Source organism: Streptomyces sp. NPDC003042 (genome assembly GCF_053591315.1).
Window position 1 is genome coordinate 1 of record NZ_JBSFTP010000008.1, and the last position, 164,190, is coordinate 164,190.

Genomic DNA, 164,190 nt, shown 5'->3' on the forward strand with positions numbered 1-164,190 from the left:
CGCCGGCCCCCCGAGGCCGCGCGAGCGGGTCGCCGTCCGGTCATGGGGACCGGCGGCCCGCTGGGCCTCCAGCCGGCGCACCCGCCCGCCGGCGCGGGAGCGTCCGCACCCGGGTGCGGACGGTTCGAGCCGCAGCTGTGCGCCATGTACGAGCGTGTCGCGGTGGCCGGGCAGCCCGATGCCGAGGCGCGCGAGCTGCTGGAGCGGCGCAGTCCCTCCGCGGTCGGCGACCGGATCAAGGTGCCGACCCTGATCGTGCAGGGGCAGGACGACTCCCTCTTCCCCCTCGACCAGGCCGACGCCATGGCCGGGGCCATCGCGGCCAACGGCGCTCCCGTCTCCGTGGACTGGGCGGCGGGCGGCCACGACGGCGGCATGCGCGAGTCCGACCGGATCGAGGCCCGGGTCGCCGCCTGGTTCGACCGCTACCTGAAGGATGACGAGGGCGTCGACACCGGCCCGGTCTTCCGCGTCTCGCGTTCCGGCGGGATCGACTCCACCGACGGGGAGATCAAGCTGCGCGGCGCGAGCGCCGACGGCTACCCCGGCCTCGTCTCCGGTCCGCGCCCGTTCGCGCTGGCCGGCCGTGAGCAGACCTTCACCAACCCGGCGGGCGGGACCCCGCCCGCGCTGTCCTCGCTGCCCGGCATCGGCGGACAGCTCGCCTCCTTCGGAGCCGGGCTTTCCATGGACTTCCCGGGGCAGAACGCCCGCTTCGAGTCGGAGCCGCTGGCCGGGGAAGTACGGGTCACCGGGACCCCGACCGTAACCCTGAACGTGAGGTCGACGGCTGCGGACGGTTCGGCGGTGCTGTTCGGCAAGGTGTACGACGTGGGGCCGGACGGGCGGCAGCAGGTGCTGCCCAGTCAGCTGGTCGCGCCGGTGCGGGTGACGGACGCCGGGCAGGGCAAGTCCGTGGAGCTGCGGCTCCCGGCGATCGACCACTCCGTACAGGCCGGCCACCGGCTGCGGCTCGTGGTCGCCGCCACCGACCTCGGCTACGCCTCCCCGGCCGTGCCGGCCACCTACACCGTCTCGGCGCGGGGCCCGCTGGCCGTGCCCGTCGCGGACGGGGTACGGACGGCCACGGCCGAGCTGCCCGCCTGGACCTGGTGGCTGCCGCTCGCGGCGCTGGCCCTGGCCGCGGGGCTCCTGGGGATCCGGCGGAACGGCGGGGACCGCGCGGGGACGGGGGCGCGGGCGGGCGCGGCGCAGCCGGACGCCGCGCTGGCCGACGTACCCCTGGACATCACGGGGCTGACGAAGCGCTACGCCAAGGCGCGGGACCGGTACGCGGTGCGCGACTTGTCGTTCCGGGTGGAGAAGGGCCAGGTACTGGGCCTGCTCGGACCCAACGGCGCCGGGAAGACCACGACCCTGCGGATGCTGATGGGGCTGATTTCGCCGGACGCCGGGGAGATCCGTGTGTTCGGGCATCCGATCCGGGCCGGAGCGCCGGTGCTGTCGCGGGTCGGGGCGTTCGTCGAAGGCGCCGGTTTCCTGCCGCATCTGACGGGCCGGGCCAATCTGGAGCTGTACTGGCAGGCCACCGGCCGTCCCGCCGAGGATGCGCACCTGGCCGAGGCCCTGGAGATCGCCGGGCTGGGCGACGCGCTGGAGCGCGCGGTGCGCACGTACTCGCAGGGCATGCGGCAGCGCCTCGCCATCGCGCAGGCGATGCTCGGGATGCCGGATCTGCTGATCCTCGACGAGCCGACGAACGGTCTGGACCCGCCGCAGATCCGGGAGATGCGGGACGTGATGATCCGTTACGCCGCGGGCGGGCGGACGGTCATCGTCTCCAGCCACCTGTTGTCGGAGGTGGAGCAGTCCTGTACGCACCTGGTCGTCATGGACCGGGGGCGGCGGGTGGCGGCGGGCGAGGTCGCCGAGATCACCGGCGGCGGGGACACCCTGCTGGTCGCGCTGGAGGGGCCGGTGGACGAGATGACCTTGGAGAAGGTCGGGGCACTGGAGGGCGTGGGTTCCGTGGTGGCCGCCGACGACGGTCTGCTCGTACGGCTCGACGGCGCGACGCCCGCCGGGCTGATCGCCGAACTCGTCCGGCTGGAGGTGCCGGTGTCCGCGGTGGGGCCGCACCGGCGGCTGGAGGACGCGTTCCTCACCCTGATCGGAGGTCCGGCATGAGTGCCGTCGAGGAAGTCCAGGAGGTGGCCCCCGGCTACCGGGCGAGCCGCACGCTGCCGCTGCGCGTGGAGGCGCTGCGGCAGTGGCGCAGACGGCGGACGCTGGTGATGGCCGGGGTGCTGGCCGCGCTGCCGTTCGTCATGATCATCGCCTTCGCGGTGGGCGGCGGGCCCGACGACGGCCCGGGCGGTGGGAACGGCCGGATCACCCTGATCGACACGGCGACGGCCTCGGGCGCGAACTTCGCGGCCACGTGCCTCTTCGTCTCGGCGGGCTTCCTGCTGGTGGTGCCAGTGGCGCTGTTCTGCGGGGACACGGTGGCCTCGGAGGCCGGCTGGTCCTCGCTGCGCTACCTGCTGGCCTCGCCGGTGCCGCGGGCGCGGCTGCTGTGGAGCAAGCTGGTGGTGGCGCTCGGGTTCAGCCTGGCGGCGATCGTGCTGCTGCCGGTGGTGGCCCTGGCGGCGGGCACGGCCGCGTACGGGTGGGGGCCGCTGAAGCTGCCGACGGGTGGCGCGCTGCCCGCCGGGGACACGGCGACGAGGCTCGCTCTGGCCGTGGCCTTCGTCTTCGTGTCGCAGCTGGTCACGGCCGGGCTGGCGTTCTGGCTGTCGACGCGGACGGACGCGCCGCTGGGCGCGGTGGGCGGAGCGGTCGGGCTGACGATCGTCGGCAATGTGCTCGACGCGGTGACCGCACTCGGGTCGTGGCGGGAGTTCCTGCCGGCGCACTGGCAGTTCGCGTGGGCGGACGCCTTGCAGCCGCAGCTGGAGTGGGGCGGGATGATCAAGGGCACGGCGGTGTCGGTGTCGTACGCGCTGGTGCTGTTCGCGCTCGCGTTCCGGGGGTTCTCCCGGAAGGACATCACATCGTGAGGCGGTCGGGCCTGAGGGGTCGGGCCTGACGCGGTCGGGCCTGAGGCCGCCCCGGGTCCGGCCGGGGCGGTCCGACCGGACCCGGCCGGCTCAGGCGGGCGCCCCCGCCACGGCGTCGATCTCGGCCAGCAGCTCGGCCTCCAGCGGGCGGTCGGCGACGGCCGCGTTGGCGCGTACCTGCTCGGCGGAGGTGGCGCCCGCGATGACGGACGCACAGCCGGGCTGGGCGGAAAGCCAGCCGATGGCCAGCTCCAGGATGCTGCGGCCGTGCTTCTCGGCGAGCGTGGCGAGTGCCTCGACCACGTCGAGGCGTTCGTCGGTGACGTACGAATCCGCGCCGTCGAGGCGCGAGCCGGCCGGGACGGGTGCGCCGCGGCGGATCTTGCCGGTGAGCAGGCCGTTGGCGAGCGGGTAGTACGGGAGTACGCCGACGCCGTAGTGCACGGCGGCCGGGACCAGCTCCCGCTCGGCCGAACGCTCCAGCAGCGACCAGTGGTTCTGCGCCGACACGAAGGGCGCCGCGCCCGTCTCGCGGGCGGTGTGGGCGGCTTCGGCGAGCTGCCAGCCGGTGAAGTTGGAGTGGCCGATGTAGCGGACCTTGCCCTCGGTGACGAGCTCGGTGAGCGCGGCGAGCGTCTCGGCGATGGGGGTGGACGGGTCGGGGCTGTGCAGCTGGTAGAGGTCGATGTGGTCGATGCCCAGGCGGCGCAGGGACTCCTCGACGGCCCGCCGGATGTAGGCGCGGCCACCGAGGGCTCCGGCGGCGGGTCCGTATTCCATGTCCATGCCGCTGTAGCCGAACTTGGTGGCCAGAACGACCTGGTCCCGGCGCCCCTTGAGGGCCTGCCCGAGGTGACTCTCGGAGCCGCCGCGGCCACCGTAGATGTCGGCGGTGTCGAGGAGGGTGATGCCCGCGTCGAGCGCGGCGTCGACGACGGCGCGGGTGGCCTGGGCGTCGAGGGTGCGGCCGAAGTTGTTGCAGCCGAGCCCGACCGCCGAGACCTGTAGGCCTGAACCGCCCAGGGGGAGATAGCGCATGCGTGTCGTTCCTCCGCACTCGTCCGGCACATGACCAGCCACGTGGCCAAGTGGCCAAGTGGCCAGTCTAGGCACATCGGTTCGAGGGAGCGCGGCGATGACCGTGCGCGTGGTCCGGCCGGTGTCCGTCCCGGCCGGACCACGTGAGAAGAGCAAGGCCGGGCGCTCACTGTGGAGAAGGGCGCCCTTGGCTAACGCAGGCGCACCGCTCCGGCTGACGGGGTCGCGGCCGTGATGCGGGGTGGGGTGAAACCCGCCTCGCCGAAGGCCTTCGTCACCGCCCGCGTCACCACGGGCTCCGCGTCCGCGTCGATCAGGGCCAGCGCCGAGCCGCCGAAGCCGCCGCCGGTCATCCGGGCCCCGTACGCGCCCGCCGCGTTGGCGGTGGCCACGGCCAGGTCGAGCTCCGGACAGGAGACCTCGTAGTCGTCCCGCAGCGAGGCGTGCCCCTCGGTGAGCAGCGGGCCCGTCGCGCGCAGCCTGCCGGCGCGGAGCAGTTCCTCGACCCGTAGGACGCGTTCGTTCTCGGTGACGACGTGCCGGACCCGGCGCCGCCCGACCGGGTCGTCGCCGAGCCGGGCCAGCGCCGGGTCGAGTTCCTCGTACGGGAGGTCGCGCAGGGCGGGCAGTCCGAGGGCGGCGGCGGCCCGGTGGCAGGAGGCGCGGCGTTCCGCGTAGGCCCCGTCGGCGAGGTCGTGCCTGACCCGGGTGTCGATGACGAGCAGGCGCAGGCCGGACGCGGCGCAGTCGAAGGGGATGTGCCGCTGTTCCAGGGTGCGGGTGTCCAGGTGGAGGACGTGCCCCTCGGTGGCGCAGGCCGAGGCCATCTGGTCCATGACTCCGCAGGGCACGCCGACGTACGTGTTCTCGGCGCGGCGGGCGAGCGCGGCCAGTTCGGGGCGGGTGAGTTCGAGCCCGTACAGGTCGGCGAGGGCCAGGGCGGTGGCCACCTCCAGCGCGGCGGAGGAGGACAGACCGGCGCCGGCCGGTACGTCGGACCGTACGTGCAGATCCACTCCGCTGACCGGAAGGTCAGCCTCCACTAGGGCCCACACCACCCCGGCGGGGTAGCCGGCCCAGCCCGCCACGCCCTGCGGAGGGCGGGCCGGATCCAGCGCCGCGAGGTCCACGGTGACCACGCCGGACGGGATGTCGGCGGAGTGGAACCTGAGGATCCCGTCAGTGCGCCGGGCCGCCGCCACCTCCGTGCGCTGCGCGAGGGCGAAGGGCAGGACGAAGCCGTCGTTGTAGTCGGTGTGCTCGCCGATCAGGTTGACCCGGCCGGGTGCTGCCCAGACCCCCTCGGGAGGGTTGCCGTACAGCTTCCGGAACTCCCGCGCCGTGCGGCTCACGGGGTCGCCACCTCCCGCAGCCGCGCGGCGGCGTCCTCGGGCCGGACGTCGTTCATGTAGGCCTCCATGCCGGACTCGGTGCCTGCGAGGTACTTCAGTTTGTCGGCGGTGCGGCGGACGGTGAAGAGCTCCAGGTGGAGCGCGAAGTCCGCCCGGCCCTCCTCGGTCGGGGCCTGGTGCCAGGCGGAGATGTACGGGGTCGGCTCGGGTCTGCCGAACAACCGGTCGAAGCGGCGCAGCAGTTCCAGGTACAGCCGGGGGAACTCGGCGCGCGCCGCGTCACCCAGGGCGGGCAGATCGGGCACCCGGTGGTGCGGGTAGAGGTGGACCTCGTACGGCCAGCGGGCGGCGTAGGGCACGAAGGCGCTCCAGTGCTCGCCTTCGAGGACCAGTCGGCTCCGGTCGGCGGGCTCGGCCCGCTCGGCGGCGAGCACCTCGTCGAAGAGGTTGGCTCCCGTGCGCGAGCGGTGGGCGGCGACGGTGGCGAGCATGCGGGCGGTGCGCGGGGTGATGAAGGGGAAGGCGTAGATCTGGCCGTGCGGGTGGGCGAGGGTGACGCCGATCTCGGTGCCCCGGTTCTCGAAGCAGTAGACCTGGCGGACACCCTCGCGCGCGGAGAGTTCGGCGGTGCGGTCGGTCCAGGCGGCCAGGACGAGCGCGGCGCGCTCCTCGTCGAGTTCGGCGAAGGAGGTCCGGTGGTCGGGGGTGAAGCAGATCACCTCGCAGCGGCCGGTGTCGCCCGCCAGGGAGGGAAAGCGGTTCTCGAAGACGGCGACCTCGTAGTCGGGCGCCGGGATCTCGCTCGCGCGGTCCCCGGTGGACGGGCACAGGGGGCAGGCGTCGGCGGGCGGATGGTAGGTGCGACCCTGACGGTGGGAGGCGATGACGACGCGGTCCCCGAGCAGCGGGTCGCGGCGTACCTCGGAGGCGACGGCAAGCCCGGCCGGGTCGAGCGGGCGGGTGTCGGGGACGGCGCGCGACGCTCCGTCCCCGGTGTCGTAGTAGTGGATCTCGCGGCCGTCGGCCAGGCGGGTGCTCGTGCGCTTCACGTGCCGATCTTCTCTCACTGGAGGGTGACGACCGTGGGCCGGCCCAGCTGGGGCCGGTCGCGCAGCGGCAGTGCGGTGCCGGGGCGTTCCAGTTCGAGGAGGACGATCTCGTTGTCGCCGGCGCGCCAGAGCGGGCCCGGGGCGTAGAGGGTGCGCTGGGGGCCTCGGGGGGTGTCGTAGTGGCCGAGGAGGAAACCGTTCAGCCAGATCAGGCCGGTGCCCCAGTCCGAGACGTCGAGGAACCCGTCCGCGGGGGCGGCGGGGGTGGCGGATTCCGCGTCGAGGGCGTGGGTGAAGCGGTGGAAGGCGGGCTTCGCCTCTTCGGGGCCGGCCGCCGACCACTCCAGGCCGGTCAGGTCGGTGAGCGGCAGGGGCCGGATCTCCCACTCGAACAGCAGTTGGTGGCCGTGGCGGACGCCGCGCCAGATGCCCTTGCGGTCGTCGAGCAGCGGTCCGTAGTTCACCCGGCCTTGGGCCCGGACGAGGATGTCGAGGACCAGTCCGGCCTCGTCGACGGCGAGATCGAGACCCTTGTCGGGGGTGTTGCGGTCGAGGACGCCGAGGGGGCGGCCGTCGGCGAAGACGTACGCACGGTCGCCGAGCCCGTCGATCCGCAGGGGCATGGCGGGGCGCGGGCCGGTGAGGGTGGTGCGGTAGTGGATCAGGCCGTGGTCCTGGCCGAGCTTCTCCATGGACTCGGGGGCGGGCCGCAGGACGGGGGCGCCGCCGAGGAGTTCGAGCGCGGTGAGGAGGGGGGCGGTGCCGGCCGGGGTCGCGAGGGCCGGCGTGATCCGGGGCGGCGGCTCGGGCAGCGGGCCGTCGGGCAGGGGGACGTACTTGCCGATGACCTCGCGGAACGCGTGGAATTTCGCGGTGAGTTCACCGGCCTCGCCGATCGGGGCGTCGTAGTCGTAGCTGGTGATGGCGGGCTGGTAGCCGGGGTCACCGGGGCGCGATCCGGTGTGGTTGGCGCCCGCCCAGAAACCGAAGTTGGTTCCGCCGTGGGCCATGTAGAGGTTGACGGAGGCGCCGGTGGCGAGGAGTTCGTCGAGCGAGTCGGCCGCTTCCTGGACGGCGCGGACGTGGTGGTCCTCGCCCCAGTGGTCGAACCAGCCGATCCAGAACTCCATCGCGGCGAGCGGCCCTGTGCGCTGGTAGCGGCGCAGCACCTGGAGGCGTTCGGCCGGGCGGGCGCCGAAGGTAGCGGTCGCGAGGCGGCCGGGGACCATGCCGCCCTGGAGCATGGCGTCCTCGGGTCCGTCGGCGGTGAACAGCAGGCAGTCGACGCCGCGTTCCACCAACGCCCGCTCGACGTGGGCGCGGTAGCGGGTGTCGTTGCCGTACGAGCCGTACTCGTTCTCGATCTGTACGGCGACCACCGGACCGCCGCGGCTCGCGAGGAGGGGCAGCAGCTCGGGGACGACGAGGTCGAACCAGCCGTCGACCTCGGCCAGGAAGCGGGGGTCGGAGCAGCGCAGGTTGAGGCCGTCGACGGCGAGGAGGCGGGCGGGCAGGCCGCCGAAGTCCCATTCGGCGCAGATGTACGGGCCGGGGCGGACGATGGCGTCGAGGCCGAGACCTCGGGCGATGCGCAGGAAGCGGCCGAGGTCGCGCCAGCCGGTGAAGTCGGCCTTGCCTCGGGCGGTCTCGTGGAAGTTCCAGGGGACGTAGGTGTCCACGGTGTTGGCCCCGAGAGCCCGCAGCCGTTTCAGCCGGTCCTCCCACAGGTCGGGATGGATCCGGAAGTAGTGCAGGGCGCCCGAGACGATGCGGTGGGGCCGGGGGCTGCCTGCGCGGCGGAATCCGTCCTGGTCGTGGTCAAGCATGCGCTGACTCCCGGGAGAGGGTCGAGATGCCGTGAGGTGCGGACCCGCCGAATATATGAACGCGCCGACCACGCCGTCAATGACCAGTTGAACGGATTCGATCGAATCGATCGTTTCGATTGCCTATGATGGCGTCGACGCACGTGAACGGACAGACTCCAGGACTCCAGGGGGACATCGTGAGACCACATGTGGACCAGCGCCAGGCACAGGTGCTGGCGCTCGTCCGGGCCCGGGGCAGTGTGCGGGTGGTGGACCTGGCCCAGGAACTCGGCATCTCCCCCGTCACCTTGCGCCGGGACATCGAGGCGATGGCCGCCCGCGGCGAGATCCACCGGATGCACGGGGTGATCAGCCGCGTCGAGCCGCGGAGCGCCGGGGCCGTCACCGCGTCGCTCCCCTCCTCCTCCTTCGCCTCCGCCGCCGTCGCCGCCGCCGGGCGGTCCACGGCGGGGGCCGGTCTGGTGATCGGGATGGTCGTGCCGACCACCGAGTACTACTACGCCGATGTCGTGCGGGGAGCGCGGGAGGTGGTCGAGGCGCGGGGTGCGCGGCTGACCGTGGGGCTGACCCGGTACCTGCCCGGCGAGGACCGGACACAGGCCGACCGGCTGCTGTCCACGGGGGCGGACGGGCTGCTGCTGACCCCGAACTGGGACGCCGGATCGGCCGGGCCCCGCGAGGGGGCATGGACGGCGGAGCTGGGGGTTCCGACGGTGCTGGTGGAGCGGTCGGCCCCGCCCGGACACCCGGCGGCGGCACTGGACCGAGTGGTTTCGGACCACGCGCACGGGGCGGCGCGGGCGGTGCAGCACCTGGTGGAGCTGGGGCACCGGCGGATCGCGCTGGCCAGCCAGGAGACCCCGACGACGACCCGGCTACGGGCCGGATTCGAGGCGGCCGTGGCCGCGCTGGGGCTGGAACCGGCGCCGCCGTGGCCGGCGGTGGGCTCGGTTTCGGCAGCCGGGGTCGGTTCTGGTTCTGGTGCCGACGGGCTGTCGGTCGCCGACCGGTTCGCGCGGACCCTGGACTACCTCTGCGACGCGGTGACGGCCGGCGGGGTGAGCGCGGCCCTGATCCACAGCGACACCGACGCGATCATGCTGATCCCCCGGCTCCAAGCGCGCGGCGTCCGGGTCCCGGAGGACCTGGCGGTGATCACGTACGACGACGAGGTGGCCGGGCTGGCCGACGTACCGCTGTCGGCGGTGGCTCCGGCCAAGCGGGAAGTGGGCGCGCGAGCGGCGGCGCTGCTCCTGGACCGGCTCACGGGCGAGGACGACGACAGTCCCCGGCAGCATCTGGAACTGCTGCCGCGACTGAGTATTCGCTCATAGGGGACAGGACGGACGAGACGAACGGCTTGAACTGATTGTTTCGATCGAGTTGCGCATTCGCTCTTGACGGTGTGCCGGTCCGCACAAAAGATGGGCCGCGTTCTCCCATCCGCCGCCTTCAGCGGTCGTCCGTAGGAGCCGATTCATGACGCGCAGCCTCCGCCTTTCCCGTCGCCTGCCCCGCCTCGCCGTGACCGCCTCGATCGCCTCCCTGGCCCTGCTCGCCACGGCGTGCGGCGGGGAACCGGCGGCGGGAGGGGCGGGCTCGGGTGTCTCACAGGGCACCGCGGACCAGCCGGTCACCGTCACGTACTGGTCCTCGTCGGCGGGCGCGCAGCAGACGGCCGACGCCTTCAACAAGACGCACCCGAACATCCGGGTGACGTTCTCGGCGATACCCGGCGGGCCGGACGGCGCGGCCAAGCTGGCGAACGCCGTCAAGGGCGGCAACGCGCCCGACATCGCGACGATGGACTACTCCGCGCTCCCCGAGTTCGCGAGCGGCGGCAACCTGGAGGACCTGAGCACGACCTCCGGCAAGCTCGTCTCCGAGAAGTTCCCGGAGGCGGTCCAGTCGCTCGTGAAGCTGGGCGGCAGGACGTGGGCCGTGCCCTTCGACGTCACCCCCCTCGAACTCTTCTACCGCAAGGACATCTTCGAGAAGCACGGGGTGGCCGTGCCGAAGACGTGGGAGGAGTACAAGGCGGCCGGCGAGAAGATCAACAAGGCCGATCCGTCCGTGCGGATCACCAACTTCGGCGGCGGCGACCCCGCGGTGCTGGCCGGGCTGTCGTGGCAGGCCGGCGCCAAGTGGTACGGGACCGAGGGCGACCAGTGGAAGGTGGCCATCAACGATCCCGCGTCGAAGAAGGTCGGGGAGTACTGGAACGGACTGATGGCCTCCGGAGTGGCCTCGAAGACCCCGCTGTGGGGCGAGGGCGAGGCGAAGGAGCGCAGCTCCGGTCAGGTCGCGACGGTGATCGGCGCGGCGTGGACGGCGGGCACCTTCCTCGCGAACTACCCGGCCCTGAAGGGGAAGTGGGGCATCGCACCGCTGCCGACGTGGGACGGCAAGCCGGCCACCGGGATGTACGGCGGCACCTCGTACATCGTGCCGAAGGGCAGCAAGCAGACGAAGGCCGCCGCGGAGTTCATCAAGTGGGTCACGACCGAGCCGGAGGCGATCCAGGCCCGGCTCAGCTCGCTGAAGGCGCCGAGCAGCGCCCTGCCGGCCAACCGGGAGATGCGGGCGGAGGCGGCCAAGCTGTTCGACGCCTCCTACTTCGACGGGCAGAACCCGTACGCCCTCGCCGACGAGGCGGCGGGGACGATCGTGCCGGGCTGGACCTGGGGGCCGGTGCACCTTCAGGTCAACTCGGCGCAGGGGGCGGCCGGTGCCGACCTGGTGAAGGCCCTGTCCGAGGGGCAGGCGGCCGCCGAGAAGGCCATCAAGGACCGCGGCCTGGGCCTGGCCGGCTGATGCCCGCCGCCCACGGCCCCCTCCCGTCAGGGACCTCCGACGCGACCACATCAAAAAGCCACCGCCCGGGCCCGACGGGCGACTCCGGCGCCACCACACCGGGGAACCCGGGCCCGGCAACGACAGTCGGCTCCGGCCGGACCGCGACAGGAAGCCCCGGCCCAGCCACGGCAGGGGTCTCCGGCCCCACGCCATCACGAAGCCACCGCCCGGCTCCAACAGGCAACTCCGGCCCGACCACACCGGGGAACCCTGACCCCACAAAGACAGGGTCCACCGGTCCGACCGCATCGGGAAGTCCCGTCCCGGCCGGGCCCCGTTCCGCAGCCGCCGCCGGCTCCGGCCTCGGCATCCCGGCCTCCGGCCCCGGCGCCGACGTCCCGGGCCCAGGCCGCGCCGGCACCGCGCGTAGGCAGCCGGGCCCCGGCCGGACCACCGTCTCCGCCGCCACCTTCATGGCCCCCTTCTTCCTCCTCTTCGCCCTCGTCACCGTCGCTCCCGTCGCGTACGCCGCCTACCTGAGCCTCTTCCGCGACGAGCAGTCCGGCCTCGGTTTCGGCGGTACCCAGCGGGTCTTCAGCGGACTGGGAAACTACGCCGAGGCCCTCACCGATCCGCTCTTCCTCGCCTCCTTCCGCAACGTCGCCGTCTACTGCCTGCTCTACATCCCCGTCATGGTCGGCGGAGCCCTGCTCCTCGCCCTGCTCCTCGACTCCGCCCTGGCCCGCGCCAAGCGGTTCTTCCAGATCGCCTTCTACCTGCCGCACGCCGTACCCGGGCTGATCTCGGCGATGATCTGGCTCTACCTCTACACACCCGGGCTCAGCCCCGTCATCGACGTCCTCGACACCGTCGGCGTGTCCTGGAACTTCTTCGGCCGCGACGAGGCCCTGCTGTCGGTCGTCAACATCTCGGCCTGGCAGTGGATGGGCTACAACATGATCATCTTCTTCGCCGGGCTCCAGGCCGTCCCCCGCGAGACCCTGGAGGCCGCCACCATGGACGGCGCCGGAGCCGTCCGCACCGCCTTCCAGGTCAAGGTGCCCAGCATCCGGCCCACCATCATCCTGACCGTGCTGTTCACCTGCGTCGGCGCCGTCCAGCTCTTTGACGCCCCGCAGTTGCTCCAGCTCCGCGCCACCGAGATGGGCGAGTCCTGGTCGCCGACCATGTACATCTTCAGCGCCGCGTTCAAGGGCCACGACTACGGCCTGGCGGCCGCGAGCGCGCTCCTCCTCGCCGTCGTCGCGGGCGCCGCCTCCTACGTCGTCACCACACTCGGCAACCGCTGGAGGTCCGCATGAGCGCCACCACCCTGACTCCTCGGGCCGCACCGCCGCGCCGCACGGGCCGCGGCCTCCTCTCGCGGACCGCCGTCAACGCCGCACTGCTCCTTGTCGCCGCCTACACCCTGATGCCCCTGGCCTGGCTGGTGCTCGCCGCGACCAAGAACCGCCGGGACCTCTTCGCCACCGACCCCTACGTCCCCGGCGACTTCAACCTCCTCACCAATCTCGCCGAGGTGTTCACGTACAACGACGGCATCTTCGGACGCTGGCTCGGCAACAGCCTCCTCTACACCGTGGTGGGCTCGACCGTCTCCGCCCTGATCAGCGTGGCCTGCGGCTATGCCTTCCACGCATACGAGTTCCGCAACAAGGAGGCGCTGTTCGGCGTCGTCCTCGCCGGCGTCCTCGTCCCCGCGACCGTCCTCCAGCTCCCGCTCTACCTGATGGCCTCGGCCACCGGCGCCGTGAACACGTACTGGGCCTACCTGGTGCCCGCTCTCGTCAACCCCTTCGGCGTCTATCTGGCCCGGGTCTTCGCCGACGGTTACGTCCCCCACGAGGTGCTGGCCGCCGCCCGCGTCGACGGAGCGGGTGAACTACGGGTCTTCACCCACGTGTCGTTCCCCATGCTGTGGCCGGGCTTTGTGACGATCTTCCTGTTCACCTTCACGGCCATCTGGAACAACTTCTACGGCGCCCTGACCATGCTGAACGACGAGCGGCTCTACCCCGTCAGTCTGGGCCTGTTCATGTGGAACCGCAGCGTCTACCAGCAGCCCGAGCTCTATCCCATGGTGATCACCGGTTCACTCGTCGCCGTCGTCCCGCTCGTGCTGGCCTTCCTCGGCCTCCAGCGCTTCTGGCGCTCGGGTCTCACCGCAGGAGCCGTCCATTGAATCCTCCCCTCCCTGAGGGGGGATTCCTCACCCTCCAGGGCTGATCGGGGATTTCTGGCTCACGCTGCCAGGCCAGGCGGCGCCTGGTCCGGTCTTCCGCGATCAGCACCAGCCGGGGTGAGACCAGCCCGGACCAGCATCACGCGGGCGGAGTTCTTATCCCTGGGGGATACGACTCCGCACACGGCGCAGGCATACGTTCGCTCTGAAAGAGGCAGTGCGTGCTTGGTTCTCGCTCCGCACGGTGCGCAGTCCATGGTGGTGTGCGCGGGGTGGACCAGGTGCACGGTCCGGCCGTGCTTGCGGCCCATCTCGACCAGGGCCCCCTTCGTCGCGGAGATCGCGGAGATCACGGCGTCGGCGGCTTTGCGGGCCGTGGTCGTCTTGGCGAGGAACTTCGGCCGGAAGTCCTCCACGGCCAGGGCGTCATGGTCGCGCACGACCTTCTTGGCCCACTTACGGCCGGTGTCCTGACGCCGCCGGGCCACCTTCTTATGCAACTTCGCGACTCGCAGCTTCGCCCGCTTGTAGCCCTTCGACCCGGGCTTGCCCTTCGCCGGCTTACGGCGGGCCATCCGCTGATAGCGCGCGGGGCCGGCGGCGGCCTTCTTGCCGACTTCGGGGTGTGGGAGGTCGTGGTCGTCGGATGTGGTGGTCGCGGTCTCGCGTACGCCCCAGTCGATGCCGATCACACGACCGGTGTCCGGGAGCGGCTCGGCTTCGGCGGGCACGACGAAACTCGCGTACCAATGCCCGAGACTGTCCTGGTACACGCGCACGGACGACGGGTCGGCGGGCAGGTCCCGCGACCACACCACCGTCAAGGCGATACCGCCCGCCAGGTGCAGGCGTCCGTCCTTCAACCGAAAGCCGCGCAGGGTGTAGTTGAGGGACGGCCGCGCTTCCCGCTTCTTCTTCCACCTCGGCATCCCGGCCCGCCGCCGCATCGGCAACCGGTCCTTGACGTCCTTCTGCGCCTTGGCGCGGGACTTCCCGAAATCCCGGATCAACTGCTGCTGCGGAACCGAGGACCCTTCGCGCAGCCAGGTGTTCTTGGTGCGGGCTTCGGTCAACATCTTGTCGAGCTGCGCCGGGCCGCAGATCCGCTTGTCCGTCCCCACAGGCCGGTCCCTGTTCCACTCATGCGTCTGCTTCGACTTCGCGCAGCACTCGTCCCAGATCCACCGGCACCGGTCCCACTCCACCATCAGGGGCGGCGAGCGCAGTAGACGACAGCCGGACGCGGAAGGTCCACCGGGCATACCCGGCATCCCCCACCATCGCTGTCGTCGCCATCCCGACAACCTCTCCCCGACCACTGACAACAACCGAAAGAGCAGGCCAGACCAGATGCGAACCAACCTCCGGCGCTCCGCGCCCCCGCCCCAAGGACCCATTCCTCCCCGGCCTGAAGGCCCGGGCTTCCTGGGAGAAATCCGGTGACCCAGCCCGCTCCCTCCTCGCACCGGCCCGCCACGGTGCTCGCCATGAGCCCCGGAACCCGGGCCGCCGTCCTCAGCGGTCGCGTCCTGCCCGAGCTCGTCCGGGTCGCCGACGTGGATCCCGATCTGCTGCTCACCGACTTCGCCCACGACGACCCGGAACTCCACGGCCGGCTCGCCCGCGCCGAGGTGCTGTTCACCGGCTGGGGCTGTCCGCCCCTCGACGCGGACGCGCTGGGGCGGATGCCGCGCCTGCGCGCCGTGGTCCATGCCGCCGGCAGCGTCAAACACCATGTGACGGCCGCCTGCTGGGAACGCGGTCTGCTGGTCTCCAGCGCGGCCGCCGCCAATGCCGTGCCGGTGGCCGAGTACACGCTCGCCGCGATCCTCTTCGCCAACAAGCGGGTGCTGGAAGCGGCGCACGCCTACCGCGCCGCCCGCGGGCCGATCGACCTGCTGGGCCGCTACCCGGACGTCGGCAACTACAGGCGCACCGTGGGGCTCGTCGGCGCCTCCCTCATCGGCCGCCGCGTACTGGAACTGCTGCGCCCCTTCGACCTGCGGGTCCTCGTGCACGACCCGTACGCCGACCCGGCCGAGCTCGCGGCGCTGGGCGGTGAGGTCTGCGCCCTCGACGAACTGCTGCGCCGCAGCGATGTGGTGAGTCTTCATGCCCCCGCACTCCCCCAGACCCGTCATCTGATGAACGCTTCACGGCTGGCGTTGATGCCGGACGGCGCCACGCTCGTCAACACCGCCCGCGGCTCCCTCGTCGACACGGCGGCGCTGACCGAGGAACTGGTCGCCGGTCGGCTGCATGCCGTGCTCGACCACACCGAGCCCGAGGTCCTGCCCGCCGGTTCGCTCCTGTTCGACCTGCCCAACGTGCTGCTCACCCCCCATGTGGCCGGTTCCCTCGGCGGAGAGCTGGACCGGCTGGCGACGACCGCCGTCGAGGAGCTGGAGCGGTACGCCCGAGGCCTGGCCTTCCGCTTCGCCGTGGATCCGGGCCGCCTGGCCTACTCCGCCTGACGGCCATGAGCCGCCAGCCGCTCCAGGTACTCGCGGCCCCCCGCGAGCCGGCCCTCCAGCCGACCCGCCTCGGGGTACCAACGTCTCTCGTACTCCCAGCACAACCAGCCGCGGGGCGGCGCGACCGCCACCGCCTCGCCGAGTGGCAGCACTCCGGCGCCGAGGCCGAGCGGGGTGAGGTCCCGCGCGGACGCCACGTCCTTGACCTGGATGTAGCCCAGGTGGTTGCCGAGGAGCCGACGCGACTCGGCCGGCGGCTCAGCTCCCAGCCAGGTGTGCAGTACGTCCCACAGCGCGCCCGCTCCGGGATGTCCGACCGCGTCGAGCACCCGGGCGGCGGCCTCTGCGGTGCGATGGGAATCATGGGTCTCCAGCAGGATCCGCACCCCGAGCCGCTCGGCGAACGGCGCCACCTCCCGCAGCCGGCGCACGGCGTTGGCATCGGCCTGCTCCGCGGGCAGCGTGCCCCCACCGGGGAAGACGCGCACGTACGGGGCTTCGAGATCGGCGGCGAGCCGGACCAGGGCCCGCAGCTCGTCGAGGACCGGCCCGTCCGCGCCGGGCGCCGCCACCTGGGCGTAGCCCGCCACGCCCAGGATGCTCACGCCCGCGCCGGTGACCTCCCGCAGCCCCGCCGCCCGCTCCCCGCCCGCGCTCCGCGGATGCAGCGGCTCCTCGGGGTGGGCTCTGAGTTCGAGGGCGTCGTACCCGTGCTCGGCGGCCAGCGCGGCGCTCCTTCCGAGCGGTGTGCCGGGCATACCCAGCGTGGAGAAGGCGTACTTCACGGCCTGCTCCCTTCGCCCCGGGGCGGAGCGGTGGAGCCCCGCACCATGAGTTCGGTGGGCAGGGTGGTGATGCCACCCGGAGGCAGGGCCCGGCGGCCGGTCACCAACTGGGCGGCGAGCACGCCCGCCTCCCGCAGCGGCACCCGGACGGTGGTGAGGGCCGGAGCGGTGTCCACACAGAACGGCAGATCGTCGAAGCCCGCGACGGAGACGTCCTCGGGTATCCGCAGACCCGCCTCCCGCAGGGCGGCGGCGACTCCCATGGCGACGGTGTCGTTGGCCGCGGCGACGGCCGTGAAGGGCTCACCGCGCCGGAGCAGTTCGCGGGTGGCGTCATAGCCGGCCGACCGCTCGAACCCGGCGTCCAGGGTGAGAGCGGCGCAGGCATCGGAAAGGGCGGGGTCGTGCCGTCGCAGGGCGGCGTGGTGTCCGGCCAGCCTCTCCCGGGTGGTGCTGAGCCCCGGTGGGCCCGCGACGTAGGCGATCCGGCGGTGACCGAGTGTCAGGAGGTGCTCGGCGAGGCGGAAGGCGCCTCCGCGGTCGTCGAACATGACGCTGGCGACGGGCAGTGCGGGGGGCACCGGCAGGGGCGGGCGCCCGCACAGGACCACGGGCGCTCCGCTCGCCGCCATCCGGGCGACGCGGGCGGCGAGCGCGGTGGTGTGCTCCAGGTCCTCGACGGCGCCACCCGTGAGGACGATGCCCCCTGCTCGCTGCCCCTCCAGCAGCGCGAGGTAGGCCAGCTCGGCGGCGGGATCGCCCTCGGTGTTGCAGACGACGGCCAGCCGCCGTGCCTCTCCTCGGCCGGAAGGGTCGAGGGCGCTCTGGAGAGAACCGGCGAGGATGCCGAAGAAACTGTCCGCGACGTCGTGCACCAGCACGCCGACGAGGTCGGAGGTGGCGGCCGCCAGTGCGCGGGCGGGGCCGTTGGCGATGTAGCCGAGTTCTTCGACGGCCTGTTCCACCCGGGTCCGGGTGCCACCGGCCACCGGATAGCCGCCGTTCAGTACGCGCGAGACCGTGGCGGGCGATACGCCCGCGTGTGCCGCGACCTCGGCAAGAGTCACTGCCATGACGAACCCCTCCTCCTGACGCCTCGGCCGACCGATCGGACTGCCCGCGTCATCGTCTCATCCGGTGTGTGGAGCTCCATACTCTCCGACGGAGAAAGCGCTTTCTATCCCCCGAACGAGTGTTGCGAAGAGAGCCTGACGAGCCCTAGCCTGAACGGAGTGAAAGCGCTTTCTATGGCTTTTCTGTCGGACGGGACGAGAACCGAGAACGAAGGAGGGGGACCATGGAGCGCAGGACGATCAAAATTGCCATGAACGGTGTGACCGGACGCATGGGGTACCGCCAGCATCTGGTCCGGTCCCTGCTCGCCCTGCGCGAGCAGGGCGGGCTGGACCTCGGCGACGGGACGGTGCTGTGGCCGGAGCCGGTGCTCGTCGGGCGCCGCGAGGCGGCTCTCCGAGCCATCGCGGAGCGGCACGGCCTGGAGCACATCAGTACCGACCTGGCGGCCGTGCTGGCCGACCCGGAGGTGGAGATCTACTTCGACGCCCAGGTGACCAGCGCCCGGGAGCAGGCGATCCGGCAGGCCCTCGCGGCCGGGAAGCACGTGTACTGCGAGAAGCCGACCGCCCTCACCTTCGAGTCCTCGCTGGAGCTGGCCCGCCTGGCGGCGGCGGCCGGGGTCAAGCACGGCGTGGTCCAGGACAAGCTGTTCCTGCCGGGTCTGCTGAAGCTGAAGCGGCTGATCGAAGGCGGCTTCTTCGGCGAGATCCTCTCCGTGCGCGGCGAGTTCGGCTACTGGGTGTTCGAAGGCGACTGGCAGCCGGCGCAGCGCCCTTCCTGGAACTACCGGACCGAGGACGGCGGGGGCATCGTCGCCGACATGTTCCCGCACTGGGAGTACCTGCTGCACGAGCTGTTCGGCCGGGTCCGCACGGTGCAGGCGCTCACCCGCACGCACATCGGCCGCCGGTGGGACGAGGAGGGCAAGCCCTACGAGGCCACGGCGGACGACGCCGCTTACGGCGTCTTCGAGCTGGATGGCGGCGCTGTCGCGCAGATCAACTCCTCCTGGGCGGTGCGGGTACACCGCGACGAGCTGGTGGAGTTCCAGGTCGACGGAACGCACGGCTCGGCGGTCGCCGGGCTCCGGGGCTGCCGGATACAGCACCGCGGGGCGACACCCAAGCCGGTATGGAATCCGGATCTGCCACAGACGGAGCCCTTCCGCTCCCAGTGGCAGGAGGTGCCGGACAACAGCCCGGCGGACAACGGCTTCAAGGCCCAATGGGAACTCTTCCTTCGCCATGTCGTACAGGACGAACCCTGGCAGTGGGACCTGCTGGCGGGGGCTCGCGGGGTACAGCTGGCCGACCTGGGCCTGCGCTCCTCGGCCGAGGGCCGACGCCTGCCGGTGCCGGAGGTGACCCTGTGAGCGGCATCCGGCTCCCCTCGGCGGACGGCGGGTTCCGCCTGCACCGGCCGACCACCGATCCCCTCCCGCCGCTCACCTGCGGCCCGGCCGGCAGCCGTGTCCTCTACGCGGCGGCGCATGTGGTGGCCGATCCGCTCGGCGCGTCCACCGACAGCGGGCCGGTGGTCGACTGGGAGGCCACCCTCGCCTTCCGCCGCCGGCTGTGGGCTCAGGGACTCGGGGTCGCGGAGGCCATGGACACCGCCCAGCGCGGGATGGGCCTCGACTGGCCGACGGCGGCGGAGCTGATCCGCCGCTCGGTGGGCGAGGCCCGGGCCGTGGGCGGCCGGATCGTGTGCGGCGCCGGAACGGATCAACTGGCCCCGGGGAAGCAGCACGCCCTCGCTTCGATCACCGCCGCCTACGAGGAACAGCTCGCGCACACCGAGGCCTGCGGCGCGGGAGCCGTGCTCATGGCGTCCCGGGCTCTGGCCGGGGCGGCGCGGGGCCCCGAGGACTACCTGGCGGTGTACGGGGGGCTGTTGCGGCAGAGCGCCCGGCCCGTCGTACTGCACTGGCTGGGGCCGATGTTCGACCCGGAGCTGGCCGGCTACTGGGGGCACGACGACCTGGACGCGGCGACGGAGGTCTTCTTGAAGGTCATCTCGGAGAATCCGGAGAAGGTGGACGGGATCAAGGTCTCGCTGCTGGACGCGGGGCGGGAGGTGGACATCAGGCGGCGGCTGCCCGCGGGCGTGCGCTGCTACACCGGCGACGACTACCACTATCCGCAGCTGATCGCCGGGGACGGGGAGTCGGCCAGCGACGCGCTGCTGGGGATCTTCGACCCGATCGCCCCGATCGCCGCGCGCGCGGCGATCGCCCTCGACCGTGAGGACACGGCCGGTTTCCACGAGCTGCTGGATCCGACGGTGGCGCTGTCCCGGCACCTGTTCGCCCCGCCGACGCGCTACTACAAGACGGGGGTGGTCCTGCTGGCGTGGCTGGCGGGATATCAGGACCACTTCGCGATGGTGGGCGGGCTGCAGTCGGCGCGCTCGCTGCCCCATCTGGCGACGGCGTACGAACTGGCCGACCGGCTCGGCCTGTTCCCCGACCCGGAGCTGGCCGAGCGCAGGATGCGGCAGCTCCTCGGGGTGTACGGGGTGGCCTCGTGAAGGGGGCGCCGGCTCCGGTCCGGCTCAGTCTCAACCAGGAGACGATCCGCCAGTGGTCGCTGCCCGAGCTGGTGGCCGGGTGCACCGAGGCCGGGGTGGGCGCGGTGGGGCTGTGGCGCGACCCGGTGCGTCGGTTCGGCGTGCGGGAGACGGCGAAGCTGGTCTCCGGGGCCGGACTGCGCGTCAGCTCACTGTGCCGTGGCGGGTTCTTCACGGCAGCCGATCCGGCGGGGCGGACGGCCGCGCTCGAGGACAACCGGCGGGCTGTCGAGGAGGCGGCCGAACTGGGGGCGGACACGCTGGTCCTGGTCTCGGGCGGGCTGCCGGAGGGCGAGCGCGACCTGGCGGGGGCACGGCGGCGGATCGCCGACATCCTGGGCGAGCTGGCGCCGTGGGCCGCCGGGTACGGGGTGCGGCTGGGGATCGAGCCGCTGCATCCCATGTTCGCGGCGGACCGCTGTGTCGTCTCCACCCTGGGACAGGCCCTGGACATCGCCGAGCAGTTTCCCGCGGCTCAGGTCGGCGTCGTGGCCGACGCCTACCACCTGTGGTGGGACGAGCGGCTGCCCGTCGACTTCGCCCGGGCGGGTGCGGGCGGTCGGATCTGCTCCGTCCAGGTGGCGGACTGGGTGACCCCGCTTCCCGAGGGGGTGCTGCTTGGCCGGGGGCAGTTGGGTGACGGGTGCGTCGATCTGCGCGGCTTCCGGGAACTGGCCGACGAGGCCGGCTACCGGGGACCGGTGGAGGTGGAGATCTTCCATCCCGCTCTGTGGGCACGCGAGGGCTCCGAGGTGCTCCAGGAGGTGGTCGAACGCTATCGCGCTCACGTCGAGTGAGGTGAGGAACAGAGCGGGCCGGGGACCGGTACGGATCAGACAAGGAGAATGCGATGACAGAAGTGTGGAGTCGGCGCGCCTTCCTCTCCGCTGCGGGCGGCGGTGCGCTGCTTCTGGGCGCACCCGCGGCCCGGGCGGGCGCCGAAACCGGGGGCGAGGTCCACGACGCGATGCGCGCGGCCTGGCGCGGCCTGGTCCTGGGAAGAGAGTTCCCTGCCACGGCCGAGCCGTTCCGCTCGCGCCTCGCCGAGCTGGGTGAACAAACCCGCGGCTGGGTCGCGGGCATGGCTCCGGCGCCCGGTTCGCTCTGGCCGGACCTGGGGTTCGCCACGGATCCCGAGAAGATGATGCTGAGCTACTACCGGCTGCGGACGATGGCGGAGGCCTACGTCCGGCCCGGGACCGGGCTCACCGCGGACGGCGGGCTGCTGGCGGCGCTGCTGACCGGCCTGGACCATCTGCACGCGCGGGTGTACCACGCGGGCCAGGTGCGGTACGGCAACTGGTACTGCTGGCAGATCGGCGCGCCGCAGGCGCTGCTGGACCTCTGCGTCCTGTTGGACGGGGAGCTGTCGGCGGCTCGCCGCGCCGATTTCTGCGCGGCCGTGGACCATTTCGTGCCCGATTCGGTCGTCGCCTCGTACAGCGGGACCAGTACGGGCGCGAACCGGGTCGACCTGTGCCGGGTGCTGGCACTGCGCGGGGTGGTCGGCGCGGATTCCGCGAAGATCGCCCTGGCCCGGGAGGCGCTCGCGCCGGTCTTCCCGTACGTCACCGCGGGCGACGGGCTCTATCGGGACGGATCGTTCGTACAGCACACCTGGGTGCCCTACACCGGGACGTACGGAGCGGTGCTGCTGGGCGGACTGGGCATGCTGTTCGCCCTGCTGAAGGGAACGCCCTGGCAGGTCACGGATCCTGCCGCACAGATCGTCTTCGACGCCGTGGAGCGGGCCTGGGCGCCCTTCCTGTTCAACGGACTGGTCATGGACGCGGTGTCCGGCCGGGCGATCAGCCGGGGCCTGTCCGTCACGGACGCCCGCCCGGTCCAGCAGGACGACCACACCCGGGGCCATGCCGTGCTGGCAGGGATCCTGCTGCTCGCCGAGGGGGCGAGCAGCACCGAGCGGGCCCGCTGGCGCGGACTGGTGAAGGGCTGGATCGCGCGGGACTACTACAGCCGGCCCCTGGCCGACAGGACGCTCGGCCTGTCCGCGCTCTCCCGGCTGGCGGAGGTCGATGCCGACCCGTCGGTGGCCGCGTCGCCCGAGCCGGTCGGGCACCGGCTGTTCGCCTCGATGGACCGGGCCGCGCACCGGCGGCCGGGCTGGACCGCCTCGCTCTCCATGGCCTCGCGGCGGATCGCCCACTACGAGACGGGCAACGGCGAGAATCTGCGCGGCTGGCACACGGGCAGCGGAATGCTCTCCTGGTGGGGGTCGACATACGGCAACGGCCAGTACTCGGACGCCTTCTGGCCTACGGTCGACCCCTACCGGCTGCCCGGCACCACCGTGTCGCGCAGGGCCCTGGCCGACGGCGCGGGCGGCGACTGGGGCGCCTCTCGGCCGGACGCGGTGTGGGTGGGCGGTACGACCGACGGGGAGTTCGCGTCGGTGGGCCAGCACCTGCGCGGTCTGGGGAGCACCCTCGAAGCCCGCAAGTCCTGGTTCTTCCTCGCCGACACGGTCGTCTGCCTGGGGGCGGGGATCCGTGCCTCGGACGGCGCCGCGGTCGAGACGGTCGTCGACAACCGCAATCTGGGCGCCGCCGGCACCCATGCCCTGACCGTCGGCGGCAGCGTCCAGCCGTCCACATTGGGCTGGTCCGCGTCCTTCCCGGCCCCGGGATGGGCCCATCTGGCGGGGTTCGGGGGATACGTCCTCCAGGGTGCGCACTCCTTCAAGGCCCTGCGGGAGGCACGCACCGGCCGGTGGAGCGAGGTGAACCGGGGCGGGTCGACGACCGCGCTGACCCGGCGCTACGTCACCCTCTGGTACGACCACGGCATCGACCCGGCCGCCACGGGGTACGTCTACCAGATGCTGCCCGGAGCCACGGCGGCCCAGACCGCGGCACGGGCAGGCGCTCCGGGGTGGCTGACCGTTCTCGCCAACACCGCGACGGCTCAGGGCGTGACCGTCCCCTCCCTCGGCTTCACCGGCGCCAACTTCTGGGCGGCCGGGGTGGTCGGCCCACTGGAGGCGAGCGCGCCGTGTTCGGTCACGGTGCGGGTGAGAAACGACGGCACGGCCGCGGTGTGCGTGGCGGACCCGGCCCGCGCACTGAGCGCGCTGACCCTGGTGTGGGACCGGCCCGTCGCCGCGGTGCTGTCCCGGCCGCCGAGCGTGGTGTCGGCGGTCACGGGAGCGCGGCTGCGGCTCGGGTTCGGGGATCTCACCGCCATGGCGGGCGCCGGCCAGGAGGTGGTGGTCCGGTTGGGGTGAGCCGTGCGGACGGGCGGGGGAGGGGCTCAGTTCTCGTAGTCGTACTTCATACCGATCCCGAGGGTGCCCTGGGCCGGGAGCAGGCCGGTGCCGACGATGTCGAGGACGGGCGGGAGGAGCAGTTCGGCGAGCCGGGTCGTCTCGTGCGGGGTCAGCCCGGCCCAGGGGGCTGAGGCCAGTTCATCGGTGAGCCTCTCGACGGCGGTGCGCAGTGCCAGGCCCGCTGCGCTGGCCGAGGCGTCCTCGGCCAGCAGGCCCCGGTCGGTGAGCCGGTGTCGGGCGGCGCTCCAGTCCTCCGCCCCCCAGCGGCGGCCCTCGAACGCCTCGGCCGGGGCGGCTCCGACGCCTGCCTGTAGTACCAACGACTCGACCGGGTCGAGGTGGTGGGCCTGGAGGGCTGCGATGTGGCCGTCGCCGCGGTGCTCGCGCAGGATCGTGGCCGCCTGCCACAGCACGGCGTGGGGAGCCTCGGGCCAGGGCAGCGCGGCGTTGGCCGCGGCCAGTGGCCGGCCGGCGGTGAGGGCGGCCTCGGCGGCTCGGCGGGCGAGCAGCGCGGCCTCGGCCAGGTCCGCGGATGCGGTGCGTGGGCCGAGGAGCGAGCGCAGGGCGCGGTCGGTGGCGGCCGTCCGGGCGGCGAGGACCCGGTCCGGCGGAGCGGTCTGCCAGGCCCGGGCGACGTAGCGCTCCACCATGGGCGGGGCGAAGCTGTAGAAGAGGGCGGTGACGAACCGCGGCCCGGCCTGGCCGAGGGGTGCGGCGCGGAAGGCGAAGTACAGCGGCCAGCGCTCGCCGGTGTCGTAGCCGAGAGAGCCGGCCTCCTCGTAGGACTCCGGCGCGAAGTAGACGACGGCGTGGATCGGTTCGAGCAACTGCCACAGCTGCCGGATCGTGCCCAGGCCGTGTCCGCTGCCGGTAGGTGCGGCACGTGTCATCTCGCTGTCCCCCAGGACCAGTTGGCGATCACTGCTGTGGAGGGCAGCCTAAGGCCACGGGCGGCATGGGAGGGGCGGAGATTACCGGTGGACTTCGCCGGGACGGCGTGCTTACGATCGCATTGACGGCATCGCGTGTCGGTCACCGACCGGGTGAGGCATGGAGGTGTCCGTGGCATGCCTTGCGGAGGCATCACCCATGGCAGTCGAGCTGAACCACACGATCATCCACTCCCTGGACAACCGGGAGTCCGCCGAATTCCTGGCGCACGTCCTCGGCCTCGAGGTCGGCCCCTCATGGGGCCCGTTCATCCCCGTGTCCACCAGTAACGGGGTCACCCTGGACTTCGCGACCGTCCCGGCCGAGTCCATCACCGTGCAGCACTACGCCTTCCTCATCTCCGAGGAAGAGTTCGATGTGGCCTTCGAGAAGATCCGGTCGGCGGGAATCCAGTACTTCGCCGATCCCCACGGCAAGCAGCCGGGCGAGATCAACCACAACGACGGAGGGCGCGGGGTCTACTTCCCGGACCCCTCCGGGCACGGCATGGAGATCATCACCCGCCCGTACGGCGGGTGATGAGGCCGTGGGGGCGGCGGTTCGCCGCCCTCACGGCGTCACCGCACCGCACCGGACCGGCCCGCCGGGAGGTAGACGATGTTCGGGACTCCCGTGGTCGGGTGGACCCCGATGTGGGCGCGTACCCCGTAGACCTCGGCCAGCAGTTCCTCGGTGAGCACCTCGCCTGGCGGCCCCGCCGCGACGACCCGCCCGCCCGACAGGACGTAGAGCCGGTCGCAGAAGGAGGCGGCGAGGTTGAGGTCGTGCAGGACGAGCAGACTGGTGGCGGCCAGCCCGCGCACCAGGCCCAGAATCTCCAACTGGTAGCGGATGTCGAGGTGGTTGGTCGGCTCGTCGAGGGCGAGCAGGCCGGGCTCCTGGACGAGGGCGCGGGCGACCAGGGCACGCTGGCGTTCGCCGCCGGAGAGCTCGTCGAAGCGGCGCGCGGCGAAGGCGGCCGCGCCGACGGTCTGCAGGGCTTCGCGGACGCGTCGGGCGTCGTCCGCGCTGTCTTGTTCCCAGAACCGCTTGTGCGGGCTGCGGCCCATGGCGACGACCTCGCGGACGGTCAGCCCGAAGGTGCCTGCCGCGTCCTGCGGGACGACCGCCACACGCCGGGCGCGGGCCTTCACGCCCAGCGTGCCCGCGTCCGTCCCGTCGAGCAGCACCCGTCCGGCAGCGGGCCGCAGGGTGCCGTAGAGGCAGCGCAGCAGCGTGGTCTTGCCGCTGCCGTTCGGCCCGACCACACCGACCGTCTCGCCGGACCGGGCGGTGAGGTCGACTCCGTGCAGCAGCGTGTGCCCGTCGACCTCATAACGCACTCCCTCGACGGTGAGTTCCACCGGACTCCCCGTCATCCGCCCACCCCCTCAGTACGGCCGGACCTGCGCAGCATCCACAGGAAGAAGGGGCCTCCGACCAGTGCGGTGACCACGCCGACCGGTATCTCCTCGGGTGCGGCGGCCGTACGGGCGACCAGGTCGGCCAGCGTCAGGAACACGGCCCCGCCCAGCGCGGCCACCGGGAGCAGCGCCCGGTGACCGGCGCCCACCACCATCCGGGCGGCGTGCGGAATCATCAGCCCGACGAAGCCGATCGCCCCGCTGTACGCCACCAGCACCCCGATCACGAGGGAGGTGAGGACGAAGACGGCGGCCCGGAACCGCCCGGTGTCCAGGCCGAGGGTGTGCGCGCCCTCCTCCCCCGCGAGCAGCAGGTCGAGCGGCCGGGCGAGGGTGACGAGCAGGCCGGTGCCGGCGAGCAGGGCGGTGGCCGGCAGGGCGAGTTCGTTCCAGCGGGCCCCGCCCAGCCCGCCCAGCGTCCAGAACAGCACGGAGCGGATCTGGTCGGGGTGCGCGGAGAGCACGAGCACCAGACTGGTGAGCGCGGACAGGATGTACTGGACGGCGACTCCGGCCAGGATCAGCCGTCCGGTGGTCATCGTGCCGCCGCGTCTGGCCATGGCGTAGACGGCGACGAGCGCGGCCATGGACCCGGCGAATGCGGCGAGCGGCACGCCGGCCCCGCCCGCGATCCCGGCGGCCCCGGCTCCGGCCCCCGCGCCGAACACGATGACGAGTACCGCCCCGGCCGACGCACCCGACGAGGCGCCGAGCAGGAACGGATCGGCGAGCTGGTTGCGTACGAGCGCCTGGAGTACGGTGCCCGCGACCGCGAGCCCCGCGCCCACGACCGCCCCGAGCAGCACGCGCGGCATCCGCACGTCCCACACGATGGAGGCGAAGGCGCCCGTGCGCCGGCCGCCGAGCACGATGTCGAGCACCTGGCCGGGGGCGATCCGTACGGGCCCCAGCGCGAGGCCCGCCACCGCCGACACGACGAGCGCGGCGCCGAGGAGGACGAGAACGGCCGCGGTACGGCCGCGCCGCCTCACGCGGCGTCGGGGTGCAGCTGGCGGCCCAGGGACTCGACGGCGTCGGCGACGCGCACGCCGAGGACGGCCGAGGACAGCGGGAGGACGACGAACCGCTGGTTCTTGACGGCGGGAACCTGCGACAGGGCCGGGTCGTTCAACAGACGCTGCTTCTTGGCCTCGACGGTGGTGCCGCCGTAGTCGTAGATGAGGACGACCTCGGGCTTGCGCTCGATGACCTTCTCCCACGACACGTCACCGAAGGTGTCCTTGAGGTCGGCGAACACGTTCGTCCCCCCGGCGAGGGAGACGATCTCGTTGCCGATGCCGTTGCCGCCGGAGGTGAAGGCGGAGGCCTCGCCCGAGTCGTAGACGAAGACGGCCGGCTTCGCCTTGTCCTTCACCCGCGCGGTGACGGCGTCGATGTGGCGCTGCTCCTCCTGGATGAGGGCGGCGCCGCGCTCGGGTACGCCGAAGGTCCGGGCGACCTCGCTGATCTCGGTCTTCAGCTGTTCGAGCCCGACCGGGCCAGGGGTGCAGTACTCCACGCTCAGCCGGGAGTTGATGCCGGAGGTGGCCAGCCCCTCGCGGTCGCGGCCCTGCGACATGTCGAAGGCGCTGGCGTAACCGCCGTAGACGAAATCGGGGTTGGCGCCGAGGAGGATCTCCTTCGAGGGGTACTCCTCGGCCAGCACCTTGATCTTGTCGTATGCGGGCCGGTAGGCGGGCAGGACCGAGTCGTCGAGGTAGGCCGTGCCGGCCATCCGGTCCTGGAGTCCGAGGGCGAGCAGGATCTCGGTGGCGTGCTGGTTCATCGTGACGGCACGCTCGGGCGGGGTCTGGTAGGTGGTGCTGACCCCGCAGTTGGTGACGGTGTACGGAAACCCTGGCGCGGCTCCGGGGCGCGCGGCGGGCCGGTCGGCGCCGGTGGAACCGCCGCACGTGGCGAGCGGTATCAGGAGCGCGACGGGGATGAGTGAGCGCAGGGCGGCGCGGGAACGCGACTTGGCGAAGCCTCTCCGGGGGATCCTCGTCCCCGGTCGAAGTGCAGAGGCGGTGCGTCAGTGTCTGACTCCCGGCATCCCGCGGGCGGAATACCGGTCACAGTGGCGGGACCGCACCGGATTCACACCGGTTTCCTGTCCTGCACCGCCTGGATGACCCGGCCAGTCTGCCAGACGGGCGCCGTGCACTCCGGGGCCGGGGATTGCGGCACACTCCTCAGCACGTCGGCGTCCACGCCGACTGCGCGCGAGCGGCGGAACAGACGACGGAATCGGGTGGTCGGCCATGGCGGACGACAGCAAGGAGCTGGGCGAGGCTCAACGGGCCCATTGGCAGAGGACCTACCGCGCCCACCCCGGCATGTACGGCGAGCAGCCCTCGGCCCCCGCGGTCCACGCCGCCGCCGTCTTCCGCAGGACCGGAGCGGCCGACGTCCTGGAGTTGGGCGCGGGGCACGGCCGGGACGCCCTGTACCTCGCACGGGAGGGTTTCACCGTGCGGGCCACGGACTTCAGCCCGCTCGGCCTGGAACAGCTGACCGACGCCGCCCGGGAGCAGGGCCTCGCCGGACGGGTGACCACCGCCGTGCACGACGTACGTGAGCCCTTGCCGCTGCCGGACGCCTCCGTGGACGGGGTGTTCGCGCACATGCTGCTGTGCATGGCCCTGTCGACGCAGGAGATCCACGCGGCGGTCGGCGAGGTCCGCCGCGTCCTGCGCCCGGGAGGCACCTTCGTCTACACCGTCCGTCACACGGGCGACGCGCACTACGGAGCGGGTACCGCCCACGGCGACGACATCTTCGAGCACGGCGGATTCGCCGTGCACTTCTTCCCCCGCGAACTGGTCGACTCACTCGCCGACGGCTGGAACCTGGACGAGGTCCACGCCTTCGAGGAAGGGGACCTCCCCCGGCGCCTGTGGCGCGTCACGCAGACCCGGCCCGTCTGACATCAGCCCCGTACCGGCGGCCGAATCCGTTGCAGGGGCGGCAGGAGTCGAACCTGCGACCTACGGTTTTGGAGACCGTTGCTCTGACCAGCTGAGCTACACCCCTTCGATGAGACCAACCATCGCATGACGGAGCCTGAAGATCCACACATTTCGTGGAGCCCGCCCGGTCACCAGGAACCGCCGCCACCGCCGCCACCGCCTTCGCCGCCGGAGTCGACGGAGTCGCCGGAGGACAGGGGCGCTCCCGAGACCGCCGTGGCGGCGATCAGGCCCACGGCCAGCACCGGGCCGTAAGGGGTAGCGGGGGCTGGGGGTTCGGTCGTCGACGCGGTGACCACCCGCTGCCAGGCGGCCAGTTCGCCCAGGGCCACCGCCCAGGCGGTGTACAGCGCCGTAGCGTCGGTGGGGTGCGGGTCGGCCATGAAGCGCCGAAACGATTCCGCCTGACCCCACAACGCCGCGCCGCGGGCCGTGCGGCCCTGGAGTTCCCAGGCGCGCAGCCACAGGGCGAGACCGGCGCCCGCGACCACGGCGCCCGCGACGACGATCGGCCACCCTTCCCAGCCGGTCCAGCCGCCGAGCGGACTGTGAGCGGTCGCGACGACCAGGCCCAGGACCGCCGCGGCGATGCCGATCCGCCGCGCTGTGCGGGAGCGGCGCTCGCCGGCCGGGTCCCACAGGCCGCTGGTGCGCTGCCAGTCGGCCAGCTGGTCGCCGAGGGTGTGCCAGGCCGTCCTGAAGCGCTGGTCGTCGGCGCCGAGGTCGAACTCCCCCCGGCCGGCGAACATCTCACCGAGCACGGTCTCGGTGGCCGGATCGGTGTGCTCGTCCCGGCGGGTCGTGCGCCGCACGGTCGGATACCGCTCTTCGCCGAAGATGCGGACATGGCCGTCGATGGCGGCGCCGAGGAGCCAGGCCACCTGGTGCCGGGGCTCGACCCGTTCGGCGAGCAGGATGCCGCCCTGCGCCGGGCTCAATCCCTCCGGAGGAACGGCTCTCGGCGTGAGCGCGTCCGCGCGCCGGTCGCGGCCGGCGAGGCGCAGCAGCCGCGCCGTCACCAGGGCGCCGGCCAGGGCGGTTGCCGCCGCCAGCAGGGCCGACCGGAGCGGGTTCATGAGCGCGTCGCCGTCAGGCATCCCCGTGGGCGGCGCCGGCGGGGCAGCCGCCCCACCGACGGATCCCGTCACGGCGCCGGAGCTGTGCAGCGTGACGCCCCCGCCCGCCCCGAGCCCGTCGAGCGCGACGACGAGATGGCCCGGCTCGGGCTCTACGGCCGTGCAGCTCTGCCGGGAGCCGGTCACGCCCTGCACGCAGCGCGTACCGGTGAGGTCGTACGGGGCCACGACGTGAATCCGGATGTCGTCGAGGTCGACCTTCCATCCGGCGCCGACCGCGTTCCAGTTGAGCTTGCCGTCACGGGCGATGTCCTGGAGCGTGTACTCGAGGCGGTAGCGGCGCAGACCTGTGTTCGCGCGCTCGGGATCGCCCATGGTGATGCGCGTCTGCGACGTGTCGCCGCGTGTCAGTTCGTGCGTGACCGGGACCCCGTCCTCGGTGGTGCTGATGTCGGCCTTCCGTGAGTCGAAGGCGAGGTCCGGGATGTCGCGGTAGATGCCGTGCCGGGAGGACGCGCCGTACCCGAAGTCGTAGTCGATGACCTCGGTGATGCGGGCACTGCCGTCCTCGGCGATCTCGGCGCTCACCCACAAGCCGCTGACCCGCTCGGTGTTCCCGACCAGCCCGCCGAGCCCCACGGCGAGGGCCAGCGGCAGCACGGCCAAGGCCATCCGGATCAGGCCGTCGCGCCGACGCCGCCGCGCCGACGTCCAGCGCCTCGCTCCCGACCTCCCGGTTCCTGTCGCTGTTCCTGCTCGCGCTCCTGCTCCGCTGGCAGCACTCAAGACGATCCGCCCCCGCTCACCCCGTGAAGACCGGCAGCGTATCCCGGGCCCGGACCGCGGGCGGGCCGGGGTGGAAATCGCCAAAAGATACCCCGGCGTATCTAGTGACTTAACAGGAAGGCGACAGTAGAACTTGTTCTCACTCCATCGAGAGTGAGGAACGTCACATGAGTGACAAAATCCTGTACAGCAAGGTCCCCAACGGAATCTCACGCCGTCGGTTCATCGCTGGAACTGGTTCTATTCTCGGAGCCATGGCCCTGGCGGTCAACACCACCCCCGCCCAGGCTGCCGCCGCCCCGGCGAGCGGCCCGATCGGATCCGGAGCCCGAGTCCCGGTCCTCGTCATCGGCACCGGGTACGGCGGCTCCGTCGCCGCGCTGCGGCTCGCCCAGGCGGGTGTGGACGTGCACATGATCGAGATGGGCATGGCCTGGGACACCCCCGGCAGCGACGGCAAGATCTTCGCCCACACCACCAAGCCGGACTACCGCTCCTACTGGCTGCGCACCAGGACCAAGGCGCCGCTCAGCAACTTCCTCGGCTTCCCGATCGACAAGGACGTCCCCCTGCACACGGGCATCCTGGACGCCGAGGAGATGGGCGGGATCACCGTCTACCAGGGCCGCGGGGTCGGCGGTGGTTCGCTCGTCAACGGCGGCATGGCCGTGACGCCCAAGCGGCACAACTTCAGCGCGGTCCTGCCGACGGTGAACGCCGACGAGATGTACGACACCTACTACCCGCGCGCCAACGCCGGGCTCGGGGTGGGCCTCATCGACCCGAACTGGTTCGACACGGTGAACTGCTACCAGTACGCCCGCGTCGGTCGCAAGCACGCCCAGCGCTCCGGTTTCCCCTTCGTCTTCGTACCCGACGTGTACGACTGGGACTACATGAAGCAGGAGGTGGCCGGCACCGTCCCGAAGTCCGCGGTGGACGGCGAGATCCTCTACGGCAACAACGCCGGCAAGAAGTCGCTCCAGCAGACGTACATCGCCGCCGCTCGGGCGACCGGCAGGGTCACCATCTCCCCTCTGCACAAGGTCACCCGCGTCTCCCCCTCGGGCGCCGGCGGCTACACCGTCGTCATCGAGCAGCTGAACACCACCGGCGGCACGGTCGCCACCAAGACCGTCACCGCGGACAGGGTGTTCTTCGCGGCCGGCAGCGTCGGCACCAGCAAGCTGCTGGTCAGGATGAAGGCCACCGGGGCGCTGGCGAACCTCAACGACGAGATCGGCAAGGGCTGGGGCGACAACGGCAACGTCATGTGCGGCCGCGCCAACCACATGTGGGACGCGACCGGCAAGGTGCAGTCCGCCATTCCCTGCGGCGGCATCGACAACTGGGACGCGGGCGGCGCCTTCGCCGAAGTGGCCCCGCTGCCCACGGGAATCGAGACGTACGCCTCCTTCTACCTCTCGATCACCAGGAATCCCCACCGCGCCGAGTTCTCCTGGAACGGCGCGTCCGGCACGGTCGGCCTGAACTGGCAGACCGCCTGGAAGCAGCCGTCGATCGACATGGCGAAGACCATCTTCGACAAGATCAACTCGAAGGAGGGGACGATCTACCGCACCGACCTCTTCGGCACCAACAAGATCTGGGGCGACCACCTCACCTACCACCCGCTCGGCGGCGCGGTGCTGGACAAGGCCACCGACAACTACGGGCGCCTGCACGGGCATCCCGGTCTGTACGTGATCGACGGAGCGCTGATCCCCGGCAACACCAGCGTCAATCCGTTCGTCACCATCACGGCGCTCGCGGAGCGGAACATCGAGAAGATCATCGCCACGGACCTCGGGCGCTGATCCGATCCCGGGGCCGGCCGGACCCGCCGGCCGGCCCCGTACCGTCTCAACTGCCCGGCAGCACGCAGACGCTGTCGAGGCCCAGCACATGATTGAGGCGTCCGAAGGCGAGCCAGGAGCCGATGCTCATGCTCAGCTCGACGATCTCCAACTGGCTGTAGTGCGCGGTCATCCGCTCCCAGAACTCCTCGTCGAGGTTGTGGTGGTCCAGGGCGTAGCGCTCCGCGTACTCGGCGGCCAGCCGCGTGCGGTCGTCGAAGGCCTTGGTGGTGCGCCAGTCGGTCACCGCGTCGGCGAACTCCTCCTCGACCTTCTCCCCGTCCCGGTCGGTCCGCCAGTCGAGGCAGAAGACACACCCGTTGATCTGCGCGATGCGCAGCCGCGCGGCCTCGAACTCGCGCAGGCCCAGGGTGGTGTGGGCGTAGACGGACAGGGAGAAGTTGGCGGCGGCCATCCCGATGCCGGGGACCATGTCGCCCCACACGTACTCGATCGGGTGCTGACCTTCCGGGATGTCGATGTTCACGGCTGCTTCCTTCCGGGTGTGCCGAACGTGCCGGGTGTGCCGAGCTTGCCGGGTGTGCCGGGCTTGCCGGGTGTACTGAGCCTTCCGGGTGTGCCGAGCCTTCCGGGTGTGCCGAGCCTGCCGACCGCGGGACGCAGCGGGACGTCGAGCGCGTCGTAGAGTCCGGGCTCCGCCTCCACCAGCCAGTCGATGGCGCCCACCAGCCGCCCGACGGCGGTGGCGTTCCCGCCCGCCGAGCGGTTCTCGCCCTCGTCGGTGGCCTCGATGGTGACCTCGATGCGCGGACGGCCTTCGATGATCACCCGGTGCGCCCCGGCCCCGTCGGGCGGTGTGGGCCAGTCGGGCGCGCAGGACGGGTGGATGCGGGTGACGTGTTCGATGACGATGCGAGCTTCGCCCCCGACGATGCCCTGCACCTCGAAGCGGATGGCGCCCTGGGTGCCGACGTCGAACTCGCCCATGGTCCGGGTGGTCACCGTGGTGGCGAGTGCGCGGCGCTCCGAGGTCTCGCGGATCTCGTCGAGTTCGACGCCGAGGGCGCGGGCCATCATCCGGATCTGCCCGCCCCACACCATGGAGGGGACCGAGGCCATGAGCATCATCGGCTCGTAGTCCATCGGATGGCCCATGCCGATCAGGTGGCGGACCGAGTCCTGCTGGTCGTACGTGGAGTAGTCGAAGATCTCCTGGCAGCGGATCACGTCCACGGTGGTGCCGAGCCCGCTGAGCAGCAGCGGGAGTACGTCGTTGCCCCAGCCGGGGTCGACGCCGGAGGCGAAGAGCGAGCCGCCGCCGGCCGCGACCGCCGCCAGTACCGGGTCGCGGAACTCCGGCGGGGCGCCCCGGTGGTCGTAGAGCGGGTACAGGGCGGGGCTGACGACGGCCGCCCCGGCCGCGATGGCCCGTGTGATGTCGGCGAGGGCGTCGTCGGGGCGGATGTCACCGGAGGCCGCGTACACGACGGCGGCCGGCCGGGCGGCGAGTACCGCCTCGATGTCGTCGGTCGCCGCTACGCCCAATAGATCGGGAAGTCCGGCGAGTTCACCGGCGTCGCGGCCGACCTTGGCGGGGTTGTGGACGATTACTGCCGTGAGTGTGAGCGCCGGGTGGGCCTCGACGGCGCGGATCGCCGCGCGGCCGACGTTGCCCGTGCCCCAGACCACCGTGGGAATCATGCGCGGAGGGTAGCGACGGGGCGCGGAGGTGCCCAGGGCCGTGGACGATGATTTTCGGTCGGGCGGACGGCCGTGCGGAGGCGGGGGTGGGCGGACTGTGGACGACCCCTTGACCCAGCTGGTCCAGACCAATAGTTTCCGGGGTGCACCGCGCACGCGTTCACGCACGGCTCAGGAGCACCGCTCCCCGTATCCGCAAAGGAAGCCCATGCGCCGCAGCATGACCGGCAGGCTGGCCGTCGCCGCCTGTTCCCTCTCTCTGCTGACCGCCTTCGCGCCCGCCGCCGCCGGGGCGCAGGACGAGGCGGACGGCCACGGCCGTTCGTACAAGAAGGTCGGGTACTTCACCCAATGGGGCGTCTACGGACGGGACTTCCAGGTCCAGGACCTCGACGCGAACGGCACCGCCGGGAAGCTCACCCACATCAACTACGCCTTCGGCAACGTCAGCGCGGACGGCAAGTGCTTCACCGGGAACGTACCCGGCGAGGCCGACGCGTGGGCCGACTACGCGCGCCCGCTGGACGCGGCGAACTCCGTGGACGGCGTGGCGGATACGGCGGAGCAGCCCCTCGCCGGCAACTTCAACCAGCTGGGGGAGCTCAAGGCCAAGCACCCCGGCCTCAAAGTACTGATCTCACTGGGTGGTTGGAGCTGGTCCACCCACTTCTCGGACGCCTCCCTCACCCCCGCCTCCCGCAAGGCGTTCGTGGAGTCCTGCATCGACCTCTACATCAAGGGCAACCTGCCGCAGGACGGCGCCCGGGGTGGCGCGGGCGTGGCCGCCGGGGTCTTCGACGGCATCGACCTCGACTGGGAGTGGCCGGGCTCGGCCGGTGACACGGACACGAGGTTCCGTCCCGAGGACAAGGCCAACTTCACCGAGCTGGTCAAGGAGTTCCGTACCCAGCTCGACGCGTACGGGAGCGGCCGGCAGCGGAAGTACGAGCTGACGGCCTTCGTCCCGACCGCCCCCGCCAAGATCGACGCGGGCTTCGACGTCCGCCGGATCATGCGCGACCTCGACTTCGTCACCCTCCAGGGCTACGACTTCCACGTGTCCGGGGAGCAGACCACCGCCCAGCAGTCCGCGCTGTACGCCCGGGGCGACTTCAGCGTGGACGGCACGGTGGACGCCTGGCGCCTGCGCGGGGCGCCCGCGCACAAGCTGGTGATGGGCATGCCGTTCTACGGGCAGGGCTGGACCGGGGTCAGCGGCGGCGGGGACGGCATGGGGCAGCCGGCGACCGGCCCGGCGCCGGCCACCTGGTCGGCCGGGTACGAGGACTACAAGGTGCTGAAGAAGCTGGCCGGATCGGGGAGCTACGAGGTTCACCGCGACCGGCGCGGCGGGCACGCCTGGCTGTTCGACGGCACCACCCTGTGGACGTACGACGACCCGCAGGTGCTGCGCGCCAAGACGCGGTACATCCGCGAACAGGGCCTGGGCGGCGCGATGTTCTGGTCCCTGGACGCCGACACCTCCGACGGCGAGCTGACGACCGCCGTCGACCGGGGCCTGCGCGGACCGCGCGGCCACTGACCGGCGCCGCCGGGCCGCGACACCGGCCCGGCCCGGCGGTGCCCCACCGCGTACGACCTACCTTCCCCGGCAATACCCTCCCCGCATGAGGAACTCGACGGTACGGGCGGTCAACCGCCTCACCACACGCTGGGCCGCGGCGCATCCCTCCGAGGACGCCGACACGGTCTTCACCGCGGCCGGGGTCTGGCCGCTGCTCGCCCTCCTCGCCGACGGTGCGGGCGGACCGGCCCGCGCCGAACTGGCGCAGGCCCTGGGCATACCGGCCGACGCGGCGGCCCCGGCCGCGCGGGAGCTGCTGGCCGGGCTGGCCGGCGTACAGGGCCTGCGGACCGCGACGGGGCTGTGGGCCAGGGCGGACCTCGCCCTGGAGGAGCGCTGGCTGGACGTACTCCCGGAGGGGACCCGGGGCACGCTGACGGCCGACGCGGAGGCGGACAAGCGGGGCCTCGACGCGTGGGCCGCCGAACGCACCGGCGGTCTGATCGAGCGGATGCCGGTCACCGTTCACGACAAGACCCGGCTCGTCCTCGCGTCGGCGCTCGCCCTGCGGCTGAGGTGGGCGGAGCCCTTCAGGCCGCGGCCCCTCCCGCTCTCCGAGGGTCCCTGGGCTGGACGCAGGATGGCTGGTCTCTTCCGCGCCACCTCCGAACTTGACCTGGTCAAGGTCACGCTCGGCGCCAGAGGGCCGGTCACCCTCCTGGAGGTGAGGGGCACCGAGGACACCGATGTGCACCTGCTGCTCGGCGCTCCGGGCGCCGGGCCGGGTGACGTGCTGACGACCGGCATCGCGGCGCTGTGCGCGGGGGCTCCCGCCGTGGGTGCCGGCGCCCTCCCGGAGGGGAATCCCGGGCCCGGGCTGACCATCGCCGCCGTGGACTCGTACACGCCCGACCCGCTGCTGCGCATCGACACCGTGGCCTTCTCGCTGCGGGCGGAGCACGATCTGTTGGAGCGGGCCCCGCTGTTCGGGCTGGAGAGCGCGACGTCCGACAGCTTCGGCCACTTCCCGGGCATCAGCGCCGATCCGCTGTCCGTCGACTCCGCCCGCCAGTCGGCGATGGCCGCCTTCGATGCCACGGGATTCGAGGCGGCGGCGGTCACCGCCGTCGCGGCGCGCCCGGGAGCCGCCCCGCGGACCATGAACCACCGCGCGCGCCGGGCCCAGGTCGCCTTCCACCGGCCGTTCGGCTTCCTCGCCCTCGACCGGACCTCCCGCTTGGTGCTCGCCGCCGGGTGGGTCGCGGACCCGGTTACGATCACCTGATGACCTCAGAAACGATCACCGCGACGGCGTCCGGCACCTGGCAGCTCGGCGACCTCACCGTCAACCGCATCGGCTTCGGCTCGATGCGGCTGACGCATATGGCCGACGGCTCCCCCAGCGACCGCGACCGGGTGACCGGCGTCCTGCGGCGCGCCCTGGAGCTCGGGGTCAACCACATCGACACGGCCGCCTTCTACTTCTCCCCACTGCGCTCCGCGAACGAGCTGATCAACCGCGCCCTCGCCCCCTACGCCGACGACCTCGTCATCACCACCAAGGTCGGTCCGGGCCGGGACGCGGCCGGGGAGTGGTACTGGGCGGAGCCCGGCCAGTTGCGCGCGCAGGTGGAGGAGAACCTGCGCCAGCTCGGCCGCGACCACCTCGACGTGGTCAACCTGCGCGTCAAGCGCAAGGAGACCAGCGGATCGATCGCCGAACTCTTCGGCGCGCTCGCCGACCTGCGGACGGCGGGGCTGATCCGGCACCTGGGCATCTCCAACGCCCGGCCCGACCACCTCGCCGAGGCACAGGCGATCGCCCCCGTCGTCTGCGTGCAGAACCCTTACGGAATCGGTTCCCCGGCGCGGGACCACGCCTTCCTCGACGCGTGCGGGGCGCAGGGCGTGGCCTTCGTACCGTTCTTCGCGATCGCGGGCGCGGGCAAGGAGGCCGGGGTGGTCGCCCCCGACGGGCCGGAGGTCGACAAGATCGCCGCGGCGCACGGGATCACGGCCGCCCAGCTGCGCATCGCCTGGACCCTGAACCGCGGCCCGCACGTGCTGGCGATCCCGGGCACCGGCAACCCGCACCACCTGGAGGAGAACATCGTGGCCGCGGCGGTACGCCTCTCCCCGGAGGAGATCGCCCTGCTCTCGGCGGCGTAGCTCACGGCGCGCCGCGCACCGCTCAGCGGGCGGTGGTGCGGCGGTGCGCGGCGGCCAGGGCCGCGGTCTCGGTGAAGGCGGGAACGTGTCCGGTGCCGCCGCGGCCGGACACGGAGAGGGAGGCGGCCGCCATGCCGTAGGCCACGGCGTCGGCGAGGGTGTCGCCCAGGGCGAGCCGGGCGGTGGTGGTGCCGGTGAAGCAGTCTCCGGCGCCTGTGGCGTCGACGGGCGCCGGGTCGACCGGCACCGGGTGGTACGCCGCCCGGTCGCCGTCGTGCAGCAGCAGGCGGCCGGGTCCCGCGGTGACGGCGACGGTACGGGCGCCCAGCGCGCGGTAGCGGGCGGCGGCGGTCGGCGGATCGTCGGTGTCGACCAGGGCGAGCGCGTCGGCCGGGCAGGAGCTCTTGAGCAAGCCGGCCAGCGGGGCGACCCTCGCCAGCAGGACGTGGGAGACGTCCACGCCGAGGTCGGCGGCGCGGCTCAGCAGCGGGGCGCTCAGCTCGTCGTCGCCGACGACGGCGAGGAGGGCGGTACGGGCCCCGGCGGCTGCCGCGGCCGCGGCGGCGTTGAGGGCGTCCCCGGAGTAGGAGATGCGGGCGGCGGTGCCGTCGTCGGCCGTGCGCAGGGCGGTGTCGGCGTGGATCTCGACGAGGACCTCACCGAGGACGAGGACGTCGTAGACCGGGGCGGGCGGCACGGTCAGTGCTCCGACTGACGTGCAGTGTCACAGGCGACAGTGCAAGGTGCAGTCTCACAGTGCGCGCAGCACGGCCCCGCCACCTCTGCGAACACGGCGGCCAGTTCGCCGGGGTCGGCGGGCAGGCCACCGCCGATGCCGACGGCCGTGGCCCCGGCGGCGAGCCAGTCGCGGATCTCGGCCGGGCGGGGCCGGATGCCGCCGGTCGGGATCAGCAGCCCCCCGGGGAGGACTGCCTTGAGGGAGCGGATGAACCCCGGGCCGCCCACGTGGGCGGGAAAGACCTTCGCCGCGCCGGCGTACCGGACGGCGGCGGCGATCTCGCCCGGCGTGAACCCGCCCTCGATGAACACCGCGTCGCGCCGCCCGGCGACCTCGCGGACTTCGGGGGCCGGGTAGGGGGAGATCAGGAAGGCCGCGCCCGCGTCGAGGGCTTCCTCGGCCTGCGCGGTCGTCGTGACGGTGCCCACGCCGATCAGGGCCGGGCGGCCCCGCGCGTCGGTGAGCGGCGCGGTGCGGACGACGGCTCCGGCCCAGCCGGGTGTGGAGGTGGTCAGCTCCACGGCCCGGCAGCCGGCGGCGAGCAGGGCGGCCGTGTGGCGGACGGCCTCGTCGGCGCCGGTGTCGCGCAGCACCGGCAGCAGGCGTTGGGCGGCTATCACCGCGTACGGATGACAGGACACAGAACCCTCCCCTGTGTTCCACGTAGTGGAACGACGTACTGTGTACCGGGACTTCGTGTTCAGACCTTACACAGCAGGGGAGTTGACGTGTCAACGGCGCAAGAAGGACAGGAAGGGCAGGAAGGACAGGGCGAAGGAGGACGAGGGGGCCGCGGCCGGACCTCGCTGGCCGGATCGGCGCTGGAGAAGTCCCTGCGGATCCTGGAGGCGGTGGCGGCGCCCGGCGGGCCGCACCGGCTGACCGACGTCATGGCGGCGGCCGCCGTGCCCAAGTCGAGCACCTTCCGCATCCTCGCCGCGCTGATCGAACAGGGCTTCGTACGCTCCGAGGGCGAGAGCCGCTACGGGGTGGGCCCGCGGCTGCGCGCACTGTCCGCCCTGGTCAGCGGCGGGGAGCCGACGAGCGTCCAGCAGGTCCTGGACGAGCTGCGGCAGGCGACCGGCCAGACGGTGCACCTGGCTCTGCACAGCGGACAGTCGATCACTTACATCCGCAAGCTGGAGAGTGCCCAGCCCTTCCGCACGGCGTCGCGGATCGGCATGCGCATGCCGCTGCACACCACGGCGATCGGCAAGAGCGTCCTCGCCCATCTGCCGCAGGAGGAGGTACGCGAACTGCTGGCCGCCGGGCTCCCGCGCCGCACACCGAGGAGCCTGACCACCCACGCCGAGCTGAGCGCGGAGCTGGCGGCGGTCCGCGCGCGCGGATACGCCCTGGACGACGAGGAGAACGAGCCCGCGATCCGCTGCGTCGGCGCGGCCGTCCTCGGCGCCGACGGCCGCCCGGTCGGCGGCGTCTCCGTCACCACCGTCACCTTCCTGGTCTCCCGCGATGAGCTCGAGTCGTACGCGCCCGCCCTGCTCAGGGCCACGAACGCGCTGTCTCCGCTGCTGTGAGAACGGCACCGCGCGGCCCTCTCCCGGGTGGCGCCGGAAACTTCTCCCGGATAAGTGTTATCGGGACCCCTCTCGACGGTCTCCCAGTTATTGGGCATCATCGACCGCCGGTACGGACAGGGACTTTCACATGAGTACACAGCACACGGCAGCTCTGGTGGCAGCGGCCCGCGCGGGCGATCCCCGCGCGCAGGACGAGCTCGTCAGCGCCCACCTGCCGCTCGTCTACAACATCGTCGGCCGGGCCCTGAACGGGTCCTGCGACGTGGACGACGTCGTGCAGGACACCATGCTGCGGGCGCTCGACGGGCTGGGGGGCCTGCGCGCGGACGAGAGCTTCCGGTCCTGGCTGGTCGCGATCACGATGAACCGGGTGCGCGCGCACTGGCAGGCCCGCAGCAACGGGCTGGGCGAGAGCGGGCTGGAGGCGGCCGGGGACGTCGCCGACCCCGGCGCCGACTTCGCCGACCTGACCGTCGTACGGCTCCACCTGGCGGGCCAGCGCCGCGAGACGGCCCGGGCCACGCGCTGGCTGGAGCCGGACGACCGGGCGCTGCTGTCGCTGTGGTGGCTGGAGTGCGCGGGGGAGCTGACCCGGGCCGAGATGGCCGCCGCGCTGGAACTCTCGCCCCAGCACACGGCGGTCAGGGTGCAGCGGATGAAGGCGCAGCTGGAGGCGGCCCGGGTGGTGGAGCGGGCGTTGGAGGCACAGGCGCCGTGCGAGGGGCTGCGGGCGATGGCGGCCGACTGGGACGGGCGGCCGTCGGCGCTGTGGCGCAAGCGAATAGCCCGGCACGCCCGTGAGTGCCTGCGCTGCTCGGGGTTGTGGAACGGGCTGGTCCCGGCGGAGGGACTGCTGGCCGGGCTGGCCCTCGTCCCGGTCACGGCGGCGCTGCTGGCGGGCATACGGTCGGCCGTGGCCGCCGGCCACGGCCCGGCGGGCGCGGCCTTCGGGAACGCGGCCTTCGGGAACGCGGCCTTCGGGAACGCGGCCTTCGGGAACGCGGCCTCGGGAGAAGCGGCCTTCAAGAACGAGGCCTTCGCCGACGCGGCGACCCAGCTCTCGCCGGTGGTGTCCGGGCCCGGCCGGGCGGCCCGCAGGCGCGCGGGCGACGGGGACGACGCGGACGGCGCGGGCGGCGCGGGCACCGGCGGTGACGGCGGGTCCGCCGAGGTGGCCGGCGGTCGCGGGGTGCTGCGCAGGCGGCGTCAGAACCGGCGCCGGGCGATCGGCGGCGCGGTGATCGCCGCGTGCGTCGCGGGCGGCGGCCTGGTCTACCTGGGCTCGCTGCGCGGTGGCCCGGACGCTACCGAGGCGGGCGGCGGCGCGTCGGCGTCCCCGCTGGCCGCGCTCGCGGCGCCCGCCTCCGCCTCGGCCGTCTCCTCCGGGTCCGCCTCTCCGTCCCCCTCGGGTTCCGCCTCCACCTCCCCCTCGCCGTCGGCTTCCGCTTCGGTCTCCCCCTCGCCGTCACCGTCCGCCGGTACGGCTTCGGCCCCGGCTCCGGTCAAGAGCAGCCCGCCTCCTTCGCGCTCCTCCGCGCCGGCTCCCGCCCCCGCCCCCCAGGGCTCGGCGGGACAGGTCGTGGCGCTCGTGAACAAGGAGCGCGCGGCGGCCGGATGCGGTCCCCTCAGGGAGGACGCGCAGCTGCGCGAGGCGGCCCAGGGGCATTCGGCGGACATGGCGCAGCGGGGCTTCTTCTCGCACACCAGTCCCGACGGCACCGACCCGGGGGCGCGGACGACGGCCGCCGGGTACCGCTGGTCGACGTACGGGGAGAACATCGCCAAGGGACAGCAGACCCCGCAGCAGGTGATGGAGTCGTGGATGAAGAGCCCGGGGCACCGCGCCAACATACTCAACTGCGCGTTCAAGGACATCGGCGTGGGCATCCAGCCGGGTGCCGGCGGCCCTTGGTGGACCCAGAACTTCGGCGCCCGCATGTGACCCAGGCTGCTGCCGACCATTTCGACGTGGCCTTCGAGGAGGGGCTCGTGGCGGACCGCGCCTGGGCGGCGGAGCACGGGCACTGCTGCCTCCGGTGGACGCCACCTGGCACGCGGCGCCGTGGCGGTGTGGGTCGAGAACAACCGGGCCGCCGCCCGCCGTCCGCCGTCCGGGGCCAGGGGCTTGTCTCAGGAGCGCCGGAAGGCGCTGGAGGAGATCGACCCGTCCTGGCGCCCGGCCTGGGGCATCGGCCGGCAGCGGGTCTTCCACCTGACGCGGGCGCACCTGGACGCGGGCGGGGGGGATCGCGCTCGGCCCGGACGAGGTGCTGGCGCAGGCCGAGGACTGGGACTGTGGGCGGGCCCAGCGCCTGGGGTGGGACCGGTTGGCCGGGGCCCGGCGCCGGCTGCTGGAGCACGCCTGACCCCGGCGGCCGGGGCGGAGCGTCCCCCGCCGCGCCGCGGCCACGCCGCGGCCCGGGCCGAGCACGTGGAGGCGGCCCGGCGGTTCCCTGCCCGCGAACGGCGTCTACGGGTCCCCCGTACGCAGGTGGAGCCGGTCGGCGGCCGGGAGGTGCGGCTCGGCGCGTGGATCGCCCACCAGCGCTCCCGGGCGGCGTCCCCCGCCCCGGAGCGGGTGGCCGCCCTGACGGCGCTCGGCATGCGCTCGTCGGCGTCCGGCTGATCCGCGCCGCCGGCCAGTGGTGCGCCTTCCGGCCGACTCCGCGGTGTGATCCCCTCCACACCCACCCGCCACCGCCGCAGAAATTACTGACGAGTAGGGTTTTCGGAGAAGATCTTCCGGCCCCACTCACCCAGACCGGTCTGGACGGGAAGATCGTTTCATTCGTTGCATGCGAAACTTGTCCGCCGATGTCCGGATAGCGGCCAACTGCCCCCACTGGCCTGGTAGTTCTTCCGTCATGAACAAGATCACCCGCCGGCAGGCCCTGGGGACCACCGCCGGCGCCCTCACCGCCCTCGGCCTGGCCGGCGCCACCGCGCACGCCGCCGCCACCGACTCACGCGCCGCGATACCCGCCGGCACCGTCGACGAGGTGTACAAGGGCCGACGCATCCAGATCACCCCGTCCACCGCGGGCGGCGGTGGGCACCACGGCGGCCACCACTCCGCCGGCCTGCCCACCGTCCGCATAGACGGCCGCGAACTGCACGTCATGCGCAACGCCGACGGCACCTGGATCAGCGTGATCAACCACTACGAGACCTACGCCGACCCGACCTCCCTGGCCCGCGCCGCCGTGCGCGAGCTCCAGGGCGCCGCACTCGTCCCCTTCGGAGGTGCGGCATGACCGTACGCAAGAACCAGGCCTCGCTCAGCCCCGACGAGAAGCGCGCCTTCACGGCCGCCCTGCTGGAGCTCAAGCGCACCGGCCGCTACGACCGCTTCGTGACCACCCACAACGGGTTCATCATGAGCGACACCGACTCCGGCGAGCGGGTCGGCCACCGCTCCCCCTCCTTTCTCCCCTGGCACCGGCGCTTTCTCCTGGAGTTCGAGGCGGCGCTTCAGTCGGTGGATCCGGGCGTTGCGCTCCCCTACTGGGACTGGACGACGGACCGCACCGCCCGTTCCTCCCTCTGGGCCGCCGACTTCCTCGGCGGCACCGGCCGGGCCCGCGACGGGCAGGTCCTCGACGGGCCCTTCGCGCACCCGGGAGGCAAGTGGGACGTGACCGTACGGGTGGACGGGCGCGCCTACCTGCGGCGCGCGCTGGGCACGGGCGTAGCCCAGCTGCCGACCAGGGCAGAGGTGGACGCCGTACTCGCCATGCCGGAGTACGACGCGGCCCCCTGGAACAGCTCCTCCGGCGGCTTCCGCAACCACCTGGAGGGCTGGCGCGGCGCCAACCTGCACAACCGGGTCCACGTCTGGGTCGGCGGCCAGATGGCCACCGGGGTGTCCCCCAACGACCCGGTGTTCTGGATGCACCACGCCTTCGTGGACAAGCTGTGGGCCGACTGGCAGGCCCGGCACCCGCGTTCGACGTACCTGCCGGCGGCCGGCACCAAGGACGTCGTGGACCTGCGCGACACGATGCGGCCGTGGAACGACGTGACCCCGGCCGACATGCTGGACCACCGGAAGTTCTACACCTTCGACACGGAGCCGGCCGCTGCCGCCGCCAGCCAGCGGTAGTGCAGCTCGGGGCGGCCGACCTGGCCGTACCGGGGCGTGCGGTCCGCGCGGCCGGTGTCGACCAGGTACTCCAGGTAGCGGCGGGCGGTGATCCGCGAGATCCCGGCCGCCTCGGCCGCCCCGGCGGCGGTCAGCCCCTCGGGCGCCGCCCGCAGCAGCGCCGCGACCCGGTCGAGGGTCGGGGCGCTGAGCCCTTTGGGCAGCTCCGCCGGACCGGGCGCGCGCAGGGAGGCGAGCGCACGGTCCACGTCGTCCTGACCGGCCGCCTCGCCCGCCGTCGCGCGGAACTCGGCGTAGCGCAGCAGGCGTTCGCGCAGGGTCGGGAAGGCGAAGGGCTTCAGTACGTACTGCACGACGCCCAGTGAGACGCTCTCGCGGACCACGGCCAGGTCCCGCGCCGAGGTCACCGCGATCACGTCGACGGGATGCCCGGCGGCCCGCAGTCCGCGCGCGAAGCGCAGCCCGTGACCGTCGGGGAGGGTGAGGTCGAGCAGCAGCAGGTCGATCCGCGTCCGCTCCAGCACGCGGGTGGCCTCGGCGAGCGAGTGGACTGCTGCGACGGCGGTGAAACCGGGCACGCGGCCGACGTAGAGCGCGTGCGCGGCCGCGGCGACGGGGTCGTCCTCGACCACCAGCACCCGTACCTCGGGCGGCGCGCTCATGCCGGCCCTCCCGCGGAGGGCTGACGCGGTCCTTGAACGACGCGGGCACCCGGATCGTCCGCCGCTTCCGCGGAACCCGACGGCATCCGCAGCCGTACGGTGAACCGCGCGCCCCCGTCCGGCCCTTGGGCGGCGTCCACCCGGCCGCCGTGCCGGTGGGCCACCTGCCGGACCAGCGCGAGGCCCAGGCCGCGCCCCTCCCCCTTGCCGGACCAACCGCGCCGGAAGACGTCCACTCCCTCGGGCAGCCCCGGTCCGTTGTCCTCGACGCGCAGCAGCAGCCCCTGCACCGCGTCCCGGCGCACGGTGACCGCTATGCGACCGCCCGGGACGCCCGTGAGCGCGTCGACAGCGTTGTCGACGAGGTTGCCGAGGAGGGTGACGAGGTCGCGGGCGGGCAGGACCCCCGGTCCCGTGTCGATCGCGCCGCTGTCCGGGGTCACGACCAGCTCGATGCCCCGCTCGTGCGCCCGCGCGGCCTTGCCGAGCAGCAGGGCGACCAGGACCGGCTCGCCCACGGCGGTGACCACCTCGTCGGTCAGGGCCTGGGCCAGCTCCAACTCGGCGGTGGCGAACTCCACCGCTTCGTCCGCGCGGCCCAGCTCGATGAGGGAGACCACGGTGTGCAGCCGGTTGGCCGCCTCGTGCGCCTGCGCGCGCAGGGCCTGGGTGAAACCGCGCTCGTGGTCCAATTCACCGGTCAGCGCCTGGAGTTCGGTGTGGTCGCGCAGGGTGACGACGGTGCCGCGGCGCCCGCCGCCCGCGACGGGAGAGCTGTTGACGACGAGCACCCGCTCGGCCGTGAGGTGCACCTCGTCGACCCGGGGCCGGTCGGCGAGCAGGGCTCCGGTGAGCGGGGCGGGCAGCCCGAGGTCGGCGACGCCGGTGCCGGTGATCTCGCCGCGCAGTCCGAGCAGCTCGCGGCCCGCGTCGTTGACGAGGGTGATCCTGCGGTGGCCGTCGAGCATCAGCAGCCCCTCCCGGACCCCGTGCAGGGCCGCCTGGTGGTAGTCGTACATCCGGCTGAGCTCGGCGGCGTTCATGCCGTGGGTGTGGCGGCGCAGCCGGGCGTTGGCCACGTAGGTCCCCGCGCCGCCGAGGGCGAGGGCGCCGGCCGCCACCCAGGCGAGGGCGGAGAGCTGCGCCGCCAGCCGGTCGCTGATCGCGCGGACGGTGATCCCGGCGCTGACCATGCCCACGACCCGGCCCGCTTCGTCCGTCAGCGGGGTGACCACGCGGATGGAGGGGCCGAGGGTGCCGGTGTAGGTCTCGCTGAAGGTCTCGCCGCGCAGCGCGGGGCCGGTGTTGCCGAGGAAGGGCTCGCCGATGCGCCGCGGGTCGGGGTGGGTCCAGCGCCGCCCGTCCGGGGCCATGATCGTCACGAAGTCCACGCCCGAGTCGGCCCGCACCCGCTCCGCGTAGGGCTGGAGCGCCGCCGAGGGGTCGCTGCCGCGCGCGCCGGCCCGTACGGCCTCGGCCACGGACGGCGAGTCGGCGACGGCCCGCGCCACCGCCCCGGCCTGCCGCCGGGCGGAGTCCTCGGCCTGGCCGCGGGCGGTCGCGTACGCGAAGACGGCGCAGCCGGCGACGACGAGCGCGACCAGCAGGACCTGCATGGCGAACAGCTGGCCAGCGAGACTGCGGGGCGCTCGGGGAAAGCGGAACATGACGCTCAGTGTGCACCCGGCCGTGAACTCAATGAACGCAAGGGTGACCGGGGTCACAGGCTGCGTCATGGTCTCCCGGAACGCATACATCACCAGGAGGCGACGTGGCCGCCAGGCGCGACAAGACCCACTTTCTCTACATCGCGGTCATCGCCGCGGTGGTCCTCGGCATCGGGGTCGGCTTCGCCGCACCCGGAGTGGCCGTGGAGCTCAAGCCGCTCGGCACCGGCTTCGTAAATCTTATCAAGATGATGATCTCGCCCGTGATCTTCTGCACGATCGTGCTGGGGATCGGTTCGGTCCGCAAAGCCGCCAAGGTCGGCGCGGTGGGCGGACTGGCCCTCGGGTATTTCATGGTGATGTCCACCGTGGCCCTGGCCATCGGACTGTTCGTGGGCAACCTGCTGGAACCGGGCAGCGGTCTGCATCTGACCGAGGCGGCGCGCAGCGCCGGTGAGGCACAGGCCAAGGCGGGCGGGGCCGAGAGCACCCCGGAGTTCCTGCTGGGGATCATCCCGACCACGCTGGTGTCCGCCTTCACCGGCGGTGAGGTGCTCCAGACGCTGCTGGTGGCGCTGCTGTGCGGGTTCGCGCTCCAGGCCATGGGCGCGGCGGGCGAGCCGGTGCTGCGCGGAATCGGGCATCTGCAGAAGCTGGTGTTCCGCGTACTCGCGATGATCATGTGGGTGGCGCCGGTGGGTGCCTTCGGGGCGATCGCGGCGGTGGTCGGGGCGACCGGCATCGACGCGCTGAAGTCACTCGCCGTGATCATGATCGGCTTCTACGCGACCTGTCTGCTCTTCGTGTTCGTGGTGCTGGGCACGCTGCTGCGGGTGTGCACGGGGATCAGCGTGTTCTCCCTGCTGCGCTACCTGGGCCGGGAGTTCCTGCTGATCCTGTCCACCTCCTCCTCGGAGTCGGCGCTGCCGCGGCTGATCGCGAAGATGGAACACCTGGGGGTGTCCCGCCCGGTCACCGGGATCACGGTGCCGACCGGGTACTCCTTCAACCTGGACGGGACCGCGATCTATCTGACCATGGCCTCGCTGTTCGTGGCGGAGGCGATGGGCAAGCCGCTCGCGCTGGGCGAGCAGATCTCGCTGCTGCTGTTCATGATCATCGCCTCGAAGGGCGCCGCCGGGGTGACCGGCGCGGGACTGGCCACGCTGGCCGGAGGCCTTCAGTCGCACCGGCCGGAACTCGTCGACGGGGTCGGCCTGATCGTGGGCATCGACCGCTTCATGAGCGAGGCGCGGGCACTGACGAACTTCGCGGGCAACGCGATCGCCACCGTCCTCATCGGGACGTGGACGAAGGAGTTCGACCGCGACCGGGCCACCGAAGTCCTCGGCGGACGGCTGCCGTTCGACGAGACCACGCTGGTCGACGACGGACACGTGACGGAGTCGACACCGGCCGCCGGACCGGGCGCCGAGCCCGCCCCCGTACCGCCCCAGCCGGGCGGCGACAAGGACGGCGTACCCGTCTGAACGGGTACGCCCGTACGGGCCGGCCGGGCAGGACTCGCCCCCACGGTGCCCAGCCCGGCCGGACCCGACATCCCATGACATAGGCGATTTTGAGCCATACGGGTGCCAACCGCTGTGATTTAAAAGGTACTTCCGCAGCGGGGCACCCGTCTGACATCTTGCGTCCACCACTCGATTCGTACGACCCGGTAGGTGCCACCAGCACCGCCGTGTCATCGGAGGACGCATTGATACCCCACATATCCAGCCGACCCCGACGCACCCTGGTGCTGGCCGCCACGCTCGGCGCCGCACTGGCTCTCGGGGCGCCCGCCGCATTCGCCGGCACCGCCCCCGTCTCCCCTTCCGGCCCGACCGCCTCCGCCCCGACCGCTCCGGCGGCCAGGGCCGCGGCGCCGACTTCCCAGAGTGCGACCTGGGTTGCCGGCACCCGCGCCTACCTCGTGATCACCACCCCCGGTGACAGCTCGGCGGTCCGCTCGGCCGTCACCGCCAACGGCGGCACGGTCTTCTCGTACTACGACGCGATCGGCGTGATCGTCGCCCACTCCTCCTCCGGCAGCTTCGCGGCCACCATGCGCGGGGTGAGCGGGGTCCAGCAGGTCGGTGCCACGCGCACCTCGGACGTGCCGGCGGACGCCTACAACCCGGCGCTGCCCGCCAACCCGGCGCAGTCGACCACCCCGACGGGCGAGCCGGTCCGCGCCGACATGACGCAGATCAAGGCCGACCAGGCCTGGGCCGTCACCACCGGCTCCGCCACCGTCAAGGTGGGCATCCTGGACACCGGTGTGGACGACCAGCACCAGGACCTGGCCCCGAACTTCAACGCGGCCGACTCCGCCTCCTGCGCCTACGGCAAGGCGGACACCCGCGCCGGCTCCTGGCGGGACGTGGGCACCCACGGCACGCACGTGGCCGGTACGGTGGCGGCCGCCAAGAACGGCAAGGGCGTCATCGGCGTGGCCCCGGGCGTGAAGATCTCCTCGGTGCGCATCGCCGAGCCCGGATCCCAGCTCTTCTTCGCCGAGAACACCATCTGCGGCTTCATGTGGGCGGGCGACCACGGCTTCAAGGTCACCAACAACAGCTACTACACGGACCCGTGGCAGTTCAACTGCCCCGACAACGTGGACCAGGCCGCCATCATCGAGGGCACCCGGCGCGCCCAGGCCTACGCCGAGGGCAAGGGCTCGATCCAGGTCGCGGCGGCGGGCAACTCCAACTACGACCTCGCCAACAAGACGACCGACTCCGAGAGCCCGAACGACTCGACGCCGGTCACCCGCACCATCACCAACGCCTGCATCGACATCCCGACCGAGCTCCCCGGCGTGGTCACGGTCTCGGCGATGGGCACCACCGCCAAGGCCTCGTACTCCAACTTCGGTCTGAACGTCATCGACGTGACGGCCCCGGGCGGCGACAGCGTCGGCATCTACAGCACCCTGCCGGGCGGCAAGTACGGCAGCATGAGCGGCACGTCGATGGCCTCCCCGCACGTCGCGGGCGTCGCCGCGCTGCTGGCCAGCACCAACCCGGGCATCACCCCGGCACAGATCCGCGACAAGCTGGCCGTCCAGGCCAACGACGTCGCCTGCCCGTCCGACAGCCGCTGCACCGGGACCACCGCCAAGAACGGCTTCTTCGGCGAGGGCCAGGTCGACGCGCTGAAGGCGGTCGGGGGCACCACCCCGCCGCCCGGCAAGTACTTCGAGAACCTCGGTGACTTCGCCATCGGCGACAACACCACCGTGGAGAGCCCGATCACCGTCAGCGGTGTGACCGGCAACGCTCCGGCCACCCTCAAGGTGGGCGTGAACATCGTGCACACCTACATCGGTGACCTGAAGGTGGACCTCGTGGCCCCCGACGGCACCGTGTACACCGTGCACAACCGGTCCGGCGGCAGCGCCGACAACATCAACCAGGTCTACACCGTCAACGCCTCCTCGGAGGTCGCGAACGGTGCCTGGAAGCTGCGGGTGAACGACAACGCCGGCGGCGACATCGGCAAGGTCGACGCCTGGAACCTCACCTTCTAGTTCCTGCTGGTTCCTGTGCGCGGGGCCGTCGGGGAGCAGCTCAACCGCTCCCCGGCGGCCCCGTCCCGCTACCGGGTCCGCAGCACGCAGTCCCCGCAGAGCCCGCCGCCCGGCACCCGGTAGTAGAGGCAGCAGCTGCGCCGTACGAAGGCCACACCGAGCCCTTCCTCGTGGAAGAAGGTGCCGGTCCCGGCCAGGGCCCCGCCCTCGGCCAGCAGGCCGGCCGCCAGATCCACGGCCGCGCCCCCCGGAACCCGGTCGAGCAGCACCCGCAGCGCCCCGACGAGTCCCGAGGCGGCATTGCCCCGCAGCACCTTCGGCGACACCCCGAACCGCTCCCGCAGGGCCGCCTCCAGCACGGCGAGATGCGCCAGGACGCTCTCCCCGAGCGCCTCGGCGGCGAGCTCCCCGGGCTCGGGCAGCCACAGCTCCAGCGACCCCGCGGCCGGCAGCCGCCACCAGACCCGGTCCGCGGCCAGATCCGGCACCCGCCCGCCCAGCGCGGCGCAGCCCAGACCGAGCGACCACAGCCGTGAGGCGATCCCGAACTGCGCGGTCGAGGCCGCCACGCGCCCCGGCCCGCTGCCGATCCGCCGCCCCACCTCGGCGACGTAGGGGCCGAGCCGCTCCCCGTACAGGTCGCTCAGCGGCCGAAAGCCCGGTCCGGGTGCCTCCTTCCCGCAGGGCACGGTGAAGAAGGGCCCCACGGCGGCGAGTCGCCGCAGTACGTCGTCCATCCGGCGATGATCTCAGGCGGCGACGGTGGCGTCGGCGGCGCGTACGACGTCCGCCCGGCGGACCGCGGGGCCCATCGCGTAGGAAGCGGCCAGCAGGACGGCCCCCAGCAGCAGCCACCCCGGGATCCCCCACAGCAGGAGCAGCGAGGTCAGCACCAGCGGGCCCGCGGTCCGCGCGACGGGCACTCCGATGCCGAAGAAGCCCTGGTACTGGCCGATCCGCTCGGCGGGGGCCAGCGCGAAGCCGATCTGCCAGGACCCGGCCGACTGCCGCATCTCGGCGTCGACCTGGAGCACGGCGCCCGCCACGAGCAGCGCGGCCGCCGCCCAGCCCGCCCCGGGCAGCGCGGATACGGCGAACACCACGCAGGAGGCCGCCATGACCAGGCCGGAGACCCGCAGCGCCCGCCGCGCGCTGTCCAGGTCGCTCACGGGCCGGGCCGTGCGCACCTGGAACAGCATCACGGCGACGGTGTTGAGCACGAACAGCGCCGACACCAGCCAGCCGGGGGCCTGGGTGCGCTCCACGATCCACAGCGGGATCGCCAGGCTGAGCAGCGGCATGCGCAGCAGCAGCACCGCGTTCAGCAGGGTGACCAGCGCGTACGGCCGGTCGCGGAGCACGGCGAGCCGGGGCTCCCCGTCCGCGCGTACGGGCACCGGGGCCACGGGCGGCAGCCGCAGCAGTACGGCGGCGCACACCAGGAAGCTCGCCGCGTCGAGCACGAACACCGCGAGGTAGGCCCGTTCGGTGTCCGCGCTCAGGGCCAGCCCGCCGAGGGCGGCGCCCAGCGCCAGGCCGCCGTTGAGCGTCGACTGGAGGTGGGCCAGTACGCCGGTCCGGTCCTCGGGGGCGACCAGCCCCGCCAGGAGCGCCTGCCGGGCGGCCGCCAGCCCGCACTGGGCCGTGGCGTAGACGACGACGGAGAGCAGGAAGGCCCAGAAGGACCGGACGAAGAGGAAGGAGCAGACCGAGGCCGCCGTGGCCGCCGCCAGCACCACGGAGGTGCCGCGCGGCCCGCGCCGGTCGGCGAGCGCCCCCAGCGGCACGCCCGCGACCGATCCGACGGCCCAGGCGAGGGTGAGCCCGAGGCCGATCTGGGCGGGCGAGAGGCCGACCACCCGGATGAAGAAGAGAGCCGAACACACGTAGTAGGCGCCGTCTCCGACGGAATTGCTCAGCTGGGCGGCTGCCAGGCGGCGCGGCGCTCCGGGCGGGGGCAGGAACCTGGTCGTCATCGCACCATTGGATCAGTCCGATGGCCCGCCCGACTGGGCCAATCACGCCCGTTTCCGCCGGGCCACTCGGCGCCGGCGCAGGAAACCGCACTGATCGCGGCGCGGTCGGCTCAGAGCCCGCCGAGGAACGCCAGCAGCGCCCGGTTGAAGGCCTTCGGCTGTTCCACGCCCGGCAGATGGCCGGCCCGCTCGATGACGGTGAGCACCGCGTGCGGCATCAGCGCGTGCAGGGCCTCGGCCTCGGCGACCGGCGTGTAGACGTCGTCCGCGCCGACCACGATCAGACAGGGCTCGGTGGCCCCGGCCAGCACGGGCCGGTAGTCGGGGCGCTCGGCCCGGCCGCGCAGCGCGGCGGCCGCGCCCTCGGGGTCGGTCGCGCACATCATCGCGCTGACGCGCGCCGCGGCCTCGGGCATGCCGCACACGTTGTAGGGCGCCAGCATCTTGTCGATGACCTCTTCGGCGTACGGCCGCATGCCCTCCGCGAGCAGCCGCTCGGCCATCTCGCGGCGGGCCTTCTTCCCCTCCTCGGTCTCGGGCAGGGGGGAGGTGTCGGAGAGGATCAGGGCCCGTACCCGACCCGGGTGGCGCAGCCGCATCTCCATGGCGATCTGGCCGCCCATGGACACTCCGCCGACGACCGCCTGTTCGATGTCCAGGCGGTCGAGCAGAACGGCGATGTCGTCCGCGAAACCGGCGAGCGTGGCCTGGCCGGGGACCGCCGGGTGCTGCCCGTATCCCCGCAGGTCAGGCGTGATCACGCGGTATCCGGCGGCGGTCAGGGCGGCCACCTGCGGGGCCCACATCGTGCGGTTGAACGGATGTCCGTGGACCAGGAGGACGGGCGCCGCCCCCCGGGGACCGAGGTCGTCGAAAAAGAGTGCCGCGTCGTTGCCTTCAAGGGGGTTCATGGGATCAAGGTAAGGGGCTACATTGAGCCACTCGCGTTCACCTGACCGCCCGTTGCCTTTCACCCGTGTTTTGCACGGGGGGCGACGTCAGAAACGCAGACTGTTCAACCACCCCACCGCCCAGAAGGACCGAAGGCTCCGTGCCCGTACCCGTACTCCTCGCCGGCCGCACCGTGCGGCTCGAGCCCCTCGCCCCCCACCACACCGAGGCCCTGGCCGTGGCCGGTGCCGAGGATCGTACGACTTACGCCTTCACACCCGTGCCGCACGGGTTGCAGGCGTCCCACGAGTACATCGACCGCGCCGTCGCCGATCAGGCGGCGGGTCGATCGCTCGCGTTCGCCGTGGTCAGAGCCACCGACGGGCGGGTCGTCGGCTCGACCCGGTTCCTGGAACTCGACTACTGGCAGGGGCCGCTGGTGTGGCCCGCCGTGCCGGGGGTGCCCTTCGGGGATCCGGCGACCGCGGTCCCCGACGCCGCCGAGATCGGGAACACCTGGCTGTCCCCGGGTGCCCAGGGCACCGGCATCAACACCGAGGCGAAGCTGCTCATGCTGCGCCACGCCTTCGAGACCTGGGGCGTGCGCCGCGTCTCGCTGCGCGCGGACGCCCGCAACGGCCGCTCCCGCGCGGCGATGGAACGTCTCGGCTTCACGTGCGAGGGCGTCCGGCGGGCCCATTCGCGCGGGCTCGACGGCGCGGTGCGCAGTACGGCCTTCTACTCGGTCCTCGACGAGGAGTGGCCCACCGTACGGTCGGTCATCCAACTGCGGCTGTCCGGCGCCACGCCGCGCAAGCGCCGCCGCAAGACGCTGGTTCCGGCGTAACGGTCCTGCTGCGGCCCCGCCGGGAGGCAATGGTCTTCTCTGTGAAATCCCAAGAGAACGAAAAATTCGGAACCCGGTGGCACTTTCGTTCATCTCTCGAACGGAAGAGTCCATCGCCCGACGGGGCAGCAGCAGCCGGAGAGTCACCGCACATGTCTCACTCACCCGAAGGGCAGTACCAGCCGCCGTACCGGCCGGCAGGGCAGTATCCCCAGCGGCCCCAGCCGCCGCAGCCGCCCTACGGCCACCAGGAGGACCGGTACGAGGACACGCTCCCCTACGGTCAGCAGCAGTACGGGCAGCAGTACGGGCAGCAGCCCCCGTACGAGCCGCCGTACGAGGAGGAGCCGCCCCGGCGCAAGTCCCGCGTCAAGCGGTGGGTGATCGCGGGGACCACCGTCGTGGCCCTGGCGGGCGTCGCGGCGCTCGTGATGAACCACTTCGAGATACCGCCCTTCACCGACAAGGGCAAGGACGTGACCTTCGGGCAGCCGCCCGCCGGCGGCGGCCCGGCCGCTCCGGCGGCCACTTCGAAGATGTCCATGCCAACGGGCCCGAAGGCCGAGTTCAAGAACTCGATGACCCTCTCCGACGGCACGCACGTCGCCGTCACCATGCTGGACGGCAAGAAGTCGGGCTTCAAGGGCAAGGTCTGGGTCTGGGCTCCCAAGGAGTACAACGACCCGAAGTTCGCCAAGAGCGGCTTCCCGGTCATGATCGCCCTGCCCGGCGGCGCGGGCTTCCCCAACAACTACTGGATGGGCACCGACCTGGGCCTCCAGACCAGCATCAGCAAGTGGTACGCCGAGGGCAAGAGCAAGCCCTTCATCCTGGCCATGCCGGTGCTGAACCCGGGGCCGGACGACAAGGGCGTCTACTGGGACGGCTCCGACATCCCCGGCCAGCCCAAGATGGGCACCTGGCTGACCGAGGACGTCCCGGACCTGATGCGGCAGAATTTCCGGACCGTCAAGTCGCGTGACGGCTGGGCCTTCATGGGCTCCTCCACCGGCGGGTTCGCCGGCCTGAAGGCCGTGCTGAAGCACCCGGACAAGTTCAAGGCCGTGATCGCCTCCGGCCCGGACATCGTCCCGGACTCCTCCCTGTGGAAGGGCCACGACAAGGAGAAGGCCGAGAACAACCCGGAGCTGCTGGCCAAGCAGCTGATCGACAAGAAGGGCCCGGAGGTCTATCTGGCCTTCCAGGTCGGCGACAGCGAGAACAACAAGAAGACGCTGCCCGATGTGCAGAAGTTCGTCGCCACCTACGGCAAGGGACCGGTCCACACCAGTCTGAGAGTCATCCCGGGCGGCCAGCACAACGCCAAGACCTACGTGCCGAACATGGGCGAGGGGCCCATCCAGTTCATCAGCAAGGTCATGGAAGGACCGGTGGAGTAGCGGTCCGTCCGACCACCACCGCCTCCCGGTCCCGCTCCGGCCCGCCGAACACCTTCGGCGGGCCGTCGCCGTCCCAGGGCTCCCAACCGGGGTCCCCGGTGGCGGCGAAGCGGACCCAGGCCCCGTGCATTTCGTCGGCCAGCGCCTGCGGGGCCTGCGGCCCGGCCAGCCAGGAGGACTCCGGCACGCCGAGGGTGTCGAATACGAAGCCCAGCTCCAGGGCGTGGCAGGCGCCGAGGCCGGGTACCCCGCTGGGCCAGCGGAACTCGTAGAGGTGGCTCGGCGCCGTCCGCCGGGCCCCGGCCAGCCGTCGCAGCGGGTCGCGGAGCAGCCGGTCGGTGAGCAGCTGCCCGGCGAGGTCGGCCGGGCCGGCCCCGGGCAGTGCGGCGCGCAGCGCCCGTACGGCGGCCCGGTCCTTGCCGCTGCGGGCGCGGGCCAGGGCCACGGCCAGTGGGCCGAGCCGGTCCAGCAGCCGTGTCCCGCCGGTGGGCGCGAGCCAGAGCCGGTACTCCTCGGACGTCCAGCCCAGCAGCAGGGGCACGTCGGTGGCGGTGGCCGCCTCCAGCGGGTCGGCGGGGAGCGTGTCCGGGTCGCTGACGAGGCCGAAGGCGGGGCCGCCGGCCAGCGGGGAGGAGCGGCGCAGTGCCGCTGCCTGGGCCGCGAGCACGGCGGGCAGAGCGGCCGCGCCGAAGGCCTCGGCGGTGGCGGGCACCTTGAGCAGCGCGGCCATCCGCCGGACCATCGCGCGGACCTTCTCGCGGGGCAGCGTCTCGGGGGCGCCGCTCTGCAGGACGGCCTGGGAGAACAGGCCGGCGGCACGGGGGGCGGCGAGCAGGGCGCCGATGCTGATGGCGCCCGCGGACTCGCCGAAGACGGTGACGCGGGCGGGGTCGCCGCCGAAGGCCTCGATGTGGTCCCGGACCCAGGTGAGGGCGGCGATCTGGTCGAGCAGTCCGCGGTTGGCGGGGGCGTCGGGGAAGAGCCCGTAGCCGAGGACGCCGAGGCGGAAGTTGACCGAGACGAGCACGACCCCGTCGCGGGCGAAGGCGGAGCCGTCGTACACGGGGACGGCCGCGGAGCCACGGGTGTGGGCCCCTCCGTGGATCCACACCATGACGGGCAGCCGGGCGCCGGGGGCCGGGTCGGGGGTCCACACGTTGAGGTTCAGGCAGTCGTCGCCGGGGATCACCGGGTCGGGCAGCAGCGCCGCGAACGTGGGCGGGTAGGGCACCTTGGGCGCCGTCGGCCCGAACGCGCCGGCGTCGCGTACGCCGTCCCAGGCGTCCGGGAGCGCGGGCGCCGTGAACCGGCGGACGCCGACGGGCGGGGCGGCGTAGGGGATGCCCCGGAAGACGGCGATCCCGCCGCTCTCCCACCGGCCCTCCACGGTGCCGTATCCGGTGCCTACCCGGGGCCGGCCGCCGCCCGCTGCGCTCATGTGTGTCTCCTGCGATCGCGTCTGGTCACGTCACCTCTTCCCGGCACGGTCGCACAGCCTTCCAACGGGTGACAAGGCGTGACTCCGGCGGGGGCGGAGCGGGTTGGACCGGCCATGCGAGCCATCCTGAATCCCCATGCCCTGCGCGTCCTCCTCCCCGTCCTGCTGCTGGCCTCGGCCGGCGGTGCGGGCGGCGCCCAGGCCGCCGGACCCGACTTCCAGTACGTCGGCCAGGACGACCGGGTCCACGGCCTGACCGCCCCGAGCGGCTGCGTCGCGGCGGAGGGCGGCGGAACCCGGGCGGTGACGAACCGGACCCGGGGCACCGCGACCCTCTTCCGCGAGCCGGACTGCACCGGGCCCGCCGTGGAGGTCCTGAAGCCGGGAACGGTCACTCAGGTGCGTCCGTACTTCGCGTCCGTCCGATTTTCTGTCACTGGGTAAGCGCAGCAACCGTGACCACTCGGCAGTGGCGGCGTTGTATGCCATGTCAAATGCCGCAGTTGTGCGGCGCCCCATTCTCACGAGGAGATCTTGATGTCGCGTATCGCGAAGGCATTCGCCATCACCGCTGTCGCCGGTAGCGCCGTGGCCGCCGGTGCGGGTCTGGCCGTCGCCGATGCCGGAGCGCACGGTGCGGCGGTCGGCTCCCCGGGTGTCCTGTCGGGCAACCTGCTCCAGGTTCCGGTCCACGTTCCGGTCAACGTCTGCGGTAACACCGTCAACGTGATCGCTCTGCTGAACCCCGCGTTCGGCAACACCTGCGTCAACGCGTCGGACGGCGGCGGCGACCACCACACCGAGGGCTACGGCGGCTGATCGGCTGCCTGACCCGCTGAGGGCCCCCGCCGTACGGCGGGGGCCCTCTTGCCATGTCATGTGGTGGGTCATTCACTTCCCCTTGCCATGTCACCGTGCAGTGTCACTCGTAGCGGTACACGCCCTGATGGCTGAGCATCTCGCGCGGGGTGACGTTCCACGGGGGCATCGGCTCGTCGAGGGCGATCACCCGGCCTCGCTGGAGGTCGCCCAGCTTGAGCGGAGCGGCGGGCAGATAGCCCGAGCCGGGGTGCTTGCGCTGCCAGCGGTCCCAGATCAGGTCCACGAAGGCGTGGTGCAGCCAGAAGACCGGGTCGTTGGGGGCCGTACCGCCCGTCATGTGGCCGCCGATCCACTGGTGGACCTTGTTGTGGTTGCGCCAGCGCTCGCTCTTCGGCGCGGCCCACCCCTCCAGCTTGTTGCGGAAGCCGCCGGCCGTCGCGGTGGAGTCCCAGGGCGAGGTGTCGTAGGCCGGGTCGTCGATCGCCCACTGGAGCTCGGCCGCGGTGGGCAGGCTGATCGGGTTCCCCGGCCGGCCGAGGTTGCGGGTGAGGTACCGGGCCTCGGTGATGCCGACGGAGACCGTCCAGTTGCCCTTGTCGTAGGCGAAGGGCCCGGTCATCACCTGCCGGTCGCTCGTGCGGCCGGTGCCCCCGAGGAAGTCCTCGGCCCAGAGGGAGGAGACGGGGCTGGCGTCGGTGGTCCAGTCCCAGTACGGGATGCTGACCCCAGGGTCGACCGCCCGGAGCTGCTTCTCGAACTCCAGCAGGTAGCGCCGGTGCCAGGGGAAGAAGGACGGGGACATGTGCCCGACCCGCAGCTTCCGGTCCCGGTCCGGCACGAAGTACGTGTCGTGGGTGCGCACGAAGGCGTCGTAGACACCGCTCCGCTTGAGCTCCAGCACGGCCGCCGTGAACCGCTTCTTCTGGGCGCTGGTCAGGTTCCTCTGGTTCTGCCGGGTGTACGACACGCTGCTCTCCCGTTCCCGTCGTTACGTCCGTCAGCCGTGGTGCGGGGCCGCGAAGGCGAGCTGGTTCGTGCCGAGTTCGTCGACGGCCGCCCGGGCCAGCTCCAGGGGCGTCGCGTAGGACTGGAAGTGGTTGATCCCGCTCAGGTAGCTGCCGTCGGCGCGGCGCATGACGTGCAGGGGCCGGCCGTCGATGCGCACCGCCGCGCCGGCGAGCTCGACGGTGATGTGCCGGCCGCGGTACGTCTCCTCGGCGAGGGGAGCCGGGGTGAGCGTCTGCCGGGGGCGCCGAGCGCGCAGTACGGGTGCCAGGGCCGCGGCCGCGCCGGCGAGCACGGCCGCGGTGAAGGCCGTACGAAGGACGGCGCGGCGGGTGAGTGGTGCGGCGGCCTGTGCTGCGTACATACGTTCTCCCTCGCTCGGCGGACCGTGTTACGGGGTCTAACGCGGCGTGGCGGGCGAGGTCACCGGGACGGCTGCGGGTGCTTCGGGCGGGGGCGGCGCGTCAGGGGGAACCGACGGTGGAGGGGGGCGGGCTCCAGCGCCGGGTGCGCGGGACGGCGGTGGAGACGCCGTAGTCCTTCTTGAGCTGCTCGGGGATGGTGTAGTGCATGACGCGCCCGCGGGTGAGCGAGGACAGTTCGAAGACGGTGGTGAGGTGGCCGAGGCGGTCCAGGGCCCAGGCGCCGAGGGGTGAGCTGTCCTCGATGGTCTCCAGGACGCCGAGCAGGGAGGGCACGGTCTTGACGACGGTGTCCCAAGCGGTGCGCGGCACTTCCAGCCAGTCGGCGCACGTGTCGCCGATCAGGTAGCGGATCAGGGCGGAGACGACCGGGTCGAAGAGGGTCCCGGGGACGACCTCTTCGTACAGGTCGATGAGCTGGCGGGTGAGGTGGGCGCCTTCCTCCGACGGGCCCATGTGGCGGGTCATGTACAGGTCGAAGAACTGACGGGCGGACTCCAGGTCCCGGGGCGCGTGTGCCGGGTCGACGCCGAGCATGGCGCCGACGACGCGCCATGCGTAGAAGTACGCTTCGGCTCCGTCGACGCTCATGTGGATGTTGAGGCGGTGCAGGGAGTCCAGGACGAGCAGCGAGAACAGCATCTGCCCGCCGATCATGTCCTCCTGGCAGATCGGCCTGCCGAGGCTCTCGACGTCCCAGCGGCCTTCCCGTGCGAGGTGGTGGCGGATGGACGCGTGCAGCAGGCGGACCTTCTGCGCGGCGGGAATGAAGCGGCTGCCCGCCTCGAAGGCACCGGGCTGCATGAGGTAGACGGTGAACTGTCCGGTCTCCGCCATCCGCTTGGACGGGTAGCTCAGCGAGTGCGAGGCCGACAGCAGCCGGGCGACGTGCGGAATGACGTAGCAGGCCGGCATGGAGGCGAAGGAGAGCGCGGTGGAGATGTGCACGTTGTTGTCGGTGAAGAACAGCCTGGCCTTTTCCATTTCGCCCCAGTCCACCCAGTCCGGCGGGGTACTGGTCGCGTGCAGGTACTCGCGGGCGACGTCCGGCAGCCCGTCGGGCAGGGGCGCTCCCACGGTGGAGACGTAACGCATCAGGGTGTTGAACTTGCCGATCTCTCCGCGCTCGAACAGCGTGGCGACGGTGGCGTCGGCGAGTTCGTCGCCGGCCTGGCGCAGCGCGTCCATCGACGCCGGGGTGTAGGTCATCAAGGGCTCCTTGTCGAACTCCGCGCAGGCGCGGGGCCGCTGCCGGGCGAACGCCGGGGGCGGGGGGTGGGGGCGGGGCAGGTCAGTGCAGGCGGACGGCCGCGGTGCGGGCCAGTTCGGCCAGCGCCCGTGCGGCGTGCGCCGGCAGGTCCACCTCGTCCAGGACGCGGGCGGCTTCCTCGACCCGGGCGTTGATCATGTTCTCGACGCGGGCCGGCGCTCCCAGGCGGCTCATCACGTCGCGCACCGCGTGCAGGTCCCGCGTCCCGACGTGGCGCCGCTCCAGCACGCGGCGCAGTTGCTCGCGGTCGGCCGGGCCGGCGGCCTGCCAGGTCTCGGCGAGCAGGACGGTCGGCCTGCGGGTGCGCAGGTCGTCCAGGTTGGCCTTGCCCGTACGGGCCGGGTCGCCGAAGAGCCCCAACAGGTCGTCGCGCAGCTGGAACGCCTCGCCCAGGGGCAGTCCGTAGGCGGAGAACGCCTCGCGCAGCCGGGGGCCCGCGCCGGCCAGCGCACCGCCGATGAGCAGGGGCTGTTCGACGGTGTACTTGGCGGTCTTGTACCGGATCACCTTCAGCGAGGCATCCGTGTCCGGGACGGCGCCGGTGCGCAGGATCTCCAGGCACTCGCCGGCGATCAGCTCGCGCGCCAGGTCCGCCCACAGCGGACGTGCCCGCGTCAGATAGGCCGCCGGGAGGCCGCTGGTCACGAACAGCTGTCCGGCCAGGGAGATCAGCAGGTCTCCGACCAGCATCGCCAGGGCCCGGGCGACCGACTTGGAACGCGCGGGGCCCTGCTGCTGGGCGCCGCACAGCGCGCTGTGCGCCGTGGGCAGGCCGTGGCGGATCGGGCTGTCGTCGATGATGTCGTCGTGGACGACCGCGGCGGCGTGCACCAGCTCCACGGACGCCGCCGTCCGTACCAGGGCGTCGCTGTCGGGCTGGCCGGCCGCACGCCAGCCCCAGTAGCAGAACGCCGCGCGCAGCCGCTTGCCGTGGGCCACGGCGACCTGTAACTGCTCCGCCACCGGCGCCAGGTCAGTGTCGATGGCGAGCAGTTGCGCCGCCTCCCGGGCCACGAACTGTTCCAGTTCCCGGTCGATCCGGGCCTTGAAAGCGCCGGGCTCGTACCGTTCACTCATCGCCGGGAGCGGCCTGTCGGGCCTTCACGTGCCGGGCGAGCAGTTCCAGGTGGGGCGGTGGCACGCCGGCATGCCGGTCCAGTGCCAGGCGCCCGCGCGCCACGAGGTCCTCCTCCGCTTCACCGACCAGCTCGGCCATGTCCGAGCGACGCAGCAGCCCGCGTGCGGCGCCGATCACCGAACCGAGACCGCTCACCGCCACATCCGCCAGTCCCGCCACCACCAACACCGCACGCTCTTCCAGCGCGCCCCGGCGCCCTGCCTCCCGCGTCAACGCGACTGCCCCCTTCGGCCCTGTTCGGACAGCGATCCACGCAGCCGTCTCCGCAGCGTGCCCTCCTCCTGCCGGCGGCACCGCACGAACTCACGAATGAGCGACAAACCCGCGAGGGCCCTGTGGACGACGAAGACCAGTGGTAGGCGCGCCGACCGGGACATCCCGGTCGGCGCGGCTGCTACGGGGCCGGGAGTTCCGCGAAGTCCGCGACCAGGCCGCGGTGGTGGCCGGACGTGCCCAGCGTCAGCGCGTCGGCCTTGGCGCGCTTGAGGTACAGGTGGGCCGGGTGTTCCCAGGTCATGCCGATGCCGCCGTGGAGCTGGACGCATTCCTCGGCGGCCCGGACGGCGACTCCGGAGCAGTAGGCCTGCGCGACGGCGACGGTGAGCGGCGCGTCCGGAGCCCCGGTCGCCAGGGCGTCGGCGGCGGCCCGGGCCGCCGCGCGGGCGGAGGCGACGTCGAGCCAGAGCCGAGCGAGACGGTGTTTGAGGGCCTGGAAGGAGCCGACGGGGCGGTTGAACTGGTGGCGGGCCCGTACGTGGCCCACGGTCTCGCTCAGGCACCATTCGGCGAGCCCGAGCTGTTCCGAGGCGAGGAGCCCGGCCCCGGACAGCAGCGCTCCGGCGACGGCGGCCCGCGCCGTGGCGGGGTCCGCGAGGCGGGTGCCCGTGGCGGCGTCGAGGGTGACGGTGGCGAGGGGCCGGGTCAGGTCCAGCGGGACCAGTGGGGTCAGTACGGCGCCGCCCGCCGGGACGGCGTAGAGGCCGGTGTCGGCCAGGACCAGCAGGACGTCGGCGGCCACCGCGTCGGCGACGGAGGTGACGGTGCCGGTCAGGATCCCGCCACCGGCGTCCCGGACGGCCCCGGGCAGGGGCGCGCCGGGGGCGAGGGTGAGGGGGACGGCGGGTACGCAGATCTGCCGTCCGGCGGCGAGTTCCCGTACGAGCGCGGCCACTTCGGGCGTGGACGTGTCGCAGCCGAGCAGGATCTCCGCCGCGAGGACGCAGCTGGTGAGGTAGGGCACGGGGGCCACCGCCCGGCCCAGCTCCTCCAGGACCACGGCCGCTTCCCGGTGACCGGCGCCCTGTCCGCCGAGCTTCTCCGGGACGAGGAGTCCCGCGGCCCCGATGCCTGCGGCGAGGGTCCGCCACAGCGCCGGGTCGTGGGGGCGGCCGGTCTCGGCGCGGTCGAGGACGCTCGCGGCGTCGCACCGGTCGGCCAGCAAGGACCGTACGGCGGCGCGGAGTTCGTCCTCGGTCTGGGAGTACAGCAGGTCGAAGGGGGCGCGCGAGTCCGTCATCGGGAGAGGTCCTTCCAGGCGAGGTCCTTGTCGTCGCGCGGTTCGGCGGGCAGGCCGAGGACCCGTTCGGCGACGATGTTGAGGAGGATTTCGCTGGTGCCGCCCTCGATGCTGTTGCCCTTGGCGCGCAGGTAGCGGTAGCCGGCGTCGCGGCCGGTGAAGTCGACGATCTCCGGGCGCCGCAGGGTCCAGTCCTCGTACAACAGCCCTTCCTCGCCGAGGAGTTCCACTTCCAGGCCGCTGATCTCCTGGTTGAGGCGGGCGAAGGCGAGTTTCATTCCGCTGCCCTCGGGGCCGGGCTGTCCGGCGACGAGCTGCTGGCGCAGCCGCTCCCCGGTGAGGCGCGCCACTTCGGCCTCGACCCAGAGGTCGAGCAGCCGCTGGTGCAGGGCGTGGGTGCGCAGTTCGGGGCGTTCGCGCCAGGTGGCGGCGACGGGGGCGATCATCCCGCCCTCGCGGGGGATCCGCATGCCGCCGATGGAGACGCGTTCGTTCATCAGGGTCGTGCGGGCGACCGCCCAGCCCTCGCCGACGGCGCCGAGGCGGTGGGCGTCGGGGATGCGGACTCCGGTGAGGAAGACCTCGTTGAACTCGGCCTCGCCGGTGATCTGGCGCAGCGGCCGGACCTCGACGCCGGGGGCGTGCATGTCGCACAGGAAGTAGGTGATGCCCTGGTGTTTGGGCAGCGTGGGGTCGCTGCGGGCGATCAGGATGGCCCAGCGGGCGGTGTGGGCACTGGAGGTCCACACCTTCTGCCCGTCGACCACCCAGTCCCCGGAGGCCTCGTCGAGGACGGCGCGGGTGCCGAGCGCGGCGAGGTCGGATCCGGCGCCGGGCTCGCTGAAGAGCTGGCACCAGACCTCCTCCCCCACCCACAGAGGGCGCAGGAAGCGGCGTTTCTGCTCCTGTGTGCCGTACGCGAGGATGGTCGGGGCGGCCATGCCGAGGCCGATGCCGATCCGGCGCGGGTCGTTGTCGGGAGCCGCGGCGGCCTCCAGTTCGGCGTCCACGACGGCCTGGAGGGAGCGGGGCGCGCCGAGGCCGCCGAGGCCCTCGGGGTAGTGCACCCAGGCGAGCCCGGCGTCGAAGCGGGCGCGCAGGAAGTCGGTGCGGCCGGTGCTGACGGGCGGGTGGGCGGCGAGCAGCTCCCGTACGCGCCCGCGCAGTTCGTCGGCGGTGATCGGGCCGGCGGTCGTGGAGGTCATCGGGCGGCTCCTTGCGGGGCGGCGGGTACGGCGTCCAGCGCGGGTACGACGACCAGCCGGCCGGTGGTGCTGCCGTCGGCGAGGCGCTGGACGGCGTCGGCGGCCGCGGTGAGCGGGAGGCGTTCGCTGACCAGGGGCTTGATGGCGCCGTCGGCGGCGAGCCGGGTGAGCTCGGCGTGGCAGGCGAGGACGGCGGCGGGTTCCTTGGTGGCGTACAGCCCCCAGTGCAGTCCGAGGACGGCGTAGTTCTTGACCAGGGCGTGGTTGAGGGAGGGGGCGGGGATGGCGCCGCTCGCGAAGCCGACGACGACGATCCGGCCCTCGAAGGCCACGCATTTGGTGGAGGCGGTGTAGGCGTCCCCGCCGACCGGGTCGTAGACGACGTCGGCGCCGCGGCCGCCGGTGAACTCCTTGACGCGGGCCGCGATGTCGGCCATCTCCTCGTTCGTGCGGTCGATGACGAGGTCGCAGCCGAGTTCCTCGGCGGTGCGGGCCTTGGCCTTGCCGCCGACGACTCCGATGACGGTGGCTCCGGCGGCCTTGCCGAGCTGGACGGCGGCGCTGCCGACCCCGCCCGCGGCGGCGTGCACGAGGAGGGTTTCGCCGGGCTGGAGGCGGGCCCGGCGGTGCAGGCCGAACCAGCCTGTCTGGTAGCCGATGTGCAGGGCTGCCGCCTCGGCGTCGTCGAGGGTGTCGGGGGCGGGGAGCAGGGCGCGCGCGGGGGCGACGACGTACTCGGCGAAACCGCCGTGGGGCAGGCTCGGGTTGGCGATGACGCGGCGGCCGTCCTCGGTCTCGCCGCAGATCTCGACGCCGGGGGTGAAGGGCAGGGGCGGCCGGATCTGGTACTGGCCCCGCACGAGGAGCGCGTCGGGGAAGTTGACGTTCGCCGCGAGCACCTTGAGCCTGACCTCGCCCTCGCCGGGCACGGGTTCGGGAACCTCTTCGAGGCGCATGGCCTCACGGGGCTCGCCGGGGGTATGTACTCGCCATGCCTGCATCCGGGGCCTCCAGCCGCCGTCGAGGAACCACGCTCCGCGCGCATACTAAGCGGTCGCTTGCCCATCTGGGAACCCGTCCCCCGCGCGGAGCGGGGAATTCCCGGACGACAGGGGCCGCCGGGCCGGCCGTGGCCGCCGAGGGGCGTACGCGCCGGGCATGGCCGGCGAGCACCTCGATCGGGTCCTCGGAAACCGCGGCCGGGCCGGAGGCGGTGGACGGCCGTCGTCTTCGCGGCCCGCCGGATCGGCGTCACCTCCGCCTCCCCCCGGCGCCCGGTACGGCGCCGGCGCCGTACCGGGCGAGGCCGTCGCCGCCGGCTTCCGGCTCGGACCACCGGCCGTACCGGTCGACGACGCGGCGGGCACTCCGGGGTGGATCAGTCACGTGACCCGGACTTCCGTCCTGAGCCGGCACAGCGTCAGCCGGGGACGCCGATCAGCAGGGGAAGACCTCGAACGGCACCGCCGGACGGCCGCCGAACCGCTCCGCCACCCGTTGGACGTTGCCGGTCAGGAAGGTCCGGACGTACTCCTCGGGGTCCTGGTCCGTCAGTCCCCCGATGTACGCCTTGTGCTCCATCAGGGACTTGATGGCACGCTCCAGGCCCGGACCGGCGTCGGCCGCGTGCGTCGGCGTGGAGGTGCCCGCCACGGCGACCCAGCGCACGCCGTTCCACGGATCCAGGCCCTGCTCCGAGATGAGCTCGGGGAAGATCCACCGGTTGCCCGCGTCGGCGGCGGCGTCCAGGGTGGCCCGGCCGACTGCCTGGTGGTCGGGGGTGTTCCAGTGGCCACCGCCGCCCGTCCCGCCCCAGGTCTCACGGTGGTTGAGGGTGATCACCAGCTCGGGACGGTGGCGCCGGATGGCAGCGGCGATGTCGCGGCGCAGGCCGAGCCCGTACTCGATGACGCCGTCGTGATGGTCGAGGAAATCCACCGTGGAGACACCGACGACCGCCGCGCTCGCGCGCTGCTCGGCCTCGCGCAGCGGGCCGCACTCGGCCGGGGCGATGGTGTCGATGCCCGCCTCGCCGCGCGTGGCGAGGACATAGGCGATCTCCCGCCCGCCGTCCGTCCAGTCCGCGATCGCCGCCGCGCAGCCGTATTCCAGGTCGTCGGGGTGGGCGACCACCGCCAGCGCACGCTGCCAGTCGGTGGGCATGGGCTGCAAGGGCGCCTGCTGATCAGCTTGTTCGGTCATGCGTCGCACAATAAGGGAACGGACACGGAGAGGTCGTGGCCGCCCTCCTGGACGCCACCGGAACGTTCTTCGAGCCGGCCCGCACCGCCTTTCCCGGTGCGGATGACGCCGACTGGGGGCGCTGGCTTCGGCGCTGGACCCCGGTGCGGTCGGCCCCGACGGGGCGTGGCGGCTGCCCGCCGCGTTCGCGGAGGCCGGCATCGCCCCCGGCGACGTGGAGACGGTGGTGCTGACCCTCCTCCACGAGGACCACGCGGGCTGGACCCTGGGGGGTCGGGGTGCCGGTAAGAACCGTGCCACCAGCCGCAAACGGCGGTGATCAGTTCTTGGGCTTGGCAGGCCGGGGCAGTTCGGCCGTGCTGGTCGCCTCGGCGAGCGCGCGGCGACCGCCCTTCAGCTCGGGCACGTAGTTGTAGATGGTGTTGCCGGAGACGCCGAGCAGTTTCGCAATCGAGGTCACGGTGTTCTCGGGGCGGGTGAGCAGGTCGCGGGCGTGACGTACTTGTTCGGGTGTCATGGCTGGCGGCCGTCCGAGGCGGGCGCCGCGGGCGCGGGCGGCGTCCAGTCCCTCGTTGGTGCCCTGCACGATTAGTTCGCGGATGAATTCTGCGAGGGCAGCGAAGACGTGGAAAACCAGGCGCCCGCCTGGCGTGGTGGTGTCGAGTGCCTCGTGGAGCGAGGTGAAGCCGATGCCGCGCTTGCGCAGGCCGGACACGATCGCGATGAGGTCCTGGATGGATCGGCCGAGTCGGTCCAGCGACGGGACGACGAGGGTGTCGCCGGGTCGCAGGTAGTCGAGGGCCTTCCACAGTTACTCGCGCTCGGCGTTCTTGCCGGAGTTCTTGTCCGAGAAGATCCGGCTGCATCCGGCGTCGGTGAGGGCGCGGATCTGCCGGTCGAGCAGCTGCCCTTTGGTGGACACGCGTGCGTATCCCACAAGATCGCCGGTCCGTACGGCCGGAACGGGGGCGAGGAGATCGGCGGTGTCGTCGTCCGGAGGCTGCTCCACCCGTCAGATCGTACAGAAAAGGGTCATGTCGAAGTTCTTGAGCACGCCGACTTTTTGACACCGTTTTAGAAGTCATCTCATTTGGCACGTTCGGTAGGCTGTCGGTCGTGGCGGGGATTATTGAACGGCTGGTGCCGGATGAGTTGTGGGAGCTGTTCCAGCGGGTGGCGCCCGAGGCGCCATCGCGGCCTCAAGGCGGTGGCCGGCGTCGGCACGGCGACCGGGAGGTGCTGGCGGCGATTGTGTTCGTTGCCACCTCGGGCTGTACATGGCAGCAGCTGCCCGCGGCATCGTTCGGGCCGTCAGGGGCGACAGCCCACCGGCGGTTCTCCGAGTGGACGAAGGCCCGGGTGTGGGCCAAGCTCCACCGCCTGGTCCTCGACGAACTCGGCGCCCGAGGCGAGCTGGACTGGTCCCGCTGCGCGATCGACTCGGTGAACATGCGGGCCCTCAAAAGGGGGACCTGACAGGTCCGAATCCTGTCGATCGGGGCAAGTTCGGATCGAAGATCCACTTGATCACCGAGCGGACCGGTCTGCCCCTGTCCGTCGGAATCTCCGGGGCGAACCTGCACGACAGCCAGGCACTCGAACCCCTCGTCCGTGGCATACCGCCCATTCGCTCACGCCGCGGCCCCCGGCGGCGCAAGCCCGCCAAGCTCCACGCGGACAAAGGCTATGACTACGCCCACCTGCGGAAATGGTTACGCGGACGCGGCATCACGCACCGCATCGCCCGCAAGGGCATCGAGTCATCGCAGCGGCTCGGACGCCACCGCTGGACCATCGAACGCACGATGGCCTGGCTCGCCGGCTGCCGCCGCCTCCACCGCCGCTACGAACGCAAAGCCGAACACTTCCTCGCCTTCACCAGCATCGCCTGCACCCTCATCTGCTATCGAAGACTGACCAAATGAGATGACGTCTTATGGGCGTGATCCGGGGTCGAGCCGGGCGGGAATCCCTACTAATCGATCTTGCTCATCAATCGGTCGAATGACTGACACGGGGGGTAGCGGCGGGGCATGGGCGGCCCCACACGTCGCCCGAGGGTGGAGCCCGTGGGCGTTGGGGCGTTGCCGACTCTCGGATTCTTTGACATGGGCGGCAGGGCTAGAGTTGTATAGTGCTAGCAACCTAGATGAATGGAGGAGGGAGGCAGTGATCGAGTTTCACCTCGATGCCCGGTCCGGCGTCGCGCCCTACATGCAGCTGATCCACCAGGTGCGTCAGGCCCTGCGGCTGGGGCTGCTGTCCGAGGGGGATCGGTTGCCGACGGTCAAGGACGTCGCGGCCAGCGTGGCGATCAACCCCAACACCGTGCTCAAGGCGTACCGGGAGCTCGAATACGAAGGTCTGGTCGCAAAGAAGCCCGGGGTGGGCACGTTCATCTCCGGCACGCTCAGCGACGCCTCGCTGTCCGAGCACGAGCCGCTGCGGCAGGAGCTGCAGCGCTGGCTGGACAAGGCGCGGAGCGCCGGGCTGGGCGAGGAGAGCATCGAGGCGCTGTTCCTGAGCGCCTTCCGCAACCGCACCCACACCGAAGAGGAGAAATGACCGCCATCTTGGAAGCCAATGCGCTGGGCAAGCGGTACGGCCGCAAGCAGGCGCTGTCCGACTGCACCCTGAGCGTGCCGACCGGGCGGGTCGTCGGCCTGGTCGGTCCCAACGGGGCCGGCAAGTCCACCTTGCTGCAGCTGGCCTGCGGGCTGCTCACACCGACCTCGGGCACCATCGAAGTGCTCGGCGGCCGTCCCGCGTCGGGGCCCGAGCAGCTGGCCAAGGTCGGCTTCGTCGCCCAGGACACCCCCACCTACGCGGGCCTGTCCATCGCCGACCACCTGCGGCTGGGCGCCCGGCTCAACCCGGGCTGGGACGCCCAGCTGGCGGAGGACCGGATCCGGCAGCTCGGTCTGGACCCAGCCCAGAAGGCCGGCAAGCTCTCCGGAGGCCAGCGCGCCCAGGTGGCCCTGACCCTCGCGGTGGCCAAGCGGCCCGAGCTGCTGATCCTCGACGAGCCGGTCGCCGCTCTGGACCCGCTGGCCCGACGCGAGTTCCTGCAGAGCCTGATGGAGTTCGTGGCCGAGCACGGAGCCACCGTCGTGCTCTCCTCGCACCTGGTCTCCGACCTGGAACGGGTCTGCGACCACCTGATCTCGCTGGTCGCCTCCCGCGTCCAGATCGCCGGCGACGTCGACGAACTGCTCGCCACCCACTTCCGGCTCACCACCGCCCGCCGCGACGCCGCCGACCTACCGGAGGGCATGCAGGTCATCCAGGCCACCCACACCGAGCGGCAGAGCACGTTCATCGTGCGCGCCGCCACCGCGATCCACGACCCCTCCTGGGCCCTGGAACCGCTCAACCTGGAGGACCTGGTCCTTACCTACATGAGTCAGGCCACGGCCGGGCCTGGCCGCCGACCCACTCTGGAGACCCAGCGATGATCTGGCTGACCTGGCGCCAATACCGCGTCCAAACGCTCGTGGCCCTCGCCGCCCTGGCCGCGATCGCGATCTTCCTCGTGGTCACGGGCCTTCAGATGCGGGATGCCTACGACAGCACCGTCGCCTCCTGCCAGGGGGGTTGCGAATCGGCCAAGGGCGCACTGGTCGCCCAGTACCAGACCCTGTCCTACTACGTCACGGGCCTGCTGATCGCCGTGCCCGGCATCATCGGGGGCTTCGCGGGCGCCCCGCTGATCGCCCGCGAACTGGAGGCCGGCACCCACCGGCTCGTCTGGAACCAGAGCATCACCCGCGGCCGTTGGCTCGTGGCCAAGCTCGGGGCCGTCGGTCTGATCGCCGTCGCCGTCACCGGACTGCTCAGCCTCCTGGTGACCTGGTGGGCAAGTCCGATCGACCGGATCAACCTGGACCGGTTCACCCCCCTGCTGTTCAGCGGACGCGCGATCGTTCCTCTCGGCTACGCCGCCTTCGCCTTCATCGTCGGGGCCTGCGCCGGGCTGCTGATCCGGCGCACCGTGCCTGCGATGGCCGCCACCCTCGTCGTCTTCGCCGTGGTCCAGATCCTCGTGCCCTTCGCGATCCGCCCGCACTTCATTTCGCCGGAACGCACCGATGTCGCGCTCAGCTCCCTCACCATGGTGAAGGTCAACGCCGATGGCGAGCCCGGCGCCCCGGCGGACGGTTGGAAGGGGAAGCAGATCCACTTGTCGGGTTCCGGTGCGGACACCCGTTTGGCGGTGGGCGTGTTCAGGCCGGGCGACTGGGTCATATCCGGCGTCAATCCGGTGCTCGACCCGGCCGGCAAAGAGGCCCGCGGCAGCGAAGGCTGCGCGGTTCCCAGGGTCGACCCCTTCGAGTGCTTCGCCGCGTCCGATCTTCACGTGAAGGTGGACTACCAGCCCGCCGACCGCTACTGGACCTTCCAGTGGATCGAGACGGGGATCTTCCTCGCCCTTTCCGGGCTGCTGGCCGGCTTCTGCACCTGGTGGCTGCGCCGCCGCCTGGCCTGACCGACCAGACAGCCACACAGGGACGCAGAAGGGGCGGCCGAAGCCAACGCAACTGGCTTCGGCCGCCCCCTCGACTCTACGGCCCGTCCTGACTGGGTCTCGGGGAGGATCCGAACGGAAATTAGCGGTAGTCGCTGACCGAGATCATGGTCCGGTCGACGCGAGGGTGCTGACCCGGTTCTCGTACTCGCGGCGGGCCTTGCGCTGGGCCGGGAACGCCGGGGCGCCCTCGCCTCCGTCGAGCGGCTGGCAGCGGGCGAGGAGCCCTCGGTGCATGGCGGGGACGGCAGTGACGCGCAGGGTGTAGCCCTGGCCGCGCCGTACGGTGACGCCGTGGTCGAGCGCGGCTCGTTCGGCGGGCTCCAGCTCGGTGGTGCGGAGGAAGTCGGCGACCTTGCCCGGCATGTCGAGGGTGACCGGCAGCTCCGAGGCCGGGACGTCCTCGTGCTCGATGACGGCGTGGTCGGGCATGAGGTCGGCGACGGCCGTGCGGATGGCGCCGCGGCTGACGCCGCGGTCACGGGCCAGGGCAGCGATGGACCGGCCCTCCAGGTACGCGGTGCGCACGGCGCCGGTCCTGTCGGCAGCCACGGCCGGGCGGCGCCCGCCCTTACTGCCCTTGGCCTCGGCAGCCCGCAGCCCGTCGTAGGTCAGCTCTCGCTGGAGGTCGCGCTGAAGTTCGCCGGCGGCGGCGAGGGTCTGCACCATGAACTTCACGGTGGACAGCAGCTCCCCGGTGCGCGGGTGGCGGGCGGTGAGGTCCATCGCGGAGAACGCGCCGTCGTGGATACGCAGCGCCACCTGGTCGCGGTGTAGGACGTCGAGGACGTCGAGGACGTCGAGGATGTGCCCGGTGCCGCGCACGAGGCGGAACATCTCGGAGATGTGCACGGTGTCGCCCGGCCGCGCGTAGCCGAGGAGCGCACGGAACTTCGGCCGCTGGAGCGGGTGGAGGCGGCTGGAGGTGCCCGGGTCCTCCTCGAAGACGACCGGGTCCTCGATCCCGGCCTCGTCCAGGACGAGGTTCTGCCGGGCGGTCGACTGCTGGTCGGTTGAGACCCGTTTGTAGACCAGGTTCGCCACCGAAGGGGCCCTTCCACACGGAGGATCGGACCCTACCTGTCGTCAAACCCTGTCATCAATCACCAACGGATCTGATTCGATTCGAGCCGCCACGGACCCCCGGATTGCACGGGACGGGTGGGGAACCTATACCGGGGCTCGGTGGAGTGGATAGTCGCCCGGCCAGGCGGGGTTGGGCGGAGGCGGACTGCTGTTCCTCAGCTGTCGTGAGTTCGCGGTCTGGTAGCGGTAGTCGTGAGTCGGTCGCCGAGCGTACTTCTCCGGTACAGCACGTGCCGTCCGTCACGTGTCCGGGTGACCAGTCCTGTGGAGTGCAGGACACGCAGGTGTTGGGAGATAGCGCTTGGGGTGACCCTGAGACGGCGGGCGAGCTCTACGGTGGGCAGCGGCTCTTCCAGGAGGCTGAGCAGTCTCGCTCGGGATGAACCGAGCAGAGACACCAGGGCGGTTGTGTCGACAGTCGGCATCTCCGAGCCCCACAGCGTGGCTACTCCCCGGCTGGGATAGACGAGGCTCGGCGGCTCGTCCGGGCTGACGGGGGGCGCGGGCTTGTGTGCGAACACGGACGGCAGGAGCAACAGCCCCCGGCCAGATGCCACAACCCGATGCCTGCTGATCATCTTGCGGACATACAACTCTCCGCCTTGCCAGCGCAGGTTCGGGTGCATGTCGGCGAACAGCAGTCGGGCGCCCCCCAGGGCGAGCTGGCGGGCGCGGTAGGTCATGTCGGCTTCCAGTACCAGTCGCATCTGCGGCCACACCGGCTCGATGGCCACCTCCCAGTACTGCCGCAGGAGATCGCAGATGGCGTCACGGAGTCTGGCGACAGGTGCGTCTTCGGCGGCGGTGGCGTCGCGGAGCGCTTCAGGAAGAGGGTCGGGTGCGTGCGCAAGCAGCAGGTCGTGGCGAACCCGAGTGCAGGACGCCTGACGGACGACAGAGAGTTCTTCTTCGAAGGCCGGCGCGAAGCTCGCGGGATTCGGGGTCAGGAAGTCGGGGAGGGTACGCCGCAGGGCGACCAGGGACATCAGCAGATCGGTGTCGAGCGTGCCGAGTCTGCCGAGTACGGACCTGCGCCAGGGCAGGTGCAGCGCGGACAGGCCCGGATCCTGCAGCACCCGCAGGCTGAACAAGGTTTCGTGCAGGGGCGAGAGGGCGAAACGGGTGTCCGCGAGGTCCTCGACGCCGAGCACAAAGCTGATCATTAAGCCATACGCTACATCGATTGGCGACGCAACGTCGATGCCGTGGACTTCCTCCCATGACTCACACAAGTCATGTGCAGCGCACAGCGGTTGTCACCGGTGCGGCACGCGGCATCGGCGCCGCTGTGGCCAGGCGCCTGGCGGGCGACGGCTTGGCGGTCGGCGTGATCGATCTGGACGAGGCGGACTGCGCCGATACGGTGGAGGCCATCACAAGTGTCGGCGGGGCAGCGCTGGCCGTCGCCACTGATGTCGCCGACGAGGCCGCGGTCACTGCGGCCGTCGCCCGGATCGCCGCCGCGTTCGGGCCGCCGACGGTGCTGGTCAACAACGCCGGCATCGGACCCGGTGCCGACCTTGTGGAGATGACCACGCAGCAGTGGGACACGGTCTTGGGGATCAACCTCAGCGGCCCGTTCTTCGCCACCCGGGCCGTCTGCCCGCACATGGTGAAGGCTGGTTGGGGACGCATCGTCAACATGTCGAGCATTTCCGCGGTCGGTGATGCTGGCCGCGTCGACTACGCCAGCGCGAAGGCGGGTCTGATCGGATTCACCAAGTCCCTCGCTCTCCAGCTCGGACCGCATGGAGTGACTGCGAACGCCATCGCGCCGGGATTCGTCGTGAGCGACATGACCAGGGCCTCGGCCCGGCGGCTCGGCCTGAGCTTCGAGGAGTTCCGGCGCAGGGCGGAGCAGTCCATCCCGGTCGGCCGGGTGGGCCTGCCTGACGACATCGCGCATACCGCCTCCTTCCTCGTAAGTCCCGGGGCGGGGTTCGTCTCCGGCCAGGTCATCTACGTAGCGGGCGGGCCGGTGGACTGAAGGATGAGCCGCCGGATGGTCTTGATCCTGGCTGTCACGTGCGCCGTGGCGGTGGGCAACATCTACTTTCCGCAGGCCATCGGTCCGCTGGTCGCCGCCGGACTGCATGTGTCGCCCGATTCGGCCGCTGCGGTGGTGACCGCCACACAGATCGGCTACACGGCCGGGATGGTCTTGCTGGTGCCGCTTGGCGACCGGCTCCCGCACCGCTCGTTCCTCGTCGTTCTCCTCGCCCTGACCGGTCTGGCACTGCTCGCTGCGGGTTGCGCACCGGCTCTGCCGGCGCTCGTTGCCGCCAGCACCCTTGTCGGCCTGACCACCGTAGGCGCGCAGATCGTCGGCCCCCTGGCGGCTGGTCTCGTGGCCGCCGACCGCCAAGGAGCGGTGATCGGCACCCTGCTGAGCGGATCGACCGGCGGCATGCTGCTGGCCCGGACCTTCAGCGGCACGCTCGGTGAGTGGCTGGGCTGGCGGGCCCCCTACCTGGTCGCCGCGGTCCTGGCCCTGCTCCTCGCCACCGTCTTGGTATTCGCGGTGCCGACCACAACCCCGTCCTCCCGCCAGCGGTACACAGCACTCCTGGCCGAGCCGCTGCGCCTGCTGCGCACCGAGCCAGACCTGCGCCGCTCGTGCTTCTACCAGGCAACCGTCTTCGCCGGGTTCTCCGCGGTCTGGACCTGCCTGGCGCTCCTGCTCGCCGGACCGGCTTACGGGCTGGGTGCCCAGGCGGTAGGAATGATCGCCCTGGTCGGAGCAGCAACCATGGTCTGCACCCCGCTCGCCGGCCGTCTGGTGGACCGCCACGGCCCCGATCCGGTGAACCTGGTCTGCATGCTTGGCGTCCTCGTCTCGGCCGCGATCCTCACCATCGGTGCCCGGGGCGGCACATTGGGTCTGGCCGCCCTGACACTCGGCACGCTGCTCCTCGACACCGCGATGCAGTCCGGCATGGTCGCCAATCAAGTCCGCGTCTACGCCCTGCGCACCGACGCCCGCAGCAGGCTCAACACCGCCTACATGACCTGCGCCTACCTGGGCGGCAGCACAGGTTCCTGGCTCGGGATACACGTCTGGAGCCAGGCTGGCTGGTGGGGCGTGTGCGTGCTCGTCGCGCTGCTCGCCGCACTCGCACTGGCCCGCCACCTACAGGCGCTGTACAAGTTCGAGGAAAGCCCGGCCAGGACCCGTGTCACGAATGCGGATGGCCGCGGTCACCGCCCTGATGCCGGTGGAAGTGATCAGGCCTCGTACGGCGCCTCCATTACTCGGTCTCGCCGTCGTCTGACTCGTCGTGGGCGTGAGGGTCACGCAACGGGCGCAGGCCAGGCGCCACGGGCCGGGTGAAGGCATAGCGGCCGAGGAAGTCTATGTGGTCGTACTGAAGCGGGGAGAGCCGGGCGAGCAGCTCGTCGGTGACAGGGAAGCCGTCGGCGGCGAGCTGCTTGACGGCGGCGTCGATGTAGAGACTGTTGAACAGCACGACAGCGTTGAGCGCCAAGCCGAGGGCGCCGAGCTGGTCCTCCATGCCCTCGCGGTAGTGCTGGCGCAGTTCGCCGAGCTGGCCGAAGAAGATCTTCCGGGCAAGGCGGTGGCGGGCCTCGGTGACGTTGAGCTGGGCACCGATCATCCGCCGGTACCCCTCATCGGAGACGAACTGGAGCAGGTGCAGGGTCTTGAAGATCCGCCCATAGTGGGCGAACGCGTCGCCCAGCCCGGTCGGCTTGCCGTCCCGGGAGAGCATGCGGATCAGGTCGTGGCCACGGACCTCGCCCAGGGTCAGGGAACTGACACCCGCTTCTTCTCCGGCACTTCCAGCAGCCGGACCATCTCGGTGCGCAGGTCGTACGGGACCGCCTCGTACAGCGCGGCGTGCAGCCGGTCGTTCCCCTCCTGGCGGACCGCGGCCACCATGCGGGCCAGCGTCGTGACCCCGGGCAGCAGCACTCGGTTGTTCACCAGCCACACCACCGCCCGGTCGAACAGGGCTCTCGGTCCCTCCAGCGACGACCACACCCGTGCCGCCAGGAACTCCCGCAGCTCCTCTTCGCCTTCGGTGAAGTCCCGGTAGCCGTAGGCGTCCCGGATCTCCCACGCGTGCTCGTAGGCCGTCTGCGAGCGCGCCCCGTACCCGGCGAAGTGCTCGTCATCGAGGGCGAGATGCTCGGCGACGAACCGCACTACGGAGGCCGGGACCGCCGTGGGGTCTTCGGTCAGGAAGGTGCCGAGCATCCGCACGGTGCCCCACTGCACCGCCCACCCCAACCTTGTGGCTGGACGACGCTTCGCCCGCGCCAACTCCAGGGCTCTGGTGTCCAGGCGGAAGAACTGTTCCAGCTCGCCGGGCGACGGCTCTGTGGCGAACCGCCCGTAGCGGGCCTCTTGCTCAGCAGACAGGTACTCAACAGGCATGCTGAGGAACGTAGAGCTCGCTGGCCAGGCAAAACGGGCACGTCACCGAACCGGAATCGAGATCGTCCCGCTACCGCTAATTTGCCGACCGCGGCGCATCCTGCACAAGGCGCCCGAGGTCACCGGCCAGTCGCCTCGCACGCTGACCCCGCGCTGGCTCGTATTTGGGTCAGCGCTCACACGACGGAAGGACTGACCTGGCTCACGCGTCCGTACGCTCCTCGGCCGGCTCCTCATCGCCCGCAGTACGAGGGCTGGGCACTGTGGCCGCTGCGAGATGGAGGCGGGCGGCCATGTTCAGGTTGACCTCACCGTACGGACGCACGTGGGACCAGAACAGCGGGGTCAGGCCGCGCCGGTCGGCAGGGGTGAGCAGGTCCGCCCACTCTGGTTCGTCCAGGACGTCCTGGAGCATGAGGGTGTTCACGTAGACAAGGGCGGATTGCAGGATCCGCAGGCACAGCACAAACATCTCCTGCTCGTCGCGCCGGTTCGAGGCGATCTCGCCGCCCTTGCCGTAGGCGATCACGGAGTTCGCACCGTTGGAGGACTCCATGACGTTCAGGCCCTCCTCGATCTCCCGCTGGAGGTCGCGCAGTCGCAGGTAGCGGGCCACGAAGATGGTCTTCTGGGCGCTGCCGACCTCCAGCATCGCCGCGTAAGTCGGGTGGGAGGCGTTGCGGGTGAAGCGCCGCAGGATCGCCTCGGTGGACGCGGTGCGGGTGCGGATCGCGGTGGCGTACTTGATCATCTGGTCGTACTGCTGGGTGATGAGTTCCCAGCGGATCGGGCGGGTCAGCGCCGGGGTCAGCTGCGGGTAGGCGTCCGGTTCGCCTGCCACCGGCCGGTACAGCTTCACCTTGTTGATCCGCTTGATCCTGGGCAGCAGGTCGAAGTTCAGCAGCCTCGTGACGCCGAACCCGATTTCCGACTGGCCATGCGAGTCCGTGTAGTTGGCCTCGACGTCCATCGTGGTGCCGTGCCGCATCGCGCCCTCGATCATCCGGCTACCTCAGACGCGGTGCAGTTGATCAGCTGGGAGTGGATGGCCAGGGACTTCTTCTCCACGTGCCAGTAGATGAGCACCCCGCGGCCGCCATAGCGCGAGTGCCACTCGGTGAACAGGTTCTGGCCGTAGGCGCGCACGTGGGTGGAGTCGGAGGCGACCGCGGTCGAGCCCTGTCCCCACAGCTCGGCGCTGCGGCGGCGAAGGTGGCGTTCGCGATCTGGACGGTGATGGCACGGGCCGACTCCGCCGACAGGTACCGGCGCCGTACGTACCGAAGTTCGTCCTCGGTATGGCCATGGCCATGGCCATGGCCGCCGGACGCCACCGCCTTGATCCCGGTGTTCGTGCCGTACGCGTAGATCACCAGCAGCAGGCGTTCGGCCAGCACCTCCGCCGAGAGGCTGCCGCCGCCCGAGACGGAGGTGACCGCGTTCAGGAAGCCGGTGCGCAGCACCGCTTCCTTCAACATGTCGACGAGCGGCACGATGCCCCAACGCCTCTGCACCTCGGCCTTGACCCTGCGCAGGTTGCGCGGCTCGGGCTGGGCCTCGGCCGCCGTGAGCCGGATCGCCCCGGACTTCCGCTCGGCGATGTCCAGCCAGGACAGCTTCGGCATCTGGTCGTTGAGCAGGGTCAGCTCGGCCGTCATCTGCTCGCGCAGCTCGTCGACGAACACCGCCGCGTCCAGCGGCTTGCGCAGCTCCCGGTAGTTCTCCTCCCGCCTCGCCTCGAAGTCCTGCGGCAGGTCCTCGTCCGGGTTGCGCCACTTGTCGGCGCCGACCACCCAGATCTCCTTGCACTTGAGCTGATCGCGCAGGGCCTGGAAGGCGGCGACCTCGTAGACCATGCGCACCACCCGGCGCCGACCCCGCTTGTCGGTACGGTGGACGACCTCCGCCCAGTCCCCGCCCATCGCCTTGTGGACCGGCACCGTCTCGCCCAGCGGGTAGTACGTCGTGTTCCGCACGTTCGCGTACCGGGCCACCAGCGCCAGGGCCTCGATCACCGGCCGGTGCGTGTGGTTGGAGGAGCGGAACTCCAGCACGTCCAGCAGCCTGATCAGCCCGCGCCGGTAGTGGTTGGTGTACGACGCCTTCAAAGTGGTCTGCACCGTCCGCCGGTAGACCGGCCCGCGCGTCTTGAACTCGTGCACCAGCTCCCGCAGCGTCGCCTCGCCCCCGGACACCGCCGGGAACACGACCTGCCGCACCGTCCCCTCCGGGGCGCCGAGCGACGCCTCGGCGAGCTTGAAGAGGATGTTCTCCTTGCCGGTCACCTTCTTGAACGCGTTGACCAGCTGCTCGGTGACCTTCTTCTCCGCCCGCGCCCCGATCCGGTGCACCGTGGAGATCAGCAACTCCACCAGCGTGTCGGTGATCTCCCGCTCCCGCTCGTGCAGCAGCGGGGCCAGCAAGATCACCCTCAGCGCCACCGGGTGCGTCCGCAAATGGGAAGGCGACTCCACTGCGGCCCGCGCCCGCCAGCCCGCCACCACCTTTGGCACGACGTCGATGAACAGATCCCGAGGCAGACCGATCGCCCGCACAGCCAGGAGCTTGTCGATCTGGGTCAGCATCGTCTCCAGGCTTACGTTGCCCGGCGCTTCCTTGACCTTCGCCAGCACCGGCGGCGCGTCCTCGCCCTCCGTGCTGCCGCCCGCGGGTCCGGCGTCGTCCTGGTCGGCGGTGGCCACCAGAGCCACGATCCGCTCGATGCTCTCCATGGTCAGCCGGGAGGAGACCAGGGCCGTCAGCGATTCCTCGGCCGCCCGCAGAGCGGCCCCCACGATGCGGTCGCACCGGCCCGGTGTGGGCGGCTCGATGCTCTCCTCGCGGCAGCGCGCCAGCAGCTCCACCCGCACCTGCTCGGGCCTGCGCTCCTTGTGCGCGACGTGCTCGGCCAGATACGCCGTCAGCTTCTCCGCGTCCGCGACGCTGCACTCACGGAAGCCGAGGTGCTCCCGGATCTGCGCACGGTGATACTAGACCGTACGGCCCGTCCAGTCGTAGAAACCCAGCTCCGAGGCGGGAACCTGTACCTGTCGGGCCACGAACTCCACAGCCTCGCCAGGCAGCTCAGCCCGGCCCCGGGGAAACCGGCCGTACTGCGTATAGAACTTCAGCAACACAGCGAAGCCCAGGCGCGTCGCACCGCGCTTGCCGGACACGAGCCCCTGCTCGTCCTTCAGCAGCGTCCAGTGCTCGACCAGCTCATCCAGGTCCAACGGAGTACGGGCCAAGATCGACGATCGTCCTCGCAAAGCCTCACCCACCGCAGCCGTACGACCCCGGACTCACCCACACGGGTGATGCCCTCGCAAGATCACCGCCGTTTGCGGCTGGTGACAGCGTTCTTACCGGCACCCCGGGTCCGGCGAGCCGTTCTTCCCGGCGGCGCGGTACGTCGTACAGCGGGCGGAGGTGGCGGCGCTGGACCCGGCCGACCCGGTCCGGGACTGGGCGGTGACACCGCTGCGGGCCACCGGGCAGCCGCACGAGGTGGACGGGCGACACCGGCTCGCGCCCGGCCTGACCCTGCTGCCGACGCCCGGACACACCCTCGGGCACCAGTCGGTGGCGCGGGCCGTCGCACGCGGCGCCGTGCCGGCCACCGCGCACCTGACCCGCCCCCTTCGTGGAGCCCGGGCGGGGGTAGGGACCCGCCCTCGCTCAGGCCTCGTCGCGGACGAGGGCGAGCAGCCGGTCCAGGACGCGGGGGCCGCCCGCGCGGACCCCGTCGTGCTCGAACTCATCGGTCACCCAGGTCCGCAGGCCGCGGATGGCACGGGCCGTGCGCAGGGAGTGCGCGGTGTCGACGTACATGTCGTCGTGGTAGACGGCGGCGGCGACCGGCACCTCGTTGGCGGCGAGCCGCTCCGGGTCGTAGAGGGGCTGCCAGCCGGTACGGGCGGCCAGCAGTTCGGCGGTCTCGCGCAGCGGGGCGAGCGCCGGGTCGACGGTGAAGTGCCAGGGGTGGATGGTCTCGCCGGTGAACAGGAGCGGCTCGTCCCCCTCCAGGGTCTTGGCGGCGTCGAAGCGCGGCTGGCCCGTGCGCACCCGTTCGGCGGCCCAGCCGGTGGGCACGGCCGGGTCCTGGGCGTAGATCGACTCGTGGAGCAGCGCGTAGAGGGGATGGCCGGCGAAGGAGAGCGACGCGCGGACGCTTTCCAGGAAGGCGTCGCCGAGGGCGGGACCGGCGGGGGTGGGGACGAAGGCGTTCTCGAGGAGGTAGTGCAGCTGGTGGCTGCCCTCGCCGACGCCGAGGAGCATGCCGAGGGACTGGAAGGCCTCGACGGTGAGCAGGTGGCCCCCGGGCAGTTCGGCCGGCCGCTCGGCGAGGTGCGCGGCGATGCGGCGGGCGCGGTCGACGTCCATGGGGTAACGGGCGTAGTGGGCCAGGTTCTTGCGCTCGATCCGGGGGTACGCCGCCTCGTACACCTCGAGCGCGGTGGCGTCGAGGGAGGGCAGCCCGCCGGTGATCAGGGCGGCGGCAAGGCCCTCGGGGGCGGTGGAGAGGTAGTGGGTGGCGCAGAACCCGCCGAAGCTCTGGCCGAGCACCGTCCAGGGGGCGCCGCCGGTCAGACCCGGGCGGACGGCCTCCGCGTCGCGGACGATGGAGTCCGAACGGAAGTGGGCGACGTACTCGGCCTGCCGGCCGGGGGTTCCGCGCAGCGGCAGGGTCTGGCGGGTGACCGGGGTGGAGCGGCCGGTGCCGCGCTGGTCGAGGAGCAGGACCCGGTACTCGGTGAGGGCCCGCTCCAGCCAGGCCTGCCGTCCGACGAAGCGCCGTGCCCCGAAGCCGGGGCCGCCTTCCAGGTACAGCAGCCAGGGCAGCCGCTCCGGGTCCTTGCCGGACGCCACCACCTCGCGCGCGTACAGCTCGATCCGCTCCCCCTGGGGCCGGGTGTGGTCGAGCGGCACGGTGAAGTGGTGGTCGGTGAGGACCACGCCGGGCTGGCGGTAGCTGCGTGCGAAGGTCACGGACGGCCCCTGGGGTCTGGGTGCGGATTCCCCGCCGGGCCCCTGGCCGGGTCACGGCGGGGAAGGGCGGGGCATGACGTCCCGCCCGAGTCTAGAACGTCCGTCTCGTGCGGTGAGCGCTCGGACGGTACCGGCCGCGCATGAGTACGGGTACTCATGCGCGGCGGTGCGCCCCTGGGCAGAGTGGGGCCGTGACAGATACTCCGTCCCGGCCGGTGCTCCGGAACATCGGCCTGATCCTCCTCGTGCTGCCCGTCAATGCCCTCGCCTGCGCGTATGGCTGGTTCGTCGTGGGCATCGAGGGCTGGGCGGCGAACAAGAACGGCGAGCCCGCGCGGCTGCCGGCCGCGCACCTGCGGGGGTGCGCGGCGGTCATGGCCGGGATCGGCGTGCTCCTGTGGCTGGGCCGGGCTCGCGGCGCCGCCGTCGCGCAGCTCGTCCCGCTGTCCTTGCTCGCCGTGTGGCTCCTGGACGTCACCCGGTAGCGGGGCTCGGGGCGTCGGGGCGTCGGAGTGTCGGGTCGTCGGGGCGTCGGGGTGTCAGAACTCCACCACCGAGCGCAGGACCTCTCCGCGCTCCATGCGGGCGAAGGCGGCCTCGACCCCGTCGAGCGGGATGGTCTCGGAGACGAAGGCGTCGAGGTCGAGCCGGCCCTGGAGGTACAGGTCGATCAGGACGGGGAAGTCCCGTTCGGGCAGGCAGTCCCCGTACCAGGAGGACTTCAGCGCGCCGCCGCGTCCGAAGACGTCCAGCAGGGGGAGTTCGAGCTTCATCTCCGGTGTCGGGACGCCGACCAGGACGACGGTGCCGGCCAGGTCGCGCGCGTAGAAGGCCTGGCGGTAGGTCTCGGGGCGGCCGACGGCCTCGATGACGACGTCCGCGCCGTTGCCCCCGGTCAGTTCCTGAATTGCCTTGACCACGTCCTGCGTACGCCCGTTGACGGTGTGGGTGGCGCCGAGTCCGCGCGCCCACTCCAGCTTGCGGTCGTCGAGGTCCACGGCGATGATCCGTGACGCGCCCGCGAGGCGGGCTCCGGCGACGGCCGCGTTGCCCACTCCCCCGCAGCCGATGACGGCCACCGAGTCGCCGCGGCCGACGTTGCCGGTGTTCAGGGCGGCGCCGAGGCCGGCCATCACGCCGCAGCCGAGCAGTCCGGCGGCGGCGGGCGAGGCGGCCGGGTCCACCTTGGTGCACTGCCCGGCGGCGACCAGGGTCTTCTCGGCGAAGGCCCCGATGCCCAGCGCCGGGGAGAGCGGGGTGCCGTCCTCCAGGGTCATGGGCTGGGTGGCGTTGTGCGTGGCGAAGCAGTACCAGGGACGGCCACGTCGGCAGGCACGGCATGTGCCGCACACCGCACGCCAGTTGAGCACCACGAAGTCACCGGGCGCTACGGAGGTGACGTCCGGGCCGACCGATTCGACGATCCCGGCCGCCTCGTGACCGAGGAGGAAGGGGAACTCGTCGTTGATGCCGCCCTCGCGGTAGTGCAGATCGGTGTGACAGACCCCGCAGGCCTGGACCTTGACCAGCGCTTCGCCGAGCCCCGGGTCGGGCACGAGAATCGTGGTCGTCTCCACCGGCGCGCCCTTGCTCCGCGCGATGACTCCTCGTACGTGATGTGTCACGTCGTACCCCGCTCTGTCATATCGGATCGGATCGGTCGGATCGGCCTGGTCACCGAACGTACACGGGCGCGGATCGGTACGGGAGTTGTGTCAGGATCCGGCGCGCGGACCGGCCAGATCCGGTGGCAGGGCGGCCTTGAGGGACAGGGTGAAAGCGGCCACGGCGGGGTGGGCGGCGGCCCCGCTGCGGAAGGCGATCTTGGTACGGCGCTCCATGCGCAGGCGGGTGAGGGACACGGCCGGGTCCGCGGGTCCGGTGACGCCGAGCTGCGGGACGACCGCCACGCCCTGCCCGGCCGCGACCAGCGCGAGGACGGTGGCGAACTCGTCCACCTGGTGCCGGACGCGCGGGGTGAAGCCGGCCGCCTCGCAGGCTCGTACGGTCATGGCGTGGCAGAGCGTGCCGGGGGTGGCGGTGATCCAGGGCGCGTCCCGGTGGCTCCGCAGGACGGCGTCCTGCCCCCGGCCGGCGTCCTGCGGCGCGGCCGAGGAGGTGGGCGAAGGCGAGGGCTCGGGCGAAGGCGCGGGCTCGGGCGAAGGCGCGGCCAGGTACATCGCCTCCCCGTACAGCGGGCGCGTGGCCAGGCCCGGCTCCCGCGCGGCCGGGACGAGGTCGTACTCGTGCACCAGGGCCACGTCCAGCTCCCCGGCCCGCAGCGCGTGCGCGACCGCCGCCGGGTCGGTCTCGCAGACCATCGGCTCCAGCCCCGGGTGGCGCCGGGCCAGGTCGACCAGCGCCGCGGGGACGATGGCCCGGGTGGCGGTGGGGAAGGCGCCGATGCGCAGGGCGCCGGCCAGGCCGCCACGGGCCTCGGCGAGGTCGGCGTCGGCCTGTTCCAGCCGCTCCAGGACCGCTTCGGCGTGCCGGACGAGGTTCTGGGCGGCCGGGGTGAGCCGGACGCGGCGGCCGGTGCGTTCCAGCAGGGGCAGGCCGGCTTCGCGTTCGAGGACGCCGAGTTGCTGGGAGACGGCCGAGGGGCTGAAGGCGAGCGCCTCGGCCACGGCGGCGATGGTGCCGCGGCGGGCGAGTTCACGCAGGAGGCGCAGGCGGCGTACGTCGAGCATCGGCTCAGCTTACGGATCGGGTAAGAAACGCGAGCTGGTTTCGACGCTCGGGGCGGGCGAGGCTCCTTCCATGCGACAGGACATTGCACAGATCACCGCACACCATCACATGTCGAACTCCGCGCAGGACCCGGGCGTTGACCGGGACGTCGACGGGGGCCTCGACCTCGACCTCGGCGGGATCCACGTACCGCTCGTCACCCCCTTCGCCCGAGGCGGTGACATCGCCGCCGAGGCACTGGAGGCGCTCGCCCACGAGGTGCTCGACGCGGGCGCCGCCGGGATCGTCGCCCTCGGCACCACCGCCGAGACGGCCACGCTCGACGAGGACGAGCGCGACCTCGTCACCCGGATCTGCGCCGGGGTCTGCCGGGAGCGGGGCGTGCCGCTGACCGTGGGCGCCGGGGCGAGCGGGACCCGGGCCGCCGAGGCCGCGCTCGGCCGGCTGGCGCGGTGGCCCGAGGCGCGGGCGGCGCTGGTGACGGTGCCGCCGTTCGTGCGGCCCACGGCGGCGGGGGTGCTGGCACACTTCGCGCGGCTGGCCGAGGTGAGCCCCGTACCGCTGATCGTCTACCACGTCCCCTACCGGACCGGGCAGTCGCTGGACGCGGCCGCGCTGCGGGCTCTCGGTTCGCTCGCGGGGGTGGCCGCCGTGAAGTACGCGGGCGGCGGGATCGACCAGGACGCGGTGACGCTGCTCGGCGACCTGCCGGACGGCTTCGCCGTGCTGGCCGGGGACGACGCGTACCTGTCGCCGCTGCTCGCGCTCGGCGCGGTGGGCGGGATCCTGGCTTCGGCGCATCTGGCGACGGAGCGGTTCGTGGAACTGGCCGCCGCCTGGCGGGCCGGCGACGTCCCGCGCGCACGGGCGCTGGGCCACACCCTGGCCCGGGTCTCGGCGGCGGCCTTCGCCGAGCCGAACCCGGCGGTCGTGAAGGGGGTCCTGCACGCCCAGGGCCGCATCCCGACCCCCGATGTCCGCCTGCCCCTGCTGCCGGCGTCCGGGACGGCGGTGCGGGAGACCCTTCGGCGACTGTCCGCGCTCTGACGGCCGGCGCCGGAAAGAGCCCGTGATGGGCGATTCGCCAGTAACGCGCGAGTCGCCCGAATCCGCAGTACCGAGAGGGGAATTGTCCGTATGCGGCACTGACTCGGCGACCCGTGATGTGGGTCACGCCGACCACCTCAATATCATTTTCCGCGCGGGCCGATTCACCGGTCGATTCCCTTTTCCCGGAAAGGGAATCGACTAGTGCGTGCCGACCGCTTTCAAGGTCGTTTACCAGACCCGCTGCGAGAAGTCGATCTCCTGAGGGAATTCGCGTCTTGTTCCGGCCGGGTGGGCTCGCCTACGGTCACCCTCGACCCCGCGGCCGACTGCCGAATGCGGCCGACGACCGGGAGTCTCCCGTACCCCCACGTGAGGAATTCCGCCATGCCTGCAAAGGGTAAGCACCGTCGGCCGAAGCAGCACCCGATCACCCGCAGGCTGGCTGCGGCCGGTACGGGCGGGGCGGTCCTCGCCCTCCCGCTGATCACCGCGACCACGGCCGGCGCGGCGGAGACCAAGGCACCCGCCACCTATTCCGTGGTCGCGGGCGACTCCCTTTCGCAGATCGCGGCGGCGCATTCCGTGAGCGGCGGCTGGGAGCAGCTCTACGCGGCGAACCGGACGGCCGTCGGTGACAACCCGTCAATCATCCGTCCCGGCCTCACCCTGAAGCTGGGCGCCGGCGCGGCCGCGCAATCGGTGAAGACGGCGGCCGCGCCCGCGAAGACGTACGCGAACAATCTCGACGGCTGGATCCGGGAGTCGCTGGCCGTCATGGCCGAGCGCAAAATTCCCGGCACCTACAACGGAATTCTGCGCAATGTGATGCGGGAGTCCTCCGGCAATCCCCGGGCGATCAACAACTGGGACATCAACGCCCGCAACGGGATCCCCTCCAAGGGGCTCCTCCAGGTCATCGACCCGACCTTCCGCGCCTATCACGTGCCCGGCACCTCGCAGGACTCGTACGACCCGGTCGCCAACATCACGGCCGCCTGCAACTACGCCGCGGCGCGCTACGGATCCATCGACAACGTCAACGGCCCCTACTGACAGGGCCGGCCGCCGTCCCCCGCCCTCAGCAGCGGCGGCGGTCCACCGTCACCACGCCCTGCGCGGTGCCCACCGTACGGTCGTAGCAGCCGGCGCCGGATCCGGCGCCGGAGCCGTGCAGCCGGTAGCGCGCGGTCGTGGTGCCGACGGCGTGCCGCTGGTCGCGCGGGACGTTCGCCGTGTACGTGGCGTCGCCCGTGTACCGGTCGTCGAGCCGCGAACGGTCGACCTGTCGTCCGCCGCGCAGGGTGACGGTGTCCGCGCGGTCCCCGAGCGAGAGCACGGTGCGCAGCCGGTCGCCCGCGCCGAGCGTGGTCTCGCCGTCCATCGCGTACGTACGCACCGTGCGGGTCGTCGTGGCCCCGCGGGTCACGCTCTCCTCGTCGCCCCACTCGGCGGTGAGCGCGTCCCGGTTCTCGCCGTCGGTCCAGCGGTGCGCGGAGGTGTTCCGAACGGCCCGCGTCACAGTGGTGGTGACCCTGCCATGTGAGGTGTCAACGTATCCGGTGACAGTCAGCCGGTGACCGCCTTCGGTGTCCAGGCGGTGTTCGCCGCCGGGAGTCGCGGGCGTCCAGCGGGAGGAGCCCGCCGGGGCGCTCTCCTCGTGGCGGGTCAGGGCGCCCGTGACGACCTCGCGGCCGTGGTCCTGCCAGAGCAGCAGGTTCGTGGGAGTGCTCCAGCCGCTCTGCCCGGCCGGAACCCCTGCGACGGTGACCTCGATCCGGTGCGGCCGGCCGTCGTTGAGGAGGGCGGCGTAAGGGGTGAGGTCGTAGCGGATCGGCTGTACGTCGAAGGCGCGCGGGCCGGGGGTGACGTACCAGAGGAACGGGTTGGACCAGCCGCCGGTCCAGACGGTCGGGAAGGGCGCGGCGAGGCCGGCGAGCTGCCCGTCGACGGAGACGCGGACCTCGCGGTAGGGGCCGTCGGCGGCCTTGCAGGAGTAGGGGGCCGCCTCGGGGACGGTCATGTACCAGTACTCCTCGCAGCCGCCGCCGGAGCCGGTGGCGTACACCTCGGCGAGGAGCCGCTCGGTGTTGCGCGGGGTGGTGACGGCCGGAGAGGTCAGGGGCAGGACCAGGTCGGGGGTCTCGGCGGGTCCGGCGGCGCCCTCTGCGGCGTAGAAGGTGAGGGTGACCTTGACGTCGATGACTCCGGTGTAGGTGTCGTTGACGACGTTGCCGATCAGCATCTCGACGGGCTGCGGGCGGCTGAGCGTGTCGCGGTAGCGGGTGACGTCCTTCTCGACGGACCAGGCGATGCCGTCGGGCGAGGGCTGCGGGGTGGAGGTGCGCAGGATTTCGACGCCGCCGAGGGTGAGGTTGCCCAGGCGGTCGTACTGGCGGCCCTTGACCTTGCCGTCGAGCTGGAGCACGACCTTGGCCCATGCGGAGCCGCCGCAGCCGGTGGGCGGGGTGTAACTCCCCCGGAACGGCGTGAAATCGCGGAACTGCGCCTCGGCCAGGGTCACTTGGCAGGACCGGGTCCCGGGCCGCTCCACGGGCGGGGCAGCGGTGAGGGGGTCGTGCCAGTCGGTGCCGAACTCGGCGGGCGGGGCGGCGGTTTCGGTGCCCGACCGTGCGGGGGTGGCCGCCGCGGGTCCCACGGCCGTGGCCAGGGTGCCCGCGGCCAGCGTCAGCGCGCCGAGCAGGCCCGTGATCCTGTGTCGTCTCATGGGCCCGCAGTGAAACCCCTCCGGGCCCGGCCGCGCCAGAGCCGCCGGCCCGGACCTGGCGCGATCTCGCCCCTGCCGCCGCGGGGATCGGCGTCCGGAGGGCGGCAGTACGACGCCGGCCGCCGCAGTCGGCCGACCGCGCCGTCGCGGGGCGACGGGGCGACGGGGCGACGGGCAGGGCGCGCAGGATGCCGGTTCCGGCGGCGAGCGCCGCGCCGCTGACGATCGGCCCGCCTGCCCGCGACGGCGAGTCGGGCGCTTCGGAACATGCCCGGACCGAGGCGCGTGCGCCCGGCCTCGGCGACCTGGAAAGCGTCCGGCCGCCCTCCGGGAGCACGCTCATGGCGTTGCGGCGCCACATCCCGCGCGAGGGGTTCGCCCAGGGCTGGGTGCCGCCGGACGGCGAGCCGGTCGGGGTCATGTGTGTCGTCGAAGACCCTCCCCCGGCCTCCGGCCCGGAGGGTGCCCCGGGCCCGGGCGGTCTGCGCTCCTTTGACGTCGGCGCGGCGACCTCACCGCCGGTGAGCGGCCGGGGCGGCGCCTCCTGCCAGGGCTGTGACGTCGCCGGGCCGGCCGGCACCGACGGCATGCTCGTCGGCGGGGTCGAGCCCTGGGCCACCGACCCGGACGCGGCGTCCCGCCCCGGGGAGCTGTCGTACGAGCTCACGGGGCTGAGCGCCCGCCGAGAGCGGCGGCGCGAGCGCGTCCGGGGCGGTGCGGGTCAGCAGCAGGACGCCGCGCGTGGCCGCGAGGGCTCCGGCGAGGGCGAGCAGGATCCCGGCCGCGCCGCCCTGGAGGCGTTCGCCGAGCAGGACCATGCCGATGGCGGCCGCGGCGAGGGGATTGGCGAGGTTGACCACGGCGAGGGGGGCGCCGAGCCCGCCCCGGTAGGCCCGCTGGGAGAGCAGCATCCCGCCGACCGCGAAGACGACCACGAGCAGCGCGACCGTGACGACCCGGACGCTCAGCAGGGCGCCGCCACGTCCGCCCGCCACCGCCACGGTCTGGGTCAGGGCGGAGGCCGCCGCGGAGGCCAGCCCGGAGGCCGTGGCGTGCCGAAGCCCCGAGCGGGGGTCCCGGCGCGCCGTGAGCAGCAGGATCACGGTGGCGGTGGCTCCGGAGACGGCGAGCGCCTCGGTCAGGGTGAGGGTGTCGTCGGGGGCCGGTCCGGAGGCGGGGAGGAGCAGCAGGCCGAGTCCGGCGACGGTGGCCAGGGTGCCCCGCCACTCGGTGGCCGCCACCCGCCGCCCGGCGCCGCGCGCCCCCAGCGGGACGGCGGCCACGAGAGTGAGCGCGCCGAGCGGTTGGACCAGGGTGAGGGGGCCGTAGCGCAGGGCCGCCGCGTGCAGCAGCGCGGCGGCGGCGTTCAGTCCGGCCGCCCACCACCAGGCGCCGCTGCCGAGCAGGGCCTTGGAGCTGCGTGCGACGGCCCTGCGGGCGAGGCGCTCCTGGGCGACGGCAGCGGCCGCGTAGGTGACGGCGGAGGCGAGGCAGAGGGCGACCGCGAGGACGGTGGCGTTCACCGCCCGGCCCCCGCCGCAGCGGCCGTGACCGCTTCAGGACGCGGGCGCGGGCGCGGCAGCGGCAGGCGGCGTAGCGGCGGTGGCGGCGCCTTAGGGTCTCCGGGACGCGGGATGACCAGAAGGGCCGCGCCCAGCAGCACCGTCGCCACGAGGGCGTCGACCCAGTAGTGGTTGGCCGTGCCGACGACCACGAGGAGGGTGACCAGGGGATGCAGCAGCCACAGGGCGCGCCACCGGGACCGGGTCGCGGCGATCATCCCGAGGGCCAGCACCAGCGCCCAGCCGAAGTGCAGTGAGGGCATGGCCGCGAACTGGTTGGCCATGGTGTCGGCGGCGGGAGCCGCCCGGTAGACGGTGGGGCCGTAGACCTGGCCCGTGTCGGTCAGGCCCGCGGCGGCGAGCATGCGCGGGGGTGCGAGCGGAAAGGTGAGGTGCAGGGCGAGAGCGGCGCCGGTGAGGATCACCAGCACCCGGCGGGCCCAGAGGTAGTGCCCGGGTCGGCGGACGTAGAGCCAGACCAGGAACAGCGCGGTCGCCGGGAAGTGCACGGCCGCGTAGTAGGTGTTGGCGGTGTGCACGACGGCATCCGAGTGCAGGAGCAGCCGCTGGACCGCGCCCTCGTCGGGCAGGCGCAGGGCGCGTTCGGCGTCCCACACGCGGTCGGCGTTGCGGAACGCCTCGCCGGTGCGGCCCGTCGAGAGCGTCCGGCCCGCCTTGTAGACGGCGAACAGTCCGGCGACGAGCAGCAGCTCGCGTATGAGCCGGCGGCGCTCGTCCCGCTGTCCGGCGGGTGGCCGGCCGGTCGTGGTGTGGGAGGTCATCCCCCGGTCTCGCTTCTTTCGAGTGACGGTGGCTACGCGTCGCGGTGGGGCGGCGGAGGCACGGCGAGGTCGGGCGCCGTCGGCCGGAATGCGTTCCACATCGACACGCCAGTGTATCGATACATGCTCGTATCGATACGTCGGTGTACCGATACGCCTCCGTAGCCGTACACTCGGAGCAGCGACCAGCCGCCCAGGAACCACGCGAGGAGAGCCGCACCCCATGCCGTCGCCGTCGACGCCGCCCGCCCCCGGGCGCCGCTCCAAAATCACCCCGGAGCGGGAGCAGGAGTTCTACGACGCCGTCCTGGACGAGCTGCGCGAGCACGGGTACGAGGCCCTCACCATGGAGGGCGTCGCCGCCCGGGCCACCTGCGGCAAATCCACGCTCTACCGGCAGTGGAAGACGAAACCGCGGCTCGTGGCCGCCGCCCTGCGCGCGAGCCGGGCTGAGCGGACGCTCGCCAGCGTGGACACCGGCGGCCTGGCCGGCGACCTGCGCGAGGCCGCCCGGATCGCGGCCTGCACCTCGGGGCGCGACATCCGGCTCACCCAGGCGCTCGGGCACGCCGTGCTCGGCGACGAGGAGCTACAGGGCGCGCTGCGCGAGGCGCTGGTGGAGCCGGAGCGCGCGGCCTTCGACGCGATCGTGGCGAGGGCGGTGACGCGCGGGGAGATCACCGCGGACCATCCGGCCGTCGAGTTCCTGCCGGCCCAGCTGATGGGCGTCCTGCGGATGCGGCCGGTGCTGGAAGGGCGGGACGCCGACGCCGACTACCTGGTCAGGTTCGTCGACGTGGCCGTGCTGCCGGCACTGGGCATCACCCCCCTGAACACACCCTGAACACCCCCTGAACCAGCGGGCCGCCGTTCCCGATGACCGGACGGCGACCCGCTCGCGCTGCCTCGTGGGGACGGCGGCAGCGCGCACCCGGGCGGGGCGGCGGTCACTCCGGAGCGGAGTGACCGCCGCGCCGTCCGTACGGCGTCACGCGCGCGCGGCGCCCATGACCCGGGCGTACTCCTGCGGGTCCACGTCGAAGCCGTGCGGCCGCGCGTCCAGCGACCAGCCGCCCGAGCCGTCCCGGAGGAACTCGGCGACCGTGGCCGCCGAGGCGTCAGCGATCCCCGCGAAATCGATCTCCGCGAGCTCGTTGTAGCCCTCGCGGATCCGCAGCCCCGCACCGCCGATGGTGGCGAAGGTCCTCCGGTCGGCCTCGCCCGCGTCCTGGATCACCACGCCCACCACGACCCGCCCCAGCTCGGGCCCCAGCCGGTCCAGTTCGAGGATCATCACTTCGTCGAAGCCGAAGCCCTGTCCGGTGCGGCTGTCCCGGGTCAGGGTGATGGTGCCGTCGGGGGCGCGGCTGCCGAAGTGCACGAGGTAGACGGGCTCCCCGTACGGGTCCGCCGCGCCGTACACCGCGGCGACGATGTCCAGGTCGTTCGCGGGCGTGCCCGCCGGGCTGGGATCCCACCGCAGCGCGATCTCCACCTTGGCCAGGCTCTTGCGTACTCCGCTCACCGAACTCCCCCTCCGCTTGGCCGCTTTCGGCCGTGTCGCCCCGTGCCCTGGGCCGTGTTCCCCGTGCTGTGCGCTTCGCACCCCGTACCCGGCCATGCTGTCACGAGGCCGTGATCACCGCTGAACGACCGTACGTTCCAAGCCAGTCGGGACCCGTCGCGCAAGGGGCCGGGCACGGTCTACCAGTCGCCGTCCTGGACCGGGAGCCCGGGGCGCGGCGCGTTGCCGAGCGGGGTGACCTGGCCGGGGGCCGGGGGGACCCACGGGGCGTGGTCGTCGCCCAGCCAGCTGCCCACCGGCTTGACCTGGCCCAGGGCCTCTGCCGGGGGAAGGTCGGCGCCCGTCTCGTCGTAGTGGTCGAACCAGGGCAGCCCGGCCTGGTTGTAGGCGGCCCGGTCCACGGGTGAGGGCGGCGCCTCCTCACCGGTGATGCGGCGCCACTCGGGCGGGGTCACCAGGTGGACGAAGACGCGCGCGGCCCCATCCGTGTCCCAGTCGGACAGCTTCCGGTCGTCCTGGTAGACCTCCTGGCGCATCGAGCCGCCGACCCCGAGCCCCATCGCCGGAGCGGAGGGAGCGGCGGGAGGTCCGGACCGTGCCGGCGCCGCACCGGGGGCGGCCATGCGCGGCATCGGCGGGGGGCATGCGAAGGCGGAACCGTAGTCGGGGATCCCCCCGGGAGTCGGCGCGGCGGAGGGCAGGTACGCAGGCGGGGGCGGGGGCGCGACAAACCGGGCCCGCGCCGCACGCGACCGCTCCGCCTCCCGCCACGCGGCCAGCGCCTTGGCACCGAGCGGGAACGCCTGGAGCTGCACCCCGCCCGTGGTCTCCTCACCCGTGACCTGCCCCTCGACCGTGGCCCCGAGGCCGAGCGGCACGGCGACGAACTGACGCACCGTCCCGTCGCCGGAGTTGATCCCGTCCAACCAGGGCTGGCGCGGCAGCACCACGTAGTTCTGCGGGCCGCGGGCGAGCCGGCCGGTCCACCGCTCGCCCGAGACGGCGCACACCTTGCCGACACCGACCTGAAGCGCGGCGGGCTCCCGCGTCCCCGTGAAGCTGAGCCACATCGCCTCGCGCAAGTACACCGGCAGCATCACGCCGCCCTTCGCCAGCCACTGCGGCGGGACGGTGTCCGGGTAGTCCTCCACCCTGCGCAGCGGGAACTCGCCGAGCCCCGGCGGAAGCGCGTGCGTCCCCGACTCCGGGAGGCGCAATGTCCGGATGAACCTGATCTGAACCGCTTCGCCCAACAGCAGCGTGCTTCCCTCGACCCGTGCCCCGCCTGTCGCCGCACCCGTCACCGCACCCAGCCCCCTTCTCCTGCCACACACGGGACTCGCCACAGATTCTGCGGCAGAGCCGGATCGTTATCCTTAAATTTTGCTCAGATCTAGTGACGCTACGCCCGTCGCCTTCCTAGCTTCCTCATACACGTGTCTTTTGCCCTCCATGGTTCCGCGTTACCGAGGAAAGAGTGCAGCAATGAAGGTTCCCAAGGCCGGTGCGGTCGCCGCAGTGATCGCCCTCGCCGTCACCGCCACCGGCTGTGGCGGTGAGGAAGCCAAGGAGCCGCTCTCCATCGGCATCAAGTTCGACCAGCCTGGGATCGGACTGCGCGAGAGCGACGGGACCTTCTCCGGTTTCGACGTCGACGTGGCCACCTACGTCGCGAAGGAACTCGGCTACAAGCCGAACGAGATCATCTTCAAGCAGGTCTACAGCTCGGACCGCGAGCTGCTGCTCCAGTACAACGAGGTCAAGTTCGTCGCCGCCAGCTACTCGATCAGCGACAAGCGCAAGGAGAAGGTCGACTTCGCCGGCCCCTACCTGATCGCCCACCAGGACCTGCTGGTCCGCAGCGACGACACCACGATCACCAAGGCCGAGGACCTCAACAACAAGAGGCTGTGCTCGGTGACCGGCTCCACTTCGGCCGAGAACGTCAAGAAGAACCTCGCCCCGAAGGCGAGCCTGCTGGAGCTCGGCAGCTACTCGGAGTGCATCGTCGCCCTCCAGGACAACCTGGTCGACGCCATGACCACGGACAACTCCATCCTGGCCGGTTTCGCGGCCAAGAAGGGCAACGAGGGCAAGTTCAAGCTGGTCGGGCTGAACCTGAGCAACGAGAACTACGGCATTGGCATCAAGAAGGGCGACAACGACCTCCAGCGCAAGATCAACACCGCGCTCACCAAGATGGTCTCGGACGGCTCCTGGGAAGCGGCCGTGAAGAAGAACTTCGGCCCGGCCAACTACAAGTACGAGCCGGCGCCCCAGGTCACGACGAGCAGCTGACGATCGTCGACGACGTGGCGGGATCCGACCGGTCGGAGTCGGAGCGGGCATTGACCACGGACAGCCGGCCGCCGTGGACCGCCGCGGTCGCCGGCTCGTCGAGGCGGGGGTCGGCGATCCGCTGGACGAACCGTCCCCACCGTCCGTCGTCGTCCAGCGTGAACACCTCCACGGCGTAACTCCGGTCGCGTACCAGCGCCCCGGCCGTCGGGCCGAGGAGCGCGGCGCCGTGGGATGACGCTCACGCCTCAGCACATCGCCCGCGCCCCGGCCGTTGTGGATCCGGACCTCCGGACCTTCACAAGGGAATGGGGAGCTTCCCCTTCGCCGGCGGCAGGCGTTCCACCTCAAGATCCGCGCTCCGGACACATAGTTTTTACCTGTAGGGCACATGACAATGTGAATCTCGCTCTGCCACCTGATACCCCGCCAACTGCCATGGTGGGGACGGTGCGTGTTGGAGAGGCATTCCCCCACGTCATGAGAATCTCCCGTACGACCCCCTGGGCCGCCGCCCTCGCGGCCGCGGCACTGCTCCTCATACCGGCCACCGCCTCGGCGGGTCAGCAGCGGACGGCGGCGCTTCCCCACGCCGGCGAGGGCGCCGCGACCGTCGGCACCTACGCGGTCGACCCCTACGCGATCGACACCTACTACGCCCCCGCCGAGGGCAAGACCGGAGCCGCGCTGAAGACGGCGCTGCACGGGATCATCAAGAACCAGTCCAAGGTCAGCTACAGCGGCGTGTGGAACGCGCTGAAGGACACCGACCAGGACCCGGCGAACCCGAACAACGTCATCCTGGTCTACTCGGGCCGCTCCCAGTCCAAGGCCACCAACGGCGGCGACGCCAACGACTGGAACCGCGAGCACGTCTGGGCCAAGAGCCACGGCGACTTCGGCACCGTCACCGGCCCGGGCACCGACCTGCACCACCTGCGGCCCGAGGACGTGACGGTCAACAGCACGCGCGGCAACAAGGACTTCGACATGGGCGGCAGCCCGGTCTCCGAGGCCCCCGGCAGCCTCACCGACGCCGACTCCTTCGAGCCCCGGGACGCGGTCAAGGGCGACGTCGCGCGGATGCTGCTGTACATGGCGGTGCGCTACGAGGGTACGGACGGCTTCGCCGACCTGGAGATGAACGACCGGGTCAACAACGGCAGCGCCCCGGCGATGGGCCGGATCAGCGTGCTGAAGCAGTGGAACCAGCTGGACCCGCCGGACGCCTTCGAGCAGCGCCGCAACCAGGTCATATTCGACAGCTACCAGCACAACCGCAATCCGTTCGTCGACCACCCGGAGTGGGTCAACTCCATCTGGTAGCCGACCCCCCCTCGCGGGGTTGCCGGTCACCAGTTCGGGTATGCGCAGGTCAAGGCTGCGACCGCGCCCGACGGCGGCAGCCGACGGAGGTACGTCGTCATGGACGGAGCCGGACTCTCCGATCGCGAGCAGCGCGCCCTTTCCGCGATCGAGGCCCAACTCAAGGGTGACCGCTCCCTCGACCGGGTCCTGCGGTCCGCGAACCGGGGCCGGCGCATCCTGGCGGCCTGCCTGCTCGGCGTGGTGACCGTGATCCTGCTGATCGCGGCTTCGGTGACCGTGGCGCAGCCCCTGATCTGGGGCTTCGCCGCGGCCTGGATCCTGACCGTCTGCACAGCGCTTCCCCTGATCGCCCAGTGGGCCCACCGCCGCTGGCAGCTCCGCGACCGCACGGCGCAGCGGTGAGCGCCTGACCTCGGGCGAGCGTGCGTACCCTGCCTACGCGGCGGCCTCGTCCAGCAGGATGCGTGCCAGCTCGCGCGGCTGGGAGAACATCGGCCAGTGGCCGGTGTCCATGTCGACCAGCCGCCACGTGTCGCCGGCCAGGAGCTTTGCCACAGCGGCGTTCGGCTCGGCGCCGTCGAGCAGGCACTTGATGTAGGTCGCCGGGAGTTCGCCGAGCGGCCGGTCCAGCACCGCCGGCTCGGTCAGCGTGGCGCCGGGGTGAGGTGTCGAACCGCGCACGATCCGGTCCACCTGCTCGGGGGTGAGGCCCTGGCCTTCGAAGTCGGCCGCGGGTCGCGGCAGCAAGAAGCCTCCACCGGCGGCGAGCAAGGACTCGACCCATTCGCTGCCCTCGGGCCGACCGGATACGAACGACTCGCCGTCGGCCGGCACGTTCGCGTCGACGAAGACCACGCGGGCCAGTCTGTCGCCGATCCGCTCGGCCGCCTGTCCGACGGGTATGCCGGCGTAGCTGTGACCGACCAGGACGACGTCGCGCAGGTCGCGGCCGACGACCACGTCCACGATGTCTTGGACGTGGGTCCGCAGCCCGGCCGGCTCGTCCTGCCGCTCGGCGACGCCCGACAGCGTCACGGGGTGGGCGCCGTGGCCGGCCGCGCTCAGCGGTGCCACCACCTCGTCCCATGCCCACGAGCCGAGCCACACGCCTGCCACCAGTACGAATTGAGTCATGGTGGCACGGTAGCGGATCCCTCCGACAAGGCCGCCGGGCGGGGTGAGGTGGCCAACTCTACGGCTGGAGACGGTCGGTGAGGGTCTTGAACTCGGGCCAGGGCTGCTGGGGCGTGCGGGCGTCCCAGACCTTCTGGGCCAGGGCGGCCAGCGGCAGCCGGATGCCCGCGGCCACCTGGGCCGGCGTCTGGGCCCCGGCCAGGTCGCACCATACGGCGAGCCGCGCGCCCAGGATCTGCGCCCCGTACCGCGCGGGCACCGCCGTGGAGCCGCGCAACACCAGCGGGTTCCACTGTTCGTAGATCCGCCGGCCGGTGGGGTAGGTGAACTGGTTCGGCTCTCCGAGTACGTAGTACAGGTACTCGTCGTTGAGGTTCACGGCCTTGCGGCCCTCCCGCAGGTACTCCAGCGGCGGCCGGGCGCCGATCTCCTTGCCCGTCCAGTACTCGGCCTGGATGTCCTTGGCGGCCTGCACCACGCCCCCGCTGAAGAAGCCGTCGTTCCACGCCTTGAGGGCCTTGCCCGAGGGCCGCACGACGGCCGCACGGTCGTTCAGCCAGCCCGTGGCCAGGTCCTGGACCCGGGCGGCCGGCCCGTAGCGCGCCCGCGCGGCGCTCGCGAGCTGCGGGAAGGAGGCCTGCGGGTCGCGCACCACCAGTGCCTGGTACTCGTCGGCGCCCAGGTGCCAGGCCCCGGCGGGGAAGAGGGGCAGGTATTCGCGCAGCAGGTCGTCGACGAGCGCGGCGGCCGCCGGGTCGGAGATGTCGACGGCGCCCTTGACCGCCCGGCCCTGTACGTCGCGCAGTTGCAGGCCCGGGTGGGCGCGCAGGACGGCGCCGAGGTGTCCGGGCGAGTCGATCTCGGGGACGACCGCGATGTGCAGCCGGGCGGCGAGCGCGGTGATCCGGCGCACGTCGGCCTTGGTGAGGTGGGGGGTGGAGACGATCTCGGGATGGCTGTCGGACTCGATCCTGAAGGCCTGGTCGTCGGAGAAGTGCAGGCCCAGCTGGTTGAGCTTGAGGTCGGCCATCAGACGCAGCCGGTCCTCTATCCAGTCGGGGGTGAAGTGCTTGCGCGCGATGTCGAGGTTGAGTCCGCGCTGAGGCTTCGCCGGGGCGTCCTTGACGGTGCCCTCGGGGGCCGAACCGGCTCCGCGTATCTCCTGTTTGAGGGTGCGGGTGCCGTAGAAGACGCCCGCCTGGTCCGGGCCCGCTATCGTGACCCGCCCGTCCCGGACGGTGAGGGTGTACGACTCCGGCGGGCCGGAGCCCCGTGCCGCGAGGGCGAGGTGTACGTCGCCCTGCCGGGCGTCGGCCGACTCGGCGTAGGGGATGCGCAGTTCACCGGCGAGCAGCTTGCCCTCGTCGGCCAGGGCGGCCCGGTCGGCGGGCGCCACGATCACCCGCGCGGCGGGGCCGGGCTTCCAGCCGGGGCCCCGGGCGGGCGCGTGTTCCCGTACGGCCGGGACGGTGCGCGGGGCGGTGGACAACGGGTAGGCGGACGCCGGAGGGGGCGTGGGCTCGGGGGTGCCGGCCGTGGGCTGCGCGGTGGGCGTGGGCGCCTGGGCCCCTGCCGGGGAGTCCCCGGCACGGGGGGCCGCGCGGGAGCCCTCCGTCGTCCCGGAGGAGCAGGCCGGCAGCAGGAAGGAGACCAGCGCGGCAACCGTTGCCGTCGCGGTGGCCCGTCCTGTGCTGAGCTTCGTTGTCCGCCGCATCGTGCACTCGCCCGTCTCCCCCGTACCAACCTGGCACGGGGCAGACGGGGACGCGACCCGAGGACAGGAACAGGCAGCTCAGGCCGTGTCGGCGAGCGCCGTGAGGCCGGCGGCGGCGAAGCCATGGTCCTGGGCGGGGGCTCCGCCGCCGACGCCGACGGCCCCGACGAGCCGGCCGTCACGGTGGACGGGCAGGCCGCCCGCGATGAACAGCAGCGGCCGGTCGAGCGCGGTGGGCAGCGTATGGAAGGGACCGCCGGGCTGGACGGCGTCGCCAGAGGGCGTGGCGCAGGTCGCGGATCAGCTGCGGGCGGGGACGGCCGCGGCGGGGGCCGCGGCCGCGACCACCCGGCTCCCGCCCGCGCGGGGTCCCGTACGCCGCTCCAGCGCTCCGGAGACGACGGCGAGGACGAGGGCGGAGGCGGCGAGGGCGGCGCCGACCCAGTTCGGGGCGGTCCAGCCGAGACCGGCGGCGATCACGAGCCCGCCGAGCCAGGCGGCGAGGGCGTTGCCGAGGTTGAAGGCGCCGATGTTGACGGCGGAGGCCAGGGTGGGCGCTCCCGCGGCCTGGTCGAGGACCCGCTTCTGCAGCGGCGGCACGGTCGCGAAGCCGAGGGCGCCGATGAGCACGATGGTGACGGCGGCGCCCGCCTTGGTGTGGGCGGTGAGCGTGAAGAGGGCCAGTACGACGGCCAGCGCGCCCAGGGACACGTACAGCATCGGCATCAGGGCGCGGTCGGCGAACCGGCCTCCGACGAGGTTGCCGACGACCATGCCGATGCCGAAGAGGACGAGGAGCCAGGTCACGGAGGCGTCGGCGAAGCCCGCGACCTCGGTCATCATCGGGGTGATGTAGGTGATCGCGGCGAAGACCCCGCCGAAGCCGAGCACGGTCATCGCCATCGCGAGCAGGACCTGGACGTCGCGGAAGGCGGCCAGCTCCTGCCGGATCCGTACCCCTTCGGGCCGGGGCAGGTCGGGGACCAGCTTGGCGATGCCGGCCAGGCCGAGGACGCCGAGCCCGGCGACGATCAGGAAGGTGACGCGCCAGCCGAGCGTCTGCCCGACCAGGGTTCCGAGCGGCACGCCGACGACGTTGGCCACCGTCAGCCCGGTGAACATCATGGCGATCGCGCCGGCCTTCTTCTCCGGGGCGACGAGTTCGGCGGCGACGACCGCGCCGATGCCGAAGAAGGCACCGTGGGCGAGGGAGGCGACGACACGGCCGGCGAGCATCACCCCGAAGGACGGGGCGAGCGCGGAGAGCACGTTGCCCGCGATGAACAGGCCCATGAGCAGCATCAGCATGCGCTTGCGGGAGATGCGGGTGCCGAGGACGGTCATCAAGGGGGCACCGAGGAGCGGTCCTGGCGGCCACCTGCGGATGCACCAGGTCGCCGACTCGGTGGTGCTGAGCCAGAGCGCGACGACGCGGCTGGTCAGCAGGCTGGAGGACCGGGGACTGCTCAACCGCTACATCTGCGACACCGACCGCCGGGGCATCTACACCGACGTGAGCGAGGCCGGTCTCGCCCTGCTCGCCGAGGCCCGCCCGACCAACGACACGGCCCTGCGCGAGGCGCTGGACGAGGCCGCGCTCAACCCGGAACTGGCCCCCCTGGTGGCGGCCGTGGAGAACACCGGGGCGCCGGCCCCGGCCCCCCGGTCCTAGGCCCCCGGGGTCGGGGAGGACGACGGCTTCGCGAGGCCGTCCGGGGAAGGGCTGACGGAGCCACGGGGCACCGAGCCCGTCGGCGGCGGCGTCGACGGCTTGGGCGACGACTGCGGCGTGGACCGGGGCGCCGTGGAGCCGGGCGTCCCGGTCGTCGGGCCGGACGGCGTGAGCGTCGACGGCGGCCTGGTCGGCGCCGGAGACGACACGACGGGAGACGGCACCGCGCTCGGCCGCGGGCTGCCGGACTCGGCGGGCGGGGTCGGCCCGGGTGAGGTGAGTTCCGGCGGCGCGGCGGGCGGCAGCGGCCGGGCCGGAAGCTGTTCGGGCCCGAGCAGCACGTACCCGGCCAGGGCCGCCGCGGCCGTCAGGCCCGAGAGACCCGCGAAGGCCCATGTCGAGCGCCGCAGCCGAAGCGCACGCCCGGCGAGCCGCCGCGGACGCGGGCCCGGCGGATCGGCGGGCCGCAGGTCCCGGACGGTGATCTCCTCGGCGCGGGCCTCCAGGGCCTGCCGCAGCCGGCGTTCCACGGGGCGTTCGCCGTCCTGCGTGCTGCCCGTCGTGCCCGTCATACCCGTCCTTCCAGGATCCGTTCCAGCGCGTCCAGACCGCGGCTGGCGTTCGACTTCACCGCGCCCCGGCTGATGCCGAGGGTGGCGGCGATCTCCGCCTCACTGAGGTCGGCCCAGTACCGCAGCACCAGCACCTGGCGGCGGCGCGGGGAGAGCCGGCGGAGCGCGGCCAGCACTTCGCGGTGTGCCTCGCCCAGGACGACGGACACCTCGGCGGAGGGGACGTCGGCCGTCACCGGCGGAATCCAGGCACGGGCGGTGCGCCTGCGACGGAGCACGGAACGCGAGGTGTTCACGACGGCGGTGCGCAGATAGCCGAGCGCGTTGTCCACCTCCGTGATCTGCTCCCCGTAGCGGCGGTACAGCGCGGTGAAGGCGTCCTGCACCACGTCCTCGGCGGTGGCCGGGTCGTCTACGAGGAGGACCGCCAGCCGGACCATGCCCAGCCGGTGCGCGTGGTAGAGCTCGCTGACGGTGGGCGGGTCGGCGGCGGGCGGCGCGTTCCCTTCGCCGGCGCGGAGCAGGGGCTGGGTGTGGCCGTACGTGTACGCGTACGGGTGGCCGCCGGGCGCGGCGGCCGACGGAGCGGAGCGCTCGCGGCGCGAGAGCCACCACCACAAGCCCCGCCACGCCCGGACGGAGCCGGGCGTGAAGGGGCTGGCGGATGATGCGAGGTCGAGCACGGGTGTCCTCAGTTGGCGGCGCGGCGCCGCACGGTGTACAGGGCTCCGGCGCCCACGGCAACGAGCCCGGCCGCTCCGGCGGCGAGTGCGGTGGTGGTCGCGGAGGAGCCAGTATGCGCGAGCTCGTTTCCGGCGGGCGCAGTGGAGGGCTGCGGGGCGGAGCCCGGGGTCGCGCTGCCCGTCGGGGAAGGCACGGCGCTCGGCTTCGCACTGCCGGGCATTGACGGCACCGGGCTCGGCTTCGCACTGCCCGGCATCGTCGGCACCGGGCTCGGCTTCGCACTGCCCGGCATGGACGGCACCGGACTCGGCTTCGCACTGCTCGTGGGGCTGGGCGCCGCGCTGGGCGCCGTGCTGACGGCGGGCGTCGGGACGGCGGAAGCCCCTTGCGCGGCGAAGGCCGGCCCGCCGAGAGCGACGGCGACCCCGACAGCGGCGGTGACGACGGCCGCCGCCCGGCGGGCGGACAGGGGAGCGCTCTTCAGGTTCTGCACGGTCTTCATGTCCTTCGGGTTCTGCACAGCCTGCGCAGTCTTCACGGTGGTTCTCCACGGTCGGATCGAGGACGCGGAACTTCGCCCTTCACCCCCGCACGACGCGCGAGTGCCCGATCGGTTGCCACCGTTCCCGAAAGTTCCCGAAAAACTTCTCCCCGCCGAACCCTCAGCCGCGCCCCGGCGGCGCCGGCGGCCACGGGACATCGGCCAGCAGCGGCAGCAGCGTCTCCTCCTCGTGGTCGAGATGCGCCGTCAGCTCCGCCGTCATCCGGCCCAGCTCGGCCCGGAAGCGTTCCGGTTCGGCGATCGCGACGTCGTCCAGCAGGGCCACCAGCCCGCCCTGGATCCGCGCGACCGTACGGTGTTCCTCCCGCAGCCGCTCGAACGTGCCCGCCAGGTGCGGGTGGTGAACGGCGATCCCGGGGAACAGGTGCCCGTCCTCGCTGGTGTGGTGGAACTCCAGGGCCTGGCAGAAGGCCAGGCAGCGCTGCCGGATCTGCAGCCCCAGTCCCGGCGGCGGCGGTTCGCCCGGTCCGGTGTGCGAGGCCCGGGCGGCGAAGTGCGCGTCGGTCTCGGCGCTCACGTGGCGCAGCTGGGCCCGCAGCCAGGTGTGGACCTCCAGCAGTTTGGCGGCGAGGGTGCGGACCTCGCCGGGGGCCTGCCAGCCGTCGGGATCGGCCGGTTCCAGGATCACGACGGGGAGGGTCCGGGTGGTCCGTGTCTGGTAGTCGCCGTATCCGGGGGCGACGCGCAGTACCTGCTCGAACAGTTCCGCCCGCCGGGCCCCCTCGGCGGGGACCGCCAGGGCTTCGAAGGACTCGGCGCCGAGTTCCACCCGTACCTGGGGGTGGGCGAGCAGGTTGTGGTACCAGTCCGGGTGGTGCGGGGCGCCGAGGTTGGACGCGACGATCAGCAGTGCACCGTCGTGGCGGACGAAGCCGAGCGGGGTGGTCCGCTCGGCTCCCGACCTGGCGCCGGTGGTGGTCAGCAGGAGCAGGTCCTCGCCCTCGAAGGGGCCGCCGACCTTCCCCTGGTGGGCGCGGAACTCCTCGATGACGGACTGGTTGAAGGATGTGGGCACAGGGATTTCTCTCTCCGGAACAGGGCGAGACCCGCCACCGCGGCCCGGCGTGACAGGGCTCGGCGTGGCGTGGCGTACGAAAGGGAAACGGGCGCGGCGAGGCCGCACGGCATGCGGGACGAGAAGGACCCGTGACGCGGGGTCGGTTGCCCGGCGTACGGCCTGTCTACGTCAGCTGCGGGGCGCGGAGTATGAACTCATGGCGGATCCCCCGGGGGTGAAGGGTGTTCGCCCGACTACCGGCCGGCCCACTGCTCTTTGGCCGGCGTCACGCGACACCGGTTCCCATTACACGCATCCTCGGGCCGCATGTCAACGCCGATGATCTCGCAGGCACCGGCGCAGGGCCGTGCCCAGCAGGGCCACGCCTTCCTCGATCTCACCCACCGCGCCCGCCGCGTACCCCAGGATCAGGCCCGGCGGGCCCGGGCGCAGCCGGTGCCAGGACAGCGGGTGGGCCTTGACCCCGAGGGCGAGGGCGGCCGTCGCGAGGGCGGTGTCCGGGAAGTCCGCGCCGTCGAAGGTGACCATGAGGTGCAGGCCCGCCGCCGCGCCGTGGATCCGGGCTCCGGGCAGCTCGGCGTCGATGGCGCGCAGCATCGCGTCCCGGCGTCGGCGGTGACGCCGCCGGACGAAGCGGAGTTGGCGTTCCAGTTCGCCGGAGTCCATCAGGCGGGCCAGCACGAGCTGGGCGAGCACCGGATTGCCCAGGTCGGCGTAGCGCTTGGCCGCCACCACCGGGTCGCGCAGCCGTCGCGGGACCAGCAGCCATCCCAGCCTCAGGGCGGGGGCGAGCAGCTTGGACACGCTGCCGGCGTAGCAGACCTGCTCCGGGAGCAGCGCCCGCAGCGCGGGCACGGGAGCCCGGTCGTAGCGGTGCTCCGCGTCGTAGTCGTCCTCGACGACCAGTCCCCCGGCGCCCGCCCAGGCCAGCAGTTCGCGGCGGCGCTCCCCGTCGAGCACGACCCCTGTGGGGAACTGGTGCGCCGGCGTCAGCAGCGCCACCCGCGCCCCACTGGCCCGCAGCGCCGCCACGTCCAGCCCCGCCTCGTCCACCGGTACGCCCACGGTCTCCAGCCCGTTGTACTCCAGTTGTTGCCGCGCTCCGAGCGAGCCGGGATCCTCCACCGCCACGCGGTCCACGCCGTCCGCCCGGAGCACCTGCGCGAGCAGCCCGAGCGCCTGGGCGACACCCGCGACGACGACGACCTCGCCGGGATCCACACGGATCCCCCGGTTCCGTGCCAGCCAGCCGGCGACCGCCTCCCGCAGGGCGGGAGCGCCCTGCGGGTTCCCGTAGCCGAAGTCGGCCGGGGTGAGGCCGGCGAGCACCCGGCGTTCGGCTTGGAGCCAGGCGGTGCGCGGGAAGGCGGTGAGGTCCGGCACTCCGGGCGAGAGGTCGATCCGGCAGGGCACGGCGCGCAGGGCGTCCACCAGCCCCTCCCGGGTATCGCGCGGCGAAGGCCCGCCGGCGGCGGCCGCCGCCGGGGCGGGGACCGGGACCGGTGCGGGGGCCGCGACGACCACGGTGCCGGCGCGGCCCCGGCCGGCCACCTGACCGGTCTCCGCCAGCCGTTGGTACGCCTCGGTCACCAGCCCACGGGAGACGCGGAGTTCGGCGGCGAGCACCCGGCTGGCGGGCAGCCGGGCGCCGACGGGCAGGGTGCCGTCCGCGATGGCGGCGCGCAGCCGGCCGGCCAGCCACTCGGTGCGCCCGCCCGGCGGGGCCTGGCCGATGTCCAGCTGGAGGAAGTCGGACCCGCTTTTGGACCCCTGGGACCGGATGTCATTGGATCTCTTCACCGAACCATTGTGGCCCCAGGCTGGACGGTATGAAGACCCCGATCGCCACCCCGACCACACGATCCGTCGCAGCCGCGCCCATGCCCACCACACCTTCCACCGCCTTCCGCGACCTGCTGCCGGGCATGGTCGGCATGGCGCTGGTCGGCGGCAGCGTGAGTGTGTCCCGTGCCCTGGTCGACGCACCGCTGTTCGCCTCCCAGGCGGTCCGGTACGTCGCCGCCGCCCTGATCCTGTTCGCCCTCGCCCGGGCCGCCCGGGTGCCGATCCTGCGCCCCCGGGGCCGGGAGTGGCTGTGGCTGGCCGGGATCGCGGCCACCGGTCTGGTGCTGTTCAACGTGGCCGTCGTACGGGGCGTCGCCCATGCCGAACCGGCCGTGATCGCGGTCGCCGTGGCCTGCGTACCGATCCTGCTCGGCCTCGTCGGCCCGCTGCTGGAGGGACGCGGGCCCGAGCGCCGGGTGCTGCTGGCCGCGCCCGTCGTGGTCGCCGGGGCCGTCCTCGTCGAGGGCACGGGGCGCACCGATGCCGCCGGGCTGGGGTGGGCGGTGCTGGCTCTGGCCTGCGAGGCGGGGTTCACGCTGCTCGCGGTGCCGGTGCTCGGGCGGCACGGCGCGTGGGGGGTGTCGCTGCACGCGGTGTGGATCGGGGCGGTGATGCTGGCGGTGCTCGCGCTGTTCACGGAGCGTCCGTCCGACGTGGCCGCGCTCGCTCCGGGCCAGTGGGCGGCGGTCGGGTACCTCGCGGTGCTCGTGACGGCGGTGGCGTTCCTGCTCTGGTACCGCACGGTGGCCGCCGTGGGCAGCGGCCGGGCCGGGCTGCTGACCGGCGTCGCACCCCTCGCGGCGGCCGGCGCAGGGGTGTTCACGGGTGGCGGGGTGCCCGGCCCGGCGGTGTGGCTGGGCCTGGCCGTGGTGATCGCCGGGCTCGCGCTGGGGCTGCGCCCGGCCCGTACCGCCGTGGCGGGGTTTCGTGGCGAAAGGGAGCCCGCTGCCCCTTGAGGCCGCCCGGCCCGGTGGATCACAATCCGCAGATGCCGACGCCCCCGTACAGCAGCTGGATGCGGTACTTCTCGCCGACCGCCAACCACCGCCGACTCGGCCTGGTGTGCCTCGGCGTCGGGGTCCAGCAGGGGGTGCTGCCGGTCGTGGGCCCCCGGGCGCTCGACCATCACGTGGCCGTGGTCGTCACCCGGGGCCGGGGCTGGTTCAGTCACGCCGGGCGCCCGCCGCAGCCGGTGACCGCGCCCGCCCTGCTGTGGCTCGTGCCGGGCGTCGAGCACCACTACGCCCCCGACCCCGGATGCGGCGGCTGGGACGAATGCTTCGTGGACTTCTCCGGTCCCGGCGTCCAGGCGTACACCGACCTGGGCTACGTGAGCCCCGACCGGCCGCTGGTCCCGCTGAGCGGGACGGCCGGTGTGCAGCACGTGATCGACGGGATCGTCCGGGCCGCCCGACGCGGCGGGCCGCTGCTGGAGGTCGAGGCGGCGGCGGCCGTGCACGCGCTGCTCGTGGCCCTGCGCTACGCCCGCGCCGAGGTGTCCCGCCACGGCGACGCCGTGATGGACACCCTGGCTCGGGACGCCCTGCTGCCGATCTCGGTGACCGAGCACGCCGCGCGGCTCGGGATACCGCTGCCGGAACTGCGGGGGGCGGTGCGGCGCAGTACCGGGGAGGGGGTCAAGGAGTACCTCCTCGGTATCCGGTTGAGCCGGGCGAAGGAGCTGCTCGCCCGTACCGATCTGCCGGTCGCCGGGGTCGCCCGGCGGGTCGGTTACGAGGACCCGGCGTACTTCAGCAGGCTCTTCAGCCGCCGGGTCGGGATGGCTCCGGTACGGTTCCGTGCCCAGCAGTCGGTCCGGTCTCAGGGCCCGGACCGGTAGCCGATGTTGAGCTCCGCGACCGAGGTCCAGGGGTTGCCGCCCACCTCGCTGGTGGCCCTGAGTCTCACGTAGCGCGCGCTCCTGGGGGTGAAGGCCACGTCCTGCTGCGCGGCGCTGTTCTCGAAGGTGCCGGAGGCGGCCGCCGTCCCCCAGTTCACCCCGTCGGCGGAGGTGAACACCTGGTAGTCGGCGATGCGTCCGTTGCTCTGCGTCTGCCGGGGCAGGCAGTGCAGGGCCGAGACGGCGTACGGGGCTCCGAGGTCGAGGGTGATCTCGTGCGGCATCGGCGCGGTGGCGGCGTACCACTGGGTGTGCCAGATGGTGGAGCCGTTCCCGTCCAGGACGTTGGCGGCGCTGCCGTTCTCCCCGGCCGTCTCCTCGCTGTCGACGGCGCTGACGCGCATCCGGCTCTGCGGCACGAGGAGTTCGCCTCCGTCGACCGGGCCGAGGTCGTCGACGGTCAGGTCGTCGAGGACGAGGTCCGCCTCGTTGTGGGAGTTCTCCGGGGTGATCTTCCGGATGCCGATCCAGGCGTCGGCCCCGGCGGTGAAGGTCTTGGTGAAGGTGGTGGGGGTACGGGCCTGGCCGAGGGTGGTGGCGCTCTCCGTGCTGCCCGCCCCGGTGACGAACTGGTAGTCGCCGGCGAAGCCGTTCTCGTAGCTGAAGCTCACCTTGTAGCCGCGTCCCGGTGTCAGCCGGAGCGTCTGCGGCAGGGTGCGGTAGACCAGGCCGGTGCGTTCCTCGTGCGATTTGAGGGAGTTACGGCCGGTGATGACGTCGTCGACGAGCTTTCCGTTCCAGCCGGCCTGGGTGTAGGGCGCGTTGCGCTGCGCGATGTGCGTACGGGGGTCCGTGGCCGATCCGCCCGCGCCGCCGAAGACGAAGGGGCCCCAGCCGGCGTCGAGGTTCTCGAAGTCCTCGGCGTAGTAGTGGCTGCCGAGCGGGGTGCGGGCGGAGCGGACCACGCGTACGTCGTCCAGGTACGCCGTCCCGGATCCGGCGGCGGCGGAGAGGGCGAGGGTGGCGGTGGACTGGCCGGGCGGGACGTCGAAGAGCACCTTCATCCGCTGCAGCCTGGTGCCGTTCTTCTCGCTGCCGCCGAGGGTGTCGGTCAGCGGTGAGGAGTCGGCGTGGACGGAGGCCGGGGCGCCGCCCGCCGGGGTCACGGTCAGGGTGGTGGCCCGCCCGGTGGGGGTGGACACCTGGACGGAGGCGGCGTAGGTGCCGGGGGTCAGGCCGGTGAGCTGCTGGGAGACGGTGGGCGAGGTTCCGGCGGCGAAGGTGAGTTCGTGCTGGCCCCGGGCGTTGCGGGCGACGGCCGCGCCGGTACCGGCGACGGTCCAGGCGTTCAGGTCGCCCGCGTAGAAGGACGGGTCCTCCAGGGGAGTGCCCTCGCCCCACTTCGGGTCGGCCTGGGCGGGCGCGGCGCCGCTGGTGACCACGTAGGCGGTGCGGGCGGCGGCGTCGAGGGTGATCCGGCCGCCCGAGCCGACGGTGAGGCCGCCGGCCGGCTGCCGTCCGGTGTCGGTCAGCTGGTAGAGCTTGGGCGTGGTCCAGCCGGCCGGCAGCGTCCAGGTGGTGGAACCTCCCGCGTCGTTCCAGTGGTAGAGCTTGCCGTCGCGCGGGAGCAGGAAGCTTCCGCCGCTGAGGACGGTGCGGCCGCCGGTGGTGATCTCGCGTGCGCCGCCGGCCGTGGTGACGGTGGTGCCGTTCGCCAGGGTGACCGTGTCGGAGGTCCACTTCACGATCGGGGAGTCCTGGAGGTACTTGGCCGGCAGGTTGACTCCGAAGGTGGTGTGGAGGAAGGCCGGGTAGTCCTTCTTGCCCTGCCAGCCCTCGTAGGCGGTGATCTCGGCGCCGCCGAGCAGCGGGTGGCGGGCGATCCAGTCGTCCTTGGCGTGGTTGGCGATGAACCGGGCGATGGTGGAGTTGATGCCCTTCAGGTCGCTGCCGCCGTAGTTGACGTCGGTGGCCCAGTGGTGCCAGAGGGACTGTTCGGTGAGGGTGTGGGGGAATTCGGTCGTCAACTGGAGCCCCAGTCCGGCGATTTCGCGCTGGATCTTCCGCGATACGTAGCCGTCTCCGTACCAGACGTCCACGTAGAGGAAGTCGAGGCCCGGGGCGGCCGTCTTGAGGTCCTGGAGCCGCCGCAGCCGGTCGCCGGACTGGCCGTCCTTTCGCGTGTCGACGTAGTAGGACTGGTCGAGCCAGTCCCAGCCGAGGCCGCCGCTGTGGCGGGCGGGGTCGAAGGTGGCGGAGACGGGATACTCCTCGGTGGCGTTGACGTGCACGCCGAAGTCGGCGTTCCAGGCGTGGCCGGCGGCGGTGAGGGCGTTCAGGCCGGCGCCGCCGCCCAGCTTGGAGCCGATGTTCTTGTAGTCCATGTGCGCCGAGTCGTGTCCCTCGGAGGCGTAGCCCTTGAGCAGGACGAACTGGCCGAGGCCGTCCGTCGCGAGGCTGACCCGCTTGGTCTCGTCGAGGGTCTGGGCGAAGGGGTGGGTCGCCTGGGAGGCGAAGTTGAAGGGGATGCGCTGGACGACCCGCTTCGCGGTGTCCTGCCAGCCGGTGGGCGGGGTCCAGATGTCGCGGTAGGCGACTGCGGCGTCCTGCCAGTCGACCACCGAGTCGGCGTTGCGGTCGGCCGTGATCGCGACGCGTGCGTACGGCAGCGGCTCGGTGTCCGTGTCCGCCGCGCCGGCGGCCCGGTGGAGCCAGGCGCCGCTCCACAGGCCGGCGCGGCGGTAGGAGCCGTGGTCGGTGACCCGCTTGGTGATCCGGCCGTTCTCCCGGGCCGTGCCGCCCGAGGGCTGGTCGTAGAGGGAGTTGGAGTCGACGGCGGCGGCCAGCCTGCCGGTGTTGACCAGCCCGTGCATCACGGTGGTCGCGGTCGCGTCCACGGGGGTCTTCGCGGTGACGGGGGTGAAGGTGTCCCCCGTGCCGGTGGTGGCGGTGTGCATCTTCGCGGTGGCCAGCGCGGCACCGGGCTGGTCGCTGCGGACGCTGACGAGGGTGTGCTCGGGGATCGCGAGGCTGCGTACGCGCAGGGCGGGGGTGTCCTCGATCGCGGTGACCTCGAACTCCACGACCGATCCGGTCACCGCGAGGCGGGCTCGGACGGTCACCCCGGAGAAGGCCAGCGCGTAGTCGACGGCGGAGGCGGAGGGGGTCGAGGTCACGGCGGGGGTGTACGTGGTTCCGTTGACGACGATCGCGGTGAGGGGGTCCTCGTTGCCGTGCAGTACGTCCCCGGTCGCACGCCGGGTGTAGGTGATGACCCGGGGGAAGCCGCTGTCCACGCTGACGGACAGCTCGGGCGAGGTGATGGTCAGGGGCGCGGCGGCCGGGGCGGCCGACACCGGCACGGACACGACCAGGGTGGCGATGAGACCGGCGACCGCGGCTGCGGCCGGCCAGAGGGGGGTGCGCATCGGGCCTCCGGGAATCGGCGCTTCGTTGCACGAAGACCGCGAGGCGCCGGAGCCCCGCGGTCCGCTCACTGGGCTGTCAGCTTGCGCACCGCGGGGCGCCACGCCCATGGACAAAGCACCGCGCCGTCCTGGACTTCCGAGGTCATTTCGCCGGGCGTACGGTACGGGGCCCCGCACACTGCGCGCCGTACGCCCGCACCCGGGCCCGCAGTTCCCGGTCCGCCGTGACCACGACACAGCCGCTCCCCGCGTAGGCCGCGGCCAGCTCGACGATCCGGTCGTCGCCGCTCCCCGGTGCCGAGTCCACCCGTACGCCGGGTACGGACTCGATGCCCCGGGCGGCGCCCTCGACCACGAGGATCACCTCCTCACCCTCGTCCCGCAGCGCGAGCCGGTCACGCAGCCGCTCGGCGGCCCCGCGCCGGTCACGCCACCAGCCGTCCGGCACCGACCCGACGACGTTCGCGGCGTCCACGATCAGCACCGACATCGCACCGTGTCCTCCTGAGCCCCGTCCGGGCTCGTTCTCCCTAGAAGTCGCCGTAGTTGACCTGCCAGGTGGGCAGGCCCATCCGGCGCCAGACCGCGACGACCCGGTCCCGGTCGTCGAGCGACACCCGGACCGCGTAGCGCTCGCGCACGTGCGTGTCGAACAGCTCGGCCTTCACCACGTCGTCGCGGCGCGTGTCCCCGGCCGCGCGCATCCACAGCTCGTCGTACGGCACTTCGTGCCGCCGCAGCCACGACTCGGTCTGTGTCCGGTGCTCCTCGCCGCGCCCCGAGAGCAGCACGATCACGTCCCCGTCGGCGCGCCGGAAGGCGTCGAGCGCCTGCCGCACCGGCTCGTTGAGCAGGTCGCTCTCGCAGCGCGAGAAGTCGTACGGGCCGCGGTCCCCGGTCAGCGCGAGCGTGCCGTCGATGTCGCACATCACGGCGGGGGGCAGGTCCGGGTCGGCGACGTAGGGCTGTACCAGCGGCTGGTCGTTGAGCCAGTCCGCGGTGAGCCGCCAGCCGCCCTTCCTCGCCTTGGCGTGCTTCTGCGCCAGGATCCGGATGATCTCCTCACCGACCGGCCGGTCCCGGGCGGCGTCACGGCGCAGGCACTCCTCGACGGGCACGTCGGTGAAGTCGTGCACGACGAAGGTGGCGAGCCCGCCGACCGCCGCCTTGAGCCGCTTGGGGATGTGCGAGGTCAGGTGCGTGTTGTCGACGACCACGTCGAAGCCGTCCACGACGGCCGCGCGGACCGCCGCGTCCTGGATGGCCAGCACGGTCTGCTCGTGCTTGTACGAGCGGCCGCGCGCGGGGTCGGGCACGTCCAGCATGGTGCGCAGGTCGTCGAGGTTGACCCGGCGCACGCGCCCGTCGGCCTCGGCCTGCAAGGCGCGCGCGGCGGTCGTCTTGCCCGAGGCCGGCAACCCCGTCATGACGTGGACCACGGGGAGGGCGGGTTCTTCGGACACGGGTCAGTTCTCCTCGTCGGTGGTGAAGGGATCGGCCGTCTGCGGCCGTACGGCCCGCCAGGTGACGAGCTCGGTCGGCCGGTCGTCCAGCCGCAGGAACAGGGCGGAGCGGATCCCGCTGTCGCGCAGCTCCTTCGCGGCGCGGGCGAAGGCACCCCGGTCGCCGGCCAGGTGGGCCAGCTCGCGGAAGGCCTCGTCGATGGCCCGCTCGCGCCGGGCGGCGGCGTCCTCCAGGCGCACGATCACCTCGCGCACCCAGGTGTCGAACTCGTCGGGCACCTGCTCCAGCAGCGCGTCGAGCGGCTTGCCGCCGGAGGCCTCGATGTCGGCGACGGTGCAGTTCAGGCCCTGGGCGAGCTGCTTGGCGGGCAGGCCGGCGAAGCGCTGGACGCCGTGGCTGCGCCAGATGTCCCGCTCGGTGACGCCGGTGAGCACCTTGTGGAGGCGTACGTACTCGGACAGCTTGGCCTTCGCGCGGACGCCGGAGGCGAAGCGCAGCACGAAGCCCTCCGCGTCGGTCCCGGTCGCGGTGGAGCCGCCGGGCAGGGTGTTGGACTCGGTGAGCGCGACGAGTTCGGCGAGCGGCATGGCGGGCCACACGGTCACGACGGAGCCGATCGGCTGCCAGTGGGCGGCGGCCTCGGCGAGCGGCACCTCGGCGCCGCCCGGGCCGAAGGCGGCGAGCAGGACGAGGTCGCGGCGCTCGCCGTAGTCGACGACGATCCGGTTCTGCGGGTAGAGGATCTCCGCGAGGTACGTCACGCCCGGGACGAGGGCCGCGGTGTCCTTGCCGTCGAGCCGGCGCTGTGCCCAGGTGGCCTGGGCGCTGGTGAAGGAGCCCTTGGAGGCGACGCGCCAGCGGTCCGCGTACTGGAAGACCACGGCGAGGCTGCCGTCGACCTTGTCGTAGACCTCGAACGGCTCGTCGGGCAGGGCGGGCGCGTACGGCTGACCGGACTCGTGCTCACCGACGTTGAAGAACTTCGGCAGGGGCAGGGCGACGATCGCACCGGTGGTGTCGTCGGCGACGAGGCCGCGGCAGCGCGTGGTGACCCGGTTCCAGACCCGCTCGTACTGCGCGGTGCGCGTGTACGTGTAGATGGACAGCGGCAGTTCGGGGTGCCGCTTGCGGGTCACGTGCCCGGCGTCGACGGCCGCCGCCAACTCCTGCGCGGGCAGCAGGTCGTGCAGAGTCAGGTGGGCCTGGCTCATGGGGTTCCTCCCGGTTCGAGATGGCTCATTCTCGCGTGCGGGAGGGTCGCCCCGGTACTCAATTATGACTGGTCACCGCCCGGATACGGGCTACTGCATGACGCAGAGCTCGTTGCCCTCGGGATCGGCGAGCGTGGTCCAGGTGAAGGGGCCCTGGCGGCCTTCGTGGAGGTGTGTGGCGCCCTTGGCGATCAGCCGCTCGACCACGGCCGGCGCGTCGTCGGGGTCCGTGTGGACGTCCAGGTGGACGCGGTTCTTCACGGTCTTCGGCTCCGGCACGAGCTGGAAGAGGACCCGGGGCGCGCGATCCACGCCATCGGGGTGGCGGATGGCGGCTCCCACCTTCCAGACGAGCGTGCCGCGGTGGGTGGTGGTGTCGTCCTCGCTCGCCTGGCCCGCCGCGACCGTCCTGCGGATGAAATCCTCGTCGCTCGGCTCCACTTCCCAGCCGAGGGCGTCCGCCCACCAGTCGGCGAGGGGGTGCGGATCGGCGGAGTCGATGACGACCTGGAACGTATATGCCATGGCGGGACCCTAGCGGGCCGGACCCCCTCCGGGGTCACATGACGCCGCGGGTACGGAACTGGACGCTGATCCGGGGGCCGACCGCACGCGCCGACTTGGGTATCGCGTGCTCCATCGTGCGCTGGCAGGAGCCGCCCATCACGACGAGGTCGCCGTGGCCCAGCGGCAGCCGCACCAGGGTGGGGCCGCCGCCGCGCGGGCGCAGTACGAGGTCGCGCGGATCGCCGACGGAGAGGATCGCGACCATGGTGTCCTCGGTGGAGGAGCGGCCGGTCCGGTCGCCGTGCCAGGCGACGCTGTCGCGGCCGTCGCGGTAGAGGCACAGCCCGGCGGTGACGAAGGGTTCGCCCAGCTCGTCGGCGTAGTGGCGGCTCAGCGCCTCGCGGGCCTCGGTGAGCACGGGGTGCGGCAGCTCGTCGCCGTCCGCGTAGAAGGACAGCAGCCGGGGCACCTCGACCTCGCGGTCGTACATCTGCCGCCGCTCGGCGCGCCAGGGCACATCGGCGGCGAGCCGCTCGAACAGCGCGTCGGCCCCGGCCAGCCAGCCGGGCAGCCGGTCGACCCACGCGCCGGCCCCGAGCACCGTCCGCGACAGGCCGGCGAGCGGCCCGAGCCGGATCTCGTCGGTCTGGTCGAAGAGGGAGCCTTGAAGTGCGTGCATGCGTCCAGCCTACCCCTTACCCGAACACCTGCTCGATTTAATCGCGCACACCGGTGACTCCCGGCGGTGCACGGAGTGTCCCGTTGACCGCCGCGCACGAAAGCTGCTGGCCTGCTCCTCGACGGGCCAGGCCGCCGGCCCGCCCAGCAGAAGAGATCCGGGAGAAGGACACATGAGCGAGGACGACCGTCCGACCCCGGATCCGCACGCGGCGAGCGTCGGGGCGCAGGTGCAGGCGTCCGCCCGCGGCTGGCACACCGTTCAGCTGGCCGTCTTCGGGTTCATCGGGATCTGCGGTGTCCTCAAGAGCGGCAGCGGCGGGGCGGCGCCCCGGGGCATCGAGGAGTTGGCGGGGGTCCTGATCCTGGTGGCGCTGGCCGTGGCCTGCTGGGCGACGTATCTGGTCGCCCGTGTCGCCTGGCCGCTGCCCGTGCCCGCGGCGGCAGGGCCGGAGGGGGCGAAGGGCGTGGAGCGCGCCGCCCGACGCCTGCGCAGGGGGCTCGCCCTGACGTTCCTCGCCGTCGTGCTGGTGTCGACGGCTGCCGCCTCCTCCTGGTGGCCCACGCCGCCGGCTTCCCAGGGGCAGCTCGTAGAGGTTTCGACGTCAGCGGGCACCCTCTGCGGGACGCTGGGCACCGGCGACGAGGGAAACATACGCCTGCGGACCCAGGGCCAGACCATCGACATCCCGCTCGGCCGCATCGCGCGCCTGAGCCCCGCGTCCACCTGCCCGTAGCGGAGCTGACGGCCGGGGGCTGGTCCCGCAGCCGTCCCGGAGGAGATCATGGGCGGGTGGCGGCCAGGGGGTCGCGCGCTGGTCTGTAGCCGTCCAGGAGGTACGCGTGTCCGTCGCGTCGAGTCATTCGTCCGGGATCTCCGAGGTCCCTCTGCTGGGCGAGACGATCGGGGACAATCTCGACCGTACCGCGGCGAGATTCCCCGGGCGGGACGCCCTCGTCGACGTGGCCGCCGGACGCAGGTGGACGTACGCGCAGCTGGTGGCGGACGTGGACACCCTGGCCCTCGGGCTGCTGGACCTGGGCATCGCCCGGGGTGACCGCGTCGGCATCTGGGCCCCCAACCGCGCCGAGTGGACGCTGGTGCAGTACGCCACCGCGAAGATCGGGGCGATTCTCGTCACCGTCAACCCGGCGTACCGCTCCCACGAGTTGGAGTACGTGCTGGGCCAGTCCGGGATCCGGATGCTGGTCGCGGCGGAAACCTCTCGGGGCTCCGACTACGCGGCGATGATCGAGGAGGTCCGGCCGCGCTGCGCGGGCCTGGAGTTCGTGGCCCTGCTGGACGGGCCGCTGTGGACGTCCCTGTTCGAGCGCGGACGCCGGGCCGACCCGGCCGAACTGGCCCGGGCGCAGGCCGCCCTGGACCCGGCCGACCCGATCAACATCCAGTACACCTCGGGGACCACCGGCTTCCCCAAGGGGGCGACGCTCTCGCACCACAACATCCTCAACAACGGCTTCTTCGTGGGCGAGTTGTGCCGCTACACCGAGCAGGACCGGGTGTGCGTCCCCGTGCCCTTCTATCACTGCTTCGGCATGGTCATGGGGAATCTCGCCTGCACCAGCCACGGCGCGGCGATGGTGATCCCCGCGCCCGCCTTCGACCCGGCGGCCACCCTGGCGGCGGTCGAGGCGGAGTCGTGCACCTCCCTCTACGGGGTGCCCACCATGTTCATCGCCGAACTCGCCGTCCCCGGTTTCGACGCCTACGACCTCTCCAGCCTCCGGACCGGGATCATGGCGGGCTCCCCCTGCCCGGTCGAGGTGATGAACGAGGTCATCGAGCGGATGGGGATGGCCGAGGTGTCCATCTGCTACGGCATGACGGAGACCTCCCCGGTGTCGACGCAGACCCGCGCGGACGACTCGGTCGACCGCCGGGTCTCCACCGTGGGCCGGGTCGGCCCGCATCTGGAGGTGAAGGTGGTCGACCCGGACAGCGGACGGACCGTCCCGCGCGGCGCCCCGGGTGAGCTGTGCACCCGCGGCTACTCCGTCATGCTCGGCTACTGGGCGGAGCCGGAGAAGACCGCCGAGGCCGTGGACCCGGCGGGCTGGATGCACACCGGCGACCTGGCGGTCATGGACGAGGACGGCTACGTCAGCATCACCGGCAGGATCAAGGACATGGTGATCCGCGGTGGTGAGAACCTCTACCCGCGCGAGATCGAGGAGTTCCTCCACACCCACCCGCACGTCCTGGACGTCCAGGTCATCGGCGTACCCGACCCCAAGTACGGGGAGGAGCTGATGGCGTGGGTGCGGATGCGCGAGGGAGCCGAGCCGCTGACCGCGGACGCGGTCCGCGCGTACTGCCAGGGCCGGCTCGCCCACTTCAAGATCCCGCGCTACGTCCATGTCGTGGAGGAGTTCCCCATGACCGTCACCGGGAAGATCCGCAAGATCGAGATGCGCGCGATGGCGGCCCGCCTGCTGGATCAGCGGTAGGGGAGGGGGCGGGCGGGTCAGCCCGCGCTGAGTTCTCCCTCCCACAGCTTGCGTTCGGCTTCCCGCGGGTCGGGGACGATCACGTCGGCCTCGCCGTTGTCGCGCCGGAAGGCCATGACCGGCCGGGTTCCCGTGTCGTACGCGGGCCAGCCCGGCAGGCCGGTCACGGCGAAGCGGACCCACTGCCGGTGCATCGCCTCGGCGAGGTCCTGGGGCGGATTCGGGCCCGTGATCGGGCGGGTCTCGGGGACGTGGAGGGCGTCCCAGACGAAGGGGATCTCCAGACTGTGACAGGCGCCCACCCTCACCTGGATGGTGTTGGGCTGCACCGGGGAGCGCCAGCCGAACTCGTAGACGTAGGTGGCGGCGCCCGACGCGGCCCGTGCCTCGGCGACCCGGTACGTCGGGATCCGGAACATCCGGTCGGTCAGGACGGCGGCGGCGATGCCGGAGGGGGCGTTGCGCGGGTAGGCCTCGGTGCTGTTCGCCTTGTAGTGGTCGTAGAAGTCGGAGGGCGCGCCGTAGGCCAGGGCCCGGTCCCTGAACTGCTTGGCGACCAGCCAGTAGACCATCGGGGTGGGCACGATGAAGAGCCGGAACTCCTCGCTGTTCGTGCCCGCGAGCAGGGGCACCTCCCGTCCCTTGCCGGCGGCGAGCGCGTCGATCGGGCGCTCGGTGAGGAGGTCTCCGTCGAGGACGGGCATCAGCGACATGCCGCACGAGGCGATGGTCGTCTCGCCGTACTTCACCGGATCCGCCGTGGTGGTGATGTCGGAGCCGACCGCCTTCTGGGCGGCGATGAGCTCCGCGATCGGCAGGCCGGCGAGCGCCTGCGCGGTCGGTGCGACGCCCGCCTGGGCGGCGATGGCGTTCAGGACCAGCGTGGCGTCCTCGGGCGTCTGGGTGATGTGGCCGCTGCCGCTCTGGGCGATGGCCTTGTGGAAGAGCCCGAGTTCGAGCGAGAGCAGGGTGAGCACGCTCATGGCGCCCGCGGACTCGCCGAAGACGGTGACGTTGTCACGGTCGCCGCCGAAGCCCTGGATGTTCTCCTGGACCCACCGCAGGGCGAAGATCTGGTCGTGCAGCCCCCGGTTGGCGGGGAGCGGCGCGTCGGGGATGTACCCGAAACCGTCCACGCCCAGGCGGTAGTTGATGGTGACGCAGACGACGCCGTCGCGGGCGAAGGCCGCTCCGTCGTACGCGGTCACGGCCGAGGATCCGGTGGTGAAGGCACCACCGTGGATCCACACCATGACGGGCAGCCCGGCCTCCCGTGAGGCGTCGGGGGTCCAGACATTGAGGTTGAGCCACTCCTCACCCGGATACGAGGGGTCCGGCATCAGCGCGCCCAACTGCCCGTCGATCGTGGGCTTGGGCGGCGTCGGACCGAACGAGAAGGCCTCCCGTTCGCCCTCCCAGCGCTGGGGCGGGACCGGGGCGGCGAACCGGTTGGCGCCGACCGGCGCGGCGGCGTAGGGGATCCCGCGGAACCGGGTGATGCCGTCCTCGACCTCGCCGACGACCGTTCCGTAGACCGTTTCCACTTGCTGCGTCTGGCTGGGCACGTGACTCCTCATGGGGTCGGGGAGCCGCGGGACGACGGTCCCGACGGCACCGCGGCACTACCCTCCGCCACGATCCGATATCCCAGCGTGACCGGAAATCCGTGCAAGTTGTCCCGAAACCACACCGCCCGTCAGACGCGGATGACGATCTTTCCGTGCGCCTGACCGGCCCTCAGGCGGCGGATGGCGTCCGGCACTTCGGCCAGCGGGTAGGTGCGGTCGATGGCCGGGACGAGCGAGCCGGACTCGAGGAGCTCCGTGAGGACGCGCAGGTCACCGAGGCGTGGCACGGAGGCGAGTCCGCGCAGCCGCTGGCGGACGAACGGCGACAGGAGCAGGGCCCGGAGCTGCCGGTCGTTGCCGCCGACCCACCGGCCTTCGCGCTCGCCGCCGACGATGACGAGGGTGCCGCGCGGGGTGAGGGCCTGCCGGAGCCGGCGGAGGGTGTGGTTGCCGCCGATGTCGAGGATCAGGTCGTAGCGGTGGGCGCCGTCGACCGGGTCCTCACGGGTGTAGTCGATGATCTCGTCGGCGCCGAGCGAGCGCACCAGGCCGGCCTTGGCGGGGCTGCACACGCCGGTGACGTGGGCGGCGCCGAGGGCTTTGGCGAGTTGTACGGCGTACGTGCCGACACCTCCGCCCGCTCCGATGACCAGGACGCTCTGGCCCGCGCTCAGCCGTCCGCCGTCGCACAGGGCCTGGAGGGCGGTGCTCGCGGAGATGGGGACCGCCGCCGCCTGTTCGGGGGTGAGGTTGCCGGGCCGGTGGACCAGCTGGTCCTCTTTGGCGCAGGCGTATTCCGCGAACGATCCGGCGCAGGTGCCGTACACCTCGTCGCCGGGCCGGAAGCGGGTCACGTCCGGACCCACGGCCTCCACGCGCCCGGCGACATCCAGGCCCCGGACGCGGTTCTTGGGGGCGCGCAGGCCGAATCCCGCCGCGCGGATCGCGAGGGGCCGGCCCTCCAGCAGGTGCCAGACACCCTGGTCGACTCCGGCCGCGTGCACCCGTAGCAGCACCTGGCCCCGGCCGGGCACGGGCTGGTCGATCTCTTCGAGACGCATGACGTCCGGCGGGCCGTAGACGTCGTGGACGATGGCTCTCATGGGGTGTCTCCTTCGGTGCCGCCGGAGTCGCCGGCGGCAGTGGCGGTGGCGCCGGAGTACTGGAACACGCTGTCGAGCGGGACGCCGAACACGCCGGCGATCTGGAAGGCCATCTCCAGGGAGGGCGAGTAGCGGCCCTGTTCGATGGCGATGACCGTCTGCCGGCTGACGCCGATGCGGCGGGCCAGTTCGGCCTGGGTCATCTCACCGTGCGCGAAGCGCTGGGCCCGGATGGTGTTGGTGACCCTGGTCGCCTTCACCACGGGTGGAATCCGAGCCGGTAGGAGACGAGTTTGACCGTCGAGCCGAGGACCGACGACAGGACGAACGCCAGGTAGATGGCGTTGGCGATCCAGAACGGCGCGGCCTCGGCCATCGCCAGTACGAGCCCGGCCACGCCGCCGATGACGACGAACGACTGCCCCACGTACTCACCGAAGCGGTGGATCTCCCGGTCGCGCTGGTCCTTGGTGTTCGCCTCCTTCGACGAGAAGGCGGCGACCGTGACGTGCGCCGCGACGGACACGGCGATCGCCAGGCCGACCGACCACAACAGGGCCGCCGCGTAAGGCGCTTGATCCAGTGTCACGCCCGCGGGCCGCTCCAGTACGACCCACAGGTACACCGCGTACGACGCGACCGCGACCACCAGCATGATCCAGGCGCGTTTCTCTTCGACTGCCATGCCCACCCCCCACTCCATGTCAAAAGAACTGGACACCTGGAGTGTCAAGGAAGCTCGACACCGTGTCAAGCATTCTTAACTTCGGAACGGGTCCCGGCTGGAGGGCGAAACGGACTTCGCGGCGGTCCCGCGCAGGGCGCGGGCTTGACGGGGCGTGACGCGTGCGTCAGGCGTGCTGTCCCGTGGGCTCCCGGAGGCACACCATGACCGTCCCCGCTCCCAGGAGCAGCAGGAACCAGGGCACGGCAAGCAGGGACAGGAACGGCCACCACAGGGCCAGGGCGCCCGCCATGGCCGCCGTGGTGGAGCAGGCGAAGACCAGGAGGAGCGCCGTCCGCGCGAGACGGGACGCGAACCGGCGCCTGAGGATCCCGCTGACGCCCCGCGCCGTACCCACCGCCGAGGCCGCCAGGGCGAGCAGCAGCAACGGCCCCAGAAAGCCGAAATGATTCACCGCTCCGCCCCTCTCCGGGCTTGCCAGGATCTCCGGGCTCGCGGCGCCGGGCCGGGCCGGACGGCCCGTCGAGCCCGGATCCTACCGTGGCGGACCGAGCGGCCGGCCGGCTCAGCGCAGGGCTTCGGCGAGGATGCGGAGGGCGGTGTCGGATGCGGCCCGCGCCGTCTCGTCGTCACCGGCGGCATGGGCGCGCCGGGCTGTTTCCAGGGCGGAACGTGCCTCGGCGGCGGTCGGCTGCGGGTAGACGTTCGAGGCGAGGGAGACCTCCGCCCTGCGGATGTTGGCCTCCACCGCGTCGGGGTCCGCGTCGGGGTCGGGCACGGTCACCCTCCTTCGTGCGTGCGGGCGGACAGTGCCGGTACCCCCGGCGCCTGCCCTGATCGGGGCGATGCTAACGCCTGTCGTGGCCGCGAGCGGTTTGGTCTGGCGCGCCTCGTGTCGCGGGCCGCGGGGCGGCGCCAGGATGGACCGCTCACACGACCCGGGGCCGCGGCGGTGCGCCCGTGGAGGCCGGCCGGCAGCAGGAAGGGCACGACCATGAAGGCCTGTTTGGAAACGGCGGTCCAGTTCGCCGGCAACACCGTTCTCATCAGTGTCGAAGGTGATCTGGACGCCGCCGCTGAGCCCGCTCTGAGCCGGGTCCTGCGGGAGGTTCCGCCGGAGGCCGCCGTCGCCCTGATCGACGTGCACGCGGTGACGTTCATGGACTCGACCGGCCTGCTGCTCTTCCTCGACCTCCACCGGCGTGCGGAGTGCCTCGGGCTCAGGGTTCTGGTCGTGGGGTGGCAGCCTCAGCCGCAACGGCTGATGGGGTCGATCGCCGGCCTTCCGGCGGGACCCGGGGCGTACTCCGGCAAGCACGGCGCTCTGGTGGGCTTCCGGCGCCCGATCCAGGAGCGGGCCGACGCGGAACGCGGCCTCGCGGCGGGCAGGCGGGAGAGCGTCCCCGGCAGCTGAGGACACCCGGCGCGGGACTGCCGGTCAGCGGGGCCGTGCGGCCCCCGGTGGCGGTCCGGGGTGGAGGGCGGATTCGGTCGCGCCGACGGGGGAACGGTCCTCCACGGCCCCGTCGATGCCCAGGTCACGGCGCGTATCGGCGCGGTCCCGAACGGTATCGCGCAGGGCCCTGGAGGCCAGTCCCCGGCCGTTGCCGGAGCTGACGGGCAAGCGCCGTTCCAGGCTGTCGAACAGGTCCAGCAGGTGCAGGGGCTGTTGCTGCCAGTTGTAGACGAGCAGGGTCATGCCGCGCGATTGGGCGTGCTCCCCGAGGGAGAGCAGGCAGTTCAGGCCGGTCACGTCCATGAAGGGGACGTGGTGCATGTCGCAGGCCACGACGGCGACGCCTTCGGTCAGGGCTCCCCGCACCCGCGCGAACGCGGGCCGCGCTTCGAGGTCGAGCTCTCCGGTCAGCGTCAGGTGCACGGTCGGTCCGTAGCGCCTCATCATGATGCGGAAGTCGGATTCCACGGGTTCCATGGCGTCTCTCACCTCGCCAGGAAGAGGACACGTCGCAGAGCGCGCACCCTGATCGGACGGGTAGCGGCGACATCTCGATGTTCGCTCCGCTCGCGAGCGCTCCGCAACCCCTTCCGTGTGGGATCGTGAAAGGGATGGACCAGCCCGGTTCCGTCGCTTTGAGGCTTCCGCTTCGAACGCCGAACTACGCACGGCACCTGCCGTGCTCCGGGCAGTCGTGTGCCGGCTGCCCAGGGCTGCCGCCCCCTACCCGGGGAAGCCCGATGAAGCCCTACAGCGTGCAGGCCCAGGTTCTCGGCTCTCTCGTCGTCCTCACTCTGTGCCGCAGCGCGCGAAAGATGAACCCCGCCCAGTGCCTCGGGCTCCTCGCCGAGGGACTGCGGGCCCTGCCGGCGGCGACCGAGGCCCTCGTCCTGGACCTCGGCCACGCCCCGACGGCCAGTTCCCCGGACGCCCTGGCCCTCGTGCACGCGTGGGCGAAGGACCGGTCCGTGTACCTGGTGACCGTCGGCAAGGCCGCCGCGAAGCTGCGCTTCGTACCGGGCCCGGCCAGGTCCGCAAGGGCAGACGGCCTCACCGACGACGACACCGGCGGTGACGGCCTGCGGCGCGCTCTCGCGGCCCGGGCCCTCGGACAGCGGGCCGAGGGGATCTACCTGGCACGGCGCCGGGACGGCCATCCCTGCTCCGCCTCATGAGCCCGGCGCGGGTGCCCGTACGCCCTGCCCGGAGCGGGGGAGGTGCTCGCCGCCGCGGGTGGGCGCGAGGATAATGGAACGGGCCTGGCGGGTGGAGGTGATGGCCGTGGACCCCGAGGACGACGAGCGGCCTCCTCTGGGCGGTTTCGGCGCCGAGGACACCAAGCGCATGGTCGGCGCCTTCGCCGGCTCCCTGGAGGGAATCGCCGCGTCGGATGTTCCGGCCGTCCTGTGCCGGGCGTGTGTGGATCTGCTGGACGTCACGGGTGCGTCGATCTCCCTCTACGGAGACGGGGACGCGCGGACGCTGTGGTGGTCCAGTGACACGGTCGCCGGCCGGCTCGCCGAGGCCCAGTACACGCTGGGCGACGGACCCTGCCAGAGCGCGATGCGCGCGGTGGCGCCCGTACTGGCCGCCGACCTGACCGCCGGGCGGGACGCGCGGCGCTGGCCCGTCTTCGCCCAGCAGGCCGTGGCGCTCGGCGTCCAGGCGGTGTTCTCCCTGCCCCTGGGCAGCAGCGCCCTCGCCGTCGGCACCCTCGACCTCTACCGCGACACCCCCGGACCCCTCTCCGAGCGGGACCGGTCCTTCGTGTTCCCGGCCGCCGACGCCATCACCACCGCGCTGCTCGCCCTCCACACCCGGCCGGGACCGGGCGGGGCGGACGCCTCCTGGCTCGACGCGGCCGAGACCGACCACGAGGAGGTCCACCAGGCCACCGGCATGATCATGGTCCACCTCGGAGTCGACCCCCCGTACGCCCTGGCCCGCCTGCGGGCCCACGCCTTCGCCCACGACCAGAGCGTCACCGAAGCCGCCCGAGACGTCATCACCGGGAAGATCAGGTTTCATGACTAGGCCCGCCGCCCCCGCCGCCGGGCCGGAGCAGAGAAATGGTGAACCGGCAATGAACCGCGAACAGCAGCTCACCGAGGCGTTCGTCAGCCTCACCGACACCGTCTCCGACGATGTCGACCCGCTCACACTGCTGCGCCGCCTGGTCGACCACTGCGTCCGGCTCACCACGCTCGACGCCGCCGGGGTCATGCTCGCCAACGCCCGCGGGCAGCTGCGCCCCCTCACCGCCACCGAGGACCGCGCCACCCTGACGGAACTCTTCCAGGCGCAGATCGCGCAAGGACCGTGCGTGGACGCCTTCACGACCGGCATCCCGGTGCACGCCGGTGACCTCGCCGAACACGAGCCCACCTGGCCCGAGTTCGTCCCCCTGGCCCAGGCCGCCGGATACGCGGGCGCCCACGCCTTCCCGCTCCGCGTGCGCCATCAGACGATCGGCGCCCTCAACCTCCTCGCCCACGCACCGATGTCCCTCACGCCCTTCGAAACGACTCTGCTGAGTTCCCTCGCCCACATCACCACCACCGCCGTCGTCACCTGGAGCGGCGATCCCCTGCGCCCGGCGGACATCGTCACCCGCACGCAGGCCGCCCTGTCCGGCAAGGCCCTCCTCGACACCGCCGCCGGCATGCTCGCCGCCACCGCCGCGATCACCCCGCGCGAGGCCGCCCACCACCTGCACACCTACGCCGCCCACCACCGCCAACGCCCCACCGATGTCGCCGACCTGCTCGTACGACGCCGGCTGCCGGCGGAGGCCGTCCTGCCCGCCCCGCGCTGACCCCCACGGCTCAGCCCTGCCGGCGGCACCACCGCCGTACGAGGACCACCAGGCCGCTCAGCGTGGCCGCGTACGACAGCGCGAAGGCCCAGACGAGGGCGGGCACGGAGGTGGCGGCGGCCGGGGGGAGCAGGACGAGGGACAGCAGGGCCAGGGCGCAGACCACGCGGCGGAGGGGAAGGTGCCTGCCACCGGACCCCGGGGGGCGGTGGTCGGGTAAGAGCCCGGTCCCGGTGGCCATGGCGCGGACGAATCGCGGGTCGGCGCGCAGCTCGCGTTCGATGGCGGTCAGGGTTCGCTTCTCCCGGGGCGAGAGCCCGCGCCCGTCCATGGCGAGACCTTCCTGCGGCGTCCGGCGGCGGTCCGACCCGGCGGCTACCCGCTCCGGGACGGCACAACCGGCGTCCACGGGTATCGCCTGGCCAGGGCCTACGCTCGACTGATGACCGAGAACGAGATCAAGCTCAAGGCCATCGCCGCGCTCACCGCCCTGAGGGGAGGCGCGGAGACGGGGTTCGTGTCCGAGCTTCTCGGCGAGGTGATTCCCTCCGAGTTCGTCGTACCGGCTCTCGCGGGCGCCGAGGAGGTGGGTTTCTCCATGCTGGAGCAGCTCTCCGAGCCGCTCAGCGCACTCGTGACCGGGTTCATCCTCGCGTTCGAGGCCGTCGCGGACGCCTACGACGAGACCGGCGCGGAACCGTCCACCGAGCAGATCCTCCAGGATCTGGCGCTCGAACTCGCCCGCGACGACTCGGTCTGACGACGGACGGCCACCCGGGGCGCGGGGGACGCATACGCCCCCGCAGGCCGGGCAGGCACCGGGCATGCCGGTCGAAGGAGGTCTGCCATGTCCAAACCGGCGGTGACGCGGCGTCTGCTGGAGGAGTACGGCCGGACCCATGCCGAGGAAGCGGGCATCCGGCTGCGTGACACTCCCGCGCCGCTGTACCAGCTGTTGACGCTGTGCGTGCTGTTCTCCATCCGCATCAAGGCGGACATCGCGGTGGCGGCGGCCCGCGAGTTGTTCGCGGCCGGGATGCGCACTCCGCGGGCGATGGCCGAGGCCACCTGGCAGGACCGGGTCGACGCACTGGGCCGGGCGCACTACCGCCGCTACGACGAGAGCACGGCCACCGCGCTCGGAGCCGGGGCGGAGCTGCTGATCGACCGGTACGGAGGCGACCTGCGCAAGCTGCGCGACGCGGCGGACAGGGACCCGGACCGGATCCGCGAGCTGCTCCAGGAGATCCCCCGGATCGGACCGGTCGGAGCGAGCATCTTCTGCCGGGAGGCGCAGGGGCTGTGGCCCGAGCTGCGCCCGGCGTTCGACGACCGGGCCCGGCACGGCGCCGAGGAGCTCGGGCTTCCGAAGTCGCCGGAGGGGCTGGCGGCCCTCGTCTCCGGCGACGACCTGCCGAGGCTGGCGGCCGCCCTCGTCCGGATCGAGCTGACCAAGGGGGCGGCGGACGCCCTGCGCGACGCCGCCTGACGACGGCCGCCGCGGCGGCGGCGAGCCGGCCGGCCCCGACACCCCTGCGAAGAGGAAGCCTCCCATGAACAGCCCCCTTGACTTCATGCCCAGGACCGCGGTGGTCACCGGCTCGGACTCCGGCATCGGGCGCGCCGTCGCCGTACGGCTCGCGGCGGACGGCATGGATGTCGGCATCACCTGGCACCGCGACGAGGAAGGAGCCCGGCGGACGGCCGAGGAGGTACGGGCGCAGGGCCGCCGTGCGGTGGTCGCCGGGCTCGACCTCACCCGCCTGCCGGAGGCCGCCGATGTGATCGACGCGCTGTCCGACGAACTCGGCCGGATCGACGTCCTGGTCAACAACGCCGGGGTCGGCACGGCCACCGCGTTCCTCGATCTCGAACTCGACACCGTACGGGAGGTGCTGGACGTCGACCTCGTGGGGCCGCTGCTGTGCGGCCAGCGCGCGGCGCGGCGCATGATCCGGCAGGGCGGCGGAGGGCGGATCGTCAACATCACCTCGGTGCACGAGCACCAGCCGCGGGTCGGCTCCGGCCCGTACTGCGCGGCCAAGGGCGGACTGGGGCTGCTGACCCAGGTGATGGCCCTGGAGCTGTCGGAGCACGGGATCACGGTGAACGCCGTCGCACCGGGCGAGATCGCCACGCCGATGACGGGCCAGGAGGACACGGACGTACGCACCGAGCACCGGCCCGGCGTGCCCTTGGGGCGGCCCGGTGACGCGCGGGAGGTCGCCGCGGTGGTCGCGTTCCTGGCCGGGCCCGGGTCCTCGTACGTGACGGGGGCCTCGTGGGCGGTCGACGGAGGCATGCTGCGGATGGGTCCGATGGCGGGCTCGCACCTGGGCGAGGACGACTGGCGCCGTCCCTGACCTCCGGCCTGCCCTCCAGAACTCCAGCTCCACGTCAGGGGAAGGTCAGGGAAGGGGTGTGCCGCCGGTGGCGTTCAGGATCTCCGCCGTGAGGTAACTCGCCTGCGGTGAGGCGAGGAAGACGTAGGCGGGGGCCATCTCGGCGGGCTGCGCGGGGCGTCCGAGCGGCGACTGCTTCCCGAACTCGACGGTGTCCGGCATGGTGGCCGGGATCAGTGGAGTCCATACGGGTCCCGGCGCGACCGCGTTGACCCGGATGCCGTCCTGGGCCACCATCTGCGCCAGCCCCTGGGTGAAGGTGACGATCGCGCCCTTCGTCATGGCGTAGTCCAGCAGGGGCGGGCTGGGCTTGTAGGCCTGTACGGAGGTGGTGTTGATGATGCTCCCGCCGGGCGGCATGTGCGGCAGCGCCATCTTCGACAGCCAGAACATGCCGTACAGGTTGGTCCGCACGACCCGGTCGAACTGTTCCGTCGTGATCGCGGAGATCCCGTCCGGCTGTGCCATCTGGTAGGCGGCGTTGTTGACCAGGACGTCGATGCGGCCGAATGCGCCGACCGCCCGCTCGACCAGCGTCCGGCACTGCTCCTCCTCCCGGACGTCACAGGCGACGGCCACCGCCTTTCGGCCCGCCTGCTCCACCCACCGCGTGGTCTGCGCGGCCTCTTCCTCCTCCTCGGGGAGGTGTGTGAAGAGGACGTCGGCACCTTCACGTGCGAACGCGAGGGCGACGGCCCGGCCGATGCCGGAGTCGCCCCCGGTGATGACGGTCTTGAAGTCCTGGAGTACGGCGTGCCCTTCGTAGGACTCCTCGCCGTGATCGGGAGGCGGGTCCATCGGACCGGTCCATCCCGGATGCTCCTGCTCCTGGCGCGGGAAGTCGGGCTGCGGGTAGGCGCTGGTGGGGTCCGGCGCCGGGCGGTCGGCGTGTTCCATGGTGCGCGGCCTCCTGGGCAGTGGGCTCACATGTCGAGCATGATCGCGACGGCGAGGAAGAACAGGGCGCAGAGCAGCGCCACGGCGCAGATGACGATGAGGGGGCCCTTGGCCCAGCCTCGTTTCAGCGGCCGGTGGGGGCCTGCCCCGGAAGTGGTGCTCGCCTCGGCGGGCGGGGTCTCCCCCGGGGGTACGCCGCCTCCGGGTTCGAGGCCCGGGGTGCGACGGGGATCCGGGTCGGGGTTGTCGGGGCGCTCCGGCATGGCCGGCACCTCCCCTGCTCGTGGGCGGTTCGCTGTCCACCGGCGCCTACCCGGTCCCCCTGCCCTCAGTCAGGCCGCCGTGCCCCCGTGTTCGAGGCGGGCCGCCCTGGCCCAGGCTTCTCCGCGCGTACGAAGGTCCCCGGCGCGCAGGACGTCCAGTACGCGGGTTCCCCGCAGCAGCACCAGGCAGGACCCGTCGGTCTCCGGCAGGCCGTGGAGGAACTCGCGGGTGCGCCGCGCGGCCTCGCCGTCCGCCCGGACCTCGGCGACCCGGCCGGGCGGGACCAGCTCCACGAGCGCCCCGGCGCCGGCCGGGGCGGGATCGGGGCCCGCTCCGCGCAGGAGCAGGAGGACCGGCCCGTCGTCGGCGGTCAGGAAGTCCTCCACCGCCCGGGCGGTGCGCAGCACGGGGATCCGTGGCCCGCCCACCCGAGCGGGCGCGCGCCGGTCAGTGGGGTACCGGCGGGTCGATGGCGAAGGCGCGGACGGCTGCTCCGGCTGCGCCGCCGCGGCAACCCGGGCGAGGCGCTGGACGGCCCTACGGCGCAGGAGGAGCCCCGGGAGCAGCCAGCAGGCGGAGAACCAGATCACCAGGACGCCGTCCAGCGCCAGGGCCACGGGAGCGCTGAGCACCATCCGCAGCACGATGAGCAGGGCCAGCGCCACCATCCCCAGCAGCAGGACCAGCCCCACCGCGGTGAACCGCGCCGCCCAGACGACGGTCTCGGGTTTGAGCCCGAGGCCCGTCACCAGCCGGTGCACGCACACCGGCGCGGTCAGCGCGCCCGTCGCGGCCGCTCCCAGCAGCACGCAGGCGACGTACATGTACTGGTCCGGGGTGCTCAACCGTTCGAACACGGGAGTGAAGGCGGCCGCAAGGAGGAAGGCCAGCAGGATCTGCACGCCGGTGAGGGTGACGCGTACCTCGTGCAGCAGTTCGCCCCACAACCGGTCGGCCCGCTCGTCGCCGGTCTCCCGCCGGTCGCCGGGCCCCACACCCCGGACGTTCATCACGGCCTCCGTCCTGTACGCGGGTCCGCGCGGGTCCGCGTACGTCCGCTTCTTGGGTGCCTACCCCGTCCGGGCGTGCCCAAGGCCGTGCCGGGCGTCCGTGGCGTGGGTGATGTGCGCGCACCGCGTGACGACGGCCGCCAGGTTCCTCTCGGTCTTCAGCAGGGCGCGCTGGACGCGGGCGCCGTTGCCCCGTTCGTGCAGGCGGGCGATGCCCTGCGCGACGCGCTCCTCGTCGCCGTGGTCCTCCAGGGCCTGTCGTACATGGCCGTGGAGCGCCTGGAGGACGGTCTCGGCCGGCGCCGGCTCCATGGTTCCGGGATGGACGAGGGGGCCGTCCAGCCCGGACCGGCCGGCCCGCCACGCCGCGAGCCGGATCAGGCTCGTGGCGACCGGGTCCGGCGGCTCCCCCGCCCGCCACGAGCGGGCGGCGGTCTCGACCAGGGCGCGTACGAGGGCGGCCAGCAGGACGGGGGTCCACGCTTCGAGGCAGACGTCCGCCACCCTGATCTCCACGGTGGGGTGGGAGGCCGAGAGGCGGGCGTCGAAGTAGACCGTTCCCGGGTCGCGCAGCACCCCGGTGCCGATCATGGCGCGGACCTGCTCGTGGTAGCGCTCCGCGGATCCGAAGACGTCCACCGGCCCGGCCGAGGGCCAGCGGTTCCACACCCGGCTGCGGTAGCTGCCGTAACCGCTGTCCTGGCCCTGCCAGAAGGGGGAGTTCGCGCTGATCGCGATCAGTACGGGCAGCCAGGGGCGGATGCGGTCCAGTACGGCGACGCCCTCGTCGTCGGATTCCACCGAAACGTGCACATGACAGCCACAGGTGAGCTGCTCCTGGGTGGTGAGTCCGAACTGCCGGGCCGGCCATTCGTACCGGTCCCCCGCGTCGAGCGAGGGCCTGACCGGCAGCGGCGAGGTCGCGAGGGCGGCCACGACCGCGCCGGCCGCGGCGGCGTGCCGGGCGGCTTCACCGCGCCACTCGATGATCTCCTCCTGGAGCTCGGCCATCCGCGGCACCGGCCTGGTGGCGAACTCCACCTGTTCCCTCTGGAGTTCCTTCCGCGGGTCCGCGCCCCGGCCACGGTCCTCCGCGGCCTCCAGCACCGTGGCCGACACGGCCAGGGGCTCACCACTGCGCGGGTCCACGAGCAGGAGTTCCTCTTCGACGCCTACGCTGCGCACCTCTCCGCCCCTCCATCGCCCCCGTCCGGTGCGTGCCGTCTACCCTCCAGGGCCTCCGCCATGCCGCGAGGGGGCGGCCGCGGTTCTTGTGAGCAAGCACACCCGAGGCCTCCAATCCCAGTCCCCGCAAGGGTTTTCCGCGCTACGAGGCCCCCACCGCGCCCCTTCGGACACCCGCGGCGAAGCCACGTCTGCCACGATGGTTCGCCGGGTCCGAAGCGGTCCCTCCGAGCCGAGCATCCGCCCGAGCGGCGGACGCGTGCCGGAGCGGCATCGAACGTCCCGTCTCCTCCTGTCACCGGTTCACCCCCGCCACCAGCCGAGCCATGCGCTCTCCCAGGTACCCCACTGTGTCTTCTTCGCCCCTGTCCTCTTCCCCGCCCTCCCCCGCCCCCGCCGCGGCCCCCGACCGTTCGCCCTGGCGGTCTCTGCGCTACCGCAGCATGCGCTGGTGGTCCGTAGCCCACTTCGTCTCCAACACGGGGACCTGGATGCAGCTCACGGTCCAGAACCTGCTGGTGCTCCAGATCACCGGTTCCGCTGCCGCGACGGGTCTGTCCATCTCCGTCCAGGCTGCGCCCGGCCTGCTGATGGGCCTGGTCGGCGGGGCCGCGGTGGACCGGTGGAACCGCAAGGTGACCGCTGCCGTGAGCCAGGTCCTGCTGGGAACCGTCGCCTTCCTCACCGCCGTCCTCGTCGCGCTCGGCTCGCTCAACTTCGGTGTGCTGATGGTGCTCGCCGCCGTGACCGGCCTCATCGCCACGGTCGACGGACCCGCCTGCTCCCTGCTGGGCAACGACCTGGTCCGTCCCGAGGACGTGCCCTCCGCCATCGGTGTGGGCTCGCTCATCTTCAACGCGGGCCGCCTCACGGGGGCCGCCCTCGGCGGTGTGACGGTCGGCTTCCTCGGCACGGCCGCCGCCTACGCGGGCAACGGCCTCTCCTTCCTCTTCGTCGCCGCCGTCATCCCGTTCCTCAGGCCCGCCGCGCGGGCCGTGGGCGCGGGGGCGGCGGTGGACACCGTGGAAGCCTCCGCTCCGGTGCGCCCGAAGGAGGCCGGGGCCGCGGAGCGTGACATGAGCGTGCGCGAGGGCCTCTCCTTCTTCATGAGCCGCCCCCGGCTGGTCGCACTGGCAGCCGTCAGCGGCATCAGCGCCATGTTCGGGCGCAACTACGGGCTCACCCTGGTCGTGCTGGTGACGGGGCCCCTCGCGGGCAACGCCGCCGCCTTCGGCACGGTCTCCACGGTCCTCGCGGCCGGCGGCATCATCGGCGCGGTGCTCGGCGCCCGGCTGCGCAAGCCGAGCGTGCGCGTGGTGGCCGCGCTCGCGGTCGCGGGATCGCTGCTCCAGGTGCTGGCGGGGCTTTCGCCCTCGCTGGCGGTACTGCTGGTGCTCGTCCTTCCGATGGCGGTCGCGGAGTCCGTCTCCGAGACCGCCGGGACGACCGTGCTCCAGACCGATCCGCCCGCCCACCTGCGCGGTCGCGTCCTGGGCGTCTGGAGCAGTGTCCGCACCCTGTGGGGCCTCGCGGCGCCGCCCGGGCTCGGCCTGCTCATGGAACTGGCCGGCGTCAGGGGCGCCCTGGTGATCGGCGGCCTCGTCGCCGCGGGCGCCATCGGATCCGGCCTCCTGCTCCGCGGCCGCCGCAGCGCGCCCCGGATGCGCTTCCTGACGAAGGACCCCGCGCCCCTGCGTCCGGGCCTGGGCACGGCGGCCTGAGGCCAGGGGCTGTCCCACCGGTCAGGCGGGCTCGTACGCGGGCGGCCGGTCGCCCTCGTCGGCCGGGCCGGTGAACGTGCCCGGCAGGGTGGCCACCGCCGCGACGACCTCCTCGACCGAGATCCGCAGCAGCCGCCGGTCCGGGAGGTACCCGTGCGCGTCTCCGGGCCGCAGCGGGTCCTCGTCCGGCTCCGGATGCCACAGCACCCGGTGGCGTGCGACGGCGGGCGGGCCCCACAGGCTGGGTGAGACGGGGCCGAACAGGACCACGGACGGGGTGCCCAGCGCGGAGGCGAGGTGGGCGAGCCCGGTGTCCCCCACGACCACGCACCGCGCCCCGGCGACGAGCGCGCTCAGCCGCGAGAACGGGACGTCGGCCGCGCCGCCCAGTACCGCACCGGGCGGCAGCCCGGCCTCGGCGGCGACCGAGTGTGCCAGCCGTCCCTCGGCCGCGCCGGCGGTCACGACGACCTGGTGTCCCGCGCGGTGCAGTGCCGCCGCGACGGCGGAGAACCTCTCGGGCGGCCACCGGCGGGCCGCCGCGTCGGCGCCGGGGTGGACGACGACCGCGCCGGGCGCCGGCGAGGGTTCCCCGGGCGGCGCGATGCCCAGGTCGGCGGGGTCCGCGGGAATGCCGTACCAGCGCAGCAGCCGGCACCAGCGGTCCCGCTCGTGTTCGTCGGCGCGCCAGCGCGGGCCCTCGATGCCGGGGGTCTGCGGGTGGCGGTAGGCGAGCAGCCTTCGGGGGTGGAGGCGTTGCAGGAGCAGGTGGCTGGGCGGCCCGTTGCCGTGGAGGTCGACGGCGGTGTCGGGCGGCGGGCCGTGCCACACGAGTCCGCCGGGGACCTCGCGTCCGGGTGCCTCGGCGGGCAGCAAACGGTCGACCAGCCCGGTGGCGGCCGCGGCGTCCGCGAGCCGTCCGGGCGCGGCCAGCACGATCTCGTGGTCCGGGAGGTTCCGCCGCAGGGCGCGCAGGCAGGGCACCGCCGTCAGCAGGTCCCCGAGCCCGAGGGCCCTCAGTACCAGGATCCTGGGCCGCGTGGTCAACGTCCCTCCTGACGGCTCGGCTCCGGCTCCGCGCCGGACGCCCGCGCCGCCCGGTCGGCCAGCGCGGTGGTGGACCGGCCGGCCAGGTAGGGCAGGACGACGGCCTGTCCGCCCCATTCCCGCAGCGCGGCGGCCTCGGGGAGGTCGTCGACCGCGTAGTCGCCTCCCTTGACCCAGACGTCCGGCCGGAGCAGGTCCAGGAGCGCGGCCGGGGTGTCCTCCTCGAAGGCCACGACGGCGTCGACGCTGCCCAGCGCGCCGAGTACGCGCATCCGGTCGGCCAGCGGGTTGAGCGGACGTCCGGGGCCCTTGCGGCGGGCCAGCGACGCGTCGGAATTGACGCAGACGATCAGGCAGTCGCCGATCCGCCGGGCGCTCTCCAGCAGTCCCACGTGACCGGCGTGGATCAGGTCGAAGCAGCCTCCGGTCGCGACGACCGTCCCGCCGCCGGCCCGTACGCTCCGGGCCAGGGCGAAGGCGTCGGACGGGGCGCCGCGCTCCGCGGTGGCGGGCGCCGTGTGCCACAGGGCCGGGTTGCCCGCCCCTCCGGCCGCCACGAACGCGCAGGCTTCGGCGACCGCCCGTTCGACGGCCTCCTCGGGCAGTGCTCCGTCCGCGAGGGCGGCGGCCGTGGCGGCGGCGAAGCAGTCGCCCGCCCCGCACGGGTCGCCCGCGGCCCGGTAGGGCGGCGGCACGAGCATCGGGGTGTCCTGGCCGGGCCGCGTCAGCAGGACGCCGCGCTCGCCGAGGGTCACGGCGACCGAGGCGGCCGCCCAGCGCTCCGCGAGCTCGGCACCCCGGCGGGCGTCGGCGCGCAGGGTGGTGGTGCCCTCACCGGGGCACAGGGCGCGGGCCTCGGCCAGGTTGGGTGTCACGAGCCGGGCTCCGGGCACGGGGGTGTCGCCCTTGGGGTGGGGGTCCCACACCAGGGGGGCTCGGCGGGCGGCCTCCACGAGCTGGGCCCGTACGGCGTGCGCCGCGTGGCGGCCGTAGTCGGCGACCAGGACGGCGCCGGCCGAGGCCAGCGCTTCGCGCACCGCCGCGCCGGGTGTGCCCGGCCGGCCGCCGCCGCGGTCGATCCGGACCAGTGGCCGTCCGCCCGCGAGGACGCGCGTCTTGACGGGCAGCGGGCCGGTGAGCGGCAGCTCGACCAGGGTGACCCGGCCGCGCAGGGCGCGTCGTACGGATTCGCTGGCCTCGTCCTCGCCCAGCGCGGCTATCAGGACGACCTCGCGGCCGCCGCGCGCCGCGAGCACGGCGGCGAGTCCGGCGCCGCCCGGGCGGGACAGGTCAGCGGTGACGTCGACGACCGGGGCCGGGGCGTCCGGTGACAGGCGTGTGGCGACACCTTCGATGTCCTGGTCCAGCAGGGCGTCCCCTACGACGACCAGCGGTCCGGCGGTGCTCACAGCAGCCCGGCCGCGGCAGGGTGGGCGGAGGCGGGGGCGGGGGCGCAGGCTGCCGCGTCGAAGCTCTCGCAGAGCAGGTGGACGGCCACCAGGTGTGTCTCCTGGACGGTGGCGGTCTGCGGCGCGTCGATGAACAGCGTCTCGTCGGCGATCTCGCCCAGCGGGTTGGGGCCCGGTCCGGTCATCGCCCAGACGTGCAGCCCGGCGGTGCGGGCCGTCGCCGCCGCCGCGATCAGGTTGGCGCTGCGGCCGGATGTCGACAGGAGCAGCAGCACGTCTCCGGGCCGGCCGTGGGCGGACACCTGCCGGGCGAACACGTGCTCGTAGCCGTAGTCGTTGCCGATGGCGGTCAGGCTGGAGGTCTCCGCGTGGAGGGCGAGGGCCGAGTAGGCGGGCCGTTCCGTGCGGTAGCGGCCCACGAGTTCGGCCGTCAGGTGCTGCGCCTGAGCGGCGCTGCCGCCGTTTCCGGCGGCGAGCAGACGGCCGCCGGCGGGCAGGACGGCGGCCAGCCGGCCGCCCCAGTCCGCGAGGCGGCCGAGACCGTCGCGGCGCAGCCGGTCCAGCGCGTCCTGGAGGGACTGGCAGTGCCGGTGCGCGTCTTCGGTGACAGGGTGTTCGCTCATGATGGGCGGACAGGCCGCAAGCGTCCGTGTCCGTGCCTCCTTCGTTCGTCGGTGCTGCGCGAAGGGGTGGGGGCTGGGGCGCCCGGCTCAGATCGCTCCGGTCATGGCCGGCCGGGCGGCGAGAACGGAGCGGTACACCGCTTCGGTGGCCTCGGCGACGCTCGCCCAGCTGTAGCGGCTCAGTACGCGTCTGCGTCCCGCCGCGCCGCAGCCCAGTCGCCGCGCGGAGTCGGCCAGGAGCGGGGCGACGGCGGCGGCGAGGGCGGCCGGGTCGCCGGGCGGCACGAGCCGGCCGGTGACGAAGTCGGCGACGGTGTCCAGCTGGCCGCCCACGGCGGAGGCGACGACGGGCCGGCCGCAGGCCATGGCCTCCAACGGCACGATGCCGAACGGCTCGTAGTCCGCGGGGCACAGCACCACGTCGGCGCTGCGGAGCACCGCGGGGACCTCCGCGCTGGGAACCGCGCCCATGAAGCGCACCCGGTCGGCGACGCCCGCCCCCCGGGCTATGGCGCGCAGCCGGCGGAACTCCGGGTCCTCGCCGAGCCGGTCCGCGGTGGGGCCGCCCACCACGACGAGTTCCGTGTCGGGCAGGAAGGCGAGCGCGGCGATGGAGATGCCGGCCCCCTTGCGGGGTACGAGCCGCCCGAGCTGCACGAGCCGGTGGCGGTGGGGTCCGCGCTGGGCGACGGGCCCCCGGGGGGTGAACACCGCGGGATCCACCCCGCACGGCACGATGTCGATCCGGTCGGCCGGGATGCCCATCCTGGACAGTTCGGTGACCTCGTCGCGGCAGGTGGCGACCACCCGGTCGCCGTGCAGGCCGACTTCCCTCTCGCAGGCGATGCGCTCCGGCGGGCTGGTGTCGGCGTGCCCCTGGTGGCGCCGCTTGACGGTGCCGAGGGCGTGGTAGGTGTGCAGCATCGGCAGCCGCAGTTCGCGGGCGGCCATGAGCGAGGCCATGCCCGACATCCAGAAGTGCGAGTGCACCAGGTCGGGTGCCTCCTTCTGCCAGTGCCGGGTCAGGTGGTGGCCGAAGGCGACCATGTGCGGGAGGAGTTCGTCCTTCGGGATGTACCGCGCCGGCCCGGCCGGGACGTGGTGCACCTCCACGCCCACCCTCATGCGGGTGCGGTCGGGCAGGTCGGGCGCGTCCTTGCGGGTGTGGACGGTGACGTGGTGCCCCCGGTCGGCGAGGGCTCCGGCGAGGCAGGCGACATGGACGTTCTGGCCTCCGGCGTCGACGCCGCCCAGAGTGGCGAGCGGACTCGCGTGCTCCGAGACGAGGGCGATCCTCAGCCGCCCGGCGCCGGCCTCCTGGAAGGGCTTGGGCGTCATGAGCGCGCCTCCGTCATCACACGCTCCCAGTCGGCCAGGAAGCGTTTGAGCCCGTACCGTCCGAGGGCCGCCTGGCGTGCCCGCGCCCCGTCCTCGGCCGCCGCCCGCGGATCCTCCAGATAGCGGCGGGCGGCCCGCGCCAGGACCTCGGGGCGGGTCGAGAGGGTCCCGGTGCCCGGCGGGACGGCCTCGACCGCCTCCGTGGTGGCGAGGGCCACCACGGGCATGCCGAGGTGCATCGCCTCCAGCAGTGACAGGCCGAGCGAGGTCCAGCGCACGGGATGCAGGTAGAACCGGCGCTGCGCCATGGCGGCGTGCAGTTCGCCCTGCGGGAGATCGGCGCTGCGGCAGCGGTCCGCGGGGACTCCGAGGTGCGCGGCGAGCCCCGCGCTGCGCATGCCGAAGACGTCCAGGGGGGCCGCCCGCGACAGGGCGGGCAGCAGGTCGGTACCGGTGTGACGGCCGCGGCGTACGGGCTCGTTGACGACGACCGCGCCGCGGGCGAGCCGGCCGGTGTACAGGTGGCCGGGGTCGACGATGCCGTGCTCGATGACCTCGGTGCGGGTGGAGCCGTTGTCCCAGAACAGCCGGTTGAAGTGCGTGACGTGGACGAGGGTCAGGTCGTCGCGGTCCGCGCACGGATGCCGGGTCGAGGGCACCTCGCCGTCCGGCGCGTTGTGCTCCAGGTAGACGGCCGGCAGGTCCCGGCCCGGGCGGCGGCCGCCCAGCCAGCGCTCCGCGAGTGCGCTCTCGTGGGGGCGCTGGAGGATCACGAGGTCCACCGGCGCCTCGCGCAGTTCCTCGGGCGTGATCTCCCGGACCGACTCGGGCCAGGTGAACGTGCGGGCGCGGCCCAGGCCGTCGGCGTCGCGGCCGGGGGTCACCGGGACGAGGTAGGTGTGCGGCCCCTGAACGAATGCCGTCGTCCACGATCCGTGCACATGCCACAGCAGGATGTTCATACGGCTGCTCCTTGCTCCGTCTCCGATGAGTCGGCGCCCACGGGCCGGGCGGCGCGCGCCGTCCGGCCGCCGAGGCGGGCCACTGCCGCGCGTACCTCCGCGTCGGGGACGCCGTCCAGACAGGGGTGGCCCCGGACCGGACACCGCCGCGCCCTGCTCCCGCGGCACGGTGCGCCCTGGTCTCCGAGGAGTACGTGGGGCACGCCGTACGGGCGCCAGCGCTCGGCCGGAACCACGGGGGCGAACAGGCAGGCCACCGGCGTGCCGACGGCTGCGGCGAGGTGCGCGGGGCCGGTGTTGCCGACCACCGCCACATCGGCCCCGGCGAGTACGCCCGCCAGGCCGCCGAGGTCACCGGTCACCCCGCCGAGGTCGAGGGCGTGGCGCCCCGCGACCTCGGCGGTCAGCTCCCGTTCGGCCGGGCCGCCGGTCACCACGACCCGGTATCCGGCGTCGTGCAGGGCGGCGCAGGCGCGGGCGGCCCGCGCGGGGCTCCAGGCCCGGGCGGGGACCGCCGCGCCGGGGTGCAGCACCACGTACGGGCCGGGGCCGGTCAGGTGCGTGGCGTCGGGAGGCGCGCCGACGCGCAGTGTCCCGTCGTCGCCGTGCGGCAGCGCGAAGCCGGCGTCGGCCGCGAGGTCCAGGGCGGCCAGGGCCTCGTGGCGGCGCGGCAGTCTGGCGTGGCGCAGGTCGAGCAGTGCGCCGGGGTAGTCCTCGCAGTCGGCGGCGGTCCAGCCGACGCCGGCGAGTTTGAGGAGCAGCGCGGCCGGAAGCGGACTCTGGTGGTAGGAGACGAGGATCAGGGCCCGGTCGAAGGAGCGGGAGGCCACCTCGGCGATCAGGGCGAGGCACTCGGGCCGCGACACCGGCGCGGGCTCCAGCCCGACCCAGGGGGCCGCGTAGAGGAGCACCTCGTCGACGCCGGGCAGCAGCCGTGCGGCCGGGGCGCCCTGCGGACCGCACAGGAGCGCGGTGTACGAGGAACCGGCCGCGACGGCGCGCAGCGCCGGCCCGGCCAGCAGGACGTCGCCCGCGCTGTCGAGGCGGACGACGAGGGTGCGCGGCGCGGTCATCGCACACCGCTGCGGGAGGCCGCCACGTCGTCGGCTCCCGTACGCAGGGCCAGCCGGACGGCCGCCGACAGGTCGGGGGCCGACTCCCGGGCCCGGCGGACCTCCCCGGGGCGGGTGAGGGCGGTGGGCACCAGGATGCCGCGCGCCCCGGCGGCGCGGGCGGCTTCCAGGTCGGCGCCGATGTCGCCGATGACGACGGTGCGTTCGGCCGGTACGCCGAGCCGGGCGCAGGCGGCCAGCACCAGGCCGGGCCGCGGTTTGCGGCAGCCGCAGCCGTCGTGGGGGCCGTGCGGGCAGATCGCCCACACGGCGAACGGCCCGATGAGCGCGTCCACCCGCTGCCGCACCGCCTCGACCTGCCGGCGGGTCAGCAGCCCGCGGGCGACGCCCGACTGGTTGCTGACCACGCCCGCGGGGATGCCGAGGGCGGTGACCTCGGCGACGGCATCCCGGGCCGAGGCCATCGGGACGACGCGTTCCGGGTCGCCGTTGTAGGGGACGTCCACGACGAGGGTGCCGTCACGGTCGAAGAGGACCGCCGCGGGGAGCGCGGGGTCCGGTCGGCGCGGGGGCGCGGGCGCGGGCACGGGCCCGTCGAGCAGCCAGGGGCCGTCGGCGGCGGGGGCCTCGTACGCCGCACGCGTCGGTGCGGGGCGGGGGGTCATGTCCGTACCCGCGCGGCGGCCGGTTCCACGGGCGCCGCGGTGGTGGCCGCGAGCCGTCGCGCCGCGAGGGGGCGGGCGTGGCGGTGGGCGGCCAGGCCCCGCAGCCAGTGCCAGCTGGCGGCGGGCGGGATCAGCATGCTGGTGACCGCCATGGTGGCCTTCTCCTCGCGGGTCCTCGGCCCCGGGGCGATGCGGGCGGCGGCGAACTCGGCGGTGCCGGCCAGCCATCCGGCCCCGCACACGGCGGCGGCGCCGGGCCGGCGCAGAGCGGCGCAGGACAGGGCCGCCACCGCCGCCCCGGTGACCAGGAGGTGCCGGGGGAGCCGTCCGCGCGGTGCTTCGGCACGCGTCCACCAGTCCCGGCCGTGCAGCCGGTTCATCAGCACGTCGTCGGCGTTGCCGGCCTGCTGGCGTACGGAGATCCAGCGGTCGGCCGGCCGGACGGGGTGGGTGGTGCGGCGGCTGCCGGTGGTCAGGGTCCAGCCGGCGTCCAGGCACCGCAGGGCCAGGTCCGCGTCCTCGCGGAAGGCCCGCCGGAAGCGCTCGTCGAATCCGCCGACGCTCTCCAGGGCCTCGCGGCGGTACGCCATGTCGGCGGTGATCCACCGGGCGGTCACGAGGCCCGCGGTGTTGCGTTCCCAGTCGGTGGGCCGGCGGTCGGCCGGAAGCGGCACGGTGATGCGTGCGCTGACGCCCGCCGTGCGCTCCGGCGCCGCCCGCAGGTCCCGGGCGAGGGCGTCGCACCAGTCGGGGGCGGGGACCACGTCGTCGTCGAGGAAGACGATCCACGGCGGCGTGCCGGCCGCCCGCAGACCGGTGTTGCGGGCGGCGGCGGGCCCGCGACCGCCGCCGGTCACCACCGTGGTCAGCGGCCGTAGCGCCTCGGGGATCCGCGCGTCCAGGTCCCGGGGGCCGGTGCGGCCGCCGCCCGCCCGCCGGTCGTCGACGAGCACCACCCGGACCGGTTGCGGACCGGTGGCCCCGGCGAGCGCCGTCAGGCAGGTGTGGAGGCTGGGGCGGGCGAGGGTCGGGATCACGACCGCGTACCGCGGTGCCTCCCGCTGGGCGACGGGCAGCCGGGCGGCGGTCATCGCGACCACCCGTCCTCGCCCGAGCGGAAGAACGAGCCGCGCCGCACCGCGTAGGGGCCGATGGCCAGCAGGTCGACGGGCGAGGAGCCGAAGCACTCCAGCGCCTCGCGGGGGTCGTCGACCATGGGCCGGCCCGCGGTGTTGAGGCTGGTGTTGACCACCACGGGCAGGCCGGTGAGCTGCTCGAACTGGCTGAGCATGCGGGCGACCAGCGGTTCGGTGGCCGCGTCGACGGTCTGGATGCGGGCGGTGCCGTCGACGTGGACGACGGCGGGGATCCGTTCCCGCCACTGCGGCGCCACGTCGTGGACGAACAGCATGTACGGGCTGGGGATCGGGCCGTCGAAGATCTCCGCGGCCCGGTCGGCCAGCACCATGGGGGCCACCGGCCGGAACTGCTCGCGGCCCTTGACGTCGTTGAGCCGTTCCAGGTTGCCCGCGTGGCCGGGGTGGGCGAGCAGCGAGCGGTGGCCCAGGGCGCGCGGCCCGTACTCGGAGCGGCCCTGGAACCAGGCCACGATGGCGTTGTCGGCCAGGGCGCGGGCCACGGTCTCCGCGATGTCGGGGGGACGTTCGAACGGCACGGCGGCCGTCTTGAGGAGCGCGCCGAGTTCGGCGTCGGACCAGTCGCGTCCCAGGTCGGCCCCGGCCATGGGTTCGGGCTGGTCGCCCAGACCGGCGGCGAGCAGCAGGGCGCCGCCCAGCGCGGTCCCGGCGTCGCCGGCGGCGGGCTGGACCCAGACCCGGGAGAACGGACCCTCCCGTGCGATGCGGGAATTGGCCACGCAGTTGAGCGCGACGCCCCCGGCGAGGGTGAGCACCTGGTCGTGGGTCCGGCCGTGCAGCCACCGGGCGAGGTCCAGCAGGGTCTCCTCCAGTACGGCCTGGGCGCTGGCGGCCACGTCCGCGTGGTCCTGGGTCCAGGGCTCCTCGGGGTCGCGCGGGGCGCACAGTTCGTGCCAGGGCACGCCGGTGGCGTGGAAGCCGCCGTCGCCGGTGGGGTACACGTAGCGGCGCAGTTCGGGGAGCATGCGCGGCCTGCCGTGCGAGGCGAGGGCCATGACCTTGAACTCGTCGGAGGAGCGCAGGAAGCCCAGGTGGCCGGTGAGTTCCTCGTAGACCAGGCCCAGGGAGTGCGGCAGGTCCTGCGCGTACAGCGGCTCCAGCCTGTCCTTGACGCGTCGGGCCGCGAGGTGGGAGGCGCGCTCGCCCCGGCCGTCGAGGACCAGGACGGAGGAGTTCTCGGCGCCGTCCGCGGCGAAGGCCGCCGAGGCGGCGTGCGCCATGTGGTGCGGGACGAAGCGGACGATACCCCGGTCCAGGCCTGGCAGGGCCGTGGCGAGGAATCCGGGGGCCTGGCGCGCGTAGGTCAGCCGCAGGTGGTCCCAGGGGTCGTCCAGGCCCATGGAGCCGGCGGAAAGGGCGAGGTCGGGGTCGAAGGAGTAGGCGACGGCGTCGAGGTCCTCGGGGCGCAGGCCCGCACGTTTCAGGCACCAGGCGGCGGCCTGTTCGGGCAGTTCCCAGGCCGCGAAGGGCACCGGCCGTTTGCCGTGCTTGCGGCGGGAGAATCGTTCCTCCTCCGCGGCGGCCACGGTCCGCCCGTCGACGACGACCGCGGCGGCGGGGTCGTGGAAGAGAGCGTTGATCCCCAGAATGCGCATGGCGGTGACAGGCCTTTCGGTGAGCGGGCGCGAGCGGCGGAGGTCAGTTGTCGGTGTGTGCGCGGAACCAGGCGATGGTGCGCCGCAGTCCCTCTTCGGCCGGCACCACCGGCTGCCACTGGAGCTTGTCGCGCGCCAGCGTGATGTCCGGGCAGCGCACCGCCGGGTCGTCCGTGGGCCGTTCGACGAAGCGGATCTCGGAGGAGGAACCGGTGAGTTCGATGACCCAGCGGGCCAGTTCCAGCATCGTGATCTCGGTCGGGTTGCCGATGTTGACGGGACCGCGCATCCCGTGGGCCGCCGCGGCGAGGATGCCGCGCACGGTGTCGTCGACGTAGCACAGGGAACGCGTCTGGAGGCCGTCACCGGTGACGGTGAGCGGCTCGCCGGCCAGGGCCTGGCGGACGAAGGTGGGCACGGCGCGGCCGTCGTAGCCGCGCATCCGCGGGCCGTAGGTGTTGAACAGCCGGACGATGCCCGTGTCGGTGCCGTGCGAGCCGGCGTCGGCCGTGGTCAGCGCCTCGCCGAAGCGCTTCGCCTCGTCGTAGACGCTGCGCGGCCCGACCGGGTTGACGTTGCCCCAGTACCGCTCGTTCTGCGGGTGCTCCTGCGGGTCGCCGTAGACCTCGGAGGTGGACGCGAGGACGAAGCGGGCGCCCGCCCCGTGGGCGAGGGCCAGCGCGTTGCGCGTGCCCAGACTGCCCGCCTCCAGCGTGTGCAGGGGCAGCCGCAGATAGTCGGCGGGAGAGGCCGGAGAAGCGAAGTGCAGGACGAGATCGGGCGGGCGCTCGACCGTGAAGGGCCGGGAGACGTCGGCCTCGTGGAAGACGAAGCCCGGCCGCTCCAGCAGGGCCGCGATGTTCTCGCGGCGACCGGTGCTGAAGTCGTCCACACAGGTGACGTCCGTTCCCTCGTCCATCAGGGCGGTGCACAGGTGGGAGCCGACGAAACCGGCGCCGCCGGTGACGACGGCGTGCTCCCACCGGCGTGGGGCTCTGCTCTCCGCTGTGCTCTCCATGGGGAACCTCCTCTGACAGGGCGGGGATCGGATTCCCGCTCCGGCTCGCGCGGTGAGTCGCACCCAGCGTCCGTCGGGCGCGTCGCGGCGGCACGCAGGGTTGCGGCATTGCGGTGAATCACGGAGCGTGAGCAGCGCCCTCCGACGGCCCTTTCACCGCCCGCTCACTCCCCTCCTGGCCTCCCTCACGGCCAGGACGGCTCCCGCCGGGGGACCACCACCAGCTCGGACACCGCGCTGCCCGCCGGCACGGAGAGCGCGTACAGCACCGTGTCCGCCACGATCTCCGGGCTCTGGAGCATCGAGACGTCCGCGTCGGGGAAGCGCTCCATGATGAACGCCGTCTCCATGCCGCCCGCGATGATGCCCGTGATGCCGATCCCCGGGCAGTCGCGCTGGGCCTCCTTGAAGAGGGTGTGCGTGAAGGCCCGCAGCCCCGACTTGCTGGCCGAGTACGGACCGGCCTCGGTCCACGTGCGGTTCGCGGCGGTGGACAGGATGTTGACGATGTGGCCGCCGCCCTGGGCGACCATGCGGCGGTAGGTCTCCAGGCACAGGTACATCGGCCCCAGGAGGTTCGTCGTCACGACACGGGTCACCTCGTCCGCCGTCAGGTGCTGGATCGCCTTGGAGACGTCCACGGCGGCGTTGTTGACGAGGACGTCCACCCGCCCGCCGTCCTCCTCGATGCCCTCCATGACCGCCGCGACCGCTTCCGGGTCGCAGACGTCCATCGCGACGAAGCGCGCCCGGCCCCCGGCTGACACCAGGCCCGCGCACAGCTCTTCGGCGAGGTCCTTGCGTACGTCCGCCACCAGGACGGAGGCGCCCGCGTCGGCCAGCCTCCGCGAGATGGCGGCGCCCAGACCCCGCGCCCCGCCGGTGACCAGGGCCTGCTTGCCCCGGAGGTCCCCGTATACCGCGCTGCCCATGCCGCCGTCCTTTCCTCGCGTCACGCGGCCGGCGCGCAGCCTCCGGCTGCGGCGCCGCCGCTCCTGCCTCCCACTGTGCGGACCCGGGCGGTGGCGGGCACGCCGGGTTACGCCACTGCGCGGCACACCCGGCTGACAGCCGCCGGGCAGCCGACCACAATGGGGGGATGGCAGCCTCGCCCGTACCGGCCGGGCTGCGTGAGCGGCTCGGCCACAGTCTCTTCACCCGCGTCGCCGGGACGGCGGGGCCCGCCAACCGCGCCCGGATCCACGGCACGCCCGGCCCGCGGTGGTTCGGCCCCGACCGGCCGATCCGGGTCGTGCACGCCGACGCCTCCATGTTCATCGGCGGGCTGCGCGCGCTGCTGCTCCAGTCCCTGCACCCGCTGGCCATGGCGGCCGTCACGGCGCACTCCGGCTACCGCGGGGATCCCTGGGGGCGGCTCCAGCGCACGAGCACCTTCCTCGCCGTCACGACGTACGGGACGGCGGAGCACGCGCAACAGGCCGTCGACCACGTACGGGCCGTGCACGAGCGGGTGCGCGGGACCATCGAGACCGGCGAGGCCTACCACGCCGGTGATCCGCACCTCCTCGCCTGGGTCCACATCGCGGAGATCGACAGCTTCCTGCGGGCCCACCAGCGCTACGGCGCCCACCCGCTCGACGGAGCCGGCTGCGACGGCTACATCGCCGACACCGCCCGCGTCGCCACGGCCCTCGGGGTGCCCGATCCGCCTCTCGACCGGGCCGCCCTCGCCGAGCGGCTGGACTCCTACCGGCCGGAGCTGCGCGGCACGCGCGAGGCCCGGGAGGCGGCGCGTTTCATCCTGCGCCACCCGCCGCTGCCCCTCGCCGCCCGCGCGCCCTACGCCGCCCTCACCGCGAACGCCGTCGACATGCTTCCCGGCTGGGCCCGCGCGGAGCTCGGACTGTCCGGTGTACCGGCGCCCCTGGACAAGGCCCTCGTACGGCCGGCCGGACACGCGGTGACCGCGGCCATCCGCTGGGCGATGGGCGGCGCCCCGGAGTGAGTGCCGGGCGCCTGTCCGGGCAGACGCCCCCATGGATCAGGAGGGAACCAGTGGACGCGTACGAGGATCTCCCGGTTCTGGGGAGCCTGGACGAGGTGGCTGGACAGCTCGGCAGCGGCGAACACGTCTACGTACGGTGGTCGCACGGCCCCGCCGCCGACCTCGCCGCGCCCTCCAGCTCCGACCAGCTCACCGGCACCCCCCTGCCCGGCCTGTCCGCGAACCCCCTCGACGTCGAACCCTGGTGGGGGCAGCGGCCGACCCGGATCTGGGTCGCACGGCGCCTGCACGACTACAGCCACCTCCCCGGGATCCACGGCGACGGCGTGCGGCCCTGGTTGCTGCGGGGGCGTGAGGTCGGCCGCGGCCCGGACAACGAGCCCCTCCTGAAGGACGTCGAGCCCCTGGCCTGGATCGAAGCCGGCGTTCTCGACGAGGCCGCCAGGGAAATCATGAAGCAGCCCGGCGCCTGGGGCCCGATCCAGCGCACCCCCGACCCGTAGCGGACTCGCCCGGCGGCCCGGCGCCGCACCCGCGACCGCACACCAAGGGAGAGACGATGACCCAGCATCACGAGATCCCCGGCAAGCCCTCGTCGGTTTCCCCGCCGGTCGCCGAGCCGACGGAACCAGCAGCTCCGCTGCCGCCCAAGCAGGACCAGGAAGGCCCGGAGACGGTCAGCCCCACCGGCCAGGCCACCGGGGCGGACCAGGCGCGGGCAGCCCAGAGCGGCGCGTACCTGACGACGGCGCAGGGCGCCCGGCTGTACGAGTCGGACCGCTCGCTGAAGGCCGGCGCCCGCGGCCCGGTGCTGCTCCAGGACCACCACCTCCGCGAAAAGATCACGCACTTCGACCACGAGCGGATACCGGAGCGGGTGGTGCACGCCCGCGGCGCGGCCGCGCACGGCGTCTTCCAGGGATACGGAACCGCCGGAGAGGTGACGAAGGCGGCGTTCCTCGGCAAGGACGTGGAGACGCCGGTGTTCGTGCGCTTCTCCACGGTGCTCGGCTCGCGCGGATCGGCCGACACGGTGCGCGACACCCGTGGCTTCGCGACGAAGTTCTACACCGACGAGGGCACCTTCGACCTGGTGGGCAACAACATCCCCGTCTTCTTCATCCAGGACGCGATCAAGTTCCCCGACATCATCCACGCGGGCAAGCCGCATCCGGACCGGGAGATCCCGCAGGCGCAGAGCGCGCACGACACGTTCTGGGATTTCGTGACCCTGCACACCGAAGCCACCCACCACACCCTCTGGAACATGTCCGACCGCGGCATCCCGCGGTCCTTCCGCATGATGGAGGGTTTCGGAGTCCACACCTTCCGGCTGGTCAACGCGGCGGGTGAGACCGCGCTGGTGAAGTTCCACTGGAAACCGAAACTGGGCGTGCACTCCCTGGTCTGGGAAGAGGCGCAGATGATCGGCGGCATGGACCCCGACTTCCACCGCCGCGACCTCTTCGACGCCATCGAAGCCGGCGCGTTCCCCCAGTGGGAGCTCGGCATCCAGCTCTTCCCCGACACCCCGGAGCAGTCGTTCGAGGGCATCGACCTGCTCGATCCCACCAAGATCGTGCCCGAGGAGATCGCCCCGGTGCAGCCCATCGGCCTGCTGACGCTGAACGCCAACACCAAGAACTTCTTCGCCGAGACCGAACAGGTCGCCTTCCACCCCGGCCACCTGGTCCCCGGCATCGACATCACCGACGACCCGCTCCTCGCGGGCCGGCTCTTCTCGTACCTGGACACGCAGATCAGCCGCCTGGGCGGGCCGAACTTCGCCCAGATCCCGGTCAACCGGCCGCACTCCCCCCTCAACGACATGCTCCGCGACGGCATGCACCAGAGCGCCGTGCACACCGGTGTGGCGCCCTACCGGCCCAACAGCCTCGACGGCGGCTGTCCCTTCCTCGCCGGGCCCGAAACCGGCGCCTACATCGAGGCGCCGGTGCGGATCCCGGCCGCGAGCAAGGTCCGCCAGGCGTCGGCCTCGTTCGCGGACCACTTCTCCCAGCCCCGCCTCTTCTGGCTCAGCATGAGCCCCCCGGAGCGCGAGCACATCATCGCCGCCTACACCTTCGAGCTGGGCAAATGCCATGAGCAGGCCATCAAGGAGCGCGGCCTGGGCGTGCTGGCGAACATCGACACCGAGCTGTGCGAACAGGTCGCGGCAGGTCTCGGTCTGCCCGCACCGGCGCCCACCGTCACACAGGCCGCCGTGGAGCCGAGTCCCGCCCTCTCCCAGGTCGGGGAGTCCTGGCCGCTCGACGGCCGGGTGATCGGCATCGTCGCGGACGGCGCGGACGGCGCGGACGGCGCGCGGGGCCTGGAGGGCGTGGAGGATGTCCGCGAGGCGATCCTGGGCGCGGGCATGGTCCCGCTGGTCATCGCGCCGACCGGTGGCACCCTCGAATCCGACGGGGCCTCGGTCGACGTCCAGCGGACCTTCGCGAGCGCCCGCTCGGTCGAGTTCGACGCCCTGCTGCTCTCCGGTGCGCCCCCGGCCGGCAAGGACGCGTACGGCTCCCGCGACGCCAAGGCGGGCCTGCACAGGCCGGGAGAGCCGGATCCGCGCGTGATGCTGCTGCTCACCGAGGCCTACCGGCACGGCAAGGCCGTCGGCGGGTGGAACGGCGCCGGGCAGGTGCTGGAAGCCGCCGGCATCACCCCGGACCAGCCGGGCATCGCGCTGGGTGACAGCGGCCCGGCGGCCTTGCAGGGGCTCACCCGGGCCATGGGACGCCACCGGGTCTGGGAGCGGTTCCCCTCCGCCGCATGAGGTACGTACGGGCGGTTTCCGGGTGCCTTCGGAGTTTCGCGCCGCACTTCCGGGCCCGGCGGTGCATAGGTGGGGCGTGGACATCAGCGGGTACGCGGGGCGCACGGTGCTGCTGGCGGCAGCCGTGTCGGTGCTGTGCGCGTGTGGAGCGACCGCCGCCCGGCAGGACGGCGCCGCGAGGGCGGCCGAAGCGTTCGAACGGGCCCTCGCCGCCGGCGACCACCGCGCGGCTTGCGACCTGCTGGCTCCGCAGAGCCGCGAGGAGCTCGAAGAGAACGAGGAGAAGGGCTGCGCGCAGGCGCTGGAAGGACAGCGACTACCGCCCGGCGGCGCCGTGGAGGCTACGGACGTCTACGGCCGCCAGGCCATGCTGCGGCTGGCGGGTGACACGCTCTTCCTGTCGCAGTTCTCGGGCGGCTGGAAGATCGTGGCCGCGGGCTGCACGGCGCGGCCGGGCGCGCCGGACAAGCCCTACAAGTGCTCGGTGAAGGGAGCGTGAGGACGTGCGGATCCTCTTCGTGGGCTGCCTGGTGACCATCCTGGGCGGCCTCGGCTACTTCATCGCGATCGGGGCGATGCACCGGTGAGCGAGCAGCGCGAGCACCGCGGCGGCTTCTGGCGCGACAACAGCCTGACCCTCGCGTTCGGGGCGGCTTTCGTGCTCGTACTGGCCGGTCAGGCCGTCGCCGGCCACAGCGAATTCAACGAGCAGCTCGCCCTCGGCGGACTACAGCGGATGTCCTTCGGCGAGTACGTGATGTCGTCGGACTTCGCGGTGGACGTCACGGAGAACTGGCAGTCGGAGTTCCTCCAGTTCTTCCTGTACATCTTCGGCACGGTCTGGCTCGTCCAGCGGGGTTCTCCCGAGTCCAAGGAACTGCACAAGGTCGGCACCGAGAGCGACGAGGCGCAGCGCGTCGGCGACCACGCGGCCTCCGACTCGCCCCGGTGGGCGGCTGCCAAGGACTGGCGGCAGAGCCTGTACGCACGCTCGCTCGGCCTCGTCATGGCCGTGCTGTTCTTCCTGTCCTGGTACACCCAGTCCCTCACCGGCGTCTCCGCGTACGACGAAGAGCGCCTGCGGCAGCTCCAGGCCCCCGTCGGCTGGGACGCCTACCTGGGCTCGGCCGAGTTCTGGAGCCGGTCCCTGCAGAACTGGCAGTCCGAGCTGCTGGCCGTCGCCTCCATGGCCATCCTCTCGGTCTACCTGCGCCAGCGCGGATCCCCGGAGTCCAAGCCCGTCGGGTCGGCCCACACCTCGACCGGCGTCGTGGGCTGACACCGTGCCGGGAGGCCGGACAGCGGGCCCGCCGCTGTCCGGCCTCCCGGGCGGGGTGGGTTGCGTACCGCGACGCCTCAGTCCTCACCGCGGATGATGTTCCAGTCCGCGGTGCGCGACCGGCCTCCGGCTCGGGCTCGCTGCCCTGACGCATCACCGCCGGGCTGCAGACCGGGCTCAGACGCGCATCCGGAGCCGTGTCCGGGGCATGCGCGGGCTGCTCCGGGGCAGACGCCCCACGACCGGACACTCCCGCACCGCAGGAAGAGATGATCGACCATGACCACGGCACGCGAGATCATGACCGCGGGCGCCGAATGCATCGACGCCGAGGGGACCGTCCTCGAGGCGGCCAAGAAGATGACCGACCTGGGGGTCGGGGCCCTGCCGATCTGCGGTCCCGAGAACAAGCTCATCGGCATGCTCACCGACCGGGACATCGTCGTGAAGGTGCTCGGGGCCGGCAAGGACCCGGGCCAGTGCAAGGCCGGCGAACTCGCCCAGGGTGAGGTCGTGACCATCGGCGCCGACGACGACGCCGAGGCGATCCTGCACACGATGAGCCGGCACAAGATCCGGCGGCTGCCGGTCATCGACAACCACGACCTGGTCGGCATGGTCGCCCAGGCCGACGTCGCCCGCGCGCTGCCCGACCCGCAGGTGGGTGACCTCCTCGAGGCCATCTCCTCCGGTTGAACCGGCCGGCGGGACGTCCGCGCAGGGGGTCGGGAACCCGAGCCCGCCCGGCATCGCCGGGCGGGCTTCCGTCGGGCACCGGACGGCGGGCGGGGCATGACGGGGCGGGCAACGCGCGGGACAATGGACGCGGAGTCTCGCTGTTCACGGAGGCCTGCCATGGCCCGACGCACTCATCGCTTCGAGACGGATGAGGAGGGACACTCCGTCACCGTTCTGCTGGCTTCCCCCACGAAGGACATCGAGGTCCGGGTGGACGGCCAGGTGGTCGATGTCCGCCACAAGCCCACGAAGCACGGCACGATCCTGGCCGCGGCCCTTCCCACCGATCCCCCGCGGCCCATCACCATCCTCATCGAGGACACGGACGACGGCGTTCCGTTCTGCTGGCTGATGACCCGCTACCGTCGCCACGTCATCCCCGAAGTGGGCCGGACCCGTCACGGGGAAGGGTTTCCCCGGCATCGGCGGCCCCATCAGTCGCGCGGATCCGATCCGGCGTCCCGGCAGGAGGCCGTGCACCAGGCCCTGCAACGGCTGCGCGACTACCTGCTCCGCCCGCTCGCGTGAACCTCTCGCACGAACCCCTCGCACTAACCTCAAGACACCCCTACGACATCGCGTCGAGGGTGAACAGGCCGCCTTCCGGGTCCCGCAGGGTCGCCTGTCGGCCGCCGCCCCACTCGGCGCCGTCCACGAGGGTGCCGCCGTGCTCCATGGCCGCGGCCAGCGCCCGATCCAGGTCCGGGACCCTGAAGTGGACCAGCCAGCGCGGTCGCTGCTGCGGCTGCGGGGCCGCCTCCTCGACCGGGCCGCTGTTCAGCCGGGCGACGGCCTCGCCGCCGTGCCGCAGGACGACCTGGTCGTCCTCGTAGGAGACCTCGCAGCAGCCGCCCACGCTCTCGTCGGCCCACAGCAGGACCTCCCCGTAGAAGACGGCCGCGTCGAAGGCGTTGCGCGTGTGCAGCTCCAGCCAGGCGGGCGCCCGGCCGCCCTCACCGACGCGCCACCCGGACAGGACGCGGCCCTCCCAGATGCCGAAGCCCGCTCCCTCCCGGTCGGTCACGAGTGCGGCCCGCCCGCGAGGGGGGTAGGCGACGGGGCCCACGCCCACGGTGCCGCCCCGTTCCCGGATCCGCCCGGCGGCGGCATCGGCGTCGTCGACGGCGAAGTACACCGTCCACGCCACGGGTACGGCCAGTTCACCCGCCATCGCCCCGATGCCCGCCACCAGTACGCCGTCCCGGTCGGCCACCGAGAAGGCCCGCCCGAACCCGCCCCGCCGGAAGTTCCAGCCCAGCACGGCCCCGTAGAACCGCTCGGCAGCCCCGAGATCACGTGCCATCAGGCTCAGCCAGCACGGTGTGCCCGCCACATCCGCCGCCACCAGCACCATGGTCCGTCCTCCTGCCGTTCGAGCCGTCCGCCCTGGGCGCCTTCCCCACGGCCCCGGCGCCATGCTCACCGCCATGGGCGCTCAGCGCCGTGCGCCGTGCGGCCGCGTCACCCGCGCGAGGCGTCGGCCAGATGCCGCTCCGCGGCCGTCACGGCGTCATGGGCGGTGGACCGCCCCATCAGTACGCACAGCGTGTAGACGACGTCGTCCATGGCGCGGCGCGCCTCCTCGTCCGCGGGTTCGACGCTCAGGCGTGCCCGGCAGTCCCTGAAACGGGCCAGGATCTCCCCGGTGCTGGCCCGGCTCGGCAGCAGCCCGCGCCGCGAGGGCTCGCCGTCGCCCGCGGGGGCGGGTGTACGGGCCGTCTCCACCGCCCTGCGCAGCGCGCGCTCCACATGCGCCGGGACCGGTACGCCGCGCGCTCCGGCGACGATCGCCCCGGCCAGTTCCACCACCGCGACGCGGGCACTCGCGGCGGCGGTCGCCAGGATCTGCTTCGCCTCGCGTGCCGAGCAGGGTGTCATCGCCATGACCATCCCCACGGCCCACGCTGCCGTGGGTTCTGTCAGAGGCTTGCCGACCACCAGTCCGGTACCACCGGAAGACTGAGGAATACGAGGACACATCACGGGGCCATCCCTTCAACCCAAGGCCGCAGGCACGATGACGAGAAGTATGGAAGGTATGCCCGCCTGAACGGTCCACGGCACACCCGAGTCGGCTTCTCTGCGAGGAGTACCGCCTCGGAGCCTTCCCCCAGCACGGCCAATGACCCCGCTGCATTTCATCGGTGAAGGTGGGCAGTCGCACCCCATGGACCACAACCACGTTCCCGTGCTCTCGCACTGGATGCAGACCGAGCTGCCGGCCCATCCCCCGCTCACCGACCCCGAGACGGCCGACGTCGTGGTGATCGGTGGCGGGATCGCCGGACTGAGCAGCGCCTGGGAACTCGCGCGCGGCGGCCGCAGCGTGGTGGTGCTGGAGGCGGGGCGGATCGCCTCCGGAGTCACGGGGAACACCACCGGCAAGATCACCGCCCTGCACACCACGATCTACGAGGAACTGCGCCGCAGCCGGGGCGCGGAGGGGGCCCGTCATTACGCGCGGTCGCAGAGCGCGGCTCTGGAGCGGATCCGGGAGGTCGCCGCCGAACTGGGGGCGGACTGCGAGCTGGAGGACCGGCCCGCCTACACCTACTGCGAGGATCCGGGCGGCACGGACGCGCTGCGGGCGGAGGCGGCCGCCGCCCGCGGCGCCGGCCTGGACGCGCGGTTCGTGACGGAGAGCGGTCTGCCGTACCCGGTGGCCGGCGCCGTACGGGTGGAGGGCCAGGCCCAGTTCCACCCCCGCAAGTACCTGGGCGCGCTGGCCGCCGACATCCTCGCGCGCGGTGGCCGCATCCACGAGTACTCCCGGGTCACGGAACTGGTGGAGGGCGAGCCCTGCCGGGTCACCACCGAGGCGGGGGTGACGCTGCTGGCGCGGGAGGTGATCGTGGCCACCCACTTCCCGGTCTTCGACCGGGCCCTGCTCTTCAGCCGCCTCACCCCGCACCGGGACGTGGTGGTGGCGGGTGTGATGCCCGCCGAGCGGGACCCCGACGGCATGTACATCACCCGGGAGGGCGGCAAACGTTCGGTACGCACCGCCCCCTGGGGCGAGTACCAGCGGCTCCTGATCGTGACGGGCGAGGCGTTCCGGCCCGGCGACGGCGGGGTGGGCGACCGGTACGAGCGGCTGTCCGGCTGGATGCGGGAGCGTTTCCCGGACATCGACATCACCCACCGCTGGGCAGCGCAGGACAACGCGTCCACCGACACGGTGCCGTTCGTCGGCCGTTTCCACCACGGCAGCGGGCACGTGTACGTGGCCACCGGATTCGCCGGCTGGGGCATGAGCGGCGGCGTCATGGCGGGGCAGCTGCTCTGCGCGCTCCTCGACGGCCGGGCCCCCGAGTGGGCCGGACTCTACGATCCCCGCCGACTCGCGTCCGCGCTGCGGGCGGCGCCGTCGTTCCTCAAGGCCCAGTGGGAAACGGGCAAGCACTTCGTCGGAGACCGGTGGGACGCGCTGAAGGAAGCGGCGGACCAGACGGTGGAAGGACTACTCCCGGGCGAGGCGGCGGTCGTACACCTCCAGGGGCGGCCCTGCGCCGTCTACCGTGACGACGACGGCCGACTGCACGCCGTCTCGGCCACCTGCACCCACCTCGGCTGCCTGGTCGCCTTCAACGACGCCGAACGCACCTGGGAGTGCCCTTGCCACGGCTCCCGCTACGGCGTCGACGGCGAGATCCTGCAAGGGCCGGCGCTGCGTCCCCTGGAGGCACGCGAGATCCGGTACTCCCAGCGCCGCACACACGGCTGAAGGTGGTAGTGATGGACGCGACAACGGACGCCCAGGGCGCGCCAGGCGCTCACGACGCCTCCGCGGGCACGGAGTACGACGCGGGGCCCTACCTGCCGGGCCGCGGCGGAATCGACGCCCTGCGGCGGGCCGCGGCCGGGTGCCGCGGCTGTCCGCTCTTCGCGGACGCGACGCAGACGGTGTTCGGGGCCGGATCGCCGCACGCCCGGCTGGTGCTCGTCGGCGAACAGCCCGGTGACCAGGAGGACCGGCAGGGCGAACCGTTCGTCGGGCCCGCCGGAGCGCTGCTGCGCAAGGCGCTGAACGAGGCCGGCATGAACGACGAGCCGGTCTACGTCACCAATGCCGTCAAGCACTTCAAGTACACGGTCGCGGAGCGCGGCAAACGCCGGATCCACAAGGCGCCCAGCCTGCGCGAGATGAAAGCGTGCCGGCCGTGGCTCGCCGCGGAACTCGCCAGTATCGAACCCGAGTTGGTCGTGGCCCTCGGCGGAACGGCCGGGAAGGCGATCCTCGGGAACTCCTTCCGCGTGGCCGAGCAGCGGGGCATCCTGCGGCCGATGCCCGCGCCGGACGCCCTCGGCACGGACGCGGCGGACGGGTCCGGCGGAGCGCGGCTGCTCGCCACGGTGCACCCTTCGTCGGTGTTGCGCGCCACGGACCGCGAGAGCGCTTTCCAGGGCCTGGTGTCCGACCTGCGGGTCGCCGCGACGGCGCTGGGCTGAACCGCCGGATGACACAGACACTCGCCCCCTTGCGCCGGCTCGTGAGCCGGCACCGGGAGCCCGCCGTCGTGCAGGCCGTCCGTTCCACCGCCGCCGCGGTCGTCTCGTACGTCGTCGCGCTCCAGCTGAGCAGCGAGCCCGCGCCGCTCACGGCGCCGCTGACAGCGCTGCTCGTCGTCCAGGTGACCCTCTACACCACGCTCACCACGGGGATCCGGCGCGTCAACTCGGTCGTCGCGGGAGTGGTGCTCGCCATCGGGTTCAGTGCGCTCGTCGGGCTGACCTGGTGGAGCCTCGGTCTGATCATCCTCGCCTCGCTCGTCCTCGGACGGGTCGTGAAGGCGGGCGAGTTCGTGCCCGAGGTGGCGATCAGCGCGATGCTGGTCCTCGGTGTGACCCGGGTGGCGGACACGGCCTGGGACCGGGTGCTGGAAACGCTGATCGGCGCGGCGGTGGGGCTGGCCTTCAACGTCTTCTTCGCGCCGCCCGTATGGGTGAGACCCGCCAGCGAGGCCATCGTCGATCTCGCCGGGCGCATGCGGGCCCTGCTGCTGCACATCGGCAGCGAGTCGGCCGGCGCCACCACGGTGGAGAAGGCCGCCGCCCGACTGCACGAGGCCCGCCGGCTCGACAACGACATCGCCCAGGTGGACGGAGCGCTGCGGCAGGCCGAGGACAGCCTGCGGCTGAACCCGCGGGTGCGCGAGGGCACGATGTTCCGGCTGGTGCTGCGGACGGGGCTCGACACCCTGGAGATCTGCGCGGTGGTCCTGCGGGTGTCCTGCCGGACCTTGACCGACCTCGCCAAGGCCCGGGGGGACGAGCCGCTCTTCACCCCGGCCGTCGCCCACGCCTTGAAGGAGTTGTACGCCCATACGGCCGTCGCCGTCGAGGCGTTCGCCGAGCTGATCACGGCGCAGGTCAGCGCCAACGCCGAGGACGCGGAGGCCAGGCTGACGGCGGAGCTGGACATCGCGCGCGTCAGCCGGGAGCGCCTGGCGGTCCTGCTCCAGGAGGAACTCGGCGCCCGTCCCGGGCCGTGGCAGCTGTACGGAGCGCTGCTGGCCGAGGCGGACCGGGTGCTGGACGAGCTGGGGGTGGACAAGCGTTCCGAGCGGCTCCTGGAGGAACTGGACCGGCACTCCCGCACGCAGCGCGAGCGCTACCCGCGACTGCACCGCCTTGCCGAGCGCACGCGGCGCGCCAGGTCCCGGGCCGGGGCAGGATAAGGAGCTAGCTAGTGCTGTGACCGTCGGCGAGGAGCCGGCGGACGGCCCGTTCCACTTCGCCGTGGGTCGCCGGACGGCCGTACGCGGCGTCCTTGCCGATCCGGTCCAGCGCCGACCGGACCGTGACTCCCTCCTCGAACAGCTCCACGACCCGGGGGTTGATGTAGGAGGCCCGGCAGACGGCGGGGGTGTTCCCGAGGTAGGTACTGACCTCCCGCGCCGCGCGCGCCTCGGCCGCCCGGCGCCGGCCCGGGGAGGCCTCGGCCATGTCCTCGGAGACCGCCAGGGCGACCGCGGCCAGGACCGTGGCGTGCCAGGTCCTGAAGTCCTTCGCCGTGATGTCCGTACCGGCTTTGCGGCGCAGGTAGTCGTTCAGGTCCTCGGCCTGCACATCGTGCCAGGCCCCGCCTTCCCAGTACACGAACAGCTGCCGCCCGTCGTCGCGGCGCCGCAGCAGGGCTCGTACGACGGCGTAGGAGGCCGGGTCCACCAGGGCGAGGGTCTGCTGCTGCCCGGACTTGCCCGGGTAGGTGAAGCAGAGCTCGCCGCGACGGCACACCGCGTGCTCGCGCAGCAGGGTGGTCAGCCCGAACGCCTGGTGATCGCGCCGGTACTCGGCGCCGCCGACCCGGAAGAAGCCCAGGTCCAGCAGCCGGGCGGCGCAGGCCAGCACGCGGTCCCGGGTCAGCCCCCGTCCGGCCAGGTCTTCCTCGATCGCCTCGCGGAGCGCGGGGAGGCGGGCGGCGACGTCCTGGACGTGCTCGTGCTTGGACGCTTCCCGCCGTTCCCGGAAGGCCGCGTGGTAGAGGTACTGGCGCCGGCCGGCGTCGTCGCTGCCCATGGCCTGGATGTGGCCGTTGGCCCAGGGGCAGATCCATACGTCGGTCCAGGCCGGCGGGATCGCCAGCGCGCGTATCCGGGCCAGTTCCGACGCGTCGGTCAGCGGTCGCCCCGCGCTGTCGAGGTAGCGGAAGCCGCGCCCGTGGCGCACGCGCTTGTACCCCGGGCGCTCGGGATGACTCGTTCGCAACCGCATGACACTCCTCGGCCCATGCTGACAGCACGGGTAGCGTCATGCCAGGCGGGTAGCGGCGGCATATGGACACCTCACACCCCTTGGCCGTGGTCACCGGCGCTTCCAGCGGCATCGGCCTGGAGCTGGCCCGCGAATTCGCCCGCCACGGATACGACCTGATCGTCGCCGCCGAGGACGAGCTGCTGTACGAGGCGGTCACCCGGCTGCGCGTGCACGGCACGTCGGTGCTCGCGGTGCGCACCGACCTGGCGACGTACGACGGTGTGGAGGCGCTGGTCCACGACGTGCGCGCCGACGGCCGGCCGGTGAGCGCCGCCGTCCTGAACGCAGGGATAGGGCGGGGCGGGGCCTTCCTGGAGACCGACCTCGCCGACCTGGCCCGCGTCATCGACCTCAACATCTCCTCGACCGTGCACCTGGCCGCCCGGCTGCTGCCGGACATGGCCGCGCGCGGCGCGGGCCGGCTCATGATCACCTCGTCGGTCGCCGCCGAGCTACCGGGCCCGTACCACGCCGTCTACAACGCCTCGAAGGCCTTCCTGCAGTCCTTCGCCCGCGCCCTGAGCACGGAGCTGAAGGGCACCGGGGTGACCGTCACCGCGCTGATGCCGGGCGCCACCGATACCCGGTTCTTCGTACGGGCGGGCCTGCTCGACACCCGCGTCGGACGGTCGAAGAAGGACGATCCGGCCCTGGTCGCCCGGCAGGGGTACGCGGCGCTGATGGCCGGCCGGCCCCGCAAGGTGGCCGGCTCGCTTCCCACGCGGCTTCAGGAGCGGGTCGCCCGGGTCCTCCCGGACGCCGCCCGCGCCGCCCTGCACCGGCGCTGGGCGCAGCCCCACGGCAGCCGGAGCCACCTGTAGGCGCTCAGGTGTGCAGGCGGCTGTTGGGGCCGTCCTGGTCGCCGGCGCTCTCGTCGTTGAACCAGTAGTCGCCCGCGGCGAGGTAGCGGAACGCGTGTGTGCCCTCGTTCGGCAGTTCCACGGTCACCGCCCGCGTGCCGTCCTTGCGGGGACGCAGCGGGTGGGTGCCGGGCCGCCAGTCGTTGAAGTCACCGACCACGCTCACCGGGCCCGGGGGCCGGTCCGCGGGAAGCACGAACGTCACCTCGGTACGGTCCTTGCGCAGTTTGCGTTCCAGCATGAGCGCGACTCCTTCGAGACGGGGGCGGGGGATTCAAGGCCTATGGTCACTCGCGCGCACCGCGCGCGCACGCCGACCGCCAGGTCCGTCACCCTGTGTGACAGACGTCGGGTGGAGCCGAGCCTCGCGGCCGGACGCGCCGGACGGGGCTACCGTGGGAAGCCCCTCCACGGTGAGCGACAGATGAGGTTGGCGGCTGTGTCGACGTCAAGTCATGCGGTGTTCGGCGCACCGGTCTGGGTCAGTCTCATGACCCGGGACCTTTCCGCCGCGCAGGATTTCTACGGTGCGGTGCTGGGCTGGCGGTTCCGCCGGGCGCGGCTCGGGGAGGGCTTCAGCGTGGCGTTCCGCGAAGGAGCGCCCGTGGCGGGCATCGGCGCGCTGGCCGAGCGTCTGTCCCTCCCCGTGGCGTGGACTCCCTACTTCGCCGTCGAGGACGCCGACGTCACCGCGGACCGGATCCGCGAGCGCGGGGCGACCATGGCGGTCGGCCCGCTCGCCTTCGGCACGGGCCGCGCCGCCCTGGCCGCGGACCCGGACGGGGCCGTCTTCGGGTTCTGGCAGGGCGAGGTCATCCCCGATTGGACGGTGGGCCGGGGCGCGGCTCCCGCATGGCTCGAACTGCGTACCCGTCAGGCCTTCGCCGCCGCCATCTTCTACGGGCAGGTCCTCGACTGGGCCGGCGACCGGCCCGGCTGCTGCACGGTGTCCTACGAGCACGACCACGTCGTGCTGCGTCACGGCCACCACACGGTGGCGCGCATCAGCGGCGGCGCCGTCGACGAGGACCCCGACCCGCACGTGCGACCCCGCTGGCACGTCCACTTCACGGTACCCGACCTGGAAGAGGCCGTGGAGGCCGCCATCCGTCTGGGCGGCAGGACGGTCTCCCCCGTCCAGAGTTCGGTCACCGGCCGCTCGGTGGCCCTGAGCGACCCCGACGGGGCGCTGTTCACCGTACTCACCCCACGGTCGTTCTAGGCCCTGTTCACTTCTGCGGCCGGTCCCCCCGGTCCCGTTCGGCGGAACGGCGCCGCGCCCGGGTGTCGGGGGTGAGCGCGTCGCCGGCCCCGCCGTCGTGCGTACCGGGCATGACGGCTTCCTCCGCCTCCTCGCGGGCCTCTTCGTCGCCGCTCTCGCCCGGTGCCTGCGAGGGCGTGGTCGTCCTCGGCTCCTTGCGGTCGCTCATGCGGTGCTCCTCTGTCGCGTGGTGCGGCGAACCCCACCGGGCGCGGTGCGCCCGGTGGGAGGTTCGGCCGCGCGGTCCTGACGGCGACACGGCGTCAGTGGCCGAGAGCGTTCTTGAGCTGCTCCTTGTTCATGTTGGAGCGGCCTTCGATACCGCGCTTCTTGGCCTCCTCGTACAGCTCGTCCCGGGTGCGTTCGGAGGAAGAGGAAGAGGAGGAAGAGCCGCCGCCACCGGAGCGGGACTTCTGCCCGCCGCGCTGCGACGGGGACTTGCCCTGGGTGGAACTGCGGCTGGCCGTCTTCGACTCGCCGGAGCGGGCCCGTTCCTTGTTCACTGTGCGCGCGGCCATCTCCTTCGCGCGGCCTTCGGACATGCCGCGTTCCTCGCCGGACTCCTTGATGTGCTCGTACTGGCGCTCGCGCTTGGCGCCGGCTCCCCTGGGCATGACGGACCTTCCTTTCACCAGTGGGGTGGTTCCACGGTCAAGCTGCGCGTACCCACATCCGTCCCTGTTTCACAGCGGCGGGCTCACACCGCGCAACCTCTTCTTCCATCATGAGCCGGTGGCGCGGCTACGGCCTGCTGTGGAAAGCCGGTTCGCTGCGGCGCGCCGGAGCCGGGGTGCGCGAGGGTGGGGCGAGTCGAGCGGGAAGGACAGCCGGATGAACTGGCTCTTCAATGTCGCGGGCGCGGCCCTGGTGCTGTTCGTCCTGCGGGACGTCTTCCACACGCTGTGGCATCCGACGCGCCACGGCGGGTTGAGCCGACTGGTCATGACCGGCCTGTGGCGGCTGTCCGCGGCGCTGACCTCGCGCCGCCGGGCGTCCGGACTGGCCGGTCCCCTGGCATTGGTGGCCGTGGTCTCGGTGTGGGCGCTGACCGTGGTCGTGGGCTGGGCTCTGATCTACTGGCCGCACATGCCGGGCGCTTTCACGTACGCCGCCGGGCTGCGGCCGGGCGACCACGCCCAGTTCGTCGACGCCGTGTACATCTCCCTGGTCCACGTATCCACGCTGGGCCTCGGGGACATCGCGCCCGCCGCGGGATGGCTGCGCATCCTGGCTCCGCTGGAAGCCCTCGTCGGTTTCGTCCTGCTCAGCGCGACGGTCGCCTGGACCCTGGGCATCTATCCGGCGCTGGCCCGCCGCCGGGCCCTCGCGCTGCGGCTGTCCCATCTGCGGCGCACCCGCCCGACCACGGACCGGCTCGACACGGCGGCGGGGGCGGCGCTGCTGGACAGCCTGGCCGCCGGAATCTCGGTGCTCTCGGTCGACTTCATGCAGTACGCCGAGTCGTACTACTTCTACGACGGCGACGACCGTACCTCCCTGGCCCTCCACATCGGGTACGCCGACGAACTCGCCGACCAGGCGGCGGGCGCCGCTCACCCCGACGTCCGGCTCGCCGCCGCCGTGCTCCGGGCGGCGCTGGAAGACCTGGCCACCATCCTCGACCATCGCTTCCTGCACACCCGGGGCACGGTGCGGCAGATCCTCGACGCCTTCGCCGACGACCACGGCCGCCACTCGGGAACCTGAGACCGGAACCCGCGACTCACATGGTGTCCCGGCCGGTGGACCGCCCCTCCTCCTTGGTCGTCCGGGCGGTTTCCCGGGCCGCCTCCTGGGCCGTCGACTTCACCGCCTCCACGGCCTCGGCGGCGGGCTCGCGCAGCTCGTCCCGCATCTCCTGGGCAGCGCCCACGGCCGTGCGCTTGACGGGCTCCAGCACTTCGTCGGAGTGCTCGCGCAGCTGCTGACCGGCGCGTTCCTCCGCCTCGGTCGTCGGCAGGAGCGCGGCGGCCACCATGCCGGCGCCGAAGGCCAGCAGGCCGGCTCCCAGGGGGCTGCCCTGGGTCCGCCGCTTGACCTGTTCGGGTGCGCTCTGCACGGCGTCACCGATCTCACCTGCGGCGCGGTCGGCCATGGACTGGGTGGTCTGGGCGGCCTCCTGGGCCGTGCCCATCACCCGCTCCCTCATCGAGGTCAGCCGGTGCCGGGCGGCTCCCACCTTGCGCCGCGCCACATTGCGAGGCGCCATTCGACCGGTCAGCCGGTCGACGTTGCGGCTCACATGGCTTCGACGGTATTCGACGTCCCTCCTCAGCTCCTCGGGTGTCGTGCCCATCGGGCATCCTCCTTCAGTGTTTCCACCGTCTGCTCGGGCTTGAGGTTCAGCGTGCGCAGCCGCTTGCGCCCGAGGGCGTACAAGACGGCCCCGGCCACGGCCCACACGGCGGTCACGATCAGCGCGGCCCAGGCGGCATCCATGACGTTGGCGAGGGCGAAGACCACCGTGAAGCTGGCCAGCAGCAACGCCAGGTGTCCGGCGTACCCGGCTCCGCCGAGCATGCCGACGGCCTTGCCCGCCTTGGCCGACTCCTGCTTGATCTCCGCTTTCGCCAGTTCCACCTCGTCGCGGACCAGGTGCGACAGGTCGGTGCTGATCGCGCTGATCAGATCGCCGATCGAGGCCTGGTCGAGGTTGTCGGGGGCCTGGACGGGACCGGGCCGGTCGCGGCCGTCCCCGGAACCGGTGTCCGGCGGCGACGTGCGGCCCGAATACGACATGGCCATGTCTCGGCTCCCTTCACTCGGTGGCCGCATCGGAGGCGGCGTCGTACGACGGTGTGTAGCGCGGGGGCTGGGACGACTGGCCGTAGGTGTCCAGCGGGTCCGCGTACGGGGCCTCGTACCGGGAGCGGCCATCGCCCTCGGCTCCCGCGGCGCGCCCGTCCGAGCCGGCCGGGGCGGCGGCCGAACCGGCCGCGCTGACGCCCTTGCCGGCTCGCGCGACCGCGAATCCGGCCAGCGCGGCTCCGGCGAGGAAGACACCGGGGCGCCGTCGCGCGAAGTCCTGAAGCTCGGACATCAGGCCGTCCGGGCCGCGGCTTTCGAGCTGATCGGCGATCTGCCGGCCGCTGTCGGCGATCTTGCGGGCCACACCCGCCGCGGTGGAGTCGGGGCTCGCGCCCTCGCTCATCTCCCGCACTTCGTCCGCGAGCCGGCGTACGTTCTGCGCCAGGTGCCGGGTCTGGGACTGCGCCTGGTCCTGGAACTGACCGCGCAACTCGCCGGCCAGGTCCCGGGCCCGCGTGGCGGCCTCGTCCTTCACGTGGCCCATTTCCTTCTGGGCGGTTCCGGCCACGTCGGCGGCCTTGTCGAAGTCACTCAAGGCTCCTCCAGATGAATCGAATCGGCCCGCCTCGTTCCGAGGGGCTCATTCGTTGCCGAACACGGCCTTCTGTACCTCGTCGGGACCGTCGAAGCGGTCCTTTCCGGAGTTGCTCAGCTTCTCGACGATCTGGTCGTCCGCGCCGTTGTCCTCGGCGAGGGAGCGCAGGTCGTCGAGGGTGGCGGGATACTCCGCTCCCTTGAGTGCCTTCTGAAGATCGATCGGGCTGATGGTCGCCATGGCGCCCTCCCGTGTTCTCTGTGTTCTCTTTCCGCTGTTCTCATGCGGCCGGTTGGCCTCACGGCACGGCTGCCCGGATATCGGGAGGCTATTCGGTGGACCGCGGCGCGTCCGGGTCCGGGCCGCTCACCGAGCCCCGCGGACCGGAGGCTTTGTCCTGGTCGACGACGTCACGCTTGGAGTCCTGCCGCCAGTCCAGGGCTGCGATCTCCGGGTAATGGAGGTCGAAGGCGGGCGACTCCGACCGGATCCGGGGAAGGGCGACGAAATTGTGCCGGGGCGGCGGGCAGGAGGTCGCCCATTCCAGCGAGCGGCCGAATCCCCAGGGGTCGTCCACCTCGACGCGCGGCGCGTAGCTCGCCGTCTTCCACACGTTGTAGAGGAACGGCAGCGTGGAGGCGCCGAGCAGGAACGCACCGATGGAGGACAGGGTGTTCAGCGCGGTGAACCCGTCGGCGTCGAGGTAGTCGGCGTAGCGGCGGGGCATCCCCTCGGCGCCCAGCCAGTGCTGGACGAGGAAGGTGAGGTGGAAGCCGATGAAGAGGGTCCAGAAGTGGATCCTGCCGAGGCGTTCGTCGAGGAGGGTGCCGGTCATCTTCGGCCACCAGAAGTAGAAGCCGGCGAACATCGCGAAGACGACGGTCCCGAAGACGACGTAGTGGAAGTGGGCCACGACGAAGTACGAGTCGGTGATGTGGAAGTCCATCGGCGGGGACGCCAGGATGACCCCGGTCAGGCCGCCGAACAGGAAGGTGACCAGGAATCCGATCGACCACAGCATCGGCGTCTCGAACGACAGGGACCCTCGCCACATGGTGCCGATCCAGTTGAAGAACTTCACCCCGGTGGGCACCGCGATCAGGAAGGTCGCGAAGGCGAAGAACGGCAGCAGCACGGCCTGCGTGGCGAACATGTGGTGCGCCCACACCGTCACCGACAGGCCCGCGATGGCGATGGTGGCGCCGACCAGACCGATGTATCCGAAGATCGGTTTGCGCGAGAACACCGGGATGATCTCGGTGATGATGCCGAAGAACGGCAGGGCGATGATGTAGACCTCCGGATGCCCGAAGAACCAGAAGAGGTGCTGCCACAGCAGCGCTCCGCCGTTCGCGGGATCGAAGGCGTGCGAGCCGAAACGCCGGTCGGACTCCAGCACCAGCAGGGCCGCCGCCAGCACCGGGAAGGCGAACAGGACCAGTACCGAGGTCAGCAGGATGTTCCAGGTGAAGATCGGCATCCGGAACATCGTCATGCCCGGTCCGCGCAGGCAGATGATCGTCGTCACGAAATTCACCGCGCCGAGGATCGTCCCGAAGCCGGCCAGGGCCAGACCCATGATCCACATGTCGCCGCCGATGAACGGCGTGCGCTCGAACCTGCTGAGCGGCGTGTAGGCCGTCCAGCCGAAGTCGGCCGCGCCCTGCGGGGTGAGGAGGCTGCCCACCACGATCAGACCGCCGAAGAGGAACAGCCAGAACGACAGCATGTTCAGACGGGGAAAGGCCACGTCGGGCGCGCCGATCTGCAGCGGCATGATCGCGTTCGCGAAACCCGCGAAGGTGGGGGTCGCGAAGAGCAGCAGCATGATCGTGCCGTGCAGGGTGAACACCTGGTTGTACTGCTCGTTGGAGACGATCTGCATCCCCGGGCGGGCCAGCTCCGCCCGCAGCAGGAGCGCCAGCACCCCGCCGACGAGGAAGAAGGCGAACGAGGCGATCAGGTAGAGGTGCCCGATCTTCTTGTGGTCGGTCGTCGTGATCCACGAGACCAGAACACTCCCCCAGGAGCGTCCCCGTACCGGAATCGGAGTGACAGGCTCGGTCGACGTCACGATGCGCGGTCCCTTGTACGAAGCCAGGCGGACGGGAGCGCCTGCCGGCCGGACCGGCGCGCCCCTCTCTGTCTATCTCCGCCTCCGGGGAAAACCCGCTCCCCCCACGGTCGCGTACGGGTGATCTCTCGGCCCGACGCGGCCCGGAAACCAGGCGCCGCACTCGTCGTTGACGGGCCCGTGCGCGGTCACCGGGGTGGGAGCCCGGCGCCGGCCGGCCTGGAGCGGTCCGGCGCTGCTGTGGTCGTGGACGGCGTCCGGGTGCGGGTCACTCAGGATCCGGGCCGTTGCTGAGGACTCGGCGCGGCGGTGAGCGGCCGCCGCGGCTGCCTGATGACCTCCACGTCGTCCGGCAGGCCGTCGAGGCGGGTCGACTCGCCGTCGACGCGCAGTTCGGCGCGAGCGCCGGCGAGCGGCAGGTTGTGGACGCTCAGGCGTCCGTAGCGCCGGGGCCAGGCGGGTGCGAGCCACACCTGACGGTGCGACATCCACGGGTCCAGGCGCAGCAGCGCCCGGATGAGCTGCACCGGAGTGGCGGCCGCCCAGGCCTGGGGTGAACACGACGTGGGAAACGGCAGCGGCGCGTCGTACTCGTTGCGGTCGAAACCGCAGAACAGCTCCGGGAGCCTGCCGCCGAACGCCTCCGCCGCGTCGAGGATGCCGGTCGCCACCCGCTGGGCCTCCTCCACGAAGCCGTAGCGCATCAGGCCGGTGGCGACCAGCGCGTTGTCGTGCGGCCACACGGATCCGTTGTGGTAGCTCATGGGGTTGTAGGCGCCCATCGAGGAGGCGAGCGTACGCACGCCCCAGCCCGTGAACATCTCCGGCGACAGCAGCCGCTCCGCCACCGCCGCCGCCTTGTCCTCGTCGACGATCCCGGTCCACAGGCAGTGGCCCATGTTGGAGGCCAGCGCGTCGATGGGCCGTTTGTCCCGGTCGAGTCCGATGGCGAACCAGCCACGGTCGGGGAGCCAGAACCGCTCGTTGAACGCCTCCTTCAGCGCGGCGGCCCGCTGCGCCCAGTGGTCCACGGCCGCCATGTCCCCGGCCTCGTGCGCGAAGTGCGACCGTACGACGTAGGCCGCGTAGACGTAGCTCTGCACCTCGCACAGGGCGATGGGCGGCTC

At 72.6% G+C, this 164,190-nt stretch carries 158 protein-coding genes, 1 tRNA gene, 7 pseudogenes and 1 riboswitch; of the genes and pseudogenes, 67 read left to right on the forward strand and 99 right to left on the reverse strand.

Translation table 11 applies throughout. From position 1 onward, the window contains the following. Positions 1–2,148: ATP-binding cassette domain-containing protein (locus ACWDYJ_RS06565; RefSeq protein WP_451564359.1), on the forward strand; the 2,148-nt coding region annotated here is incomplete at its 5' end. Further along, positions 2,145–3,020, forward strand: a complete 876-nt coding sequence (locus ACWDYJ_RS06570) for an ABC transporter permease (RefSeq protein ID WP_451564360.1) — start codon at positions 2,145–2,147, stop codon at positions 3,018–3,020. The genes ACWDYJ_RS06565 and ACWDYJ_RS06570, both read left to right, overlap by 4 nt. A 90-nt stretch (positions 3,021–3,110) precedes the next feature. Here the strand turns inward: ACWDYJ_RS06570 and ACWDYJ_RS06575 are convergent, their stop codons facing one another. The 4 genes from ACWDYJ_RS06575 to ACWDYJ_RS06590 all read right to left on the reverse strand — a co-directional run bounded on the left by ACWDYJ_RS06575 (position 3,111) and on the right by ACWDYJ_RS06590 (position 8,285). Further along, positions 3,111–4,058, reverse strand: a complete 948-nt coding sequence (locus ACWDYJ_RS06575) for an aldo/keto reductase (protein ID WP_451564361.1) — start codon at positions 4,056–4,058, stop codon at positions 3,111–3,113. A gap of 191 nt (positions 4,059–4,249) precedes the next feature. Next, positions 4,250–5,410 carry a galactokinase gene (gene galK / locus ACWDYJ_RS06580; protein ID WP_451564362.1) on the reverse strand — a complete coding sequence of 387 codons (1,161 nt, stop codon included), beginning with the start codon at positions 5,408–5,410 and terminating at the stop codon, positions 4,250–4,252. Next, positions 5,407–6,459: a galactose-1-phosphate uridylyltransferase gene (gene galT / locus ACWDYJ_RS06585; protein ID WP_451564363.1), complete on the reverse strand. Its 1,053-nt coding sequence runs from the start codon at positions 6,457–6,459 to the stop codon at positions 5,407–5,409. The genes galK and galT overlap by 4 nt, the downstream gene beginning before the upstream one ends. Before the next feature lie 14 nt (positions 6,460–6,473). After that, entirely contained in the window at positions 6,474–8,285 is a 1,812-nt protein-coding gene (locus tag ACWDYJ_RS06590; protein WP_451564364.1) for a glycoside hydrolase family 35 protein, read from the reverse strand. A 179-nt stretch (positions 8,286–8,464) separates the two neighbouring features. Between ACWDYJ_RS06590 and ACWDYJ_RS06595 the strand changes: the two genes are divergently transcribed. From ACWDYJ_RS06595 to ACWDYJ_RS06610, 4 genes are all read left to right on the forward strand, one after another. Further along, positions 8,465–9,622, forward strand: a complete 1,158-nt coding sequence (locus tag ACWDYJ_RS06595) for a substrate-binding domain-containing protein (RefSeq protein WP_451564365.1) — start codon at positions 8,465–8,467, stop codon at positions 9,620–9,622. A 145-nt stretch (positions 9,623–9,767) separates the two neighbouring features. Continuing rightward, positions 9,768–11,102, forward strand: coding sequence for an ABC transporter substrate-binding protein (locus tag ACWDYJ_RS06600; RefSeq protein WP_451564366.1), 1,335 nt, complete (start codon positions 9,768–9,770; stop codon positions 11,100–11,102). 455 nt (positions 11,103–11,557) lie between these two features. Then, positions 11,558–12,406, forward strand: a complete 849-nt coding sequence (locus tag ACWDYJ_RS06605) for a carbohydrate ABC transporter permease (protein ID WP_451564367.1) — start codon at positions 11,558–11,560, stop codon at positions 12,404–12,406. Next, the gene (locus ACWDYJ_RS06610; protein ID WP_451564368.1) at positions 12,403–13,287 is read left to right on the forward strand and encodes a carbohydrate ABC transporter permease; all 885 of its coding nucleotides are present in this window, start codon (positions 12,403–12,405) and stop codon (positions 13,285–13,287) included. The genes ACWDYJ_RS06605 and ACWDYJ_RS06610 overlap by 4 nt, the downstream gene beginning before the upstream one ends. A 59-nt stretch (positions 13,288–13,346) precedes the next feature. Here the strand turns inward: ACWDYJ_RS06610 and ACWDYJ_RS06615 are convergent. Next, a pseudogene (locus tag ACWDYJ_RS06615) lies at positions 13,347–14,583 on the reverse strand (RNA-guided endonuclease InsQ/TnpB family protein). Positions 14,584–14,774: 191 nt separating this feature from the next. Here ACWDYJ_RS06615 and ACWDYJ_RS06620 point away from each other — a divergent pair. Continuing rightward, entirely contained in the window at positions 14,775–15,761 is a 987-nt protein-coding gene (locus ACWDYJ_RS06620; RefSeq protein ID WP_451564369.1) for a hydroxyacid dehydrogenase, read from the forward strand. On the opposite strand, the gene ACWDYJ_RS06625 is transcribed toward ACWDYJ_RS06620, so the two are convergent. Both ACWDYJ_RS06625 and ACWDYJ_RS06630 read right to left on the reverse strand, forming a co-directional pair. After that, the gene (locus ACWDYJ_RS06625; RefSeq protein ID WP_451564370.1) at positions 15,749–16,546 is read right to left on the reverse strand and encodes a sugar phosphate isomerase/epimerase family protein; all 798 of its coding nucleotides are present in this window, start codon (positions 16,544–16,546) and stop codon (positions 15,749–15,751) included. The genes ACWDYJ_RS06620 and ACWDYJ_RS06625 overlap by 13 nt on opposite strands. Continuing rightward, positions 16,543–17,619, reverse strand: a complete 1,077-nt coding sequence (locus ACWDYJ_RS06630) for a LacI family DNA-binding transcriptional regulator (RefSeq protein WP_451564371.1) — start codon at positions 17,617–17,619, stop codon at positions 16,543–16,545. The genes ACWDYJ_RS06625 and ACWDYJ_RS06630 overlap by 4 nt, the downstream gene beginning before the upstream one ends. Positions 17,620–17,843: 224 nt before the next feature. Here ACWDYJ_RS06630 and ACWDYJ_RS06635 point away from each other — a divergent pair, with 224 nt between their 5' ends. Genes ACWDYJ_RS06635 through ACWDYJ_RS06650 form a run of 4 tightly spaced genes read left to right on the forward strand, consistent with a single transcriptional unit; the run spans position 17,844 to position 23,435 of the window. Further along, entirely contained in the window at positions 17,844–18,995 is a 1,152-nt protein-coding gene (locus tag ACWDYJ_RS06635; RefSeq protein ID WP_451564372.1) for a Gfo/Idh/MocA family protein, read from the forward strand. Continuing rightward, a complete protein-coding gene (locus tag ACWDYJ_RS06640; RefSeq protein WP_451564373.1) occupies positions 18,992–20,152 on the forward strand; it encodes a dihydrodipicolinate synthase family protein in 1,161 nt (386 codons plus the stop codon). The genes ACWDYJ_RS06635 and ACWDYJ_RS06640 overlap by 4 nt, the downstream gene beginning before the upstream one ends. Then, the gene (locus tag ACWDYJ_RS06645; protein ID WP_451564374.1) at positions 20,149–20,988 is read left to right on the forward strand and encodes a sugar phosphate isomerase/epimerase family protein; all 840 of its coding nucleotides are present in this window, start codon (positions 20,149–20,151) and stop codon (positions 20,986–20,988) included. Before ACWDYJ_RS06640 ends, ACWDYJ_RS06645 begins: the two co-directional genes overlap by 4 nt. A gap of 53 nt (positions 20,989–21,041) precedes the next feature. Then, positions 21,042–23,435, forward strand: coding sequence for a polysaccharide lyase 8 family protein (locus ACWDYJ_RS06650; RefSeq protein ID WP_451564375.1), 2,394 nt, complete (start codon positions 21,042–21,044; stop codon positions 23,433–23,435). 26 nt (positions 23,436–23,461) lie between these two features. On the opposite strand, the gene ACWDYJ_RS06655 is transcribed toward ACWDYJ_RS06650, so the two are convergent. After that, positions 23,462–24,367, reverse strand: a complete 906-nt coding sequence (locus ACWDYJ_RS06655; RefSeq protein WP_451564376.1) for an SCO6745 family protein — start codon at positions 24,365–24,367, stop codon at positions 23,462–23,464. 199 nt (positions 24,368–24,566) lie between these two features. On the opposite strand from ACWDYJ_RS06655, the gene ACWDYJ_RS06660 reads away from it, so the two are divergent. Continuing rightward, entirely contained in the window at positions 24,567–24,947 is a 381-nt protein-coding gene (locus ACWDYJ_RS06660; protein ID WP_451564377.1) for a VOC family protein, read from the forward strand. A 38-nt stretch (positions 24,948–24,985) separates the two neighbouring features. Here ACWDYJ_RS06660 and ACWDYJ_RS06665 read toward each other — a convergent pair whose 3' ends face one another. Genes ACWDYJ_RS06665 through ACWDYJ_RS06675 form a run of 3 tightly spaced genes read right to left on the reverse strand, consistent with a single transcriptional unit; the run spans position 24,986 to position 27,617 of the window. Further along, entirely contained in the window at positions 24,986–25,786 is an 801-nt protein-coding gene (locus ACWDYJ_RS06665; RefSeq protein WP_451564378.1) for an ABC transporter ATP-binding protein, read from the reverse strand. After that, complete coding sequence (locus ACWDYJ_RS06670; protein ID WP_451564379.1) at positions 25,783–26,823, reverse strand: FecCD family ABC transporter permease; 1,041 nt, start codon at positions 26,821–26,823, stop codon at positions 25,783–25,785. The genes ACWDYJ_RS06665 and ACWDYJ_RS06670 overlap by 4 nt, the downstream gene beginning before the upstream one ends. After that, on the reverse strand, positions 26,820–27,617 hold the full coding sequence (locus tag ACWDYJ_RS06675) for an ABC transporter substrate-binding protein (RefSeq protein ID WP_451564380.1): 798 nt from the start codon (positions 27,615–27,617) through the stop codon (positions 26,820–26,822). The genes ACWDYJ_RS06670 and ACWDYJ_RS06675 overlap by 4 nt, the downstream gene beginning before the upstream one ends. 196 nt (positions 27,618–27,813) lie before the next feature. After that, a riboswitch (adenosylcobalamin (AdoCbl) riboswitch) is annotated at positions 27,814–27,969 on the reverse strand. A gap of 123 nt (positions 27,970–28,092) precedes the next feature. Here ACWDYJ_RS06675 and ACWDYJ_RS06680 point away from each other — a divergent pair. After that, entirely contained in the window at positions 28,093–28,758 is a 666-nt protein-coding gene (locus tag ACWDYJ_RS06680; protein WP_451564381.1) for a class I SAM-dependent methyltransferase, read from the forward strand. Positions 28,759–28,790: 32 nt separating this feature from the next. Here the strand turns inward: ACWDYJ_RS06680 and ACWDYJ_RS06685 are convergent. After that, a tRNA-Trp gene (locus ACWDYJ_RS06685) sits at positions 28,791–28,864 on the reverse strand. Between the two features lie 64 nt (positions 28,865–28,928). Then, positions 28,929–30,548 (reverse strand): DUF2207 domain-containing protein, encoded by a 1,620-nt coding sequence (locus tag ACWDYJ_RS06690; protein ID WP_451564382.1) that lies wholly within the window; start codon positions 30,546–30,548, stop codon positions 28,929–28,931. Between the two features lie 281 nt (positions 30,549–30,829). Here ACWDYJ_RS06690 and ACWDYJ_RS06695 point away from each other — a divergent pair, with 281 nt between their 5' ends. Further along, entirely contained in the window at positions 30,830–32,479 is a 1,650-nt protein-coding gene (locus tag ACWDYJ_RS06695; protein WP_451564383.1) for a GMC oxidoreductase, read from the forward strand. Between the two features lie 46 nt (positions 32,480–32,525). Here ACWDYJ_RS06695 and ACWDYJ_RS06700 read toward each other — a convergent pair whose 3' ends face one another. Continuing rightward, complete coding sequence (locus ACWDYJ_RS06700; protein ID WP_451564384.1) at positions 32,526–33,005, reverse strand: carboxymuconolactone decarboxylase family protein; 480 nt, start codon at positions 33,003–33,005, stop codon at positions 32,526–32,528. Between the two features lie 110 nt (positions 33,006–33,115). Then, positions 33,116–34,180 (reverse strand): annotated as a pseudogene (locus ACWDYJ_RS06705) (NAD(P)H-dependent amine dehydrogenase family protein); the annotation flags it as partial. Between the two features lie 208 nt (positions 34,181–34,388). Here ACWDYJ_RS06705 and ACWDYJ_RS06710 point away from each other — a divergent pair. The 3 genes from ACWDYJ_RS06710 to ACWDYJ_RS06720 all read left to right on the forward strand — a co-directional run bounded on the left by ACWDYJ_RS06710 (position 34,389) and on the right by ACWDYJ_RS06720 (position 37,874). Continuing rightward, positions 34,389–35,723 carry a glycoside hydrolase family 18 protein gene (locus ACWDYJ_RS06710; protein ID WP_451564385.1) on the forward strand — a complete coding sequence of 445 codons (1,335 nt, stop codon included), beginning with the start codon at positions 34,389–34,391 and terminating at the stop codon, positions 35,721–35,723. 85 nt (positions 35,724–35,808) lie between these two features. Then, on the forward strand, positions 35,809–36,990 hold the full coding sequence (locus ACWDYJ_RS06715) for a serpin family protein (RefSeq protein ID WP_451564386.1): 1,182 nt from the start codon (positions 35,809–35,811) through the stop codon (positions 36,988–36,990). Next, positions 36,990–37,874: an aldo/keto reductase gene (locus tag ACWDYJ_RS06720; protein WP_451564387.1), complete on the forward strand. Its 885-nt coding sequence runs from the start codon at positions 36,990–36,992 to the stop codon at positions 37,872–37,874. Before ACWDYJ_RS06715 ends, ACWDYJ_RS06720 begins: the two co-directional genes overlap by 1 nt. A gap of 22 nt (positions 37,875–37,896) precedes the next feature. Here ACWDYJ_RS06720 and ACWDYJ_RS06725 read toward each other — a convergent pair whose 3' ends face one another. Together ACWDYJ_RS06725 and ACWDYJ_RS06730 are read right to left on the reverse strand one after the other, a co-directional pair. Continuing rightward, complete coding sequence (locus ACWDYJ_RS06725) at positions 37,897–38,571, reverse strand: carbohydrate kinase family protein (protein ID WP_451564388.1); 675 nt, start codon at positions 38,569–38,571, stop codon at positions 37,897–37,899. A gap of 2 nt (positions 38,572–38,573) precedes the next feature. Beyond that, on the reverse strand, positions 38,574–39,254 hold the full coding sequence (locus ACWDYJ_RS06730) for a bifunctional 4-hydroxy-2-oxoglutarate aldolase/2-dehydro-3-deoxy-phosphogluconate aldolase (protein ID WP_451564389.1): 681 nt from the start codon (positions 39,252–39,254) through the stop codon (positions 38,574–38,576). An 87-nt stretch (positions 39,255–39,341) separates the two neighbouring features. Here ACWDYJ_RS06730 and ACWDYJ_RS06735 point away from each other — a divergent pair, with 87 nt between their 5' ends. The 5 genes from ACWDYJ_RS06735 to melC2 all read left to right on the forward strand — a co-directional run bounded on the left by ACWDYJ_RS06735 (position 39,342) and on the right by melC2 (position 44,256). Continuing rightward, complete coding sequence (locus ACWDYJ_RS06735; protein ID WP_451564390.1) at positions 39,342–40,151, forward strand: IclR family transcriptional regulator; 810 nt, start codon at positions 39,342–39,344, stop codon at positions 40,149–40,151. 130 nt (positions 40,152–40,281) lie between these two features. Continuing rightward, positions 40,282–42,096, forward strand: a complete 1,815-nt coding sequence (locus ACWDYJ_RS06740) for a sigma-70 family RNA polymerase sigma factor (RefSeq protein ID WP_451564391.1) — start codon at positions 40,282–40,284, stop codon at positions 42,094–42,096. A gap of 375 nt (positions 42,097–42,471) precedes the next feature. Further along, positions 42,472–42,780 carry a helicase associated domain-containing protein gene (locus ACWDYJ_RS06745; RefSeq protein WP_451564392.1) on the forward strand — a complete coding sequence of 103 codons (309 nt, stop codon included), beginning with the start codon at positions 42,472–42,474 and terminating at the stop codon, positions 42,778–42,780. Between the two features lie 238 nt (positions 42,781–43,018). Beyond that, positions 43,019–43,408 carry an apotyrosinase chaperone MelC1 gene (gene melC1, locus ACWDYJ_RS06750; protein ID WP_451564393.1) on the forward strand — a complete coding sequence of 130 codons (390 nt, stop codon included), beginning with the start codon at positions 43,019–43,021 and terminating at the stop codon, positions 43,406–43,408. Further along, a complete protein-coding gene (melC2, locus tag ACWDYJ_RS06755) occupies positions 43,405–44,256 on the forward strand; it encodes a tyrosinase MelC2 (protein WP_451564394.1) in 852 nt (283 codons plus the stop codon). The genes melC1 and melC2 overlap by 4 nt, the downstream gene beginning before the upstream one ends. Here melC2 and ACWDYJ_RS06760 read toward each other — a convergent pair. Then, on the reverse strand, positions 44,208–44,918 hold the full coding sequence (locus tag ACWDYJ_RS06760; RefSeq protein WP_451564395.1) for a response regulator: 711 nt from the start codon (positions 44,916–44,918) through the stop codon (positions 44,208–44,210). The genes melC2 and ACWDYJ_RS06760 overlap by 49 nt on opposite strands. Further along, complete coding sequence (locus ACWDYJ_RS06765; protein ID WP_451564396.1) at positions 44,915–46,585, reverse strand: sensor histidine kinase; 1,671 nt, start codon at positions 46,583–46,585, stop codon at positions 44,915–44,917. The genes ACWDYJ_RS06760 and ACWDYJ_RS06765 overlap by 4 nt, the downstream gene beginning before the upstream one ends. A 104-nt stretch (positions 46,586–46,689) precedes the next feature. Between ACWDYJ_RS06765 and ACWDYJ_RS06770 the strand changes: the two genes are divergently transcribed. Next, positions 46,690–48,075, forward strand: a complete 1,386-nt coding sequence (locus ACWDYJ_RS06770) for a cation:dicarboxylate symporter family transporter (RefSeq protein ID WP_451564397.1) — start codon at positions 46,690–46,692, stop codon at positions 48,073–48,075. A 266-nt stretch (positions 48,076–48,341) separates the two neighbouring features. Continuing rightward, positions 48,342–50,120, forward strand: a complete 1,779-nt coding sequence (locus ACWDYJ_RS06775) for a S8 family serine peptidase (protein WP_451564511.1) — start codon at positions 48,342–48,344, stop codon at positions 50,118–50,120. Between the two features lie 68 nt (positions 50,121–50,188). Here ACWDYJ_RS06775 and ACWDYJ_RS06780 read toward each other — a convergent pair whose 3' ends face one another. The 3 genes from ACWDYJ_RS06780 to ACWDYJ_RS06790 all read right to left on the reverse strand — a co-directional run bounded on the left by ACWDYJ_RS06780 (position 50,189) and on the right by ACWDYJ_RS06790 (position 53,007). Next, a complete protein-coding gene (locus tag ACWDYJ_RS06780; protein ID WP_451564398.1) occupies positions 50,189–50,857 on the reverse strand; it encodes a (2Fe-2S)-binding protein in 669 nt (222 codons plus the stop codon). Positions 50,858–50,869: 12 nt separating this feature from the next. After that, positions 50,870–52,096, reverse strand: coding sequence for an MFS transporter (locus ACWDYJ_RS06785; protein WP_451564399.1), 1,227 nt, complete (start codon positions 52,094–52,096; stop codon positions 50,870–50,872). Between the two features lie 110 nt (positions 52,097–52,206). Further along, entirely contained in the window at positions 52,207–53,007 is an 801-nt protein-coding gene (locus ACWDYJ_RS06790; RefSeq protein WP_451564400.1) for an alpha/beta fold hydrolase, read from the reverse strand. A 140-nt stretch (positions 53,008–53,147) separates the two neighbouring features. Between ACWDYJ_RS06790 and ACWDYJ_RS06795 the strand changes: the two genes are divergently transcribed. Together ACWDYJ_RS06795 and ACWDYJ_RS06800 are read left to right on the forward strand one after the other, a co-directional pair. Then, entirely contained in the window at positions 53,148–53,834 is a 687-nt protein-coding gene (locus ACWDYJ_RS06795; protein WP_451564401.1) for a GNAT family N-acetyltransferase, read from the forward strand. A gap of 152 nt (positions 53,835–53,986) precedes the next feature. Beyond that, positions 53,987–55,234: an alpha/beta hydrolase gene (locus ACWDYJ_RS06800; protein WP_451564402.1), complete on the forward strand. Its 1,248-nt coding sequence runs from the start codon at positions 53,987–53,989 to the stop codon at positions 55,232–55,234. Here the strand turns inward: ACWDYJ_RS06800 and ACWDYJ_RS06805 are convergent. Next, positions 55,212–56,672 (reverse strand): carboxylesterase/lipase family protein, encoded by a 1,461-nt coding sequence (locus tag ACWDYJ_RS06805; RefSeq protein WP_451564403.1) that lies wholly within the window; start codon positions 56,670–56,672, stop codon positions 55,212–55,214. The two genes, ACWDYJ_RS06800 and ACWDYJ_RS06805, sit on opposite strands and share 23 nt — an antisense overlap. Before the next feature lie 114 nt (positions 56,673–56,786). Between ACWDYJ_RS06805 and ACWDYJ_RS06810 the strand changes: the two genes are divergently transcribed. Both ACWDYJ_RS06810 and ACWDYJ_RS06815 read left to right on the forward strand, forming a co-directional pair. Beyond that, positions 56,787–57,116 (forward strand): hypothetical protein, encoded by a 330-nt coding sequence (locus ACWDYJ_RS06810; protein ID WP_451564404.1) that lies wholly within the window; start codon positions 56,787–56,789, stop codon positions 57,114–57,116. A gap of 93 nt (positions 57,117–57,209) precedes the next feature. Next, the gene (locus tag ACWDYJ_RS06815) at positions 57,210–57,491 is read left to right on the forward strand and encodes a chaplin (protein ID WP_451564405.1); all 282 of its coding nucleotides are present in this window, start codon (positions 57,210–57,212) and stop codon (positions 57,489–57,491) included. 103 nt (positions 57,492–57,594) lie between these two features. Here ACWDYJ_RS06815 and ACWDYJ_RS06820 read toward each other — a convergent pair whose 3' ends face one another. The 10 genes and pseudogenes from ACWDYJ_RS06820 to ACWDYJ_RS06865 all read right to left on the reverse strand — a co-directional run bounded on the left by ACWDYJ_RS06820 (position 57,595) and on the right by ACWDYJ_RS06865 (position 67,261). Continuing rightward, positions 57,595–58,461 (reverse strand): tyrosinase family protein, encoded by an 867-nt coding sequence (locus ACWDYJ_RS06820; protein WP_451564406.1) that lies wholly within the window; start codon positions 58,459–58,461, stop codon positions 57,595–57,597. Positions 58,462–58,491: 30 nt separating this feature from the next. Continuing rightward, positions 58,492–58,863 carry a tyrosinase family oxidase copper chaperone gene (locus ACWDYJ_RS06825; protein ID WP_451564407.1) on the reverse strand — a complete coding sequence of 124 codons (372 nt, stop codon included), beginning with the start codon at positions 58,861–58,863 and terminating at the stop codon, positions 58,492–58,494. 100 nt (positions 58,864–58,963) lie between these two features. Further along, positions 58,964–60,130 carry an oxygenase MpaB family protein gene (locus ACWDYJ_RS06830; RefSeq protein ID WP_451564408.1) on the reverse strand — a complete coding sequence of 389 codons (1,167 nt, stop codon included), beginning with the start codon at positions 60,128–60,130 and terminating at the stop codon, positions 58,964–58,966. Positions 60,131–60,212: 82 nt separating this feature from the next. After that, on the reverse strand, positions 60,213–61,268 hold the full coding sequence (locus ACWDYJ_RS06835) for a polyprenyl synthetase family protein (protein WP_451564409.1): 1,056 nt from the start codon (positions 61,266–61,268) through the stop codon (positions 60,213–60,215). After that, a complete protein-coding gene (locus tag ACWDYJ_RS06840; protein ID WP_451564410.1) occupies positions 61,261–61,542 on the reverse strand; it encodes a polyprenyl synthetase in 282 nt (93 codons plus the stop codon). Before ACWDYJ_RS06840 ends, ACWDYJ_RS06835 begins: the two co-directional genes overlap by 8 nt. Before the next feature lie 181 nt (positions 61,543–61,723). After that, positions 61,724–62,845 carry an acyl-CoA dehydrogenase family protein gene (locus ACWDYJ_RS06845; RefSeq protein ID WP_451564411.1) on the reverse strand — a complete coding sequence of 374 codons (1,122 nt, stop codon included), beginning with the start codon at positions 62,843–62,845 and terminating at the stop codon, positions 61,724–61,726. Continuing rightward, positions 62,842–64,050, reverse strand: coding sequence for an acyl-CoA dehydrogenase family protein (locus tag ACWDYJ_RS06850; RefSeq protein ID WP_451564412.1), 1,209 nt, complete (start codon positions 64,048–64,050; stop codon positions 62,842–62,844). The genes ACWDYJ_RS06845 and ACWDYJ_RS06850 overlap by 4 nt, the downstream gene beginning before the upstream one ends. Next, positions 64,047–65,051 (reverse strand): NADPH:quinone oxidoreductase family protein, encoded by a 1,005-nt coding sequence (locus tag ACWDYJ_RS06855; RefSeq protein WP_451564413.1) that lies wholly within the window; start codon positions 65,049–65,051, stop codon positions 64,047–64,049. The genes ACWDYJ_RS06850 and ACWDYJ_RS06855 overlap by 4 nt, the downstream gene beginning before the upstream one ends. Before the next feature lie 436 nt (positions 65,052–65,487). Continuing rightward, the gene (locus tag ACWDYJ_RS06860) at positions 65,488–66,252 is read right to left on the reverse strand and encodes a PIG-L deacetylase family protein (RefSeq protein WP_451564414.1); all 765 of its coding nucleotides are present in this window, start codon (positions 66,250–66,252) and stop codon (positions 65,488–65,490) included. Positions 66,253–66,571: 319 nt separating this feature from the next. Beyond that, positions 66,572–67,261 (reverse strand): annotated as a pseudogene (locus ACWDYJ_RS06865) (recombinase family protein). A gap of 116 nt (positions 67,262–67,377) precedes the next feature. Here ACWDYJ_RS06865 and ACWDYJ_RS06870 point away from each other — a divergent pair. The 4 genes from ACWDYJ_RS06870 to ACWDYJ_RS06885 all read left to right on the forward strand — a co-directional run bounded on the left by ACWDYJ_RS06870 (position 67,378) and on the right by ACWDYJ_RS06885 (position 70,738). Next, positions 67,378–68,177, forward strand: a protein-coding gene (locus tag ACWDYJ_RS06870) for an IS5 family transposase (protein ID WP_451564512.1) whose coding sequence is annotated in 2 segments (ribosomal slippage) — positions 67,378–67,726 and positions 67,726–68,177 — 801 coding nt in all. Because the reading frame shifts where the segments join, the coding sequence is not laid out codon by codon here. Between the two features lie 244 nt (positions 68,178–68,421). Beyond that, entirely contained in the window at positions 68,422–68,817 is a 396-nt protein-coding gene (locus tag ACWDYJ_RS06875; protein ID WP_451564415.1) for a GntR family transcriptional regulator, read from the forward strand. After that, positions 68,814–69,707, forward strand: coding sequence for an ABC transporter ATP-binding protein (locus tag ACWDYJ_RS06880; RefSeq protein ID WP_451564416.1), 894 nt, complete (start codon positions 68,814–68,816; stop codon positions 69,705–69,707). The genes ACWDYJ_RS06875 and ACWDYJ_RS06880 overlap by 4 nt, the downstream gene beginning before the upstream one ends. Then, positions 69,704–70,738: an ABC transporter permease gene (locus tag ACWDYJ_RS06885; RefSeq protein WP_451564417.1), complete on the forward strand. Its 1,035-nt coding sequence runs from the start codon at positions 69,704–69,706 to the stop codon at positions 70,736–70,738. The genes ACWDYJ_RS06880 and ACWDYJ_RS06885 overlap by 4 nt, the downstream gene beginning before the upstream one ends. A gap of 144 nt (positions 70,739–70,882) precedes the next feature. Here the strand turns inward: ACWDYJ_RS06885 and ACWDYJ_RS06890 are convergent, their stop codons facing one another. After that, positions 70,883–71,821: a recombinase family protein gene (locus ACWDYJ_RS06890; protein ID WP_451564418.1), complete on the reverse strand. Its 939-nt coding sequence runs from the start codon at positions 71,819–71,821 to the stop codon at positions 70,883–70,885. Between the two features lie 197 nt (positions 71,822–72,018). Further along, positions 72,019–73,026 (reverse strand): ArsR family transcriptional regulator, encoded by a 1,008-nt coding sequence (locus tag ACWDYJ_RS06895; RefSeq protein ID WP_451564419.1) that lies wholly within the window; start codon positions 73,024–73,026, stop codon positions 72,019–72,021. A 56-nt stretch (positions 73,027–73,082) separates the two neighbouring features. On the opposite strand from ACWDYJ_RS06895, the gene ACWDYJ_RS06900 reads away from it, so the two are divergent. Together ACWDYJ_RS06900 and ACWDYJ_RS06905 are read left to right on the forward strand one after the other, a co-directional pair. Continuing rightward, complete coding sequence (locus ACWDYJ_RS06900) at positions 73,083–73,850, forward strand: SDR family NAD(P)-dependent oxidoreductase (protein WP_451564513.1); 768 nt, start codon at positions 73,083–73,085, stop codon at positions 73,848–73,850. Between the two features lie 3 nt (positions 73,851–73,853). Beyond that, positions 73,854–75,194 carry an MFS transporter gene (locus tag ACWDYJ_RS06905; protein ID WP_451564420.1) on the forward strand — a complete coding sequence of 447 codons (1,341 nt, stop codon included), beginning with the start codon at positions 73,854–73,856 and terminating at the stop codon, positions 75,192–75,194. Here ACWDYJ_RS06905 and ACWDYJ_RS06910 read toward each other — a convergent pair. From ACWDYJ_RS06910 to ACWDYJ_RS06935, 6 genes and pseudogenes are all read right to left on the reverse strand, one after another. Continuing rightward, positions 75,112–75,639 (reverse strand): annotated as a pseudogene (locus tag ACWDYJ_RS06910) (Tn3 family transposase); the annotation flags it as partial. The gene ACWDYJ_RS06905 and the pseudogene ACWDYJ_RS06910 sit on opposite strands and share 83 nt — an antisense overlap. After that, entirely contained in the window at positions 75,627–76,259 is a 633-nt protein-coding gene (locus ACWDYJ_RS06915) for a DUF4158 domain-containing protein (RefSeq protein WP_451564421.1), read from the reverse strand. The gene ACWDYJ_RS06915 and the pseudogene ACWDYJ_RS06910, both read right to left, overlap by 13 nt. A gap of 202 nt (positions 76,260–76,461) precedes the next feature. Further along, on the reverse strand, positions 76,462–77,262 hold the full coding sequence (locus ACWDYJ_RS06920; RefSeq protein WP_451564422.1) for a Tn3 family transposase: 801 nt from the start codon (positions 77,260–77,262) through the stop codon (positions 76,462–76,464). Beyond that, positions 77,259–78,991, reverse strand: a pseudogene (locus ACWDYJ_RS06925) (Tn3 family transposase). The gene ACWDYJ_RS06920 and the pseudogene ACWDYJ_RS06925 overlap by 4 nt, the downstream one beginning before the upstream one ends. Positions 78,992–79,249: 258 nt before the next feature. Beyond that, positions 79,250–79,492, reverse strand: coding sequence for a DUF4158 domain-containing protein (locus tag ACWDYJ_RS06930; RefSeq protein ID WP_451564423.1), 243 nt, complete (start codon positions 79,490–79,492; stop codon positions 79,250–79,252). Between the two features lie 445 nt (positions 79,493–79,937). Beyond that, on the reverse strand, positions 79,938–81,248 hold the full coding sequence (locus ACWDYJ_RS06935) for an alpha/beta fold hydrolase (protein WP_451564424.1): 1,311 nt from the start codon (positions 81,246–81,248) through the stop codon (positions 79,938–79,940). 191 nt (positions 81,249–81,439) lie between these two features. On the opposite strand from ACWDYJ_RS06935, the gene ACWDYJ_RS06940 reads away from it, so the two are divergent. Then, a complete protein-coding gene (locus ACWDYJ_RS06940) occupies positions 81,440–81,733 on the forward strand; it encodes a hypothetical protein (RefSeq protein WP_451564425.1) in 294 nt (97 codons plus the stop codon). A 54-nt stretch (positions 81,734–81,787) separates the two neighbouring features. On the opposite strand, the gene ACWDYJ_RS06945 is transcribed toward ACWDYJ_RS06940, so the two are convergent. Together ACWDYJ_RS06945 and ACWDYJ_RS06950 are read right to left on the reverse strand one after the other, a co-directional pair. After that, positions 81,788–82,873 (reverse strand): S-(hydroxymethyl)mycothiol dehydrogenase, encoded by a 1,086-nt coding sequence (locus ACWDYJ_RS06945; RefSeq protein WP_451564426.1) that lies wholly within the window; start codon positions 82,871–82,873, stop codon positions 81,788–81,790. Between the two features lie 90 nt (positions 82,874–82,963). Further along, entirely contained in the window at positions 82,964–83,938 is a 975-nt protein-coding gene (locus ACWDYJ_RS06950) for a LysR substrate-binding domain-containing protein (protein ID WP_451564427.1), read from the reverse strand. A 70-nt stretch (positions 83,939–84,008) separates the two neighbouring features. On the opposite strand from ACWDYJ_RS06950, the gene ACWDYJ_RS06955 reads away from it, so the two are divergent. After that, the gene (locus ACWDYJ_RS06955) at positions 84,009–84,986 is read left to right on the forward strand and encodes a dihydrodipicolinate synthase family protein (RefSeq protein WP_451564428.1); all 978 of its coding nucleotides are present in this window, start codon (positions 84,009–84,011) and stop codon (positions 84,984–84,986) included. 387 nt (positions 84,987–85,373) lie between these two features. Next, entirely contained in the window at positions 85,374–86,042 is a 669-nt protein-coding gene (locus ACWDYJ_RS06960; RefSeq protein WP_451564429.1) for a transglycosylase SLT domain-containing protein, read from the forward strand. Between the two features lie 25 nt (positions 86,043–86,067). On the opposite strand, the gene ACWDYJ_RS06965 is transcribed toward ACWDYJ_RS06960, so the two are convergent. From ACWDYJ_RS06965 to ACWDYJ_RS06975, 3 genes are all read right to left on the reverse strand, one after another. Beyond that, the gene (locus ACWDYJ_RS06965; protein WP_451564430.1) at positions 86,068–87,714 is read right to left on the reverse strand and encodes a peptide-N4-asparagine amidase; all 1,647 of its coding nucleotides are present in this window, start codon (positions 87,712–87,714) and stop codon (positions 86,068–86,070) included. Positions 87,715–88,226: 512 nt separating this feature from the next. After that, positions 88,227–89,237, reverse strand: coding sequence for a hypothetical protein (locus ACWDYJ_RS06970; RefSeq protein ID WP_451564431.1), 1,011 nt, complete (start codon positions 89,235–89,237; stop codon positions 88,227–88,229). Beyond that, positions 89,234–90,058, reverse strand: coding sequence for a phosphatase PAP2 family protein (locus ACWDYJ_RS06975; protein ID WP_451564432.1), 825 nt, complete (start codon positions 90,056–90,058; stop codon positions 89,234–89,236). Before ACWDYJ_RS06975 ends, ACWDYJ_RS06970 begins: the two co-directional genes overlap by 4 nt. A 223-nt stretch (positions 90,059–90,281) precedes the next feature. Between ACWDYJ_RS06975 and ACWDYJ_RS06980 the strand changes: the two genes are divergently transcribed. Continuing rightward, complete coding sequence (locus tag ACWDYJ_RS06980) at positions 90,282–90,902, forward strand: TetR/AcrR family transcriptional regulator (protein ID WP_451564433.1); 621 nt, start codon at positions 90,282–90,284, stop codon at positions 90,900–90,902. A gap of 144 nt (positions 90,903–91,046) precedes the next feature. Here the strand turns inward: ACWDYJ_RS06980 and ACWDYJ_RS06985 are convergent, their stop codons facing one another. Together ACWDYJ_RS06985 and ACWDYJ_RS06990 are read right to left on the reverse strand one after the other, a co-directional pair. Further along, positions 91,047–91,583 carry a TerD family protein gene (locus tag ACWDYJ_RS06985; protein WP_451564434.1) on the reverse strand — a complete coding sequence of 179 codons (537 nt, stop codon included), beginning with the start codon at positions 91,581–91,583 and terminating at the stop codon, positions 91,047–91,049. A 179-nt stretch (positions 91,584–91,762) separates the two neighbouring features. Next, on the reverse strand, positions 91,763–92,836 hold the full coding sequence (locus ACWDYJ_RS06990) for a hypothetical protein (protein WP_451564435.1): 1,074 nt from the start codon (positions 92,834–92,836) through the stop codon (positions 91,763–91,765). A gap of 232 nt (positions 92,837–93,068) precedes the next feature. Between ACWDYJ_RS06990 and ACWDYJ_RS06995 the strand changes: the two genes are divergently transcribed. Then, positions 93,069–93,881, forward strand: a complete 813-nt coding sequence (locus ACWDYJ_RS06995; RefSeq protein WP_451564436.1) for a glutamate ABC transporter substrate-binding protein — start codon at positions 93,069–93,071, stop codon at positions 93,879–93,881. On the opposite strand, the gene ACWDYJ_RS07000 is transcribed toward ACWDYJ_RS06995, so the two are convergent. Beyond that, positions 93,865–94,053 (reverse strand): hypothetical protein, encoded by a 189-nt coding sequence (locus tag ACWDYJ_RS07000; protein WP_451564437.1) that lies wholly within the window; start codon positions 94,051–94,053, stop codon positions 93,865–93,867. The two genes, ACWDYJ_RS06995 and ACWDYJ_RS07000, sit on opposite strands and share 17 nt — an antisense overlap. Before the next feature lie 308 nt (positions 94,054–94,361). On the opposite strand from ACWDYJ_RS07000, the gene ACWDYJ_RS07005 reads away from it, so the two are divergent. Both ACWDYJ_RS07005 and ACWDYJ_RS07010 read left to right on the forward strand, forming a co-directional pair. After that, a complete protein-coding gene (locus tag ACWDYJ_RS07005) occupies positions 94,362–95,207 on the forward strand; it encodes an endonuclease I family protein (protein WP_451564438.1) in 846 nt (281 codons plus the stop codon). 99 nt (positions 95,208–95,306) lie between these two features. Further along, the gene (locus tag ACWDYJ_RS07010; protein ID WP_451564439.1) at positions 95,307–95,612 is read left to right on the forward strand and encodes a DUF3040 domain-containing protein; all 306 of its coding nucleotides are present in this window, start codon (positions 95,307–95,309) and stop codon (positions 95,610–95,612) included. Positions 95,613–95,645: 33 nt separating this feature from the next. On the opposite strand, the gene ACWDYJ_RS07015 is transcribed toward ACWDYJ_RS07010, so the two are convergent. From ACWDYJ_RS07015 to ACWDYJ_RS07030, 4 genes and pseudogenes are all read right to left on the reverse strand, one after another. Then, a complete protein-coding gene (locus tag ACWDYJ_RS07015) occupies positions 95,646–96,344 on the reverse strand; it encodes an alpha/beta fold hydrolase (RefSeq protein ID WP_451564440.1) in 699 nt (232 codons plus the stop codon). Between the two features lie 58 nt (positions 96,345–96,402). Further along, positions 96,403–98,058: a family 20 glycosylhydrolase gene (locus tag ACWDYJ_RS07020; protein WP_451564441.1), complete on the reverse strand. Its 1,656-nt coding sequence runs from the start codon at positions 98,056–98,058 to the stop codon at positions 96,403–96,405. A gap of 78 nt (positions 98,059–98,136) precedes the next feature. Continuing rightward, a pseudogene (locus ACWDYJ_RS07025) lies at positions 98,137–98,331 on the reverse strand (heme-binding protein); the annotation flags it as partial. Positions 98,332–98,358: 27 nt separating this feature from the next. Next, a pseudogene (locus ACWDYJ_RS07030) lies at positions 98,359–99,426 on the reverse strand (MFS transporter); the annotation flags it as partial. Between ACWDYJ_RS07030 and ACWDYJ_RS07035 the strand changes: the two are divergent. After that, entirely contained in the window at positions 99,365–99,730 is a 366-nt protein-coding gene (locus ACWDYJ_RS07035) for a MarR family winged helix-turn-helix transcriptional regulator (RefSeq protein ID WP_451564442.1), read from the forward strand. The pseudogene ACWDYJ_RS07030 and the gene ACWDYJ_RS07035 overlap by 62 nt on opposite strands. Here ACWDYJ_RS07035 and ACWDYJ_RS07040 read toward each other — a convergent pair. From ACWDYJ_RS07040 to pdxR, 5 genes are all read right to left on the reverse strand, one after another. Next, on the reverse strand, positions 99,727–100,302 hold the full coding sequence (locus ACWDYJ_RS07040) for a hypothetical protein (protein WP_451564443.1): 576 nt from the start codon (positions 100,300–100,302) through the stop codon (positions 99,727–99,729). The genes ACWDYJ_RS07035 and ACWDYJ_RS07040 overlap by 4 nt on opposite strands. Then, a complete protein-coding gene (locus ACWDYJ_RS07045; protein ID WP_451564444.1) occupies positions 100,299–100,985 on the reverse strand; it encodes an RNA polymerase sigma factor in 687 nt (228 codons plus the stop codon). The genes ACWDYJ_RS07040 and ACWDYJ_RS07045 overlap by 4 nt, the downstream gene beginning before the upstream one ends. Before the next feature lie 8 nt (positions 100,986–100,993). Beyond that, a complete protein-coding gene (locus ACWDYJ_RS07050; protein ID WP_451564445.1) occupies positions 100,994–101,524 on the reverse strand; it encodes an LAETG motif-containing sortase-dependent surface protein in 531 nt (176 codons plus the stop codon). 124 nt (positions 101,525–101,648) lie between these two features. Beyond that, complete coding sequence (locus ACWDYJ_RS07055) at positions 101,649–102,563, reverse strand: nitroreductase/quinone reductase family protein (protein WP_451564446.1); 915 nt, start codon at positions 102,561–102,563, stop codon at positions 101,649–101,651. Positions 102,564–102,875: 312 nt separating this feature from the next. Continuing rightward, the gene (gene pdxR / locus ACWDYJ_RS07060; protein WP_451564447.1) at positions 102,876–104,366 is read right to left on the reverse strand and encodes a MocR-like pyridoxine biosynthesis transcription factor PdxR; all 1,491 of its coding nucleotides are present in this window, start codon (positions 104,364–104,366) and stop codon (positions 102,876–102,878) included. Between the two features lie 29 nt (positions 104,367–104,395). Between pdxR and ACWDYJ_RS07065 the strand changes: the two genes are divergently transcribed. Further along, a complete protein-coding gene (locus tag ACWDYJ_RS07065; RefSeq protein ID WP_451564448.1) occupies positions 104,396–105,367 on the forward strand; it encodes a DMT family transporter in 972 nt (323 codons plus the stop codon). Between the two features lie 32 nt (positions 105,368–105,399). Then, positions 105,400–106,251 carry a helix-turn-helix domain-containing protein gene (locus tag ACWDYJ_RS07070; RefSeq protein WP_451564449.1) on the forward strand — a complete coding sequence of 284 codons (852 nt, stop codon included), beginning with the start codon at positions 105,400–105,402 and terminating at the stop codon, positions 106,249–106,251. Here the strand turns inward: ACWDYJ_RS07070 and ACWDYJ_RS07075 are convergent. The 6 genes from ACWDYJ_RS07075 to ACWDYJ_RS07100 all read right to left on the reverse strand — a co-directional run bounded on the left by ACWDYJ_RS07075 (position 106,233) and on the right by ACWDYJ_RS07100 (position 113,540). Beyond that, a complete protein-coding gene (locus ACWDYJ_RS07075; protein ID WP_451564450.1) occupies positions 106,233–109,679 on the reverse strand; it encodes an endo-alpha-N-acetylgalactosaminidase family protein in 3,447 nt (1,148 codons plus the stop codon). The two genes, ACWDYJ_RS07070 and ACWDYJ_RS07075, sit on opposite strands and share 19 nt — an antisense overlap. Before the next feature lie 142 nt (positions 109,680–109,821). After that, the gene (locus ACWDYJ_RS07080) at positions 109,822–110,169 is read right to left on the reverse strand and encodes an NTP pyrophosphohydrolase (protein WP_451564451.1); all 348 of its coding nucleotides are present in this window, start codon (positions 110,167–110,169) and stop codon (positions 109,822–109,824) included. A 40-nt stretch (positions 110,170–110,209) separates the two neighbouring features. Next, complete coding sequence (locus tag ACWDYJ_RS07085) at positions 110,210–111,142, reverse strand: phosphatase domain-containing protein (RefSeq protein ID WP_451564452.1); 933 nt, start codon at positions 111,140–111,142, stop codon at positions 110,210–110,212. A 3-nt stretch (positions 111,143–111,145) separates the two neighbouring features. Beyond that, positions 111,146–112,354, reverse strand: a complete 1,209-nt coding sequence (locus ACWDYJ_RS07090) for an RNA ligase (RefSeq protein WP_451564453.1) — start codon at positions 112,352–112,354, stop codon at positions 111,146–111,148. A gap of 90 nt (positions 112,355–112,444) precedes the next feature. Further along, positions 112,445–112,879, reverse strand: coding sequence for a VOC family protein (locus ACWDYJ_RS07095; RefSeq protein WP_451564454.1), 435 nt, complete (start codon positions 112,877–112,879; stop codon positions 112,445–112,447). Positions 112,880–112,913: 34 nt separating this feature from the next. Continuing rightward, positions 112,914–113,540, reverse strand: a complete 627-nt coding sequence (locus tag ACWDYJ_RS07100; RefSeq protein ID WP_451564455.1) for an alpha-ketoglutarate-dependent dioxygenase AlkB — start codon at positions 113,538–113,540, stop codon at positions 112,914–112,916. 172 nt (positions 113,541–113,712) lie between these two features. Between ACWDYJ_RS07100 and ACWDYJ_RS07105 the strand changes: the two genes are divergently transcribed. Together ACWDYJ_RS07105 and ACWDYJ_RS07110 are read left to right on the forward strand one after the other, a co-directional pair. Next, entirely contained in the window at positions 113,713–114,276 is a 564-nt protein-coding gene (locus tag ACWDYJ_RS07105) for a hypothetical protein (RefSeq protein ID WP_451564456.1), read from the forward strand. Positions 114,277–114,382: 106 nt separating this feature from the next. Further along, complete coding sequence (locus tag ACWDYJ_RS07110) at positions 114,383–116,008, forward strand: AMP-binding protein (protein WP_451564457.1); 1,626 nt, start codon at positions 114,383–114,385, stop codon at positions 116,006–116,008. Between the two features lie 17 nt (positions 116,009–116,025). Here ACWDYJ_RS07110 and ACWDYJ_RS07115 read toward each other — a convergent pair whose 3' ends face one another. The 6 genes from ACWDYJ_RS07115 to ACWDYJ_RS07140 form a co-directional block, all read right to left on the reverse strand. Beyond that, complete coding sequence (locus ACWDYJ_RS07115) at positions 116,026–117,573, reverse strand: carboxylesterase/lipase family protein (RefSeq protein WP_451564458.1); 1,548 nt, start codon at positions 117,571–117,573, stop codon at positions 116,026–116,028. 131 nt (positions 117,574–117,704) lie between these two features. Further along, a complete protein-coding gene (locus ACWDYJ_RS07120; protein ID WP_451564459.1) occupies positions 117,705–118,679 on the reverse strand; it encodes an NAD(P)-dependent alcohol dehydrogenase in 975 nt (324 codons plus the stop codon). Next, positions 118,676–118,942 (reverse strand): helix-turn-helix transcriptional regulator, encoded by a 267-nt coding sequence (locus ACWDYJ_RS07125; protein ID WP_451564460.1) that lies wholly within the window; start codon positions 118,940–118,942, stop codon positions 118,676–118,678. The genes ACWDYJ_RS07120 and ACWDYJ_RS07125 overlap by 4 nt, the downstream gene beginning before the upstream one ends. Continuing rightward, positions 118,936–119,364: a hypothetical protein gene (locus ACWDYJ_RS07130; RefSeq protein ID WP_451564461.1), complete on the reverse strand. Its 429-nt coding sequence runs from the start codon at positions 119,362–119,364 to the stop codon at positions 118,936–118,938. The genes ACWDYJ_RS07125 and ACWDYJ_RS07130 overlap by 7 nt, the downstream gene beginning before the upstream one ends. 166 nt (positions 119,365–119,530) lie before the next feature. Continuing rightward, positions 119,531–119,818: a hypothetical protein gene (locus ACWDYJ_RS07135; RefSeq protein ID WP_451564462.1), complete on the reverse strand. Its 288-nt coding sequence runs from the start codon at positions 119,816–119,818 to the stop codon at positions 119,531–119,533. A gap of 111 nt (positions 119,819–119,929) precedes the next feature. Continuing rightward, on the reverse strand, positions 119,930–120,142 hold the full coding sequence (locus ACWDYJ_RS07140) for a hypothetical protein (RefSeq protein WP_451564463.1): 213 nt from the start codon (positions 120,140–120,142) through the stop codon (positions 119,930–119,932). A gap of 216 nt (positions 120,143–120,358) precedes the next feature. On the opposite strand from ACWDYJ_RS07140, the gene ACWDYJ_RS07145 reads away from it, so the two are divergent. Continuing rightward, the gene (locus ACWDYJ_RS07145; RefSeq protein ID WP_451564464.1) at positions 120,359–120,778 is read left to right on the forward strand and encodes an STAS domain-containing protein; all 420 of its coding nucleotides are present in this window, start codon (positions 120,359–120,361) and stop codon (positions 120,776–120,778) included. A 24-nt stretch (positions 120,779–120,802) separates the two neighbouring features. On the opposite strand, the gene ACWDYJ_RS07150 is transcribed toward ACWDYJ_RS07145, so the two are convergent. Next, positions 120,803–121,297, reverse strand: a complete 495-nt coding sequence (locus ACWDYJ_RS07150) for an STAS domain-containing protein (RefSeq protein WP_451564465.1) — start codon at positions 121,295–121,297, stop codon at positions 120,803–120,805. Between the two features lie 263 nt (positions 121,298–121,560). Between ACWDYJ_RS07150 and ACWDYJ_RS07155 the strand changes: the two genes are divergently transcribed. Genes ACWDYJ_RS07155 through ACWDYJ_RS07165 form a run of 3 tightly spaced genes read left to right on the forward strand, consistent with a single transcriptional unit; the run spans position 121,561 to position 123,635 of the window. Next, a complete protein-coding gene (locus ACWDYJ_RS07155; RefSeq protein WP_451564466.1) occupies positions 121,561–121,995 on the forward strand; it encodes a hypothetical protein in 435 nt (144 codons plus the stop codon). 58 nt (positions 121,996–122,053) lie between these two features. Next, positions 122,054–122,854: a GAF and ANTAR domain-containing protein gene (locus ACWDYJ_RS07160; protein WP_451564467.1), complete on the forward strand. Its 801-nt coding sequence runs from the start codon at positions 122,054–122,056 to the stop codon at positions 122,852–122,854. Positions 122,855–122,903: 49 nt separating this feature from the next. Further along, positions 122,904–123,635 carry a GAF domain-containing protein gene (locus ACWDYJ_RS07165; RefSeq protein WP_451564468.1) on the forward strand — a complete coding sequence of 244 codons (732 nt, stop codon included), beginning with the start codon at positions 122,904–122,906 and terminating at the stop codon, positions 123,633–123,635. Positions 123,636–123,645: 10 nt separating this feature from the next. Here ACWDYJ_RS07165 and ACWDYJ_RS07170 read toward each other — a convergent pair whose 3' ends face one another. Then, entirely contained in the window at positions 123,646–124,044 is a 399-nt protein-coding gene (locus ACWDYJ_RS07170) for a DUF3040 domain-containing protein (RefSeq protein WP_451564469.1), read from the reverse strand. Positions 124,045–124,077: 33 nt separating this feature from the next. On the opposite strand from ACWDYJ_RS07170, the gene ACWDYJ_RS07175 reads away from it, so the two are divergent. The 3 genes from ACWDYJ_RS07175 (at position 124,078) to ACWDYJ_RS07185 (ending at position 125,998) form a co-directional block, all read left to right on the forward strand. Further along, positions 124,078–124,395, forward strand: a complete 318-nt coding sequence (locus ACWDYJ_RS07175) for a hypothetical protein (protein WP_451564470.1) — start codon at positions 124,078–124,080, stop codon at positions 124,393–124,395. An 87-nt stretch (positions 124,396–124,482) separates the two neighbouring features. Further along, positions 124,483–125,124: an endonuclease gene (locus ACWDYJ_RS07180; protein WP_451564471.1), complete on the forward strand. Its 642-nt coding sequence runs from the start codon at positions 124,483–124,485 to the stop codon at positions 125,122–125,124. Positions 125,125–125,188: 64 nt separating this feature from the next. Further along, positions 125,189–125,998, forward strand: a complete 810-nt coding sequence (locus tag ACWDYJ_RS07185; protein ID WP_451564472.1) for an SDR family oxidoreductase — start codon at positions 125,189–125,191, stop codon at positions 125,996–125,998. Positions 125,999–126,043: 45 nt separating this feature from the next. Here ACWDYJ_RS07185 and ACWDYJ_RS07190 read toward each other — a convergent pair whose 3' ends face one another. The 4 genes from ACWDYJ_RS07190 to ACWDYJ_RS07205 form a co-directional block, all read right to left on the reverse strand. Then, positions 126,044–126,934: an SDR family oxidoreductase gene (locus ACWDYJ_RS07190; RefSeq protein ID WP_451564473.1), complete on the reverse strand. Its 891-nt coding sequence runs from the start codon at positions 126,932–126,934 to the stop codon at positions 126,044–126,046. 26 nt (positions 126,935–126,960) lie between these two features. Next, entirely contained in the window at positions 126,961–127,197 is a 237-nt protein-coding gene (locus ACWDYJ_RS07195; protein ID WP_451564474.1) for a DUF6480 family protein, read from the reverse strand. Positions 127,198–127,266: 69 nt separating this feature from the next. After that, the gene (locus tag ACWDYJ_RS07200) at positions 127,267–128,208 is read right to left on the reverse strand and encodes a DUF6328 family protein (RefSeq protein WP_451564475.1); all 942 of its coding nucleotides are present in this window, start codon (positions 128,206–128,208) and stop codon (positions 127,267–127,269) included. Between the two features lie 60 nt (positions 128,209–128,268). Beyond that, positions 128,269–129,393, reverse strand: a complete 1,125-nt coding sequence (locus ACWDYJ_RS07205; RefSeq protein ID WP_451564476.1) for a glutamate--cysteine ligase — start codon at positions 129,391–129,393, stop codon at positions 128,269–128,271. A gap of 443 nt (positions 129,394–129,836) precedes the next feature. Here ACWDYJ_RS07205 and ACWDYJ_RS07210 point away from each other — a divergent pair, with 443 nt between their 5' ends. Next, positions 129,837–131,114: an MFS transporter gene (locus ACWDYJ_RS07210; protein WP_451564514.1), complete on the forward strand. Its 1,278-nt coding sequence runs from the start codon at positions 129,837–129,839 to the stop codon at positions 131,112–131,114. Between the two features lie 21 nt (positions 131,115–131,135). On the opposite strand, the gene ACWDYJ_RS07215 is transcribed toward ACWDYJ_RS07210, so the two are convergent. From ACWDYJ_RS07215 to ACWDYJ_RS07265, 11 genes are all read right to left on the reverse strand, one after another. Continuing rightward, positions 131,136–132,161, reverse strand: coding sequence for a glycosyltransferase family 9 protein (locus ACWDYJ_RS07215; protein ID WP_451564477.1), 1,026 nt, complete (start codon positions 132,159–132,161; stop codon positions 131,136–131,138). After that, on the reverse strand, positions 132,158–133,570 hold the full coding sequence (locus tag ACWDYJ_RS07220; protein WP_451564478.1) for a PfkB family carbohydrate kinase: 1,413 nt from the start codon (positions 133,568–133,570) through the stop codon (positions 132,158–132,160). The genes ACWDYJ_RS07215 and ACWDYJ_RS07220 overlap by 4 nt, the downstream gene beginning before the upstream one ends. Then, positions 133,567–134,193: a D-sedoheptulose-7-phosphate isomerase gene (locus ACWDYJ_RS07225; RefSeq protein WP_451564479.1), complete on the reverse strand. Its 627-nt coding sequence runs from the start codon at positions 134,191–134,193 to the stop codon at positions 133,567–133,569. The genes ACWDYJ_RS07220 and ACWDYJ_RS07225 overlap by 4 nt, the downstream gene beginning before the upstream one ends. Before the next feature lie 87 nt (positions 134,194–134,280). Continuing rightward, the gene (locus ACWDYJ_RS07230) at positions 134,281–135,531 is read right to left on the reverse strand and encodes a glycosyltransferase (protein WP_451564480.1); all 1,251 of its coding nucleotides are present in this window, start codon (positions 135,529–135,531) and stop codon (positions 134,281–134,283) included. Further along, complete coding sequence (locus ACWDYJ_RS07235; RefSeq protein WP_451564481.1) at positions 135,528–136,493, reverse strand: glycosyltransferase; 966 nt, start codon at positions 136,491–136,493, stop codon at positions 135,528–135,530. The genes ACWDYJ_RS07230 and ACWDYJ_RS07235 overlap by 4 nt, the downstream gene beginning before the upstream one ends. Continuing rightward, the gene (locus ACWDYJ_RS07240) at positions 136,490–137,566 is read right to left on the reverse strand and encodes a glycosyltransferase family 9 protein (protein WP_451564482.1); all 1,077 of its coding nucleotides are present in this window, start codon (positions 137,564–137,566) and stop codon (positions 136,490–136,492) included. The genes ACWDYJ_RS07235 and ACWDYJ_RS07240 overlap by 4 nt, the downstream gene beginning before the upstream one ends. Further along, on the reverse strand, positions 137,563–138,231 hold the full coding sequence (locus ACWDYJ_RS07245; RefSeq protein WP_451564483.1) for a D-glycero-alpha-D-manno-heptose-1,7-bisphosphate 7-phosphatase: 669 nt from the start codon (positions 138,229–138,231) through the stop codon (positions 137,563–137,565). The genes ACWDYJ_RS07240 and ACWDYJ_RS07245 overlap by 4 nt, the downstream gene beginning before the upstream one ends. Continuing rightward, positions 138,228–139,322 carry a glycosyltransferase family 2 protein gene (locus tag ACWDYJ_RS07250; RefSeq protein ID WP_451564515.1) on the reverse strand — a complete coding sequence of 365 codons (1,095 nt, stop codon included), beginning with the start codon at positions 139,320–139,322 and terminating at the stop codon, positions 138,228–138,230. Before ACWDYJ_RS07250 ends, ACWDYJ_RS07245 begins: the two co-directional genes overlap by 4 nt. Then, complete coding sequence (locus ACWDYJ_RS07255) at positions 139,319–140,983, reverse strand: carbamoyltransferase family protein (RefSeq protein ID WP_451564484.1); 1,665 nt, start codon at positions 140,981–140,983, stop codon at positions 139,319–139,321. Before ACWDYJ_RS07255 ends, ACWDYJ_RS07250 begins: the two co-directional genes overlap by 4 nt. 43 nt (positions 140,984–141,026) lie before the next feature. Further along, on the reverse strand, positions 141,027–142,001 hold the full coding sequence (locus ACWDYJ_RS07260) for an NAD-dependent epimerase/dehydratase family protein (protein ID WP_451564485.1): 975 nt from the start codon (positions 141,999–142,001) through the stop codon (positions 141,027–141,029). Between the two features lie 185 nt (positions 142,002–142,186). Further along, positions 142,187–142,933, reverse strand: coding sequence for an SDR family oxidoreductase (locus ACWDYJ_RS07265; protein WP_451564486.1), 747 nt, complete (start codon positions 142,931–142,933; stop codon positions 142,187–142,189). Between the two features lie 167 nt (positions 142,934–143,100). Here ACWDYJ_RS07265 and ACWDYJ_RS07270 point away from each other — a divergent pair, with 167 nt between their 5' ends. From ACWDYJ_RS07270 to ACWDYJ_RS07300, 7 genes are all read left to right on the forward strand, one after another. After that, positions 143,101–143,967 (forward strand): oxygenase MpaB family protein, encoded by an 867-nt coding sequence (locus ACWDYJ_RS07270; protein ID WP_451564487.1) that lies wholly within the window; start codon positions 143,101–143,103, stop codon positions 143,965–143,967. A 50-nt stretch (positions 143,968–144,017) separates the two neighbouring features. Beyond that, positions 144,018–144,470, forward strand: coding sequence for a DUF6098 family protein (locus ACWDYJ_RS07275; RefSeq protein ID WP_451564488.1), 453 nt, complete (start codon positions 144,018–144,020; stop codon positions 144,468–144,470). A 56-nt stretch (positions 144,471–144,526) separates the two neighbouring features. Further along, on the forward strand, positions 144,527–146,752 hold the full coding sequence (locus tag ACWDYJ_RS07280; protein ID WP_451564489.1) for a catalase: 2,226 nt from the start codon (positions 144,527–144,529) through the stop codon (positions 146,750–146,752). A 76-nt stretch (positions 146,753–146,828) separates the two neighbouring features. Continuing rightward, complete coding sequence (locus tag ACWDYJ_RS07285) at positions 146,829–147,251, forward strand: hypothetical protein (protein WP_451564490.1); 423 nt, start codon at positions 146,829–146,831, stop codon at positions 147,249–147,251. A gap of 84 nt (positions 147,252–147,335) precedes the next feature. Further along, positions 147,336–148,031 carry a DUF6766 family protein gene (locus ACWDYJ_RS07290; RefSeq protein ID WP_451564491.1) on the forward strand — a complete coding sequence of 232 codons (696 nt, stop codon included), beginning with the start codon at positions 147,336–147,338 and terminating at the stop codon, positions 148,029–148,031. A 279-nt stretch (positions 148,032–148,310) separates the two neighbouring features. Next, positions 148,311–148,727: a CBS domain-containing protein gene (locus ACWDYJ_RS07295; RefSeq protein ID WP_451564492.1), complete on the forward strand. Its 417-nt coding sequence runs from the start codon at positions 148,311–148,313 to the stop codon at positions 148,725–148,727. A 159-nt stretch (positions 148,728–148,886) separates the two neighbouring features. After that, entirely contained in the window at positions 148,887–149,297 is a 411-nt protein-coding gene (locus ACWDYJ_RS07300) for a hypothetical protein (protein ID WP_451564493.1), read from the forward strand. A 40-nt stretch (positions 149,298–149,337) separates the two neighbouring features. Here the strand turns inward: ACWDYJ_RS07300 and ACWDYJ_RS07305 are convergent, their stop codons facing one another. Both ACWDYJ_RS07305 and ACWDYJ_RS07310 read right to left on the reverse strand, forming a co-directional pair. Beyond that, positions 149,338–150,123, reverse strand: coding sequence for a VOC family protein (locus ACWDYJ_RS07305; protein ID WP_451564494.1), 786 nt, complete (start codon positions 150,121–150,123; stop codon positions 149,338–149,340). Positions 150,124–150,230: 107 nt separating this feature from the next. Then, entirely contained in the window at positions 150,231–150,653 is a 423-nt protein-coding gene (locus tag ACWDYJ_RS07310) for a DUF5133 domain-containing protein (RefSeq protein ID WP_451564495.1), read from the reverse strand. A 283-nt stretch (positions 150,654–150,936) separates the two neighbouring features. Between ACWDYJ_RS07310 and ACWDYJ_RS07315 the strand changes: the two genes are divergently transcribed. Genes ACWDYJ_RS07315 through ACWDYJ_RS07325 form a run of 3 tightly spaced genes read left to right on the forward strand, consistent with a single transcriptional unit; the run spans position 150,937 to position 154,447 of the window. Next, complete coding sequence (locus ACWDYJ_RS07315; RefSeq protein WP_451564496.1) at positions 150,937–152,493, forward strand: FAD-dependent oxidoreductase; 1,557 nt, start codon at positions 150,937–150,939, stop codon at positions 152,491–152,493. Positions 152,494–152,504: 11 nt separating this feature from the next. Further along, positions 152,505–153,218, forward strand: a complete 714-nt coding sequence (locus ACWDYJ_RS07320) for a UdgX family uracil-DNA binding protein (protein WP_451564497.1) — start codon at positions 152,505–152,507, stop codon at positions 153,216–153,218. 8 nt (positions 153,219–153,226) lie between these two features. Continuing rightward, entirely contained in the window at positions 153,227–154,447 is a 1,221-nt protein-coding gene (locus ACWDYJ_RS07325) for an FUSC family protein (protein ID WP_451564498.1), read from the forward strand. A 4-nt stretch (positions 154,448–154,451) separates the two neighbouring features. Here the strand turns inward: ACWDYJ_RS07325 and ACWDYJ_RS07330 are convergent, their stop codons facing one another. Continuing rightward, the gene (locus ACWDYJ_RS07330; RefSeq protein ID WP_451564499.1) at positions 154,452–155,483 is read right to left on the reverse strand and encodes a DNA topoisomerase IB; all 1,032 of its coding nucleotides are present in this window, start codon (positions 155,481–155,483) and stop codon (positions 154,452–154,454) included. Positions 155,484–155,545: 62 nt separating this feature from the next. Here ACWDYJ_RS07330 and ACWDYJ_RS07335 point away from each other — a divergent pair, with 62 nt between their 5' ends. After that, positions 155,546–156,346 (forward strand): SDR family NAD(P)-dependent oxidoreductase, encoded by an 801-nt coding sequence (locus ACWDYJ_RS07335; RefSeq protein WP_451564500.1) that lies wholly within the window; start codon positions 155,546–155,548, stop codon positions 156,344–156,346. A 4-nt stretch (positions 156,347–156,350) separates the two neighbouring features. Here the strand turns inward: ACWDYJ_RS07335 and ACWDYJ_RS07340 are convergent, their stop codons facing one another. Next, the gene (locus tag ACWDYJ_RS07340; protein ID WP_451564501.1) at positions 156,351–156,626 is read right to left on the reverse strand and encodes an isoamylase early set domain-containing protein; all 276 of its coding nucleotides are present in this window, start codon (positions 156,624–156,626) and stop codon (positions 156,351–156,353) included. A gap of 183 nt (positions 156,627–156,809) precedes the next feature. On the opposite strand from ACWDYJ_RS07340, the gene ACWDYJ_RS07345 reads away from it, so the two are divergent. After that, entirely contained in the window at positions 156,810–157,607 is a 798-nt protein-coding gene (locus tag ACWDYJ_RS07345; protein WP_451564502.1) for a VOC family protein, read from the forward strand. Positions 157,608–157,614: 7 nt separating this feature from the next. Here the strand turns inward: ACWDYJ_RS07345 and ACWDYJ_RS07350 are convergent, their stop codons facing one another. Together ACWDYJ_RS07350 and ACWDYJ_RS07355 are read right to left on the reverse strand one after the other, a co-directional pair. Then, positions 157,615–157,815 (reverse strand): hypothetical protein, encoded by a 201-nt coding sequence (locus tag ACWDYJ_RS07350; RefSeq protein ID WP_451564503.1) that lies wholly within the window; start codon positions 157,813–157,815, stop codon positions 157,615–157,617. Positions 157,816–157,909: 94 nt separating this feature from the next. Continuing rightward, positions 157,910–158,260 carry a plasmid stabilization protein gene (locus ACWDYJ_RS07355; RefSeq protein WP_451564504.1) on the reverse strand — a complete coding sequence of 117 codons (351 nt, stop codon included), beginning with the start codon at positions 158,258–158,260 and terminating at the stop codon, positions 157,910–157,912. A 217-nt stretch (positions 158,261–158,477) separates the two neighbouring features. Here ACWDYJ_RS07355 and ACWDYJ_RS07360 point away from each other — a divergent pair, with 217 nt between their 5' ends. Continuing rightward, a complete protein-coding gene (locus ACWDYJ_RS07360) occupies positions 158,478–159,353 on the forward strand; it encodes a potassium channel family protein (RefSeq protein WP_451564505.1) in 876 nt (291 codons plus the stop codon). Positions 159,354–159,369: 16 nt separating this feature from the next. Here the strand turns inward: ACWDYJ_RS07360 and ACWDYJ_RS07365 are convergent, their stop codons facing one another. From ACWDYJ_RS07365 to ACWDYJ_RS07390, 6 genes are all read right to left on the reverse strand, one after another. After that, entirely contained in the window at positions 159,370–159,942 is a 573-nt protein-coding gene (locus ACWDYJ_RS07365; RefSeq protein ID WP_451564506.1) for a DUF3618 domain-containing protein, read from the reverse strand. Beyond that, positions 159,918–160,391, reverse strand: a complete 474-nt coding sequence (locus ACWDYJ_RS07370; RefSeq protein ID WP_451564507.1) for a phage holin family protein — start codon at positions 160,389–160,391, stop codon at positions 159,918–159,920. Before ACWDYJ_RS07370 ends, ACWDYJ_RS07365 begins: the two co-directional genes overlap by 25 nt. 13 nt (positions 160,392–160,404) lie before the next feature. Next, on the reverse strand, positions 160,405–160,989 hold the full coding sequence (locus tag ACWDYJ_RS07375; RefSeq protein WP_451564508.1) for a hypothetical protein: 585 nt from the start codon (positions 160,987–160,989) through the stop codon (positions 160,405–160,407). Positions 160,990–161,034: 45 nt separating this feature from the next. Continuing rightward, on the reverse strand, positions 161,035–161,229 hold the full coding sequence (locus ACWDYJ_RS07380; RefSeq protein ID WP_451564509.1) for a DUF2795 domain-containing protein: 195 nt from the start codon (positions 161,227–161,229) through the stop codon (positions 161,035–161,037). 88 nt (positions 161,230–161,317) lie between these two features. Beyond that, a complete protein-coding gene (ctaD, locus tag ACWDYJ_RS07385; RefSeq protein WP_451564516.1) occupies positions 161,318–163,066 on the reverse strand; it encodes an aa3-type cytochrome oxidase subunit I in 1,749 nt (582 codons plus the stop codon). Between the two features lie 269 nt (positions 163,067–163,335). After that, positions 163,336–164,190 (reverse strand): amylo-alpha-1,6-glucosidase (locus tag ACWDYJ_RS07390; RefSeq protein ID WP_451564510.1); only part of this gene is annotated, 855 nt, incomplete at its 5' end.

Excerpts from the sequence above, each read along its gene's own strand:
- ACWDYJ_RS06570 (WP_451564360.1), top strand. The coding sequence starts at position 2,145 with ATGAGTGCCGTCGAGGAAGTCCAGGAGGTGGCCCCCGGCTACCGGGCG.
- ACWDYJ_RS06575 (WP_451564361.1), bottom strand. The coding sequence starts at position 4,058 with ATGCGCTATCTCCCCCTGGGCGGTTCAGGCCTACAGGTCTCGGCGGTC.
- ACWDYJ_RS06590 (WP_451564364.1), bottom strand. The coding sequence starts at position 8,285 with ATGCTTGACCACGACCAGGACGGATTCCGCCGCGCAGGCAGCCCCCGG.
- ACWDYJ_RS06600 (WP_451564366.1), top strand. The coding sequence starts at position 9,768 with ATGACGCGCAGCCTCCGCCTTTCCCGTCGCCTGCCCCGCCTCGCCGTG.
- ACWDYJ_RS06605 (WP_451564367.1), top strand. The coding sequence starts at position 11,558 with ATGGCCCCCTTCTTCCTCCTCTTCGCCCTCGTCACCGTCGCTCCCGTC.
- ACWDYJ_RS06610 (WP_451564368.1), top strand. The coding sequence starts at position 12,403 with ATGAGCGCCACCACCCTGACTCCTCGGGCCGCACCGCCGCGCCGCACG.
- ACWDYJ_RS06620 (WP_451564369.1), top strand. The coding sequence starts at position 14,775 with ATGAGCCCCGGAACCCGGGCCGCCGTCCTCAGCGGTCGCGTCCTGCCC.
- ACWDYJ_RS06630 (WP_451564371.1), bottom strand. The coding sequence starts at position 17,619 with ATGGCAGTGACTCTTGCCGAGGTCGCGGCACACGCGGGCGTATCGCCC.
- ACWDYJ_RS06635 (WP_451564372.1), top strand. The coding sequence starts at position 17,844 with ATGGAGCGCAGGACGATCAAAATTGCCATGAACGGTGTGACCGGACGC.
- ACWDYJ_RS06650 (WP_451564375.1), top strand. The coding sequence starts at position 21,042 with ATGACAGAAGTGTGGAGTCGGCGCGCCTTCCTCTCCGCTGCGGGCGGC.
- ACWDYJ_RS06655 (WP_451564376.1), bottom strand. The coding sequence starts at position 24,367 with ATGACACGTGCCGCACCTACCGGCAGCGGACACGGCCTGGGCACGATC.
- ACWDYJ_RS06660 (WP_451564377.1), top strand. The coding sequence starts at position 24,567 with ATGGCAGTCGAGCTGAACCACACGATCATCCACTCCCTGGACAACCGG.
- ACWDYJ_RS06665 (WP_451564378.1), bottom strand. The coding sequence starts at position 25,786 with ATGACGGGGAGTCCGGTGGAACTCACCGTCGAGGGAGTGCGTTATGAG.
- ACWDYJ_RS06675 (WP_451564380.1), bottom strand. The coding sequence starts at position 27,617 with ATGAACCAGCACGCCACCGAGATCCTGCTCGCCCTCGGACTCCAGGAC.
- ACWDYJ_RS06680 (WP_451564381.1), top strand. The coding sequence starts at position 28,093 with ATGGCGGACGACAGCAAGGAGCTGGGCGAGGCTCAACGGGCCCATTGG.
- ACWDYJ_RS06690 (WP_451564382.1), bottom strand. The coding sequence starts at position 30,548 with ATGGCCTTGGCCGTGCTGCCGCTGGCCCTCGCCGTGGGGCTCGGCGGG.
- ACWDYJ_RS06695 (WP_451564383.1), top strand. The coding sequence starts at position 30,830 with ATGAGTGACAAAATCCTGTACAGCAAGGTCCCCAACGGAATCTCACGC.
- ACWDYJ_RS06710 (WP_451564385.1), top strand. The coding sequence starts at position 34,389 with ATGCGCCGCAGCATGACCGGCAGGCTGGCCGTCGCCGCCTGTTCCCTC.
- ACWDYJ_RS06715 (WP_451564386.1), top strand. The coding sequence starts at position 35,809 with ATGAGGAACTCGACGGTACGGGCGGTCAACCGCCTCACCACACGCTGG.
- ACWDYJ_RS06720 (WP_451564387.1), top strand. The coding sequence starts at position 36,990 with ATGACCTCAGAAACGATCACCGCGACGGCGTCCGGCACCTGGCAGCTC.
- ACWDYJ_RS06740 (WP_451564391.1), top strand. The coding sequence starts at position 40,282 with ATGAGTACACAGCACACGGCAGCTCTGGTGGCAGCGGCCCGCGCGGGC.
- melC1 (WP_451564393.1), top strand. The coding sequence starts at position 43,019 with ATGAACAAGATCACCCGCCGGCAGGCCCTGGGGACCACCGCCGGCGCC.
- melC2 (WP_451564394.1), top strand. The coding sequence starts at position 43,405 with ATGACCGTACGCAAGAACCAGGCCTCGCTCAGCCCCGACGAGAAGCGC.
- ACWDYJ_RS06760 (WP_451564395.1), bottom strand. The coding sequence starts at position 44,918 with ATGAGCGCGCCGCCCGAGGTACGGGTGCTGGTGGTCGAGGACGACCCC.
- ACWDYJ_RS06765 (WP_451564396.1), bottom strand. The coding sequence starts at position 46,585 with ATGTTCCGCTTTCCCCGAGCGCCCCGCAGTCTCGCTGGCCAGCTGTTC.
- ACWDYJ_RS06780 (WP_451564398.1), bottom strand. The coding sequence starts at position 50,857 with ATGGACGACGTACTGCGGCGACTCGCCGCCGTGGGGCCCTTCTTCACC.
- ACWDYJ_RS06785 (WP_451564399.1), bottom strand. The coding sequence starts at position 52,096 with ATGACGACCAGGTTCCTGCCCCCGCCCGGAGCGCCGCGCCGCCTGGCA.
- ACWDYJ_RS06790 (WP_451564400.1), bottom strand. The coding sequence starts at position 53,007 with ATGAACCCCCTTGAAGGCAACGACGCGGCACTCTTTTTCGACGACCTC.
- ACWDYJ_RS06800 (WP_451564402.1), top strand. The coding sequence starts at position 53,987 with ATGTCTCACTCACCCGAAGGGCAGTACCAGCCGCCGTACCGGCCGGCA.
- ACWDYJ_RS06805 (WP_451564403.1), bottom strand. The coding sequence starts at position 56,672 with ATGAGCGCAGCGGGCGGCGGCCGGCCCCGGGTAGGCACCGGATACGGC.
- ACWDYJ_RS06810 (WP_451564404.1), top strand. The coding sequence starts at position 56,787 with ATGCGAGCCATCCTGAATCCCCATGCCCTGCGCGTCCTCCTCCCCGTC.
- ACWDYJ_RS06815 (WP_451564405.1), top strand. The coding sequence starts at position 57,210 with ATGTCGCGTATCGCGAAGGCATTCGCCATCACCGCTGTCGCCGGTAGC.
- ACWDYJ_RS06825 (WP_451564407.1), bottom strand. The coding sequence starts at position 58,863 with ATGTACGCAGCACAGGCCGCCGCACCACTCACCCGCCGCGCCGTCCTT.
- ACWDYJ_RS06830 (WP_451564408.1), bottom strand. The coding sequence starts at position 60,130 with ATGACCTACACCCCGGCGTCGATGGACGCGCTGCGCCAGGCCGGCGAC.
- ACWDYJ_RS06835 (WP_451564409.1), bottom strand. The coding sequence starts at position 61,268 with ATGAGTGAACGGTACGAGCCCGGCGCTTTCAAGGCCCGGATCGACCGG.
- ACWDYJ_RS06845 (WP_451564411.1), bottom strand. The coding sequence starts at position 62,845 with ATGACGGACTCGCGCGCCCCCTTCGACCTGCTGTACTCCCAGACCGAG.
- ACWDYJ_RS06850 (WP_451564412.1), bottom strand. The coding sequence starts at position 64,050 with ATGACCTCCACGACCGCCGGCCCGATCACCGCCGACGAACTGCGCGGG.
- ACWDYJ_RS06855 (WP_451564413.1), bottom strand. The coding sequence starts at position 65,051 with ATGCAGGCATGGCGAGTACATACCCCCGGCGAGCCCCGTGAGGCCATG.
- ACWDYJ_RS06860 (WP_451564414.1), bottom strand. The coding sequence starts at position 66,252 with ATGACCGAACAAGCTGATCAGCAGGCGCCCTTGCAGCCCATGCCCACC.
- ACWDYJ_RS06880 (WP_451564416.1), top strand. The coding sequence starts at position 68,814 with ATGACCGCCATCTTGGAAGCCAATGCGCTGGGCAAGCGGTACGGCCGC.
- ACWDYJ_RS06885 (WP_451564417.1), top strand. The coding sequence starts at position 69,704 with ATGATCTGGCTGACCTGGCGCCAATACCGCGTCCAAACGCTCGTGGCC.
- ACWDYJ_RS06895 (WP_451564419.1), bottom strand. The coding sequence starts at position 73,026 with ATGATCAGCTTTGTGCTCGGCGTCGAGGACCTCGCGGACACCCGTTTC.
- ACWDYJ_RS06900 (WP_451564513.1), top strand. The coding sequence starts at position 73,083 with ATGACTCACACAAGTCATGTGCAGCGCACAGCGGTTGTCACCGGTGCG.
- ACWDYJ_RS06905 (WP_451564420.1), top strand. The coding sequence starts at position 73,854 with ATGAGCCGCCGGATGGTCTTGATCCTGGCTGTCACGTGCGCCGTGGCG.
- ACWDYJ_RS06915 (WP_451564421.1), bottom strand. The coding sequence starts at position 76,259 with ATGCCTGTTGAGTACCTGTCTGCTGAGCAAGAGGCCCGCTACGGGCGG.
- ACWDYJ_RS06920 (WP_451564422.1), bottom strand. The coding sequence starts at position 77,262 with ATGATCGAGGGCGCGATGCGGCACGGCACCACGATGGACGTCGAGGCC.
- ACWDYJ_RS06950 (WP_451564427.1), bottom strand. The coding sequence starts at position 83,938 with ATGCTCGACGTACGCCGCCTGCGCCTCCTGCGTGAACTCGCCCGCCGC.
- ACWDYJ_RS06955 (WP_451564428.1), top strand. The coding sequence starts at position 84,009 with ATGCGACAGGACATTGCACAGATCACCGCACACCATCACATGTCGAAC.
- ACWDYJ_RS06960 (WP_451564429.1), top strand. The coding sequence starts at position 85,374 with ATGCCTGCAAAGGGTAAGCACCGTCGGCCGAAGCAGCACCCGATCACC.
- ACWDYJ_RS06965 (WP_451564430.1), bottom strand. The coding sequence starts at position 87,714 with ATGAGACGACACAGGATCACGGGCCTGCTCGGCGCGCTGACGCTGGCC.
- ACWDYJ_RS06975 (WP_451564432.1), bottom strand. The coding sequence starts at position 90,058 with ATGACCTCCCACACCACGACCGGCCGGCCACCCGCCGGACAGCGGGAC.
- ACWDYJ_RS06980 (WP_451564433.1), top strand. The coding sequence starts at position 90,282 with ATGCCGTCGCCGTCGACGCCGCCCGCCCCCGGGCGCCGCTCCAAAATC.
- ACWDYJ_RS06995 (WP_451564436.1), top strand. The coding sequence starts at position 93,069 with ATGAAGGTTCCCAAGGCCGGTGCGGTCGCCGCAGTGATCGCCCTCGCC.
- ACWDYJ_RS07005 (WP_451564438.1), top strand. The coding sequence starts at position 94,362 with ATGAGAATCTCCCGTACGACCCCCTGGGCCGCCGCCCTCGCGGCCGCG.
- ACWDYJ_RS07010 (WP_451564439.1), top strand. The coding sequence starts at position 95,307 with ATGGACGGAGCCGGACTCTCCGATCGCGAGCAGCGCGCCCTTTCCGCG.
- ACWDYJ_RS07015 (WP_451564440.1), bottom strand. The coding sequence starts at position 96,344 with ATGACTCAATTCGTACTGGTGGCAGGCGTGTGGCTCGGCTCGTGGGCA.
- ACWDYJ_RS07020 (WP_451564441.1), bottom strand. The coding sequence starts at position 98,058 with ATGCGGCGGACAACGAAGCTCAGCACAGGACGGGCCACCGCGACGGCA.
- ACWDYJ_RS07035 (WP_451564442.1), top strand. The coding sequence starts at position 99,365 with ATGCGCTTGCGGGAGATGCGGGTGCCGAGGACGGTCATCAAGGGGGCA.
- ACWDYJ_RS07040 (WP_451564443.1), bottom strand. The coding sequence starts at position 100,302 with ATGACGGGCACGACGGGCAGCACGCAGGACGGCGAACGCCCCGTGGAA.
- ACWDYJ_RS07065 (WP_451564448.1), top strand. The coding sequence starts at position 104,396 with ATGAAGACCCCGATCGCCACCCCGACCACACGATCCGTCGCAGCCGCG.
- ACWDYJ_RS07070 (WP_451564449.1), top strand. The coding sequence starts at position 105,400 with ATGCCGACGCCCCCGTACAGCAGCTGGATGCGGTACTTCTCGCCGACC.
- ACWDYJ_RS07075 (WP_451564450.1), bottom strand. The coding sequence starts at position 109,679 with ATGCGCACCCCCCTCTGGCCGGCCGCAGCCGCGGTCGCCGGTCTCATC.
- ACWDYJ_RS07080 (WP_451564451.1), bottom strand. The coding sequence starts at position 110,169 with ATGTCGGTGCTGATCGTGGACGCCGCGAACGTCGTCGGGTCGGTGCCG.
- ACWDYJ_RS07090 (WP_451564453.1), bottom strand. The coding sequence starts at position 112,354 with ATGAGCCAGGCCCACCTGACTCTGCACGACCTGCTGCCCGCGCAGGAG.
- ACWDYJ_RS07095 (WP_451564454.1), bottom strand. The coding sequence starts at position 112,879 with ATGGCATATACGTTCCAGGTCGTCATCGACTCCGCCGATCCGCACCCC.
- ACWDYJ_RS07100 (WP_451564455.1), bottom strand. The coding sequence starts at position 113,540 with ATGCACGCACTTCAAGGCTCCCTCTTCGACCAGACCGACGAGATCCGG.
- ACWDYJ_RS07105 (WP_451564456.1), top strand. The coding sequence starts at position 113,713 with ATGAGCGAGGACGACCGTCCGACCCCGGATCCGCACGCGGCGAGCGTC.
- ACWDYJ_RS07120 (WP_451564459.1), bottom strand. The coding sequence starts at position 118,679 with ATGAGAGCCATCGTCCACGACGTCTACGGCCCGCCGGACGTCATGCGT.
- ACWDYJ_RS07130 (WP_451564461.1), bottom strand. The coding sequence starts at position 119,364 with ATGGCAGTCGAAGAGAAACGCGCCTGGATCATGCTGGTGGTCGCGGTC.
- ACWDYJ_RS07145 (WP_451564464.1), top strand. The coding sequence starts at position 120,359 with ATGAAGGCCTGTTTGGAAACGGCGGTCCAGTTCGCCGGCAACACCGTT.
- ACWDYJ_RS07150 (WP_451564465.1), bottom strand. The coding sequence starts at position 121,297 with ATGGAACCCGTGGAATCCGACTTCCGCATCATGATGAGGCGCTACGGA.
- ACWDYJ_RS07155 (WP_451564466.1), top strand. The coding sequence starts at position 121,561 with ATGAAGCCCTACAGCGTGCAGGCCCAGGTTCTCGGCTCTCTCGTCGTC.
- ACWDYJ_RS07165 (WP_451564468.1), top strand. The coding sequence starts at position 122,904 with ATGAACCGCGAACAGCAGCTCACCGAGGCGTTCGTCAGCCTCACCGAC.
- ACWDYJ_RS07175 (WP_451564470.1), top strand. The coding sequence starts at position 124,078 with ATGACCGAGAACGAGATCAAGCTCAAGGCCATCGCCGCGCTCACCGCC.
- ACWDYJ_RS07180 (WP_451564471.1), top strand. The coding sequence starts at position 124,483 with ATGTCCAAACCGGCGGTGACGCGGCGTCTGCTGGAGGAGTACGGCCGG.
- ACWDYJ_RS07185 (WP_451564472.1), top strand. The coding sequence starts at position 125,189 with ATGAACAGCCCCCTTGACTTCATGCCCAGGACCGCGGTGGTCACCGGC.
- ACWDYJ_RS07190 (WP_451564473.1), bottom strand. The coding sequence starts at position 126,934 with ATGGAACACGCCGACCGCCCGGCGCCGGACCCCACCAGCGCCTACCCG.
- ACWDYJ_RS07195 (WP_451564474.1), bottom strand. The coding sequence starts at position 127,197 with ATGCCGGAGCGCCCCGACAACCCCGACCCGGATCCCCGTCGCACCCCG.
- ACWDYJ_RS07200 (WP_451564475.1), bottom strand. The coding sequence starts at position 128,208 with ATGAACGTCCGGGGTGTGGGGCCCGGCGACCGGCGGGAGACCGGCGAC.
- ACWDYJ_RS07210 (WP_451564514.1), top strand. The coding sequence starts at position 129,837 with ATGCGCTGGTGGTCCGTAGCCCACTTCGTCTCCAACACGGGGACCTGG.
- ACWDYJ_RS07225 (WP_451564479.1), bottom strand. The coding sequence starts at position 134,193 with ATGAGCGAACACCCTGTCACCGAAGACGCGCACCGGCACTGCCAGTCC.
- ACWDYJ_RS07230 (WP_451564480.1), bottom strand. The coding sequence starts at position 135,531 with ATGACGCCCAAGCCCTTCCAGGAGGCCGGCGCCGGGCGGCTGAGGATC.
- ACWDYJ_RS07235 (WP_451564481.1), bottom strand. The coding sequence starts at position 136,493 with ATGAACATCCTGCTGTGGCATGTGCACGGATCGTGGACGACGGCATTC.
- ACWDYJ_RS07240 (WP_451564482.1), bottom strand. The coding sequence starts at position 137,566 with ATGACCGCGCCGCGCACCCTCGTCGTCCGCCTCGACAGCGCGGGCGAC.
- ACWDYJ_RS07245 (WP_451564483.1), bottom strand. The coding sequence starts at position 138,231 with ATGACCCCCCGCCCCGCACCGACGCGTGCGGCGTACGAGGCCCCCGCC.
- ACWDYJ_RS07250 (WP_451564515.1), bottom strand. The coding sequence starts at position 139,322 with ATGACCGCCGCCCGGCTGCCCGTCGCCCAGCGGGAGGCACCGCGGTAC.
- ACWDYJ_RS07255 (WP_451564484.1), bottom strand. The coding sequence starts at position 140,983 with ATGCGCATTCTGGGGATCAACGCTCTCTTCCACGACCCCGCCGCCGCG.
- ACWDYJ_RS07260 (WP_451564485.1), bottom strand. The coding sequence starts at position 142,001 with ATGGAGAGCACAGCGGAGAGCAGAGCCCCACGCCGGTGGGAGCACGCC.
- ACWDYJ_RS07265 (WP_451564486.1), bottom strand. The coding sequence starts at position 142,933 with ATGGGCAGCGCGGTATACGGGGACCTCCGGGGCAAGCAGGCCCTGGTC.
- ACWDYJ_RS07270 (WP_451564487.1), top strand. The coding sequence starts at position 143,101 with ATGGCAGCCTCGCCCGTACCGGCCGGGCTGCGTGAGCGGCTCGGCCAC.
- ACWDYJ_RS07280 (WP_451564489.1), top strand. The coding sequence starts at position 144,527 with ATGACCCAGCATCACGAGATCCCCGGCAAGCCCTCGTCGGTTTCCCCG.
- ACWDYJ_RS07295 (WP_451564492.1), top strand. The coding sequence starts at position 148,311 with ATGACCACGGCACGCGAGATCATGACCGCGGGCGCCGAATGCATCGAC.
- ACWDYJ_RS07300 (WP_451564493.1), top strand. The coding sequence starts at position 148,887 with ATGGCCCGACGCACTCATCGCTTCGAGACGGATGAGGAGGGACACTCC.
- ACWDYJ_RS07305 (WP_451564494.1), bottom strand. The coding sequence starts at position 150,123 with ATGGTGCTGGTGGCGGCGGATGTGGCGGGCACACCGTGCTGGCTGAGC.
- ACWDYJ_RS07310 (WP_451564495.1), bottom strand. The coding sequence starts at position 150,653 with ATGGCGATGACACCCTGCTCGGCACGCGAGGCGAAGCAGATCCTGGCG.
- ACWDYJ_RS07315 (WP_451564496.1), top strand. The coding sequence starts at position 150,937 with ATGGACCACAACCACGTTCCCGTGCTCTCGCACTGGATGCAGACCGAG.
- ACWDYJ_RS07320 (WP_451564497.1), top strand. The coding sequence starts at position 152,505 with ATGGACGCGACAACGGACGCCCAGGGCGCGCCAGGCGCTCACGACGCC.
- ACWDYJ_RS07325 (WP_451564498.1), top strand. The coding sequence starts at position 153,227 with ATGACACAGACACTCGCCCCCTTGCGCCGGCTCGTGAGCCGGCACCGG.
- ACWDYJ_RS07330 (WP_451564499.1), bottom strand. The coding sequence starts at position 155,483 with ATGCGGTTGCGAACGAGTCATCCCGAGCGCCCGGGGTACAAGCGCGTG.
- ACWDYJ_RS07335 (WP_451564500.1), top strand. The coding sequence starts at position 155,546 with ATGGACACCTCACACCCCTTGGCCGTGGTCACCGGCGCTTCCAGCGGC.
- ACWDYJ_RS07340 (WP_451564501.1), bottom strand. The coding sequence starts at position 156,626 with ATGCTGGAACGCAAACTGCGCAAGGACCGTACCGAGGTGACGTTCGTG.
- ACWDYJ_RS07345 (WP_451564502.1), top strand. The coding sequence starts at position 156,810 with ATGAGGTTGGCGGCTGTGTCGACGTCAAGTCATGCGGTGTTCGGCGCA.
- ACWDYJ_RS07350 (WP_451564503.1), bottom strand. The coding sequence starts at position 157,815 with ATGAGCGACCGCAAGGAGCCGAGGACGACCACGCCCTCGCAGGCACCG.
- ACWDYJ_RS07355 (WP_451564504.1), bottom strand. The coding sequence starts at position 158,260 with ATGCCCAGGGGAGCCGGCGCCAAGCGCGAGCGCCAGTACGAGCACATC.
- ACWDYJ_RS07360 (WP_451564505.1), top strand. The coding sequence starts at position 158,478 with ATGAACTGGCTCTTCAATGTCGCGGGCGCGGCCCTGGTGCTGTTCGTC.
- ACWDYJ_RS07365 (WP_451564506.1), bottom strand. The coding sequence starts at position 159,942 with ATGGGCACGACACCCGAGGAGCTGAGGAGGGACGTCGAATACCGTCGA.
- ACWDYJ_RS07370 (WP_451564507.1), bottom strand. The coding sequence starts at position 160,391 with ATGGCCATGTCGTATTCGGGCCGCACGTCGCCGCCGGACACCGGTTCC.
- ACWDYJ_RS07380 (WP_451564509.1), bottom strand. The coding sequence starts at position 161,229 with ATGGCGACCATCAGCCCGATCGATCTTCAGAAGGCACTCAAGGGAGCG.